Origin of the sequence: Pseudomonas sp. D3-10, from assembly GCF_051132175.1 — a bacterium.
In the GTDB taxonomy this organism is placed as follows: domain Bacteria; phylum Pseudomonadota; class Gammaproteobacteria; order Pseudomonadales; family Pseudomonadaceae; genus Aquipseudomonas.
The window spans coordinates 4172954-4401844 of the sequence record NZ_CP071668.1 but is presented as its reverse complement, the minus strand read 5'-3'; the positions used below and the strand labels follow the sequence as shown (position 1 = coordinate 4401844).

General features: G+C 60.9%; 209 protein-coding genes, 2 tRNA genes, 4 pseudogenes and 1 riboswitch (2 of these 216 only partly in view). Of the genes and pseudogenes, 120 read left to right on the top strand and 95 right to left on the bottom strand.

What is annotated here, in order from left to right; genetic code table 11:
• A protein-coding gene (gene pobA, locus J3P90_RS19765) for a 4-hydroxybenzoate 3-monooxygenase (protein ID WP_434650145.1) crosses the window boundary here: on the bottom strand, positions 1–1132 show its 5' portion. The gene continues 59 nt to the left of window position 1, outside the view; 1132 of the gene's 1191 nt are visible here — the first part of the coding sequence; it begins with the start codon at positions 1130–1132; its stop codon lies beyond the left edge, outside the window.
• Between the two features lie 172 nt (positions 1133–1304).
• On the opposite strand from pobA, the gene J3P90_RS19760 reads away from it, so the two are divergent.
• Positions 1305–2198: a helix-turn-helix domain-containing protein gene (locus tag J3P90_RS19760; RefSeq protein WP_420764339.1), complete on the top strand. Its 894-nt coding sequence runs from the start codon at positions 1305–1307 to the stop codon at positions 2196–2198.
• Between the two features lie 7 nt (positions 2199–2205).
• Here the strand turns inward: J3P90_RS19760 and J3P90_RS19755 are convergent, their stop codons facing one another.
• The 9 genes from J3P90_RS19755 to gap form a co-directional block, all read right to left on the bottom strand.
• Entirely contained in the window at positions 2206–2382 is a 177-nt protein-coding gene (locus J3P90_RS19755) for a hypothetical protein (protein ID WP_420764340.1), read from the bottom strand.
• A 168-nt stretch (positions 2383–2550) separates the two neighbouring features.
• Positions 2551–2910 (bottom strand): DUF5064 family protein, encoded by a 360-nt coding sequence (locus J3P90_RS19750; RefSeq protein ID WP_434609953.1) that lies wholly within the window; start codon positions 2908–2910, stop codon positions 2551–2553.
• A 108-nt stretch (positions 2911–3018) separates the two neighbouring features.
• A complete protein-coding gene (locus J3P90_RS19745) occupies positions 3019–4365 on the bottom strand; it encodes a CoA transferase (RefSeq protein ID WP_434675271.1) in 1347 nt (448 codons plus the stop codon).
• A 56-nt stretch (positions 4366–4421) separates the two neighbouring features.
• Positions 4422–4844: a YbaN family protein gene (locus J3P90_RS19740; RefSeq protein ID WP_434675270.1), complete on the bottom strand. Its 423-nt coding sequence runs from the start codon at positions 4842–4844 to the stop codon at positions 4422–4424.
• 135 nt (positions 4845–4979) lie between these two features.
• Entirely contained in the window at positions 4980–5570 is a 591-nt protein-coding gene (locus tag J3P90_RS19735; protein ID WP_434675269.1) for a biliverdin-producing heme oxygenase, read from the bottom strand.
• A 160-nt stretch (positions 5571–5730) separates the two neighbouring features.
• Entirely contained in the window at positions 5731–8322 is a 2592-nt protein-coding gene (locus J3P90_RS19730; protein ID WP_434675268.1) for a TonB-dependent receptor, read from the bottom strand.
• 120 nt (positions 8323–8442) lie between these two features.
• The gene (locus tag J3P90_RS19725; RefSeq protein ID WP_420764346.1) at positions 8443–9405 is read right to left on the bottom strand and encodes a FecR family protein; all 963 of its coding nucleotides are present in this window, start codon (positions 9403–9405) and stop codon (positions 8443–8445) included.
• Between the two features lie 106 nt (positions 9406–9511).
• Positions 9512–10024 (bottom strand): RNA polymerase sigma factor, encoded by a 513-nt coding sequence (locus J3P90_RS19720; protein WP_434650149.1) that lies wholly within the window; start codon positions 10022–10024, stop codon positions 9512–9514.
• A 201-nt stretch (positions 10025–10225) separates the two neighbouring features.
• Positions 10226–11227, bottom strand: a complete 1002-nt coding sequence (gene gap / locus J3P90_RS19715) for a type I glyceraldehyde-3-phosphate dehydrogenase (protein WP_039593774.1) — start codon at positions 11225–11227, stop codon at positions 10226–10228.
• Positions 11228–11457: 230 nt separating this feature from the next.
• Here gap and edd point away from each other — a divergent pair, with 230 nt between their 5' ends.
• The 11 genes from edd to J3P90_RS19660 all read left to right on the top strand — a co-directional run bounded on the left by edd (position 11458) and on the right by J3P90_RS19660 (position 25207).
• Positions 11458–13284: a phosphogluconate dehydratase gene (edd, locus tag J3P90_RS19710; protein WP_434650150.1), complete on the top strand. Its 1827-nt coding sequence runs from the start codon at positions 11458–11460 to the stop codon at positions 13282–13284.
• Positions 13281–14240, top strand: coding sequence for a glucokinase (locus J3P90_RS19705; protein ID WP_420764393.1), 960 nt, complete (start codon positions 13281–13283; stop codon positions 14238–14240). The genes edd and J3P90_RS19705 overlap by 4 nt, the downstream gene beginning before the upstream one ends.
• A gap of 182 nt (positions 14241–14422) precedes the next feature.
• Positions 14423–15154, top strand: coding sequence for a response regulator (locus tag J3P90_RS19700; RefSeq protein ID WP_420764394.1), 732 nt, complete (start codon positions 14423–14425; stop codon positions 15152–15154).
• Positions 15144–16613, top strand: a complete 1470-nt coding sequence (locus tag J3P90_RS19695) for an ATP-binding protein (RefSeq protein ID WP_420764395.1) — start codon at positions 15144–15146, stop codon at positions 16611–16613. The genes J3P90_RS19700 and J3P90_RS19695 overlap by 11 nt, the downstream gene beginning before the upstream one ends.
• A gap of 255 nt (positions 16614–16868) precedes the next feature.
• The gene (locus J3P90_RS19690; protein WP_434675267.1) at positions 16869–18128 is read left to right on the top strand and encodes an AGE family epimerase/isomerase; all 1260 of its coding nucleotides are present in this window, start codon (positions 16869–16871) and stop codon (positions 18126–18128) included.
• 116 nt (positions 18129–18244) lie between these two features.
• Positions 18245–19546: an ABC transporter substrate-binding protein gene (locus tag J3P90_RS19685; protein WP_420764397.1), complete on the top strand. Its 1302-nt coding sequence runs from the start codon at positions 18245–18247 to the stop codon at positions 19544–19546.
• 140 nt (positions 19547–19686) lie between these two features.
• The gene (locus J3P90_RS19680; protein WP_030139360.1) at positions 19687–20595 is read left to right on the top strand and encodes a carbohydrate ABC transporter permease; all 909 of its coding nucleotides are present in this window, start codon (positions 19687–19689) and stop codon (positions 20593–20595) included.
• Positions 20588–21427: a carbohydrate ABC transporter permease gene (locus J3P90_RS19675; RefSeq protein ID WP_434675266.1), complete on the top strand. Its 840-nt coding sequence runs from the start codon at positions 20588–20590 to the stop codon at positions 21425–21427. The genes J3P90_RS19680 and J3P90_RS19675 overlap by 8 nt, the downstream gene beginning before the upstream one ends.
• 2 nt (positions 21428–21429) lie before the next feature.
• Positions 21430–22590, top strand: a complete 1161-nt coding sequence (locus tag J3P90_RS19670) for an ABC transporter ATP-binding protein (protein WP_434609975.1) — start codon at positions 21430–21432, stop codon at positions 22588–22590.
• 130 nt (positions 22591–22720) lie between these two features.
• Entirely contained in the window at positions 22721–24067 is a 1347-nt protein-coding gene (locus J3P90_RS19665; RefSeq protein ID WP_420764400.1) for a carbohydrate porin, read from the top strand.
• Between the two features lie 285 nt (positions 24068–24352).
• Positions 24353–25207, top strand: coding sequence for a D-hexose-6-phosphate mutarotase (locus tag J3P90_RS19660; protein ID WP_420764401.1), 855 nt, complete (start codon positions 24353–24355; stop codon positions 25205–25207).
• A gap of 140 nt (positions 25208–25347) precedes the next feature.
• Here the strand turns inward: J3P90_RS19660 and J3P90_RS19655 are convergent, their stop codons facing one another.
• Positions 25348–26208 (bottom strand): MurR/RpiR family transcriptional regulator, encoded by an 861-nt coding sequence (locus tag J3P90_RS19655; protein ID WP_181289374.1) that lies wholly within the window; start codon positions 26206–26208, stop codon positions 25348–25350.
• Positions 26209–26404: 196 nt separating this feature from the next.
• On the opposite strand from J3P90_RS19655, the gene zwf reads away from it, so the two are divergent.
• The 3 genes from zwf to J3P90_RS19640 are packed head-to-tail and all read left to right on the top strand — an operon-like array spanning position 26405 to position 29260.
• Positions 26405–27877 (top strand): glucose-6-phosphate dehydrogenase, encoded by a 1473-nt coding sequence (gene zwf / locus J3P90_RS19650; protein ID WP_434675265.1) that lies wholly within the window; start codon positions 26405–26407, stop codon positions 27875–27877.
• A complete protein-coding gene (gene pgl, locus J3P90_RS19645) occupies positions 27864–28577 on the top strand; it encodes a 6-phosphogluconolactonase (RefSeq protein WP_420764403.1) in 714 nt (237 codons plus the stop codon). The genes zwf and pgl overlap by 14 nt, the downstream gene beginning before the upstream one ends.
• 17 nt (positions 28578–28594) lie before the next feature.
• Positions 28595–29260 (top strand): bifunctional 4-hydroxy-2-oxoglutarate aldolase/2-dehydro-3-deoxy-phosphogluconate aldolase, encoded by a 666-nt coding sequence (locus tag J3P90_RS19640; protein ID WP_434562676.1) that lies wholly within the window; start codon positions 28595–28597, stop codon positions 29258–29260.
• A gap of 126 nt (positions 29261–29386) precedes the next feature.
• Here J3P90_RS19640 and J3P90_RS19635 read toward each other — a convergent pair whose 3' ends face one another.
• Together J3P90_RS19635 and J3P90_RS19630 are read right to left on the bottom strand one after the other, a co-directional pair.
• Positions 29387–30574: an aminotransferase class V-fold PLP-dependent enzyme gene (locus tag J3P90_RS19635; protein ID WP_434675264.1), complete on the bottom strand. Its 1188-nt coding sequence runs from the start codon at positions 30572–30574 to the stop codon at positions 29387–29389.
• 29 nt (positions 30575–30603) lie between these two features.
• On the bottom strand, positions 30604–30840 hold the full coding sequence (locus J3P90_RS19630; protein WP_060738861.1) for a DUF3820 family protein: 237 nt from the start codon (positions 30838–30840) through the stop codon (positions 30604–30606).
• 207 nt (positions 30841–31047) lie between these two features.
• Between J3P90_RS19630 and J3P90_RS19625 the strand changes: the two genes are divergently transcribed.
• The 4 genes from J3P90_RS19625 to J3P90_RS19610 all read left to right on the top strand — a co-directional run bounded on the left by J3P90_RS19625 (position 31048) and on the right by J3P90_RS19610 (position 34785).
• On the top strand, positions 31048–31512 hold the full coding sequence (locus tag J3P90_RS19625; protein WP_186709209.1) for a PA2169 family four-helix-bundle protein: 465 nt from the start codon (positions 31048–31050) through the stop codon (positions 31510–31512).
• Between the two features lie 205 nt (positions 31513–31717).
• Positions 31718–33718: an FUSC family protein gene (locus tag J3P90_RS19620; RefSeq protein WP_434675263.1), complete on the top strand. Its 2001-nt coding sequence runs from the start codon at positions 31718–31720 to the stop codon at positions 33716–33718.
• Positions 33705–33911, top strand: coding sequence for a DUF1656 domain-containing protein (locus J3P90_RS19615; protein ID WP_420764406.1), 207 nt, complete (start codon positions 33705–33707; stop codon positions 33909–33911). Before J3P90_RS19620 ends, J3P90_RS19615 begins: the two co-directional genes overlap by 14 nt.
• Positions 33912–33921: 10 nt before the next feature.
• Positions 33922–34785 carry an efflux RND transporter periplasmic adaptor subunit gene (locus J3P90_RS19610; protein ID WP_420764407.1) on the top strand — a complete coding sequence of 288 codons (864 nt, stop codon included), beginning with the start codon at positions 33922–33924 and terminating at the stop codon, positions 34783–34785.
• 166 nt (positions 34786–34951) lie between these two features.
• On the opposite strand, the gene J3P90_RS19605 is transcribed toward J3P90_RS19610, so the two are convergent.
• Together J3P90_RS19605 and J3P90_RS19600 are read right to left on the bottom strand one after the other, a co-directional pair.
• Complete coding sequence (locus tag J3P90_RS19605; RefSeq protein WP_420764408.1) at positions 34952–35422, bottom strand: MaoC family dehydratase; 471 nt, start codon at positions 35420–35422, stop codon at positions 34952–34954.
• Between the two features lie 40 nt (positions 35423–35462).
• The gene (locus J3P90_RS19600; protein ID WP_434675262.1) at positions 35463–36407 is read right to left on the bottom strand and encodes a lysophospholipase; all 945 of its coding nucleotides are present in this window, start codon (positions 36405–36407) and stop codon (positions 35463–35465) included.
• A 209-nt stretch (positions 36408–36616) separates the two neighbouring features.
• On the opposite strand from J3P90_RS19600, the gene fadD2 reads away from it, so the two are divergent.
• Positions 36617–38305 carry a long-chain-fatty-acid--CoA ligase FadD2 gene (fadD2, locus tag J3P90_RS19595; protein ID WP_434675261.1) on the top strand — a complete coding sequence of 563 codons (1689 nt, stop codon included), beginning with the start codon at positions 36617–36619 and terminating at the stop codon, positions 38303–38305.
• A 363-nt stretch (positions 38306–38668) separates the two neighbouring features.
• Positions 38669–40360 carry a long-chain-fatty-acid--CoA ligase FadD1 gene (gene fadD1, locus J3P90_RS19590; protein WP_420764411.1) on the top strand — a complete coding sequence of 564 codons (1692 nt, stop codon included), beginning with the start codon at positions 38669–38671 and terminating at the stop codon, positions 40358–40360.
• 58 nt (positions 40361–40418) lie between these two features.
• On the opposite strand, the gene J3P90_RS19585 is transcribed toward fadD1, so the two are convergent.
• The gene (locus J3P90_RS19585) at positions 40419–40796 is read right to left on the bottom strand and encodes a hypothetical protein (protein WP_030139341.1); all 378 of its coding nucleotides are present in this window, start codon (positions 40794–40796) and stop codon (positions 40419–40421) included.
• A 195-nt stretch (positions 40797–40991) separates the two neighbouring features.
• On the opposite strand from J3P90_RS19585, the gene J3P90_RS19580 reads away from it, so the two are divergent.
• The 3 genes from J3P90_RS19580 (at position 40992) to def (ending at position 42844) form a co-directional block, all read left to right on the top strand.
• The gene (locus J3P90_RS19580) at positions 40992–41183 is read left to right on the top strand and encodes a CsbD family protein (RefSeq protein ID WP_420764412.1); all 192 of its coding nucleotides are present in this window, start codon (positions 40992–40994) and stop codon (positions 41181–41183) included.
• 174 nt (positions 41184–41357) lie between these two features.
• Positions 41358–42308, top strand: coding sequence for a YihY/virulence factor BrkB family protein (locus J3P90_RS19575; protein WP_420764413.1), 951 nt, complete (start codon positions 41358–41360; stop codon positions 42306–42308).
• The gene (gene def, locus J3P90_RS19570) at positions 42305–42844 is read left to right on the top strand and encodes a peptide deformylase (RefSeq protein ID WP_434562684.1); all 540 of its coding nucleotides are present in this window, start codon (positions 42305–42307) and stop codon (positions 42842–42844) included. Before J3P90_RS19575 ends, def begins: the two co-directional genes overlap by 4 nt.
• Positions 42845–42971: 127 nt before the next feature.
• Here the strand turns inward: def and J3P90_RS19565 are convergent, their stop codons facing one another.
• The 3 genes from J3P90_RS19565 to J3P90_RS19555 form a co-directional block, all read right to left on the bottom strand.
• Positions 42972–43394, bottom strand: a complete 423-nt coding sequence (locus tag J3P90_RS19565; protein ID WP_434675260.1) for a GNAT family N-acetyltransferase — start codon at positions 43392–43394, stop codon at positions 42972–42974.
• Positions 43395–43480: 86 nt separating this feature from the next.
• Positions 43481–44035, bottom strand: coding sequence for a hypothetical protein (locus J3P90_RS19560; RefSeq protein ID WP_434562688.1), 555 nt, complete (start codon positions 44033–44035; stop codon positions 43481–43483).
• Between the two features lie 158 nt (positions 44036–44193).
• The gene (locus J3P90_RS19555) at positions 44194–45225 is read right to left on the bottom strand and encodes a LacI family DNA-binding transcriptional regulator (RefSeq protein ID WP_420764417.1); all 1032 of its coding nucleotides are present in this window, start codon (positions 45223–45225) and stop codon (positions 44194–44196) included.
• Positions 45226–45441: 216 nt separating this feature from the next.
• On the opposite strand from J3P90_RS19555, the gene J3P90_RS19550 reads away from it, so the two are divergent.
• Positions 45442–45975 carry a gluconokinase gene (locus tag J3P90_RS19550; protein ID WP_420764418.1) on the top strand — a complete coding sequence of 178 codons (534 nt, stop codon included), beginning with the start codon at positions 45442–45444 and terminating at the stop codon, positions 45973–45975.
• 92 nt (positions 45976–46067) lie between these two features.
• The gene (locus J3P90_RS19545) at positions 46068–47420 is read left to right on the top strand and encodes a GntP family permease (RefSeq protein ID WP_305496305.1); all 1353 of its coding nucleotides are present in this window, start codon (positions 46068–46070) and stop codon (positions 47418–47420) included.
• Positions 47421–47582: 162 nt separating this feature from the next.
• Here the strand turns inward: J3P90_RS19545 and alaC are convergent, their stop codons facing one another.
• Positions 47583–48797: an alanine transaminase gene (alaC, locus tag J3P90_RS19540; RefSeq protein WP_305496304.1), complete on the bottom strand. Its 1215-nt coding sequence runs from the start codon at positions 48795–48797 to the stop codon at positions 47583–47585.
• 207 nt (positions 48798–49004) lie between these two features.
• On the opposite strand from alaC, the gene J3P90_RS19535 reads away from it, so the two are divergent.
• Both J3P90_RS19535 and J3P90_RS19530 read left to right on the top strand, forming a co-directional pair.
• Positions 49005–49667: a LysE family translocator gene (locus J3P90_RS19535; RefSeq protein WP_434675259.1), complete on the top strand. Its 663-nt coding sequence runs from the start codon at positions 49005–49007 to the stop codon at positions 49665–49667.
• A gap of 77 nt (positions 49668–49744) precedes the next feature.
• Entirely contained in the window at positions 49745–50233 is a 489-nt protein-coding gene (locus tag J3P90_RS19530) for a GyrI-like domain-containing protein (RefSeq protein WP_434562696.1), read from the top strand.
• Between the two features lie 135 nt (positions 50234–50368).
• Here the strand turns inward: J3P90_RS19530 and J3P90_RS19525 are convergent, their stop codons facing one another.
• The gene (locus tag J3P90_RS19525; RefSeq protein ID WP_434562698.1) at positions 50369–50854 is read right to left on the bottom strand and encodes a GNAT family N-acetyltransferase; all 486 of its coding nucleotides are present in this window, start codon (positions 50852–50854) and stop codon (positions 50369–50371) included.
• Between the two features lie 141 nt (positions 50855–50995).
• On the opposite strand from J3P90_RS19525, the gene J3P90_RS19520 reads away from it, so the two are divergent.
• The 3 genes from J3P90_RS19520 to J3P90_RS19510 all read left to right on the top strand — a co-directional run bounded on the left by J3P90_RS19520 (position 50996) and on the right by J3P90_RS19510 (position 53157).
• Positions 50996–51430 (top strand): YybH family protein, encoded by a 435-nt coding sequence (locus J3P90_RS19520; RefSeq protein ID WP_434675258.1) that lies wholly within the window; start codon positions 50996–50998, stop codon positions 51428–51430.
• A 55-nt stretch (positions 51431–51485) separates the two neighbouring features.
• Positions 51486–51830 (top strand): YciI family protein, encoded by a 345-nt coding sequence (locus tag J3P90_RS19515; RefSeq protein ID WP_434562700.1) that lies wholly within the window; start codon positions 51486–51488, stop codon positions 51828–51830.
• Positions 51831–51921: 91 nt separating this feature from the next.
• Positions 51922–53157, top strand: a complete 1236-nt coding sequence (locus tag J3P90_RS19510) for an RNA polymerase sigma factor (protein WP_434675257.1) — start codon at positions 51922–51924, stop codon at positions 53155–53157.
• A 315-nt stretch (positions 53158–53472) separates the two neighbouring features.
• Here the strand turns inward: J3P90_RS19510 and J3P90_RS19505 are convergent, their stop codons facing one another.
• From J3P90_RS19505 to J3P90_RS19490, 4 genes are all read right to left on the bottom strand, one after another.
• Positions 53473–54816: an imelysin family protein gene (locus tag J3P90_RS19505; protein ID WP_420764425.1), complete on the bottom strand. Its 1344-nt coding sequence runs from the start codon at positions 54814–54816 to the stop codon at positions 53473–53475.
• Between the two features lie 183 nt (positions 54817–54999).
• Positions 55000–57051 carry a putative bifunctional diguanylate cyclase/phosphodiesterase gene (locus tag J3P90_RS19500; RefSeq protein ID WP_434610005.1) on the bottom strand — a complete coding sequence of 684 codons (2052 nt, stop codon included), beginning with the start codon at positions 57049–57051 and terminating at the stop codon, positions 55000–55002.
• 353 nt (positions 57052–57404) lie between these two features.
• A complete protein-coding gene (locus J3P90_RS19495; RefSeq protein ID WP_420764427.1) occupies positions 57405–58001 on the bottom strand; it encodes a superoxide dismutase in 597 nt (198 codons plus the stop codon).
• 174 nt (positions 58002–58175) lie between these two features.
• Entirely contained in the window at positions 58176–58778 is a 603-nt protein-coding gene (locus J3P90_RS19490; protein WP_434562704.1) for a LysE/ArgO family amino acid transporter, read from the bottom strand.
• 98 nt (positions 58779–58876) lie between these two features.
• Here J3P90_RS19490 and J3P90_RS19485 point away from each other — a divergent pair, with 98 nt between their 5' ends.
• The 3 genes from J3P90_RS19485 (at position 58877) to J3P90_RS19475 (ending at position 61790) form a co-directional block, all read left to right on the top strand.
• Positions 58877–59770 carry a LysR family transcriptional regulator ArgP gene (locus J3P90_RS19485; RefSeq protein WP_420764429.1) on the top strand — a complete coding sequence of 298 codons (894 nt, stop codon included), beginning with the start codon at positions 58877–58879 and terminating at the stop codon, positions 59768–59770.
• Positions 59771–59811: 41 nt separating this feature from the next.
• Positions 59812–60804 (top strand): NAD-dependent epimerase/dehydratase family protein, encoded by a 993-nt coding sequence (locus tag J3P90_RS19480; RefSeq protein WP_420764430.1) that lies wholly within the window; start codon positions 59812–59814, stop codon positions 60802–60804.
• Positions 60805–60911: 107 nt separating this feature from the next.
• Positions 60912–61790 carry an ATPase gene (locus tag J3P90_RS19475; protein WP_420764431.1) on the top strand — a complete coding sequence of 293 codons (879 nt, stop codon included), beginning with the start codon at positions 60912–60914 and terminating at the stop codon, positions 61788–61790.
• Between the two features lie 58 nt (positions 61791–61848).
• Here the strand turns inward: J3P90_RS19475 and rapA are convergent, their stop codons facing one another.
• Positions 61849–64695, bottom strand: coding sequence for an RNA polymerase-associated protein RapA (rapA, locus tag J3P90_RS19470; RefSeq protein ID WP_420764432.1), 2847 nt, complete (start codon positions 64693–64695; stop codon positions 61849–61851).
• 250 nt (positions 64696–64945) lie between these two features.
• Here rapA and J3P90_RS19465 point away from each other — a divergent pair, with 250 nt between their 5' ends.
• The 3 genes from J3P90_RS19465 to ccoM all read left to right on the top strand — a co-directional run bounded on the left by J3P90_RS19465 (position 64946) and on the right by ccoM (position 65802).
• Positions 64946–65287, top strand: coding sequence for an aspartate-semialdehyde dehydrogenase (locus tag J3P90_RS19465; protein ID WP_420764433.1), 342 nt, complete (start codon positions 64946–64948; stop codon positions 65285–65287).
• A gap of 91 nt (positions 65288–65378) precedes the next feature.
• Complete coding sequence (locus J3P90_RS19460) at positions 65379–65540, top strand: hypothetical protein (protein ID WP_305496283.1); 162 nt, start codon at positions 65379–65381, stop codon at positions 65538–65540.
• 145 nt (positions 65541–65685) lie between these two features.
• Positions 65686–65802, top strand: a complete 117-nt coding sequence (ccoM, locus tag J3P90_RS19455) for a cytochrome c oxidase subunit CcoM (protein ID WP_030139315.1) — start codon at positions 65686–65688, stop codon at positions 65800–65802.
• 248 nt (positions 65803–66050) lie between these two features.
• On the opposite strand, the gene J3P90_RS19450 is transcribed toward ccoM, so the two are convergent.
• Both J3P90_RS19450 and J3P90_RS19445 read right to left on the bottom strand, forming a co-directional pair.
• Entirely contained in the window at positions 66051–67526 is a 1476-nt protein-coding gene (locus tag J3P90_RS19450) for an inorganic phosphate transporter (protein ID WP_420764435.1), read from the bottom strand.
• A 353-nt stretch (positions 67527–67879) separates the two neighbouring features.
• Positions 67880–68080 (bottom strand): hypothetical protein, encoded by a 201-nt coding sequence (locus J3P90_RS19445; RefSeq protein ID WP_420764436.1) that lies wholly within the window; start codon positions 68078–68080, stop codon positions 67880–67882.
• A gap of 563 nt (positions 68081–68643) precedes the next feature.
• Here J3P90_RS19445 and pcaR point away from each other — a divergent pair.
• From pcaR to pcaC, 11 genes and pseudogenes are all read left to right on the top strand, one after another.
• On the top strand, positions 68644–69486 hold the full coding sequence (pcaR, locus tag J3P90_RS19440) for a pca regulon transcriptional regulator PcaR (RefSeq protein ID WP_420764438.1): 843 nt from the start codon (positions 68644–68646) through the stop codon (positions 69484–69486).
• 109 nt (positions 69487–69595) lie between these two features.
• Positions 69596–70942 carry an MFS transporter gene (locus J3P90_RS19435; RefSeq protein WP_434562714.1) on the top strand — a complete coding sequence of 449 codons (1347 nt, stop codon included), beginning with the start codon at positions 69596–69598 and terminating at the stop codon, positions 70940–70942.
• 294 nt (positions 70943–71236) lie between these two features.
• Complete coding sequence (locus tag J3P90_RS19430; RefSeq protein WP_420764440.1) at positions 71237–72097, top strand: CoA transferase subunit A; 861 nt, start codon at positions 71237–71239, stop codon at positions 72095–72097.
• A complete protein-coding gene (locus J3P90_RS19425) occupies positions 72094–72873 on the top strand; it encodes a CoA-transferase subunit beta (protein ID WP_420764441.1) in 780 nt (259 codons plus the stop codon). Before J3P90_RS19430 ends, J3P90_RS19425 begins: the two co-directional genes overlap by 4 nt.
• Positions 72870–74076 (top strand): annotated as a pseudogene (gene pcaF, locus J3P90_RS19420) (3-oxoadipyl-CoA thiolase). The gene J3P90_RS19425 and the pseudogene pcaF overlap by 4 nt, the downstream one beginning before the upstream one ends.
• A gap of 36 nt (positions 74077–74112) precedes the next feature.
• Positions 74113–74817, top strand: a complete 705-nt coding sequence (gene pcaH, locus J3P90_RS19415) for a protocatechuate 3,4-dioxygenase subunit beta (protein ID WP_420764442.1) — start codon at positions 74113–74115, stop codon at positions 74815–74817.
• Between the two features lies 1 nt (position 74818).
• The gene (gene pcaG, locus J3P90_RS19410; protein WP_420764443.1) at positions 74819–75385 is read left to right on the top strand and encodes a protocatechuate 3,4-dioxygenase subunit alpha; all 567 of its coding nucleotides are present in this window, start codon (positions 74819–74821) and stop codon (positions 75383–75385) included.
• Between the two features lie 260 nt (positions 75386–75645).
• A complete protein-coding gene (locus tag J3P90_RS19405; protein ID WP_420764458.1) occupies positions 75646–76941 on the top strand; it encodes an MFS family transporter in 1296 nt (431 codons plus the stop codon).
• Positions 76942–77077: 136 nt separating this feature from the next.
• Positions 77078–78442 carry a 3-carboxy-cis,cis-muconate cycloisomerase gene (locus tag J3P90_RS19400; protein ID WP_434675256.1) on the top strand — a complete coding sequence of 455 codons (1365 nt, stop codon included), beginning with the start codon at positions 77078–77080 and terminating at the stop codon, positions 78440–78442.
• A gap of 12 nt (positions 78443–78454) precedes the next feature.
• On the top strand, positions 78455–79255 hold the full coding sequence (pcaD, locus tag J3P90_RS19395) for a 3-oxoadipate enol-lactonase (protein ID WP_434675255.1): 801 nt from the start codon (positions 78455–78457) through the stop codon (positions 79253–79255).
• Between the two features lie 10 nt (positions 79256–79265).
• The gene (gene pcaC, locus J3P90_RS19390; RefSeq protein WP_030142291.1) at positions 79266–79658 is read left to right on the top strand and encodes a 4-carboxymuconolactone decarboxylase; all 393 of its coding nucleotides are present in this window, start codon (positions 79266–79268) and stop codon (positions 79656–79658) included.
• Between the two features lie 207 nt (positions 79659–79865).
• Here pcaC and J3P90_RS19385 read toward each other — a convergent pair whose 3' ends face one another.
• The gene (locus J3P90_RS19385) at positions 79866–81119 is read right to left on the bottom strand and encodes an OprD family porin (RefSeq protein ID WP_434675254.1); all 1254 of its coding nucleotides are present in this window, start codon (positions 81117–81119) and stop codon (positions 79866–79868) included.
• Positions 81120–81741: 622 nt separating this feature from the next.
• A pseudogene (locus tag J3P90_RS19380) lies at positions 81742–81828 on the bottom strand (nucleoid-structuring protein H-NS); the annotation flags it as partial.
• A 559-nt stretch (positions 81829–82387) separates the two neighbouring features.
• Between J3P90_RS19380 and J3P90_RS19375 the strand changes: the two are divergent.
• Positions 82388–82744 (top strand): DUF6124 family protein, encoded by a 357-nt coding sequence (locus tag J3P90_RS19375; RefSeq protein WP_434562724.1) that lies wholly within the window; start codon positions 82388–82390, stop codon positions 82742–82744.
• 72 nt (positions 82745–82816) lie between these two features.
• On the opposite strand, the gene adeC is transcribed toward J3P90_RS19375, so the two are convergent.
• From adeC to J3P90_RS19360, 3 genes are read right to left on the bottom strand one after another with little or no spacing between them, the layout of a single operon-like run.
• Positions 82817–84274 (bottom strand): AdeC/AdeK/OprM family multidrug efflux complex outer membrane factor, encoded by a 1458-nt coding sequence (gene adeC, locus J3P90_RS19370; protein WP_420766763.1) that lies wholly within the window; start codon positions 84272–84274, stop codon positions 82817–82819.
• Complete coding sequence (gene emhB / locus J3P90_RS19365) at positions 84271–87435, bottom strand: efflux RND transporter permease subunit EmhB (protein WP_434562726.1); 3165 nt, start codon at positions 87433–87435, stop codon at positions 84271–84273. The genes adeC and emhB overlap by 4 nt, the downstream gene beginning before the upstream one ends.
• 3 nt (positions 87436–87438) lie before the next feature.
• The gene (locus J3P90_RS19360) at positions 87439–88596 is read right to left on the bottom strand and encodes an efflux RND transporter periplasmic adaptor subunit (protein ID WP_434675253.1); all 1158 of its coding nucleotides are present in this window, start codon (positions 88594–88596) and stop codon (positions 87439–87441) included.
• 264 nt (positions 88597–88860) lie between these two features.
• On the opposite strand from J3P90_RS19360, the gene J3P90_RS19355 reads away from it, so the two are divergent.
• Complete coding sequence (locus J3P90_RS19355) at positions 88861–89493, top strand: TetR family transcriptional regulator (protein ID WP_420766760.1); 633 nt, start codon at positions 88861–88863, stop codon at positions 89491–89493.
• Positions 89494–89690: 197 nt separating this feature from the next.
• Here the strand turns inward: J3P90_RS19355 and J3P90_RS19350 are convergent, their stop codons facing one another.
• From J3P90_RS19350 to J3P90_RS19335, 4 genes are all read right to left on the bottom strand, one after another.
• Entirely contained in the window at positions 89691–90083 is a 393-nt protein-coding gene (locus J3P90_RS19350) for a hypothetical protein (protein ID WP_434675252.1), read from the bottom strand.
• Between the two features lie 409 nt (positions 90084–90492).
• Entirely contained in the window at positions 90493–91542 is a 1050-nt protein-coding gene (locus J3P90_RS19345; protein ID WP_434562730.1) for an alkene reductase, read from the bottom strand.
• Positions 91543–91575: 33 nt separating this feature from the next.
• Positions 91576–92742 (bottom strand): MFS transporter, encoded by a 1167-nt coding sequence (locus J3P90_RS19340; protein WP_420766757.1) that lies wholly within the window; start codon positions 92740–92742, stop codon positions 91576–91578.
• Between the two features lie 17 nt (positions 92743–92759).
• Entirely contained in the window at positions 92760–93062 is a 303-nt protein-coding gene (locus tag J3P90_RS19335) for an ArsR/SmtB family transcription factor (protein ID WP_003198672.1), read from the bottom strand.
• Positions 93063–93214: 152 nt separating this feature from the next.
• Between J3P90_RS19335 and J3P90_RS19330 the strand changes: the two genes are divergently transcribed.
• Positions 93215–93799, top strand: a complete 585-nt coding sequence (locus tag J3P90_RS19330; protein WP_434610035.1) for an ACP phosphodiesterase — start codon at positions 93215–93217, stop codon at positions 93797–93799.
• A gap of 115 nt (positions 93800–93914) precedes the next feature.
• Here the strand turns inward: J3P90_RS19330 and J3P90_RS19325 are convergent, their stop codons facing one another.
• The gene (locus tag J3P90_RS19325) at positions 93915–94709 is read right to left on the bottom strand and encodes a lysophospholipid acyltransferase family protein (protein WP_434675251.1); all 795 of its coding nucleotides are present in this window, start codon (positions 94707–94709) and stop codon (positions 93915–93917) included.
• Positions 94709–95464, bottom strand: coding sequence for an L-ornithine N(alpha)-acyltransferase (gene olsB / locus J3P90_RS19320; protein ID WP_434562738.1), 756 nt, complete (start codon positions 95462–95464; stop codon positions 94709–94711). The genes J3P90_RS19325 and olsB overlap by 1 nt, the downstream gene beginning before the upstream one ends.
• A gap of 144 nt (positions 95465–95608) precedes the next feature.
• Here olsB and J3P90_RS19315 point away from each other — a divergent pair, with 144 nt between their 5' ends.
• From J3P90_RS19315 to J3P90_RS19295, 5 genes are all read left to right on the top strand, one after another.
• A complete protein-coding gene (locus J3P90_RS19315; RefSeq protein WP_434675250.1) occupies positions 95609–96493 on the top strand; it encodes an acyl-CoA dehydrogenase in 885 nt (294 codons plus the stop codon).
• Between the two features lie 162 nt (positions 96494–96655).
• Positions 96656–97750 carry a serine hydrolase domain-containing protein gene (locus J3P90_RS19310; protein ID WP_434675249.1) on the top strand — a complete coding sequence of 365 codons (1095 nt, stop codon included), beginning with the start codon at positions 96656–96658 and terminating at the stop codon, positions 97748–97750.
• Positions 97747–98058 carry an amidase gene (locus J3P90_RS19305; RefSeq protein ID WP_434675248.1) on the top strand — a complete coding sequence of 104 codons (312 nt, stop codon included), beginning with the start codon at positions 97747–97749 and terminating at the stop codon, positions 98056–98058. The genes J3P90_RS19310 and J3P90_RS19305 overlap by 4 nt, the downstream gene beginning before the upstream one ends.
• A gap of 231 nt (positions 98059–98289) precedes the next feature.
• Positions 98290–98880, top strand: coding sequence for a YceI family protein (locus J3P90_RS19300; protein ID WP_420766750.1), 591 nt, complete (start codon positions 98290–98292; stop codon positions 98878–98880).
• Position 98881: 1 nt separating this feature from the next.
• Positions 98882–100039, top strand: a complete 1158-nt coding sequence (locus J3P90_RS19295; protein ID WP_434562748.1) for a phospholipase D-like domain-containing protein — start codon at positions 98882–98884, stop codon at positions 100037–100039.
• 129 nt (positions 100040–100168) lie between these two features.
• On the opposite strand, the gene bglX is transcribed toward J3P90_RS19295, so the two are convergent.
• The gene (gene bglX / locus J3P90_RS19290) at positions 100169–102460 is read right to left on the bottom strand and encodes a beta-glucosidase BglX (protein WP_420766748.1); all 2292 of its coding nucleotides are present in this window, start codon (positions 102458–102460) and stop codon (positions 100169–100171) included.
• Positions 102461–102721: 261 nt separating this feature from the next.
• Here bglX and J3P90_RS19285 point away from each other — a divergent pair, with 261 nt between their 5' ends.
• From J3P90_RS19285 to J3P90_RS19265, 5 genes are all read left to right on the top strand, one after another.
• Positions 102722–103330: a LemA family protein gene (locus J3P90_RS19285; RefSeq protein WP_420766747.1), complete on the top strand. Its 609-nt coding sequence runs from the start codon at positions 102722–102724 to the stop codon at positions 103328–103330.
• Entirely contained in the window at positions 103330–104148 is an 819-nt protein-coding gene (locus J3P90_RS19280; RefSeq protein ID WP_434675247.1) for a TPM domain-containing protein, read from the top strand. The genes J3P90_RS19285 and J3P90_RS19280 overlap by 1 nt, the downstream gene beginning before the upstream one ends.
• A gap of 28 nt (positions 104149–104176) precedes the next feature.
• Positions 104177–104794: a TPM domain-containing protein gene (locus J3P90_RS19275; RefSeq protein ID WP_420766745.1), complete on the top strand. Its 618-nt coding sequence runs from the start codon at positions 104177–104179 to the stop codon at positions 104792–104794.
• A 281-nt stretch (positions 104795–105075) separates the two neighbouring features.
• Positions 105076–106293, top strand: coding sequence for a class I SAM-dependent methyltransferase (locus J3P90_RS19270; RefSeq protein WP_434675246.1), 1218 nt, complete (start codon positions 105076–105078; stop codon positions 106291–106293).
• Between the two features lie 202 nt (positions 106294–106495).
• The gene (locus J3P90_RS19265) at positions 106496–107077 is read left to right on the top strand and encodes a DJ-1/PfpI family protein (RefSeq protein WP_420766743.1); all 582 of its coding nucleotides are present in this window, start codon (positions 106496–106498) and stop codon (positions 107075–107077) included.
• A gap of 21 nt (positions 107078–107098) precedes the next feature.
• Here J3P90_RS19265 and J3P90_RS19260 read toward each other — a convergent pair whose 3' ends face one another.
• The 3 genes from J3P90_RS19260 to J3P90_RS19250 form a co-directional block, all read right to left on the bottom strand.
• The gene (locus J3P90_RS19260) at positions 107099–108118 is read right to left on the bottom strand and encodes a DUF4917 family protein (protein ID WP_434675245.1); all 1020 of its coding nucleotides are present in this window, start codon (positions 108116–108118) and stop codon (positions 107099–107101) included.
• Between the two features lie 104 nt (positions 108119–108222).
• Positions 108223–109389, bottom strand: a complete 1167-nt coding sequence (locus tag J3P90_RS19255) for an MFS transporter (protein ID WP_434610057.1) — start codon at positions 109387–109389, stop codon at positions 108223–108225.
• A 12-nt stretch (positions 109390–109401) separates the two neighbouring features.
• Positions 109402–110637: an aminotransferase class I/II-fold pyridoxal phosphate-dependent enzyme gene (locus J3P90_RS19250; protein WP_434675244.1), complete on the bottom strand. Its 1236-nt coding sequence runs from the start codon at positions 110635–110637 to the stop codon at positions 109402–109404.
• 365 nt (positions 110638–111002) lie between these two features.
• On the opposite strand from J3P90_RS19250, the gene J3P90_RS19245 reads away from it, so the two are divergent.
• From J3P90_RS19245 to J3P90_RS19235, 3 genes are all read left to right on the top strand, one after another.
• Positions 111003–112352 carry a diguanylate cyclase domain-containing protein gene (locus tag J3P90_RS19245; protein WP_434675243.1) on the top strand — a complete coding sequence of 450 codons (1350 nt, stop codon included), beginning with the start codon at positions 111003–111005 and terminating at the stop codon, positions 112350–112352.
• A 346-nt stretch (positions 112353–112698) separates the two neighbouring features.
• Positions 112699–113202, top strand: coding sequence for a DUF4142 domain-containing protein (locus tag J3P90_RS19240; RefSeq protein WP_420766738.1), 504 nt, complete (start codon positions 112699–112701; stop codon positions 113200–113202).
• 80 nt (positions 113203–113282) lie between these two features.
• Positions 113283–114191, top strand: coding sequence for an SDR family oxidoreductase (locus tag J3P90_RS19235; protein WP_420766737.1), 909 nt, complete (start codon positions 113283–113285; stop codon positions 114189–114191).
• A 46-nt stretch (positions 114192–114237) separates the two neighbouring features.
• On the opposite strand, the gene J3P90_RS19230 is transcribed toward J3P90_RS19235, so the two are convergent.
• The gene (locus tag J3P90_RS19230) at positions 114238–114642 is read right to left on the bottom strand and encodes a low affinity iron permease family protein (RefSeq protein ID WP_420766736.1); all 405 of its coding nucleotides are present in this window, start codon (positions 114640–114642) and stop codon (positions 114238–114240) included.
• A 174-nt stretch (positions 114643–114816) separates the two neighbouring features.
• Between J3P90_RS19230 and J3P90_RS19225 the strand changes: the two genes are divergently transcribed.
• The gene (locus J3P90_RS19225; RefSeq protein WP_434562766.1) at positions 114817–114963 is read left to right on the top strand and encodes a hypothetical protein; all 147 of its coding nucleotides are present in this window, start codon (positions 114817–114819) and stop codon (positions 114961–114963) included.
• A 124-nt stretch (positions 114964–115087) separates the two neighbouring features.
• Here the strand turns inward: J3P90_RS19225 and J3P90_RS19220 are convergent, their stop codons facing one another.
• The 3 genes from J3P90_RS19220 to J3P90_RS19210 form a co-directional block, all read right to left on the bottom strand.
• Positions 115088–115498, bottom strand: coding sequence for a type II toxin-antitoxin system HicB family antitoxin (locus tag J3P90_RS19220; protein ID WP_198797116.1), 411 nt, complete (start codon positions 115496–115498; stop codon positions 115088–115090).
• Positions 115499–115714 carry a type II toxin-antitoxin system HicA family toxin gene (locus tag J3P90_RS19215; protein ID WP_420766734.1) on the bottom strand — a complete coding sequence of 72 codons (216 nt, stop codon included), beginning with the start codon at positions 115712–115714 and terminating at the stop codon, positions 115499–115501.
• A gap of 266 nt (positions 115715–115980) precedes the next feature.
• Positions 115981–116610, bottom strand: a complete 630-nt coding sequence (locus J3P90_RS19210; RefSeq protein WP_420766733.1) for a LysE family translocator — start codon at positions 116608–116610, stop codon at positions 115981–115983.
• Between the two features lie 145 nt (positions 116611–116755).
• Here J3P90_RS19210 and J3P90_RS19205 point away from each other — a divergent pair, with 145 nt between their 5' ends.
• Positions 116756–117232 carry an Lrp/AsnC family transcriptional regulator gene (locus J3P90_RS19205; protein ID WP_434610068.1) on the top strand — a complete coding sequence of 159 codons (477 nt, stop codon included), beginning with the start codon at positions 116756–116758 and terminating at the stop codon, positions 117230–117232.
• Positions 117233–117447: 215 nt separating this feature from the next.
• Here J3P90_RS19205 and J3P90_RS19200 read toward each other — a convergent pair.
• The 12 genes and pseudogenes from J3P90_RS19200 to J3P90_RS19145 form a co-directional block, all read right to left on the bottom strand.
• Positions 117448–117521 (bottom strand) — tRNA-Gly (locus J3P90_RS19200).
• Between the two features lie 149 nt (positions 117522–117670).
• Positions 117671–118555 (bottom strand): alpha/beta fold hydrolase, encoded by an 885-nt coding sequence (locus tag J3P90_RS19195; RefSeq protein ID WP_420766731.1) that lies wholly within the window; start codon positions 118553–118555, stop codon positions 117671–117673.
• Positions 118556–118864: 309 nt separating this feature from the next.
• Complete coding sequence (locus tag J3P90_RS19190) at positions 118865–119557, bottom strand: pseudouridine synthase (RefSeq protein ID WP_434610071.1); 693 nt, start codon at positions 119555–119557, stop codon at positions 118865–118867.
• A 33-nt stretch (positions 119558–119590) separates the two neighbouring features.
• Positions 119591–119809, bottom strand: coding sequence for a cysteine-rich CWC family protein (locus J3P90_RS19185; RefSeq protein WP_434610074.1), 219 nt, complete (start codon positions 119807–119809; stop codon positions 119591–119593).
• Positions 119802–120419: pseudogene (locus J3P90_RS19180) on the bottom strand (GGDEF domain-containing protein); the annotation flags it as partial. The pseudogene J3P90_RS19180 and the gene J3P90_RS19185, both read right to left, overlap by 8 nt.
• A gap of 245 nt (positions 120420–120664) precedes the next feature.
• Complete coding sequence (gene atzF / locus J3P90_RS19175) at positions 120665–122449, bottom strand: allophanate hydrolase (RefSeq protein WP_434675242.1); 1785 nt, start codon at positions 122447–122449, stop codon at positions 120665–120667.
• A 22-nt stretch (positions 122450–122471) separates the two neighbouring features.
• Complete coding sequence (gene uca, locus J3P90_RS19170) at positions 122472–126101, bottom strand: urea carboxylase (RefSeq protein ID WP_434675241.1); 3630 nt, start codon at positions 126099–126101, stop codon at positions 122472–122474.
• Between the two features lie 302 nt (positions 126102–126403).
• Complete coding sequence (locus tag J3P90_RS19165) at positions 126404–127045, bottom strand: urea amidolyase associated protein UAAP2 (RefSeq protein WP_434610080.1); 642 nt, start codon at positions 127043–127045, stop codon at positions 126404–126406.
• Positions 127046–127056: 11 nt separating this feature from the next.
• A complete protein-coding gene (locus J3P90_RS19160; RefSeq protein WP_434675240.1) occupies positions 127057–127782 on the bottom strand; it encodes an urea amidolyase associated protein UAAP1 in 726 nt (241 codons plus the stop codon).
• 13 nt (positions 127783–127795) lie between these two features.
• Complete coding sequence (locus tag J3P90_RS19155; protein ID WP_420766724.1) at positions 127796–128584, bottom strand: ABC transporter ATP-binding protein; 789 nt, start codon at positions 128582–128584, stop codon at positions 127796–127798.
• Positions 128581–129396 (bottom strand): ABC transporter permease, encoded by an 816-nt coding sequence (locus J3P90_RS19150; protein ID WP_434675239.1) that lies wholly within the window; start codon positions 129394–129396, stop codon positions 128581–128583. The genes J3P90_RS19155 and J3P90_RS19150 overlap by 4 nt, the downstream gene beginning before the upstream one ends.
• 15 nt (positions 129397–129411) lie before the next feature.
• Positions 129412–130479: a putative urea ABC transporter substrate-binding protein gene (locus J3P90_RS19145; protein WP_434650201.1), complete on the bottom strand. Its 1068-nt coding sequence runs from the start codon at positions 130477–130479 to the stop codon at positions 129412–129414.
• Positions 130480–130539: 60 nt separating this feature from the next.
• Positions 130540–130641, bottom strand: a riboswitch (guanidine-I (ykkC/yxkD leader).
• Positions 130642–130947: 306 nt separating this feature from the next.
• Here J3P90_RS19145 and J3P90_RS19140 point away from each other — a divergent pair.
• Entirely contained in the window at positions 130948–131343 is a 396-nt protein-coding gene (locus J3P90_RS19140) for a hypothetical protein (RefSeq protein ID WP_420766721.1), read from the top strand.
• Positions 131344–131461: 118 nt separating this feature from the next.
• Here the strand turns inward: J3P90_RS19140 and J3P90_RS19135 are convergent, their stop codons facing one another.
• The gene (locus tag J3P90_RS19135; protein ID WP_420766720.1) at positions 131462–132574 is read right to left on the bottom strand and encodes an enoyl-CoA hydratase/isomerase family protein; all 1113 of its coding nucleotides are present in this window, start codon (positions 132572–132574) and stop codon (positions 131462–131464) included.
• Between the two features lie 130 nt (positions 132575–132704).
• Here J3P90_RS19135 and ung point away from each other — a divergent pair, with 130 nt between their 5' ends.
• Positions 132705–133397: a uracil-DNA glycosylase gene (ung, locus tag J3P90_RS19130; protein ID WP_434675238.1), complete on the top strand. Its 693-nt coding sequence runs from the start codon at positions 132705–132707 to the stop codon at positions 133395–133397.
• A 126-nt stretch (positions 133398–133523) separates the two neighbouring features.
• Here the strand turns inward: ung and J3P90_RS19125 are convergent, their stop codons facing one another.
• From J3P90_RS19125 to J3P90_RS19110, 4 genes are read right to left on the bottom strand one after another with little or no spacing between them, the layout of a single operon-like run.
• The gene (locus J3P90_RS19125) at positions 133524–134567 is read right to left on the bottom strand and encodes an AbrB family transcriptional regulator (protein WP_434562808.1); all 1044 of its coding nucleotides are present in this window, start codon (positions 134565–134567) and stop codon (positions 133524–133526) included.
• The gene (locus J3P90_RS19120; RefSeq protein ID WP_420766717.1) at positions 134560–136074 is read right to left on the bottom strand and encodes a tripartite tricarboxylate transporter permease; all 1515 of its coding nucleotides are present in this window, start codon (positions 136072–136074) and stop codon (positions 134560–134562) included. Before J3P90_RS19120 ends, J3P90_RS19125 begins: the two co-directional genes overlap by 8 nt.
• A gap of 1 nt (position 136075) precedes the next feature.
• Positions 136076–136537, bottom strand: coding sequence for a tripartite tricarboxylate transporter TctB family protein (locus J3P90_RS19115; RefSeq protein WP_434562810.1), 462 nt, complete (start codon positions 136535–136537; stop codon positions 136076–136078).
• A 54-nt stretch (positions 136538–136591) separates the two neighbouring features.
• The gene (locus J3P90_RS19110; RefSeq protein WP_420766715.1) at positions 136592–137584 is read right to left on the bottom strand and encodes a Bug family tripartite tricarboxylate transporter substrate binding protein; all 993 of its coding nucleotides are present in this window, start codon (positions 137582–137584) and stop codon (positions 136592–136594) included.
• 420 nt (positions 137585–138004) lie between these two features.
• On the opposite strand from J3P90_RS19110, the gene J3P90_RS19105 reads away from it, so the two are divergent.
• Both J3P90_RS19105 and J3P90_RS19100 read left to right on the top strand, forming a co-directional pair.
• Positions 138005–138676, top strand: a complete 672-nt coding sequence (locus tag J3P90_RS19105; RefSeq protein ID WP_420766714.1) for a response regulator — start codon at positions 138005–138007, stop codon at positions 138674–138676.
• The gene (locus J3P90_RS19100; protein ID WP_420766713.1) at positions 138669–140054 is read left to right on the top strand and encodes a sensor histidine kinase; all 1386 of its coding nucleotides are present in this window, start codon (positions 138669–138671) and stop codon (positions 140052–140054) included. Before J3P90_RS19105 ends, J3P90_RS19100 begins: the two co-directional genes overlap by 8 nt.
• Positions 140055–140112: 58 nt before the next feature.
• Here the strand turns inward: J3P90_RS19100 and J3P90_RS19095 are convergent, their stop codons facing one another.
• Positions 140113–140934, bottom strand: a complete 822-nt coding sequence (locus tag J3P90_RS19095) for an HDOD domain-containing protein (RefSeq protein ID WP_420766712.1) — start codon at positions 140932–140934, stop codon at positions 140113–140115.
• A 35-nt stretch (positions 140935–140969) separates the two neighbouring features.
• The gene (locus J3P90_RS19090) at positions 140970–141911 is read right to left on the bottom strand and encodes a YgfZ/GcvT domain-containing protein (protein ID WP_434675237.1); all 942 of its coding nucleotides are present in this window, start codon (positions 141909–141911) and stop codon (positions 140970–140972) included.
• 149 nt (positions 141912–142060) lie between these two features.
• Here J3P90_RS19090 and J3P90_RS19085 point away from each other — a divergent pair, with 149 nt between their 5' ends.
• Positions 142061–142315 (top strand): succinate dehydrogenase assembly factor 2, encoded by a 255-nt coding sequence (locus J3P90_RS19085; protein WP_003184348.1) that lies wholly within the window; start codon positions 142061–142063, stop codon positions 142313–142315.
• Positions 142299–142751, top strand: a complete 453-nt coding sequence (locus J3P90_RS19080) for a protein YgfX (protein ID WP_434610097.1) — start codon at positions 142299–142301, stop codon at positions 142749–142751. Before J3P90_RS19085 ends, J3P90_RS19080 begins: the two co-directional genes overlap by 17 nt.
• Here J3P90_RS19080 and nadB read toward each other — a convergent pair.
• Positions 142720–144336 carry an L-aspartate oxidase gene (gene nadB, locus J3P90_RS19075; protein WP_434675236.1) on the bottom strand — a complete coding sequence of 539 codons (1617 nt, stop codon included), beginning with the start codon at positions 144334–144336 and terminating at the stop codon, positions 142720–142722. The two genes, J3P90_RS19080 and nadB, sit on opposite strands and share 32 nt — an antisense overlap.
• Positions 144337–144893: 557 nt before the next feature.
• On the opposite strand from nadB, the gene rpoE reads away from it, so the two are divergent.
• The 4 genes from rpoE (at position 144894) to J3P90_RS19055 (ending at position 148706) form a co-directional block, all read left to right on the top strand.
• Entirely contained in the window at positions 144894–145475 is a 582-nt protein-coding gene (rpoE, locus tag J3P90_RS19070) for an RNA polymerase sigma factor RpoE (RefSeq protein ID WP_003172477.1), read from the top strand.
• 30 nt (positions 145476–145505) lie between these two features.
• Positions 145506–146093, top strand: coding sequence for a sigma-E factor negative regulatory protein (locus J3P90_RS19065; RefSeq protein WP_039593313.1), 588 nt, complete (start codon positions 145506–145508; stop codon positions 146091–146093).
• 8 nt (positions 146094–146101) lie between these two features.
• On the top strand, positions 146102–147049 hold the full coding sequence (locus J3P90_RS19060; RefSeq protein ID WP_434650208.1) for a MucB/RseB C-terminal domain-containing protein: 948 nt from the start codon (positions 146102–146104) through the stop codon (positions 147047–147049).
• 229 nt (positions 147050–147278) lie between these two features.
• The gene (locus J3P90_RS19055) at positions 147279–148706 is read left to right on the top strand and encodes a DegQ family serine endoprotease (RefSeq protein ID WP_420766707.1); all 1428 of its coding nucleotides are present in this window, start codon (positions 147279–147281) and stop codon (positions 148704–148706) included.
• A 70-nt stretch (positions 148707–148776) separates the two neighbouring features.
• Here the strand turns inward: J3P90_RS19055 and J3P90_RS19050 are convergent, their stop codons facing one another.
• On the bottom strand, positions 148777–150210 hold the full coding sequence (locus J3P90_RS19050; RefSeq protein WP_434562824.1) for a M48 family metalloprotease: 1434 nt from the start codon (positions 150208–150210) through the stop codon (positions 148777–148779).
• 98 nt (positions 150211–150308) lie between these two features.
• Between J3P90_RS19050 and J3P90_RS19045 the strand changes: the two genes are divergently transcribed.
• Together J3P90_RS19045 and J3P90_RS19040 are read left to right on the top strand one after the other, a co-directional pair.
• Entirely contained in the window at positions 150309–150548 is a 240-nt protein-coding gene (locus tag J3P90_RS19045) for a sulfurtransferase TusA family protein (protein WP_434562826.1), read from the top strand.
• A gap of 29 nt (positions 150549–150577) precedes the next feature.
• Positions 150578–151648, top strand: a complete 1071-nt coding sequence (locus J3P90_RS19040; protein ID WP_434675235.1) for an AI-2E family transporter — start codon at positions 150578–150580, stop codon at positions 151646–151648.
• A gap of 138 nt (positions 151649–151786) precedes the next feature.
• Here the strand turns inward: J3P90_RS19040 and J3P90_RS19035 are convergent, their stop codons facing one another.
• Together J3P90_RS19035 and J3P90_RS19030 are read right to left on the bottom strand one after the other, a co-directional pair.
• Positions 151787–152260: a peroxiredoxin gene (locus J3P90_RS19035; protein WP_434675234.1), complete on the bottom strand. Its 474-nt coding sequence runs from the start codon at positions 152258–152260 to the stop codon at positions 151787–151789.
• Between the two features lie 10 nt (positions 152261–152270).
• Positions 152271–152831: a glycine cleavage system protein R gene (locus J3P90_RS19030; RefSeq protein WP_003184325.1), complete on the bottom strand. Its 561-nt coding sequence runs from the start codon at positions 152829–152831 to the stop codon at positions 152271–152273.
• A 315-nt stretch (positions 152832–153146) separates the two neighbouring features.
• Here J3P90_RS19030 and dapA point away from each other — a divergent pair, with 315 nt between their 5' ends.
• From dapA to J3P90_RS19005, 5 genes are all read left to right on the top strand, one after another.
• Positions 153147–154025, top strand: a complete 879-nt coding sequence (dapA, locus tag J3P90_RS19025) for a 4-hydroxy-tetrahydrodipicolinate synthase (RefSeq protein WP_420766702.1) — start codon at positions 153147–153149, stop codon at positions 154023–154025.
• 17 nt (positions 154026–154042) lie between these two features.
• Entirely contained in the window at positions 154043–155158 is a 1116-nt protein-coding gene (bamC, locus tag J3P90_RS19020; RefSeq protein WP_420766701.1) for an outer membrane protein assembly factor BamC, read from the top strand.
• Between the two features lie 4 nt (positions 155159–155162).
• Positions 155163–155921 (top strand): MBL fold metallo-hydrolase, encoded by a 759-nt coding sequence (locus J3P90_RS19015; RefSeq protein ID WP_420766700.1) that lies wholly within the window; start codon positions 155163–155165, stop codon positions 155919–155921.
• Positions 155922–155949: 28 nt separating this feature from the next.
• The gene (purC, locus tag J3P90_RS19010) at positions 155950–156663 is read left to right on the top strand and encodes a phosphoribosylaminoimidazolesuccinocarboxamide synthase (RefSeq protein ID WP_025212375.1); all 714 of its coding nucleotides are present in this window, start codon (positions 155950–155952) and stop codon (positions 156661–156663) included.
• An 83-nt stretch (positions 156664–156746) separates the two neighbouring features.
• A tRNA-Ser gene (locus J3P90_RS19005) sits at positions 156747–156836 on the top strand.
• 57 nt (positions 156837–156893) lie between these two features.
• Here the strand turns inward: J3P90_RS19005 and J3P90_RS19000 are convergent.
• Positions 156894–157604: a hypothetical protein gene (locus tag J3P90_RS19000; protein ID WP_434675233.1), complete on the bottom strand. Its 711-nt coding sequence runs from the start codon at positions 157602–157604 to the stop codon at positions 156894–156896.
• 247 nt (positions 157605–157851) lie between these two features.
• Here J3P90_RS19000 and J3P90_RS18995 point away from each other — a divergent pair, with 247 nt between their 5' ends.
• Complete coding sequence (locus tag J3P90_RS18995; RefSeq protein ID WP_434675232.1) at positions 157852–158505, top strand: hypothetical protein; 654 nt, start codon at positions 157852–157854, stop codon at positions 158503–158505.
• A gap of 201 nt (positions 158506–158706) precedes the next feature.
• Here the strand turns inward: J3P90_RS18995 and J3P90_RS18990 are convergent, their stop codons facing one another.
• The 4 genes from J3P90_RS18990 to J3P90_RS18975 form a co-directional block, all read right to left on the bottom strand.
• Positions 158707–159195 (bottom strand): hypothetical protein, encoded by a 489-nt coding sequence (locus J3P90_RS18990; protein ID WP_434675231.1) that lies wholly within the window; start codon positions 159193–159195, stop codon positions 158707–158709.
• 567 nt (positions 159196–159762) lie between these two features.
• On the bottom strand, positions 159763–160179 hold the full coding sequence (locus tag J3P90_RS18985) for a type II toxin-antitoxin system YafO family toxin (protein WP_434675230.1): 417 nt from the start codon (positions 160177–160179) through the stop codon (positions 159763–159765).
• A 286-nt stretch (positions 160180–160465) separates the two neighbouring features.
• Positions 160466–160732, bottom strand: a complete 267-nt coding sequence (locus J3P90_RS18980; RefSeq protein ID WP_249873708.1) for a short-chain dehydrogenase — start codon at positions 160730–160732, stop codon at positions 160466–160468.
• Entirely contained in the window at positions 160729–160884 is a 156-nt protein-coding gene (locus tag J3P90_RS18975; RefSeq protein ID WP_434650218.1) for a hypothetical protein, read from the bottom strand. Before J3P90_RS18975 ends, J3P90_RS18980 begins: the two co-directional genes overlap by 4 nt.
• A gap of 331 nt (positions 160885–161215) precedes the next feature.
• On the opposite strand from J3P90_RS18975, the pseudogene J3P90_RS18970 reads away from it, so the two are divergent.
• The 3 genes and pseudogenes from J3P90_RS18970 to J3P90_RS18960 all read left to right on the top strand — a co-directional run.
• Positions 161216–161944: pseudogene (locus tag J3P90_RS18970) on the top strand (MCP four helix bundle domain-containing protein); the annotation flags it as partial.
• Between the two features lie 117 nt (positions 161945–162061).
• Positions 162062–162850 (top strand): methyl-accepting chemotaxis protein, encoded by a 789-nt coding sequence (locus J3P90_RS18965; protein ID WP_411829982.1) that lies wholly within the window; start codon positions 162062–162064, stop codon positions 162848–162850.
• Positions 162851–162863: 13 nt separating this feature from the next.
• Complete coding sequence (locus J3P90_RS18960) at positions 162864–163610, top strand: phytanoyl-CoA dioxygenase family protein (RefSeq protein ID WP_434675229.1); 747 nt, start codon at positions 162864–162866, stop codon at positions 163608–163610.
• 9 nt (positions 163611–163619) lie between these two features.
• Here J3P90_RS18960 and J3P90_RS18955 read toward each other — a convergent pair whose 3' ends face one another.
• The 3 genes from J3P90_RS18955 to J3P90_RS18945 all read right to left on the bottom strand — a co-directional run bounded on the left by J3P90_RS18955 (position 163620) and on the right by J3P90_RS18945 (position 165222).
• Positions 163620–163988 carry a cupin domain-containing protein gene (locus J3P90_RS18955; protein ID WP_434675228.1) on the bottom strand — a complete coding sequence of 123 codons (369 nt, stop codon included), beginning with the start codon at positions 163986–163988 and terminating at the stop codon, positions 163620–163622.
• Positions 163989–164088: 100 nt separating this feature from the next.
• Positions 164089–164895 (bottom strand): AraC family transcriptional regulator, encoded by an 807-nt coding sequence (locus tag J3P90_RS18950; protein ID WP_434675227.1) that lies wholly within the window; start codon positions 164893–164895, stop codon positions 164089–164091.
• Positions 164896–165030: 135 nt separating this feature from the next.
• The gene (locus J3P90_RS18945; RefSeq protein ID WP_434675226.1) at positions 165031–165222 is read right to left on the bottom strand and encodes a YegP family protein; all 192 of its coding nucleotides are present in this window, start codon (positions 165220–165222) and stop codon (positions 165031–165033) included.
• A gap of 162 nt (positions 165223–165384) precedes the next feature.
• On the opposite strand from J3P90_RS18945, the gene J3P90_RS18940 reads away from it, so the two are divergent.
• From J3P90_RS18940 to J3P90_RS18905, 8 genes are all read left to right on the top strand, one after another.
• Positions 165385–166320: a LysR substrate-binding domain-containing protein gene (locus tag J3P90_RS18940; protein WP_434562850.1), complete on the top strand. Its 936-nt coding sequence runs from the start codon at positions 165385–165387 to the stop codon at positions 166318–166320.
• Between the two features lie 71 nt (positions 166321–166391).
• A complete protein-coding gene (locus J3P90_RS18935; protein ID WP_420766696.1) occupies positions 166392–166757 on the top strand; it encodes a 5-carboxymethyl-2-hydroxymuconate Delta-isomerase in 366 nt (121 codons plus the stop codon).
• 372 nt (positions 166758–167129) lie between these two features.
• A complete protein-coding gene (locus J3P90_RS18930; RefSeq protein ID WP_434675225.1) occupies positions 167130–168503 on the top strand; it encodes a glutamine synthetase family protein in 1374 nt (457 codons plus the stop codon).
• Between the two features lie 162 nt (positions 168504–168665).
• Positions 168666–170315, top strand: a complete 1650-nt coding sequence (locus J3P90_RS18925) for a phosphoethanolamine transferase (RefSeq protein WP_434675224.1) — start codon at positions 168666–168668, stop codon at positions 170313–170315.
• Positions 170316–170379: 64 nt separating this feature from the next.
• Positions 170380–171021 carry a class I SAM-dependent methyltransferase gene (locus J3P90_RS18920; RefSeq protein ID WP_434610123.1) on the top strand — a complete coding sequence of 214 codons (642 nt, stop codon included), beginning with the start codon at positions 170380–170382 and terminating at the stop codon, positions 171019–171021.
• Positions 171022–171142: 121 nt separating this feature from the next.
• A complete protein-coding gene (gene rnd / locus J3P90_RS18915) occupies positions 171143–172276 on the top strand; it encodes a ribonuclease D (protein ID WP_420766692.1) in 1134 nt (377 codons plus the stop codon).
• Positions 172273–172566 (top strand): YcgL domain-containing protein, encoded by a 294-nt coding sequence (locus J3P90_RS18910; protein ID WP_420766691.1) that lies wholly within the window; start codon positions 172273–172275, stop codon positions 172564–172566. The genes rnd and J3P90_RS18910 overlap by 4 nt, the downstream gene beginning before the upstream one ends.
• A 122-nt stretch (positions 172567–172688) precedes the next feature.
• The gene (locus J3P90_RS18905; protein ID WP_434650226.1) at positions 172689–173621 is read left to right on the top strand and encodes a D-2-hydroxyacid dehydrogenase; all 933 of its coding nucleotides are present in this window, start codon (positions 172689–172691) and stop codon (positions 173619–173621) included.
• Positions 173622–173742: 121 nt separating this feature from the next.
• Here J3P90_RS18905 and J3P90_RS18900 read toward each other — a convergent pair whose 3' ends face one another.
• Positions 173743–174336, bottom strand: a complete 594-nt coding sequence (locus J3P90_RS18900) for a nitroreductase family protein (RefSeq protein ID WP_434610131.1) — start codon at positions 174334–174336, stop codon at positions 173743–173745.
• 159 nt (positions 174337–174495) lie between these two features.
• Here J3P90_RS18900 and J3P90_RS18895 point away from each other — a divergent pair, with 159 nt between their 5' ends.
• Positions 174496–174945: a YcgN family cysteine cluster protein gene (locus J3P90_RS18895; protein ID WP_420766688.1), complete on the top strand. Its 450-nt coding sequence runs from the start codon at positions 174496–174498 to the stop codon at positions 174943–174945.
• 35 nt (positions 174946–174980) lie between these two features.
• A complete protein-coding gene (locus J3P90_RS18890) occupies positions 174981–176210 on the top strand; it encodes a hypothetical protein (RefSeq protein WP_434675223.1) in 1230 nt (409 codons plus the stop codon).
• Positions 176211–176331: 121 nt separating this feature from the next.
• Here J3P90_RS18890 and J3P90_RS18885 read toward each other — a convergent pair whose 3' ends face one another.
• The 4 genes from J3P90_RS18885 to J3P90_RS18870 form a co-directional block, all read right to left on the bottom strand.
• Positions 176332–176709 carry a YgaP family membrane protein gene (locus J3P90_RS18885; protein ID WP_434610137.1) on the bottom strand — a complete coding sequence of 126 codons (378 nt, stop codon included), beginning with the start codon at positions 176707–176709 and terminating at the stop codon, positions 176332–176334.
• Between the two features lie 77 nt (positions 176710–176786).
• Positions 176787–177257 (bottom strand): RNA methyltransferase, encoded by a 471-nt coding sequence (locus tag J3P90_RS18880; protein ID WP_420766685.1) that lies wholly within the window; start codon positions 177255–177257, stop codon positions 176787–176789.
• A 202-nt stretch (positions 177258–177459) separates the two neighbouring features.
• Positions 177460–177834 carry a YajD family HNH nuclease gene (locus J3P90_RS18875; protein ID WP_003184246.1) on the bottom strand — a complete coding sequence of 125 codons (375 nt, stop codon included), beginning with the start codon at positions 177832–177834 and terminating at the stop codon, positions 177460–177462.
• Positions 177835–177882: 48 nt separating this feature from the next.
• Entirely contained in the window at positions 177883–178569 is a 687-nt protein-coding gene (locus J3P90_RS18870) for a spermidine synthase (protein WP_039593339.1), read from the bottom strand.
• A gap of 76 nt (positions 178570–178645) precedes the next feature.
• Here J3P90_RS18870 and J3P90_RS18865 point away from each other — a divergent pair, with 76 nt between their 5' ends.
• A complete protein-coding gene (locus tag J3P90_RS18865) occupies positions 178646–178930 on the top strand; it encodes a hypothetical protein (RefSeq protein WP_434675222.1) in 285 nt (94 codons plus the stop codon).
• A gap of 134 nt (positions 178931–179064) precedes the next feature.
• Here the strand turns inward: J3P90_RS18865 and J3P90_RS18860 are convergent, their stop codons facing one another.
• On the bottom strand, positions 179065–179538 hold the full coding sequence (locus tag J3P90_RS18860; RefSeq protein WP_420766683.1) for a cyclic nucleotide-binding domain-containing protein: 474 nt from the start codon (positions 179536–179538) through the stop codon (positions 179065–179067).
• Positions 179539–179668: 130 nt separating this feature from the next.
• Entirely contained in the window at positions 179669–181723 is a 2055-nt protein-coding gene (locus tag J3P90_RS18855) for a S9 family peptidase (protein WP_434562864.1), read from the bottom strand.
• Between the two features lie 159 nt (positions 181724–181882).
• On the opposite strand from J3P90_RS18855, the gene J3P90_RS18850 reads away from it, so the two are divergent.
• From J3P90_RS18850 to J3P90_RS18820, 7 genes are all read left to right on the top strand, one after another.
• Positions 181883–182377 (top strand): MFS transporter, encoded by a 495-nt coding sequence (locus J3P90_RS18850; protein ID WP_434610143.1) that lies wholly within the window; start codon positions 181883–181885, stop codon positions 182375–182377.
• Positions 182378–182408: 31 nt separating this feature from the next.
• Positions 182409–183185: a class II glutamine amidotransferase gene (locus J3P90_RS18845; protein ID WP_434675221.1), complete on the top strand. Its 777-nt coding sequence runs from the start codon at positions 182409–182411 to the stop codon at positions 183183–183185.
• Between the two features lie 12 nt (positions 183186–183197).
• Positions 183198–183740 carry a DUF2937 family protein gene (locus tag J3P90_RS18840; RefSeq protein WP_003184238.1) on the top strand — a complete coding sequence of 181 codons (543 nt, stop codon included), beginning with the start codon at positions 183198–183200 and terminating at the stop codon, positions 183738–183740.
• Positions 183741–184033: 293 nt separating this feature from the next.
• Positions 184034–185320 carry an MFS transporter gene (locus tag J3P90_RS18835; RefSeq protein WP_420766678.1) on the top strand — a complete coding sequence of 429 codons (1287 nt, stop codon included), beginning with the start codon at positions 184034–184036 and terminating at the stop codon, positions 185318–185320.
• 62 nt (positions 185321–185382) lie between these two features.
• Positions 185383–186135: a 5-oxoprolinase subunit PxpA gene (locus J3P90_RS18830; protein WP_434675220.1), complete on the top strand. Its 753-nt coding sequence runs from the start codon at positions 185383–185385 to the stop codon at positions 186133–186135.
• The gene (gene pxpB, locus J3P90_RS18825; protein ID WP_434610147.1) at positions 186132–186836 is read left to right on the top strand and encodes a 5-oxoprolinase subunit PxpB; all 705 of its coding nucleotides are present in this window, start codon (positions 186132–186134) and stop codon (positions 186834–186836) included. Before J3P90_RS18830 ends, pxpB begins: the two co-directional genes overlap by 4 nt.
• A complete protein-coding gene (locus tag J3P90_RS18820) occupies positions 186833–187753 on the top strand; it encodes a biotin-dependent carboxyltransferase family protein (protein WP_434610149.1) in 921 nt (306 codons plus the stop codon). Before pxpB ends, J3P90_RS18820 begins: the two co-directional genes overlap by 4 nt.
• A gap of 119 nt (positions 187754–187872) precedes the next feature.
• Here J3P90_RS18820 and J3P90_RS18815 read toward each other — a convergent pair whose 3' ends face one another.
• From J3P90_RS18815 to J3P90_RS18805, 3 genes are all read right to left on the bottom strand, one after another.
• Positions 187873–189051, bottom strand: a complete 1179-nt coding sequence (locus J3P90_RS18815) for a vWA domain-containing protein (RefSeq protein ID WP_434675219.1) — start codon at positions 189049–189051, stop codon at positions 187873–187875.
• 34 nt (positions 189052–189085) lie between these two features.
• On the bottom strand, positions 189086–189931 hold the full coding sequence (locus J3P90_RS18810) for an AAA family ATPase (RefSeq protein WP_053143593.1): 846 nt from the start codon (positions 189929–189931) through the stop codon (positions 189086–189088).
• Positions 189932–190237: 306 nt separating this feature from the next.
• Entirely contained in the window at positions 190238–191314 is a 1077-nt protein-coding gene (locus tag J3P90_RS18805; protein ID WP_434610153.1) for a DUF748 domain-containing protein, read from the bottom strand.
• Positions 191315–191440: 126 nt separating this feature from the next.
• Between J3P90_RS18805 and cysK the strand changes: the two genes are divergently transcribed.
• The 3 genes from cysK to J3P90_RS18790 all read left to right on the top strand — a co-directional run bounded on the left by cysK (position 191441) and on the right by J3P90_RS18790 (position 194901).
• On the top strand, positions 191441–192415 hold the full coding sequence (gene cysK, locus J3P90_RS18800; protein ID WP_434610156.1) for a cysteine synthase A: 975 nt from the start codon (positions 191441–191443) through the stop codon (positions 192413–192415).
• Positions 192416–192764: 349 nt separating this feature from the next.
• The gene (locus J3P90_RS18795; protein WP_434562878.1) at positions 192765–193703 is read left to right on the top strand and encodes an aspartyl/asparaginyl beta-hydroxylase domain-containing protein; all 939 of its coding nucleotides are present in this window, start codon (positions 192765–192767) and stop codon (positions 193701–193703) included.
• Positions 193704–194037: 334 nt separating this feature from the next.
• Entirely contained in the window at positions 194038–194901 is an 864-nt protein-coding gene (locus tag J3P90_RS18790; RefSeq protein ID WP_434562880.1) for a DMT family transporter, read from the top strand.
• Between the two features lie 114 nt (positions 194902–195015).
• On the opposite strand, the gene J3P90_RS18785 is transcribed toward J3P90_RS18790, so the two are convergent.
• Positions 195016–195924 carry a DMT family transporter gene (locus tag J3P90_RS18785; RefSeq protein WP_434675218.1) on the bottom strand — a complete coding sequence of 303 codons (909 nt, stop codon included), beginning with the start codon at positions 195922–195924 and terminating at the stop codon, positions 195016–195018.
• Between the two features lie 130 nt (positions 195925–196054).
• Between J3P90_RS18785 and aceK the strand changes: the two genes are divergently transcribed.
• The 5 genes from aceK (at position 196055) to J3P90_RS18760 (ending at position 206124) form a co-directional block, all read left to right on the top strand.
• On the top strand, positions 196055–197776 hold the full coding sequence (gene aceK / locus J3P90_RS18780; RefSeq protein WP_434675217.1) for a bifunctional isocitrate dehydrogenase kinase/phosphatase: 1722 nt from the start codon (positions 196055–196057) through the stop codon (positions 197774–197776).
• Between the two features lie 209 nt (positions 197777–197985).
• Positions 197986–201897 carry an ATP-dependent RNA helicase HrpA gene (gene hrpA / locus J3P90_RS18775; RefSeq protein WP_434675216.1) on the top strand — a complete coding sequence of 1304 codons (3912 nt, stop codon included), beginning with the start codon at positions 197986–197988 and terminating at the stop codon, positions 201895–201897.
• Between the two features lie 240 nt (positions 201898–202137).
• Positions 202138–203259 (top strand): beta-ketoacyl-ACP synthase III, encoded by a 1122-nt coding sequence (locus J3P90_RS18770; protein ID WP_434650244.1) that lies wholly within the window; start codon positions 202138–202140, stop codon positions 203257–203259.
• A gap of 289 nt (positions 203260–203548) precedes the next feature.
• On the top strand, positions 203549–204859 hold the full coding sequence (locus tag J3P90_RS18765) for an OprO/OprP family phosphate-selective porin (RefSeq protein ID WP_434675215.1): 1311 nt from the start codon (positions 203549–203551) through the stop codon (positions 204857–204859).
• A gap of 140 nt (positions 204860–204999) precedes the next feature.
• Entirely contained in the window at positions 205000–206124 is a 1125-nt protein-coding gene (locus J3P90_RS18760) for a GNAT family N-acetyltransferase (RefSeq protein WP_434675214.1), read from the top strand.
• 163 nt (positions 206125–206287) lie between these two features.
• Here J3P90_RS18760 and J3P90_RS18755 read toward each other — a convergent pair whose 3' ends face one another.
• The 4 genes from J3P90_RS18755 to J3P90_RS18740 all read right to left on the bottom strand — a co-directional run bounded on the left by J3P90_RS18755 (position 206288) and on the right by J3P90_RS18740 (position 210514).
• Positions 206288–208120, bottom strand: a complete 1833-nt coding sequence (locus tag J3P90_RS18755; protein WP_434610167.1) for an ABC transporter ATP-binding protein — start codon at positions 208118–208120, stop codon at positions 206288–206290.
• Between the two features lie 84 nt (positions 208121–208204).
• Positions 208205–208768, bottom strand: coding sequence for a peptidylprolyl isomerase (locus tag J3P90_RS18750; protein ID WP_434562895.1), 564 nt, complete (start codon positions 208766–208768; stop codon positions 208205–208207).
• Between the two features lie 4 nt (positions 208769–208772).
• Positions 208773–209576 (bottom strand): alpha/beta fold hydrolase, encoded by an 804-nt coding sequence (locus tag J3P90_RS18745; RefSeq protein WP_434675213.1) that lies wholly within the window; start codon positions 209574–209576, stop codon positions 208773–208775.
• Positions 209577–209590: 14 nt separating this feature from the next.
• Positions 209591–210514, bottom strand: a complete 924-nt coding sequence (locus J3P90_RS18740; protein ID WP_256233402.1) for a LysR family transcriptional regulator — start codon at positions 210512–210514, stop codon at positions 209591–209593.
• Between the two features lie 50 nt (positions 210515–210564).
• Here J3P90_RS18740 and J3P90_RS18735 point away from each other — a divergent pair, with 50 nt between their 5' ends.
• The 3 genes from J3P90_RS18735 (at position 210565) to J3P90_RS18725 (ending at position 212837) form a co-directional block, all read left to right on the top strand.
• Positions 210565–210879, top strand: coding sequence for a 3-phosphoglycerate kinase (locus J3P90_RS18735; protein WP_420766660.1), 315 nt, complete (start codon positions 210565–210567; stop codon positions 210877–210879).
• Between the two features lie 150 nt (positions 210880–211029).
• On the top strand, positions 211030–211629 hold the full coding sequence (locus J3P90_RS18730; protein WP_434675212.1) for an FMN-dependent NADH-azoreductase: 600 nt from the start codon (positions 211030–211032) through the stop codon (positions 211627–211629).
• A 341-nt stretch (positions 211630–211970) separates the two neighbouring features.
• On the top strand, positions 211971–212837 hold the full coding sequence (locus J3P90_RS18725; RefSeq protein WP_434675211.1) for a carboxylate/amino acid/amine transporter: 867 nt from the start codon (positions 211971–211973) through the stop codon (positions 212835–212837).
• A 110-nt stretch (positions 212838–212947) separates the two neighbouring features.
• Here the strand turns inward: J3P90_RS18725 and J3P90_RS18720 are convergent, their stop codons facing one another.
• Entirely contained in the window at positions 212948–214246 is a 1299-nt protein-coding gene (locus J3P90_RS18720; protein WP_434675210.1) for a mechanosensitive ion channel family protein, read from the bottom strand.
• A gap of 192 nt (positions 214247–214438) precedes the next feature.
• Here J3P90_RS18720 and J3P90_RS18715 point away from each other — a divergent pair, with 192 nt between their 5' ends.
• Entirely contained in the window at positions 214439–215785 is a 1347-nt protein-coding gene (locus tag J3P90_RS18715) for a DEAD/DEAH box helicase (RefSeq protein WP_434650253.1), read from the top strand.
• Positions 215786–216008: 223 nt separating this feature from the next.
• Here the strand turns inward: J3P90_RS18715 and J3P90_RS18710 are convergent, their stop codons facing one another.
• Complete coding sequence (locus tag J3P90_RS18710) at positions 216009–216284, bottom strand: hypothetical protein (protein WP_434562903.1); 276 nt, start codon at positions 216282–216284, stop codon at positions 216009–216011.
• A 245-nt stretch (positions 216285–216529) separates the two neighbouring features.
• Between J3P90_RS18710 and J3P90_RS18705 the strand changes: the two genes are divergently transcribed.
• The 3 genes in view from J3P90_RS18705 to J3P90_RS18695 are tightly spaced (at most 22 nt apart) and all read left to right on the top strand, a layout consistent with a single transcriptional unit that may run on beyond the window.
• Positions 216530–218236 (top strand): ShlB/FhaC/HecB family hemolysin secretion/activation protein, encoded by a 1707-nt coding sequence (locus J3P90_RS18705; protein WP_434675209.1) that lies wholly within the window; start codon positions 216530–216532, stop codon positions 218234–218236.
• A gap of 22 nt (positions 218237–218258) precedes the next feature.
• Entirely contained in the window at positions 218259–228776 is a 10518-nt protein-coding gene (locus tag J3P90_RS18700; protein ID WP_434675208.1) for a filamentous hemagglutinin N-terminal domain-containing protein, read from the top strand.
• Positions 228773–228891, top strand: the 5' end (the start) of a protein-coding gene (locus J3P90_RS18695; protein ID WP_434675207.1) for a DUF6966 domain-containing protein. The gene runs 154 nt beyond the window's last position; the window shows 119 of its 273 coding nt (coding positions 1–119); it begins with the start codon at positions 228773–228775; its stop codon lies beyond the right edge, outside the window. Before J3P90_RS18700 ends, J3P90_RS18695 begins: the two co-directional genes overlap by 4 nt.

The window sequence follows — 228891 nt, the reverse complement described above, 5'->3', positions numbered from 1 at the left end:
CCTCGGAGTCGACGAAATACTCCAGCTCCGCCTCGCTGATGCGCTGGTTGAACGCGTCGTCATCGAAGCGGTGCAGCATCGACGTCATCCACCAGGAGAAGCGCTCGGCTTTCCAGACCCGTCGCAGGCAGATGTCGGAATAGCGTTCCAGCAGATCCGCGCGACCGTCGCGATAGACCTTAAGCAAAATATTGAATAGCGTGCTGACATCGCTGGCAGCCAGGTTCAGCCCCTTGGCCCCGGTCGGCGGGACGATGTGGGCGGCGTCGCCCACCAAAAACATCCGCCCGTACTGCATCGGTTCCACGACGAAGCTGCGCAGTGGTGCGATGCTTTTTTCTATGGAGGGACCGGTCACCAGGGTTTCGGCCAGGTCGGTGGGCAGGCGTATTTTCAGTTCATCCCAGAAACGCTCGTCCGGCCAGTCGGCCACTTGTTCCTCGGCGGGCACTTGCAGGTAATAACGGGTGCGGGTCCGCGAGCGCATGCTGCACAGGGCAAAGCCGCGCTCGTGGCGAGCGTAGACGAGTTCTTCGTGGACGGGCGGGGTGTCGGCGAGGATGCCGAGCCAGCCGAACGGGTAGACGCGTTCGAAGACCTTGAGCTTTTGCGCCGGGATCGATTGCCTTGCCGCGCCATGGAAACCATCGCAGCCGGCCACGTAATCGCAGTCCAGGCGCCAGGTTTCGCCGGCGTGTTCAAAGGTCACGAAGGGGTGCTCGGTCTTCAGGTCGTGGGGCTGGGCGTTGTCGACCTGATACAGCGTCTGGGCGCCGGATGCCTGCCGGGCGGCCATCAAGTCGCGAGTGACTTCGGTCTGACCGTAAATCATGACGTTCTGGCCACCGGTCAGCCCTTTGAGATCGATGTGGACGCGCCGACCGTTGAGGACCAGCTCGAAGCCATCATGGGACAAGCCCTCGGCGTCCATGCGTTGGCCAACTCCGGCCTGGCGCAGCAGATGGACCATGCCCTGCTCGAGTACACCGGCGCGGATCCGGCCGAGGACGTAATCGGGAGTCTGGCGCTCGAGGATCACGGTGTCGATCCCTGCGTTGTGCAATAACTGGCCGAGCAGCAGCCCAGAGGGGCCGGCGCCGATAATGGCGACTTGGGTCTTGAGGGTTTTCATTGTTGTTATGGCTCGCAAGAGGCACGCGACCAGGGGCGGCGTTTATTTTTAGTAATCCTGGCGTGCATTTTTCGCTTGCGGACCTGTCAATTGAAGGGGAAAACTGAGCTGAAACCTGCACATTCTGCCAATCGGTGCGATTACCGCCCGTAACCCAAGGCCGATCCTCGTTATGAAGAAAACTGAGCTGCCTTCGATTCCCGTGTTCAAGCTCTACGGCGAGAGCCAGGATTGGCCCACGCCGGATCTGCTGCACTGCGAAACCATTTCCAGCCGCAGCAGCGAGCACCAATGGGAAATAAAACCTCATCGACATGCCGATCTGTGCCAGCTGCTTTTTGTGTTCAAGGGTCAAGCGGAACTGGAAATCGAAGGCCAGCGTACACGGCTCGACGAGCCGGCCGTGCAGATCCTGCCGCCGCTGTCGGTCCATGGTTTCCGTTTTTCGGAGGATGTGCAGGGTTACGTCGTGACCCTGGCGGCGCCGCTGGTCACGCACCTGCAAGCCCAGCTAGGCCATTCGGTCAATGTCCTGGCCCAGGCGGAAGCCTATCCGGCCGGAGAGAACGCTGATTACCTCAATAGTTTGTTCAGTGCCATGCAGGCGGAGTACGTGGGCCATCAACCGGCCCGGGAAATGCTCATGCATGCCTTGGTCAGCGTGATCATGGTCTGGGTGAGCCGCCAGGTGATGAACCGGCGTATCTCCACCCAGCGCCCGCAGCGGGCCCGGGAATACCTCAACGGGTTCATCCAATTGGTGGAAGAGACCTATCGCCAGCACGTCAAGGTCGAGGACCTGGCCCATCGCCTGGGCATCTCGGTGTCGCACCTCAATGGCACCTGTCGCGAACTCGCGGGACAGCCGGCACTGCAAATCATGCACGAGCGCCAGTTGCTGGAAGCCAAGCGGCTGCTGACCTATACAGGCATGACGATCTATGAGATCTCCGAGATGCTTGGCTTCTCCGACCCGACCAACTTCACCCGACTGTTCCGTCGGCGCGTCGGTATCTCGCCCAAAGCCTTCCGAGACCGGCTCAAGACCGATCAGCAGGACGACTGAAACCGTCTCAGCGCAGCGCGTTCAAGGTTGCGTTGTGCGGTATGCAGCGTTCGAAGTTGCAGCTGGCGTATTCACGGGGCAGCTGCCTGGCCTGCTCGACCCGATAAGCCGCGGTGCCATACAGCGCCAGCGTGGCGGTGCAGGTGACAAATATGGCGAGGCGTCTTCTTGTTTTGATGTTCATGGCGATGACCTCTGAACGAATACCCGGGGGTACTGTTTTCAGCATAGGTCAGCCATGGCGGGTTGCCAGCCAGGCGGTTTGTGTATGTAAGCAGATATTCAGCTCGCTGATGTTCCCTATGGGAGCAAGCTTGCTCCCACAGGGATTAGGGTTGTTCTTTCGAGCGTTCTATTCCAAATGCTCAGGTTTCATCGGATCCCCCGGCTTGACATCCAACTGGTGGCGCACGTCTTCGAACATTTCGTCGTAGTACTTGTGCATCGCGCCGATGTTCGTGCTCTTGGGCAGGCCGTAATATTGGGCAATGCGGGTGGCGTGGCGGGCGAAGTCGAAGGCTTGGTCCTTGGCCAGGAAAAACGTCTCGTCTACGTTCTTGTCTTCTACCGTGCCGTGCAGGCGAAATGACATGCCCTTTCCCTCGTCGGGATCCTGGGCTATTTCGTAATCGATGCACAGGTTGTAGCTGAAATCATCCTTGTTCAGCGCATGGCGCTCCATGTGCAGGTGTCCGGGTTGGAACGTGGCCATCAGCGTCTCTCCTTCGAAGGCGTGGAGAACGGCAGACACCGCGCCTGCCCCATAAGTTTTCCCGTTATCGATAAACATGTCGGGCGACGGGTGCGGTCTATTGAACCGTCACCATTGCGCGCGGTGGGCGCCCAGGTCAGCGGCCGGCAACTTCCATTGCAGCGGCGTGCCGGGCATTTTCAGCGGTACCTGCAAGCGATGCGCCGGACCCCAGGGCGTCTGTTCCACCAGCAACCCCTGGTCAGCCTCGTCTTCGGGGCGCAATGCAACCTCACTGCCGGCGCCGCCCTCGATCAACAGCTTCGCCGTGCGCGCCAGTGACAAGCGTGCCGAGCCCCCACGGCCGTTGGCCAAGCGTCGATTCAGCAACACGATTGCGCTGGCGGCCATCAGGTAACCGGTGCCGTGGTCCAGCGCCTGGACCGGCAGAGGCGTCGGTTTGTCCGTGTGTTTCCAGGCCATGCCGGCCTCGGCGATACCGCAGCTCATCTGCACCAGGCTGTCGAAGCCGCGGCGGTGTTGCCAGGGGCCGCTCCAGCCGTAGGCGTTGAGGCAGACGTCGATCAGGCCGGGCGCCAACTGCCGACGTTGTGTAGCGCCGTAGCCCAGGCGTTCGAGCGCGTCGGCGCGGTAGCCGTGCAACAGGATGTCCGCCTCCTGGAGCAGCGCCTCGAACGCTGCTCGATCGGTGGGCTGGCGCAAGTCGAGGCGGGCGCAACGTTTGCCGAGGGTGACTTCAGGCACCACGCCGGGTTCGTTCCAGGTCGGCGGGTCGATGCGCAGCACGTCGGCCCCCAGCCCGGCGAGAAAGCGACTGGCAACCGGGCCGGCCAGCACGCGGGTCAGGTCCAGCACCTTGAGGCCCGCCAAGGGCTGGGCGACGGAGCCGAGCCAGGGGCCAGGCGCGCCTTGCGCTCCGCTATCCAAATGAACGAGGGGCTCGGCATTGACAGCGATGCCCTGGGGATGAGCCTGCCATGCCAGCCATGAACGCATCTGCGCGGCGCAACCGCCGGCATCGATCACGGCCTGTTCCAGTTCGGCCTTGTTCCACCGGACCACTCTGCTGGCCATGTCGGCGCGGTCGGTGCAGGCGCCGAGCACCTTTTGCGCCGCCTGGCGATGATGCGGCGCGTTGGTGTGCAGGCGGATCCAGCCGTCGGCGGTGGCGTAGTCGCCCGCCACCGGATCCCACAGGGGCGGCACGCCCCAGCCGATGGGCCGCAGGGAGGTGGAAAACCAGAATGAGGCCAGGCGCCGGTCGACTTCCATCGACGGCAGGCGACCGGTTTGCTGGCGGATCAGTTCGGCGACCGCTTGACCGGCCGTGGCGATGCTCGCGCAGGCCAGTTCGGTGACGGCGAAGGCGGAGGGCAGGGCGCCTTCGCTGGTGAAGGGGATGGGTGTCGTGGGCAAGCCGATGGCGGTTTGCATGGGTGTGAGTAGGTCTGACATTTGGAAACCCTCCTGAATCAGAGAGCGAGCATAGATCAAACAAACGTCGGGGGCCGCTACGCCCGAGGCGTCGGACCGGCCCAGCGGGAGCCAGCTCCCTCGCCACGATTCTCCGGTCTGGACCAGATCCAGAGATTGCCCAGGCCCATGCCTGCGAGTGCCAGGTATACCGGCCAGCGGTGATCGAGCATCAGCAGCATAAACCCTGCACAGCACAGCATGCTGATCGTTGCAGCGATCTTGGCCCGGCGCGGGATAACCTTGCCGTTGCGCCAGTTGCGCAGCATCGGTCCGAACAACCGATGGCCCTCCAGCCAAGCGCTCAGGCGCGGCGAACTGCGGGTCGCGGCCCAGGCGGCAAGCAGGATGAATTCGGTGGTGGGCAAGCCCGGCACGACGATGGCCACCAGGCCGATGGCCAGGCTGATGTAGGCGAGGAGGGCGAAGAGCAGGCGAGTGAATCTGGAGGGGCGTTTCATCAGTGTTCTTCTTTCATGCACATTCCCTGTGGGAACGAGCCGGCTCGCGATGGCGGTGGGTCAGGCGACTTCTGTGGCGACTGAGCCAGTGTCATCGCGAGCAGGCTCGCTCGCGCAAGGGAAACTGTGAAGGCTTCAGGCCAACTCGGTCGCGTAGGCTTGCTCCAGTAACACGGTAAAGCGGTTGAAGGCCGCCAGCGCTCCTTTGTCCGCCTCGGCTTCCTGCTGTTCGGTGAGGGGCAGCGCGTCGAGGATCCGGGTGAAGGTTTTCCAGCCTTCGGCACGCCCGCCCGCCGGTTCTGCCAAGTGTCGGGCACCAAAGGTTTCGCTCAGCCCCAGCCCCACGGCGCGCTTGATCAGGAACGCGGCGCCAAGCTTGGAACCCTCGGACACGAACAGCCAGCCGAGGGCTTCGGCCTGGGTTGGGTTTTTCACTGCGCCGGCCACTGGCGGCGGCACTTCGGTGTGCAGGTCCACCAGGTCGGCCTTGGCCGCTTCGGCGCGGCAGCGCGCGGGCAGGTCGGCAATCAGCGCGGTCAGTTGCGCGTCGTTGTACAGCGCCACCAGTTCCGACTGGAATTGGTACTGGGCGACGACGAAGCGGGCGTAGCTGGCCTGGGTTTCGAATGGGGCGTGAGCCTTGACCAGCGCGTCGAGCTTGCCGTGGGGCTCGTGGGTGATCTGGTTCAGGCGTTGGGAGCGGGAAAGGGTGCGTTGTGTGGTCATAGCAATTCCTTCGAGTGGAATACATCGTGGCGAGGGAGCTTGCTCCCGCTCGGTTGCGCAGCGAGCGTTAGATCTGGGGGCGCTTCGCCCGAAGCGTCGGACCGTCCCAGCGGGAGCCTGCTCCCTCGCCACAGGTAACTGTTTTACGTGAAGAATCGGATCAGATATCCCAGATCAGGTTGACCGCGAAGTTGCGCCCAGGGGCGGTCAGGCGGTCGAGGTTGGCCGGGCTCAGCACTGCCGCTTCGCCGACGCTGTCGTAGCCGCGCACGTCGTCCCACAGCCAGTATTTCTTGTCGGTGAGGTTGTAGAGGCCGCCGCTGACGGTGACGTCGTCGGTGACCTTGTAGTACCCGCTCAGGTCGAGGATGCCGAAGCCCGGCGTCTTGAACTGGCTGCTGACGCCGTCAGGAGAGTTGAAGTTGCTGTCGTCGACGCGGTTTTTCTTCTTCACCAGGGTCCAGCTGAGCAAAGTGCCGAACTGCTCCTGGTCATAGCCCAGGCCGAATACGCCGGTCATCGGGTTGATGCTGTTGAGCGGTTCGCCGGTGTCGTCGTTGCGGCCTTGGAGGTAAGCCACCGAACCTTGGGTATAGAGGCCCCGTGGCGCGCCGAACACGTCCAGGTCCAGGCGCCCCTTGGCCTCGATGCCCTTGATGGTGGCGTGCTTGATGTTGTTGCTCTGGAAGGTCAACTGGTCCGCGCCAGGGGTAATGGCGTCCTCGTTGATGAAATCGCGGTACTTGTTGTAGAACACCGCCACGTCGAACGAACCGGAGTCGAAACGACCGCGCAGGCCGGTTTCGTAGCTCTTGCTTTTTTCCGGCTCCAGGTCGGGATTGGGTTCCACGCTGTAGCCCGCGTCCGGGTTATCGAAGCGCCCGTACAGAGCCTTGGCGGTCGGGGTGCGGAAACCCTCGGCGTATTGGCCAAACCAGGTGTATTGGTCGGTCAGGGCGTAAGTCAGCCCGAACTTGGGCGAGACGCGGTGCCAGGTCTTGTTCTCATCACTGACTTTACCGCCGGCGGTAGGGTCAACGGTGCTGAGGAATTCTTCGGTCAGGTGTGGCTTGAGCTGGGTGTAGTCGTAACGCAGCGCCGGTGTGAAGGTCCATTTTTCCCAGCTGATCTGGTCCTGGGCGAACAGGCTGTAGGTGTTGATGGTCGGGTCCGGGAAGTCACTGGCTTTTGCCAGTACGTCCCGCGTGCTGATGGCGCCGACGGCGGCACAGCCCACGCCGACCGCCAGGCACACGCCATTGCCGCTGCGCGAACCGGTGACTTTCTGCTGTTTGAGCGTGGTGCCGTAGGTCAGCGTGTGATCGGTGTCGGCAATGCTGAATGACTTGTCGACTTGCGCATCAAGCACCCACTGTTTTTCTTCATACAGGGTCTCTCGCGTGCGAAGGACCCTACGGGTGATCGGGAAGTAGAATTCGGCGGTGCTCTGGTCGGTCTTGGCGACCTGGTGGTTCAGGCTCCACTTGATGTTATCGGCCAGCAGGCTGTCGAGCGCGAAGCTGTGCTCCAGGCCGAAACGTTCGCGGGTGATGGTGTCGTTGCCGGTGCGCCACTGGTACATGCCGCCCGGCAGGATGGAGGCGGGAATGGCCGGTTGGCCGTTGGCGTAAGGACCGCCGTAGGCGCTTTTCAGATCGGTGTCACGGTCGTCCTTGTACTTCTCGTAGACCAGGCTCAGGCGTGCGTCATCGTTGTAGTTCCAGCCGAGCTTGGCCAGCACGTTGTTGGCGCGCACGTCCTGCGGGTTGGCCGCGGTGCGGTCCAGGCCGGTGCCATTGTTGCTGCCGTAGGATTCGGTTTCATGGCCGTCGCGCTGGCTGTAGTGCAGCAGGCCGTCGAAAGGCCCGCTGCGACCGGCGACGGTGGCGGACTTGAGCCAGCTCTCGTCGACGGAGCTGTAGCCAGTCTTCAGGCGCGCGCCGACATCCTTGCCCGGTTTGATGATGTCATCCGCATCGAGGGTGAAATAACTCACGACGCCACCAATGGCGTTGCTGCCGTACAGCACCGAGGCCGGTCCGCGCAGGATCTCCACGCGCTTGATGATCTCCGGGTCGACATAGTTGCGCTGGGTCTTGGCGTAGGGGCCGTTGAAGAAACCGCCGGGCACTTCCACGCCGTCGACCTGGGTCAGGATGCGGTTGCCGTCGATGCCGCGGATGTTGTAGCCGCTGATGCCGCCGCGCTCGCCCGCGCCGCCCACCGATACGCCGGGCTCGTAGCGCACCAAGTCCTTGATGGTGTTTACGTTGTTACGGTCCAGTTGCTGACGATCATGAACGGAAACGGTGCTCGGTACGCGGGTGATGTCCTGTTCTTGACGGGTGGCGCTGATGGTCACCTGCTGCAAGTCCAGCACGTTGCCCGCGCTGCGTTTTTCCAGAACGATGTTATTGCTGCCCAGTTTGCGGTAACGCAAGTCGGTCCCCACCAACAGGCGCTCCAGGGCTTTCTCCGGCGACAGCGAGCCGTTGACGCCCGGCGAGGCGATGCCTTTGGCCAGTTCAGCCGGCAGGCCCACCTGCCAGCCTGTGACGGCAGTGAACGCGTTGAGCGCGGAGACCAAGGGCTGCCGGGCGATGTTGAAGCTGTAGTCGCCCATGTTGTGCGCGGGCGGTTGGCCAGCGGCGGCAAGGGCGGCCGGCGCGGCACCGGCCATCAGGATGGCGGCGGTCAGCAATGAAAGTGCGCGGGAAGGGGCGAGTAACCGGCAAGTAAGGCGAGAGGACATCGATAGCGCTCCGTGTCGCATCTGTTATAGGTGCAGATCGGCATCGTGGAGATGCGAATCAATTGCATTGGCTATAACGAGACGAACCAGCGGAGGCTATCGAGTAAAAATAATTCTCATTTAGTTCAAAATCACCAGCGCCGGGAATTCCTGCAGGCGCGCGGAGGTGATCTGGGCCAGGGAGCGGACCACGTCCAGGGGCTGGTCGAGGCGGTAGTTGCCCGTCACCGCGACGTTGGCCAGCCGTTCGTTGGTGTTGATGATCCAGCCTGGGTAGTAGCGTCGCAACTCCGCCAAGACCTGGCTCAGCGGACGGTTCTCGAACACCAGTCGGCCCTGCACCCAGGCAAGGTCGGTGCCGGCATCGAGCCGTGCCGGGCGGTCGAAGCCATTGGGGCCGATGCGGATGCTTTCGCCAGCCGACAGCCGCACGTGGGTGTCGTAGCGGGTGGCCCGCAGGTCGACGTCGCCGCGCTGCACCTGGACTTGCGCGACGCCATCCACGTAGCGCACGGCGAACGAGGTGTCGCTGACGCTGGCGGTGACCGGGCCTGCGTCCAGCTCCAACGGCAAATGACGGTTGGCTGGCACCTCGAAGAAAGCTTCGCCCTTGTAGAGCCGGGCCACCTGCCGTTGGTTGTCGAATGAGCTGGAGAAGGCCGAATCGGTATTGAGCAGCACCTTGGAGCCGTCTTCCAACTGCAGGCGCTGGCGTTCACCGACCACGGTCAGGTGGTCGGCCTGGAAGCGCAGGGGCAGGTCGCTGAAATTGAACAGTCCCAGCAACAGCACGGCGGCGGTGGCCAGGGGTTTCCAATGGGCGCGCAGGCGCGACAGCGTGGTGATCTTTGGCCGGTCCCTCAGTTGCCGGGCGCTTTCGATTATCTGCGGGCCGTTCCAGATCGCCTGGGCCCTGGCGAACGCTTCGCCATGGCGTGGATCGGCCGCCAGCCAGGCCTGGAAGTGTCGGCGCTGCTCCTCGCTGGGGCTGTCGAGCAGGATCAACCAGTCCAGCGCCTGATCCATGGCGTGGGCGGTGTCCTGCGCCTCGGCGGCTTCAGGTGGGCGATGGTTGTCCGTCACGGTGGATTCTCATTATTGGCGGCAAGCACACGCTACAAGCCGCAAGCGGTAGCTGGCAAGCCCACATCCCGCTTGCGGCTCGAAGCTTGTGGCTTGCCGCTTGTATTCACGGGTTGCGTTCGGCCACGCCCACGCAGATGGCCATGATCAGTTTCAGGTCTTTTTGCACCGTGCTCAGGGACACGCCTAATCGTTGCGCGATGTCCTGGTAGCTGTGGCCATGCAGCCGGCTGAGAATGAAGATCCGCTGTTGACGGGGGCTGAGGGATTGCAGGCTGACGTTGAGGCGTTCGAGCATTTGCGCGGCGTGGGCGGCATCTTCGGCGCTGCTTTGAGGGGCGACGACGTTGTTCACGATGTCCAGCGGCACGTCGTCGACCAGGGCCCGCGACTGGATCCGCCGCGCGCGCAGATGATCCAGCGCCAGATTGCGGGCGGTCTGGAAAACAAAGGGTTCGAGATGATCGACGGTGCGTTCGCTCAAGGCGCGGGTGACACGCAGGTAGGTTTCCTGCAGCAAGTCTTCGGCGGTGCTCGGGTTGTTGACCATCCGCTCGAGGGTGCGCAGCAGCGGGGTACGCTGGGCGAGAAAAATGTGGTGAAAACGCGATTGACTCACGATAGGGCCCGATCCGGTTCGAGTAGATGATAATGCTTATCATCTGCGTCGATGGTCAAGCCTTCATTTCATGAGTGTTGAAACCCTGTGGGAGTGAGTTCGCCAGCGATAGCGGTGGTCCAATCACCCTATGATCCAGGCTGACCGGACGCTATCGCGAGCAAGCTCGCTCTCACAGAAAAGCTTCCTGCTGCTGGGCAGTTACTCCGCGTTACACAACGCCAGGCAGTTATCCAGCATGCGGTTGGAGAAGCCCCATTCGTTGTCATACCAGGCCAGCACCTTGAGCAGCTTGCCGCTGGCTTTGGTGTGGTTGGCATCGAAGATCGACGACAACGGGTTGTGGTTGAAATCGCTGGAGACCAACGGCAGGGTGTTGTAGCCGAGGATCTTGGAGTGCTGGCTGGCCTGCTTGAGCAGTGCGTTGACTTCATCGGCCGACGCTTCGCGCTTGAGTTGCACGGTGAGGTCCACCAGGGAGACGTTGATCACCGGCACGCGCACGGCCATGCCGGTCAACTTGCCCGCCAGTTCCGGCAGCACCAGGCCCACGGCTTCGGCGGCGCCGGTCTTGCTCGGGATCATGTTCTGGGTGGCCGAGCGGGCGCGGTACGGGTCGCTGTGATAGACGTCGGTCAGGTTCTGGTCGTTGGTGTAGGCATGGATGGTGGTCATCAGGCCGCTTTCGATGCCGAGCTCGCGGTGCAGCACCTGGGCCACCGGGGCCAAACAGTTGGTGGTGCACGACGCGTTGGAAATGATCTGGTGGGACTGGCGCAAGATGTCATGGTTGACGCCGTACACCACAGTGGCATCGGCGCCCTTGGCCGGGGCCGAGATAATCACTTTGCGAGCGCCGGCACTGATGTGGGCGGCAGCCTTGGCGCGGTCGGTAAACAGACCGGTGCATTCAAACACCACATCGATTTTCTCGGCGGCCCAGGGCAGCTCGGCCGGGTTGCGGATGGCACTGACCGAAATGCGGTCGCCATTGACCGTCAGGCTTTCGTGATCGTGCTGCACGTCGGCATCGAAAGTGCCATGCACGGTGTCGAACTTGAGCAGATGAGCGTTGATCGCACTGTCGCCCAGGTCGTTGATGGCGACGATCTGCAGGTCGCGACGATAGCCTTGGGTATACAGTGCGCGGAGGACGTTGCGGCCGATGCGGCCAAAACCATTGATTGCGATTCGAAGAGTCATTAACTGCGCCGCCATCGATTTGTTGTTGGAATTACAAGATTATTCGCATAAAAATAGAAAACAAGCCTTTTTAGTGGCAATATTTTGTTTTATCTACAACGAGTGACCTGAATCAACTGGTCCGATTGGTCAAAAACCGTTTGTCGCCTTGTCTTTCACCGGGTGTGCAACGGGCTTTTAACCAGCATAGACAATCAGGTCGCCACACCCGCTAGCCTGGAGTTCTACACATGCATCCCCGCGTACTTGAGGTCACCGAACGGCTTATCGCCCGCAGTCGCGCTACGCGCGAGGCTTACCTTGCACTGATCCGCGGTGCAGCCAGCGACGGGCCGATGCGCGGCAAGCTGCAGTGCGCCAACTTCGCCCATGGCGTGGCCGGTTGCGGCACTGAAGACAAGCACCACCTGCGGATGATGAACGCCGCCAACATCGCCATCGTGTCGTCCTACAACGACATGCTCTCGGCCCACCAGCCCTACGAAACATTTCCAGAACAAATCAAGAAAGCCCTGCGCGAGATCGGCTCGGTTGGCCAGTTCGCCGGCGGCACGCCCGCCATGTGCGACGGCGTGACCCAGGGTGAGGCGGGGATGGAACTGAGCTTGCCGAGCCGTGAAGTGATCGCACTGTCCACGGCGGTGGCGTTGTCCCACAACATGTTCGACGGCGCGCTGATGCTCGGCATCTGCGACAAAATCGTCCCTGGCCTGATGATGGGCGCGCTGCGCTTCGGTCATCTGCCGACGATCTTCGTGCCCGGCGGGCCGATGGTCTCGGGCATTTCCAACAAGGAAAAAGCCGACGTACGCCAGCGCTACGCCGAGGGCAAGGCCAGCCGTGAAGAGCTGCTGGAATCGGAAATGAAGTCCTACCACAGTCCGGGCACCTGCACGTTCTACGGCACCGCCAACACCAATCAGTTGCTGATGGAAGTGATGGGCTTGCATTTGCCGGGCGCTTCGTTCGTCAACCCGAACACGCCGCTGCGCGATGCGTTGACCCGTGAGGCCGCGTTCCAGGTGACGCGCCTGACCAAGCAGAGCGGCAACTTCATGCCCATCGGCGAAATCGTCGACGAACGCTCACTGGTCAACTCCATCGTTGCACTGCACGCCACCGGCGGTTCCACCAACCACACCCTGCACATGCCGGCCATCGCCATGGCGGCGGGCATCCAGCTGACCTGGCAGGACATGGCCGACCTCTCCGAAGTGGTGCCGACCCTCAGCCACGTCTACCCGAACGGCAAGGCCGACATCAACCACTTCCAGGCGGCGGGCGGCATGTCCTTTCTGATCCGCGAATTGCTGGAAGCCGGCCTGCTCCACGACAACGTCAACACCGTGCTCGGCCATGGCCTGAGTCGCTACACCCAGGAGCCGTTCCTGGAGGATGGCGAGCTGGTGTGGCGCGACGGCCCGACCGAAAGCCTCGACGAAACCATCCTGCGTCCGGTGGCCCGTGCCTTCTCCCCAGAAGGCGGGTTGCGGGTGATGGAAGGCAACCTCGGGCGTGGGGTCATGAAGGTTTCGGCCGTGGCCTTGGAAAACCAGATCGTCGAAGCGCCGGCCATGGTCTTCCAGGATCAGCAGGACCTGGCGGATGCGTTCAAGGCGGGTCTGCTGGAGAAGGATTTTGTCGCGGTGATGCGCTTCCAGGGCCCGCGCTCCAACGGCATGCCGGAGCTGCACAAGATGACGCCGTTCCTCGGCGTGCTGCAGGACCGTGGCTTCAAGGTGGCGCTGGTCACTGATGGACGCATGTCCGGGGCATCCGGGAAAATCCCGGCGGCCATTCATGTCAGCCCTGAAGCTTATGTCGGCGGCGCGTTGGCGCGGGTGCAGGAGGGCGATATCATCCGCGTCGATGGCGTCAAAGGCACCTTGGAGTTGAAGGTCGACGCCGAGGAATTCGCCGCGCGCGAACCGGCCAAGGGCCTGTTGGGCAACAACATCGGCACTGGTCGCGAGCTGTTCGGTTTCATGCGCATGGCCTTCAGCTCGGCAGAGCAGGGCGCCAGCGCCTTCACTTCTGCCCTGGAGACGCTTAATTGAAACTGGCTTTGGTCGGTGACATCGGTGGGACCAACGCGCGTTTCGCCCTGTGGAAGAACCACAACCTGGAGAATATCCAGGTGCTGGCGACAGCGGATTACGCCTGCCCGGAAGATGCCATCGAGGTTTATTTGAATGGCATGGGAATGAAACCGGGCGCCATCGGTTCGGTGTGCCTGTCGGTGGCCGGTCCCGTGAGCGGCGATGAGTTTCGTTTTACCAACAATCACTGGCGCCTGAGCAACCTGGCGTTCTGCCAGAGGTTGCAGGTGGAGAAACTGTTGCTGGTCAACGACTTCTCCGCCATGGCCCTGGGCATGACCTGCTTGCGTCCGGATGAGTACCGGGTTGTCTGCCAGGGCACGCCGGAGCCGATGCGCCCGGCGGTGGTGATCGGCCCGGGCACCGGGCTGGGCGTCGGTACGCTGCTGGACTTGGGCGAGGGCCGTTTTGCGGCGTTGCCAGGGGAGGGCGGCCATGTCGACCTGCCGATGAGCAGTCCGCGCGAGACCCAGCTCTGGCAGCACATCTACAACGAGATCGGCCACGTCAGCGCCGAAACCGCCCTGAGCGGCAGCGGCCTGCCCCGTGTCTACCGGGCGATTTGCGCGGTGGACGGTCATGACCCGGTGCTCGATACCCCCGAGTCGATCACTGCCGCCGGGCTGGCCGGCGACCCTATCGCCCTGGAAGTGCTCGAGCAGTTCTGCCGATGGCTGGGCCGCGTGGCCGGCAACAACGTACTCACGGTGGGCGGGCGTGGCGGCGTGTACATCGTTGGCGGCGTGGTCCCGCGGTTTGCCGATTTCTTCGTCGAAAGCGGTTTCGCCAAATCCTTCGCCGACAAGGGCTGCATGAGCGATTATTTCAAGGGTATTCCGGTCTGGCTGGTGACGGCGCCATACTCCGGCCTGATGGGCGCGGGCGTGGCGTTGGAGCAATCCTCCACGATTTGAAATTGGAAACCGCTCCTGTGGGAGCGAGCTTGCTCGCGATGATGGAGTGTCAGTCGCCATTGAGATTGACTGATACACCGCTATTGCGAGCAAGCTCGCTCCCACAAGGGGCTCTGTAGTGTTTGTAAAACCCGGCCATCAGGCATAATCGCCCCCAATCCACACAACAAGGACGAGGCCCCGTGAGTGCAGTGAACAAATCGATTTTGTTGGTCGACGATGACCAGGAGATTCGCGAACTGCTGGACACTTACCTCAGCCGTGCGGGTTTCCAGGTGCGCACCACGCCTGATGGCGCCGGGTTTCGCCAGGCCTTGAACGAGGCGCCAAGCGACCTGGTGATCCTCGATGTGATGCTGCCCGATGAGGACGGTTTCAGCCTGTGCCGCTGGGTTCGCGAACATCCACGCCAGGCCCATGTGCCGATCATCATGCTCACCGCCAGCTCCGACGAAGCCGACCGGGTCATTGGCCTGGAATTGGGTGCCGATGATTACCTGGGCAAGCCGTTCAGCCCGCGTGAATTGCAGGCGCGCATCAAGGCGCTGCTGCGCCGGGCGCAGTTCGGCCAGGAGCGGACGGGCGGCGACGTGCTGGCCTTCGACGAATGGCGGCTGGACATGGTCAGCCATCGGCTGTTCCACGCCGACGGTGAAGAGGTGATTCTCTCCGGTGCTGATTTTGCCCTGCTCAAGTTGTTCCTCGACCACCCTCAGGAAATCCTCGACCGTGACACCATCGGCAACGCCACGCGTGGGCGCGAACTGATGCCCTTGGACCGGATCGTCGACATGGCGGTCAGTCGCCTGCGCCAGCGCCTGCGCGACACGGAAAAGCCGCCGCGGTTGATCCGCACGGTGCGCGGCAGTGGTTATCAACTGGCGGCCAGTGTGGTTGCCAGCAATGGTCACTGAAGCGATCAGGAAAGTCGTGCGCCGGGTGCCCGTGCCACGCTCGTTGCTGGGGCGGATGCTGCTGCTGACGCTACTGGTGGTGCTGTTCGCCCAGACGCTGTCCAGTCTGATCTGGGTCTCCCAATTGCGCGCCACCCAGCTTGAAGGCCTGGTCACCAGCGCGCGCAGCCTTGCCCATTCGATGACCGCCACTGTCAGTTATCTGCGCTCGCTGCCGGTGGCGTACCGGCCCCTGGTGCTGGACCAGTTGCGCAGCATGGGCGGCACACGCTTTGTCGTCACCCTCAATGACAAGCCGCTGGGCATGGACGTGCTGCCCGTGACGCCGCGAAAGCTGGCGGTGCTCCAGGCCGTGGATGACGTGCTGCGGCGCTCCCTGGGCAGCAGCGCCGACATCTCGGTCAAATTCGTCAGCCCTGAAGACCTGCGGATTTTCAACGGCGGGCTCAAGCTCGACGAGCTGCCGCGATCATGGGCCCATTACGCCTTGACGCTTGAGCCGGTGAATCCGCCGGTCTTGGTCACGCAAATCCAGATGGCGCCGGGTGAATGGCTTTACATCGCCTCGCTGCTGCCCGAACCCTATACCAGCCTCGAAGAGCAGGATCTGCCCAAGCAGCAGGTGGGCTTCATCGTGCTCACCAGCAGCCTGTTGCTGTTGTTCATCGGCTTGTTGGTGCATTGGCAGAGCCGACCATTGAAACGCCTGGCCCGAGCGGCGCGGGACATGTCCCTCGGTGCCGAAGTGGAACCGGTGGCCGAGGGTGGCGGCAGCGAAGTGGTGGAGGTGGGCCGGGCTTTCAATGCCATGCGCGAGCGCATCAGCCGCTATTTGACCGAGCGCAGCCAGTTGTTCAGCGCCATCTCCCACGATCTGCGCACGCCGATTACCCGGCTGCGGTTGCGGGTCGAGCTGCTGGAGGATGAAAACCTGCAAGCCAAGTTCGGCCGAGACCTGGATGAGCTGGAGCTGTTGGTCAAGGGGGCGCTGCAATGTGTGAAGGACACCGACATCCACGAAAACATCGAGCCGGTGGACCTCAACCATGTGCTGGATTGCCTGGTAGAGCCTTATCTGGCGCCCAACGGCAACGGCCGAGTGACCCAGGATGGCCGGGCGCTGGCGCCGTATCCCGGCAAGCCGCTGGCCCTCAAGCGGTGCATCGGCAACCTGATCGACAACGCCTTGAAATACGGCCAGAGAGCCCATTTGCACATCGATGATGATGAGTCGGCGTTCATTCTGCACGTCGATGACGAAGGCCCGGGCGTACCGGAACAACGCCTCGAACAAGTCTTCGAGCCGCACTTTCGCCTGGCCGGGCAGCAGCAGGGGTACGGCCTGGGGCTGGGTATCGCACGCAACATTGCCCACAGCCATGGCGGTGAGGTGAGTTTGCAGAACCTGCGCGAGGGTGGGTTGCGGGTGACGTTGCAGTTGCCTCGCAGCGTGGATTGATTGGACCGCGTTATCGTTCGTCGCGAGCAGGCTCGCTACCACAGGGGATCTGCGTCAAACAGGATATGCGCGTCAATGAAGTCCAATGTGGGAGCGAGCCTGCTCCGGGCGGCGTTCCGACGGAGGCGCCCATCGCTTCAACACATATCCATGCCAATGTCACAACTCGGTGACATAACTCGCCCCTTTCGTTACCTGCCGTCAACCCTCCCTTGTTTAGACTCCCTGCGTCAAAACAACAAAAAAGGTATCTCGATGGACACCTTCCAACCGGCGTTCAGCAGTTGGCTGAATGCGCCCGCCCACCAGCAATGGCTTGCCGCAGAAGGCTTGCGTCTGCTGACGTTCGCCAAGGCCTCGAAGCTGCCGGACGGCTTTGGCAACCTGGACGAATTGGGCCGCCTGCCGGCCGATGCCCGGGCCGAAACCATGAATACCGCGCGCATGACCCACAGCTTCGCCATGGCCCACATCCAAGGCCTGCCGGGGTTCGCCGAGCTGGTTGACCATGGCGTACAGGCGCTCATGGGGCCGCTGCGCGATGCCGAGCATGGCGGTTGGTTCGCCAAGACCGATCCGGCTGAAAACGAGGCTGGAAAAGCCGCTTATCTGCATGCTTTCGTTGCCCTGGCAGCCAGCTCTGCGGTCGTGGCCCAGCGCCCTGACGCCGAGACTCTGCTCAAGGAGGCCGTGCGGGTCATCGACGAACATTTCTGGTGCGAGGAGGAGGGTGCCCTGCGTGAATCCTTCAACCGCGACTGGTCAGAAGAAGAGGCCTATCGCGGCGCCAACAGCAACATGCACGGCACCGAAGCCTTCCTCGCCCTCGCCGATGCCACGGACGATCCGCGCTGGCTGGCTCGCGCGTTGCGTATCGTCGAGCGGGTGATCCATGGTCACGCGGCCGCCAACGACTACATGGTCGTCGAGCATTTCGACCGCGACTGGCAGCCGCTGCGCGAGTACAACCACGACAACCCGGCAGATGGGTTTCGTCCCTACGGCACCACCCCTGGCCATGGTTTCGAATGGGCGCGGCTGTTGTTGCACCTCGAGGCCGCGCGCGTGCAGATCGGCATGCTGACGCCGGGCTGGCTGGCCCAGGACGCTCAGAAACTGTTCGACCAGAACTGCCGCCATGGCTGGAACGTCGACGGCGCCCCGGGCATCGTTTACACGCTGGACTGGGACAATCGCGCCGTGGTTCGCCATCGCCTGCACTGGGTGCATGCCGAAGCGGCAGCGGCGGCCAGTGCCTTGCTCAAACGTACCGACGAGGCTCGATACGAAGCGTGGTACCGACGCTTCTGGGAATTTTGTGACAAACATTTCATCGATCGCTGCAACGGCAGCTGGCATCACGAGCTCGACCCGCAGAACCGCCCCAGCGCCGACATCTGGCCGGGCAAGCCGGACCTTTATCATGCCTGGCAAGCGGTGTTGATCCCTCGTCTGCCGTTGGCCCCGAGCATGGCGTCAGCCTTGGCGCAGTTGTCCGATCCTGCACCTGTGTAACCATGTCGTGACATATCCACGTCCCTTCGTTACCTGCGAAGGGATAACCCCTGATTAGAATCCATGCAGCGCAAGCACCAGACTTGCATGCATAACAACAAGAAAGGTACTTCTAGATGAATGCGATTTCTCGCCTCGCTACTGTCATTTCTCTTGCTTCCTTGCTTCCCGTCGCAGCATTCCCTGTCAGCGCCCTGGCCGCCGAATCGAAAGGTTCCGTGGAAGTCGTCCACTGGTGGACGTCGGGCGGTGAAAAAGCCGCGGTCGATGTGCTCAAGGCTCAAGTAGAAAAAGACGGTTTTACCTGGAAGGACGGTGCCGTCGCTGGCGGTGGCGGTTCTACCGCCATGACCGTGCTCAAGAGCCGCGCCGTGGCCGGCAACCCACCGGGCGTTGCCCAGATCAAGGGCCCGGACATCCAGGAATGGGCGACCACCGGCCTGCTCGACACCGACGTCCTCAAGGACGTTTCCAAGGCAGAAAAGTGGGACAGCCTGCTCGACAAGAAAGTCTCCGATACCGTGAAGTACGAAGGTGACTACGTCGCCGTGCCGGTGAACATCCACCGCGTCAACTGGCTGTGGATCAACCCGGAAGTCTTCAAGAAAGCCGGTATCACCAAGAATCCAACCACCCTCGAAGAATTCTACGCCGCCGGCGACAAGCTCAAGGCCGCGGGCTTCATCCCCCTGGCCCATGGTGGCCAGCCTTGGCAGGACAGCACCGTGTTCGAAGCGGTGGTGCTCTCGGTCATGGGCGCTGATGGCTACAAGAAAGCCCTGGTCGACCTGGACAACAAAGCGTTGACCGGCCCGGAAATGGTCAAGGCGCTGACCGAGCTGAAGAAAGTCGCGACCTACATGGACGCCGATGGCAAGGGCCAGGACTGGAACCTGGAAGCGGCCAAGGTCATCAATGGCAAGGCCGGCATGCAGATCATGGGTGACTGGGCCAAGAGCGAGTGGACTGCCGCGAAGAAAGTCGCCGGCAAGGACTACGAGTGCGTAGCGTTCCCGGGTACCGAGAAGGCCTTCACCTACAACATCGACTCCCTGGCGGTGTTCAAGCAGAAGGATGCAGGCACTGCGGCGGGCCAGCAGGACATCGCCAAGGTCGTGCTGGGTGAGAACTTCCAGAAAGTCTTCAGCATCAACAAGGGTTCGATCCCGGTGCGCAACGACATGCTGGCCGACATGGGCAAGTACGGTTTCGATTCCTGCGCCCAGACCGCCGCCAAGGACTTCCTGGCGGACGCCAAGAACGGCGGCCTGCAACCGAGCATGGCACACAACATGGCGACCACGCTGGCCGTGCAAGGCGCGTTCTTTGACGTCGTGACCAACTACATCAACGACCCGAAAGCCGACCCGGCCGACGCCGCCAAGAAACTTGGCGCAGCGGTTCAGTCTGCGAAGTAACCGCTAACCCCTGTGGAAGCGAGCCTGCTCGCGAAAGCATAGTGTCAGGCAGCAGTGCATGACCTGATACGACGCCATCGCGAGCAGGCTCGCTCCCACAAGGAACAAACTTGTAGTTTTTCCTGGTACTGGATTTCCCCATGAGTTCTGTTGCTGTGTTCAGCAAGGCCTCGCCTTTCGATGCATTGCAGCGCTGGCTACCAAAACTGGTGCTGGCGCCGAGCATGTTCATCGTCCTGGTGGGCTTTTATGGCTACATCCTGTGGACGTTCGTCCTGTCGTTCACGACGTCGACTTTCCTGCCTACCTATAAATGGGCGGGCCTGGCTCAGTATGCGCGGCTGTGGGACAACGACCGCTGGTGGGTGGCCAGCAAGAACCTCGCGGTGTTCGGCGGGATGTTCATCGGCATCACCCTGGTCATCGGCGTGCTGCTGGCGGTGTTTCTCGACCAACGTATTCGCCGCGAAGGTTTCATCCGCACCATTTACCTGTACCCAATGGCGCTCTCGATGATCGTCACCGGTACCGCTTGGAAGTGGCTGCTCAACCCGGGCATGGGCCTGGACAAATTGTTGCGTGACTGGGGTTGGGAAGGCTTCCGCCTGGACTGGCTGATCGACCCCGATCGCGTGGTGTATTGCCTGGTGATCGCTGCCGTTTGGCAGGCCTCGGGCTTCATCATGGCGATGTTCCTGGCCGGCCTGCGAGGCGTGGACCAGTCGATCATCCGCGCCGCGCAGATCGATGGCGCGAGCATGCCGCGCATCTACTGGAAAGTCGTACTGCCGAGCCTGCGCCCAGTGTTCTTCAGCGCCGTGATGATCCTGGCGCACATTGCGATCAAGAGCTTCGATTTGGTGGCGGCCATGACGGCCGGTGGTCCGGGCTACTCCTCCGACCTGCCTGCCATGTTCATGTATTCGTTCACCTTCAGTCGCGGTCAGATGGGCATGGGCTCGGCCAGTGCAATCCTGATGCTCGGTGCGATCCTCGCGATCATCGTGCCTTACTTGTATTCCGAGCTGAGGGCCAAGCGTCATGACTAGTCTCGCTGCGAAACCTTCCATCAGCCGCATCGCGATCTATGCGGTGCTGATTGTTGCGGTACTGCTTTACCTGGTGCCGTTGGTGGTCATGCTGTTGACCAGCTTCAAGACGCCGGAAGACATCAGCACCGGCAACCTGTTGAGCTGGCCGACCGTGGTCAGCGGCATCGGCTGGGTCAAGGCCTGGGCGACGGTCAACGGTTATTTCTGGAACTCGATCAAGATCACCGTGCCGGCCGTACTAATTTCCACGGCCATCGGTGCACTGAACGGTTATGTGCTGTCGATGTGGCGCTTCCGTGGCTCGCAGTTGTTCTTCGGCCTGCTGCTGTTCGGTTGCTTCCTGCCGTTCCAGACCGTGCTGCTGCCGGCCTCGTTCACCCTCGGCAAGATGGGCCTGGCCAGCACCACCACTGGCCTGGTGTTTGTCCACGTCGTCTACGGCCTGGCGTTCACCACGCTGTTCGTCCGTAACTACTACGTGAGTATTCCCGACGCGCTGGTGAAGGCGGCGCGCCTCGATGGCGCCGGGTTCTTCACCATCTTCCGGCGGATCATCCTGCCGATGTCGACGCCGATCATCATGGTCTGCCTCATCTGGCAGTTCACGCAGATCTGGAATGACTTCCTGTTCGGCGTGGTGTTCTCCAGCGGTGACTCCCAGCCCATCACGGTGGCGCTGAACAACCTGGTCAACACCAGCACCGGGGCCAAGGAATATAACGTGGACATGGCGGCGGCGATGATCGCCGGGCTGCCGACCCTGCTGGTCTATGTGATCGCAGGCAAGTATTTCGTGCGCGGCCTCACGGCTGGCGCGGTCAAGGGGTAATCATGGCTACGCTTGAACTTCGCAATGTAAACAAGACCTACGGCGCGGGCCTGCCCGACACCTTGAAAGACATCCAGCTGTCGATCAAAGAAGGCGAATTCCTGATCCTGGTCGGTCCTTCGGGCTGCGGCAAATCGACCCTGATGAATTGCATCGCCGGCCTCGAGACCATCACCGGCGGCGCGATCATGATCGGCGACCAGGATGTCAGCGGCATGAGCCCGAAGGATCGCGACATCGCCATGGTGTTCCAGTCCTACGCGCTGTACCCGACCATGAGCGTGCGCGAGAACATCGAGTTCGGCCTGAAGATTCGCAAGATGAAACAGGCGGACATCAATGAGGAAGTGGCGCGGGTCGCCAAGCTGTTGCAGATCGAACACCTGCTCAACCGCAAGCCTGGCCAGCTCTCCGGTGGCCAGCAACAGCGCGTTGCGATGGGCCGGGCCCTGGCGCGGCGGCCGAAGATCTACCTGTTCGACGAACCGTTGTCCAACCTCGACGCCAAGCTGCGGGTCGAGATGCGCACCGAAATGAAACTGATGCACCAGCGCCTGAAGACCACCACGGTCTACGTGACCCACGACCAGATCGAAGCCATGACCCTGGGCGACAAAGTGGCGGTGATGAAGGACGGGATCATCCAACAGTTCGGCACGCCGAAGGACATCTACAACAACCCGGCGAACCTGTTCGTGGCGAGCTTCATCGGTTCGCCGCCGATGAACTTCATCCCGCTGCGCCTGCAACGCAAGGACGGCCGCCTGCTGGCCTTGCTCGACAGCGGCCAGGCCCGTTGCGAGTTGCCGCTGGGCATGCAGGACGCCGGCCTGGAAGATCGCGAAGTGATCCTTGGCTTGCGTCCGGAGCAGATCGTGCTGGCCGGCAACGAGCCGAACGGCATGCCAACCATTCGCGCCGAAGTGCAGGTCACCGAACCCACCGGGCCAGACACCCTGGTGTTCGTCAATCTCAACGACACCAAGGTCTGCTGCCGCCTGGCGCCAGACGTGGCGCCGCAGCCGGGAGAGACCCTGACGTTGCAATTCGACCCAGCGAAAGTGCTGCTGTTCGACGCCAAGTCCGGCGAACGCCTGGGCGTGGCTGCGCAGCCGCAGGCCGAAGACCGACCTGCCAACGTGGCGCAGTTCAAAGGCCGGTGATGAACAAGTGTGGGGGGAGCAAGCCCGCTCCCACAGGAAGGAGTATGCGACGGGTGGGGACATCCGTCGCAATCGTTGTAAACCGCGTTAGATAAAAACAGTTAATAACAATAAAGACGAGGATGTAGGGATGAAGAAGAAGAACAATGCCCAGCTTATCTGCCAGTTGTCAGCCGTTGCGGCGATGATGCTGGCCGGTAGCGCACACGCTGCCGACGCGTTCAGCGCCGATTCGCAGTGGATGACGGGCGACTGGGGCGGTGAACGGACCAAGCTGATCGAGCAGGGTATCGACATCAAGGCCGATTTCGTCGGTGAGATGGGTGCCAACCTCCACGGCGGCTACAACGATGACAAGACTGCGCGTTGGTCCCAGCAGTTTGGCCTGGGTGTCGCGCTCGACCTGGAAAAACTGGCGGGCTGGAACGATACCGAAGCCAAGATCCAGTTCACTCGCCGGGATGGTCGCAACATTTCCAACGACCGTATCGGTGACCCGCGTGCCGGCACGCTCAGTTCGTCCCAGGAAGTCTGGGGCCGCGGCCAAACCACGCGTCTGACGCAGTTGTGGATCAAGCAGAAGTACTTTGACAGCAAGCTGGACGTCAAGGCCGGTTACTACGGCGTGGGCGAGGATTTCAACACTTTCCCTTGCGACTTCCAGAACCTGGCCTTCTGCGGTTCCCAAGCGGGTAACTGGGCCACCGGCATCTGGTACAACTGGCCAATCATGCAGGCAGCGATTCGGTTCAAGTACAACATCACCCCTGAGCTCTACGCGCAAATCGGTGCGTACAACCAGAACCCTTCGCAACTGGAAAACAACAACCGTTACAAGCTCAGCGGCAGCGGGACCGAGGGTACGCTGATTCCGGTCGAGTTGGTCTGGTCGCCCAAGCTCAACAACCTGCCTGGCGAATACCGTGTCGGTTACTACAAGAGCACGGCCAAGGCCGATGACGTCCGTGAGGACGACAACGGCAACGACGCCGCAACCACCGGCAGCGCCTATCGCAGCCACAGCAGCAAGGACGGCTACTGGTTCGTCATGCAACAGCAGCTCACCACCCACAATGGTGACGCTTCGCGCGGCTTGAACATCGCGGCCAACGCCACCTTCCACGACAAGGACACCAACATCGTCGACAACTACCAGTCGCTGATGTTCGTGTACAAGGGCCCATTCGATGCGCGTCCAAAGGATGACGTGGGTATCGGCTTCGCCCGTATCCATGTCAACGAAGACGTGAAGAAGAACGCCGATCTGACCAACGTAGCCAATGGCGTGACCGATTACGACGATCCGCTGTTTTCGCCGTTGCGCAGCACCGAGTACAACTACGAAATCAACTACGGCTTCCACGTCACCAACTGGCTGACCGTGCGTCCGAACCTGCAATACGTCACTCACCCGGGCGGTGTTGACGAGGTGGACAACGCGCTGGTGGCCGGCCTGAAAATCCAGTCGGTGTTCTGACGCTGTTGCGATAAGCTCTCCTCTATGTGCGCATATTTGCGGACGGCCAAGGCTGTCCGCTTTTTTTTGCGGAGCGATCAATTGTTTGGTTGGGGGCCGAACCTGTGGCGAGGGGATTTATCCCCGCTGGGCTGCGGAGCAGTCCTCAGCTGGCCAACTCGGTGCGTCAGGCAGATTATCTGCAACCTGTTTTGGGGCTGCTCCGCACCCCAGCGGGGATAAATCCCCTCGCCACCAAAACTGTCGCATCAATTGAGAGTTCAGTGATTCCCAGGACTACAGCCCATGCATGAGCATCCGCTACAACGCTTTTTCAGATCCTTGCGCGAGCGTCCGGTGTTTGCGTGGGAGCGCTATCAGCAGCGCGACGTCTTGGTTATTGACCATCCGTTGTGCCAAGCGGTTTTCAGCCGCCAGGGTGCGCAGTTGTTGCACTTCCAGCCGCGAGGCCAGAAACCTTGGCTGTGGTGCGCGGCCAAGTGGCCCCAGGTCGGCGCGATACGCGGCGGGGTACCGGTGTGTTGGCCTTGGTATGGCCGCCATCCGAGTGAAAATGCCTGGCCGTCTCATGGTTGGGCGCGGCTGATCGATTGGAAGTTGCTCGACAGCGCCAGCGATGACGATGGCGTGCATCTGCATTGGCAATTGCAGCTGTGCGACTGGCAAGTGGACCTGCATGCCGACTTGGGCGACCGCATGGAATTGCGCTTGAGCACCGAGCATCAAGACAGCCTGCCTTGCCAATTGAGCCAGGCCTTGCATGCCTATTGGCGCATTGGTGACGTTGGCGAGGTAGCGCTGTCTGGACTCGAAGGCGCGCAAGGTTACGACCAATTGAACCGTGCGGTTTGCCGGCAGGAAGGCGAGTTGCGGGTCGAGGGCGGCTGTCAGCGAGTGTTCCAGCATGAAGGAGAGTTGCAGCTCAAGGATCACGCCTGGCAGCGGGAATTGTGCATCGACACCGGTGAAAGCGCCGACACGGTGGTGTGGCATCCCGGTACACGGCCGTTGCTGGGCGTGAGCTGGGATGAGGTCAACGAGTTCGTTTGCGTCGAAGCGGCCAGTGGCGGCACCGACAGCCTGAGCCTGGCGCCCGGGGAGCGGGCGCATTTGAGTTTGCAGGCGCGGGTAGGGGCTTAGCTCTGGATCTACGGTGTGGCGGCTGCCGTCATCGCGAGCAAGCTCGCTCCCACACTGGTTCTCTGGCGTTCACAAAACCCCTGTGGGAGCGAGCTTGCTCGCGATGACGACCTGTCAGGCACCAAAAGTTCCGGATCGAATCAGTTGAACTCATCCCCAACCGGATACCGGCTGGCATTGAGGCTTTCCTTGATCTTGCGCAGGTGCGGCTGGAAGTCCACCCCGCGGCGCAGGGTCATGCCGGTGGCGAGCACGTCCAGTACGGTGAGCTGGATGATTCGCGAAGTCATCGGCATGTAGATATCGGTGTCTTCGGGCAGCGGAATATTGAGGCTCAAGGTGCTGGCCTTGGCCAGTGGCGAGCCCTCGGCGGTCAGGCCGAGTACCGATGCGCCGTTTTCCCGGGCGATACGCGCTACTTCCACCAGTTCGCGGGTACGACCGGTGTAGGAAATGATCACGAACAACTCACCGGTATGGGCCACCGAGGCGATCATGCGTTGCATCAGCACGTCGGCGTGGGCGGTCACTGCCAGGTTGAACCGGAAAAACTTGTGCTGGGCATCCAGCGCCACCGGAGCCGAGGCGCCGAGGCCGAAGAAGTGGATCTGCCGGGCCTGGATCAGCAGGTCGACCGCGCGGCTGATCAAATTTGGATCAAGGGCCTGGCAGGCACTGTCCAATGAGGCAATGGCGCTGCCAAAGATTTTCTGGGTGTAGGCTTCAGGGTTGTCGTCGGCTTCCACTGCGCGGCTGACATAAGCCGCGCCGCTGGCCAGGCTTTGGGCTAGTTGCAGCTTGAGTTCCGGGTAACCGCTCACGCCGAACGAGCGGCAAAAGCGGTTGACGGTCGGTTCGCTGACCGAGGCCGCCTGGGCGAGGGCGGCAATGCTGAAGCGGGTAGCCTGCTGTGGGTTGAGCAGGATCACCTCGGCCACCTTGCGTTCGGCCTTGTTCAGGTCTTCCAGGCGACTCTGGATCTGCTCCAGTAGATTTCGCACGCGGTCCATACAGGATTCCTAGAGAGACGGGTCTTTGATACGACCCTTTGCGGTGGCCTATCCTACTGATGGCTCCGACGGACCACCACTCGGAATCGGTATTTTCGGAAAATGTTGTAGTTATTACTACATTTTTCCTTGAGTGATGCCTTGAAAAAAGGTATTTGTAGCTTAACTTGATAAAAGAACAAACATCATGCATTCGATTACGGTTGAACCGTGTACTTTTGCCTTGTTCGGCGCGTTGGGCGACCTGGCGCTACGCAAGCTGTTTCCTGCCCTTTACCAGCTCGATGGCGCCGGCTTGTTGCACGAAAACACGCGGATCCTGGCGCTGGCCCGTGAACCGGGCAGCGAACAACAGCATCTGGCGTTCATCACCACCGAACTGCGGCGTTACGTCGGTGATAAAGACCTCGACGAATCCGTGATCGAACGCTTCCTGGCGCGGCTGACGTACCTGCACGTGGATTTTCTCAAGGCGGACGATTACGTCGCGCTTGCCGAGCAGGTCGGGCTGACGCAGCAACAAGTCATTGCCTATTTCGCCACGCCGGCGGCGGTCTACGGCGCGATTTGCGAGAACCTGGCGAAAGTCGGCCTCAGCGAAAACACCCGTGTGGTGCTGGAAAAGCCCATCGGTTCGGACCTCGAATCGTCGCGCAAGGTGAACGACGCCGTGGCGCAGTTCTTTCCGGAGAACCGCACTTACCGCATCGACCATTATCTGGGCAAGGAAACGGTACAGAACCTGATCGCGCTGCGGTTCGCCAACAGCCTGTTCGAAACCCAGTGGAACCAGAATTACATTTCCCACGTGGAAATCACCGTGGCCGAGAAGGTCGGGATCGAAGGGCGCTGGGGCTATTTCGACAAGGCCGGCCAACTGCGGGACATGATCCAGAACCACCTGCTGCAGCTGTTGTGCCTGATCGCCATGGACCCCCCGGCGGACCTTTCCGCCGACAGCATCCGTGACGAGAAGGTCAAGGTGCTCAAGGCCTTGGCGCCGATCAGTCCGGAAGGCCTGACCACCCAGGTGGTGCGTGGCCAGTACATCGCCGGCCACAGCGAAGGCAAGGCGGTGCCCGGCTACCTCGAAGAGCCGAATTCCAATACCCAGAGCGACACCGAGACCTTCGTTGCCCTGCGCGCCGATATCCGCAACTGGCGCTGGGCCGGGGTGCCGTTCTACCTGCGCACCGGCAAGCGCATGCCGCAGAAGCTGTCGCAGATCGTGATTCACTTCAAGGAACCGTCCCACTACATCTTCGCCCCCGAGCAGCGCTTGCAGATCAGCAACAAACTGATCATCCGCCTGCAACCGGACGAAGGGATTTCCTTGCGGGTAATGACCAAGGAGCAGGGCCTGGACAAGGGCATGCAGTTGCGCAGCGGTCCGCTGCAACTCAACTTTTCCGACACCTACCGCAGCGCACGGATTCCCGATGCCTACGAGCGGTTGTTGCTGGAAGTCATGAACGGCAATCAGAACCTGTTTGTTCGTAAAGATGAAATCGAAGCCGCGTGGACGTGGTGTGACCAGTTGATCGCCGGCTGGAAGAAGTCTGGCGATGCGCCCAAGCCTTATGCCGCTGGGTCATGGGGGCCGATGAGCTCCATTGCACTGATCACGCGGGATGGGAGGTCATGGTATGGCGATATCTGAATTGAAACTGCCCCAGGGTGTCACTGCCCTGGAGTTCAAGAGCCCAGTGGTGCTGGCGGAAAAATTGGCGGTGAACGTGGCGGAGCAATTGCGCGCCGCGATCGATGCCAAAGGCGCGGCGACCTTGGTGGTGTCCGGCGGTCGTAGCCCGGTGGCGTTTTTCCAGCATCTGGCCAAGCAGGCGCTAGACTGGTCGAACGTGGTGGTGAGCCTGGCCGATGAGCGCTGGGTGCCGGTTGAACATGCCGACAGCAACGCCGGCCTGCTCAAGCGTTATCTGCTTCAAGGGGCTGCGGCCAAGGCCCAGTTCCTGAGCCTCTACAGCGCCAGCGCCAATCTGGAAGCCGCCGCCGAGCAGGCGGATCGCCTGCTCGCCGAGCTGCCGCCGATCGACGTGCTGATACTGGGCATGGGCGATGACGGGCATACCGCGTCGCTGTTTCCCGACAGCCCGAATCTGGCCGAGGCCCTGGATAACAATGGTGCTCGCCGCTGCTGGCCGATGCTCGCGCCGACGGTCCCACACCAACGCCTGACCATGAGCCGCGCCTTGCTGGCGTCGGCCAGGCACAAAGTGCTGTCTATTTCCGGTCAATCGAAACTGACCACCCTGAATGCCGCGGTGTCTGGTGACGATGTCGCCGAGATGCCGATCCGCGCATTTCTGCAACCTACGTTAGAGATTTACTGGTGCCCATGAACCAAGGATCAGCCGCTATGACAAACCCATCCCCGACCGTTTCCATGGCGGACAAAGTGACGCTGATCGACAGCCTCTGCGCCAAGGCGCGGATCCTGCCGGTGATTACCATCGCGCGTGAACAGGACATCCTGCCGCTGGCCGATGCCCTGGCCGCCGGTGGCCTGACGGCACTGGAAGTGACCTTGCGCTCGCAATACGGGCTCAAGGCCATTCAGGTCCTTCGCGAGCAGCGCCCAGAGCTGGTGACCGGTGCCGGCACGGTGCTCGATCGCCACATGCTGGCCGCCGCCGAGGCTGCCGGTTCGCAATTCATCGTGACGCCGGGTATCACTCGGGATCTGTTGGAAGCCAGCGTCCAGAGTCCGATTCCGTTGCTGCCGGGGATCAGCAATGCCTCGGGCATCATGGAAGGTTATGGCCTGGGCTATCGCCGCTTCAAGTTGTTCCCGGCGGAAGTCAGCGGTGGCGTTGCTGCCATCAAGGCATTGGGCGGGCCGTTCGGCGAAGTGAAATTCTGTCCGACCGGCGGCGTGAGCCCGGCCAATATCAAAAGCTACATGGCGTTGAAAAACGTGATGTGCGTAGGCGGGAGCTGGATGCTCGATCCGGAGTGGATCAAGAACGGCGACTGGGCCCGCATTGAGGAATGCACCGCCGAGGCATTGGCGCTGCTGGACTGATCGTCCTACCGAACTTCGTTGTGTGTTCTACGGCTTTACGGTGCGCTTGGTCGGCGCACCGTTTTTTTTTGCCTGTTATTTGGCTGCAGATCCCGTGGGCCAGGGACCAAGCGCCCTCGCCACGGGTTACGTACTGTTCAGGTTGATCAGTGTCGCAGTCAACCGCTCCATATCCCGCGCCAAGGTAATCAACCCCGGCGTAATGCGGATGCAGAGGCCGACGCTGGTCTTGCGCACCACGGTAAAGATCCCATATTCCTTGAGCAGTCGGTCGGCCATCACCTGTTGATCAGGCTGGTTGGTGAATCGCATGGACGTGATACCGCAATAGAGGCGCCGGTCGTCTGGGGTCATGACCTCGATGCCGGGCACATCGCGCACCGCGCTCACCCACAGGTCCCGTAGATAACAGAGCCGAGCACCCTTGGCCGGTGCTCCGCCCAGGGCACGGTGCTCTTCGAATACCAGGGGCAGCGTCAGCAGGGCCGGGATGTTGGGCGTGCTGTGGGGCGTGCGCGAGCGTATATCGGTGGTGGGGTAGTGGCCTTCGTCCATGTCCGGGTCGATGTCGGCCAGCCGGTGTGGAGCGATATAGAGAAAGCCCAGGGCCAGAGGGCCGCCAAGCCATTTCTGCAAGTTGAACCCGGCAAATTGAATGCCGAGCTTATTGAGATTGAAATCGATCTGCCCCAGGGCGTGGGCGCCGTCGAGAATGATATCGACGTCGAACTCCCGTGCCGTCTCGGCTATCGCCTGGACCGGCATCACCAGGCCGGTCAGGTGGTTAACGTAGGTCAGCGCCATCAGCTTCAGGCGCGGATAACGAATGAAGGCTTCTCGATACGTGCCCACCAGGCTGTCGAAACTGGCGGGGTGCGGATGGACCAGCTCGATGACCTCGGCGCCACGCTGGCGGGCGAGCCAGCGCATCGCGCTTTTGACCGACTCGTACTCCACGTCGCTGATCAGAACCTGGTCGCCAGGCTTGAGCTGGTTGTAATTGCGGATCAGCGTCTGCAAGGCGTCAACCGCGTTGGTGGCCAGCGCCACGGTGGACGCTGGGGCGTGGATGAGCTGCGCCACCTCTCGGCGAATCACTTCGCAATGCTCCAGGTCGAACTGTTGGCGCACGTAGACCGAATTGCCGCGGTTCACCCAGTCGATATTGCGTTGGTACTCCGCGACCACCGTACGGGACATCCGGCCAAAGTAGCCGTTTTCCAGGTTGAGCGGACCATTGACGTCGACATCGTAACGACCGACAAAGGTTTCCCAGAAGGCTTCGTCGTGGGCACGCAGCGTATTTTCGGGCATCGCAGAGCTCAGTCAGTCAATGGCAGGGGTCAATGGCGAGGTTTGGGCAAGCCATGTTTAGCCCGCAGCGGATCCAGCAGGTCAGACAGACCGTTGTGGTCGATTTCCTGCATCAATGCCAGCAACCCGCCCAATTCGCCGTGAGGGAAGCCCTCCCGCGCGAACCAATTCAGGTATTGGCCTGGCAGGTCGGCAAGAATTCTGCCCTTGTACTTGCCGAAGGGCATCTGGCGGGTGACCAGCAGCTCAAGCTTTTCTGGATTCATAGGGCGGCTGTCTTATTGAAAGTCCTAGGGAAAATACAGGCATTCTGCATGCAGGCCAAATGACAGATCATGCAAATAACGCGGATACAGATTTCTCATGTGTTCATAACTTATTGATTTAAATGGATTTTAAGTTGTGATGATGGCTGGCATGGCCGATGCAATATCCCTTGCAGGTTTTTATTCACCAAGCAAAGGAACTGAAAAATGACTGACATCAACAAAGAATCCATCTCTGTCTTGAATGACCTGATCGAGACCAGCAAGGATGGCCAGGAAGGATTCAAGACCTGCGCTGAAGACATCAAGCACCCTGAGCTCAAGGCGCTGTTCGTCAAGCGCGCCGCCGATTGCGCCACCGCTGCGGCTGAGCTGCAAGCCGCCGTGCGTTCCCTGGGTGGCGATCCGGAAACTTCTACCAGCGTTGCCGGTGACCTGCACCGCCGTTGGGTCGACGTAAAATCCATGTTCACCGGCAAGGACGAAGAGGCTGTGCTGAACGAAGCCGAGCGCGGCGAAGACCATGCGCTGAAGGCTTATAAGGAAGCCATCGAGAAGATCAACAAACACAACCTGGTGGGCATTCGTGACCTCGTGGAGCGTCAGTACCACGGCGTGCAACGCAACCATGACCAGGTCAAGGCTCTGCGCAACCAGGCGCGTGCCAGCTAACATCCGCGTGTGAAGAAAAAACGCCAGCTTGCCTGGCGTTTTTTTATGGGAGCGATCTGGGCAGTAAGACTTTTCGGCACCAATTCGCAAGAGTGTTTGTCAGAACGCTCAACAATCAACTCTGGACGTGAATAGATAGCTCCCTAATAATTGCGCCGCCCCTCTCACGATCTATCGTTACATCATCTCAAGAAGAGTTTTGCGCGTGCCCATCACCTTTCAGGCTCTGTTCGCCCCTGATCGTCTCGCTGTGCAGTTCGCCATCAAGACTGTGCTCGGTGGCGGCCTGGCGTTGTGGCTGGCGTTGCGCTGGGGATTGGAGCAGCCGTCGTGGGCGCTGATGACCGCGTTTATCGTTGCCCAGCCGTTGTCTGGGATGGTGGTGCAGAAGGGCCTGGCACGCTTGGTCGGGACTCTGGTGGGGACAATCATGTCGGTGGTGTTCATGGGCCTGTTCGCCCAGGCGCCCTGGTTGTTCCTGCTGGCGCTGGCGTTGTGGCTGGGCGTGTGCACGGCCTGTTCGACGCTCTTGCGCAGCGCGTGGTCGTATTCGTTCGTGCTGGCTGGCTACACCGTGGCGATCATTGCCTTGCCGGCCATCGCCCATCCGCTTGGAGTGTTCGACCAGGCGGTGGCGCGTTGCACCGAGATCAGCCTGGGCATCACCTGCGCCACCGTGACCAGCGCCTTGCTCTGGCCGTTGCGGGTTGAACGGCAATTGGCGGATCAGGCACGTGCTGCCTGGCAAAGTGGCATGCAGGCGGCGCGCGCCACATTGGCCGGCGATGCCCAGGCGCGCAAAGGTCTGTTGGAAATCCTCGGCAAAATCGTCGCGGTAGACGCCCAGCGCGAACACGCCTGGTTCGAAGGCCGCCTGGGCCGCCAGCGTGCCCGGGCCATCAGTGGCTTGAGCCAGAAACTGTTGATGCTGCTGCGCATTTCGCGCTCGGTACGCCGACAATGGAACCAGCTCGACCCTCAAGAAGCCCAAGCGCTGCAGCCGTGGATGAGCGAGGTGCAGCAAGCCCTCGACGCCGACAGCACGACATTGCAGGCACTGCGGCCGCGGGTATGGGATGCGTCTCACGAACCACGGTTCAGCTCGGCACAAAGTTATTGCCTGGCACGTTTCGCTTTGTTGCTCGACACCGCCCTGGCGGCCTGCGCTGCGCTGTCGGCGGTGCAAGAGGGCAGGGCGGCGGCCGACCCGCCACGCACCCTGGCGCCCCATCGGGACCTGTCCCTGGCGATGGTGTTTGGAGCCCGCAGCGCCCTGGCGTTCCTGGCAGTGGCGTGTTTCTGGCTGGCCACTGCCTGGCCTGCCGCCTCGGGCGCGCTGTTGCTGACGTGTGTGGTGTGCAGCCTGTTCGCCAGCCGCGAAAATGGCGCGCAGATCGGGATGAGTTTCTTGCGAGGCATTCTCCTGGCGGTACCGACCGCGTTTGTGATCGGTGAAATCCTGCTGCCCCAATGGAGCAGCTTTGCGATGCTCTGCATGGCCATGGGCGTACCTCTGTTCCTGGGGGCGCTGGGCATGGCCAAGCCGCCGCTCTACGCGACCGCCACCTCGTTCTGCCTGCACTTCGTGGTGTTGGTATCGCCGCTTAACGCCATGAAGTACGACGTTGCGACATTTTTCAACAATGCCCAGGCCATGATGATCGGTGTCGGCGCGGCCGTGCTGGCATTCAATCTGTTGATTCTGCGCAACCCGGCCTGGCACAGCCGTCGGTTGCTGGCGGCAACGCTCGATGACCTGGTGCGCTTGACCCATCGCAATCTGCGCGGCGCCGAGAGCTGGTTCGGCGGGCGCATGGCCGATCGTTTGCTGCAACTGGCGCGGCACTATCCGGAGCTGCCGGTGCCGGCGCGCAGTCGTTGGGACGATGGTTTGCTGGGCCTGGACATCGGGGACGAATTGCTCCATCTGCGCTTGAGCCTGGCCGTCGCCCAAGTCCCGGACAGTCCAGCCCAACGCCGATATTTCGAAACGTTGGAGCAGGTGCTGGAGCACGGCCCGGCGGGCGGGCAGGCCGACGCACTGGCCCAGGCGAGCGACGATTATCTGGCAGCGCTTTCAAAGCAACCGCCAAGCGACGCGCTGAAGCTGGCCCAGGGCGCGGTGGTGCAATTGCAGAACAGCTGGCGCGCCTGGTGCCGCCAGCACGAATCTTCAGAAGGGAAACATAGCCATGGGTTTGCATGAATGGTCGATCGGCGGGGTGCTGCTCAGCCCGTTTTTGATTTATGTCGTGCTGGCCTTGTTGGTCACCGGAGCCTTGCGACTGCTGCTCAGTCTCGTGCCGGCAGGGCGCTGGATCTGGCATGAAGCGCTGTTCGACTGCGCTCTGTATGTCTGTGTCCTGACTGTCATTACCCTGGTCCTCGGACCGTCATGAGGAGTTGAACATGCGTACTTCCGTACGTGTCGCCGTCACGTTGAGCGTGGTGGCCCTGGCGATCTTCGCCGGTTTTCATTTGTGGCAGTACTACATGCTCACGCCCTGGACCCGGGACGCGCGAATCCGTGCCGACGTGGTGGTGATCGCCCCAGACGTCTCGGGTTGGGTGCGCGAGCTCAGGGCCGTGGACAACCAGCACGTCAAGGCGGGAGATTTGTTGCTGAGTATCGATCGCGAGCGTTTCGAGGCCGCGGTGGAGAAGGCCCGCGCGGTAGTGCAGACCCGCCAGCAGCAGTTGAGCCTGCGCGAACACGAAGCCAGCCGTCGAGCGGCCCTGGGACCCCAGGCCATCAGCGCCGAATTGCGCGAGAACGCCCAGATCAATGCCGGCATCGCCCGTGGCGAGCTACGTGAGGCCCAGGCCGAGGCCAAGGTCGCGGAGCTGAACCTGGCTCGCAGCCAGGTCCTGGCCCCACGCAGCGGCCACGTCACCAACCTGCGCCTGGCCGAAGGCAACTATGTGAACGCCGGGCAACCGGTCATGGCGTTGGTCGATGATTCGACGTTCTACGTGCAAGCTTACTTCGAGGAAACCAAGTTGCCGCGCATTCGCGTCGGCGATCCGGTCAAGGTCTGGTTAATGAGCGCCGGCCATGCGCTGGACGGCCATGTGGAAAGCATCAGTCGAGGCATCACCGACCGCAACACCAACCCCGATGCGCAACTGCTGGCAGAGGTTGAGCCGACCTTCAACTGGGTGCGTCTGGCCCAGCGGATCCCGGTGCGGATCAAGCTGGACAAGGTGCCAGAAGGGGTGAGCCTGAGTGCCGGGATGACAGCGAGTGTGCAGGTGCAGGACGAACAGCGATAGCCGCTGCGCCGCGCACCCCGTGGCGAGGGAGCTTGCTCCCGCTCGGCTGCGAAGCAGTCGCAAAACGAACGTTGCGTTGTTCAGGTTGGACGCGCAAGCCTTGTCCAAGGGGCGCTTCGCACCCCAGCGGGAGCAAGCTCCCTCGCCACGGGAGTGTCGAGTCGCATCAGCCGATGCTGATTGCCGGCAACTCGGGCAAGGTCACGGTCTGCTGCTTGCGCGGCGCCAGGATCTCCGCTTCGCCGTCCACCACCAACTCATCGCGCTGGTTGAACACGCGCGTGGCGATACGCACGCGGAATTTCGGCAGCTTTTCCAGGATCTCCAGGCGCACGGTCAGGGTATCGCCAATCTTCACCGGCTTCTGGAAACTCATCTGCTGGCCGATATAGATGGTCCCCGGCCCAGGCAACTCACAGGCCACTGCCGCGCTGATCAGCGCACCGCTGAACATGCCGTGGGCGATGCGTTCCTTGAACATGCTGGCGGCGGCGAATTCGGCGTCCAGGTGTACCGGGTTGTGATCGCCGGACATGGCGGCGAACAGCTGGATGTCGCGCTCTTCGACGGTCTTGCTGTAGCTGGCGGTCTGGCCGACTTCGAGGGCTTCGTAAGGGATGTTGGTAACCTGGGTCATGTCTGGATCCTGTGACGTGTAGAGAAAAAACGCTGCAAACCTACTCGCTGCGTGGTGGTCGCTGGTGGCTTAGCGTCTGGGCAATCCAGGCCAGCACATCGGCGGTCACCTCATCGCGGTTGGTTTCGTTGAACAGTTCGTGCCGAGCCTGCGGATAGATCTTCAGTTGCAAACGTTGGTTGCCGGCGTCGCGCAGGGCATCGGCCAGATCTCTCAGACGCTTGCCTTCGCTCACCGGATCACATTCACCGCCAATCACCAGCAGCGGCAGCCCTGGATCAATCTGCGCGAGATTGGACGCTTTGCTGATCTGCTGCAACCCGCCGAGCAGGTCGATCCACAGTTGATTGGTGCAACGAAAGCCGCACAGCGGGTCGCGAATGTATTTGTCGACTTCGCCGGGGTCGCGGCTGAGCCAGTCGAAGGGCGTGCGGGTCGGTTTGAACTTTTTATTGAAGCTGCCAAATGAGAGCCATTCGATCAGGGCGCTACGCCCAGTGGCGCCCTGCCGCCTGCGTTCGAAGCGGGCGATTAGCCGCGCCGCGCGGTAAAGCGCCACGGGTTGGAAGTTCGAACCGCTGAGGATGGCCCCGTGCAGGCTGGCGCTGTGGTGCAACAAATAGCCCTGTGCGATATAGCTGCCCATGCTGTGCCCCAGCAGCAGGATTGGTGTTTCTGGATGTTGCTGGCCGATGTGATGGTTCAGGCTTGCCAGGTCGCCCACAACTTTGGCCCAGCCGTCCTGGTCGGCAAAATGACCCAGGATCGCTTCTTCGCCGGTCTTGCCGTGGCCACGTTGGTCCGGCGCGTAGACGCCGTAGCCTTCATCGCACAACGCCTGGGCCAGGCGCCCATAGCGGCCACTGTGTTCCGCCATGCCGTGAGCCAGCATGATCACCGCCAGCGGGGCGGTTTCGGGTAGCCATTGGTTGACGAGCAAGCGGCTGTGATCGGTCGCGGTCAGCCAGAACGTTTGGTGGATCATGGCGGTTCCTTGCACAAAGTCAGACGCAGCGTCGCTGCATTGTATAGCGCATCCGTTGCGCCAGGCGATTCAGCAAGATTCACACAATCTATGACGCAAGTTGCCATATTTGCCTGATTGGCCATAGCTGCTAGTGTCCCATGAGCTCCGCCTGTGCAAGCGATACGCAAGCGGTTACCGGATATGTTCAGGTAAAGAGGACAAAAACAATGCAGCCTGATTTCTGGAATGACAAACGCCCGGCCGGCGTGCCCTCGGACATCGACCTGAGTGCCTACAAGTCAGTCGTCGAGGTGTTCGAGCGTTCCTGCAAGAAATTTGCCGACCGTCCGGCGTACAGCAACATGGGGGTGACGATCACCTACGCCGAGTTGGAGCGTTACAGCGCGGCCTTCGCCGGTTACCTGCAAGCCAATACCGACCTGGCGCCCGGCGATCGTATCGCCGTGCAGATGCCCAATGTCCTGCAATACCCGATCGCGGTTTTTGGTGCCCTGCGCGCCGGGCTGGTGGTGGTCAACACCAATCCGCTGTACACCCCCCGGGAGATGCGTCACCAATTCAAGGACTCCGGCGCCCGGGCGCTGGTGTACATGAACCTGTTCGGGCAGAAAGTGCAGGAAGTGCTGCCCGACACCGACCTGCAATACCTGATCGAGGCGAAGATGGGCGACCTGATGCCCACCGCCAAGGGCTGGCTGGTCAATACAGTCGTGAGCAAGGTCAAGAAAATGGTCCCGGCCTATTCGCTGCCCCAGGCCATTTCCTTCAAGAGCGCCTTGCGTTTGGGACGGGGCCAGGCCATCAAGCCGCTCAATGTCAGCCTCGGGGACATTGCCGTGCTGCAATACACCGGCGGCACCACCGGCTTGGCCAAGGGCGCCATGCTGACCCACGGCAACCTGGTGGCCAACATGCAGCAGGCCCGCGCCTGCCTGGGGCAGATCGGCGACGACGGCAAGCCTTTGTTGCGCGAGGGCCAGGAGGTGATGATCGCACCGCTGCCGCTGTATCACATCTACGCCTTCACGGCGAACTGCATGTGCATGATGGTCACGGGCAACCACAACGTGCTGATCACCAATCCAAGGGACATCGGCGGTTTCATAAAGGAGCTGAAGAACTGGCGGTTTTCGTTGCTGCTGGGGCTCAACACGCTGTTCGTCGCGCTGATGGACCATCCGGATTTCAAGACGCTGGATTTCTCCAACCTCAAGGTCACCAACTCAGGCGGCACCGCGTTGGTCAAGGCCACCGCCGAACGTTGGAAGCAGTTGACCGGTTGCGGCATCACCGAGGGCTACGGCCTGACGGAAACCTCGCCAGTGGCCAGCGCCAACCCTTACGGTGGCAAGTCGCGCCTGGGCACGGTGGGGCTGCCGGTGCCGGGTACGCTGATGAAAGTCATCAGTGACGACGGTGTCGAGCTGCCCTTGGGCGAACGCGGCGAGCTGTGCATCAAGGGGCCGCAGATCATGAAGGGCTACTGGAACAAGCCCGAAGCGACCGCCGAAGTGCTCGACAGGGAGGGCTGGTTCAAGTCCGGAGATATCGCTGTGATCGACCCCGACGGGTTCGTGCGCATCGTTGATCGCAAGAAAGACATGATCATTGTCTCGGGCTTCAACGTGTACCCGAACGAAATCGAGGATGTGGTGATGGCCCACCCGAAAGTCGCCAGCTGCGCGGTCATCGGCGTGCCGGACGAACGTTCGGGCGAGGCGGTGAAACTGTTCGTCGTGGCCCGTGAGGCGGGCGTCAGCCTCGAAGAGCTCAAGGCGTACTGCAAGGAGAATTTCACCGGCTACAAGGTGCCCAAGCACATCGTGTTGCGGGAATCGCTGCCGATGACACCGGTGGGCAAGATCCTGCGCCGGGAGTTGCGCGATATCGCCTGAGGCCGGCGCGACAGACCCTTAGTGGGAGCGAGCTTGCTCGCGATGGCGGTGTATCGGTGCCAGAAAGATTGGCTGATACATCGTTATAGCGAGCAAGCTCGCTCCCACAGGTTTTATGGATTCGGGACAATTAAATAAGGCTTAGAATTTTTACTCTAAAAATGACCATTGAATGTTCTTGAGTCATATTTGTGACTGTAGGGGCCGCTTTTGGCTCTAGGCGACCCTTGGCAAAGCTGCTACTCTCGGCGCGCTTTTGTGACTTCTCGGCCGTTATCCAAGCCAGATTCACCAATAGACATACACCAATAATAATCGCATCAAATGCGGTGAGAATTCGCGTTGCTGAGGAGTGGGGCTTCCATGATTGAAAACTTTTGGAAGGATAAGTACCCAGCTGGGATTGCTGCCGACATCAATCCAGATGAGTATCCGAATATTCAGGCGGTGTTGAAGCATTCCTGCCAACGCTTCGCCGACAAGCCGGCATTCAGCAACCTCGGCAAGACCATCACCTACGGTGAGCTCTACGAATTGTCCGGTGCCTTTGCCGCGTACCTGCAACAGCATACCGATTTGCAGCCGGGCGATCGAATCGCCGTGCAACTGCCCAACGTCCTCCAGTACCCAGTGGCTGTGTTTGGCGCGATCCGCGCCGGCCTGATCGTGGTCAATACCAACCCGCTCTACACCGCGCGGGAAATGGAGCATCAATTCAACGATTCCGGTGCCAAGGCACTGGTCTGCCTGGCTAACATGGCGCACCTTGCCGAAAGCGTGGTGCCCAAGACTGGCGTCAAGCACGTCATCGTCACCGAAGTGGCCGACTTGCTGCCGCCGCTCAAGCGCCTGTTGATCAACAGCGTGATCAAGTACGTCAAGAAGATGGTCCCGGCCTATCATTTGCCCAAGGCCATCAAGTTCAACGACGTCCTGAGCAAGGGCCACGGCCAGCCTGTGAACGAAGCGAGCCCCACCAGTGATGATGTGGCGGTGTTGCAATACACCGGCGGCACCACGGGCGTGGCCAAGGGCGCCATGCTGACCCACCGCAACCTGGTGGCGAACATGCTGCAATGCAAGGCGCTGATGGGTTCCAACCTCAATGAGGGCTGTGAAGTACTGATCACGCCGCTGCCGCTGTACCACATCTACGCGTTTACCTTCCATTGCATGGCGATGATGCTGATCGGCAACCACAACATCCTGATCAGTAACCCGCGCGATTTGTCGGCGATGGTCAAGGAGCTGTCGAAATGGAAGTTCAGCGGCTTCGTCGGGCTCAACACGTTGTTCGTGGCGCTGTGCAACAACGAAGCCTTCCGCAAGCTGGATTTCTCGGCGCTGAAGGTCACCCTGTCTGGCGGCATGGCTTTGCAGTTGGCGGCGGCGGAGCGTTGGAAAGCGGTCACCGGTTGCCCGATTTGCGAAGGCTACGGCATGACCGAGACGAGCCCGGTTGCCACGGTCAACCCGATCCAGAACATCCAGGTCGGCACCATCGGCATTCCGGTTCCGTCGACCTTGTGCAAGGTCATCAATGACGCGGGCGAAGAGTTGCCTTTGGGGGAAATCGGCGAATTGTGCGTCAAAGGCCCGCAGGTCATGAAGGGCTACTGGCAGCGCCAGGACGCCACCGACGAGATCCTCGACAGCGAAGGCTGGCTCAAGACCGGTGACATCGCCGTGATCCAGCCGGATGGCTACATGCGCATCGTCGATCGCAAGAAAGACATGATCCTGATCTCCGGTTTCAACGTTTACCCCAACGAGCTGGAAGACGTGCTGGCGGCCTTGCCGGGCGTGCTGCAATGCGCGGCCATCGGTGTACCTGACGAGAAATCCGGCGAGGCGATCAAGATATTCATCGTCGCGCGTCCGGGTGTCACGCTCACAAAGGAACAGGTGATGGAGCACATGCGCGCCAACGTCACCGGCTACAAGGTGCCCAAGTCCGTGGAGTTCCGCGATGCACTGCCGACCACCAACGTCGGCAAGATCCTGCGGCGTGAGTTGCGTGATGAAGAGCTCAGGAAGCTGGGGCTGAAAAAGTAACAACCCCACCAATGAAAAGCCCCGCTGATGCGGGGCTTTTTGTTGATCGAGTGGAGCGTTACAACCGAAACTGCGCAAAATCCAGATTGGTGCCGCCGGGCCGCATGTCTTGCAGGTACGAATCCTTGTCTGCGCTGAGCTCCAGGCTCAGGGCTGCCTTGCGTTTGCCCTGGTTGCGTACTTCCAGGCCTTCCATTTTTTCCCGCAGGAACACAGTGGGCACTTTCAGGTGCAAGAGTTCGTCGGTGGCAGGCGTGTGCAGCAGCAGGTGAATCCATTCGTACTGCCCAATGGCCAGGCGGGCCACCGGGATGTCGAACCAGAAGATGTTGCGGTTGCGGTTCAGTTCGCTGAAATGGCAGTTGTTGACGCCCAGGACGGCACCGCCCAGTTCCTGGTTTCTGCGGGCGATGGCCTGCTTTTTATCGAGTTTCATAACGTTCCTACGGGAATTGGAGCTTCAGGCGCAGCCTGAATACGTGGAGCATTCTCGGGTGTGGGTCGGCAAACATAAAGCGCAACCTGCATCTGACGATGAAATGCGCCGCTGAAAAAATGAAACTCCCTGCAAACGGCGTCGGTCAACCCCTATGTAATGACTTTTCTTACAGTTGTTCACAGGAGAAACATCATGGGAAGCACGAACGATAAAGTGAAGGGCGTTGCCAACGAAGCTGTCGGCAACATCAAGCAAGGTGTCGGCAAGGCCACCGACAATGACCGCATGCGCGCCGAGGGCGTGGTCCAGGAGAAAAAAGGTGAGGCCCAGCAAACCGCGGGCAAGGCCAAGGATGCAGTCAAGAAAGGCGTGGACGAGGCATAACCGGCCTGTAAAAAAGCGATTGGAACGGCCATCCGCGGGTGGCCGTTATCATGTCGGCTCGAACTTGCACCGGGGAAATTGTTCCAAAGTCGCCAAACAGGTTACTTTTGTCACGGATAGCAGCCCCGTGAGTCGCCAGGCGACCTTCCTCTTTTGCGGCGAAAGGAGACGCACATGATGTTCCCGGCCTTGAAAGGCTTGCCCCTGCATCGCGTGATGATGCGCACGGTGACCGAGTTTCTCGACGACGAGATGTCGACCTACGCCTCCGCACTGGCTTACCAGATGCTGTTTTCGCTGTTTCCCTTCATTCTTTTCCTCATCGCGCTGATCGGCTTCCTGCACCTGCCGGATTTCTTTTCCTGGCTGCGCCTGCAATCGGAACTGGTGCTGCCGCCCCAGGCGCTGGAGCAGGTCAACCCGGTGATCGACCAGCTCCAGCAATCCAAGGGCGGCTTGCTCTCGGTGGGTATCGTCATTGCGCTGTGGACCGCGTCGGCTGGCGTGCGGCTGATGATGAGCGCCATGAACGCGGCGTACGACGTGGTCGAGGGGCGCCCGGCCTGGAAGCGCTTTCCGCTGTCGATTCTTTATACGGTCGGTATCGCCGGCATGCTGTTGGTCGCCGCGGCCTTGATGGTACTGGGCCCGCAAGTGATGGGTTGGATTGCCTCGCAGATCGGGCTGGAGGAGTTCATCGTCACCGTCTGGACCCTGGCGCGCTGGCCGGTCATCGTGTTTTTGCTGATGGTGGCAGTGGCGCTGATCTATTACGTGATGCCTGACGTCAAACAGGAGTTCCGCTTCATCACGCCGGGCTCGGTTTTGGCGGTGGTGGTGTGGATCATCGCGTCCCTGGGTTTTGCGTTCTATGTGAAGACCTTCGCCGACTACAACGCCATGTATGGCAGTATCGGCGCGATCATCGTGTTGTTGCTGTATTTCTATATCTCTGCGGCGGTGTTGCTACTCGGCGCCGAGATGAATGCGGTCATCGAACACATGTCCGCCGAAGGCAAGGACACCGGTGAAAAGACCCCGGGCGAGCACGAGAAACAGCATGTGTCGGGCCTGGGGCGCGACCATTCCGTTGCTCATACCCCTACAGACGAAGCCCGACCATGATCCGCGAAATCCTGAAGATGGGCGACGAACGCCTGCTGCGCATCGCCCCGCCGTTGCCGCCGGAAATGTTCGACAGCGCCGAGTTGTGGCAACTGATCGACGACATGTTCCAGACCATGGAAAGCGTCGGCGGCGTCGGCCTGGCGGCGCCGCAGATCGGCGTGGACCTGCAACTGGTGATCTTTGGCTTCGAGCACAGCGAGCGCTATCCCGATGCCGAAGCGGTGCCGCAGACGATCCTGATCAATCCTTTGATCACGCCGCTGAGTCCGTTGATGGAAGAAGGCTTCGAAGGTTGCCTGTCGGTGCCAGGCTTGCGCGGCGCGGTGGATCGTTACCAGCATATTCGTTACGAAGGTTTCGACCCCAAGGGCGAGCCGATCATGCGCACCGCCTCGGGCTTTCATGCCCGGGTGGTCCAGCATGAGTGCGATCACTTGATCGGCCGCTTGTATCCGTCGCGCATCACTGATTTCAGTAAGTTCGGGTTTACCGAAGTGATGTTTCCGGATCTGGACCCTATGGCTGACGACTAGCTAAAACCGACACAAAAAAATTGTGGGAGCGAGCTTGCTCGCGATTGCGGTATTTCAGTCAACTCACCTGTTGAATTCAGTCCGCGATCGCGAGCAGACTCACTCCCACAATGAACTGTGTTCGGCGTCAGGAGAGTATGTTGGGCTCCAACCCCATCGCAATCATCGGCTTGCTGCGCGCATACCGGCTCAGCCTTTCAGCCATCGCATAGGGCAGTTCGGGGTCGAAGCTGAAGCCCCGTCGTTCATAAAACCCGCGCAAGTCCGGGTGACAGAACAGCCACACCGGTTCATCCAGCCCCTTCACCGCTTCTGCGATCAGTCGCGCGGCGACGCCATGTACGCGGTGCGCCGGGTCGACGAACAATCCCGTCAACCAATGCCCGCCCGAAACCGGTCGAAGGCACAGCGCCGCGACGATGTCTTCGCGCCGTGCTACCCACAGCTGGGCGTCGCGCACGGCTTTCATCGAGGATTGGTGGGCGCGGTAGAACTTGTTCATCAACGGCCACAGAGGCTCGTCGAGACGTGTGTAGTGGAAGTCGGGCATGGCGAGGGCGGAGAGGGCAGGGGAGATGGGCGATTATAAGGGAACAAACAATGCGCCGGGACATCTCCGGCGCCTGTCTGCAAGGTCTACAGCGAGGCGAGGAACATGTCCGTGGCCGGATTCTTCTCATCCGTCCGGCTTTCCTGGGCTTTTTCCACCTGCGCCATCGCGGCCTTGTCCTGCATGCGCTGGGCAATTTCCTCGCCGACCGCCCGTTGCTTCTCGGGCGGCATCTGCGCGTACTCTTCTTCAGTGATGCCCATTTCCTCAAGAATGCTGTCACGCAAGCGTTCTTCAGGCGTCTTGCTCATGTATTCCTTGAACTCCGTCATGGCAGAGCTGCGTGCTTTCTTCGCCTCGTCGGCGGCTGACGAAGCGACGGTCTGCAGTTGCACGCGGGTCTTGGCGAAGGCCTCGTCGACGTTGTCGCTGATGGCGGTGGCGGCGTTGACCTGCTGCGTGGCTTGCCGGGTGATGGATTCCTGGACCTGGGTGCTGCCCTGGTTGGCCTGGGCCTGGACGTTGTCACGCAGCGATTGCAGGGCGGCGCTTTGCAAGCCGCTGGCGGCTTCGGCGGTCGGGTCTTCGCCGGGGCGTTTGAGGGGCAGGTTTATCGCTTGTTGTTTTACGCTGACCAACATGATGTGTACCCGTAGGTAATGGCTGAGCGATGGTGGGAGCAATTACCATGCCGTCGCGCAAGGCCCCGTTTTTCAAGGGCTACAGGCGAAACGCACAGCGCGGTGCGGCCAATCCTTGCCGTTCGTCGGCATGGATCGACCGCAGGGTGGCGGGGCGCTCAGGTGCTTTCGCGAATCTTGAGTTCGAAACCCAGGTCGACGACCGGCTGGGCGATGCGGTTGCCGGCCATCAACGTGAGCATCTGTTCGGCGGCGCGCCGGCCGATTTCTTCTCGCGGGGTGCTGATGCTGCTCAAGCGCGGGACCATGTGGGCCGAAGCGGGCAGGTCGTTGAAGCCCAGTATCGAAACCTGTTCGGGAATCCTGATGCCGCAGCGCAACGCTTCGAGCAGGGCGCCGTGGGCCAGGTCGTCGTTGCCGAAGAAAATCGCGTCGACGTCTGGATGGCTGGCCAGCAATTGCAGGAACAATTCGCCGCCCAGGCCCACCGACGACGGGCGAGGGGTCAGCACTTCCAGGTCAGGGTCGTAGAGCCCGGCCTTCTGGAGGGCGCGACGAAAGCCTTCGCCGCGCAGCAACGTGCGTTGGTCCAGTTGCGCGCCGATGTAGGCCAGGCGCTTGCGGCCTCGGGAGATCAAATGCTCGGCGGCGGTCTCGCCGGCCTGGAGCTGGGAGAATCCCACGCAGTTGAGGCCGGCGCCCGGATCCAGTTCCATCATGTACACGCAGGGGATATTGCTGGCCTCGATCATGCGCCGGGCGCTTTCGGTCCGGTCGAATCCGGTCAGCAACAGACCGCGCGGCTGATAGGCCATGTAATTGCGCAGCAGGTCTTCTTCTTCGTCCCGGGAATAATGGTAGTTGCCGATCACCACTTCGAATCCCTTGGGCCGCAAGACGCGATGGATGGCTTCCAGGGTGTCGATGAACAACAGGTTGGACAGTGACGGCACCAGTACCACCACTGAATGGCTCTGGGCCGAAGCCAAGGCCCGGGCCGCGGGATTGACGACGTAATTGAGTTCCAGGGCGGCCTGGCGGACCTTGTCCACCAGTTCGACGGCCACGGTGCTGACGCCGCGCAGGGCACGGGAGGCGGTGATCGGGCTGACCCCGGCCAGGCGGGCGACTTCATTGAGCGTGGGGCGACCGGTGGTGCGAGTATTCTTATCGTTTTTAGGGGCGGTCATCAGGGCGGCTTGCCAAACAAAAATCAAGGCACTAAGGTAGCGCTGTCTCGGCGCGGCTGCAAATGCGTTGACAGGGTTTGCCTGATCCCTGTCCCGTGGGTGTCGTGGACGAACATGCTGCAACCACAAAAATGACAAGAAGGCGTCGGCAACTTCTGCTTTTGCTGCGGTGTCATAACTGGCAAAGGTAGCGCTGTCTGCGCGCTGAGGTGTTACATGAATAATCCAATCACCGCCCTGGTCATCATGGGCGTTGCCGGTTGCGGCAAAACTTGCGTCAGCCAGGCCCTGTGCCAACTGAGCGGCGCCACCGCCATCGAAGGCGACACGTTCCACCCCGCGGCCAACATTCAGAAGATGAGCGCCGGTATTCCCTTGACTGACGACGACCGTGCCGGCTGGCTCGACAGCCTGTGCGACGAGTTGCGTCGTGTCGACGGCACGGGCGAGCGCCCGGTGCTGACCTGCTCGGCCCTCAAGCACAGCTATCGCGAGCGCCTACGCAGCGCCCTGCCGGGCCTGGGCTTCGTATTCCTTGAATTGACCCCCGAAGTGGCTGCCGATCGTGTCTCCCACCGTCCGGGCCATTTCATGCCGTCGACCCTGATCGACAGCCAGTTTGCCACCCTCGAATCCCCTGTTGGCGAGCCCCTGACCCTGGCTCTGGATGCGTCCAGCCACAGCATCGATGAATTGGCCCGCCAGGCCTACGTCTGGTGGCTGGCCCACGGTTTGAAACTCGCCGGCTGAGTTTCGAAAAATATGCGTCAGAAAGATAGCGCTGTCCCGACGGCCCATAAATAACTGCTTCAATAACAACAACAAATCAGGAGACACCTCCCATGTTCGGCATGTCCCACGAGACGTTTCTACTGCTTGATGCAGTGGTCACGGTGATCGGACTCATCGTCCTTATCACCAAGTTCAAATTCCACCCGTTCATTGCGCTGACCATCGCCGCCGCGTTCCTCGGCCTGACGTCGGGCATGCCGACCGGCACCATCATCAAGGCGTTCCAGGACGGCTTCGGTGGCGTGCTCGGTTTTGTCGGCATCATCCTGGCGCTGGGCACGATGCTCGGAAAAATGATGGCTGAATCGGGCGGGGCCGATCAGATCGCCCAGACGCTGATCCGTGCCTTCGGCAAGGAAAAGGTGCAGTGGGCGATGATGTTCGCCGCGTTCCTGGTGGGCATCCCGCTGTTCTTCGAAATCGGCTTCGTGTTGCTGATTCCGTTGGTGTTCATCGTGGCGCGCCGCACCGGCGTGTCGATCATCAAGATTGGTATCCCGCTGCTGGCCGGCCTCTCCGCGGTCCACGGCCTGGTGCCGCCGCACCCGGGGCCACTGCTGGCGATCGGCATCTTCGGCGCCGACATCGGCAAGACCATTCTTTATGGCCTGATCGTCGCGCTGCCGACCGCTATCATTGCCGGCCCGATCTTCGGTACCTTCATCGCCAAGCACATCCCCGGGCATCCAAATCAGGAACTGGTGGACCAACTGGCCCGTGAGACGAACGCCGCCGAGCTGCCAAGCTTCAGCATCACCCTGATCACCGTGCTCTCGCCGGTGTTCCTGATGCTGCTCAAGACGTTCGCTGATGTGGCGCTGCCGGATGGCAACCTCTTCCGCGTCTGGATGGACATGATCGGCCACCCGATCTCGGCGCTGTTGTTGGCGTTGCTGCTATCGCTTTACACCTTCGGCTACAAACAGGGGATCGGTTCCAGCCAGATGTTGAAATGGCTCGACGCGAGCCTGGCCCCGACCGCCGCGATCATCCTGATCATCGGTGCTGGTGGTGGCTTCAAGCAGATGCTGGTGACCAGCGGTGTGGGCGATGTGATCGGTCACATGGCGGTGAGTGCGCAGATTTCGCCGATCCTGCTGGCGTGGCTGGTGGCGGCGGTGATCCGTATCGCCACAGGCTCAGCGACCGTGGCAACCATTACCGGTGCCGGGATCGTGGTGCCTGTCGTGGGGATGATGCCGGGCGTGAACCGTGAGCTGCTGGTGCTGGCGACCGGCGCCGGTTCGCTGATCCTGTCCCACGTCAACGATGCGGGTTTCTGGCTGGTCAAGCAGTACTTCAACATGACCGTGGCCGAGACTTTCAAGACCTGGACCGCGATGGAAACCATTCTGTCCGTGGTGGGCTTGATCTTCATCCTGCTGCTGTCGCTGGTGATCTAAGAACACCTTGGACTAACTGTGGCAAGGGAGCTTGCTCCCGCTGGGCCGCGAAGCGGCCCCAATCCAGTCAATTCCTCTCATGGAGTGAGGCGACCGGTTTGCGACTGCTTCGCAGTCGAGCGGGAGCAAGCTCCCTCGCCACATAGAGGTTGTGGTTGGCCGTCAGGCTTGTTTGCCAGCCAACCCATCCGCCCGGAACATCCCACGGATCCCCCGCACCGCCTGGCGAATCCGGTCCTGGTTCTCGATCAGCGCAAAGCGCACGTGATCATCCCCATATTCCCCGAACCCCACCCCCGGCGAGACGCAGACCTTGGCTTCGGCCAGCAGCTTCTTGGCAAACTCCAGTGAGCCCAGGTGCGCATAGGCTTCGGGGATCTTGGCCCAGACGTACATCGACGCCTTCGGGTTTTCCACCATCCAGCCTAGCTCGTGCAGGCCCTTGACCAGCACATTGCGGCGCTGGCGGTACTGCTCGGCGATGTCGCGCACGCATTGCTGGTCGCCTTCGAGGGCGGCGATGGCGGCCACTTGCAGCGGGGTGAAGGTGCCGTAGTCGTGGTAGCTCTTGATCCGCGCCAGGGCGCTGACCAGTTCCGGGTTGCCGACCATGAAACCGATGCGCCAGCCGGCCATGTTGTAGCTCTTGGACAGGGTGAAGAACTCCACCGCGATGTCTTTGGCCCCTGGCACTTGCATGATCGACGGCGCTTTCCAGCCGTCATACACGATGTCGGCGTACGCCAGGTCGTGGATCACCAGCACGTCGTATTGCTTGGCGAGGGCGATGACCCGTTCGAAAAAATCGAGCTCCACGCATTGCGCGGTCGGGTTGGACGGGAAGCCGAGGATCATCATCTTCGGCTTGGGGATCGAACCGCGAATGGCCCGCTCCAGCTCATCGAAGAAATCCACGCCGGGCACCAGCGGCACCGAACGCACCTGGGCGCCGGCGATCACCGCGCCGTAGATGTGGATCGGATAGCTGGGGTTGGGCACCAGCACCGTGTCGCCCTGGTCCAGGGTCGCCAGCATCAGGTGCGCGAGGCCTTCCTTGGAACCGATGGTGACGATGGCTTCGCTTTCCGGGTCGATGTCCACCTCGTAGCGGTCCTTGTACCAACGCGAAATGGCGCGGCGCAGGCGCGGGATGCCTTTGGACGTGGAGTAGCCGTGAGTGTCTTCACGCTGGGCGACGGTGACCAACTTCTCCACGATATGTGGGGGCGTGGCGCCATCGGGGTTACCCATGCTCAAGTCGATGATGTCTTCGCCGCGCCGACGCGCAGCCATCTTCAGCTCGGCAGTGATATTGAATACGTACGGGGGGAGTCTATCGATGCGCGCAAAGCGGCGCGGCGAACCTTGTTCGGCCATTGTTGCCTCGAGATACGTGAGCGCCCGGAACCGTCCGAGCGACGTTGGCCACTGCGGTGGCCTGCGGCGCAAGATAATCGGGCGGATGTCGAATTGTCCAGTAGCCGCGCCGAACTATTTTCGACGACACTGTCGCCCTGGCTGCGGCGCCCCCGAAAGGCCCCGCAGGCGGCTGAACACGCCTATCCAATCCTGATGGAACGAATCATGGAATTTTCCAGCGGCTTCCTGCTGAGTCTTTCGCTGTGCCTGGACATTGGCGTGGCCAACATCGCGATGATCACGCTGGCGATGCAACGCGGCTATTTCCAAGGCTTCGCCTTGGGCCTGGGCACGTGCGTGGGCGACCTGGTCTATGCAGTCCTGGCGCTGGCCGGGATGACCGTTTTGCTGCAATACGAACCGGTGCGTTGGGCGCTGTGGATTGGCGGCTCGGTGCTGCTCTTGTATTTCGCGGCGAAAATGGTTCATTCGGCGATCTATCACAACGCGGTGCTGGCTGAGGCGGGCGAGACTCGGGCCAACTCGCCGCGCCAGGAATTTTTTCGCGGGATTTTCCTCGCCATGTCATCGCCCAGCGCCATTCTCTGGTTCGCCGCAGTGGGCGGAACGCTCATCGCCCGCTCGGGTGGCGGCACCGTGCTCAGCTCGGCCTTGTTCCTGGGCGGATTCCTCAGCGCCGGGCTGCTTTGGAGCGCTGGCCTGTGCCTGGCAGCGACCCAGGGCGGGAAAATGCTAGGCGATAAGTTGCTGCGGTACTCCTATTGGGCATCGGCGGCGATCTTCTGTTATTTCGCGGTCTACGTGATCGTTTCTGGTTATAACGAGTTTGTAGGAACGGTAAACGCCCCCAGCTTGCCGGGACTTTAACAAGCGAAACGGCCTGGCAATTACGGTTTGGCTTCTATACTGCCAAACCCGACTTCAAGTTTTCGGAGTGATGAGCAATGGAAACGCAAAAACGCGCTAACGCAACCGAGCCGCGCTTCGAGCAGGGACGCTTTCAGCTCATCGCCGGTTTCGGCGCGCGTTTTACCCAGGAAACCGCCCAGGACATCCCGCAGCTCTGGGAAAAATTCCTGCCTTGGCTCGGCAAGGTGCCCGGACAGAAAGACGAGGTGACGTACGGGGTGTGCTGCAACCCGGACGGCCAGGGCGGCTTCGAGTACATCGCTGGCGTGGAAATCAGCCGGCTCGACGACCTACCCGAACAATATCGCTGGATCGAGATCCAGCCCGGGTCCTACGCGGTCTTCGAGCACAAAGGGCCGCTCAAGGATCTGCCGGATACGTTCCAATACATCTGGAAAGAATGGCTGCCCCAATCCGGCCATCAGGCGGCGGATGAACCGGAGTTTGAGCGCTACAGTGAAGATTTCAATCCCCGGACCGGCGAAGGCCACCTGGAAATCTGGATACCGCTCAAGCCGAGTTGATCGCCTCGGGTCCCTGTGGAAGCGAGCTTGCTCGCGATAGCGGCGGATCAGCCAACGTCGACGACGACCGATATGCCCTCATCGCGAGCAAGCTCGCCGCCAGACTTTGCAGCTATTGATCGTTGGCCCTGTTTGTCAAAACACCAACCCCATCCGCCGCTCATAACCGATGCGGCCTTTGTAGGCTTCGCCACTGTCGACCCAGCCCAGTCGGGTGTAGAGGCCGATGGCCGAGTGGTTGTCAGCATCGACGGAGAGCTCCAATCCCCTGATTTCCGGCCAGGCCGCGCGGGCCGCGGCGGGTAGCGCTTGCAGGCACGCCTTGCCATAGCCTTTGCCCTGGGCGCGGTGGTCAACTTGCAACGCGTGCAGGGTCGCGCTGTGTTCGTTGGCCCAGGCCGGCAGCACGGGCGGGCGCTTGAGCAGCAGGAACGCCACGGGCACCTCGTCGTCCAACAAGGCGAAGCCCTTGACCCCTGGGCCGGGCTTTGACAGCAGTGTGTGCAGCGCGCCGTGAATGTCGCCAGAGAACTTGATTTGGTCGGGGTAAATCTCGATGGATTCGACCTGTTGCCGTTGCAGTGGGGTCAGGTCTTCATAGGGTACGAGCTGAGCAGTCACGAAAACGTCCGTTGTTTGTCGACAGAATGGACCTTGGATTCTAGCGAAATTTTTTCTTTGGATTATTTTTGTTTAGCTGTCGATTTGCCGTTTCTCCAAACGACAAAGGGTGTCTCTAACAAAAACCTGCGGAGAATCACCATGAATACCCAAGCTGCCGATACCGAGATCCAGACCCTGATCGATACTTATCGCCGAGCGGTCATGGCCAAGGATGTAGAAAAGGTCATGGCGCTTTATGACGATGGCATCGTTTCGTTCGACGCCATCCAGGCCTTGCAATTCAAGGGCAAGGTCGCCTACCGGGCGCACTGGGAGGCTTGCATGGAAATGTGCCCCGGCCCGCACAAGTTCGATTTTCACCAGGTGCAGATCAACGCAGCCGATGACATTGCGTTTGCCCACTGGCTGGCTTATTGCGGTGGCACCAACGATAAGGGCGAGGAGCAGGCCTGCTGGATGCGCGTGACGGCCTGCTACAAACGTTCGGCCGGGCAGTGGAAAATCGTCCACGAGCATTGGTCCGCGCCGTTCGATCCCATGGCCGGGACGGCGATTTTCGATTTGCAGCCCTGAGCGGCTGCGGTTCGCTTCTGCCATCCTTGTCGATCAGCCGATCACGGAGCTCTCCATGAAGTATTTATGCCTGGTGTATAGCAACGAAGAGGTCCTGCACAACTCGCCGGACAGTCCCGAGGACGCCGAATGCATGGCCTACGCCGAATCAGTCCAGGGCAGTGGCCGGATGGTCGCGGCCGAAGCCCTGGAGTCGGTGCAGACCGCCACCACGGTGCGCATGCGCGGCGGCAAGCTGTCCATCACCGATGGCCCGTTCGCCGAAACCAAGGAGCAATTGGCGGGCTTCTACCTGATCGACGCCAAGGACCTGAATGAAGCCATCCAGGTCGCCGGCCACATACCGGCGGCCCGGGTCGGCTGTGTCGAGGTTCGACCGGTACGTCAATTGAATCCTTGAAAACGATGATCAACAGGATTGCTTCCATGAACCTTGAGCTTGTTTCTTCCATGCGATCCATCAGCCCAGTGACCAGGGGGCTGTCCGGCTGATGTCGGCCGAAGTGGTCAAGGCGCGGGTCGAGCAGGTCTACCGGCAGGACTCGCGGCGGATCCTGGCGACCCTGATTCGCCTGCTGGGAGACTTCGACCTCGCTGAAGAGGCTATGCACGAGGCCTTTTTCATCGCGGTGGAGCGCTGGCAGCGCGACGGAGTGCCGGACAATCCGCGAGCCTGGCTTGTATCGGCGGGGCGGTTCAAGGCGATTGACGGCCTGCGCCGGCGGGCGCGCTTCGCGGCATCTCAACCGATGCTGATTGCGCAGCTCGAGGAACTGGAGCAGGCCGATTGGAGTGACGAGGACGTGGAAGACGATCGCCTGCGGCTGATTTTCACCTGCTGCCACCCCGCGCTGGCGGCTGACGCCCAAGTGCCGTTGACCCTGCGAGAAGTGTGCGACCTGACGACCGAGGAGATCGCCCACGCATTTCTCGCGGCGCCGGCGACCATCGCCCAGCGCATCGTGCGGGCCAAGGCGAAGATCCGTGATGCACGAATTCCTTACCAGGTGCCGTCCCGCACCGAATTGCCTGAACGCCTCGACAGCGTCCTGCGCGTGATCTACCTGGTGTTCAACGAAGGGTACTCGGCGTCGATGGGCGCCGAGTTGACCCGGGAAGACCTGACCCGCGAAGCCATACGCCTGGCACGCCTGTTGATGGAGCTGTTGCCCGAAGCCGAAGTCATGGGGTTGCTGGCATTGATGCTGTTGCACGAATCGCGGCGGCCGGCGCGGACTTCCATGACCGGTGAGCTGGTCTTGCTGGATGAACAGGACCGATCGCTGTGGGACCAGGCAATGATTGCCGAAGGCTGCGCCATGATCGAGGCGGCGCTCAATACCCGGCGGTTCGGACCGTATTGCCTGCAAGCGGCGATCGCTGCGGTGCACGCCGAAGCGCCGACAGCGCAGCAAACCGACTGGCCGCAGATCGTCGGCCTCTACGATGTGCTGCTGCGTGCCGTGCCATCGCCGGTCATCGAACTCAACCGCGCGGCCGCCTTGGCCAAGCGCGACGGGCCGCAGGCTGGGCTGAGCCTGATCGATGGAATACTGGGTAGGGGTGAATTGACCGACTATCACCTGGCCCATTCGGCGCGGGCGGAGTTTTGTCGGCAGTTGGGACGGGTGGAGGAGGCGAGGGCGGCGTACCGTCGTGCGCTGGCGTTGACGCAGCAGTTGCCGGAGCGGCGGTTTATCGAAGCCAGGCTTGCCGGCTTGCACTGATGGCACGAGCAGGCCCGTGGCGAGGGAGCTTGCTCCCGCTGGGGCGCGAAGCGGCCCCCTGCGATGTGTCGGCTATATGAAGGAGCTGCTGCGTCGGCAAATCCTGCATCACTGCGCTTGACCCACCGCCTTCGCGAGCAGGCTCGCTCCCACAAGGGAGGTTATCGCACGCATGGAATTCATGTATCCAGAAACCAACGTGGGAGCGAGCTTGCTCGCGATGGGGGTGGCCCAGCCAACATCATGGTTGGCTGGTAGACCCCATCGCGAGCAAGCTCGCTCCCACGGGTTTATCGGTGACCGAACCGGCGTTGATCAGAACTCGTGATCAGCGCTGTCCGGGTTCAGGTCGCTGATGCCCAGCTTGCCTGCGGCCTGTTCGATCGAACCGGTCTGCTTGACCAGGGCGGCAATGGCGTCGCGCACGACCTGGTTGCCCGCGGTGTTGCCAGCGGCGATCAGTTGGTCGTAGTGCTCACCCTTGTTGGCGTGATCCACCATGACCTGGATCTTCGCTTCGGTATCGGCCAGGTCGGCCTTGAGCGCGGTGTCGGCGGCCGGGTCGGCCTTCGCCACCAGGGACGACAGGCTGGCACCGGTCATCTTGGTGCCGTCTACGCGTGTGTATTCACCCAAGTAAACGTTACGCACGCCCTTGGCATCGTAGAAATGCGAGTTGTGGGTGTTGTCGCTGAAGCAATCCTGTTCGTCTTCCGGGGAGTTGGCTTCCAGGGAGACTTTCATGCGCTCGCCCGCCAGTTCACCCAGGGACAGGCTGCCCATGCCGAACAGCATCTTGCGCAGGCCGGTTTCGGCAGGCTCGGCTTCCAGGGTGGCGCGATAGTTGTCGGCTACGTTCGGCTTCCAGTTGCCGACCATTTCCTGCAGGTCGTTGACCAGCAGCTGGGTGACGGACTTCAGGTAGGCGCGACGACGATCGTTGTGGCCGCCCGTGGCGCCGGCGCCTTCCAGGTAATCCGAGGCCGGGCGATTGCCAGCGCCAGGGCCGGTGCCGTTGAGGTCCTGGCCCCACAGCAGGAATTCGATGGCGTGGTAGCCGGTGGCGACGTTGGCCTCGGAACCGCCCAGCTCGTTCAGGCTGGCGAGTTTTTCCGGGGTGATGTCCTTGACGTCGACCTTGTCTTCGCCGACCTGGACCTCGGTGTTGCCAATGATATTGGCGGTGGCGCCCGGGTTACCCAAGGCATGCTCGTAGGATTTGTCGACGTAGTCGATCAAGCCCTCGTCCAGGGGCCATGCGTTCAACTGACCTTCCCAGTCGTCGATGATGGTGTTGCCGAAGCGGAACACTTCGCTCTGCAGGTATGGCACGCGTGCGGCGACCCAGGCAGCCTTGGCGGCTTTCAGGGTGTCGGCGTTCGGCTTGGCCAGGAAGGCATCGACGGCGGTCTGCAGGTTTTTCGCGGTGGATTCGGCATCGCTGTAGACGGCGTAGACGATGTCGGCGTAGTGCGCGACAACAGCCTTGGCGGCGGCTTCATCGATCTTGCCAGCGGCAGCGGGGGCAGCCGGTGCAGCGGTGCTGGCGGCCGGCGTTGGCGCTTGCGGCGCGGCGGCCTTGTCTTTGCCTTCGCCGCAACCGGCGAGGGAAATAGCAATGGCCAACAGACTGGCGGTAGCCAGAGGCATACGAATCATGGCGAACATCCTGCTTCGGTGATGAATGGGACAGGCGCGAGGGCGCGCAAAACTGCGACATAATGCGAAAGATTTGCATTATGTGTAAAGGGTTGTGCCTGTAAATATTTCTTATTCACTCGAGCGGATCGCTGTCTTTCGACGACGTCCGTAAGAAATTTCCGATGACGGGGCCGGCGAGGATCAGACGATGGAAGCCTTGATGCGCTCCGCCTGCTTCAGGTAAAGGCCCAACTCCCGCGCGGGCAGGGGTTTGCTGTAGTAGTAACCCTGGCCTTCATGGCAGCCCTCGGAAATGATGTACGCCTCCTGCTCGATAGTCTCGACACCTTCGGCAATGACCTGCATACCCAGGCTCTTGCCCAGTTGGATGATGGCGCGAACGATTGTTGCATCGTCTTCGTCATCGAGCAGGTCCTGGACGAAGCTCTTGTCGATCTTGATCTTGTCCAGCGGCAGGCTCTTGAGATAACTCAGCGATGAGTAGCCAGTGCCGAAATCGTCAATGGCGATCAGCGCGCCGGAACGGCGCAGGCTCAGCAAATGCTGGGCAGCGGTGGTGATGTCCTCCATCAGGCCGGTCTCGGTGACTTCCAGCTCCAGGCTGCGCGGCGGCAGGCGGTACATCTGCAGGAAGTTGTTCACCACCCTGGGCAGCTCGGCGTGGTGCAGCTGCACGGTGGACAGGTTGACCGCCATGCGCAGGTCGACGAAGCCCTGGTCATGCCAGTCCCGCAGCTGCTTGCAAGCCTGGTCCAGGACCCATTCGCCGATCGCGATGATCGTGCCGTTCTGCTCGGCCAGAGGAATGAACAGGTCTGGCGGCACGAAACCGTGTTCGGGATGGTTCCAGCGAATCAGCGCTTCGGTGCCCACCACGCGCAGGTCGCGATAGCTGATCTGCGGCTGGTACACCAGGGTGAACTGCTCCCGCGACAGGGCTTCGCGCAGGTCCTTTTCCAATTCGCGACGGCGGCGCATCTCGCTGTCGACGCTGGCAATGTAGAACTGATAACGATTGCGCGAGCGGGTCTTGGCCAGGGTCATGGTCTGCTCGGCTTTTTGCAGCAGCTTTTCGGTGCTGTCGCCGTCTTCAGGAAACAAGGTGATGCCAATGGTCGCCCTCAGGCGGATCTCCTGGTCGTCCAGCGCGAACGGCGCTTCCAGGTCGTCAAGAATGCTCTGGGCCAGTTCGGCGGCTTCATAGGGTTGCTCGATATCGGCCTGGACCAGCGCAAACTGGTCGCCGCCCAGTCGCGCCAATGCGCCGAGGCGTCCGCTGTGGGCGCGCAGCCGATCGGCCAGGGCAAGCAGCAGCTGGTCACCGGTCTGGTAGCTGAACTGTTCGTTGATGCTCTTGAAATCATCCAGCCCCACGCACAGCACCGCGACGCGACGTTGCAGACGTCCGGCATCCACGAGGATCTTGTCCAGTTGCTGTTGCAGTTGCTGGCGATTGGGCAGGCCGGTCAGGAAATCGTACTGGGCCATGCGCAGCAGGCTGTTTTCAGCCTCGTGGCGCAGGTGGGTGTTGCGCTCGATGGAGGCCAGCAATTGATTGGCGGTGTTGATCCACAGGCCCAGTTCGTTGTGCTCGTGACCCCTTAGCTGCGGGATCTTGTGGGCACTGGGGCGGTCCGGGTTAATTTCGGTCAGGTGCTGGATGATTCGCGACAGCGGCTTGGTCAACAGCCAGTGGTAGACCAGATACAGCACCAGGCCCATGGCCAGAGCCCGCAGCATTCCGGAAATGAAGATGATGACCGAACTGACGATAAAGCCCTGGCCATAGGTGGCGGTGTCGAGCGTGATGCTCAGGTCGCCATAATATTCACTGTAGGGGCCGCGGCCCACCAGTTGCGTGGTGAAGGTCCGCTCCTGGCCCAGTATCAGGTCGGTCAGCCAGCGGCTTTCATACTTCTGCAGAGGCCGGGTTTTTTCGGCCAGCATGGTTTCGCGCGGATGCCCGATGGACGCCATGCGCACGGCTTCATCCTGGAACAGGCCTTCGATCACCTGCATGCCCATCTCGCGGTCCAGGCTATAGACCGCCTGGGTGGACGGATCGCGGAACATATCGAGGATGCGCTGGGCGTCGTCGGCGACGGCCCGGTTGGTTTTGTAGGCGTCGAATACGATCTGGGCGCAGCTTAAAACCATGCCAACGATCAACGCCGAGAGGAGCACGACCCGGAGCAACTTCACAGACAAGCTGTTTTTGAGTTCCAGCTTCAAAGAGGGATTCCTTGTTCCGTGCGGGTAGCGTCAAGATGCCATGAGTATTGGCAATCCTGTGATGTCAGTCAAAGGGACAATCAAACACAAGGGATTTCGCCTGAAACCTGGCCGTTATACGGTGTTTGCAGAGTGATGACTCTACGACCATTGTTTCGGTTGGAAGGGCCTGCAACTTGAGGCTAGGCGGGATTTTTATTGGTTTTTCGGACGCGAGGTCATTTACCTGGGGCGATATTGCTTGATCACCGCGAAGCTTGCCGAGGGGCAAGCTCGCTCGCGCAGAGCAATCCAAGTCTAAAAAAAACGGCGCTTTCCCGTCGGAAAAGCGCCGTTTTTCAAGACATCACAGCTTAGGCAGTAAAGGTCTTGCCTTCGAACTGCTGAGCCACGAACTCCCAGTTCACCAGGTTCCAGAACGCCTCGACGTATTTTGGACGCACGTTACGGTAGTCGATGTAGTAGGCGTGCTCCCAGACGTCGCAGGTCAGCAGCGGGGTGTCGCCGCTGGTCAGCGGGTTGCCGGCGCCGATGGTGCTGGCCAGGGCCAGGGAACCGTCAGCCTTTTTCACCAGCCAGCCCCAACCGGAACCGAAGGTGCCGATGGACGTCTTGCTGAATTCTTCCTTGAACTTGTCGAACGAACCGAAGGCAGCATTGATGGCTTCAGCCAGCGCGCCGGTAGGTTGGCCGCCGCCGTTAGGCGTCAGGCAGTTCCAGTAGAAGGTGTGGTTCCAGACCTGAGCGGCGTTGTTGAAGATACCGCCCGAGGAAGTCTTGACGATTTCTTCCAGGGTCTTGCCTTCGAACTCGGTGCCAGGCACCAGGTTGTTCAGGTTCACGACATAGGTGTTGTGGTGCTTGTCGTGGTGGTATTCCAGCGTTTCTTTGGAGATGTGTGGCGCCAGTGCGTCGTGTGGGTACGGCAGCGGCGGCAATTCGAAAGCCATGGTGATTCTCCTAATCAGGTCAGTTGCGGTGAGCGCAAGGCCGATCACGGGCGGCCAGACTAGCGCCGGGGAGTTTGTACTCTTTGCGGCGCAGGAGTCGGATCATAGCACCGGGGGTGCGGCATAACCACGCAACAACTGTGTGGAATAGAGGTTCCAGAGCGGTTTGGAATATCAGCCCGACACGATCAGTTGCGCTGCTACCGTGAACATCATCACGGCCACCAGCAGGTCCAGGACGCGCCAGGTCGCAGGGCGGGCCAGCCAGGGAGCGAGCCACGCGGCACCCAGGGCCAACGTGGAAAACCACAGCAGCGAAGCACTGGCCGCGCCCACGACGTAGGCGCCAGGCACGCTCTGCTGGGCACCGAGAGAGCCGATCAGCAACACGGTGTCGAGGTAGACGTGAGGGTTGAGCAGCGTGACCGCCAGCGCGCTCAGCAGCACGGTTCGCAGAGACCGCGCGACCTGCTTTTCATCCCGCTCCAGACTTTGCCTCGAACAGGCCCGACGCAGCGCCTGGCTGCCGTACCAAAGCAAGAACGCAGCGCCGCCCCAGCGAGCGATCGAAAGCAACAATGGGCTCTGGGCCAGCAGCGTTGCCAGGCCGAACACCCCGGCGGCGACCAACAGCGCATCACAGGCGATGCACAGCGCAGCCACCGGCAGGTGATGCTCGCGGCGCAGGCTCTGGGCCAGCACGAACGCGTTCTGCGCGCCGATCGCCATGATCAACCCAAGGGCCACCAGCAGCCCGTTTACATAGCTTTGCCACATAACGTTGTCACTCCAGGAGTTCGCAAATTGCTGGCCATTCTCCGGGGTGCGGGGGTATAAGAAAAACAAATCATGCTGATCGGCCATAAGGAAAACTGATGTTCGATTACAAACTGCTTTCCGCCCTGGCGAGCGTTGTCGAGCAAGCTGGCTTCGAGCGAGCCGCGCAGGTGCTGGGATTGTCGCAATCGGCCATCTCCCAGCGGATAAAGCTACTCGAAGCGCGGGTCGGCCAGCCCGTGCTGGTGCGCGCCACGCCTCCGACGCCCACGGAAATCGGCCGTCGCCTGCTCAACCATGTACAACAGGTGCGTTTGCTGGAGCGCGACCTGCAAAGCCTGGTACCGGCGCTGGACGAAGAGGGCCTGCCGGAGCGCCTGCGCATTGCGCTGAACGCCGACAGCCTGGCCACATGGTGGGCCAGCGCGGTGGGGACATTCTGTGCCGAGCAGCATGTGTTGCTCGATTTAGTGGTGGAGGACCAGACCGTAGGCCTCAAGCGCATGCGCGCCGGAGAGGTCGCCGCTTGTCTTTGCGCCAGTGAACGCCCGGTGGCCGGCGCCCGCAGCGTGTTGCTGGGGGCCATGCGCTACCGGGCGCTCGCCAGTCCCGCCTTCATTGCCCGGCATTTCCCCGGCGGGGTGCGCGCCGATCTGCTGGCTCGCACACCTGCCCTGGTGTTCGGGCCGGATGATTTCCTGCAACACCGGTATCTGGCTTCCCTCGGCGTCGAAGGCGGATTCGAACACCATTTATGTCCATCATCCGAAGGTTTCCTTCGCCTTATCGAGGCGGGGCTTGGCTGGGGGCTAGTGCCCGAGCTGCAAGTTCGCGATGCACTGGAAAGAGGCGAACTGGTGGAATTACTCGCAGATAAGCCGATTGACGTGCCGCTGTACTGGCATCATTGGCGCAATGGTGGGCAGCTGCTCGGTTTGTTGACCGAGCAGCTGGTCGCAGCGGCAGGCAGCACGCTGCATGGGGTGAACTGATGCAGCTGGCTTGTGGCACGAAACTGATTTAGGAGCATTTCATGAAAATTCTGGTCACCGGCGCAAGCGGCTTCATTGGCGGACGCTTTGCGCGTTTCGCCCTGGAGCAAGGCCTGGATGTTCGGGTCAATGGCCGCCGGCCTGAAAACGTCCAGCACCTGGTGACGCGCGGCGCCGAGTTCATCGAGGGCGATCTGGGCGACCCGATGTTGGCCCGGGACCTGTGTCGCGATGTCGACGCCGTGGTGCATTGCGCCGGCTCGGTGGGGTTATGGGGACGCTACCAGGACTTTCACCAAGGCAATGTCCAGCTCACCGAGAACATCGTCGAGGCTTGTCTGAAGCAAAAGGTCCGGCGACTGGTTCACCTTTCTTCGCCCTCGATCTACTTCGATGGTCGTGACCACTTGGGATTGACCGAAGAACAGGTGCCCAAACGTTTCAAGCATCCCTACGCTGCCACCAAATACCTGGCCGAACAGAAAGTCTTCGGTGCTCAGGAGTTCGGTTTGGAAGTGCTGGCCCTGCGCCCGCGATTCGTCACCGGTGCCGGCGACATGAGCATTTTCCCGCGGCTGCTTAAAATGCAGCGCAAGGGACGCCTGGCGATTGTTGGCAACGGCTTGAACAAAGTGGATTTCACCAGCGTACAGAACCTCAACGAAGCGCTGCTCAGCAGCCTGCTGGCCACCGATTCGGCCTTGGGCAAGGCTTATAACATCAGCAATGGCGCGCCTGTCCCACTGTGGGATGTGGTCAATTATGTGATGCGGCAGATGGAAGTCCCGCAGGTCAGGCGTTACCGCTCCTATGGACTGGCCTACAGCGTTGCGGCCATGAACGAAGGTCTTTGCGCAATCTGGCCCGGACGGCCTGAACCGACGCTGTCACGCCTGGGCATGCAGGTGATGAGCAGGAATTTCACCCTGGATATCGACCGGGCACGGCACTGTCTGGATTATGATCCGAAGGTCAGCCTCTGGGCCGCCCTCGATGAATTCTGCGCCTGGTGGCGCGTCCAGCATGGCCGCTGATCGCCCCGTCATGAACCGAGTGCCCGGTTCGGGGTCAATGGGTGCGGCGGGCGAGGGGGTTATACTCGCCGCATCGAGTCACCACCGATTTCCCAAAGGTTGAACCCATGCCCACGCGTAACGATGCCAACGACGACTTCGACGATGTACCGAGCCTGCGGATGCGGGCGGACATCCCCGATGACGATGACTTCCTGAGCAATCGCCCGCCCCACGTGCAGGCGCGTCCGGCGTCCGTTGCGGCGGCGAAGGTCAAGGCACCGAGCACCGGGCCGCTGTGGGCCTTGGTCGGAGCCTTGCTGTGCGCGCTGGCCTTCCTGGCGTGGTGGAGTTTCCAGCAGATTTCCCTGATGGAACAGCAATTGGTGGCCACCCAGGAAAGCTTCGCCCGCATCAGTGAGGATGCGGCCGGGCGCTTGCAGGACATTTCCGGCAAGGTGGTCGCCGGACAGTCCAATGTCATGAGCGACAGTGAAGCCTTGAAACTGCAGATCAGACAGTTGGAAAACAAGATGCAAGAGCAGGGCCGCCAATTCGACGGCAAGCTGCAGGAACAATATAAAGCGCTGCAAGGCGCCTTCGGCCCGTCCGCCGACCTGGACACGCAACTGGCCAAGATGATCACCCAGGCTTCGCAGCAGGAAAACACCAACACCCAGCTGCAAGCGGCCAACAAGGAACTCCAGGCTCAGGTCAAGGCGTTGGCGGCGGAAGTGTCGGCCTTGAAGAACCAAGGCGAGGGTGGTGCCCTGGATGCCCAGCTCAAAAGCATCGGTGCGGACATCACGGCTTTGAAACGAGCCACTTCCAACTCGGCCATCGAGCGTTTGGAGCAGGACATGGTCGTGCTCAAGAGCCAACAGGAAAACCGTTCCGGCAACACCGCCGAGTTCGATGCCTTCCGCGGCCAGGTCACCCGCAACATCAATACCTTGCAATCGCAGATCCAGTACCTGCAACAGCAACTGAGCAACCGATCTCAGTAACGAACCCTGTGGGAGCGAGCGTGCTCGCCCCCACACGGAAACGAAAGCCCAGCCGAAATTACCCCGCCACCAACACCCGAATTGCCTCCAACCGCAACGCAGCCTTCTCCAACATCGCCAACCCTTGCTCACGCTGCTGGCGCAAAGCCTCCAGCTCGCTGTCCCGCACGGTTGGGTTGACCGCTTGCAACGCGGTCAAGCGTGCCAGCTCTTCTTCGGTATCAGCCGCCAGGCGACGTTGGGCCTCGGCCACGCGCTCGGCATGGCGTGGGATGATTTTCTGTTCGCCGGCATTGATCCGCGGCGCGAGTTGGTCGCGCTGGGCCTGGATGAATTTGTTGGCGCTGGCGCGTGGCACGCTTTCGAGCTGGTCGTTCAGGGTTTCGAAAGAGACCCGGGCCGCCAGGTCGTTGCCGTTGGCGTCCAGCAGGCAGCGCAGGGCCGCTGGTGGCAGGTAGCGGCCCAGCTGCAGCGAACGCGGGGCGACCACTTCGCTGACATAGAGCAGTTCCAGCAGCACGGTGCCGGGTTTGAGTGCCTTGTTCTTGATCAGCGCCACGGCCGTGTTGCCCATGGAGCCCGACAGCACCAGGTCCATGCCGCCTTGCACCATCGGGTGCTCCCAGGTGATGAATTGCATGTCCTCGCGAGACAGCGCCTGGTTGCGGTCGTAGGTGATGGTCACGCCTTCGTCGTCGCCCAAGGGGAAACTGGCGTCGAGCATTTTCTCGCTCGGCTTGAGGATCAGCGCGTTGTCTGAATGGTCCTCGCTGTCGATACCGAAGGCGTCGAACAAGGTCTCCATGTAGATCGGCAGGGCAAACTGGTCATCCTGTTCGAGAATGGCCTCCACCAGCGCATCACCTTCACCCGCGCCGCCGGAATTGAGCTCCAGCAGGCGATCGCGGCCGGTATGCAGCTCGGCTTCCAGGCGCTCGCGCTCCACGCGGGCCTCGTCGATCAGCGCTTGCCAGTCGCCATCGTCGGCTTCTTCGAGCAATGGCAGCAGGCGCGGGCCGAATTGATGCTGCAAGGCGTTGCCGGTCGGGCAGGTGTTGAGAAACGCGTTCAGGGCTTCGTGATACCACTGGAACAGCCGGGCCTGCGGGCTGGTTTCCAGGTAGGGCACGTGCAGCTCGATGGTGTGTTTCTGGCCGATCCGGTCCAGGCGGCCGATCCGTTGTTCCAGCAGGTCCGGGTGCGATGGCAGGTCGAACAGCACCAGGTGATGGGCAAACTGGAAGTTACGACCTTCGCTGCCGATTTCCGAGCAGATCAGCACCTGGGCGCCAAACTCTTCATCAGCGAAGTAAGCGGCCGCGCGGTCGCGCTCCAGAATGTTCATGCCTTCGTGGAACACCGTGGCAGGGATGCCAGAGCGCACGCGCAGGGCGTCTTCCAGGTCCATGGCGGTTTCCGCGTGGGCGCAGATCACCAGGACCTTGGTGCGCTTGAGCATTTTCAACTGGTCGATCAGCCATTCGACGCGCGGGTCGAATTTCCACCAGCGCTCTTCTTCGCTGGCGTCCGGCTGGGCCTGGAAGCTGACTTCCGGGTACAGCTCGGCATGATCGCCCAGCGGCAGTTCCAGGTATTCGTCCGGGCATGGCAAAGGATAAGCGTGCAGCTTGCGCTCCGGGAAGCCTTGCACGGCGGCGCGGGTATTGCGGAACAGCACGCGGCCAGTGCCATGTCGGTCGAGCAATTCACGAACCAGGCGGGCGCTGGCTTCGATGTCGCCATCGTTGACAGCCGTCAGCAGCGCTTCGCCCTCGTTACCCAGGAAACCGTGGATGGTCTGGTGGGCTTCGGGCGACAGGCGCCCTTTGTCCAACAACTCCTGGACGGCTTCGGCGACCGGGCGATAGTTCTCGCTTTCGGCACGGAAGGCCTGCAGGTCATGGAAACGGTTCGGGTCCAGCAGGCGCAGACGGGCGAAGTGGCTGTCCTGTCCCAGTTGCTCAGGTGTCGCGGTCAGCAGCAGTACGCCGGGAATGGTTTCGGCAAGTTGCTCCACCAGTGCGTATTGAGGGCTGACATGGTCTTCGTGCCACACCAGGTGATGGGCTTCGTCGACAACCATCAGGTCCCATCCGGCGGCAAACAGCGCGTCCTGGGCCTTCTCGTCGTCTACCAGCCATTCCAGCGCCACCAGCGCCAGTTGGGTGTCTTCGAAGGGGTTGCTGGCATCGCTTTCAATGAAGCGTTCTTCGTCGAACAGCGCCACCTGCAGGTTGAAGCGCCGGCGCATTTCCACCAGCCATTGGTGCTGGAGGTTTTCCGGGACCAGGATCAGGATGCGGCTGGCGCGCCCGGAAAGCAGTTGGCGGTGGATGATGAGGCCGGCTTCGATGGTCTTGCCCAGGCCCACTTCGTCTGCCAGCAGTACCCGTGGCGCAATGCGGTCAGCCACTTCGCGGGCGATGTGCAGTTGGTGGGCGATCGGTTGGGCGCGGACGCCACCCAGGCCCCAAAGCGGGGACTGCAATTGGCGGCTGGTATGTTCCAGCGTGTGGTAGCGCAGGGAAAACCAGGCCAGTGGGTCGATCTGGCCGGCGAACAGGCGGTCGCTGGCCAAGCGGAACTGGATGAAGTTCGACAGCTGGGTTTCGGGCAGCGTGACGACTTCGTTCTGGCCGTCAAGGCCGTGGTAGACCAACAGTCCATCGACGTCGTCGACTTCGCGCACGGTCATTTTCCAGCCTTCGAAGTGAGTGATCACGTCGCCCGGCGAAAACCGTACGCGGGTCAAGGGCGCATTCCGTAGCGCGTACTGGCGAGTGTCGCCAGTGGCCGGATAGAGCACGGTCAACAAGCGGCCGTCCTGTGCCAGAACGGTGCCTAAACCCAGCTCGGCTTCGCTGTCACTGATCCAGCGTTGCCCCGGTTGATACTGCTGCGCCATGCTGCCTGACTCCCGCCGTGAAAAAGCCGGCTATCTTAACGGAATGAGCCGCCAGACCAAAGGATTTACGCACATCTGCCAGGCCTCGCGTGGGCGTTCCCCGTCAACCTGGCCAAGGGAACTTAAACGGGTTGCGCGATCAAACAAGCTTGTGGGCTGGCAGGGCGCAATGCCAACCAGGTCACAAGTTTCGGACCAGCGGTTCAAGCTGTCCCCGCCACAGCCGACAACCTGAAGACAGGAGACCTTTATGTTGCCACCCATGCTTCCCTTGAGCGCCGTACCCGTTACCGCGCAGCAGGATCCTATCCGGCCGCGACCGGATATTCCGCCCGTGGTCCCTGTTCAGGAAAGCTCCAGCGAAAGCACCATCGACCTGCAAAAGCGCGATCCTGAAGAAACCGCGTTGTTGCTGCGCGAGGAACAGCGCCGCCAGCAGGAGCGTGAAAGGCGTCGCCGTGAAGCCGATGAAGACCCCGACGAACATTTGGCGGTGCCGGGCACCGAGCTGAACGCCGACAACACCGTACCGGTCGTACCGCTGGTGGAAGGGGAGTCGCGCCAAGGCCTGTGGGTCGATATCCAGATCTGATCCAAGCCCGCCGAGACGGCCGGGCTGGTCAACGCAGGAAGCAGCCCGCATCATGGGCGCATCCGAACTCACCGTATGATGCCGACACACCATGAGCCAAGAAGACAAGCTGATTGACCTGGGCGCTGAGCGCGCCAAGCGCGTTCACGACCTCAACGAAAAACGCCTCAATGAAGTTCGCCAGGCTTTCGAGCAGGCCATGCCGCTGGGCAAGCCAAAGAAAAAACCGAAAAACAAACCGAAAAAGCGCTGAGCTCCCCTCGATTCATTGATCCAAATCAATTATTCCCTCTTCATTTCGCTCCGTCGCGAGCGGTATTGATTCCGGTCAATTTTCATCCGGGCCCGATTGGTTAACTTGGCTCCAACGAAACAGGGGCAAGACCAGGAGGCCAGTCATGTTTATCGATAATGTGGTGTTTGCCGGTGTGTTGACGGTCGGCCTCATGTTCGTGTTTTTCGCAGGTTTTGGATTATTCATCTGGAAAGATGCGCACAAGCGCAAGAAGCCGTAGGCCTTTTCAGCGACAGCGAGCACGCAAGGCATTTTGGGCGACTTCGGTCGCCCTTTTTTTTGGCAAATGTTCCGGTTTCCCATAAAAACTATTTTGGGAGCGTGCTTGCTCGCGATAGCGGTATGCCTGTAGATACCTGTGTTGGCTAACCCACCGCCATCGCGAGCAAGCTCGCTCCCACAGGTGGCTGGGCATGAAAAAAGGTGCGAACCGCAAGGAACGCACCTTTTTTCATAACTGCCAGAGACTCAGCCGCTGATGGCCTTGGACGCCAGCCAGAACAGCGCCGCCGACAGGGCCACCGTTGCCGGCAAGGTCAGCACCCAGGCCAGCAGGATGGTCTTCACCGTACCGCCTTGCAGGCCGCTCTTGTTGGCGACCATGGTGCCCGCCACGCCGGAAGACAGTACATGGGTGGTGGAAACCGGCAGGCTGAAGACGTTCGCCGCGCCAATCATGCAAGCGGTGGTGATCTGGGCCGACATGCCTTGGGCGTAGGTCATGCCTTGCTTGCCGATCTTCTCGCCGATGGTCAGTACCACGCGCTTCCAGCCGACCATGGTGCCCAGGCCCAGCGCCAGGGCAACCGCCAGGATCACCCAGAACGGCGCGTATTCGGTGGTCGCGGTCAGGTCCTTGCGCAGCTTGTTCAGGTCGTCTTTCTCACGAGCCGCCAAACCCGGCAGCTTGCCGACCTTTTTCGCCGTGTCGTCCAGGCAGAGCAGGTAGCGACGCACTTCGATACGGCTTTCCGAAGGCAGCGAGTGGTAGTCCGCCACGCCTTTGAGCGTATCGAGCAGCGCGTTGATGGTCGGTTCGGTCTGTTGCGGGTTGCAACGGAATTTCTCCGGCAGATCGCCTTCGACACTCTTGCCCAAGGCCAGGAATTCGCCGAGGGATTCACTGTTGCGCTTGTAGAACTGGCTCAAGTGCAGGGTCGCGTCGCGGGTACGCTCGATCTGGTAGGTCGTGCTGTTCAGGTCGAGTACGAACTGCGCGGGGACGATCCCGATCAGCACCAGCATGATCAGGCCGATGCCTTTCTGGCCGTCGTTGGAACCGTGGACGAAGCTGACGGCCATGGCCGAAATCACCAGCACCAGGCGGTTCCAGAATGGCGGGTGTTTCTTGTCGTCGATCTTGCGGCGCTGTTCCGGCGTCTTGTGCATCTTCGACAACGGACGCCACCATTTCAGGCCGATCAACACCAGGGCGGCGATCAGGAAGCCGGCCATGGGCGAGAACACCAGGGAAGCACCGATGTCGATTGCCTTCTGCCAATTCACGCCATCGCGCAGCGCAATGTCATTGATCAATGCGTTGGCCAGGCCGACGCCAAGGATCGAGCCGATCAGGGTGTGGGAGCTGGAAGCCGGGATACCGAAGTACCACGTGCCCAGGTTCCAGGTGATGGCCGCCGCGAGCAGTGAGAACACCATGGCCAACCCGTGGCCGGTGTTCACGTTGATCAACAGTTCCACGGGCAGCAAGTGCACGATGGCATACGCCACCCCCACACCGCCCAGCAACACGCCGAGGAAATTGAACACGCCGGAAAAGAACACCGCCAGATGAGGCGGCATGGCTTTGGTGTAGATAACAGTGGCAACCGCGTTAGCGGTGTCATGAAAGCCGTTGATGAACTCGAAGGCGAGGACAAAAGCCAGGGCGAGCAAGAGGCTCACGAGCACCCAAGCATCCAGTCCGCTGAATAAATCGATCATGAAGGTTTTCTGACCCGGTCATAAGGGGGCGCGATTATGCCAGAAAACCTCGCAAATCGATGCATTGCCTGCTCATCGGTAACAATCTTCTGCTAAGCGACCGGGGTGCAGGCTGTCTTTTTCGAGGGGCGCCAGGAGGCTGCAAGCCTTTGTTTACAAGGATGAAAGCTCTGTTGGCGTGTTCGCCTCGCGCCGGGATCGTCGGAAGAAAAAATCTGAAGGACGAGCAGTCGTTACGGTTACCCGACCGATGGCTGGTGAGTTGAAGCGGCCCACTTTTGGCGGGCGTCCGCTGCCGTGTCCGGCCTGGGTGGCGACCGGACACGGCCCGTAACAACATCAAGTGCGCGACGTCATCCTTCTTCGGACTTGAGCTCTTTTTCCATCTTTTGAAGTTCCTGGCTGAAAGCCTGGTCCTGGACGGTGGCGCGTTTGCGCCAAGGTTTGCGTTCCGGTTCGGGTTGCGCGGCGTAGGTGGTGATTTCCCCGCCGTAGACTTCCTTGTAACGTTGTTCCTGGCGCTCAAGTTCCGCGCGCAGTTCTTCTTTCGTCACAGTATTACCTAATGAATTGAAAATTAATCTGGTGATACGCACTGCATGCAGTCATGCAGACGGCCACGGCACCAGAGCTGACAGCTGACGTAGCATCAGGGCTTCGGGTTATTGCCGACACAGAGGAAGCGGTCATCGATGCTTCACGCACCGGTTGCCGACATGACAGTTAGAACTGTCGTGCCCGCGGACGGGGACTGGCCGATTGGCCGCGCCGTCACTGAGCGCATTATAGCGGTCCATCTGAATAACACTATCGCTAAAGTTAAAACGTTCGGTTGCCTTGTGTGAACCAATGTTTGTATGTGCAAGTTGTGTCAACAGAGTTTCAACACGTACCACAAGTTCCATATTGAGCCTCGTTCGTTGCAACCCGTCACGGCCCATCTTTGTTATTTCCATACCCGAGTGGGCGATATTTAGGAGCATGGCTAGATGAAGAGCTGATGCATGGATTGCGATTATCGGTCGCCAGTTCGATAATCGAACGGTCTTGATCGCCAGGTGCTTGTCTGTCGGCCGGGCAGCCGCTTGTAATAGTCGTCAATTTCCGAGGACCTGACATGAACGACCAATTGCGCAACGCCTTTACGTCAGTCGCGCCACCGATCGTCGCCTCGCCGGCCAAGCGGATCCAGGCCATGACGGGTGACCCGGATTTCATGACCTCGCTGGCCCGGGGCCTTGCCGTGGTCCAGGCTTTCCAGGAGCGCAAGCGGCACCTGACCATCGCGCAGATCAGCCATCGCACGGAAATCCCCCGCGCCGCCGTCCGCCGTTGCCTGTATACCTTGATCAAGCTTGGCTATGCGACCACCGATGGGCGTACCTATTCATTGCTGCCCAAAGTACTGACGCTGGGCCACGCCTATTTGTCATCGACGCCGCTGGCCGTGTCCGCCCAGCCTTATCTGGACCGCATGAGCGAACAGCTGCACGAGGCCTGCAACATGGCCACGCTCGAAGGCGACGATATCCTCTACATCGCCCGGTCGGCGACCACCCAGCGGCTGATTTCCGTGGACCTGTCCGTCGGCGGCCGCCTGCCGGCGTATTGCACGTCCATGGGCAGGATCCTGCTGGCGGCCCTGGACGACGCTTCGCTGCGAGATTACCTCGACCATGCCGACCTTCAGGCCAAGACCAGCAGGACCCTGCATACGCCCGAGGCCCTGCTTGAATGCTTGCATCAGGTCCGGCAGCAAGGGTGGTGCATCGTCGATCAGGAGCTGGAGCAGGGGTTGCGCTCGATTGCCGTGCCGGTCTATGACGCGTCGGGTCAAGTAGTCGCGGCCCTGAATGTCAGCACGCATGCCGGGCGGGTCAGCCGCAATGAGTTGGAGCAACGTTTCCTGCCAGGTCTGCTGGGGGCCAGCCGCGACTTGAGCGCACAGTTGTTTTCTTAAGCTGTTCGATAAACGCACACACTCGGCTGCGATGAATTGACGGTATTTGCCCGGCCTCATTAATGTCGCGCAGCGTCATCTGGCGTCTCTTGCGTGGAATAAAAATAAAATGAATCAGCCCCAGACTTCCGTAGGCACCTGCCTCGATGTGCAGTCCTTCATCAACGCTCAACCGATCTCACGCTATCAGTGGCGCGTGGTCATTCTCTGTTTCCTGATCGTCTTCCTTGATGGCCTCGATACCGCGGCCATGGGTTTCATCGCGCCGGCGTTGTCCCAGGATTGGGGCATCGACCGGGCCAGCCTTGGCCCGGTCATGAGTGCCGCGCTGATCGGCATGGTCTTCGGCGCCCTGGGCTCCGGCCCGTTGGCCGATCGCTTTGGACGAAAACTCGTATTGGTCGGCGCGGTCGTGTTGTTTGGCGCGTTCAGCCTGGCCTCGGCGTTCTGTACCAATGTCGATCAATTGCTGGTGCTGCGCTTCCTGACCGGCCTGGGATTGGGCGCCGGCATGCCGAACGCCACCACTCTGCTGTCGGAATACACCCCGGAGCGCAAGAAATCCCTGCTGGTGACCAGCATGTTCTGTGGCTTCAACCTCGGCATGGCCGGCGGCGGGTTCATCTCGGCCAAGTTGATCCCGGCATTTGGCTGGCACAGCCTCCTGCTGATTGGCGGCGTTCTGCCGCTGATACTCGCGGTCGTGCTGGTGTTCTGGTTGCCGGAGTCCGCGCGTTACCTGGTTGTGCGTAACCGTGGCACCGACAAAGTGCGCAAGACCCTGGCGCCGATTGACCCAACGACTATCGCCCAGGCGTCCAGCTTCAGCGTGCCGGAGCAGACAACCGTGAAGGCGCGCAACGTGCTGGCGGTGATTTTCTCGGGCACTTACAGCGCCGGCACTTTGTTGCTGTGGCTCACGTATTTCATGGGCCTGGTGATCGTTTATCTCCTGACCAGTTGGTTGCCGACCCTGATGCGTGACAGCGGCGCGAGCATGGAGCAGGCGGCGTTCATCGGCGCGCTGTTCCAGTTCGGTGGGGTATTGAGCGCCGTTGGCGTGGGCTGGGCGATGGATCGGTTCAATCCGCACAAGGTCATCGGCATTTTCTATCTGTTGGCAGGGCTGTTTGCCTATGCGGTAGGGCAGAGTCTGGGCAACATCACCCTGCTTGCCACCTTGGTGCTGGTGGCGGGCATGTGCGTCAACGGCGCCCAATCGGCGATGCCGTCCCTGGCGGCGCGCTTCTACCCGACCCAGGGCCGGGCCACCGGTGTTTCCTGGATGCTGGGCATAGGTCGCTTCGGGGCGATTCTCGGGGCCTGGATGGGCGCGACCCTGCTGGGGCTGGGCTGGAACTTCGAACAGGTCCTGACCGCGTTGGTGATCCCGGCGGCCCTGGCGACCGTGGCAGTGGTGATCAAGGGCATGGTCAGCCATGCGGACGCAACCTGAGCCATAGAGTTTGAGCCTGTAAAAGACCTGTGGGAGCGCGCTTGCTCGCGATGGCGGTGGGTCAGTCAACATTGATGCAAGTTGATACGTCGCTATCGCGAGCGAGCTCGCTCCCACAGGGAATTTGCTGTGTCCTGATAAATAGATAGCCAAGCAACAATCTGTTCGATAAACGAACGCTCTGTCGATTATCGGATTGTTTTGCCCTCATCCCGAAGCTTAATCTTCAGTCATTCCGGCGCCTAATCTCGCGCCTTATTCATGTCGGTCTACTGGAAAACGGGAGCCTGCCCCATGGCTGAAATCCTTTCGCTGCACGATGCGGTGAAGCAGTTCGTCAACGACGGCGATACCGTCGCGCTCGAAGGCTTCACCCACTTGATCCCGACAGCGGCGGGTCATGAAATCATCCGTCAGGGCAAGAAAGACCTGACGCTGGTGCGCATGACGCCCGACCTGATCTATGACCAGTTGATCGGAGCCGGTTGTGCTCGCAAGCTGATTTTCTCCTGGGGCGGCAACCCTGGCGTGGGCTCGTTGCACCGGTTGCGTGACGCAGTGGAAAAGCAATGGCCGCATCCGCTGGAAATCGAGGAGCACAGCCACGCAGACCTGGCCAATGCCTACGTTGCCGGTGCCTCCGGCCTACCGTTCGCGGTGCTGCGGGCCTACGCGGGTTCCGACCTGCCGAAGGTCAACCCGCTGATCAAGAGCGTGACCTGTCCCTTTACCGGTGAGGTGTTGGCCGCCGTGCCTTCGGTGCGCCCGGACGTCACGGTGATCCACGCTCAGAAAGCCGACCGCAAAGGAAACGTGCTGCTGTGGGGCATCCTCGGCGTGCAGAAAGAAGCCGCCCTGGCCGCCAAGCGCTGCATCGTCACCGTGGAAGAAATCGTCGATGACCTGAATGCGCCGATGAACGCCTGCGTGCTGCCGACCTGGGCGTTGAGCGCCGTGTGCCATGTGCCCGGCGGCGCCCATCCGTCCTACGCCCACGGTTATACCGAGCGAGATAATCGTTTCTACCAAGCGTGGGACCCCATCGCCCGGGATCGCGATACGTTTAGCGCTTGGATCGACGAATACATTCGCGGCACCCAGGATTTCAGTGAGTTCCAGGCCCGGCTCGCAGCCGCTTCGCAGGTGAAACCATGACCTATTCCACCAATGAGATGATGACGGTCGCGGCGGCGCGGCGGTTGAAGAACAATGCCGTGTGCTTCGTGGGCATCGGTTTGCCGTCGAAAGCGGCCAATCTGGCACGGCTGACTTCGTCACCCGATGTAGTGCTGATCTACGAGTCCGGTCCGATCGGTGCCAAGCCCAGCGTATTGCCGCTGTCCATCGGCGACGGTGAGCTGGCGGAAACCGCGGACACTGTCGTACCGACCGGTGAGATTTTCCGCTACTGGCTGCAAGGGGGGCGTATCGACGTCGGTTTCCTCGGTGCGGCCCAGGTCGACCGTTTTGGCAACATCAACACCACGGTGGTGGGTGACTACCATCAGCCGAAAGTCCGCCTGCCCGGCGCGGGTGGCGCGCCGGAAATTGCCGGTTCCGCCAAGAGTGTGCTGATCATCCTCAAGCAGTCGGCCCGTTCGTTTGTCGACAAGCTGGATTTCATCACCTCGGTCGGTCACGGCGAAGGTGGCGATTCGCGCAAGCGCCTTGGCTTGCCGGGTGCCGGGCCGGTGGGGATTATCACCGACCTGTGCATCATGGAGCCGGAAGCCGGCAGTCATGAGTTCGTGGTCACCTCGCTGCACCCTGGCGTGACTCGCGAGCAAGTGATCGCGGCCACCGGGTGGGCGATCCGCTTCGCCGACCAGGTGCAGACCACCGCCGAGCCGACCGAGGTGGAGCTGCGCGCACTGCGTGACCTCGAGGCCCGCACTGCGGCGGCCCACGGGCAGACACCGGGAGAAGCCTGATGCGCGACGTTTTTATCTGTGATGCGATTCGAACCCCCATCGGCCGGTTCGGCGGCAGCCTGGCCGCCGTGCGTGCCGATGATCTGGCCGCCGTGCCGATCAAGGCATTGATGGAGCGCAACCCATCCGTGGACTGGAATGCAGTGGACGAGGTATTCCTCGGCTGCGCCAACCAGGCCGGCGAGGACAACCGCAACGTCGCGCGCATGGCGCTGCTGTTGGCGGGCCTCCCTGAAAGTGTTCCCGGCGTGACCCTCAACCGCCTCTGCGCTTCGGGCATGGATGCTATCGGGACCGCGTTCCGCGCCATCGCCAGCGGCGAGATGGAACTGGCGATTGCTGGCGGCGTGGAGTCGATGTCCCGTGCGCCGTTCGTGATGGGCAAGGCCGACGCGGCGTTTTCCCGCAACATGAAACTGGAAGACACCACCATCGGCTGGCGCTTCATCAACCCTTTGATGAAAGCCCAGTACGGCGTGGACGCGATGCCGCAGACGGCGGATAACGTGGCCGACGACCATGTTGTCTCCCGCGCCGACCAGGACGCCTTCGCCGTGCGCAGCCAGCAGCGGGCGGCAGCGGCCCAGGCGGCCGGTTTTTTTTGCCGAGGAAATCGTGCCGGTGCGCATCGCCCACAAAAAAGGTGAAACCGTGGTCGAGCAGGACGAGCATCCACGGGCTGACACCACGCTGGAGACCCTGAGCAAGCTCAAGCCGGTCAACGGCGCGGACAAAACCGTCACCGCCGGCAACGCCTCGGGTGTGAATGACGGCGCGGCCGCGATGATCCTGGCGTCTGCAGAGGCGGTTAAAAAACATGGCCTGACGCCTCGGGGCAAAGTGCTGGGCATGGCCAGTGCCGGGGTGGCGCCCCGGGTGATGGGCATCGGCCCGGTGCCAGCGGTGCGCAAGCTCACCGAGCGCCTGGGAATGGCCGTCGCCGATTTTGACGTGATCGAGCTTAACGAAGCCTTTGCCAGCCAAGGCTTGGCGGTACTGCGGGACTTGGGGCTGGCGGACGATGCGCCGCAAGTCAACCCGAACGGTGGCGCCATCGCCCTGGGCCACCCGCTGGGCATGAGCGGGGCACGGTTGGTACTGACCGCATTGCATCATCTGGAAAAGACCGGCGGCAAGAAAGGCCTGGCGACCATGTGTGTTGGGGTCGGCCAAGGTCTGGCGCTGGCGATCGAACGCGTGTGACGGTCGTTTCACTAATAAGAAACCGAGGAATGCTTCATGACTGACAAGCCTGGTTACCGCCGCCCTCAAGTGGGCACCCAGCCGGAATACCTGCACCCGTCGTACCAGTCCACCAACCTGCGTTCGCCGTCGAAACCTTTGGTGTATCTGCCTCATTCGCTGTCGGAAATCACCGGCCCGACTGTGGGCGCAGATCGCATTCAGGAGAAGGACCACGACCTGACCGCCCAGCACACTGGCGAGCCGCTCGGCGAGCGGATCATCATTCATGGGCGCGTGCTGGATGAGCACGGCGAGCCGGTGCCGGGCGTTCTCGTGGAGATCTGGCAGGCCAACGCCGCCGGACGCTACAATCACGACCGTGACAACCATGACGCGCCGCTGGACCCGAACTTCACCGGCACCGGTCGCACCGTCACCGACGCCGACGGTTGGTATCAATTCCAGACCATCAAGCCCGGCGCCTACCCGTGGGGCAATCACCACAACGCCTGGCGCCCGGCGCATATCCACTTCTCACTGTTCGGGCCGAGCATCCTGACGCGCCTGGTGACGCAGATGTATTTCCCCGGCGACCCGTTGCTGGAATACGACCCGATCTATAACTGCGTGCCGGACACCAGTGCCAAGGAACGCTTGATCGCCCGGTTCGACCTGGAAAAAACCGTCCCTCACTACGCCCTCGGTTATCGCTGGGACATCGTCTTGCGCGGCCGCGATGCCACGCCGATGGAGAAATAAGATGACGCTCAACGCCACTACTTCCCACACCGTCGGGCCTTACTACCACATCGGCCTGACCTGGCTGAACCGCGAAGACCTGACCGACGAGCAGACCCTCGGCCAAAGGGTGGCGATCACCGGGCAGGTGGTCGATGGCAATGGTCAGTTCGTCAACGACGCGATGCTGGAAGTCTGGCAGGCCAACGCGGCCGGCAAGTACGCCCACCCGGAAGACGACCAGGACAAACCCCTCGACCCGCATTTCGACGGTTTTGGTCGGGTACCGGTGGATGCCGAGGGACGTTTTCGTTTCACCACCATCAAGCCCGGCACCGTGCCGGGGCTGGGCGGCACGACCCAAGCCCCGCACCTGGTGGTGTTGGTGTTCGCCCGTGGGCTGGTCAAGCATCTGCTGACGCGGATCTATTTTGACGATGAACCCGGTAACGAAGCCGACCCGCTGCTGGCCTGCGTGCCGCAGGAACGACGCGGCACCCTCGTGGCCAAGCCCGATGCGTCGGGGGTGTACCAGTGGAACGTGATCCTGCAGGGCACGGATGCCGAAACGGTGTTCTTCGATTACTGAGTGAAAATCTCGGTGGCGAGGGAGTTCGCTCCCGCTGGCTTGCGACGCATTTCGTCAGACCAATCGCGCTGCCTGGTTTGCGACTGCTTCGCAGCCGAGCGGGAGCAAGCTCCCTCGCCACGGGTGTGATGCAAGCCCTGTGGGAGCGAGCTTGCTCGCGATAGCGTTGGTACAGGCGCTACTGCATGAAAGACTGTTTGTGGAACGGGACTGTTACGAAGTGTGTCTAGACGTCGTCAGTCCCCAACGAGTGAAAAATCATGACCACCCCAACCAGCCACTACACCGGTGAAGAGCGCAGCAAGCGTATCTTTGCCATCGTCGGTGCCTCATCCGGCAACCTGGTCGAATGGTTCGACTTCTATGTCTATGCCTTTTGCGCCATTTACTTCGCGCCGGCATTCTTTCCGTCGGACAACCCCACCGTGCAACTGGTCAACACCGCCGGTGTATTCGCCGCCGGGTTCCTGATGCGACCTATCGGCGGTTGGATTTTCGGCCGGGTGGCGGACCGTCACGGGCGCAAGAATTCGATGATGATCTCGGTGCTGATGATGTGCTTCGGCTCGTTGCTCATCGCCTGCCTGCCAACCTACAAGGACATCGGCGTGTGGGCGCCGGTGCTGCTGTTGCTCGCCCGTCTGCTGCAAGGCCTGTCGGTGGGCGGCGAGTACGGCACCACTGCCACCTATATGAGCGAAGTCGCCCTGAAAGGCCAGCGCGGCTTCTTTGCGTCGTTCCAGTACGTGACGCTGATCGGCGGGCAGCTGCTGGCGGTGTCTCTGGTGGTGATCCTGCAGCAGTTTCTCAACGAAGATGAACTGCGCGCCTGGGGCTGGCGGATTCCGTTCGTGGTTGGCGCCGTGGCGGCAGTGATTTCCCTGTTCCTGCGCCGCTCACTGAAGGAAACCAGCAGCAAGGAAATGCGCGAAAACAAGGACGCCGGCAGCATCGCAGCACTGTTTCGCAGCCATAAGGCCGCCTTCATTACCGTACTGGGCTACACCGCCGGTGGTTCGCTGATTTTCTACACCTTCACCACGTATATGCAGAAATACCTGGTGAACACCGCCGGGCTGCACGCCAAGACCGCCAGCTACATCATGACCGGCGCGCTGTTCCTCTACATGTGCATGCAACCGCTGTTCGGCATGCTGGCGGACAAGATTGGCCGGCGTAACTCCATGCTCTGGTTCGGTGGCCTTGGGGCGCTGTGCACGGTGCCGATCCTGCTGACACTCAAAAGCATCAGCAGCCCGTTCCTGGCATTTGTCCTGATCACGTTGGCGTTGGCGATCGTCAGCTTCTACACCTCCATCAGCGGTTTGGTGAAGGCTGAAATGTTTCCACCGGAAGTGCGCGCGCTGGGAGTAGGGTTGGCGTATGCGGTGGCGAATGCGATTTTTGGCGGTTCGGCCGAATACGTCGCCTTGAGCCTGAAGGCCCAGGGCATGGAGAACGCCTTTTATTGGTATGTCACGGTGATGATGGTAGTGGCGTTCCTGTTCAGCCTGCGCCTGCCCAAGCAGCCGGCGTATTTGCATCACGATCTTTAAGGCTTGCTTGATTCATCGTGGCGAGGGGATTTATCCCCGCTGGGGCTGCGCGGCAGCCCTCTCTTGTGAGCGCTTCGCACTCAAGCGGGAGCAAGCTCCCTCGCCATAACTGCATCTATTTTCTCAAGGAATGTTTATGAGCGAACGACCGGGCAATCAGCTCTTCGATGCCTACTTCACCGCCCGCGACATGCGCGACGTGTTCTGCGATGCGGGGCGGGTGCAGGCCATGCTGGACGTCGAAGCGGCACTGGCCCGGGCCGAGGCGCGAGTGGGGCTGATCCCCCACGAGGCGGTGGCGCCGATCGAGAACGCCTGCCACGCCCACCTGTACGATTTCGGCGCGTTGAGCGAAGCGATCGCCAGTGCCGGCAATTCGGCGATCCCGCTGGTCAAGGCGTTGGGCAAGCGCATCGCCACCCAGAGCCTGGAAGCTGAGCGGTACGTGCATTTGGGTGCCACCAGCCAGGACGTGATGGACAGCGGTCTGGTGGTGCAGCTGCGCCAGGCGCTTGGGCTGATCGAAAACGAACTGGCGCAACTGGCCGACAGCCTGGCCCGACAAGCCGAACGCTACGCCGCGACGCCGTTGGCCGGGCGTACGTGGTTGCAACACGCCACGCCGGTGACCCTAGGCATGAAGGTCGCCGGTTGGCTGGGGGCGATCACCCGCAGTCGCCAACGCTTGCGCGAACTCAAGCCGCGCCTGCTGGTGCTGCAATTCGGCGGCGCTTCCGGGACGCTCGCTGCCTTGGGTGAGCACGCGCTGCCAGTCGCAGAGGCGTTGGCCGCCGAGCTGCAATTGAACCTGCCGGAGCAGCCGTGGCACACCCAGCGCGATCGCCTGGTGGAGTTCGGTTCGGTGCTGGGCCTGATCGCCGGCAGCCTGGGCAAGTTGGGGCGTGACATCAGTCTGTTGATGCAAACCGAAGCCGGCGAAGCGTTCGAACCCTCGGCGCCGGGCAAGGGCGGTTCGTCCACCATGCCCCACAAACGCAACCCGGTGGGCGCGGCCGTGCTGATCGGCGCGGCGACGCGGGTGCCGGGCTTGTTGTCGACGCTGTTCAGTGCCATGCCCCAGGAACACGAGCGCAGCCTGGGGCTGTGGCACGCCGAATGGGAAACCCTGCCGGAGATCTGCTGCCTGGTATCCGGCGCGCTGCAACAGGCGCGGCTGCTGGCCGACGGGCTGGAAGTGGATCCGTCGCGCATGGCCCGTAACCTGGAGTTGACCCAAGGGCTGGTGCTGGCGGAGGCCGTGAGCATCGTCCTGGCCCAGCGTGTGGGGCGCGACACCGCGCATCATTTGCTCGAACAATGCTGCAAGCGCGCCGTGGCCGAACAACGGCACCTGCGCGAAGTGCTGGGGGACGAACCTCAGGTCACCGCGCAGCTATCCACGACCGAGCTCGATCATCTGCTCGACCCGGCCCACTACCTTGGACAAGCCCAGACCTGGGTCGCCCGAGCCGTGGCCGAACACCTTGCCTTGAAAGCCTGAAAGGAGATTGTTGTGGGATTCGTCAAACTCGCCGAGGGCGATCTGAATTATCGATTGGACGGGCCGGAAGACGCGCCGGTTCTGGTGCTTTCCAACTCCCTGGGCACCGACCTGCACATGTGGGACGAGCAGATCCAAGCTTTCAGCGAACACTTTCGCGTGCTGCGTTTCGACACGCGTGGTCATGGTCAGTCGTTGGTGACCGAAGGCCCCTACAGCATTGAACAGCTTGGGCGCGATGTGCTGGCCATGCTTGATGCCTTGAGCATCGACAAGGTGCATTTCTGCGGATTGTCCATGGGCGGGCTGATCGGCCAATGGCTGGGAATCAACGCGGGCGGGCGATTGTTCAAACTGGTCATCTGCAACACGGCGGCCAAGATCGGCGACCCGTCGGTGTGGAACCCGCGCATCGAAACCGTGCTGCGTGACGGCCAGGCGGCGATGGTGGCCTTGCGTGACGCGTCGATTGGCCGTTGGTTTACACCGGACTTCGCCGAGGCGCACCCCGCGACGGTAAAGAAAATCACCGACATGCTGGCTGCCACCTCGCCCCAGGGTTATGCGGCAAACTGCGCGGCGGTGCGGGACGCCGATTTCCGCGAGCAGTTGGCGTCGATCCGCGTGCCGTTGTTGGTTGTGGCGGGCACCGAGGATGCGGTAACACCGCCGTCCGGTGGGCATTTTATACAAGAGCGGGTCAATGGGGCCGAATACGCCGAGTTCCGCGCCGCGCATTTGTCCAACGTCCAGGCCGGCGCTGCGTTCAGCGCGCGGGTGCTGGATTTCCTGCTTGATTCTGGCCGGGCCTGAGGAGTTTTTTGTGGACGAGAAACAACGTTACGACGAAGGCATGCAAGTGCGCCGCGCCGTGCTGGGCGATGCCCACGTGGATCGCAGCCTCAACGCCCTGACCGAATTCAACAGCGAATTCCAGGAGATGATCACCCGTCACGCCTGGGGCGACATCTGGACCCGCCCGGGACTGCCGCGCCATACCCGCAGCCTGATCACCATTGCCATGCTGATTGGCATGAACCGCAACGAAGAACTCAAGCTGCACCTGCGCGCCGCCGCCAACAATGGCGTCAGCCGTAGTGAGATCAAGGAAGTGATCATGCAAAGTGCGATTTATTGCGGCATTCCGGCGGCCAATGCCACCTTCCATTTGGCCGAATCGGTCTGGGATGAACTGGGTGTCGAGTCGCGGGGTTAGGGCATACCTCGATTCCTGTGGGAGCGAGCCTGCTCGCGAAAGCGGTGGGTCAGCTTGCATCGATGTTGGATGTGATGACGCCATCGCGAGCAAGCTCGCTCCCACAATGATCTCCAGCGGCCATTGAATCTACGTCCACCGCCAGTCCCCTGTGGGAGCGAGCCTGCTCGCGATGACGGTGGTACAGCCTCCATCCATCTTTGGTTTTTACAGCAGGCTGATCGGATAGCTGACAATCAACCGGTTCTCATCGAACTCATTGGTACTGAAGTCCCTACGCATCGTCGAATTACGCCATTTCACGTTGAGGCTCTTGAACACGCCGCTCTGCACCGTGTAGGCCAGCTCACTTTCCCTGCCCCATTCCTTGCCGTCGTCGACCGTGGCGGTGTGAACGTTGTCACCGCTGATGTAGCGGTTCATCAGGGACAGGCCCGGCACGCCGACGGCGGCGAAGTTGAAGTCATGGCGCAGTTGCCAGGATTTTTCCTTGGCGTTGTCGTAGCTGGAGTTGTAGCTGTCGTTCGCCAGGGTGCCGCCGCTGGTGCCGTTGACGCGCATCCAGGCATCGTCGCCGCCGACTTTCTGCAGGCCGACGTAGAAGGTGTTGCCGCCGTATTTGGCGGAAAGCATGGCGAAGGCGGTTTTGTTGTCGAGGTCGCCGGCCAGTGCGCTGCCGTCTTCCTTGCCGGTGAAGTAACCGAGGTTGGCGCCCAGGGTCCAGTCGCCGATCGGCTGGCTGTGGGTCAGGTTGAAATATTGCTGTTGGTAGATGTCGGACAGTTCCGCGTACCAGACGCCGACCTGGGTGCGTTTTTCGTTGAAGGCGTATTCGCCGCCACCGAAGTTGAAACGGTCGGAGGTGAATGCACCGCGGCCGTTCATCGACATGTCTTCCATGCTCGCGTCGTTACGCGGGCTGTTGGCGCGGAACTGGCCGCCGTAGAGGCTCAGGCCGTTGATCTCGGTGGAGGTCACCTGGCCGCCACGGAAGGTTTGCGGCAGGGAACGGCCATCGTCGGAACGCAGGATCGGCAACACTGGCATCCACTCGCCGACTTTCAATTCGGTCTTCGAGACCTTGGCCTTCAGGGCCACGCCCAGGCGACCGAAGTCATCGGCCGGGCGGCCGTCGTCGTGCACCGGCAGCAGCTGGGTGCCGGCCGTGCCACGACCGCCGTCGAGCTTGACCGAGTACAGGCCCAGCACGTCTACGCCGAAACCGACGGTGCCCTGGGTGAAGCCGGACTTGGCGTCGAGGATGAAGCTCTGGGTCCATTCCTCGGCTTTGCCCTGGGCATTGTCCGGGTTGGTGAAGTTGCGGTTGATGTAGAAGTTGCGCAGGTTCAGCGTGGCTTTGGCATCTTCGACGAACCCCGATTCCGCCGCCAGGACGGGGAGGGCGGTGCTGGTCAGGGCGACGGCAATGAGGCTGGGGAACAAGTGCTGTGTGGGCTTCATGGGCGTTGTCTCTTATTTTTTGTGGACGAAGCGAGTTGTTGCCGCATTTTTTGGGTGCGAACGGTACGGTGGGGGCAGGTTGTTAAAGCGACTGAGGATCAGCCGGACGGTGCAGGGCGTGGGGACATGGCATCGAACCTGTTGTTATTGGTTTTGTGCGAGCGATGGTGAAGGGCGGCCCGGGATCGGTTCAATTGCTGTTTGCGGGTTTTGGGCGATTATCGAACAGCAAAACAACCGAATGGATGGTCGCAATCCCCTGGGGGAGCGAGCTTGCTCCGGGCGGCGATCCGACGATGGCGGCCTGACAGCTGGCCTGAATTTTTGACCGGGTACATATCCGTTGCTGCGGTCACGGCGGCTTAGGGTTCCGCCCTTATCCCGGCATCCATGCCGGGATGCCCACTCCACAATGCCTGCGTTCGGCCATCGTGATTAACGGGGCGTCGAGATCAAAAGCAGATCAAAAGCAGATCAAAAGCAAGAGCAAGAGCAAGAGCAAGAGCACGGGGGCTTTCGCTGCACCTATGTGATAGAGCCATTGCTGTCGCGAGCAGGCTCGCTCGCGAAGAGGCCGCCTCGTTCTTGATCTTGATCTTGATCTTGATCTTGATCTTGATCTTGGCGCCCCGTTAACCACGATGGCCGCACGTAGGTCTTGCGCAGTGGGTACCTCGGCATGGATGCCGAGGTAGCCGCGCTGGGCCATGGATGGCCGTTCGCGGCGGCCCACGGAGCAAGGCCGGAGTGCGGGCATGCCGAGCCTAGGCGAGGCACCGAGTGGTGGGGCGAAGCCTTTTTTGCTTACTTTTTTTGGCGTCTGAAAAAAAGTAAGCCGCCGTAAGGGCGGAACCGCCAGCGGCCGTTACCGCAGAAATAGATATGTACCCAGCCAACAAAAGCAGGGCCGACCGTCAGGCCGCCACCCGCGAGCAAGCTCGTTCCCACACGATTTGTTCCGGTCTGACAGACGCAACGATTTTTCCGACGAGATTTTAAGGTTGCTGCTCGGAAGCGATATCTCTAGGTTCTTCGTGTCGCTGCCAATTCAGCGATCGGGACTGCAAGCCCGCCGAATTTGTTAGGCGCCTAGCCGCGCCCCTATAATCCATGGCGCTTTGGTGCCATCGTTTTATGGTGGCTGTGTGCGGGAGACCTTCGAGTCTGCCGAGGTTGCCTAACGACTCGGTCTTGCAGACCCGCATACAGCTGCCACCTATCATCTGCAAGTGATGCTGGCGGCTCTCATTTTCGTTAGGAGCACCATCATGATCAAAGAAACACCAAATCCCCCAACGCCTGAATCCACCTTCCCCTACAACGACCCCGATCCACAAAAACTCCAAGAAGCCGCAGACCGAGCACTCAATTACCATCTGGGCACCACTCCCGACCCCAAGCCCAAGACCTCAACCACCCAAGTGTTCACCGTCATCGATACCCTCGACACCGAGTGTCTACTGGCAAATCTCAGCGAAACCCTGGCCTCGGCCAATGCCATGCTCAACGACCTGGCGTTCGATCTGGGAGGCTCGCGACGGCATGTCGCGCTAGGCGTTGCGCAGATGATTGACTTGAGCGAGTTGCTGGCCAGTCGAGCGCTGGATATCGTCGACCCGCGTTAACCCTGTCGTTGTAAAAACAGGCCCCAACAAAAAGCCCACCTTTCGGTGGGCTTTTTGTTTTCAGTACATCAATCAGAACAACTTCGTCTCCGGCGCTTTTTCCGCCAGCGGTTCGTGCTTGCCCGTCTCGGCATTCCAGCCACCACCCAGAGCCTTGTACAAATTGACCTCGCTGGTCAGTTGCGCAAGGCGGTCGGTGATCAGCGATTGTTGTGCGCTGAACAACTGGCGTTGGGCGTCGAGGAAGGTCAGGTTGCTGTCGACGCCGATGCGGTAGCGACGCTCGGCCAGGCGGTAGTAGTCCTGGTTGGCGGCGACGAAGTCGGTCTGGGCCTGCAGCTGTTCGTTGTAGGTCTGGCGCGCGGCCAGGCCGTCGGAGACTTCCTGGAACGCTGTCTGAATCGACTTCTCATACTGCGCGACGTTGATGTCTTTCTGGATCTTGGCGTAATCCAGGCTCGCCCGCAGGCTGCCGGCGTTGAAGATCGGCAGGTTGATCTGCGGCGCGAAGGTCCAGGTGCCCGAACCGCCCTTGAACAGACCGGACAGGTCAGGGCTCAGGGTACCGGCGTTGGCCGTAAGGCTGATGCTTGGGAAGAACGCGGCCCGTGCGGCGCCGATGTTGGCATTGGCGGCGAGCAGGTTGCGTTCGGCCTGGAGAATGTCCGGACGACGTTGCAGCAGGTCCGACGGCAGCCCGGCCGGCACTTCGCTGAGCAGGTCATCGCTCAACGGTTGAGTGCGCAGGTTGGCCGGCAGGCCGGTGCCCAGCAGCAGCGTCAGGCTGTTTTCATCCTGGGCCACTTGGCGGGTGTAGCGAGCCAGTTGCACGCGGGCGTTTTCCACCGCGGTGCGCGCCTGGCTCAGGTCCAGGGCCGAGGCCACGCCGACTTCGGCGCTACGCGAGGTCAGCTTCAGGCTCTGTTCGTAGGTGCCCAGGGTGTCCTGGGTCAGCTTGAGCAGTTCCTTGTCCGCCTGCCAGGTCAGATAGGCGTTGGCGACGTTGGCCACCAGGCTGATTTGGGTGCTGCGACGGGCTTCTTCGGTGGCGAAGTAGCTTTGCAACGCTTGCTCGCTCAGGCTGCGGACGCGACCGAACAGGTCCAACTCGTAGGCGCTGATCCCCAGCGTTGCGGAGTAGGAACTGCTGATGGCCGCTTCGCCGGTCTGCGAAGCCCGTGCCGGCACGCGCTGGCGGCTGCCGGAGCCGGTTGCCGAGACCGCCGGGAGCAGGTCCGCCCGCTGGATGCGGTATTGCGCGGCGTAGGCGTCGATGTTCAACGCAGCGACCCGTAGGTCGCGGTTGTTTTCCAGGGCAACCTGGATCAGCTGTTGCAGCGCAGGGTCATGGAAAAACTGCTTCCAGCCCTGCTCGGCGGCTGCCTGGCCGGGGGCGTTGGCCGGTTCGTAGGCCGGGCCTTGCGGGTACTGCGCCGCGACCGGAGCTTCGGGCCGCTGATAGTCCGGGATCAGCGAGCAACCGCTGAGCACGACCGCGGCGATGGTCAGGGAGAGTAGCGACTTGCTCATTGGCCAGCCTCTTTAGAAGTTTCAGGAGTGTTGTCCTGGTCGGCATTTTTGCGACGACCTAACGACGACACTGTCACGAAGAACAATGGCACCCAGAAGATTGCCAGGATGGTGGCCGTGAGCATACCGCCGATCACGCCGGTACCGATGGCGTGCTGGCTGCCCGAACCGGCGCCGGTGGAAATCGCCAGCGGGACGACGCCGAGGACGAACGCCAGGGACGTCATGATGATCGGCCGCAGACGCATCCTACAGGCTTCGATGGCGGCTTCCACCAGGGTCCGGCCTTGTTCGTGTAGTTCCTTGGCAAACTCGACGATCAGGATGGCGTTTTTCGCCGCCAGGCCGATCGTTGTCAACAAGCCCACCTGGAAGTACACGTCATTGGACAGACCGCGCAGGCTGGTGGCCAGCAGGGCACCGATAATCCCCAACGGCACCACGAGCATGACGGCGATCGGGATCGACCAGCTTTCATACAGTGCCGCCAGACAGAGGAATACCATCAGCAGCGAGAGCGCGTACAGGGCTGGGGCCTGGGAACCCGACAGGCGTTCCTCGTACGACAGGCCTGTCCAGGAGATGCCGACGCCGGCCGGTAACTTCTTGGCGATGGCTTCGACCTCGGCCATGGCTTCACCGGTGGAATAGCCCGGCGCCGGAGCACCCAAGACTTCCATCGCTTCCACGCCGTTGTAGCGCGCGAGCTTCGGCGAACCGTAGGTCCACTCGCCTTTGGCAAAGGCGCTGAACGGTACCATGGTCCCGGCGCTGTTGCGCACATACCACTTCTTCAGGTCTTCCGGACTCATGCGAGCGCCCGGCTGGCCTTGCACGTAGACCTTTTTAACCCGGCCACGGTCGATGAAGTCGTTCACGTAGCTACTGCCCAGGGCGATCGACAGGGTGTTGTTGATATCGGCCAAGGTGATGCCCAGCGCGCTGGCCTTCTCGTCGTCGATCTCGAGCTGGTATTGCGGCTCGTCGTTCAGGCCGTTCGGACGGACCTGGGTCAAGACCTTGCTCTGGGACGCCATGCCCAGGAACTGGTTACGAGCTTCCATCAGCTTGTCGTGGCCGATGCCGGCGCGGTCCTGCAGGAACACGTCGAAACCGGTGGCGTTACCCAATTCCAGCACTGCTGGCGGGGCGAAGGCGAACACCATTGCGTCACGGAAGGTAAAGAAATGCTGCTGGGCGCGAGCGGCAAGCTTGAACACGCTGTTGTCGGCGTTACGCTCCTCCCACGGTTTCAGCATGATGAACGCCATGCCCGAGCTCTGGCCACGACCGGCGAAGTTGAAGCCGGTCACGGTAAACACCGAGGCCACGGCATCGCCTTCACCTCCGTCCTTGCTTGGACGCAGCAGGAACTCACGCATCTTGTCGACCACCACCTGGGTGCGCTCGGCACTGGAGCCGGCCGGTGTCTGTACCTGGGCAAACAACACGCCCTGGTCTTCTTCCGGCAGGAACGCGGTGGGGATGCGGGTGAACAGCCAAACCATGCCGACCACAATGATCACGTAAGCGAGCAGATACGGAGCCTTGCGCTGGAGCATGTTGCCCACGCCACGCTCGTAGCTCCTGACGCCACGGTCGAAAGTGCGGTTGAACCAGCCGAAGAAACCGCGTTTCGGCGTGCCGTGCTCGCCTTTCGGAATGGGCTTGAGCATGGTGGCGCACAGGGCCGGGGTGAAGATCAGGGCGACCAACACCGACAGCGCCATCGCGGAGACGATCGTGATGGAGAACTGTTTGTAGATCACGCCGGTAGAGCCGCTGAAGAACGCCATCGGCAGCAGCACCGCCGAAAGCACCAGGGCGATACCCACCAGGGCGCCCTGGATCTGGCCCATGGACTTCTTGGTGGCTTCCTTGGGCGACAGGCCTTCTTCGCTCATCACCCGTTCGACGTTTTCCACCACGACGATGGCGTCGTCCACCAGCAAGCCGATGGCCAGCACCATGCCGAACATGGTCAGGGTGTTGATGCTGAAGCCGGCCGCCGCGAGAATCCCGAAGGTACCCAGCAACACCACCGGCACCGTCATCGTGGTGATGATGGTGGCTCGGAAGTTCTGCAGGAACAGGAACATCACCAGGAACACCAGCACGACCGCCTCGACCAGGGTTTCAACCACACCCTTGATCGACTCGCTCACCACCGGCGTGGTGTCGTATGGGAACACCACTTCTACGCCCTGGGGGAAGAACGGCTTGAGGTCGTCAATGGTCTTGCGCAGGGCTTTGGCCGTGTCGAGTGCGTTGGCACCGTTGGCCAGTTTTACCGCCAGGCCCGACGCTGGTGCGCCATTGAACTGGGCGCTGATGCTGTAGTTCTCGCCGCCCAGGCCAACGTCGGCCACATCGCCAACGCGCACTTGGGAGCCGTCCGGGTTGACCTTCAGCAGGATCGCCTTGAATTGCTCGGCGGTCTGCAAGCGGGTCTTGCCGATAATGGTCGCGTTCAGTTGCTGGCCGGGCAGGGCAGGCAAGCCGCCGAGTTGGCCGGACGAGACCTGGACGTTTTGCGCGGCGATAGCGTTTTTGACGTCCACCGGGGTCAGGCTGAAATTGTTCAACTTGGCCGGGTCGAGCCAGATCCGCATCGCATACTGGGCCCCGAAGACCTGGAAGTCGCCGACACCGGCAGTGCGCGAGATCGGATCCTGCATGTTGGACACGATGTAGTTGGACAGATCGTCCTTGGTCATGCTGCCGTCGCGCGACACCACCCCGATCACCATCAGGAAGTTTTTCACCGACTTGGTCACGCGGATGCCTTGCTGCTGCACTTCTTGCGGCAACAGCGGGGTGGCCAGGTTCAGCTTGTTCTGGACCTGGACCTGGGCGGTATCGGAGCTGGTGCCCTGCTCGAAGGTCGCGGTGATGGTCATGCTGCCGTCGGAGTTACTTTCCGAGGACACATAACGCAGGTTGTCGATGCCGTTGAGCTGCTGCTCGATGACCTGCACCACAGTGTCTTGCACGGTTTGTGCGGAAGCACCTGGGTAGGTCACCTGGATCGCAATGGCCGGCGGCGCGATGCTCGGGTACTGGTTGATCGGCAACTTGAGGATCGACAAAGCGCCGACCAGCATGATCACCAGGGCGATCACCCAGGCGAAGATCGGACGGTCGATAAAGAATTTCGACATGGTTTACTCCCCTTTGCCGCCGGCGGCTTTGTCAGCTGCCTGAGCGGGGGCCGGGTTCTTAGCGCCAACGTTGGTGGCTTCGGTGGCTTTGACTTCTACCCCTGGCCGTACGTACTGCAACCCTTCGGTGATCAGGCGATCACCGGCCTTGAGGCCGTCTTCGATCAGCCATTGGTTGCCAACGGTGCGGCTGGCCTTGAGCTGACGCAGTTCGACCTTGTTATCGGCGCCCACGACCATGGCGGTCGGCGTACCCTTGAGGTCGCGGGTCACGCCTTGCTGCGGTGCCAGGATCGCCGCGCTGTTCACGCCAGCCTGCAGTTGCGCGTGGACAAACATGCCCGGCAGCAACGTGTGGTCGGGGTTGGGGAACACGGCGCGCAAGGTCACGGAGCCGGTGGTCTGGTCGACCGAGACTTCGGAGAATTCGAGCTTGCCTTCATGGGGGTACTGGCTGCCGTCTTCCAGGGTCAGCTTGACCATGGCGGCGTTGTCGCCGGCCTTCTGCAGGCGGCCGCTTTCCAGCTCGCGGCGCAGTTGCAGGAGTTCGACGGAGCTTTGCGTCACGTCGACATAGATCGGGTCGAGTTGCTGGATGGTCGCCAGGGCATCGGTCTGCCCGTTGCTGACCAGCGCGCCTTCGGTCACCGAGGAACGTCCGATGCGACCTGAAATCGGCGCATAGACCTTGGTGTACCGCACATTGATCTGCGCGGTCTGCAGGCTGGCTTCCGACTCCAGGCGATTGGCCTCGGCAGTGTCGTATTCCTGGCGGCTCACGGCTTGTTCATCAACCAATTGCTTGTAGCGATCAGCGATCGACTTGGTGGAACGCAGGTTGGCCTCGGCGCTCTTGAGGTTCGCTTCGTAAACGGCGGGGTCGATCTGGTACAGCTGCTGGCCGGCCTTGACGTCGGCGCCTTCCTTGAACAGGCGCTTGAGGATGATGCCATTGACCTGAGGACGCACTTCGGCAACGCGGAACGCACTGGTGCGGCCCGGCAGTTCAGAGGTCAGGGCAAAAGGCTGGGTCTTGAGGGTTACGACGCCGACCTGAGGAGGGGGAGGCGCGGGTGCAGCCTCTTCCTTTTTGCATCCGCTGAGCAGCGATGCCAGGGCGATGGCAGTGACCAGAGCGGTAACAGCTGGCTTGAATTGCATGGAAATCCTCGGGTCCAGGCGCGTAACAGGCGCGCTCGAAAGTGAAAGGTGAAAAAAGAGCCAGATAAGCAATTAGTAGGATGCTAAGAAATATACTTACGTACACGGTTGTTTGTAAACAGCCAAATTGCGTACCATCCGGATTTACAAAAGCCTGACAAAGGCCAATGCGGACCGGGGACGCGTGCAGGCAGACGTTGCCTATAGATTGTCCTGCTGATCCTTACGCATTGCTTACGCATCCTGATTGAGGTGTTTACTGCCATGGTCCGTCGTACCAAAGAGGAAGCCTTGGAGACTCGCAGCCAGATACTCGAAGCGGCCGAAAAAGCCTTCTTCGAGCGAGGCGTTGCGCGTACCACGCTGGCCGATATCGCGACGCTCGCCGGTGTGACACGGGGCGCCATCTATTGGCATTTCAGCAACAAGGCGGATCTGCTCCAGGCCATGCTCGATACGCTGCATGAACCGCTCGATGAATTGGCCCGCGCGAGCGAAAACGAGGAAGAGCTTGATCCCCTGGGGTGCGTGCGCAAGTTGTTGGTACGGTTGTTCCAGCAGGTGGCCCTGGACCCGAAAACCCGGCGCATCAATGAGATTCTGTTCCATAAGTGCGAGTTCACCGATGAAATGTGCGATTTGCGCCAGCAGCGACGTGAAGTCAGCCTCGACTGCAACGTGCGTATCGCCTTGTCGTTGCGCAATGCAATGAAACGCGGCCAGTTGCCGGATGACCTCAATCCCGAAAGGGCGGCGGTTGCCATCCATGCCTATATCGACGGCATTCTTTACCAGTGGTTGCTGGCTCCAGACAGTTTCGCCCTGGCGAATGAAGCCGAACGCTGGGTGGACATCGGGCTGGATATGCTGCACCTGAGCCCTAGCCTTCGCAAATGAAACAAAATGCGTAATTGAATCGGTTTGTGTCAATACGGGCGCGTGAGAAAGGCTTTATAAACTGACGTCGGCCAAGGGTATATAAAATCGGTGGCGAATTTTGTAGGAAAATTGTTTCGCGGTTGTAAGCGCAGTGGCCCGGTGCGCTTACAAAGTGGAAATATGTGCCCCATCGGGTTGGCCTGACGGGGCAGTATTCAGCTAATTACGATTTCTACGGTAAAGCCGTAGGGTTCTCCCTCCGCCGCGTGCGTGATGCGAGTTGTGCAATTGACGGGCGTTGCGCCAATAGAGGTCACGTTATGGGTCCGTACCGGTGTCAGGGTGGGGGTGAAAACGCCAAAAGAAGTCTCCACCCGTAAGCCGAAATCGAAGCGGAATCCACATTGTTTGTCGCCAAACACAATGAAGTGTTGGAACATATCCTTGCTACGGCTGCGCAATGTCCTGACGTACGAGAAGTCGAATTTCAACGCCTGGATATCCCCGCGACGGATATTGAAGAAGTCATGATCAATGGCGTTCAGGTTGAGGTTATTTTCGCGAAATTGAAAAGCCTGGTCGGTGTGGTTGAATATCTTGACCAGCAATCGGGTTTTATCCTGGCGAATCTTTTCTTGCTCCCAGGCTTGAATCTTCCGGTCGACCTCATCGTTCTTTTTATCTTTTCTATCAAGGCGTTAAGTGCCTCGGCGTACTCTGTCGTGTCGAGTGACTTGAATTGCTCGTACAAGACTGACAAGGGCAAAAAGCGGAACTGTGAAAGGAGTCTCTCGATAAGGTCGTTATTGGCCGGTGGCGTGCTGTCCGTCGCGTCATTCATTCTCAAATTCCTTTTTTCAATGTTGCCTTTCAATGGCAGAGGGGAACGCCGTATGCGCTCACTGTTCCCGATAATGAGCGGCTTTGCCTTGATTACAAAGTTCTTATGTTTGACCGAATATTGGAAATTAAAAAAGCCCTGGCTCTTTCGAGGCAGGGCTTTTATAGAGGTGGAGATTAAAGTACAGGGTAATCGATATAACCCACCGGGCCTTTCCCGTAGAAGGTTTCCGGATGCGGCTCGTTCAATGGCGCGTCGGCTTTCAAGCGTGCCGGCAGGTCCGGGTTGGCAATGAATGGCACGCCAAACGCCACGGCGTCCGCCTTGCCTGCTGCCAGCCAGGCGTTGGCGCTTTCCTTGGTGAAGCGCTCGTTGGCAATGTACGGGCCGCCGAAGGCTTGCTTGAGTTGTGGGCCGATGCTGTCGTCGCCTTCTTTCTCGCGGGAGCAGATAAAGGCGATGCCACGCTTGCCCAGCTCGCGGGCGACATAGCTGAAGGTTTCCAGACGGTTCTCGTCGCCCATGTCATGGGAGTCGGCGCGCGGCGCCAGGTGTACGCCCACGCGGCCGGCGCCCCAGACTTCGATGGCCGCATCGGTGACTTCCAGCAGCAGGCGAGCGCGGTTTTCCAGGGAGCCGCCGTAGTGATCGGTGCGCTGGTTGGTGCTGCTTTGCAGGAACTGGTCGAGCAGGTAGCCGTTGGCACCATGGATTTCCACCCCGTCGAAACCGGCGGCCTTGGCGTTTTCGGCACCGACGCGGTAGGCATCGACGATGTCGGCGATTTCAGCGGTTTCCAGTGCTCGCGGTGTCGGGTAGTCAGCCAACGGGCGAACCAAGCTTACGTGGCCCTTGGGCTGGATGGCGCTCGGTGCCACTGGAAGTTCGCCGTCCAGGTAGGAAGGGTGGGAGATCCGGCCCACATGCCAGAGCTGCAGGAAGATCTTGCCGCCGGCGCCGTGGATGGCTTTGGTCACGTTGGCCCAGCCGCGTACCTGGTCGTTGGACCAGATGCCAGGGGTGTCCGGATAACCCACGCCCATTGGCGTGACCGACGTGGCTTCGCTGAGGATCAGGCCGGCGGAAGCGCGTTGCACGTAGTATTCGGCCATCAAGGCGTTGGGTACGCGGCCTGCGTCGGCGCGGCAGCGGGTAAGCGGGGCCATGATGATGCGGTTCTTCAGCTCGATATCGCCGAGTTTGATGGGGTCGAAAATTGTTGCCATGAAATACAACCTCGCAAAGTGAAGGATCAGAAGTCAGTGAGTGGCAGGTGCCAGGTCGGCATGGCCGCCCTGACGGAAAGTGATCAGGGTCACCAGCAGCGCCAGCACGGCCAGCGCGCCGGCGGCGAGGGGCACGGTGGTCAGGCCCAGGCCATGGTCGATGACAGTGCCGCCGACCCAGGCGCCCAAGGCATTGCCAATATTGAAGGCGCCGATATTCAAGGTGGACACCAGGTTGGGCGCGTCTTTGCCGAAGGTCACCACGTTGACCTGCAGGGCCGGCACGGCGGCGAAGCAGGCGGTGGCCCACAGGAACAGCGTTATCTCGGTCGGGATCAGCGCCACGCTGGTCCAGCTCAGGACGGTGGACACGACGGCCATGGTCAGGAATACGCCCATCAGCGTGTTCGCCAGGCTCTTGTCCGCCAGCTTGCCGCCAATGATGTTGCCCAGGGTCAGGCCGAGGCCGATCAGTACCAGGGTCCAGGTCACGCCACGGGGCGACACGCCGGTCACTTCGCCGAGCAGCGGGGCGACGTAGGTGAACAGGGTGAATACCGAGGCGGAGAACAGCGCGGTCATGCTCAACGACAGCCACAAGCCGGCGCCCTTGAGCGCCACCAGCTCTGAACGCATGTCGAGTTTTTCCTCGTCGCGCTTGGCCGGCAGGAAGCGGATCAGGCCGATCAGGGCAATCACGCCGATGATCGTCACGGCCCAGAAGGTCGAGCGCCAGCCGGCTTGCTGGCCCAATGCAGTGCCCAGCGGTACGCCAAGCACATTGGCCAGGGTCAGGCCGGTGAACATCAGGGCCACGGCCGAGGCACGCTTGTTGGGCGCCACCAGGCCGGCGGCGACGACCGAGCCTATGCCAAAGAACGCACCGTGGCAGAGGGCGGTGACGACTCGGGCAAACATCAGCACGTTGTAGTCGCTGGCTACTGCGCAGAGCAGGTTGCCGACAATGAAAATCCCCATCAATGCCACCAACGCAGCCTTGCGCGGCAGTCGCGCGGTGGCCAGGGCCATGAACGGCGCACCGATGGCCACGCCCAGGGCGTAGCCGGTCACCAACCAGCCGGCGCCGGGAATCGATACGCCCAGGTCCGCCGCCACATCGGGCAACAGGCCCATGATGACGAATTCCGTCGTGCCGATGGCGAAGGCGCTAAGCGCCAGAATCAAGAGTGAAAGGGGCATTTCGAATCCTTGTCGGTTTAGAGCTCTTGGCTCATTTGCTTGAGGAACTGCTGGATCACTTCCTCGTTGCGTTTGAAGAAGTGCCATTGGCCGACCTTCTGGCTGGTGATCAACCCGGCCCGTTGCAACACCGCCAGATGCGCCGAAACCGTGGACTGCGACAGGCCGCAGCGCTGGTCGATCTGGCCCGCGCAGATGCCGAATTCGTGGTTGTGCAACTGTTCGGGAAACTGGACCTTGGGGTCCTTGAGCCAGTTGAGGATGTCTCGCCGTACTGGGTGTGCCAGGGCTTTTATTATTTCGTCGAGGTCGAGGGTCATTGGGGCAGCTCACATGAATAACGCTATATCGCGATGAGGCGAACCTTAAATCGTTGCTTCGCGATATACCAATATGTATTTGATCTGAAGATCTTAGAAATCGCTATATCGGGTTATAACGATATAGGCGTCGGGGTGCTAAGCTGCGGGCCATGAACTATCTCGCGCACCTGCACCTCGGCGGCCCTGGCCGGGAACAACTGCTCGGCAGCCTTTATGGCGACTTCGTCAAAGGGCCGCTGCAGGGCCAATTCAACCCGCGGATCGAAGCGGCGATTGCCCTGCATCGACGCATCGACATGTACACCGATCGCCATCCGCTGGTGGATATCGCCTTGTCGCGTTTCTCCACGGTGCGGCGGCGTTATGCCGGGATCGTGCTGGATGTATTCTTCGACCATTGCCTGGCCCGGGATTGGACGCTGTACAGCGAAGGACCGCTGATGGACTTCACTTCCCGGGTCTATCAGGTCCTCGCTGCTGAACCGCAACTGCCGGGGCGGCTGGCGCAGATCGCACCTTATATGGCGGCGGACGACTGGCTGGGGTCGTATACGGAATTCGAGGTGCTGGGCCAGGTGCTGCGCGGCATTTCCCGGCGGCTATCGCGGCCGGAGGAACTGGCGGGGGCGATGTCAGAACTGGTCAGGCTCTATGAGCCGTTGAGCGAAGACTTTCGGTTGTTCTATCCGCAGTTGCAGGATTTTGCGCTGGGCCAAGTCACGCCACAAAACTAACTGTGGGAGCGAGCCTGCTCGCGAAAGCGGTGTGTCAGCTAATATATTTATCGACTGATGCGCCGTCTTCGCGAGCAGGCTCGCTCCCACAGGGGGAACTGCACAATATCCTGGATCAAGCCGCAATCGCCGCGGGCCGAACCGGAATTGTCTGCTTCTCGGGCATTTTGCCGAACAATGCTTTGTGTACCGCTTGTTGGGCCTGGAAAGCCAGGGCCGCGCGTTCCTGGCCGTGGCAAGCAATCGGCTCCAAGAGATGGATTTCCACATCGCCACGATCATTGGCGAACAATCGCATCAGGTGCGACAGCAGATCGTCATCGCCAATGAACGGCGCCAGCAAATCGGGTTCGCCCTTGCGCAGGTAACGGATCGCCACCGGTTGCAAGGCCACGTCGGCATCGATGGCCGCCGACAACAGGCGGCCGTGGAAAGTGCGCAGCGTGCGGCCGTCGGTGGTGGTGCCTTCGGGGAACATGAGCAGCGGATAGGCCTGCTCCAGGTGACGGCTCATCTGCTTGCGAATCAACTGACTGTCGCCCGAACCACGACGGATGAACAGGCTGCCGGCCTTGGCTGCCAGCCATCCGGCGACCGGCCAGGTACGCACTTCGGCCTTGGACAGGAACGACAGGGGCGTGAGCATGCCCAGCAGTGGGATATCGGTCCAGGACACGTGGTTGCTGACCCACAGCATCGGCTGTTTCGGCAGTTGCCCATGGACGGTGACGCGAAAGGGCAGGGCATTGGTCAGCCGCGCCATGAAGAAACGCGACCAGCGCTGGCGGCGCACCATCGAATGAGCGAGTCCCAGACGTTCCAGCATCCCGAACACACTGGCCATGGCCAGGCCCAGGGTGACGACCAGCAATACTCGTGCGACTCGCGCGTACACCCGCAACCGGCTCATCAGACCGCCGCCTTGAAGTGACGGGCATAACGCGGGCAGAGCTCGTCGCGCTTGAGCAGGATAAACACGTCGGCCACCTGGAAGTCTTCATCCCAGCAGGGCTCGCCGCAGATTTTCGCCCCCAGGCGCATGTAGGCCTTGAGCAGCGGGGGCATTTCGGCGATGACGTTGGACGGGACGTCCAAAGCCGGCAACGGCTTTTTCGGCACCGCTTGCAGGTGTTCGGTGCACAGGTAGCGCTCGCGCAGGCGCTGCATGATTGCCTGGGCCTGGATGCCGCCGTCCTGCATCGGGATGCTTGCGCAACCCATCAAGTAGCTGTAGCCGCCTTGATTGAGGACTTCGGCCAACTCGCCCCAGAGCACCGCGATGGTACCGCCGTTGCGGTAGGCCGGGTCCACGCAGGTACGGCCTATTTCCAGAATCGGGCCTTGGAGATGAATTAGGCCGTGGAGGGCGAATTCTTCTTCGCTGTAGAACCGGCCCAGGCTGCTGGCGGCCTGGTGGTCGAGCAGGCGAGTGGTGGCCACGAGGCGCCCAGTGTTCAGGTCGCGTACGCCAATGTGAGCGCAGTGAACATCATAGTCATCCATGTCCAGACCCATCTCCGCGCCCTTGAGCTTGGCGTTGAATTCGCCGCTGAAGACGTTGAAGCGCAGGGCCTGTGCTTCTTGCAAGGCCTGGGCGCCGATCAGGCGTTCGGCTTGCAGGCGGCGTTCATTGCCGGTGTCGCTGATGCGGGCGATCTGGGTCATAGCGAATCTCCGTGCGGGCTGTTCAGTTGCAGCCTGTCGACTTTCTTTATGCAGCCATGTTGTGCAAAGTCAGGCTATGTAGCCCCGGTGTCATCGCCATGAAGCTTTGGTGATGCTTATATGACAGCCCACAAGGAGGCCCAGATGCCTTGGCAAACCCTGATCGAACGCGGCGAGCGGCTGCCCGCCTGTGCGGATCTGGCCGAAGGTTATGCCGCGTTGCTGCATCGCTTGGGGTCGGTGACGCCGTTCGAGTTGGCCGTGGTCGGCGGTCGGTCGATGGCCACGCCCGGGTTGGCGTTTCTGGTGGGTTACCAAGCGGCGTTGCGGGCGCTTTGGCCGAGCGCGCCCCAAAGCCTCGGTGCGTTGTGCGCCACCGAGCAGCGCAGCTTGCGCCCGGCGGACATGCAGACCCGACTCGCCGACTTGCGGCTGAGCGGGCGCAAGGATTTTGTCACCGCGGGCGATGCCGCCGAGTGGTTGCTGGTCGCGGCCCGAAGCGAGGCCCCCGGCGAGGCGCCGCGATTGAACCTGGCGGTGGTGCATGCGGGCGAACCGGGCGTGACGCTGGAAAAGTTGCCGACGTTGCCGTTCATGCCGGATATCAGCCATGGCCGGATGTTGCTGGACGGTGCGCTGTGCCAATTGCTCCCCGGCGACGGCTGGGACGTCTACGTCAAACCGTTTCGCACCTTGGAAGATGTCTACGTGCTCAGTGCGATGACCGCCTGGTTGTACGGCTTAGGGCAAGAATGCGGCTGGCCCCGGCCGTTGCAACTGCGTCTGTTGGCGTTGCTCGCCGGTTGCGCGCAGACGAGTCGCCACAACCCTTCGAGTGCTGTCGCGCATGTATTGCTGGGTGGGCTGTTCGCCCAATTCAAAGGGCTCGATGCTGAGTTGGACGATGCCTTGGCCGATGGGCCGGCGGCGTGGCGTGAGATGTGGAGGCGTGACAAGGCGGTGATGGACATCGCGGCGGGGGCGCGGGCCAAGCGGTTGGACAAGGCGTTGGGGTCTTCGTCGATTTGAAGGGCCTCATCGCGAGCAAGCTCGCTCTTTCGGGGCTTTGCGTCGCGCATAAGGTCGCTGTGGGAGCGAGCTTGCTCGCGATGGCGTCCTTTCGAACACCAAAACTTAAACTGTCATCAAGTCTGAATAGGCTCTGCAAGTTCACCTCTGCGAGCCCCGCGCATGCCCAAAGGCTGGTTGTTGCTTTCGCTCCTGCTGCTGACCCTGACGGCCCGCGCCGAAGTCTGGCCTGGCGAACAATGGCCGACCGGCCAGGCCTCGAGTGGGCCGGCCATCGAAGCCTTGGCGCATTACGCTTTTGCACCCAGGGACGATGCCACCCGCCAAGGCATCCGCACCGACGCGCTGGTGGTTATCCAGGACGGTCGACTGGTCTACGAACGCTACGCCGGACCGACTGACGCACAGACCCCGCACCTGACCTGGTCCATCAGTAAAAGCCTGCTGGCGACGGTGTTCGGCGTCGCCTACGGTGAAAAACGCTTTGCCCTGGATGATCCAGCCGCCCAGTACTACCCGCCGCTCAAGCGACATCCGGACATGACCCTGGCCGATCTTTTTCATTGGGCGTCTGGCCTGGACTGGCAAGAAGACTATGAATACGCGCCACTCAATTCCTCGGTCGTGGCGATGCTCTATACCCGTGGGCGCCACGCCATGGCCGCGTTCACCGCCAGGCACGAAAGCTTCAGCCCACCCGGGCAGGTGTTCCGTTATTCCAGCGGCGACAGCAATCTGCTGGCGGCAGCCCTGAAAAATATCGTCGGCCCGGCGCGTTATGCCGATTACCCCTGGACGGCCTTGTTCGAGCCGCTGGGCATCCGCCATGCGACCTGGGAAACCGACGCCAGCGGCACGTTTGTCGGTTCGTCCTATGCCTATCTCACCGCCCGGGACCTGGCGCGTGTCGGCCTGCTGATGCAGCGCGATGGCCGTTGGGGCGACCGGCAATTGATTCCCAAGGATTGGATTGCCTTCAACCGCGAGCCTTTCGCTCGGTTTCAGGCGGGCCAGGACGAAGCCGTGCCTGGCGGACACTGGTGGCTCAATCGCGGCGCCGACCCGTCGATCCGCCCGTGGCCCGACGCGCCGCCGGATACGTTCGCCGCCCTGGGCCATTGGGGCCAGGCGCTGTATGTCATCCCCAGCGCCAGGCTGGTGATCGTGCGCTACGGCGATGACCGCGACGGCACCTATCGCCACAACGAGCTGCTCAAGCGTGCCATGGCGGCCTTCGCCGGGACGGTGCAGCCATGAAGCGTAGGGTAGTGCTCATTCTTTTGTCGATGTTGCTTGTTGGCCTGTTCGGTTGGGGCTGGCAAGAGCGGGTGGCCTTGCGGGCGTTCCCCGACATCATCAGCGCCTATACCGCGAAGGAATACTGCTCGTGCCGCTATGTGATGCGGCAACCGGCCGACTATTGCCGCGGCTATGTGAAGCAGTCGGTGCCGATCAGCGATTTCCTCGAGACCGTCGAAGCAAAACGCATCACAGTCAGCGGCTTGGGGCGTAGCCACAGTGCGCGGTGGATGGGGGAGCGGGAAGGCTGTCGGTTAGAACCCTGAATGCTGTTTCAGCGATGCCTTTTGTGGCGAGGGGGCTTGCTCCCGCTCGAGTGCGCAGCGCTCGCAAATCCTTCAGTCAATCGCGACTTGGGGCTGCTTCACAGCCCAGCGGGAGCAAGCTCCCTCGCCACTGGGTTATGTTGGAAGCAGCGATGTTGTGAAACAGACAGTTTGCAAGCGCCCTCGGCCCGGTTAAGGTTCGCCACAGGTTTATCTGCCCCCCGAGTCTGTATGTTCAAGCGGTTATTTTCTCGCGCTGTCACCACCTTGCTCCTGGCCTGCGCCACGCTGCCGGCCCAGGCCGACTGGTACCTGGATGGTGAGTCATCGCGACTGTCCTTTATCAGCAGCAAAAACGGCAATGTCTCCGAAGTCCAGCGTTTTTTGGTGCTTCATGGGCAGGTCCAGCCCAAGGGCCAGGCACGGCTGGAGGTCGAACTCGAATCCATCAACAGCGGTATCCCCCTGCGGGACGAGCGCATGCGCGCCGAGTTGTTCGATATCAAGCAATTCGCCGAAGCCACCATCACCGCGCAGCTCGACCTGATGCCGATCCAGGACCTGGCCAACGGCGCGCAACTGGAACTGCGCCTGCCGGTGACCGTGGACCTGCATGGCAAGCAGCATGAGTACAACGTCCAACTGCTGGCGACTCGCCTGGATGAGCGGCGTTTCCAGGTCGTGACCCTGGAACCGGTGGTGCTCAACGCGGCGGATTTCGACCTGGCGCCGGGGTTGGAGAAGCTGCGCGACCTGGCCGGATTGTCGACCATCAGCCTGTCGGTGCCGGTGAGTGCGGTGCTGATTTTCACGGCGCGCTGACATGAGCGGCCCGGTCTTTCCCTGGCGTGAAGGCAATCGCTTCGAGCTGTTGATCGACGGCCCGCAATTTTTCCCGCGCATGCTGGTGGAAATCGCCCGCGCCCAGGAACAGGTCGAACTGGAGTTGTACCTGGTGGAAGCGGGCGCTTGCGCCGAGGCGATGGTCCAGGCCCTTGTCCAGGCGGCCGAGCGCGGGGTGCGCGTGCGCTGTCTGTTCGATGACTATGGCAGCCTGGCATTTACCTTGGGCCTGCGCAATCGCCTCATCCAGGCGGGCGTGGAGCTGCGGTTCTATAATCGCCTGAGTTGGCGGCGTTGGGTGCGCAATCTCTACCGCGATCACCGCAAGTTGCTGTTGGTCGACCAACGCTTGGCGGTGGTGGGCGGTACCGGGGTCACCGACGAATTCTGGAACCCTTCGGACGACCGAAGCGATTGGCACGAAGTGATGGTGGAAATCGTCGGCCCGCTGGTGCTGGACTGGCAGTTGCTGTTCGATCGCCAATGGCTTGCCAACCGCCATCGACGGGCCTGGAAACCGGCGTCCAATTTCGGCCTGCCCCGTCTGCCTCGCGTCCCGCCGGTGGGCGAAGGCATGGGCCGGGTCGCCTATGCCGACGCCCGCCAGCACCGCGACATCCTGCAGTCGCTATCCCGGGCATTGAACAGCGGCCAGAAACGCATCTGGATGGCCACGCCATACTTTTTGCCGACCTGGAACGTGCGCCGCTCCTTGCGCAAGGCCGCGGCGCGAGGCATCGACGTGCGGCTGCTGCTGACGGGCCCGCGCACGGATCATCCATCGGTGCGATACGCAGGCCATCGCTATTACCCACGGTTGCTCAAGGCAGGGGTGAAAATCTACGAATACCAGCCCTGCTTCCTGCACTTGAAAATGGTGCTGGTGGACGATTGGGTCAGCATTGGCTCATGCAATTTCGATCACTGGAACCTGCGCTTCAACCTCGAAGCCAACCTGGAAGCACTGGACTCTGGGCTGAGCAAGGCCGTGGCCGCCAGTTTTGAACGGGACTTCGAGCAGAGCCTGCAAGTGAGCCTCGACACCTGGCAGCGCCGGCCATTGTGGAAGCGCTTCAAGCAAAGGGTGTGGGGGTTGGTGGATCGGGTGGTGGTGAATCTGCTGGATCGGCGGGGCTAACCATCCACCGTAAAACCAATGTGGGAGCGAGCTTGCTCGCGATGGCGGCCTGACAGTCGATGATGCGGTGACTGATGGGGCCTCATCGCGAGCAAGCTCGCTCCCACAGGGTATTGCGGTGTTGCTGGGTCAGAGCAACTCAAAACTCTGCTGCTTCACGTCCTGGGAATCCAGGCCGATCTGCACGTTGAACTTGCCTGGCTCTGCCGCGTACTTGAGCTGCGCGTTGAAGAACTTCAGGTCGTCTTCGGTGATGTCGAAGTGGATGACCTTCTTCTCGCCGGCCTTGAGCATGACCTTGCGGAAGTTTTTCAGCTCCTTCACCGGACGGATGATCGAGCCGGTAACGTCCTGGATGTACAGCTGCACCACGGTTTCGCCGTCACGATCGCCGGTGTTTTCCAGAGTGATGCTGGCGTCGAGCTTGCCGGTCTTGTTCAGCGTGGTGGACGACAGGGCCATGTCCGACAGGCTGAACGTCGTGTAGCTCAGCCCATAGCCGAACGGGTAGAGCGGGCCGGTGGTGTCGTCGAAGTACTGCGAGGTGTAGTTGCCTGGCTTGCCCGGCGTGAACGGCCGACCAATGCTCAGGTGGTTGTAGTAGGTCGGAATCTGCCCGACCGAGCGTGGGAACGTGATCGGCAGCTTGCCCGACGGGTTGTAGTCGCCGAACAGCACGTCCGCGATGGCGTTGCCGCCTTCGGTACCGCTGAACCAGGTTTCCAGGATCGCATCGGCCTGCTGTTTTTCTTCCAGCAACGACAGCGGGCGGCCATTCATCAACACCAGCACCAACGGCTTGCCGGTGGCCTTCAGGGCCTTGATCAGCTCGCGCTGGCTGGCGGGGATGTTCAGTTCGGTACGGCTCGACGATTCATGGGACATGCCACGGGACTCGCCCACGGCGGCGACGACTACGTCCGCTTCTTTCGCGGCTTTCACCGCTTCATCGATCAGCACTTGGGCCGGACGCGGATCGTCCACCACTTCCGGGGCATCGAAGTTGAGGAAGTTCAGGTAATCGAGCACCTTCTTGTCGCCCGTGATGTTGGCGCCACGGGCATAGATCAGCTTCGACTCACCGCCCAACGCGCGGGCCATGCCGTCATACACCGTGACCGACAACGCCGGTCGCCCGGCGGCGGCCCAACTGCCCATCATGTCGATCGGCGCCTTGGCCAGCGGGCCGACCAGGGCGATCTTCGCGGTTTTCTTCAGGGGCAGAGTCTGGTTGCGGTTTTCCAGCAGCACCAGGCTGCGGCGCGCCACGTCACGGGCATCGGCGCGGTGCATGCGGTTGTCGGCATAGACATCGGCCGGGTCGTCCTCGGCCTTGCCGATACGCAGGTACGGATCCTTGAACAAGCCCATGTCGTACTTGGCGGCCAGCACTTCACGCACCGCGTTGTCGAGGTCGCTCTGCTCGATCTCGCCCGCCTTGAGCAGCCCTGGCAGCTCCTTGCCATAGAGCGAGTCGTTCATGCTCATGTCGATGCCGGCCTTGATCGCTAGCCTGGCCGCTTCGCGACCGTCCCGAGCGACGCCATGCTTGATCAGCTCGAAAATCGCGCCGTGGTCACTGACGGCCAGGCCCTTGAAGCCCCATTCCTTGCGCAGCAGGTCGTGCATCAACCATGTGTTCGCGGTGGCCGGTACGCCGTTGATGGAATTCAGCGCGACCATTACCCCGCCCGCGCCGGCGTCGATGGCGGCGCGATAGGGCGGCAGGTAGTCCTGGTACATTTTCACCGGGCTCATGTCCACGGTGTTGTAGTCCCGGCCGCCTTCCACGGCGCCGTACAGGGCGAAGTGCTTGACGCTGGCCATGATGCTGTCGGCGGCGTTGGCGCCGGTGCCCTGGAACGCCTTGACCATCACCCCGGCAATGCGCGACACCAGATAAGTGTCTTCGCCGAAGCCTTCGGAGGTCCGGCCCCAGCGTGGATCGCGGGAGATATCGACCATGGGCGCGAAGGTGATGTCGATGCTGTCGGCCGCTGCTTCCTTGGCCGCGATGCGGCCGGAGCGGTAGATGGCGTCCATGTCCCAGCTCGAGGCCAGGGCCAGGGGAATCGGGAAAATGGTGCGATGGCCATGAATCACGTCATAGGCGAAGAACATCGGGATCTTCAGCCGGCTGCGCATGGCCGCGTCCTGCATCGGACGGTTCTCATCGCGGGTAATGGAGTTGAATGTGCCTCCGATGTTGCCGGCGGCGATTTCCTTGCGGATCATCTCCCGGGGCATCTCCGGGCCGATGCTGATCAGGCGCAGCTGGCCGATCTTTTCCTCGAGGGTCATTTGCTTCATCAGGCTGCTGATGAAAGCGTCCTTGTTCTCTATGGGGGCTGGCAGGTTGTCGGCTAATACGGATTGACTGGCCAGACTGACAAACAGGCCCAGCAAACACAGCTTCTTCATGAATAGTTTTCTCGCAAGCCTAAAGGGCGGTGATCAGGACACGCCGGTCAGCCTAAATGTGAGGAACGGCTATTGTTGTTCGGGTGTTATCCAGTTAAATGCAGCACACTTTCGAACCTGTGCCGATGAACTTAGTTTCGCACTGCGCATCTTTTAGCCCATAGACCCGATTCGATCCAGTGCGGCGGCGATTATGCCCCAGACGCCGGTAAGATAGGTGGCGGTGTTTTCTTAATGCAATGCAAGGGAGAGCTTCACCCGATGATTCGACGACTGAACCACCGCAGCGCGCTGCAAATGCTGGCCCTGATGCTGTTCACCACGCTGCTGGCCGGTTGCGGCATCAACAACATCCCGACCCTGGACGAGCAGGCAAAGGCGGCCTGGGGCCAGGTGCAGAACCAATACCAGCGCCGCGCCGACCTGATTCCCAACCTGGTGGAGACCGTCAAGGGTTATGCCCAGCATGAGCAGGAAACCTTGACGGCGGTGATCGAAGCCCGGGCCAAGGCTACGTCCATTCAGGTCGATGCCAGCACCCTGGACAACCCGGAAAAACTCAAGCAGTTCCAGCAGGCCCAGGACCAGTTGAGCGGCGCATTGAGCCGCCTGATGGTGGTATCCGAGCGCTACCCGGACCTGAAGGCCAACCAGAACTTCCTGGCCTTGCAATCGCAACTCGAAGGCACCGAGAACCGCATCGCCGTGGCGCGTCGTGATTTCATCCTGGCCGTGCAGAAATACAACACAGAGATTCGTACCTTCCCGGGTCGCCTGTGGCACAGCGTGATGTACAGCGATCTGCCAGTTCGCGAGACTTTCGAGGCCACCAGCCCGAATGCCGAAAAAGCGCCTGAAGTGAAGTTCTGATGGAGCAGCCTCAAGTTCTGAGCGGCAAGCTGCAAGCTCAGGTAACGCGTACGGCTTTCGGCTTGAGGCTTGCTGCTCGAAGCTTGAAGCTGGTCGTGCTGTTGCTCTGGGCTTTTGCAGCCACGGCCCAGGCAGAATTGAGCTTCCCGGCGCTGACCGGGCGGGTGGTGGACACCGCCCAGTTGCTCGACCCATCGGTGCGCACGCAACTCGATGCGCAACTCAAGGCCCATGAACAGGCCACCGGCGAGCAGGTGGTTGTCGTTACGCTGGCGAACCTTCAAGGCGCCAGCATCGAAGACTTCGGTTATCAATTGGGGCGCCATTGGGGCATCGGGCAAAAGGATAAAAACAACGGCGCGCTGCTGATCGTCGCCCGCGATGACCGTAAACTGCGCATCGAAGTGGGTTACGGGCTGGAAGATCGCCTGACCGACGCCCAGAGTTCGGTGATCATCAACCAGGTGATCACCCCGGCGTTCAAGACGGGCAACTTCAACAAGGGCATCAGTGACGGTGTGGCGGCGATGCTCGTGGTGTTGGGTGGCAACCCCCTCGATGAACCGGCTGCGGCATACAGCGCGGGCAGTGCGGACGAGGGCGATTTCGTCGAGCGCAACCCAGGCTTGTTCATCTTCCTCGCGATGCTTTTCATCCTGACGATTTTCGTTTGCCAAGTGCTCGGTATCCTGCCCAGCGGAGGGGGCTCCGGCGCAAGTTATAGAGGCGGAGGAGGCGGCTTCGGCGGCGGTGGTGGCGGTGGCTTCAGCGGTGGTGGCGGCAGTTTCGGCGGCGGCGGTTCGTCCGGCGGCTGGTGAGAATAACAATGAGCGGGCATTTTCAAACATGGCATTACTGACTGAACACGAACAGCGCAAAGTGGCCGAGGCGATCGCTCGGGTCGAGCGCGACACCGACGCCGAACTGGTCACGGTGCTCGCCGCCCGCGCCGATGACTACGCCTATATCCCCTTGCTCTGGGCCAGCCTGCTGGCGCTGGTGGTGCCGGGCATCCTGCATTACGTGACGGGATGGCTGAGCGTGCATAGCCTGTTGTGGGTGCAATGGGGTGGTTTCATCGTGCTGTGCCTGATGTTTCGCATTCCTGCCGTCACCACGCACCTCATTCCTCGCTCGGTACGCCACTGGCGGGCTTCCAACCTGGCGCGCCGGCAATTCCTCGAACAGAACCTGCATCACACCGTAGGCAGCACCGGCATGCTCATTTTCGTCTGCGAGGCCGAGCGGTATGTGGAAATCCTGGTGGACGAGGGTATTTCCAAGCGACTCGACAACAGCCATTGGGATGCCATTGTCGGTACGTTCACCCAGCAGGTTCGCCAGGGCCAGACGTTGCAAGGTTTTGTGGCGTGCATCGAGGCTTGCGGCGAATTGCTCAAGGAGCACGTGCCGGTGACCCATGCGCGTAATGAGCTGCCGAATCGGTTGGTGGTGTTGGGCTGATTGGCTGCCGGCCACCATGGCGAAGGCGCCTTGTGGGGAGGGAGCTTGCTGCCGCTGGACCGCGAAGCGGTCCCCATCGATTCCAGGGTCAGGCAACGGGCTCGCACATCGACGACTGCTTCGCAGCCGAGCGGGAGCAAGCTCCCTCGCCACAAAAGCGCGCTGCCACCTAGATTGCGCTGCGCATTTCGCACCGTTGGGGAAATTCCCCGTGCCCCCGCATCCGATCCCCCCTAAAATACCCGTCATTCCCGATCCGCCCGCCCCGAGGCCGCTTTTCCATGTCCGTCACCGCAACTCCCACCCGTCCCGGGCCGGATCACCACGCTCAGTTCATCGAGCTTTTGCAAACCAGTCTCGAACAAAACGCGTTCATCAAGCTGGTGCTGGCCAAGTACGTCGGTGACGAAAGCGATCTGCAGCGGCTGATCATCAAGCAACTGACCGTCAAGGACCAGCCGTGCCTGTCCTTTGTCTATCGCTACAAGACCCGCGACATCACCAAGAATTTTTCGCTGGCCGAAGGCGTGGATGCCATCGCCACGCTGTTGCCGACTTCGTTCAAGAATGCTCACTTGTTGGCGATTACCGACGAGGCGCAGTTGGAATACAGCAAGAAAGGCAAGAGCTCGCTGTTCAAGAGCAAGCCGCAGCAACTGCGGGAAGTACCGTCCGCCGGGCACAACCGCGAGAAAAACCGCTTCCTCGACCTGAATCGGCCCTTTTTGGCCGACTTGGGGGTGACCAACCATAAGCACGAATTGATCCCGGCCATGTCGCGCAAGTGGAAGCAGATCAACAAGTTCATCGAAGTGTTCAGCCACGCGCTGACATCTTCGCCATTGGCCTTGGACAAGCCGGTGCGAGTCTCGGATTTCGGCTCGGGCAAGGGCTACCTGACCTTCGCCATCCATGATTACTTGCGCAACACCTTGCAGGCCGAAGGCGTGGTGACGGGTGTCGAGCTGCGCGAAGACATGGTCAAGCTGTGCAATGAAGCCGCGGCACGACTGGAGCATCCGGGCCTGAGTTTCCAGCACGGTGACGTGCGCACCGTGGCGCCGAGCGAGGTGGATGTGATGATCGCCTTGCACGCCTGCGACATCGCCACCGATTACGCCATCCACATGGGCATCCGCTCGGGCGCCTCGATCATCATGTGCTCACCGTGCTGCCACAAGCAGATCCGCCTGCAAATCCAGAGCCCGGCGCTGCTCAAGCCGATGTTGCAATATGGCCTGCACCTGGGCCAGCAGGCGGAAATGGTCACCGACAGTTTGCGGGCGTTGTTCCTCGAAGCCTGCGGCTATGAGACCAAGGTGTTCGAGTTCATTTCCCTGGACCACACCAACAAGAACAAGATGATCCTGGCGGTCAAACGCCCCGAACCGGTGGAGCCTACCGAACTGCTGGCCAGGATCGACGAACTCAAGGCGTTCTACCACATTACCGAGCACTGCCTCGAAACGCTGCTGCGGGCGGATGGTTACCTGGCCTGACAAACCGATCTGAACCCTGTGGGAGCGAGCCTGCTCGCGAAGAACGATAACGCGGAATATCTGACAAACCGCGCTGCCTGATTCGCGAGCCTGCTCGCTCCCACCCATCAAGTGGTGCAGTCTGTCAGTTAATGGCGGGCTGTCGTTACAGCGGTCTACCTTTAATGCGTCCACTCTCACGCATTCCAAAGGAGCCCATTCCATGGCCGCCAAGAAAATCCTCATGCTGGTCGGCGATTACGTCGAAGATTACGAAGTCATGGTGCCGTTTCAGGCCCTGCAGATGATCGGCCACACCGTCCATGCCGTGTGCCCGGATAAAACGACCGGGCAGACTGTCCGCACGGCGATTCATGACTTCGAGGGCGACCAGACCTACAGCGAAAAACCGGGACATCTGTTCGCCCTCAACCATGACTTCGCCAGCGTCGAGGCGGCCGACTACGATGCGTTGCTGGTGCCAGGCGGTCGCGCTCCGGAATACTTGCGGCTGAATGAAAAAGTCTTGCAACTGGTGCGCGATTTTGACTTGGCGGGCAAGCCGATCGCGGCGGTGTGCCACGGGGCGCAATTGCTGGCGGCGGCGGGCATCCTGGAGGGGCGCGAGTGCAGCGCCTATCCGGCCTGTGCCCCGGAAGTGCGCTTGGCCGGCGGGACGTTCATCGACATCCCGGTGACCGAAGGCCATGTCCAGGGCAACCTCGCCACGGCACCGGCCTGGCCGGCGCACCCGAGCTGGCTGGCGGGGTTTCTGACGTTGCTCGGTACGGCGATTACCCTATAGGCACCGAGCCAACGGGGCGGTCTAGACCTCCACCGGCACCGACAGCTTCGGATCGCCCAGTGGATGGCTCTTGGCATCGAAGAAACGCAGCTCTGTGTCCAAACCCTGGAACAGCTTGGCGTAATGCCGTTTCTGGTGCTGGATGAACGCCTGGCTGCGTGGGTAGATCGAGATGGCGACGGTCTTCGGCGCGGCTTGGCGCAAGGCATCGACAATGTGGCTGTCCTGCTCGCCCAGGGCATGGCCGAACAGGCACAGATTGTCGTGGTGATGCAGCAGTTGGTCGTAGCAGAACGACAGATAGTCGCTGCTGCGAATCGTGTTGAGTTTGTCCTGGCTCGGCCCTTCGCTGACCAACAACGGCACATCGTCGAGGGTCTTGATGGTGTTGTTGATGGCGAAGCTGCCCAGCAGCGTGCCTTCGGTGGAGGTGAGCTTGCGTGCCGTGCCGTCCTGGTTGCGCACCAGGTGCAGGCCACCGTGCAGGTACAAGAGACGGGGTTTGTCGAGGTGGGCCTGGCTCAGGTCAAAGCTGTGGTCGGCCCCCAGGAACAGATCGGTGAGGGTTTCGGGCGCTTGTTGGATCGCCCAATAGCTCAGCAGATCGTAGTTGGTGGTAAACACCGTACGGTAGCTACCCAGTTCCTGATTGAGGTTCTCCAGGGTCGACGGTTGTACCAACCGCCAAGGAATATGCACCGCATGTACGGTGTTGATCAGCGCTTCCTTGATCGCGTAATAACGATTGCGCGGCGCCGCGGAGCTGACGGCCAAGGCCTTGTTGACCCGACTGGTGGTTTTCAGCGCCCCCAGCACTTGTTCGAAACTGCGTGTCTGCAGCGCGTCGAACACGCTCAGTTCCGACGCGCTCAAGGGTTTTTCCTCGACGGTGCGGGCGTTCTCGAACAACGAGTCATAGCCGAAATCATCCCACACGGCGCGGCTGGCGCCATTGCCCACCAACAAGCCGCTGAAGGCGATGTCGGCGCGCAAGGTCTCCCAATCTTCGAGCCGGGCGTCGTATTCCTGGAAATCGGTCATCGCGAAAATCATCTCAAAACGTGGCTAAGGCAGGGCGTGACTTTATCACGACCCAGTCTTGAGCCAGATCGAGATGCGTTTTGAACAGTCGATTTCCTGTGTTTTTACCGACCCGGTCCATTTGGCGTGAACCTGGCGCACAGCGTCGCCGCCGTCGCCAATAACATGCATAAAACCGCGAGTGGCCACGCCTGTTGGCTTAGCAAGAGGCTGGCAATCGCGCCGATCATAGACGCCATCAGCTGGTGCAGGAAACCGCTCAACGCCATGGCGTAAGCACCGGCGATCGGCGAGCCTTCGTTTGCCAGCGACAGGCTGATCGGATAATTCAACGACTGGCCGAACACCGCGAAGCAGTATGGCAACCAGAACAAAAGCGCGACGCTGCTCAGTGAAACGCTTCCTGCCAGCATGGTCGCGCTGCCACCCAGGACCAGGGCAATGCCCCAACCCATCAGCCGGCGCTGGCCCGTGCGCAGCACAAAGGCATTGACCGCGAGCGCGCCCAGCAAGTACGCGCCGCTGATCGGCCAGCCCAACAGCCCATACTCGATGGCAGACCAGTGAAAGCCCTGTTGCAGGATCAGCGGCGCGGCGGTGTTGAAGGCGATGATCACGCCATAACCCAACCCGCCCGCCAACGCAGGCAACAGAAAACCACGATGCTGGAGTATCCGTACGTAGATCCCCCAAGCCGACTGTCCATTGCTGTTTTCGGCAAGTACCGGGAACGCCGCCGTGGACACCGCGGCGGCCATGACCAGGCTGGCCGCGCCCAATCCGAGAAAAATCGCCTCCCATCCAAACGCAGCCTGGATCAGTGAGCCGAGGTACTGGCCGATGCCGAGGGCAACCACGAAGGCGATCGATATCCAGGACAAGGCCTTGGCCAGCTGGTCGCCGCTGAAGCTGTCACGGATCAGCACCCTCGCCATCACCGAAATACCGCTGGCGCCGACGCCCTGGACCAACCTGAACGCCAGGAACGTTTCTATCGTCGTACCCAACGGCAGCGCCAGGTTTGCGAGGCCGTACAGCGTCAATGCCGCCAACAGCACCGGTTTGCGTCCAAGACGCTGGCTCAGGCTGCCCCACATCAGCATCGGCAAGGCCATGCCGACCAGGTACACCGACAACCCCCACGACACTCGGGATGCATCGGCGCTCAGAGCCTGGGCGATATCCGGCAGGGCTGGCAGATAGATGCTCATGCCCAGCTGTGCCAGGAAGACCGTGGTGCAGGTGACGATCAGTGTTGTACGGTTTTTCATCAAGGGCTCGTTTCAAGGACGGATATCACGGCCGTGGGCCACCAAAAGACTGGTCAGCTGTTCGCAGAACAAACGAATCACGTCCGGCTCCATGTCGGCGCGCAGGGTGATGCGGATCGCGGCCTTGTCTTGCGGCACCACGGGGAAAAAGACCGCTGAAGTGAAATACCCCAGGTCGGCCAACTCCACCGCCAGGCGGGTAGCCAGGGCTGCCTCACCGCAGTGCACCAGGCGGATTGCCATGGGGCTTGCATACTGTTCGGTGCGGATGAGGCTGTCGAAAAAACGGATATTAGCCTGCAAACGTTCTTGCAAGGCGTGGAATTCTCGACTGCGATGCAAGCGGATCGAGGCCATGCCGGCGCCGATAGCCGCCGAATTGAGGCTCTGCGACCAGTTGGCGGGGCCGCCGTAACGCTGCACCAGCGTCTTGTGCCGCTCGCTGCCGAACATGGCCAGCCCGCCACTGGCCCCGAAGGACTTGGCCAGCGAGGCGACGATCAGGGTTCGCTCATCCAAGGCGTGGATCCGTGAGCGTACCCGACCGATGCCGCAGTGCCCCACGGTAGACACGGCATGGGAATCGTCCAAATAAAGGAACAGACCATAGCGCTGTCTGAGGTACAACAAACTGTCCAGGTCCGCCATGCCGCCCATGCTGTAGGCGCCGTCCGTCACGTAGGCCACGTTGCCCTGGCGTTTGCAGACGTCCTCAAGAAAATCCATGTCGTTGTGTGGGCAGGTGAGGACCTGGGTTTCATCCGCACACGCGGCCTTGATATGGTTCATTGAGTAGTGGGCGTGCTTGTCGAACACCATCACCGGCGGGCGGTTTTTCGTCAGCGCGCCGCTGGCCAGCAGCGGCAGGATTCCCGCACTCGCCGCACTGCAGGACAGCGCACTGAGGCAGCTGGCGCCGAACAGCTCCGACAGCTGGGTTTCGTATTGGTCCAGGATTGCTAGCCGGCTGCGGTTTCTGGAGTTGGCGACACGCAGTGTTCCTGTTTCCCACAGCGTGGTCATGGCGCCATCCAGCAAGGCGGGGTGGTAATCCAGGCCCAGGTACGACGTGGTGCAAAAGTGATGCAAGGTGCGACCATATTGGTCGATGAGCACGTTGGGAGACTGGACCTCGACGTTCAGTCCAGCGATCTTTCCGTTTTCGGCGTTCTGCCAGTCCCGGTCCGCCAGGGAAATGATTTTGCGATAGTTACTGAAGTGCTGAGTGGGCTGCGCAATCTGGTTCATGGCGTGAATACATTCCTTGGTTAGCGTTGCTGTCCGTGGGGCTTGTGTGTCCAGACTTTACAGACCGATGGGCGGGGCTTTGAATCGGCTGATTCCGGCGTGTTTGAGTGTTACCGGAGACTTCTGCGTAGGACCCTGCCTAGGACCTTGGCCGGGAAATCCATTTGCCATGTCGGAGCTGCTTCCTCGCCTCTGAGCCCGGGGCGTTTGCTATCCTCAGGCGTCTGGGCACCCCGCGTGTCGATACCCTGCGCTATCCTCATCGGTACCGTGGGGGGCGCGTCGGCTTTGCATGCTCCGTCGGCGTCATGAACGGGGGCGACCCGGTTCGCCCATTGCTTGATTACCCGGATGGCTTGCGCGTCATGGACACCCGAAACTCCACGCCGTTGGCCAGTTACCTCGACCTGCTGCTCGATGCCGTCTGCGCCGTCGATGTCCAGGGACGCTTCGTATTCGTCAGCGCCGCCTGCGAGCGTATTTTCGGCTATACCCCCCAGGAACTGATCGGTCGGTCGATGATCGAGCTGGTTCATCCCGCCGATCGCCAACGTACCCTCGAGGCTGCGCGGGAGATCATGGGGGGCGAGCCCAAGCTCAATTTCGAAAACCGCTATCTGCGCAAGGACGGTGGCGTGGTGCACATCTTGTGGTCGGCGCGCTGGTCGGAGGCTGACCAGCTTCGGATCGCCGTGGCTCGCGACATCACCGAGCGCAAGCAGGCGGAATCCAGGCAGGCCGCGTTGTATGCAATTTCCGAGGCGGCCCATGCCGCCGCCGACTTGCTGGCATTATTCAAGCGTATCCACCTCATCATTGGCGAGTGGTTGCCGGCGCTGAATTTCTCGGTGGCGTTGTATGACGAGCAGTGCGCACAGCTCAACTTTGCCTATCACGTCGACGATCGAGAACGACAGCCCGAGCTGCCTGGCACGGCTATCGGGCGCTTGTGCGCCGAAGTGGTACGCAGCGGCCAGCCGATCCTGCTCACGCCCGGTTGCAGCTCGTCGCCCGTGGAATTCTGCGACCTCGTGGCGAAGCCTGATGCGCCTTGCTGGCTGGGTGTACCGCTGAATTCGCAAGGCAGTACGATCGGCGCATTGATCGTCAAGAGTGCTCCGGACAGTGGTCGCTATACGGAGCAGGACAAGGAATTGCTGCAATACGTCTGCGCCCAGATCACCCTCGCCATCGAGCGCCAGCAACTGCAAGCCCGCCTTCAGCACATGGCGCAGTACGACCAACTGACCCAGGTACCCAACCGTGAGTTGCTGCGGGATCGGTTCAAGGCCGCGTTGGCCACGGCCCGTGTTGTCTCTGGACGGATGGCGTTGTTGTACATCGACCTGGATCGTTTCAAGCAAGTCAACGACACCTACGGCCATGGCGTCGGCGATATGCTGCTGCAAGCGGTCGCCAGCCGATTGAAGGGGTGCATACGTGACGCCGACACCGTCGCGCGCATCGGTGGCGATGAGTTCGTCGTGTTGCTCCATAGCGTCCACAGCGTGGAAGATGCCGGCAGGGTACAGGAGAAAATTCGTCTCGCATTGGCCCAACCTCTGCGGCTGGACGGCCACTGTCTCAGCATCGAGCCGAGCATCGGTCTGGCCTGTTTTCCTGACCACGGGACCGAAGACGTAACGCTGTTCCGCCATGCCGATGAGGCGATGTACGCAGCCAAGCGCCACAATCATAGGGCTTTCGGCATTTGAATTCGCGCCACCGTTCGTCGTGGCGTGAGCGTTTTCTCCAAACCTTGAATCCCAGGTCACTTCAAATGAATACGGGGCAAGCGTGCCCATCATTCTTGTTTACGGAGGGTTGGACTATGGGCGGATCAAGCAACATTTATCCGGGAAACATTGCCCACGATCGAACGAAGGTGTCCGAAGCGGGTCGCAAAAGTGGGAGAACCACCATCGCGAGTGTCGATAAAAGTCCGCTGAAAGCCGAGATTGGCCGCAAGCCGGGCGGGACGTCTCGCTGAATGTTCAACGGTGGTTCTGATTTCTGCGGCGCAATATCCCGTCGCAATATCTTTCAGAGGAGGGCGCGACCATGAGCCGGATGGCCACCTTTTTACGCACCACCAGTGTTGTTGTACTGATGGGCCTGGGTGCCAACAGTGCGTGGGCCCAGTCACCTGTCGAATTCATCAACGATGCATCCGCCAAAGGCATGGCCGACATCGAAGCCAGCCGCGAGGCACATTCGAAGGCGGAGTCACGGGAGGTCAAGGATTACACCATCATGGTGATCAACGACCGCACCACCGCCAACCAACATCTGGCGAAGATCGCCAAGAAACTCGACTTGCCTGTCGCGCCGCGGGAAGTAGTGGCGGACAAAGCGAAGACCCTGCAGCCGCAAGTCGCCGAGGGCGAGTCGTTTGAAGCGGCGTATGCCGCCAGCCAGGTCAAGGCCACTGAGGACGCCATCGCGCAGATCCAGCAGCAGGCCCAGACTACTGACGTGCCGGAGATCAAGGCATTCGCCGACGAAACCCTGCCTAAATTGCAGACGCACCTTGAAATGGCCAGGGCCCTGCAAGCCAGCCGTTGATCTTCGCTGCACCTGTGTCACTTCCAGGGCCGGGGCGCCTACGTCCCGGCTTGTTTTGCCCGCCGAAAAGGAGAACCTCGATGTCTACACGCCGAGAACCCAACCAATACGCGATGCAGAATCCGCTGACCCAATACCCGCGTCCGGAATTTCCCGACCAGCCGCAGTCACCCCCTGGCATTGATCAGGATATGGAACCGCAACCGGATCATGGTGAAAAAAGCTATCAAGGTTTTGGTCGCCTGGAGGGGCGCAAGGCCTTGATCACGGGCGGCGATTCGGGGATTGGTCGCGCCGCTGCCATCGCCTACGCCCGGGAAGGGGCCGATGTCGCGATCAATTATCTGCCCAGCGAAGAGCGCGATGCACAACAAGTCATCGAACTGATCAAGGCTGAGGGCCGCAAGGCCATCGCCATACCAGGCGACCTTAAGGATGAGGCGTTCTGTGTCCAGATGGTGAAGATGGCACAGCAGCAACTCGATGGCCTGGATATCCTGGTGAATGTCGCCGGTAAGCAGGAGGCGCAAAAAGACATTGCCGACATCACCACCGCACAATTCGATGACACCATGAAGACCAACATCTATGCGATGTTCTGGATCTGCAAGGCCGCTGTTCCGCTGATGCCGGCTGGGGCAACCATCATCAACACCGCCTCTATCCAATCCTACGATCCGTCCGCGACGCTGCTGGACTACGCCACCACCAAAGCGGCAATCGTGGCGTTTACCAAGGCGCTGGCCGGGCAAGTCATCAGCAAGGGCATTCGTGTCAATGCAGTCGCGCCGGGTCCAATCTGGACCGTGCTGCAACCCAGCGGCGGACAACCTAGGGAGAAGATTCCTACGTTCGGCTCCCAGGTTCCGATGAAACGTCCGGGCCAACCCGCTGAATGCGCGCCGCTTTATGTACTGCTCGCTTCCCAGGAGTCGAGCTATATCACCGGGGAAGTATTTGGCGTGACGGGAGGCAACCCGTTGCCCTGATGCCCAAGGGAGTGCGCGAGTGGCATGGGCCCCTCGCGCATCAGTATCAGCATTGGTTCAGGTCTACCTTTTTTTCCTGTTCGACGCCATCAAGGCTCTTGGCGTCGACCTTGCCCATGTCCTGATACCGCTTCCTCAACGCTTCAAGTTGTTTGAGATCAAGCGACTCGAGACCGAGCATTGCGTTCTGCGCGTCCTTGGACGCCCGAAGCAATTCATCCACTTTCAGGTGCAGGATATCCGTATCGCGGTTCTGCGTATTCTGGATGAGGAACACCATCAGGAAGGTGATGATCGTGGTCGAGGTGTTGATGATCAGTTGCCAGGTATCGTTGAAACCGAACAAAGGTCCGCTGGCAGCCCAGAGCACCAACAGCACGATGGCCCCTAGGAAGGTCTTGGGGCTCCCGGCCCAGAGGGATAGTTTTTGAGCGATTTTGGCGAACGTCATTGCTGTGTTTCCTTTTGGGATGCACCTGTCTGGTGAGACAGCAACGAGGCGGTGAAAATTCTACTTACATTTCAATCGCAAGGTCCCTTACGTTCATCGTGCAGCACGATGACAGTCGCAACCATTGCCGCTGCCACGGGTCACTCATGAAAGCCCTCAGCATTGGAGTACATCATGAATATCGCCCGCACCCTTTGCCTCGCCTGCTGCCTGTTCGCTTTGCAAGGCTGCTTCGACAACTCGGGTAACGAGACCAAGGACAACACCGACGGCAGCAAGTCTTCAGTGCAGATGCAGGAGTCCAAGTCGGAGAGCAAGTAGAATCGGTGAAACGGTGGGAGCGAGCTTGCTCGTGATGGCTCTGTGTCAGGCAACCTGTTATCGCTGACCCTAAGCCATCGCGAGCAAGCTCGCTCACACCGGTTCGTGTTTCGTCAGTGATTGCTCATCGCCCTTGCTGCAGCACCTTCAGCGCTGCCGACGCGAGGAAGCCGGAGCGGCTCTTCTCTTCGGGATGGTGCAATACATATTCATCGATCCGGTTGAGCAGGTAGCCGGGTAACGTGATGTTGAGTTTCTGCGCCTTGCCCAGGTACTTGGTCACATCGATGTCCACCAGCGCCCAGGTGCAACCGGCGTATTGTGGGTTGGCTGCGTGCAGGGTAACGGTGTTGGCCGATGGAATGGGCGAACCGTCTTCGGCCAGAATCTCGAAATGACCCTCGATGGCCTCCCGCGCCATCGCCATGGCCTCGTCCAGGTCGTCACCTGCGGAAAAACAACCGGGAATATCCGGCACTTCCACACCCCAGGCGTGCTTGTCATCGCCCATGGAAATCGCAATTGGGTAAAGCATTCAATCGTCCTCTGGAAAAGCGCGGCAACCAGGCGTCTGGAGAAGGGCCTGTTGCAAGATACTGATAGCCGTCTTCTTGAGCAGGTCCTTCTTGGGATGAGGAACCGTAACCAGCCCCGGTTTGGTTGGGTGTTTGAAGTGATGGTGACTGCCTCGGATACGCACCAGATACCAACCATCCGCAACAATTTGGCTTATCAAAAACCGGCTGTTCACAACACCTCCCTGTGGTGTCATCGGTAAGTACTATACCTACTGAAGAAAAATGATCAACACCATAACCACCATTAAGGACGGTTGGGCTGGCGAGCTCTTTGCTTGAAGTCTAGGAGCAGCGTCACGCTAGGGTGGGAAAGGGCGGGTTGGCTTTATTTCGGGATGTGAGACGGGGTGGTTGATATTGACGTGGCGAGGGAGCTTGCTGCCGCTGGGCTGCGGAGCAGCCCTGGTTTTTCAGCGTATCCGCTACAAATCCATAGGACTCACGACTGCTGCACAAACGTCAGCCGGACCGCAAAACCGATCAGCAAACCACCAAACACCCACCGCTGCACGCGCTGGGCCGAAGGCGAGCGTTGGAGCCATCGCCCAAGCGCTACACCGATCAATGCATAAGCGCTGTCGAACAGCAGGCCAACGCCGACCAGTACTACACCCAATATCGCGAATTGCCCCAACACCGGCCCGTCCTGTGGATCGATGAATTGCGGGAGCAAAACCGAGCAGAACAGCAACGCCTTGGGGTTGAGCAAATTCGTCAACAGACCGCGCCGGATCGCCTGATGCCATTGCCGCTTCTCGATTTCAGCGGCGGCTCCTTCGAAGCGGGGCAACAACGTCGTCCGCAAACATTGAAACCCGATCCAGGCCAGATAAGCAGCCCCGGCCAGGCGCACCGCATCAAACGTCCACGGCGCCGTCTTGAACAATACCGAAAGGCCCATCGCTGCCAGCGCGACATGACATGCCCGGGCGACGCCCAATCCCAGCGCCGTTGCCAATGCCACGCCTTTGCCCTGTCGAGCGCCGGTTTGCAGCACCAGGATCATGTCCGGCCCAGGCAGTAGATACGCCACCGTCAATGCCATGAAAAACAACCAGAGCCCTGTCATTGCAAGCCCTCCGCATTCTGTAGATTGGAGACGCCAGTCTAGGGTCGGAGGGCAGGGCAGGTGGTTGCGTAGTCAGCTTCTAAAGCTCTTGAAATTGGCATAACCTGCCACTTAATCGGGTAATAGAAACGGATAATGCGAAATTATGAAATTGGATACGTTCGACCGCAAAATCCTGACGGCACTGCAACGGGACGGTAGGCTGAGCAACGTGCAACTGGCCGAAGAAATCGGTTTGTCTCCCTCACCCTGTCTGCGTCGCGTGCGGATGCTTGAAGAGGCGGGGGTGATTCGCGGTTATCAAGCCATCCTGGATCGCGATGAAGTGGGACTTGGGATGACGATTTTCGTTGGCATCAAGGTCGAACGGCACACCGACGAGCGAGCCGAGGCTTTCCGTCAGGCGGTGACCGCGCTGCCCGAAGTGATCTCGGCGTTCCTGGTGTCCGGTGAGTCCGACTTCCTGCTGCAAGTGGCGGTGCCTGACCTACGAGCCTATGACCGTTTTGTCACGGGCAAGCTGCTGAAGTTGCCGGGGGTCAGTGATATTCGCAGCAATTTCGCGATCAACACGGTGAAGGCGCCGGGGCCGTTGCCGTTGGGGCATTTGGGTGGGGATTGAGGCGGTTGTCTGTCGTAAGCAACTTGCTGTTTTATGTCGACGAACCAAGCGCTGATCATCCGCCGCCTTACCGCCCTTATGGAAAACAATAAATGACTGGCGTAAGCGTCAGGACAGAAACCCCACAAACCCCAGACCAAAAAAAACCGGCCACCAAGAGCCGGTTTTTTCAATCTCCCGTCAAAAACCACCACGACGCGAGACCAGAATTCGATTGGAGCGGGTGAAGGGAATCGAACCCTCGTTATCAGCTTGGGAAGCTGGAGTAATGCCATTATACGACACCCGCTCAGAGCGGCTGACTTTGTACCAGATGTCGCCTTGGATTTGAAGTTTTTCTTTCCGGCCGGTCAGGTCATCCGTCTGCGCAAGCCTTAAAGCAGAGCGGTCGTCGCGGGCAAGCCTCGTTGTGGGAGGCTCGCTCGCGATGACTTTTTTTCAGATAGCCAGTGCATGGTAGTCCTGCACATAGCTGTAGCGCGGTCGGCTTTCGTGGCGGGTCGGCTTGAGGAAGCCCAGCAACGCGTCGCGGCTGTCGCGGCAGGCGGCTTTGTGTTCCATGTCCAGGAAGTGGCCGGTCGCTTGCAACGTGGTGAAGCTGCTGTGCTGGACGTGGTCGGCGAAGAGCCTGGCGTCGGTTGCCGAGGTGTACTCGTCCCATTCGCCGTTCAGGAACAGCACCGGAACGTTGACCTTCCTGGCTGCGTTGACGTAGCACTGTTGGTCGCTGTGAAGCACGTCGTTGATGTGAAAGTGCATCTGTCCGTATTCATGCTCGGCCAGGTTGCTGACGTGGCGATAGTTGAAGCGCTTGAACAGGGGCGGCAGGTGCTTGCCGATGGTGCTGTTGACCAAATGTCCAACACGGTCGCCGTCCAGGCTGCTGAGGTAATCGACACCGCGTTCCAGGTAGTCGCGCATCGGCATGTTGAGCACCGGTGAGAACGAGCTGATGACGGCTTTTTCGATGCGCCGCGGGCGGTGGGCCAGTGCCGTTAGCGCGGCCGCGCCGCCCCACGAAAAGGACAGCACGTGTTCGGCGGCGAAGTGGTCGATCAACTCCAGGAGGATCTGCCCTTCGATTTCCTTCGTGAGCATTTTCTCGTGACGGTTATGGGCCTTGGACTTGCCCGCGTAGGGCTGGTCGTACAGCACGACGTTGAATTGCGGGTAGAGGTTCTTGGCGGTCTGGGCAAACGACGCGGTGGTGGCCATCGAGCCGTTGACCAGGATGATGGTCTTTTGCGCGGCGTCTGCGCGATAGAACTCCGTGTAAACCCGATACTGACCCTGTATATCCAGCACAGCGATTTCTGGCCTCATGTCATAAGACTCCTGGCAAGCGGGTATGCGCGCAATGAGATTGCACGGGCAATGTGACAGGTAGGCATACGCCTGGAAGATAAGGCCCATGTCGATCCATGACATTCGGTCGACGGGTATTGTTATGGCGGGCAGTTTGCCGGAGGGATGGGGCGGAACCTGGGGGCTCCAGCCGGCAAAAAGTTTCTTAGAGGTATGAGGTGACTCGTCGGTCACATTTCGGCCGACGGTTTGATTCAAGCAGGGGGTCGAGCGTTGCGCAAGTGCTCTTTGAAAATTGTCCGGCACTTCTGCCCAGCGGTCGTTGGCTCAGACCAGGCAGATCTCCTCGGGGCCAAGGGCACGGTAGCGACCGGGCTCGAGATCCGAGTCCAGCACCAGGGGGCCCATGCTCTCGCGGTGCAGGCGCAGCACCTTGTTATTGAAGTGACCGAACATGCGCTTGACCTGGTGGTAGCGACCTTCAACGATGCTCAATCGCGCGGACTTCGGCCCTAGCAGCGTCAGTTGCGCCGGTTGCGTGGTCAGGTCTTCGAATCCGAAATACAGGCCTTTGGCAAAGGTGGGGGCGTACTCGGCGGTGAGGGGCTGCTCGGTCTCGACGTAGTAGACCTTCGGCAGTTTGGTTTGCGGTTGGGTCAGGCGCCGCGACCAACTGCCGTCGTTGGTGATCAGCATCAGCCCGGTGGTGTTGAAATCCAGGCGGCCGGCGATGTGCAAGTCGTCCTTGTCCGGCTCGTCCAGTAGATCGAGCACGGTGCGGTGCTGTGGATCGCGGGTGGCACTGACGCAGCCAGGCGGCTTGTGCAGCATGAAGTACCGCGCGGGTCGGCCTGCTTGCAATACGTCACCATCGACTTCGACGCGGCTGAACTCGCGCACCGGCGCGTGTGGGTCGGTGACGGTCTGGCCATCGATACGCACCCGACGCCCCACCAGGAGCAGGCGGACCTGCTGCCGATTGAAACGCGGCAGATTACTGAGGAAACGGTCAACGCGCATGGGACGTTCAGGCCAGGAAGCGGGGGCGCAATATTACGCGATCGGTCGCGGATTGGCGCGCAGCTGGTCGTCGACCTGAGCGCACCGTGGGCACAGGCAGGATCTGTTCCGTAGATCGGCCGGCAATGCCAGGAGCACAGCCGGGTCGATGCTGACGCCATAGCACCAGCAGGCGCGGTCGGCGGTCCTCGGATCGGCGAGGGTGCAGTCGTTGGCGCCGCCGCAGGCCGGGCAATGGTCAGGTTCATTCATAGCTGGAGTGAGGCATTTCCACGCAGGTTCGGTTGCTGCCGGTTTGTCGGGCGCGTTGCAGCGCATGATCGGCTCGGGACAGCAGGCTATGCAAGGTGTCTTTGTCCTGCAAGGTGGTCAGGCCGATGCTGACGGTGACCTGCAATTGTTTCCCGCTGCAAAAGTAGCGCTGCAACTCGATGCGCTGGCGAATTTTCTCAGCGATTTTCAGACCGTTCTGTCCATCGGTGTCCTTGAGTAGCATGACGAAGGCGTCTGTGCCCCACCGACACACGATGTCCGAGTGCCGCAATGTGTCGGTCAGGTCGTGGGCGAAACCGCTCAGCAATTGGTCGCTGACGACATGGCCGTGGGTGGCATCCAGTTGTTTGAAAGCATCCACCTCCAGCAACAACGCGCTCAAGGGCTTGGGTTCTCGCTGGGCTTCGTGCAGTGCTTGCACCGCCAGCAGGTCGAAGCCCCGGCGATTGGGCAGTTCCGTCAGTCCATCCAGAATCGCTTGGGCGTCGATCCGGCGTTGGAAACTGGCGATCAGCCGATAAAGCATGACGAACACCGTCACCGTGACCAGTAGGCCGATCAGGAGGTTGACGTACAACGCCTTGAGGATGTTGTCCTTGAGTGACGTGTTGGCGGCGTAATAAGCCAACAGCGAAGTCAGCAGGAAGGCGGCACCCAGCAAAACGGCGAGCATCAGCACCGGTGAGCGCTGGGAATACAGCGGCGAACGAAGCGACATGGCGATTCCTCAGGAGTGACCCGATGGAATCAGTTTAGTGGCCTTGTGAGAAAAGGAGCCCCTGGATTTGCGATTTGTGAAACGGTGGCGAGGGAGCGGACTCCCTCGCCACCGGTTCATCGCGATTCCAGGGTTCGCAAATAAGCCCGCCATCCGCCCAAATGGGTGATGTCCTGTGCGCCGTCCAGGCCATACGGCTCGCAGATGAAACCGCTTTCCCAGCGCCCGTCGGCCAATTGCACCTTGCCCAACCCAAGCGGTGCGGGGATACCGGTCAGGAACGAGCCAAGTTCACTGGTTGGCAGTTCCCAGATTTCCACCTCGATCGCCATGCCTCCCTCGCCAACCCGAAGCATGCCGGGGCGCATTGGCGGGCCGCCGGCGAGGGCATAGAGCCGATAATCCGGCGAGCTTTGGCTGACCTCGACCAGCCGGGCCCCACGCTGCTTGAGTTGCCAATTCAACGCTAAACCCTCCAGGTGCGCGCCGCACACCACCAGCCGAGCCCGATCATGGCGCGCAGGATTGGCGGGGGTTGGCAAGTCATCCAGTTGCTGACGCTGCAAGGCGTCGGCCACGCCCAGCAGGTATTGATCGGTGAAGGCCCGGCCGAACAACGTCACGCCCCAAGGCAAACCGCTGGCCATGAAGGCGCTGGGCACGGCGACGGCGGCGTAGTCCAGCAGGTTCATGAAGTTGGTGTAATAACCCAGTTCAGCGTTGCGCTGCAGCGGTTCGGCAGCGAGTTCGGCGAGGCTCACCGGGCGCCCGATGGTGGGGGTGAGCACGCAGTCGAGGGCTTCCATCGTTCGGTCGCACTGGGCCTTGAGCGCTTGCAAACGGTACTGGGCGCGGAAAGTTTCTACACCCGTTACGGTAGGCGCTTTCGCCAGCACGGCGCGGATGACCGGCAGTACCGCGCTGGAGTCGCGCTCGATCAGGTCCCCGGCAACGCTGTAGCGCTCGGCAACCCAAGGCCCCTCATACAGCAAGCGCGCCGCTTCGAGGAAGGGCGACAGGTCCAGCTCGACGGCTTCGCCGCCCAGACGTTCGAGTCGCTCAATGGCGTCGCGGAACAACCGTGGGCCTTCGTCGCAGCCAAAAAATTCCAGGTCTTGCCAGCGAGGCACACCGAAACGAAAGCGCCGTGGCGCGCCGAACGCCGAGCCGTCGTTCCATTGCGGGTTGCGGCGGCTGTATTCGTCGCGCGGGTCGAAATGCGCGGTCAATGCCAACAGCTGGCTGGCTTCCCGCGCCGTCGCGGTGAAGGTCGTCACGCAGTCCAGCGTACGGCAGGCCGGCACCACGCCGGCGGTGGAAACCAAACCTTTGGTGGCTTTCAGCCCGACCAGATTGTTCAGCGCCGCGGGCACCCGGCCGGAGCCCGCGGTGTCGGTGCCCAAGGCAAAGCTTGCCACACCCAGGGCCACCGCCAGCGGCGAGCCGGCACTCGAGCCACCCGCCGGATAATCCGCCAGCACGCTGTTGCGGCAGGCACCGTAGGGGGTGCGGGTGCCGTTGAGCCCGGTGGCGAACTGATCGAGGTTGGTCTTGCCCAGGGGAACAGCGCCCAACGCCAGCAACTGCTCGACCACCGTGGCCGAACGTTGCGGTACGTAGGCAAACGCCGGGCAGGCGGCCGTGGTGGGAATGCCGGCCAGGTCAATGTTGTCCTTGATGGCGAACGGCACGCCATACAACGGCAAGCTGTCCAGGTCGCGACTTTCCAGGGCCGCCAGATAAGGCTCCAGCTCCTCGGGCGACAGCAGGTGAATGAACAGGTGGTAGTCCGGGTTGAGCGCAGCGGCTTTTTCCCGCAGGGCCAGCAGCAACTGGCGGGGTGTCGTTTCCCCTTTGCGATAGGCGTCGCGAAGGTTGTCCAGGCGCAGAGAAAGGTTCATCGCGTTAATCCTTTGATTGAGTTCAGTCACGTTCCAGCACCACGACACGCTGCCCTGCGCGCACCGCCGAACCGGGTTGGACGCGTACTTCACGTACCACGCCGGCCATGGGCGCAAGCACCGGGATCTCCATCTTCATGGACTCCAGAATGACCAGTACGTCACCGGCAGCAACTCGCGTACCCACCTGCACTTGGACTTGCCAGAGATTGCCGGCGATGTGGCTGTCGACGCTCAGTTGGCCCGCGCCCAGCAACGCATCTTCGCTCGGCGCGAGTGTCGGTTCCTCACTGTCGAAATGAGCCTGGCCGCTGGCGATCCAGCGCTCGCGCTCGGCGTTGAAGGCACGTTGTTGCTGCTGGCGGAATGCGCCGATGCTGTCCGCTTCCCGGGCCAGGAAATGCTGGTAGTGCGCGAGGTTGAGTTGGCTGTGCTCGATCTTGAGGTCGAAGCGGCCCAGCGGGAAATCCCGGCGGATGCGCAACAGCTCATCGGCGCTGACCGGGTAGAAGCGGATCTGGTCGAAAAACCGCAGCAACCAGGGCTTGCCATCGAACGCGGCGACGTCCCGATAACGATTCCACATCTGCAACGTGCGCCCGACGAACTGATAGCCGCCGGGACCCTCCATGCCGTACACGCACATGTAGGCGCCGCCGATGCCCACCGAGTTTTCCGCGGTCCAGGTCCGGGCCGGGTTGTATTTGGTGGTCACCAGGCGATGGCGCGGGTCCAGCGGGGTGGCGACCGGCGCGCCGAGGTAGACGTCTCCCAGCCCCATCACCAGGTAGCTGGCGTCAAACACCGTGCGCTGGACCTCGTCGAGGTTCGGCAGGTCATTGATGCGGCGGATGAACTCCAGGTTGCTTGGGCACCAAGGGGCGTCCTTGCGCACGGTGGTCATGTATTTTTCGATGGCCAATTGGCAGGCCGGATCGTCCCAGGACAGTGGCAGATGAACGATGCGCGACGGCACTTGAAGATCTCGCGCGGCGCACACGGCGCCCCACTCGCCGGCGACGATTGCCAGCAGTTCGGCCAGCGGCAGTTGTTCGGGTTGGTAATGCACTTGCAGCGAACGGATGCCAGGCGTCAGGTCGATCACGCCGTGCAGGTGTTTTTGTTCCAGCGCCTGCATCAAGGCGTGGGCGCGAAAGCGCAGCACCAGGTCCAGTTCGGGTGCGCCGATTTCCAGCAGCAGATGGGTGTCGCCGGACAGGCGTGCGACCAGGCGGGTATCGTCCTGGCCGATGTCCAATACCACAGGCGACACCATCCCCTGTGGGAGTGAGCCCGCTCGCGAAGAAGTCGACGCGGTGGTTGAACTGGCCCCTTCGCGAGCAGGCTCGCTCCCACATTGATTCCATTTCAATGCAAGGGAGCGGGCGGTCTTCAGATCCACCGGTACGAACCGCACCTTGTCCCCCGCCTTGAGCTGCCCCAACTGCCAGAGATCCGCCTCGATCACCGTCACCGGGCAGACGAAGCCACCCAGGCTAGGACCGTCGGGGCCGAGGATGACAGGCATGTCGCCGGTGAAGTCCACGGCGCCAATGGCGTAGGGATTGTCATGGATATTGGACGGGTGCAGGCCTGCTTCGCCGCCGTCGGCGCGCACCCATTGCGGCTTGGGCCCGATCAGTCGCACGCCGGTTCGGCTGGAGTTGAAATGCACTTCCCAGGAGGTATCGAAAAACGTCTGGATGTAGCGCTCGGTGAAATATTCCGGCGCGCCATGGGGGCCGTAGATCACCCGGATTTGCCGCACGGCTGGCAACAGCAGAGGCGGCTCGTCCACTGTCGGCAACACGGCGTGCTCATCCAGCGCAGCCAGGTGCAGCACATCGCCGGTACACAGCGCCCGTCCGCCATGGCCGCCAAACTGGCCGAGGGTGAAGGTGCTTTTGCTGCCGAGGTAATTCGGTACCTGCAAGCCACCTTGCAGGCACACATAGCTGCGCGCCCCGGCGCCGGTGATGGTGCCCAGGGCCAGAGTGGATCCGGGATTGATCGACAGCGGGGCGTTCATCGGCACCGCTTCGCCGTCCAGGGTCAGGGCAATTTGCGCACCGGTCACCGCCACCCGGGCGTTGCAATTGAAGCGCAGCACCGGCCCGCTCATGGTGATTTCCAGGGCCGCCGCGCCTTCGTCATTGCCCAGCAGGCGATTGCCCAAGCGCTGCGAGCGGCTGTCCATCGGACCCGACGGCGGTACGCCCACGGCCCAATAACCGAGGCGGCCCGGGTAATCTTGCACGCTGGTCTGGGTGCCAGGGCTGAGCACTTCGAAGGTGTTGGCGCGATAGGCCAGGGTTTCCAGGCAGCGCGTCCAGGGCTGGCCGCCGGCGAAGGGCGCGTCGAGAAGAATTTGCTGCAGGTAGATGCGGTTGGTTTCCACGCCGTAGAGCAGGCTTTCGTCCAGCGCTTGATGCAATCCCAAGCGCGCCTGTTCACGGGTCGGCGCCCAGCGAATCACCTTGGCGATCATCGGGTCGAAATAGGGCGGGATCTGGCAGCCGGCCTCGACCCACGTGTCGATGCGCAGTGGTTGCCCGTCGGCATGGGGGAATTTCACGGCGGTCAACAGGCCCGGGCTCGGCTGGAAATCCCGGCCCGGATCCTCGGCATACAGGCGCGCCTGGATCGCGTGGCCCTCGGCTTTCAGGCCCAGGCTCAGCTTGCTCAAGGGCGGCAGTTCGCCGGCGGCCAGTTGCACCATCCAGCGCACCAGGTCCACGCCCCATACCTGCTCGGTAACGCCGTGCTCCACCTGCAGGCGCGTGTTTACTTCCAGGAAGTAGAAGCGCCCGGCGTCGCTGTCGTAGACGAACTCCACGGTGCCCGCGCTGCGGTAGTTCACTGCCCGGGCCAGTTTGATCGCCGCTGCGCAGAGGGCGTCGGCCATGCCCTCGGGCAGGTTGGGCGCGGGCGTTTCTTCAATGACCTTCTGGTTGCGCCGCTGCACCGAACAGTCGCGCACGCCGAGGGCGATCACTTGGCCTTGGCCGTCGCCGAAGACCTGCACCTCCAGGTGCCGTGCCCGTTCGATGTATTTTTCGATGAACACGCCGGCGTCGCTGAAGTTGTTCTGTCCCAGGCGCTTGACCGCTTCGAAGGAATCGCTCAATTCGGCGGCGCTACGGCACACACGCATGCCAATCCCACCGCCGCCAGCCGTACTTTTCAGCATTACCGGGTAACCGACCTGCGTTCCGGCCAGCAGCGCGGCGTCGAGGCTGTCGAGCAGTTCGGTGCCTTCGAGCAGCGGCACGCCGTGCCGCTTGGCCAGGTCTCGGGCGGTGTGCTTGAGGCCGAACACCCGCAGTTGTTCCGGCGTGGGGCCGATGAAGGCGATACTGGCGGCCTCGCAGGCTTCGGCGAAAGCGGCGTTTTCCGAGAGGAAACCGTAGCCGGGATGAATCGCCTTCGCGCCGCTGCTTTTGGCGATTGCCAGGAGCTTATCCACCGCCAGGTAGGTGCCCGCCGCCGCGCCTTCGCCCAGGCAGTGGGCTTCGTCGGCCTGGAGGATGTGCAGGCTGGCTTCGTCCGCTTGGGAGTACACCGCGATGCCTTGGACATTCAGCTCGCGCAAGGTCCGCAGGACGCGGCAGGCAATAGCGCCACGGTTGGCGATGAGGATTTTTTCGAACATGGCATTGCCCCCTCAGGCATGGGTGCTGCCTGAACTGGGATGCGGGCCGTCCCGCAGTTTTCGATGGCCGCCGGGGTCGTCCCCGGCGGCAAATATCTCCGAACACCAATCCTCCCTTTGTGGGAGCGAGCCTGCTCGCGATAGCGGTGGTACATTCAACATCAATGTGACTGACAGACCGCTATCGCGAGCAGGCTCGCTCCCACAGGGGATTGGGGGGTCGTAAAATTGTCTTTATTTAATGCACTGCCCCGACCGGCTCTGGCACAACGCGAACAGCCAGCGGCGCAGGCGCATGAGTTTCAGTTCCATATCAAAAGCTCCGCAGGCGTGGGGTTATAGGCGTTACATGGGTTATTCAACTGCGGGCAGTTGGAGATCAGGACGATCACGTCCATCTCGGCCCGTAGGTCGACGTATTTGCCCGGTGCCGAGATCCCGTCTTCGAAGGTCAGGCCGCCCTCGGCGGTCACCGGTACGTTCATGAAGAAATTGATGTTCGGCCCGATGTCGCCTTTACCGAGGCGGCCGTCGTGGGCGCAGGCCCGCAGGTAGTTATCGCGACAGCTGTGCATGTAGCGTTTTTCCAGGGCGTAGCGCACGGTGTTGCTTTCCTGGGCGCAGGCGCCGCCGAGGGTGTCGTGACGTCCGCAGGTGTCTTCGATGATCGTCAGCATCGGTCGACCGAGGTTGGAGTACAGCACGCTGCCGGTACTTAGATAAACGCTGTTCTGCCGGCGCAGGGTGCGTTGCACGTCGTAGCGTTCCTTGGGGTTGGCCAGGCTGTAGAACAGCGTATCGACCGCCTGGTTGCCTTCCAGGTCCAGGATGCGCAGGGTCTGGCCGGCCTTGACCTCGGTCAGCCAGGGTTCCCCGGCGGGAATCGTGGCGCGGTAGACAGCGGTCTCGGCGTGCTTGTGTGCGGTGGCGATGGCGAGTGACATGGCGACGATCCTCAGGCGAACAGGCGGTCGGTATTGATGAAGCCCCGCTGGTTTTCCGGGCGCGAAAGGCGGCAGTGTTCGGCGACGCTGGGGTTGGCATTCATCCAGCTGAGCTTGAGCGGCTGCGGGGCGTATTGCGGGTTCGGGTCCATCGGGTGTTGCAATGCGGTCAGCACCACCAAGGTGTCCATTGGCGCGTACAACTCGATGTAGTCGCCCGCCTTGGAGTTGCCTTCCACGAAATGAAAGTGGCCGGCCTCGTCGACATCGACCCGGCTGAACAGGTTGAGGGTCATCAGCAGGTCGGACAGGCCCAGCCCCCATTTGCCCAGTTCCACCAACAGGTTGTCGGTGCCGTTGCGAAAGAAGCCGTTGCGCAGTTCCTGATAGCGGCCCTGGCCATATTTTTCATCGACTTCCTCGGCGCAGAGCACACCGCCCAGGCTGTCGCTCCAGCCGCAGGTGTCGACGGTGATCGCCGCCAATACCCGGCCCATGTCGGAATAAAGGCAATGGCCGGCGGTGAGCTTGGCGGTGTGTTGGCACTTGAGGCTGTCCGGCAGGTTCAGGCGTTCGGTTTTTTCATTGGCGTTGAGCAGCGTCAGGCTCACGTTGGCGCCGCCGCGAAGGTCGGTCAGGCGCAGCAGTTGGCCGCGCTTGAGCACAAAGGAACGGTGGCCGCCGCCGGGCAGAATCTCTTCAGCGAAGGGGGGAAACTCTTGGATCGAATCGGTCATGGAAAAGCTCCTTTCAAGCGATACGCAGCGTGCCGGCCAGTTCGGCGGGCAGGGCGTCGACGGCGGCACGGGCGGTGCGACGGTCGCTGTTCAATGGAATGTCGTAGGTGATGCGTGCGCCATAGGCGCCAGGGGCGTGTGGATCGACGCGGACCTTGTCGAACACCAGCAGGCGTGTGCCGAGGCTGAAACCTTCGGACAGATCATGGGTGACCATGAATACCGTCAGCCGGGTTTCGCGCCACAGTTCCAGCAGCAGGGCGTGCATGTCTTTGCGAATGCCCGGGTCGAGGGCGCCGAACGGTTCGTCCAGCAGCAGGACCCGGGGCTTCATGATCAACGCCTGGGCAATCGCCAGCCGTTGCTGCATGCCGCCGGAGAGCTGCGCCGGGTATTTGTCCAGCGCGTGGCCGAGGCCAACCTTGTCCAACAGTTGCGCAGCCTCTTCGCGAGCTTGGCGTTTGGCACTGCCGAACAAACGCCCCAGCAACGGCGAGCGCGGCAACTCCAGGCCCAGGGCGACGTTGTCCAGCACCGTCAGGTGCGGGAACACCGAATAGCGCTGGAACACTACGCCCCGGCTGGCATCCGGCTCGCCCGCCAAGGGTTCGCCGTCCAGCAGGATCTGTCCGCGACTGGCGCGCTCCTGGCCGAGCAGCAAGCGCAGGAAGGTCGACTTGCCGCAACCCGATGCGCCCACCAAGGTGCAAAATTCACCCTCGGCCACGTTCAGGTTCAAGCGTTCCAGCACGACCTGATCGGCGTATTGCTGCCAGACATTGTTCACACAGATAAAACTCATGCCTGCGCTCCCTCGTACCAAGGAAACGCTCGACGGGTCAGGCGCTTGAGACCCCAGTCCATCAGCCAGGCGAGCAGGGTGATCCACACCACGTACGGCAGGATCACGTCCATCGCCAAGTAACGACGCACCAGGAAAATCCGATAACCCAGCCCATCGGTGGACGCGATGGCTTCGGCGGCGATCAGAAACAGCCAGGCCGAACCCAGCATCAACCTCAGGGAGATCAGCAAGCGTGGCAGCAGTTGCGGCAGGACCACGCGCAAGATCAGAGTCCAGGTTGACGCGCCGAGGGTCTGGGCCTTGATCAGCAGCTCACGGGGAATCTCCCGGGCGCGCTGTTCCAAGTCCCGGGCCAGACACGGTGTGATGCCGATCACGATCAGCATCACTTTCGACAATTCCCCCAGGCCGAAGACGATGAAGAGGATCGGCAGAATCGCCAATGGCGGCACCATCGACACCACGGTGAGCAACGGTGAAAGCGGTGCGCCCAACAGCGGCAGCGTGCCAGCCGCGATGCCCAGGCACAGCCCGACCAGGGCGCTGATGCCCAGGCCGATCGCCAACCGGCGCAGGCTCGACGCGGTGTCTTGCCAGAGCAGGTAGTCGCCACTGCGCGCATCGGCGGTAAAGGCCAGGCGTTTCACCGCATCGGCCATCTGCCCGGCGCTGGGCAGCAGCTTGTCGTTGGGGGTGTCCGTCAACCGTTCGGCCGAGCCCATGAAGTAGGCGAACAGCACCAACGCGAACGGCAGGATCACCAGCAACAAGCGGCTGGGACGGTCCGGGTAGCGGTTGATCAGGCGCATGCCAGCTCCTCCGGTTTACAGCTTGGCGTCGGCGGCCAGCTGTACGTAGGTCGGATCAAAGCGCAGCTTCAGGTTGGCCTTGTCGCCGCGAGTCACGCCATTGGCGAACGCCATGCCGACCGCATCGGTGTCCTTGGCGCCTTCGCCCAGCAAGCCGTGCTGGAACGAAAACGCCGCCACCTTGCCCATGGTGGCGGGCAGTTGTTCGCTGGTGACGAAGGCCAGCGCTTCCGTGGGCGTGGCGAACAATTTGGTGGTGTCCAGTTGCGCCTGGAAACCTTTGAGGTCAGTGCCCGACGCTTTGGCCATGTGTTCCAGCGCAGCGTTGGCGGCAGCGTTCCTGGCGTTCATCAGCGCCACCACTTCAAACCAGGCGCCGGTCAAGGCCTTGCCCAGGGCTGGGTTGTCTTTCAGGGTCTGGGTGTTGACCACCATCATGTCCATGATCTCGCCGGGCACTTGGCTGGAGTTGAACACTTCGCTCACGCCCGGCTGGGCCTTGATGTCCGAAAGCATCGGGTTCCAAGTGGTGACGGCCTTGACCTGGTCGGTGTTGAAGGCGGCGGAGATATCGGCGTCGGAGGTGTTGACGACTTTCAGGTCTTTCTCGGCGAGGCCGACCGAATCCAGGGCACGGGCCAGCAGGTAATGGGACACCGACAGTTCCACCAGGTTGACGTCCATGCCTTTAAGATCGTCGACTTTCTTGCCTTCGCCCTTGAGGACGATGCCGTCGTTGCCGTTGGAGAAATCGCTGACGATCAGCGCGGTGCTGTCCACGCCACCGGCGGCGGGAATGGTCAGGGCGTCCATGTTGGTCATGGTGCAGCCGTCGAACTGGCCGGCGGTGTACTGGTTGATGGATTCAACGTAATCGTTGAGCTGCACGACATCGATGGTGATGCCGTACTTTTTTGCCCACTTGTCGACGATGCCTTGGCTGCCCGCGTACTCCCAGGGCATCCAGCCGGCGTAAATGGTCCAGCAGACGCTGAAGTGGTCTTTTTGCGCGGCGGCGGATGAGAAGCTCAGGAAGGCCGAGAGGACGGCGACGAGCAGGGCGGACAGACGAAGCTTGAACATGGTGGTTCTCCAGTTGATCAAGGGCGGACAGGAGCAACGCGGCACCGCGAACGGTGTCTTGTCTCCCGGGCTTTTGTCCCGCCGTGTAACCTCAACTGGAGGTCGCCAACTCTCGGACCAGCCACTCGCCAGAGGCGAGCCGGAACCCTAGTCAGCCATTGCAAATTGTGGTGCCGCGAACCTGTGATGACTCCTGCACGGGATTGGTAAAGCGAGAGCCGTGCCAATTCGGGCAGAGGCCCGGGCCAGAGGGGGTGGGTCTGAGGGAGGAATGATCGGGGGGCGGATTTGTGCTTGGTTGTGGTGCTGTCGCGCACCGGAAGAGGGCGACGAGGGACATGTTTCCAGTTGTTGCCAGGTCGCACCAGATTCCGATTTCGCTGTCAGATTAATCGTCAGTCACCCCAATAGATGACTGCCGCCCATCAGCGTCGCTGGTGCGGCCCATTCGCGGTCCAGGAGGCCGCCATGTATCGACGACTGCTCCTCATTGCGTTTCTTGGTCTGACTCTTTCGGCATGCGTGCCTTACTACGACGGAGGCTCGAGCTACTATCGTTCAGAGGTCTATACCTCACCAGCGCCGGCCTATTACAGCGGTGGGTATTACTCGGCCCCACGGGGCTATTACGCCCCACGGTACTACCAACCGGCGCCCCGTTATTACTCGGCCCCGCGCTACTACCAACATGGCCCGCGCTATTACTCGCCACCGCGAGCGGCGTACCGGCCTTATCCACACCGAGGCGGCTGGGATGGTCGCGATCGAGGCGGCTGGAACGATGACCGTCGTGGCCGGGGCGGGCGTGACCGCGGACATGACCATCGAGGACGTGGTCATGATGGGCGAGGCAACCATCGGTAAAGGACAGGCAGCAAAAAGCGGCGCATGAAGCGCCGCTTTTTTTGTGCCTGCGATAAATCCGGCGGGATGACCTCTGTGGGCGTGAGTTTTCTCCTGCGCGGATATGATTCTGGCTCGGTTATTCGTTGGACAAATCCGCCAACGGATGCCGACCCTCCCACACCTTGTGAAAATGCGCTTGCACCGCTGCTTCCGGTACATGATTGATGTCCGGCCAGTGCCAGTGGGGTTTGTGATCCTTGTCGATCAATCGCGCCCGCACGCCTTCGCTGAATTCCGGATGGCGACAGCAGTTCAGGCTCAAGGTGTACTCCATGCGGAACACACCGGCCAACGACAAATGCCGCGCCCGGCTGATCTGCTCCCAGACCAGGTGCGCCGTCAACGGCGAGCCCTCGGTCATGGTCTTGGCCGCGCGGGCGATCAGCGGATCAGGATGCTCCACCAGCAAGCTGAGGGCCTTCCAGGCGCAGCGGACGTCACTGACATCCAGCCATTCGTCGATTTTGTGCCGACGGGGCAACCACTGGGCTTCGGGCAACTGGGTCAGCGCTTCTTGCTGCAAGGCCTTGAGCAGACTGTTGAGTTGCATCTCGGTCTGTTCCTGCCAATTGAGTTGCAACAAGCCCTCGATCAGGTCGTCCTGCTGCTCATCGAGTAAAAAACGATCGGCCAGGCCCAGGTCGATGGCGTCGCGCGCGTTCATGTGGGCACCGGTCAGGCCGAGAAACAGGCCCAGCTTGCCCGGCAGGCGCGACAGGAACCAACTGGCGCCTACATCCGGGTACAACCCGATGCTGATTTCGGGCATCGCCAACCGACTGCTCGGCGTGACGATCCGCGTGCTCGCGCCTTGCAGCAATCCCATGCCGCCGCCGAGCACGTAGCCATGGCCCCAGCACAGCAATGGCTTGGGGTAGGTATGGAGATTGAAGTCCAAGCGATATTCGGCGGCGAAGAATTGCGCGGCCAGCGGCGGCACCTCGCCGGGGTGGGCGCGGCAGGCTTCTGCCAGGCTGCGGACCTCGCCACCGGCGCAAAACGCTTTGGCACCTTTGCCGCGCAGCAATACGCAGACTATCTGCGGGTCCCTGGCCCAGGTGTCGAGCCGATCACGCAGGGCGTTGATCATTGGCAGGGAGAGGGCGTTCAAGGATTTTTCGGCGTCCAGGGTGGCGATGCCCAGGCGCGCGCCATCGATGCCGGTGAGTTCTTCGAAGTGCAGATTCATCGTGACCTCGATCAGAAATTGAATGATCAGTATGACTGCTGTACGGGAAAGTGCCGGATCCGTGTCAGATCAATTGACAAGCCTTGTGGGCTTTCCTAGGGTGCGCCCATTGTTTTTACCGGGTACAACCATGACCGCTGACGACCGTATCAAGCTCGAACCCAGCTGGAAGCAGGCACTGCGTGCCGAGTTCGACCAAACCTACATGGCAGAGTTGCGCGAATTCCTGCGCAGTGAATACGCCGCCGGCAAGGAGATCTACCCTCCGGCCCCGTTGATTTTCAACGCCCTCAATTCCACTCCGCTGGACAAGGTCAAGGTCGTGATCCTCGGCCAGGATCCCTACCACGGGCCGGGCCAGGCACATGGCTTGTGCTTCTCGGTGCAGTCGGGCGTGCCGACACCGCCATCGCTGGTGAATATCTACAAGGAATTGAAGCGCGACCTGAACATCGACATTCCCAACCACGGTTATTTGCAAAGCTGGGCCGAACAGGGCGTATTGCTGCTCAATACCACCCTGACCGTTGAACGCGCCAATGCCAACGCCCACGCCAAGAAAGGTTGGCAGCACTTTACCGACAGGGTCATCGAGGTGGTCAGCGAACACCAGTCGAACCTGGTGTTCCTGCTGTGGGGCGCCCATGCCCAGAGCAAACAGAAGCTGATCGATGCGACCAAGCATTTGGTCTTGACCTCGGTGCATCCGTCACCGCTGTCGGCCCATCGGGGCTTTATTGGTTGCGGGCATTTCAGCCGGGCCAACAAGTTTCTGGAGCAGCACGGCGAGAAGCCGATCGAGTGGCGGTTGCCGCCGGTTTGACGCGCTAGTCGAGCGGGCCCCATCGCGAGCAGGCTCGCTTCTACAAAGGTTTTGTGGTGGGACGCCAAATGGATACTCGCCGCAGACTCCCGTGGGAGCGAGCCTGCTCGCGATGAGGCAACTCGGTTACAAGCTTGAACCTGTCTTGCGCATCCAATACCTGAACAACGGCTCCGCCAGGAACAGCACGAACAGCAGCCGCATCACCTGCAACGCCGTGACCAACGGCACCGACAATTGCAACGTCTCCGCCGTCAGGCTCATCTCCGCGATGCCACCGGGCATCATGCCCAGGGTCAGCGAACGCAAGTCCAGGTGAGTCAAGGTGCTCAGGCCCAGGGCCGCGAGCGTGGCGATCAGCATCGTCAATACCGTGCCAACCAATGTACGCCCCATGAACGACGGTGCCCGGCGGAAGAACTGCCGGTTGAAATGACAGCCCAGGCCGCTGCCGATCAGCCATTGGCCGATCTGGCTACCGCCGTCGGGCAGGCCGATGTGCAAATCCCAGCCGATGCTCACCGCCGCGCTGACCAACAGCGGACCGAACAGCCATGGGTTGGGCTGGCGAAGGCGCTCCCAGATCCAGGCGAGCAGTGCGCCGGCCGGGAACAGGATCGCCAGCCACATCCAGTCCACCGTCGTGGCGTGTTGCAGTGGGGTGCCTTCGCCCAGCAGGTACTTGAAGGCGGCGGGAACGCACAGCACCACCACCAGCACGCGTAGGCTCTGGCCCGCGGCGACATGGCTGAGCATCGCGCCGTTGCGGGCGCCGAGGTTGACCATCTCGCCGGAACCGCCTGGCATGCTGGAAAAGAAAGCGGTGGCGCGGTCCTCGCCGGTGCGGCGCATCAGCCACACGCTCACCACGCTGGACACGCTGGTGATCAGCGCGCCGAAGAAAATCAGGCCGAAGTGGCTCAGGACTTGCTCCATCACCACTGGCGTAAAGTGCAGGCCGATACCGATGCCCACCACCCATTGGCCGCATTTGCGGCCGCCGGGGATTTCCATCAATTGCCATGGCGTGAGGCAGCGCACCAGGATGATCGCCAACAGCGAGCCGACCATCCAGGGCAAGGGCCAGCCGATCAGGCTGGCCAGATAACCGCCGGCCAGACCGACCAGCGGTGTTCCCCACCATTGTCTGAAAGTTGTCGTCTCAGGCATTGGCCAGGGCACGACGCTGGGCACTGCGGCGACGCCAGATGCGCAGCAGCGGCAGGAACAACATGATTGCGGTCAGGACCCAGCAACCGAAGGTGATCGGGCTCGACCAGAGGATTTCCAGCGCGCCGTTGGAGATCGACAACGCACGACGCAGGTTCTGCTCCATCAGGCCGCCAAGGATGAAGCCCAGCAGGACTGGCGACAGCGGGAACTCAAGCTTGCGCAGGATATAGCCGAAGATACCGATGCCGATCATCAGGAACAGGTCGAAGGTGGTGGCGTGTACCGCATAGACACCGATCCCGGTGATGATTGCGATGACCGGCACCAGCGCCCAGTTCGGCACCGCCAGGATGCGCGTAAACACGCGGATCATAGGGATGTTGAGGATCACCAGCATGACGTTGGCGATGAACAACGAGGCGATCAGGCCCCAGACGATGTCCGGTTGCTGTTGGAACAGCAGTGGGCCGGGGGTGATGTTGTACAGCGACAGCGCGCCGATCATGACCGCCGTGGTGCCCGAGCCGGGAACGCCGAGGGTCAGCATAGGCACGAGGGCGCCGCAGGCTGCGCCACCGATGGCGGTTTCCGGCGCCGCGAGGCCACGCTTGTCGCCCTGGCCGAACGTACCGGTGGCACCGGCCATGCGTTTTTCAGTCATATAGGCTACGGCACTGGCCAAGGTCGCGCCGGCACCTGGCAATACGCCCATGATGAAACCGAGCACGCCACAGCGCATGTTCACCCAGAACACCGAGGCAGCTTCCTTGACGTTGAACATCATCCGCCCGGTGGCTTTCACGGCCTCCTGGCCGCGATGGGTTTTTTCCAGCAGCAATAGAATCTCGCTGATGGAGAACAGGCCCAGCACCAGCACGACGAACTGGATGCCATCGGTCAAGTGAATGTTGTCACCGGTGAAGCGGTAGACGCCGCTGTTGGCGTCGATGCCGACGCACGACAGGAACAGACCGATCAGCGCCGCGATGAACGTCTTGAGCGGTCGATCACCGGCCATGCCGCCCAGGCAGACGATGGCGAACACCATCAGTACGAAATATTCCGCAGGTCCGAAGGCAATTGCCCATTTGGCCAGCAAGGGAGCAAACAGCACCATGCCGCAGGTGGCGATGAGCGCGCCGAGGAACGAACTCCACGCAGACAATGACAAAGCGACCCCGGCCAGGCCTTGGCGAGCCATTGGGTAGCCGTCCAGCGTGGTCATTACAGTGGACGCTTCGCCCGGGATGTTGAGCAGAATCGAGCTGATACGCCCGCCGTATTCGCAGCCCAGGTAAACGGCCGCCAACAGGATCAACGCCGACTCCGGCGGCAGGCCCAGGGCGAAGGCGATCGGGATCAGCAGCGCCACGCCGTTGATCGGGCCCAGGCCCGGCAGCAGCCCTACGACGGTGCCGATCAAGGTGCCGCTCAACGCGGTGACGAGGTTGTAGGGAGTCAATGCAACGCCAAAACCCTGGCCGAGATAATTCAGGGTATCCATATCAATTCTCCAGGACGTCGAGCAGGCCCAGGGGCAGCGGCACGTCCATCAGCTTGTCGAACAACAGATAAAGACCAATGGCCATCAGGCTGATGATCACTACGCTCGGTACCCAGCGGCCGCCGTACAGGCGCGCCATCGGCACGCCGGTGACAATGCTGGCGAGGATGAAGCCCAGGGGTTCGAAAGTTCCGGCGAAGACCAACAGCAGCAAAACGCAGATGCCGATTTTCTGCAGGGTTTCACGGTCCAGTTGCGGGTCGTCTTCGCTGTGCACCACGGGGGTAGGACGAAACAGCATGTACAGCAGCGCCAGCCCCATCAGCCCGATTATCAGCAGGGGAAAGGCGCGCGGGCCGACCGGTTCATAGGAAAAGGCGGCCTGATAAGGCCAGGCCATCAGCGCCAGGCCGATACAGGCCAGCAGCAGCACCGCGGCAACAATACGTTGGATGACGAGCATGACTAACTCCTGGGCGGCGCCGGTTGTGCCGACGCCGCCGCGAGACAGGGGCGATTACTGGATCAGGCCGAACTCTTTGGCCAGCATCTTGTAGTCGGCCACTTGCTTCTTCACGTAGGTGTCCAGCTCCGGACCGGTCATGGCGAACGGGAACAGTTCGCGCTGGTCACGCAGCTTGGCGAACTCTTCGGAGGCCAGCAGTTTGTCGAAGGCGTTTTTCCACCAGGCGTATTCCTCATCGGTGACCTTCGGGCCCAGGTAGAAGCCACGTACCACCGGCCAGCGGATGTCGTAGCCTTGTTCCACGGCGGTCGGGATGTCTTTCATTTCCGGCTCGTCCAGGCGCTTATCGGAGAATACGGCCAGCAGACGCATGTCGCCGCTCAGGATGTGTGGCATGGAGTCGGAGATGTCCGTACTGCCCACCTGGATATGACCGCCGAGCAGAGCGGTAGCGATTTCGCCGCCGCCTTCAAGGGCCACGTAGCGCAGTTTGCGCGGGTCGATACCGGCAGCCTTGGCAATCAAAGCGGTCTGCATCCAATCCTGGCTACCGACGGTGCCGCCAGAGCCGATCACCACCGAGCCAGGATCTTTCTTCAGAGCCTGTACCAGATCGTCGAGATTCTTGTAGGGCGAATCGCTTTTCACGGCGATGGCGCCATAGCTGGTGCCGACGGCAGCGAGCCAGCGCACATTGGTTTCATCGAAACGGCCGAACTTGCCTTGCGCCAGGTTCAGCAACGAGCCGCTGGACCAGGCCACCAGCGTGCCGGCGTCTGCCGGGCGCTGCGCAACCACTGCGTTGTAGGCCACCGCGCCGACACCGCCGGGCATGTAGGTGACGCGCATCGGCTTGGTCAGCAGCTTTTCATTGACCAGTGCGCTTTGCGCCAATTTGCAGGTCAGGTCGAAACCACCGCCGGGTGCGGCGGGGGCGATGCACTCAGGGCGCTTCGGCTCTTTGGACGAATCAGCGGCGAGCGTTTGCCCGGCGAGCATCAGGCATCCGACGGCAAGGGCTACTTTACGCAGTGCTAGGTTCATTTTTGTCTCCACAGGAGTTGTTGTTTTGTGTTTCAAATCAGGCTTCGCAGAACATGTACGGTGCAGACCCCTGAACGCGTTTCAAAGACGCAGCAGTTCGGTCTGCGCAGAGGCACAGGCAAGGGTAGTCTGGTTGGGGCAGCAAAGGCGGGTGGGCATTGAAGCCTGGAGCTGTATGGACAGCATGGTGAATACTCCGCTTATTGTTTTTATTCGGCGAAAACGCTTCGTGGCGTTTTTCGTTCGCGAGGTGTGTCGCGACCGGCAGTCGAAACTGTCCGTGGAGCGACTCTAACGACCCAACCTTTCGCTAACCTTTCAAAAGCTTTCAGGATGATTTTTGGCTTCACAGTGGCGGATGCGGCTGTAAACTCCGCGCCAAAGAATGGCGCCGGCCATCCCTGAATCGAGGAAAAACCCATGCGTGTTCTGCTCGTCGAAGACCATCTGCAGCTGGCCGAAAGTGTCGCCCAGGCGCTCAAGAGCACGGGTTTGACAGTGGACGTGCTGCACGATGGGGTGGCCGCTGACCTGGCCCTGAGCAGCGAGGAATACGCCGTGGCGATTCTAGATGTGGGGCTGCCGCGCATGGACGGTTTCGAAGTGCTGGCGCGCTTGCGGGCGCGGGGCAAGACCTTGCCGGTGTTGATGTTGACCGCGCGCAGCGACGTCAAGGACCGCGTCCACGGCCTGAACCTCGGCGCCGATGATTACCTGGCCAAGCCATTCGAACTGACCGAGCTGGAAGCCCGGGTCAAGGCGTTGCTGCGCCGTAGCGTACTCGGGGGCGAGCGCCAGCAGCGCTGCGGTGGGTTGGTCTACGACCTGGACACCCGCCGCTTTACCCTTGATGAGGAATTGATGACCTTGACCTCCCGCGAGCAGGCGGTCCTGGAGGCGTTGATAGCTCGACCGGGGCGGGTGATGAGCAAGGAACAACTGGCCGCCCAGGTGTTTGGCCTGGACGAAGAGGCCAGCCCCGACGCCATCGAGATCTACGTTCATCGGCTGCGTAAGAAACTCGATGGCCATGCGGTGGCGATCGTGACGTTCCGGGGCCTGGGCTATTTGCTGGAAACCCGTGATGCATAAGCCCGACAGCCTGCGCTGGCGGCTCCTTCGCAACCTTGCATCGCTGCTGGTGGTGCTGATGCTCGCCAGTGGCCTGAGTGCCTATTGGAATGGTCGCGAAGCGGCCGATACTGCCTATGACCGGACGTTGCTGGCTTCGGCCCGGACCATTGCCGCCGGGCTTTCCCAGCGAGACGGCACCCTGAGTGCGGACGTGCCGTACGTGGCCTTGGACACCTTCGCCTATGACAGCGCCGGGCGTATCTACTATCAGGTCAACGATATCCACCAGAAGCTGATCTCCGGGTACGAAAATCTTCCTGGCCCGCCGCCGGGTACGCCGCGCACGGACGATTACCCCGCGCTGGCGCGCTTCTATAACGCCTCCTATCAGGGCCAGAATGTGCGCGTCGTAAGCCTGCTCAAGGCCGTGAGCGAGCCGGAGATGAACGGCATGGCGGAAATCCGCGTGGCGGAAACCGAAGAGGCGCGGGTCAGCATGGCGCGCAGCTTGATGGCCGATACCTTGCTGCGGTTGGGCATGCTGGCGGTGGGTGCGCTGCTTTTGGTGTGGTTCGCGGTCAGTGCCGCGCTGCGTCCCCTGGAACGCTTGCGCACGGCGGTGGAAGAGCGGCAGCCAGACGATCTGCGACCGCTGCCGCTGGTGGAAGTCCAACATGAGTTATGGCCGCTGGTACGGGCACTCAATCACTTCACCGAGCGCCTGCGCGGCCAATTCGAGCGTCAGGCGCAATTCATTGCCGACGCCGCCCATGAGCTGCGAACGCCATTGGCCGCCCTCAAGGCTCGCCTGGAGCTGGGCCTGCGCGCCAGCGAACCGGCCACGTGGCGCCAAACCCTGGAGACCGCCGCCCAGGGCACCGACCGCTTGACCCACCTGGCCAACCAGTTGCTGTCATTGGCCCGGGTGGAAAATGGCGCCCGGGCGATTGCCGAGGGCGGCGCGCAATTGCTCGACCTGAGCCAGCTCGCCCGTGAGCTGGGCATGGCCATGGCACCTTTGGCCCATGCCCGTGGGGTCGCGTTGGCGCTGGAGGCCGATGAGCCCGTCTGGTTGCGGGGCGAACCGACGTTGCTGAACGAACTGTTGAGCAACCTGGTGGACAACGCCCTGGCCCACACCCCCTCGGGTGGCAACGTCATCCTGCGGGTGATCGCGCCGGCGATCCTGGAAGTCGAGGACGACGGCCCCGGCATTCCTGAGACTGAGCGCGAGCGAGTATTCGAGCGCTTCTATCGACGCAACCAGCAAGTGGCCGGTTCTGGCTTGGGATTGGCGATCGTCGGGGAAATCTGTCGCGCGCATCTGGCCCAGATCACCCTGCATGACGGGCAGGAGAGTGGGCTGAAGGTGCGGGTGAGTTTTATCCCCGGCTAAGCCAGGCAATGCAAAACCCGTGGAAAGGGGGCAAAGTCCCTCGCCACAACGGGCTTTGTCAGTAAAACATCGACCGCGCTTCTTCCAGATCCGCGCAGCGGTCGTGGTTGTCCAGGTCAATGCCCAGCTTCTTGATCGCGGGGACGCCAAATACGTCGATTCTGCTCAGCGGATGGTCGGAGTCCTTGTAGCAGTACAGTGCGGCGACTTGCACCAGGTCGACGTAATCGAGTTGTTCCGAATCCCGGGTGAAATCCAGATACAACCCCGGCAACCTCATCAATCGTTCCGGAAACTCCCAGACGCTGAGCAGCTTGTCCCCCAACACGGGATGAATCGTCTCGATGACGTGGTTGAGGCTGATTGGATCCGACAGCAATTCGTTGTTGTCTTCGGCGTACGTCAGGATCGGTAGCACGCCGATCTGATGGACCAATCCGCCCAGCGCGGCCTGGTCAGGCTTGAGGTGGGTATAGCTGCGACATAGCGCATAACTGACACCGGCGATCTCCAGGCTCTTGCGCCACACCTCACGCATCTTCTGTTCCACAACATCGGAGCGGGCATGGAATATCTGCTCCATGACCAGGCCAATCGCCAGGTTACTGCTGTAGTTGACGCCCAGCCGAGTGATGGCCGTGTGCAAGTCCGTCACTTCCTGCGTGGCGCGTAGCAGCGGGCTGTTGACCACTTTTATCAGGCGCGCCGAGAGTGCTGTGTCACGACCGATCACTTTGCTCAGGTTACTGACACTGATCTCCGGATCTTCCGCGGCCCGGCGAATCTGCATGGCCACTTCCGGTAGTGTGGGCAGGACCAGGTCGTCCTTATCGATGGCCGCCACCAAATCCCGCTGGACCTTATCCGCCAAATCGCTCATTTCGGTTCTCTAGGTGTTGCGACAAAATGTTGCGATCAACGCTGGATTTCGCGGTCGCGGTCCAGTTCGTAAGGCAAGTCCAGCAATTGTAGCGCGGGTCCTTCCAAAGCACCGAGGTGCAAATTGCCATCTTCGGCGGCTTCGGCCTGCAACACTCCCAGCAGTTCAATATTCTGCTCGGCCCGGGCGGCAATGACGACCTCGCCGATCGAGCTGCCATGCGTAGGGGAAAACAGCGGGGTGCCAGGCTCCGGCAACTCGGCGGCGTCCAGTTGCAGGCGATACAGGCGTCGCTTGAGCTTGCCGAGGTACTGCATGCGCGCGACGATTTCCTGGCCGGTATAGCAGCCTTTCTTGAAGCTGACACCGCCAACGGCCTGCAGGTTGAGCATCTGAGGAATGAACAGTTCGCGTGTGGCCGCCATGACTTGGCCGATTCCCGCACGAACCTGGCCCAGCAGCCAGCGGTTCAAGTCGCCTTCGGCCAGTTGCGAGCCCAGGCGAGCGCGCAGCGTATCGGCCTGTTCGGCGCGGACCCAGAGTTCGGCGCGGCCCGGGGATACGCGGATGGCGATCAAGGATTCATGGCGTGCCATGCTATCGGTGTCGGCCGGCAGCTCCAGGCCCAGTTCGCTGAGGGCGGCGTCAGCGTTTTCCAGTCCGAAGCGAACCCAGGCCGGGCTTTCATCGGTGAGTTTGGATTTGGAAAACACCGCGTATTTTTTCAGGTCCGCCAGTTGCGGTTCGAGTAACTCGCTGGCCATCGCCATGAGTACGCCGTCGCCCTCGAGCAGGATCCGGAAGCTTGATTGCATCCGGCCTTTCTGTGTGCAGCGGGCGCCGAGGCTGGCCCGGCTGTCGCTCAGGTAATTGAGATTGCAGGTCAATTGGCCTTGCAGGAATTTACCGGCATCCACGCCGCGGACCGCGAGAATGCCTTCGTGGGACAGGGTGCAGAAAAAAGCGGAATCAGCCATGGGTCATCGCAGGGTAAAAAAGTCTGGTGGACATCATAAGGGGGCGCCCTTGAAATGGGTAGTTGCCAAAGGATCGTCGACGGCCGACAAAGCCGTGTGTTCCGCCACGGCCGGGCCTGTATACTTGCGCCCTATTTGAGGAGCGCTCCATGGTCGAAGATGTTGAACTGAATCGCCTCTACTGGCACAGCCGCCGCGGCATGCTTGAGCTTGACGTGTTGCTGGTGCCTTTCGTGAAGGAGGTCTACCCCCACCTCAATGAGGTTGACCGTGCATGCTACGTCCGCCTGCTGGAATGTGAGGACCAGGACATGTTCGGCTGGTTCATGGAACGCAGTGAGTCCGAAGATCCGGAGTTGCAGCGCATGGTCCGGATGATCCTGGACCGTGTCCAACCCAAGTAATCGCTTCGAATGCCGCTGGCGCGCCTCCGGGCAGTTGTTGGCGGCCTATCTGCTGGCGCAGCTGTTCGCCCTTGGCTCGTTGTTGCTATTGGCCGTCCCACCCGGGTTCGCAGCCGTCGGCATCATACTGTGCCTGGGCCATGGCGCCTGGGTACTGCCGCGACACCTGCTGCTGACCCATCGACAGGCGTTTCGCGGCTTGCGTCGCGATGCCGGTGGCTGGCAGCTATGGAGCTCCGACGGCGGCTGGCAATCGGTGCAGTTGCGGCCCGATAGCCTCGCATTGCCGATAATCGTCGTGTTGCGCTTTCGGCTCCAGGGCGAGCGGCGGGTCCGCTCGCTGTGTGTGCCCCGTGATGCGCTGGCGCCGGATGTGCACCGACGCCTGCGAGTGCGGCTCAGGTTCAGCCGGCGTAGGTGGGCGGCACCAGGATAGTATCCAATGGCTCGGGCAACAGGTCCGGGTAATCGAGGGTGTAATGCAGCCCTCGACTTTCCTTGCGTTCCATCGCCGAGCGAATCATCAATTCGGCCACTTGCGCGAGGTTGCGCAGTTCGATCAGGTCCCGGCTGACCTTGTAGTTACTGTAGAACTCATCGATCTCATCGAGGAGCAGTCGTACCCGATGCTGGGCCCGTTGCAAGCGTTTGTTGGTGCGCACGATCCCAACGTAGTCCCACATGAAGCGCCGCAGTTCGTCCCAGTTGTGGGCGATGATGACGTCTTCATCCGAGTCGGTGACCTGGCTGGCATCCCACGAGGGCAGGGCGGCAGGTATGTCGATGCGCGGCAATTGCTCAAGGATGTCGGCCGCTGCCGAGCGGGCGTAGACGAAACATTCCAGCAGCGAATTGCTGGCCATGCGATTGGCGCCGTGCAGCCCGGTGAAACTGGTTTCGCCAATGGCATACAGGCCGGGGACGTCGGTGCGACCGAACTGATCGACCATGACCCCGCCGCAGGTGTAATGCGCCGCCGGCACCACCGGGATAGGCTGCTTGGTGATGTCGATGGAAAATTCCAGGCAGCGTTCGTAGACCGTCGGGAAATGACTCTTGATGAACGCTTCGGGCTTGTGGCTGATATCCAGGTAAACGCAGTCGATGCCCAGGCGCTTCATCTCATGGTCGATGGCTCGGGCAACGATGTCCCGTGGGGCCAGTTCGGCGCGGGGATCGAAGCGCTGCATGAAGCGTTCCCCGTTGGGCAGCTTCAGGTGCGCGCCTTCGCCGCGCAGGGCCTCGGTCACCAAAAAACTCTTGGCGAGCGGGTGATATAAACAAGTCGGGTGGAACTGGTTGAACTCCAGGTTCGCCACCCGGCAACCGGAACGCCAGGCCATGGCAATGCCGTCACCGCAGGCGCCGTCCGGGTTGCTGGTGTAGAGGTAGACCTTGGCCGCGCCACCGGAGGCCAGGATCACGAAGCGCGCCCCGTAGGTGTCGACTTCGCCCGTGCCACGGTTGAGCACATAGGCGCCCAGGCAGCGATCACCGTTCAGACCCAGGCGTTTTTCGGTAATCAGATCGATCGCGACCCGTTGCTCCAGCAACTCGATGTTCGGCCGTTGCCTGGCCTGGGCCAGCAGCGTCTTGAAAATCGCCGCGCCGGTCGCATCGGCGGCATGGATGATCCGCCGATGGCTATGGCCGCCCTCGCGGGTCAGGTGAAATTCAAAGCCGCCATCTTCGGTGCCGGACTGCTCATCGCGGGTGAATGGCACGCCTTGGTCGATCAGCCATTGGATGGCCTCCCTGCTGTGCTCGACGGTAAAGCGCACCGCATCCTGATTGCACAGCCCGCCGCCAGCGTTGAGTGTGTCGTCGACGTGGGATTGGATCGTGTCGGCGTCATCCAGCACGGCCGCGACGCCGCCCTGGGCCCAGAACGTCGAGCCGTTGGCCAGGTCGCCCTTGCTCAGCACGGCGATGCGCAGATGCGCGGGCAAAGTCAACGCCAGGCTCAATCCGGCGGCACCGCTGCCGATTACCAGAACATCATGTTGGAACTGTTGGCTCATTCGAATGATTTCCGCTCAAAGCGACCCGTGAGGGGTTGGCGCCGGACATCCGTTTGACGGGTCGGGCAGCCTTGCAGCCCACTAGTATATAGAGGGGGGGATCGGCACAATAGCCGGGCAATCATGGCGATGTGAAACCAGCGTGACGGAAAAACAACACGCTTCGTCGGATCAGGGTTTTCTTGAAATGGCGACAACGCGACGTTTTCGCGGACAGAACGTTGTTTATCTCGTCACGGTTGCCAGATTTTCGTTTCGAAGAGCTGAAAATAGCGGGAACTTTTGCCAAGCGCCTACGTTCAATAGACGGTTGTCTGCAAAAGGGAACAGCGTCGGGTTGGTTAAGGACTTCGATTCAAGTCCTCGTCCGACAGGCCCGGCGACAGATTATTCGCGCAGCCGGGGAATCTCGTGCTGCGTTTTTCGTGCGTGCCGGATCAGAGCGCGCCGGAAACTTGCTTGGAAGGGGGAGAACTTTTGCGAAAAGCCCGAGTCTATGTTTGCAAGCCCGGTCGATTAGTAGTGCAACCCTCCTTCGAGCTTATCGAGGAGTGTTCATGCTAACCCAGGAAGAGGATCAGCAGCTGGTCGAACGCGTTCAGCGCGGCGACAAGCGAGCTTTCGATCTGCTAGTGCTGAAATACCAGCACAAAATTCTCGGGTTGATCGTGCGTTTCGTGCACGACACCCATGAAGCCCAGGATGTTGCCCAGGAAGCCTTCATCAAGGCCTACCGCGCACTTGGAAATTTCCGCGGGGATAGCGCGTTTTACACGTGGCTTTACCGCATCGCCATTAACACGGCGAAAAACTATCTGGTTTCACGCGGCCGCCGGCCGCCGGATAGTGATGTGAGTTCCGAAGATGCTGAGTTCTACGATGGCGATCATGGCCTCAAGGACCTCGAATCTCCGGAGCGTGCATTACTGCGGGATGAGATCGAAGGCACCGTCCATCGAACCATCCAGCAATTGCCTGAAGATTTGCGTACGGCTTTAACTTTACGTGAATTCGACGGTCTGAGTTACGAGGACATTGCGAGCGTCATGCAATGTCCGGTGGGTACCGTGCGCTCCCGGATCTTCCGCGCTCGGGAGGCCATCGATAAAGCCCTGCAACCGTTGTTGCAGGAAAACTGAGACAGCGGCGACAGCCAAGAGAGGAACGCCATGAGTCGTGAAGCCCTGCAGGAATCGCTGTCCGCAGTGATGGATAACGAAGCGGACGAATTGGAATTACGTCGGGTATTGAATGCCTTCGACGATGTTGAAACCCGTGAGACCTGGGCGCGCTATCAGATCGCCCGGGCTGTCATGCACAAGGACCTGCTGCTTCCGCGTCTGGATATCGCTGCGGCAGTGTCTGCTGCGCTGGCTGATGAAGCCGTACCGGCAAAAGCCTCCCGCGGTCCATGGCGTAGCCTGGGTCGCCTGGCTGTAGCTGCTTCGGTCACCGTAGCGGTACTGGCCGGTGTGCGGTTGTACAACCAGGACGAGATCGCTGGCGTTCAAATGGCGCAGCAATCTAACCAGCCAAGCCTGGCAACGCCACAGGTCAAAGGTCCTGCGGTGCTGGCCGGCTACAGCGAAGGTTCGGAAGCTGCTGGCCCGATGAACAATGGTGTCCTGCAAGGACAACCAGGCTGGCACGATCAGCGCCTGCCTAACTACCTGCGCCAGCATGCCCAACAGGCTGCATTGAAGGGCACTGAAAGCGCGCTGCCCTACGCTCGCGCGGCCAGTCTGGAAAACCGTTAAGGAGGACCATGCGCGCCATACCTCTTTTATCGCTTCTGCTCGGTGGCTGGTGGGTGATTCCAGCCCATGCCGGCGAGGCTCAAGACTGGCTAAATCGTCTGAGTCAAGCCGAGCAACAGCAAAGCTTCCAGGGCACTTTCGTTTACGAGCGTAACGGTAGTTTTTCTACCCATAACATCTGGCATCGCGTCCAGGATGGCAAAATCCGCGAGCGGTTGCTCCAGCTCGACGGTTCGGCACAGGAGGTCATGCGCATTGATGGACGTACTCAATGCGTCAGTGGCACCTTGATCGCCGGGCTGGGAAATACGCCAGATGGCACTGCACGTGCGCTCGATCCGCAAAAACTCAAGAATTGGTATGACCTTGCCGTGATCGGCAAGTCGCGTGTGGCTGGGCGACAAGCTGTCATTGTGGCCCTGACTCCGAAGGACCAGCATCGCTACGGGTTCGAGTTGCATCTGGACAAAGAAACCGGGCTGCCGCTCAAATCCCTGCTGCTCAACGACAAGGGACAGTTGCTCGAGCGCTTTCAATTCACCCGCCTGAACATCACCTCACCTTCGGACGCTGACCTGCAGGCCAGTGCCGAATGCACGGCTGTGGCGCAGGATCCGAACAAGGCGACGGCAGTGAAGACCGCATGGCGTTCGGACTGGCTTCCGCCGGGCTTTGAATTGACCAGCAGTGTTGCGCGAAATGACCCGGACACCAAAGTACAGGTCAGCAGCCTCATGTACGACGATGGCCTGGCTCGGTTCTCGGTGTTTCTGGAGCCGTTGAACGGCGCCACGGCTACCGATACCCGAACTCAGCTAGGTCCGACCGCCGCCGTATCCCGCCGTCTGACCACGCCGCAAGGTGAAATGATGGTCACGGTGGTAGGTGAGATACCTATCGGGACGGCGGAACGGATCGCGCTTTCCATGCGCTCCGACGTCGCGGCAGCCAAGTAGCCATTGCGCAAGTGGCTCGATTGCGCGGCAGGCCGTTAACGCCAAGGCTTGATCGAATTGCTGAAACTTCCTGTCAGCATTTTCATTTGCAAAAAATCGATTTTTTTTCTATTAGGTCAGAGCCGCTCGGCTCTGGCCTTGTCTGTTTGCGGAACGAAAATACCGGCGTATCGTTCTCCGGTGTTTCAGCTCCATATCGCTTAACCATGCTCGTCGTAACGGGAGCCGTATGTCGATACCACGCTTGAAAACCTATCTCTCCATATTCGCCACCGTGCTGGTCCTCGGTCAGGCCGTTCCCGCAGCGGCGGTCGAATTGCCGGACTTCACCCAACTGGTCGAACAGGCTTCACCCGCAGTCGTGAACATCAGTACGACGCAGAAGCTGCCTGAGCGCCGGGTGATGGACCCACAGATGCCGGACCTGGAAGGTCTGCCACCCATGCTGCGCGAGTTTTTCGAGCGCGGAATGCCGCAGCCTCGTTCACCGGGTGGTGGCCGCCAGCGGGAAGCGCAATCCCTGGGTTCGGGTTTCATTATTTCGCCCGATGGCTACATCCTCACCAATAACCATGTCATCGCGGATGCCGATGAGATCCTGGTCCGCCTGGCCGATCGCAGTGAGCTCAAGGCCAAACTGATCGGCACCGATCCACGGTCCGATGTGGCGCTACTCAAAATCGAAGGCAAGGATTTGCCAGTCCTCAAGCTTGGCAAATCCCAGAACCTGAAGGCCGGTCAATGGGTCGTGGCGATCGGTTCGCCGTTCGGCTTTGACCACACCGTGACCCAGGGCATTGTCAGCGCCATCGGCCGCAGCCTGCCGAACGAGAACTACGTGCCGTTCATCCAGACTGACGTGCCGATCAACCCCGGCAACTCCGGCGGCCCGTTGTTCAACCTTGACGGTGAAGTGGTGGGCATCAATTCCCAGATCTACACCCGCTCGGGCGGTTTCATGGGTGTGTCCTTCGCCATTCCAATCGACGTGGCCATGGACGTTTCCAATCAGTTGAAAAGCGAAGGAAAAGTCAGCCGTGGCTGGCTGGGCGTGGTCATCCAGGAAGTGAACAAGGACCTGGCCGAGTCGTTCGGGCTGGAAAAACCCGCCGGTGCCCTGGTGGCACAGATCCAGGAAGGTGGCCCGGCTGCCAAGGGCGGCTTGCAGGTTGGTGATGTGATTCTCAGCCTCAATGGCCAGCCGATCGTCATGTCCGCCGACTTGCCGCACCTGGTGGGTGCCCTGAAGGCCGGTGCCAAGGCCAGCCTCGAAGTGATTCGCGAAGGCAAGCGCAAGAACGTCGAGTTGACCGTTGGCGCTATCCCGGAAGAGGGCAAGGAGCTGGATTCGCTGCCCAAGTCCGGCGTAGAGCGCAGCAGTAATCGCTTGGGCGTCGCGGTGGTCGAACTGACCGACGAGCAGAAGCGCACTCTGGAACTGCAGGGCGGCGTGGTGATCAGGGAAGTACAGGACGGTCCTGCTGCACTGATCGGCCTGCAACCGGGCGACATCATTACGCACCTGAATAACCAGGCCATCGGGTCCGCCAAGGAGTTCACCGATATCGCCAAGGCCCTGCCGAAGAATCGCTCGGTGTCGATGCGAGTCCTGCGCCAGGGACGTGCGAGCTTCATCACGTTCAAACTGGCTGAATAAGCCCGTCCGCAGCTGAAAAAAAACCGCCTCGATGTATGTCGAGGCGGTTTTTTTTATGCCTGGCTGAAGCTCAGCCCATCATGTCCTTGACCATTCGCTCCTGTTCCATAAGCTCACGCTGCCGTGCGTCGATGCGGGACGACAATGGAAAGTTGCCGCCGGCGCGGCGTTTGGCGAAGTCCAATTGTTGAATCGCCTGGCGATAGTCGCCGACCAACGCGAAGTATTCGGCGCGGGCCTGGTGCAAGCCGATGATGTTGCCCGACAGGCCGCGCGTCTCGGCAACCATGTACCAGACGTCCGGATCGTCCGGGCGACTCTTGAGCAGCGTCTCCAGGGCTTTTTCTGCGTCAGCGGGGCGGTTTTGCTTTAGCAGCAGGTCAACGCGCACTTGGTTGAGGGGATAATTGCCAGGGTATTGAACCAGCATCCGGTCAACGCGGGATTGGGCGTCAGCCAGCTTGTTGTTGGTAATGTCCAGATCGACTTGGGCCAGGTTGTAGATGATTTCGTTGGGTGATTTGGCCAGCAGCGGCTTGAGGTTCTCCCGCGCTTCATTCAACTGGCCACCCTTGACCTGGGCGATGGCCAGGCCATAGCGGGCCACATCGTTTTTGGGGTTCTCGTCCAACAGTGCGCGAAAGCGCTTGGCGGCCAGGCCTGGGGTTTCCTCATAGGTCAGCTGGACGCGCGCACGAATCAGTTGATAACGCATGCTGTCCTCGATGCCCCCCGGCTTGGCCTGTTCGGCGCGGTTGCGGGTGTCGGCGATACGCGACTCGGTGACCGGGTGCGTCAACAGAAACTCCGGAGGCTTGGCGTCAAAGCGGTATTGGCGCATCAGACGCTCGAACATGGTCGGCATGGATCGAGGGTCGTACCCAGCTTTTTCCAGATTCTGGATGCCGATTCGGTCGGCTTCCTGTTCGTTCTGGCGTGAAAAGCGCCGTTGCTCCTGGATGGCGGCGGCCTGGGTCCCCGCGATGGCGGCAATCCCTGCATCGCCCCCGCCAGCGGCGGCGACCACGATGCCAGCCAGCAGCGCGGCCATCATCGGCACTTGCATGCGCTGTTGAGCTTCCACGCCACGGGCGAAGTGGCGCTGCGACAAGTGCGCCAGCTCGTGGGCCATGACCGACGCGTATTCGCCTTCGGTCTGTGCGTTGAGGAATAGCCCGCCGTTGACCCCGACGATTCCGCCCGGTGCGGCGAAGGCGTTGAGCTGCGGGCTGTTGATAAGGATGAATTCCAGGCGCCGGTCATTGACCTGGCTGGTCTCCACCAGCTTGTAGACGCTGGTTTCGACGTAGTCCTTGAGCTGGGGGTCGTTGAGCTGTGAAACCTGGCTGCGCAGCAGCGCCAGCCAGGCGCGGCCCAGTTGGTGCTCCTGTTCTGGCGAGACGATGGCAGAACTGGCGTCGCCAAGTGACGGCAGGTCGTCGGCGAAGCCCGGTGAGGCAAGCAGGCAGGCGAGCGTCAGCAGGGTGGGGCGCAGAAATGTCATGCACGAAGCCTTAGTCGACAAAGACCTTACTGTAGCCGGACAGCGGGTCCGGGACCAGATATTCTAGGCGGCTCGACGACCCGTTGCGGAGTGAAACAATGACCGATGCTGTAGCCCACGATGCCGAGCTGGACGCCAGTGGCCTGAATTGTCCGTTGCCGTTGCTCAAGGCCAAGCTGGAACTCAATCGTCTGACCAGTGGCGCCGTGCTCAAGGTAACCGCCACGGACGCTGGCTCCCAGCGCGATTTCCGCACCTTCGCCCGGTTGGCCGGTCATACGCTGCTGCGTGAAGAGGACGAAAACGGCACCTACCGTTACTGGTTGAAAAAAGCCTGAAGGCAGGCGACATCTCTTAGGGATTTTTAATGTTCAAAGTGTTACGCGACTGGATTCAGCGCTACTTTTCCGATGAAGAGGCGGTGGTCCTGGCAGTGCTCCTGTTCCTGGCTTTTACCGCCGTGCTCACGCTGGGCGGCATGTTGGCACCGGTGTTGGCGGGGATGGTGCTGGCGTACCTGATGCAAGGGCTGGTCATTACTTTGGAGCGCGTGCGACTGCCGGGTTCGGTCGCGGTAGGGTTGGTGTTCGCGCTGTTCATGGGCGTGCTGGTGGTCTTCCTGGTGGTGATCGTGCCCTTGCTGTGGCACCAGTTGGTGACGTTGTTCAACGAATTGCCGGGGATGCTCGTCAAATGGCAATCGCTGCTGTTGCTGCTACCGGAGCGTTATCCCCACCTGGTCTCGGACGAGCAGGTATTGCAGACGATCGAAGTGGTACGCGGCGAGATCGGCAAGTTCGGCCAGTGGGCGCTGACGTTTTCGCTGTCCAGCCTGCCGTTGCTCGTGAACATCATGATCTATCTGGTGCTGGTGCCGATCCTGGTGTTTTTCTTCCTCAAGGACCGGGAAATGATCGGACGCTGGGTCCGCGGTTACCTGCCGCGCGAACGGGCATTGATCACCCGGGTGGCGCAGGAGATGAATCGGCAGATCGCCAATTACATCCGCGGTAAAGTCATCGAGATTTTTATCTGTGGCGGCGTGACCTACATCGGCTTCGTCGCCCTGGGGCTCAATTACGCCGCCCTGTTGGCGCTGCTGGTGGGTATTTCAGTGGTGGTGCCCTACGTCGGCACCGTGGTGGTGACCGTGCCGGTGGCATTGATCGCACTGTTCCAGTGGGGCTGGAGCGATCAGTTCATCTATCTGATGGCCGTCTACGGAATCATCCAGACCCTGGACGGCAACGTGCTCGTACCGTTGCTGTTCTCCGAGGCGGTGAACCTGCATCCGGTGGCGATTATCTGCGCAGTGTTGTTGTTCGGCGGATTGTGGGGGTTCTGGGGAGTGTTCTTCGCGATTCCCCTGGCGACGCTGTTCAAGGCTGTGCTGGATGCGTGGCCGAGCAAGGAGCCGGTGGTGGCGCCGTTGTTATAAGAGGTGAGTTAGCCTAGCCGGTGAGGCTACCGGCCTCTTCGCGAGCAGGCTCGCTCCCACAGGGGATTTGCGGTGTTCCGTGAAATCCTGTGGGAGCGAGCTTGCTCGCGATTAGGCCGAAGCTGACAACGAAAAAACTCAGGCCTTGTTGAGCGCCTGAGCCGCCGCCAACACTGCATCCACATGCCCCGGCACCTTCACGCCACGCCATTCCTGGCGCAACACTCCCTGTTTATCGATCAGGAACGTGCTGCGATCAACGCCCAGGTATTCCTTGCCGTAAAGCTTCTTCAACTTGATCACGTCGAACAACTGGCAAACCGCTTCGTCCTTGTCGCTGATCAGCTCGAAGGGGAACTCCTGCTTGCACTTGAAGTTCTCGTGGGACTTTAGGCTGTCCCGGGAGACGCCGAACACTTCGGTGTTGGCGGCCTGGAATTGCGCGTACTGATCGCGGAAACCCTGGCCTTCGGTGGTGCAGCCGGGCGTGCTGTCCTTGGGGTAGAAATAAATGACCACTTGCTTGCCCTTCAGGGCTGCGAGGCTGATGGTCTGCCCGCTGGTGGCGGGCGCCTGGAAATCGGTAACCGGCTGGTCGATGGCAACGGCCATGAACGCTTCCTTACATTGGGTTTTGTGGGCGCCACGGTTCGATCAATGCGTCCAGGTTCATCGCGTCCGCGAAATCCAGGAACTGATCGCGCAGCCAGCTGATCTGGGTGCCGGCCGGCAGTGTCACGGTGAACGTGGCGTTGAGCATGGTGCCGCCGGTCTGCGGGGCCTGGTAGGTGTCGCAGGTCAGGTTCTCCAGTTCGACGTGGTGGTCCATGAAGAACTGGCACAGCTCGTTGATGATGTCCGGGCGGTAGGCCGAGCTCACGTAAGCCACATAAGGCAGGGCCTGGGGACGATTCTCCAAGGCGGCGCTGCGTACCACGTTGACGGTGAAGGCATGTTTCTTGGCCAGTACGGGCAGGCTGCCCTCAAGGCGGGCCAGTGCGTCCCAGCTGCCGGAAATTTCCAGCACGAGCGCGCTGCACTCGCCATGACGGGTCAGGCGTGACGTCACGACGGCGCAGCGATTTTCATGGCTGGCGCGGCACAGGACGTTAGTCAGCTCCATGGGGTTGGCGCCAAGGGCACTGATAACAAGGAATTGTTCGCGGACTGTGGGGGTGGACATGCAGCATTCCTAAAGCGATGAGCGGTCGGTACGTTTCAGCTCGATGCGGTGCCAGCCTTGGGAAATCGAACGGTTCAGGCCCTTCGCCTCGTGGATGCGTTGCGTTGCGGGGCAACACAAATACACCGGGACACACGCAGGATCGGGGCTTGTAACGACGAAAACGGAGGCTGGGGACCGGCGTATGAGCTTATCGCTACCGATCAAAGCCTGAAGGGTAGCGAAAACCATCGCCAAGGGGAATGGGAGTTCGCTTGTACAAGCATCTTGGCGCCAGTACCATTACGGCTCTCTTTTTCCGGCAGGAGCGGTTTCATGATTGCGGGCAGTATGGTGGCACTGGTCACACCCATGGATGCACAAGGGCGTCTTGACTGGGCCAGCCTCAGCAAACTCGTGGACTTCCACCTTGAAAACGGCACCCATGCCATTGTCGCCGTCGGCACCACAGGCGAGTCGGCTACCCTTGATGTCAACGAACATATCGAAGTCATCCGCGCCGTCGTCAAGCAGGTCAACGGCCGCATTCCGGTGATCGCCGGCACCGGAGCCAACTCGACCCGCGAAGCCGTCGAACTGACCCGCAACGCCAAGGAAGCCGGCGCCGATGCCTGCCTGCTGGTCGTTCCGTACTACAACAAGCCGACCCAGGAAGGCTTGTACCAGCACTTCAAGTACATTGCCGAAGCGGTCGACATCCCGCAGATCCTCTATAACGTTCCCGGCCGCACCTCCTGCGATATGCAAGCCGAGACCGTGATTCGCCTGTCCACCGTGCCGAACATCATCGGCATCAAGGAAGCCACGGGCGACCTGGTACGGGCCAAGGCCATCCTCGATGGCGTCAGCAAGGATTTCATCGTGCTGTCTGGCGATGACCCGACAGCCGTCGAGCTGATCCTGCTGGGCGGCAAGGGCAATATTTCCGTGACCGCCAACGTCGCTCCGCGAGAAATGGCCGATCTGTGCGAGGCCGCGCTCAAGGGCGATGCCGAGACCGCACGTGCAATCAACGAAAAACTGATGCCGCTGCACAAGGACCTGTTCATCGAAGCCAACCCGATCCCGGTGAAGTTTGCCTTGGTCGAAATGGGCCTGATGCACGAAGGCATTCGCCTGCCGCTCACCTGGTTGAGCAACACCTGTCACGAACCGCTGCGGCAGGCCATGCGCCAGTCCGGCGTCCTGGTTTAATTGAGGAAGTACAACGCATGAAGCGAATGGCCGGACTTTCCGCACTTGCCTTGATTATCTCCAGCACCAGTGGCTGCGGGTGGATCTGGGGACCGGATGGTTACTTCCGCGACCGTGGTAGCGACTACCTCGAAGCGCAACAGACTGCACCGATGCAACTGCCACCGGACGTCAGCGTCGCCAAGCGTTTGGATCCGCTGCTGCCGATCCCGCGCAACGTCGCCGACGACAGCGTCAAGGGCGAATACGTTGTCCCGCGACCACAGCCGCTGTCGGCCGTGGCCGATGCCAGCGACTACACCCTGCAAAAGAGCGGTGACTCCAGCTGGGTCATGGGCCAGCACCCACCGGCCGAAGTCTGGCCGGTGGCGATCCAGTTCTTCCAGGACAACGGTTTCCGCCTGGACGAGCAGCGCCCACAGACGGGTGAATTCACCACCACCTGGCAGCGTTCCGATGAACTGTCCGCCGCCATGGCCAAGCGCCTGAGCGCCGCCGGTGTCTCGGCAGACAGCGAAACCCGCGTGCGCGTACGGATCGAGCCGGGCGTACAGCGCAACACCAGTGAGATCTACGTGGTCAGCGCCGAGCGTCCCGCCGGCAGCACCGCCGACGTGGCCTTCACCAATCGCTCGGTCAATACCGGCCTCGACGCCGCGCTGGTGGACGACATGCTTGCCAGCATGAGCCGCACCGCGGAGCAGGGCGGTTCGGTTTCGATGCTCGCGACCCGCGACTACGACACGCCAAGCCGCGTCAGCCTGAGCGAAGACGGCAGCGGCAACCCGGTGCTCAACGTCGGCTCCGACCTCGACCGTGCCTGGTCGAGCGTGGGTCGTGCGCTGGAGCAGGGCGAATGGCGCGTTGAAGACATCAACCGCAGCCTGGGCCTGTACTACATCAACCTGGCTGAAAAAGCCGAGAAGAAAGACGAGAAGCCTGGCTTCTTCAGCAACCTGTTCGGCAGCGCGCCGGACAAGGAAGAAATCGAAGCCCGCGCCGAGCGTTACCAGGTTCGCCTGAGCAAGGTCGGCGACAACGTCCAGGTCACCGTCGAGAAGAACATCAACACCGTGGCGCCGGCCGATGTAGCCCGCAAGGTGTTGGGCGTGATTCAGGACAACCTGGGCTGATCCGATGCGTTTTGCCGTTCTCGGCAGCGGTAGCCAGGGGAACGGCACGCTGATAGCCAGTGCTGGGACCTACGTTCTGGTCGATTGTGGTTTCTCCCTGCGGGAAACCGAGAAGCGCCTGCTGCGCCTGGGTGTGCACCCGGCGCAACTGAGCGCGATATTGGTGACCCACGAACATGCCGACCACGTGCATGGCGTGGGTTTGCTGTCTCGGCGCTACAATCTGCCGGTGTACCTGAGCCGTGGGACGTTCGAAGGCCTGCGCAAACCCATCGAGCCAGCTGGTTTCGTGGCCGGCGGCGAGCAACTGCGTGTCGGCGGCCTGGATATCAGCGTGGTCAGTGTGGCCCACGATGCCCGGGAGCCAACCCAGTATGTGTTCAGCGACGGCGAGCGGCGCTTTGGATTGCTCACCGACCTGGGATCGTATTGCGACAGGGTCATGGACAGCTACCGGGACCTCGATGCGTTGATGATCGAGTCCAACCACTGCCGGGACATGTTGGCGCGTGGGTACTATCCGTATTTTCTCAAGCAGCGGGTAGGCGGGGAGCACGGACATTTGAACAACCACCAGGCGGCATACCTGGTGGCCGAGTTGGGCTGGCAAGGCCTGCAACACCTGGTCCTGGCCCATTTGAGCAGCAAGAACAACCTGCCGCAGCTGGCCCGGCAATGTTTCGTCGACACCCTTGGGTGCGACCCGGACTGGCTGCAACTGGCCGATCAAGATTCAGGGCTCGACTGGCGACATATCGCCTAGCCCATCTACTTAGCAAGCGGAGCCCATCATGGAAAAACGTGAAGAACTCTACCGCGGCAAAGCGAAGTCGGTTTACAAGACCGACGACGCTGACCGCTTGATCCTGCTGTTTCGCAACGACACTTCGGCGTTCGACGGCAAGCGCATCGAACAACTCGACCGCAAGGGCATGGTGAACAACAAGTTCAACGCCTTCATCATGCAGAAGCTCGAAGCCGCCGGCGTGCCGACTCAGTTCGACAAGCTGCTGGGCGACAACGAGTGCCTGGTCAAGAAGCTGGACATGATCCCGGTCGAATGCGTCGTGCGTAACTACGCCGCTGGCAGCCTGGTCAAGCGCCTGGGCGTGGAGGAGGGCATGAAGCTCAACCCTTACACGTTCGAGCTGTTCCTGAAGGACGACGCCAAGGGCGACCCGTTCATCAACGAATCCCATGTCGTGGCCTTCGGTTGGGGCACCGCCGAGCAACTGGCTCGCATGAAGGAACTGTCCCTGAAGGTCAACGAAGTGCTGACCAAGCTGTTCGACGACGCGGGCCTGCTGCTGGTGGACTTCAAGCTTGAATTCGGTGTGTTCAGCGATGGCTCCATTGTCCTGGGCGACGAGTTCAGCCCGGATGGCTGCCGCCTGTGGGACAAGGACACCAAGAAGAAAATGGACAAGGACCGCTTCCGCCAAGGCCTCGGTGACGTCATCGAAGCCTACGAAGAAGTCGCCCAGCGCCTGGGTGTACCGCTGTAGTCGACGCAAGCGACTGATAGCACGGAAAAAATTTCGCCCGGGGGTTCGCTTCCGGCGAATGTGCTGGTATGATGCGCGCCACTGGAGAGATGCCGGAGTGGCCGAACGGGACGGATTCGAAATCCGTTGTACTGGCAACAGTACCTAGGGTTCAAATCCCTATCTCTCCGCCATATTCAGAAAACCCCTGTAACTCAATGAGTTACGGGGGTTTTTCTTTTTGAGCTGTACTACTCCTTTGTACTACTAATTCCGGTAGGTTTTGTGGGATTTTTCCCAAGGTACATGCGATTGAGTAGTACACCGCATGCCCGTAGCGAATTCTGGAGCCCCACGGTTCCTTCCAGCGCCTCCCGAACCCAGCACGCCAGATAATCTTTCTCCTTGTGTCTAAAGCCCTCAACCTTGCCGCCCCTGTTGTCGTCTATGAATGAAATTGACGGATTGTGTACGATCAATCGATGGTGCTTGACCATGTTCATGAAGGCGTGTGTGTACCCAAACCATTCTGACGTGAGGGCGTCATTCAGGCGATCTTTAAGCTCTCCAGCCGGAAGGGCGACTTTGACGTTGTGGATGTAGAAATTGCCTGTGAGGGGCAGGGGCACCACAAGGCCATTCAGTAATTGCCCAAAACTGTCGTACGAATTGCGAGTGATTGCAATGCAGGCGATCAAGTTAGCTTCAATGATTAAGCCAGCTTCATGAACAACGCCGTTGTCGTCACCACCTCCAAGAATTCGATGGGCAAAACTTATTCCATGGGGGTCGTTTTCGGCGTTGAATGCGGTGAAGGCATCGCGGGCGAGACACTTGTGGTACTCGAAGATATCACGTGATCGACCAAGCGAATTGATGATCTGAACAAGCCTTTTGCTTGTGTCAGGCTGGCGAATCTTGACCTGTGCCCGCAATGCCTGCAGGTTCCATGCGTCATTCATGTTCACTTCCTTTTGCGTGGTAGTGATCCAGTTTAGCCTTAGTCGCTGCCCGGTAGGTGTCTGTAATACGCTCGCTACGTTCCTGTCTATCTTGGCCCTGCCGCCGTCCAAGGACTGGTGAGGGGCAACTGATGGCGGTTTGCAATGTTTGCGGATAGTCTGAGCGTGTTACGAGGCGAATCTGGTTATAAATCTTGATAGCGCCGTGACTTGTATACTAACCAGCTTGATTGATTTTGGGGGGAGCATGGAACAGCTTTTAATTAGCGGTGGGAAGGAATATATAACTGTCGATGTATTGCCGGATTTTTGTCCGATATGTCATTTTGGCGTTACTCCTAACTTTATAACGGGCCTGCGTTGCGATGCTCGTGAGAATGTGGATGTTTTGTATGTGTGCCCAAAAACTAATTGCAAGAGGATGTTTATAGCTTCATACCGAATGGATATCCTAAAGGGTATTTTATCCTTGAGGTCATTGCTGCCATGGACGCCTAAAACTGTTGCCGTTGTACAGGAAGTTACACATATATCACCGCAGTTTTCGGAGATTTATAAGCAGGCATCTCAAGCGGAGTCGTATGGCTTAGGGGAAATAGCCGGTGTTGGATTTAGGAAGTCTCTAGAGTATCTGATCAAAGATTACTGCACTGCTCAGAATCCGGGCAAAGAAGAAGATATAAAAAAGCGTCCGATTGCACAGGTGATTGAAGCGTTCGTTTCAAATGAGAATGTTAAGCAGTGTGCTAAGCGGGCGATTTGGCTCGGCAATGATGAAACTCATTACGTTCGAAAGTGGGAAGGTAAAGATGTTAAGGATTTGAAGTTGTTGATACAGATTACTGTTAACTGGATTCAGCAGGAAGTGATTACAAAGAAGCTGTTAGAAGATATGCAGTAGATTGTGATTGCTACGGAGCGTTGCATATGGCTGTCGAGCTAACTTATATAGCTGTCTGTCGCAACAATCAGCTATTCAAGTAAAACGGGGGCAGACCACGATTATTGGGAAAAAGGGGACAGACCACGATTATGCGGCAGGGCGATTACAAGTGAGCTCAAAATCGTGGTCTGTCCCCCGTTCCTCGCGGTATCTCGACGCTCATTTCTTCGCATGTCTGTCAGCCAGTTGCTGGGCAACGTCTAAGGCAGACTTCAGGACGTTTGCAGCCTCTGTGAAAACTTTTGGGTCATTTGACCCCTCGTAGATGATTCCGCCCTTTGTGACGTCCTGCACAACGCTATCGACGTATTGATAGAAGCTGACAACCAACTGAGCATCCTCTGGTGAGAGGTATCCCAGCTTCCCGAGGTTCGCGACATAAACTCTGCAATAGTGCTCAGGAATTCGTACCTGCAATGACGCTTCTGGACGCTGGTCTTCTGGTATTGTAATTAACTGGTTCCCAAATTCGATTAGGCCGGAAAGGTAATCTCGCTCGACGGCGATCTTCCTCAACGCCAGCACCTCTGCAACGATCGCCACACGCACGCTTGTACGTTCCTGCCAGCGTTGCCAGAGCCAGCCACCGGCAGCTACTAATGCGGTGAGAAGTAAGCCGGCGGTGCTGATGATTTCACTGGTCTGCATTGCATTTTTCCTTCGTGCTGGAAGCTGGTGGCTGTGAATGGCGGCTAGCCGTAAGGAGGGACGGGACAGACCCTGAGGGTTCCCACAAATCTACTCCAATACCCGTGCCTGATGATGCACATCGTCGCGCAGGGCCTGCTCGAGTTTTCCTAAATGCTCTCGTTCACCAAAGTCCATGCAGCAACGCCAAGACTCCAACCCCAAGCACCACAACGAAAGCACTCGCCTATTTTTAAGGCTGTTGCTTTGATAACGCTGTTCCAATTTGCTTTCACGGGCCTGTAGCCCGTCAGGAAGATTAGGCAGTTGGCCAGAGCCGCAATCAACCGCAGCGCCTCAATGCGACTAGGGGCAATGACTTCTGTGCAGGTGTAACCCCAACCCCAAATGCTCACTTTTACATCCCGGGAGCCTTCTTCCTGGCGGAGAGCCTGTCTCTCGTAACCTATTGCAGCGAATTCAAACTATTCGCAATCATGCAGACGCCACTCGTCGTCGCGAGCGCCATCATATCGAAACAGGTCTTCGAAGCGGCGAGCACGAATGTTTGCTTAGAGCTAGATGGTGTCAGTCATCTAGCTCAGGAAAAGTGATTTTTCCTACAATCCAAGGTTCCACAATGTCGCTATGAATCGTACGTAAAAACGATCCCCACTCTTTACGGTTGTGAGCGTCTGGTCCAATGATCGTCAGCAGTAGGTACGTATCTTTGAAGTCATCATAGGCATAAATAAGCCAGAAGTCGTTGTCAGGGTCTTCCGTTAAGGCTGTGCGATAGTACTGGCGGTCGATTTGGGCCCAGCGAGCTTGTGTTTCTGCAGTGCTCGCCAAATGGATGTGACACATATCACTCAGATCGAGCAGTTCATCTCTGCCAAAGATAGCCGGAAGCTCGCCGCACACTTTGTAATTGTAAAAGTGTGCGGCAATATTTTTCCAGTTCTGTATTTCTTCAAAAAGTGCGGAAATTTTAACGGCTGGCATCCAGGCCTACTTTGTAATAGGAAGCTTGCCAGTGATTACAAATTTATCGAACACTTTCTGACCATCACGTGCAGCTTGTCGAACGTCAAGAAATGTCAGCTCTTCGTGAGTGACTTTTCTACGCGCTTTCTCGACTTTTTTTGTGGTAGCCATCGGAGCCTCCGAGGTGTGTGTATTCATGCTGATCAGCTTATGTGATTAATCGAGTCCGGGCAAACCGGAGGGGTTCAGTGTCATCGAACCATGCTTGTTTCGACGAAATGGGCCCCGTGAGAGGCCCTTTGAGCTAGGCCGGCTCTGCGTCCAAGCGTCGGGCGATGACATCAAGCACGTCACAACCATCTCTCAAGGAGATGCAGCACAGCTGCGCAAAGTCCTGGAGGACCACTGAGTCACTTGGAATATCCCCTCGCATGGCGAGGTTCTCTAAAAGCTGGGTGACTGCGCGGATTCTATAGCCCGCCGTGTCAAGCAGGATGTGCAAAGGCGCAGTGGTATCGACGAATAGGGGCTGATCGTCGGCATTGCTGGTAAGAGCCATGTATCTATTCATTTTTTAAATTCCATTTGATTGAAGACCTTCTTAATCGTCGCCAAACGAATAAGGTGGTAGCTGTGCGCGGGTTGGCGAACCGGACAAATAGAAAAACCGGCAGATCCGAAGATCTCCCACGCACAGCTACCGGAAAGCAGCATATTGCGCACGGTAGCGTTCCGCAATCCGTGAGAGGTTCCTGCATATTTGTCATGGGTCGCCAAACCCAAGCCGCTCTGATGAGCGACGCGCTTGAACTATAGATCCCTTCCGTAGAAATCCTCAATCAGATGATGAGTCAGAAAGTTCTCTAAATTATGTGGGTGGGAAATGTAGGAAATATTCCCCGCTGCAATTGCCTCCCCGCTTTTTTACCCCCTCCGCATCCCGCATAACCACAGCCCTTCACACCCAAACCTTTGTGACAATCAGACTAATGGGCTATAGCTCAACATAAGGCTGCCGATAGGCAGGTATTCCCCCCGTGTAAGGAGTGACACCATGCTGCGGTTTTTCGCCGACTTGGGCTTTCGTTGGAAAATCACTCTGCCGATTGCGTTCCTGGCTGTGTTGCTGGTGCTGATGGGGGGGGCGGGTGTGCGCGGTATCGGCCAGGTGACGGAGTCCAGCACGCAGTTGACCAAGCGTTATCTGCCGGCCATCAGCCTGTTGCTCAATGCGGATCGTGACCTGTATCAGGCCTTCGTTGCCGAACGCAGTTTGCTGGGTGGCGGGGCGACGGCTCATGTCGAGGCGCTGCGGGCCAGTCACAGGGACAATTTGAAGCAAGCGTACGAACGCGTGCAAAAATACGCGGCGATGCAGCCAGGTGCCGAGGCGCAGGCGCTCGTCGGTCAGTTCAATGACCGCTTTGCCCAGTGGTCGCAGATCTCGCGTCAGGTCGTCGAGCAAGCCACGAGCAATCCGCAGGCGGCCAGTGCACTGAGTTTTGGTGAGGGCGAGAGCAAATTCGACACCATGCGCGATGCCATCGACAAACTGGGTGAGCTGGAAGACGAGGCGTCGCAACGGGAAGGTCAAGCGGCGATCGATCACGGACAAGCCGTGGGCCTGCAGCAGGGAGGCATCTTGCTGGTCGGCCTGGTCGGCTGCATCCTGCTGATCGTGACCTTGCCCATGGTCGTGTTGCGTCCGATGCGTCGCTTGCTCCACCGGGTCGAACAGATTGCCGAAGGTGGTGGCGATCTGAAGGGTCGTCTCGAAGTGCGTTCGTCCGATGAGCTGGGACAACTCGGCAGCGCCTTCAACCGTTTCCTCGACAAGCTGCAACCGCTGATTGCCGAAGTAGGGCGGGTGACCGGCGAGGTCGATTCCGCCGCGCGGGCCATGGCCGATATGGCCGCGACGAACGATCGGTTGATCAGCAGCGAGCATGCCGCGCTCGATCAGGTCAGTACCGCCGCCACTCAAATGAGCGCGGCGGTGCATGAAGTGGCGCACAACGCGGTAAGTGCTTCGGATGCAGCGCAACAGGCGAGCAGTCAATCTCGCGATGGCGCCGAGGTGGTCAGCAGCACCATCGAGTCGATCCGCCAGTTGGCCCAGGAAGTGGAGAGCGCCTCGGGTACGATCGAGGCACTGGCCCAGGAGACCTCCAGTATCGGTGCCGTGCTCGAGGTGATCCGTGGCATCGCTGAGCAGACCAACCTGTTGGCGCTGAATGCTGCCATCGAAGCCGCTCGGGCCGGTGAGCAGGGCCGTGGTTTTGCTGTGGTGGCCGACGAGGTGAGGGCGCTCGCGGCCCGCACCCAGGACTCCACCAAGGACATCCAGGTTCGCATCGAGCGCTTGCAGAGCGGCGTCGCCAAGGCGGTACAAGCCATGCACGTGGGCAGCAGCAAGGCCCGGGACAGCGTGGAGCGTGCGGCAGGTGTCGATCAGGTGCTCAGCGGTACCGGCGGTTCGATCCAGCGGATCAACGACATGGCCGCGCAGATCGCCAATGCCTGTGAGGAACAAAGCAGCGTCACCGAGGAAATAGCCCGCAATATTTCCGATATCCGCGATCTTTCCAACGAAGCGGCCGCCAATTCTGCCCAAAGCATGCATGCCAGCCAGCAGTTGTCGAATCTGTCGAGGAATCTCGCAGAGCTGACCGGCCGCTTCCGCACCTGAGGCAGGTGGTGTCGTGGCGACTGACGACCTTCTACGTGCCTTGCATCAGGACGGCTTTGTCCTGATGCCCGGTGTGTTGGACGCCGGGCAGGTCGCCGACCTGCGTCGCGCTATCGACTTGCTGAAGCCTCAGCACTGGGATTACAGCGGCGTCATCGATCATTACAAATGCGTTTTCAACAGGGATCCGTTCTGGTTGCCGTACCTGGACGTGAGCGCAGTTATCGAGCTTGCCGAGGCCGCCTTGGGAGATGATTGCCATATCATCGGGCAGACAGCCTGGCGCTGCCATCCCGGTTTTATCGGCGCGCCTCTGCATCTAGATTACCTGCCCATGGAGCTGCCGCCCGCCCTGTTGGCCGACCCCGGTTTCGAACTGCCGATGCAGGTGTTCACCGCACAGTTTTACCTTGATGACATTGATGCTGACCTGAGCCCGACACGGGTAATACCCGGCAGCCACAAGGCGGGCCGGGCGCCTGCGGCGGGCGAAACGCAGTGGCAGGGACGTTCGGCGCAGCCAGTGTTGTGCCGGGCGGGCGATGTTCTGGTACTGCGAAGTGAGTTGTGGCACGCCGGCAGCGACAACCGGACCGCCGACCGCACGCGGTACATGCTCCAAGTGCATTACGGTCGGCGGATGGTTGCGCAGAAGTTCTCGCCTTATCTTCAGTGGCAGTTCAACCCCGCAGTACTGGCCGCCGCGACGCCTCGCCAGCGACGGCTGCTAGGCGATCACCAGGAAGCGGAATACGACTGAGCTGCCCGGTCAGATCCAGACGTCATTGACTGCGGTTCGCGTATTGATTTGCTCCCCCATGTTGATGACGCCCCGCGGTTCGATCAACAACAACTTCACTTCCCGCTCGGCACTGGGTTTGTGCTCGACGCCTTTCTTGACCACATACATCTCGCCCGGGCCAATCATGACGGCGCCGTCGCGAAAGTCGATGCGCAGTTCACCTTCCAGCACGATAAAGGTTTCGTCGGTATCGGCATGGGTGTGCCAGATAAAATCGCCTTCGAGACGAGCAATCTTGAACTGGTAGTCGTTCATCTCGGCGACAACCTTGGGCGCCCACTGCTCATGGAACAGCGCGTATTTCTGCGCGAAGTTAATGGGGGAGTAATGATTCATCGCGGTACGCTCCTCAATTGAAAGTGAGTGCTACGTTAGGGTCTGGATCGTCGCGGGTATTGGATGATCGTGCAGCTTTCTGCTGGAGGGGCGCAGGGCTTCAGCGCAGCATTTTCAGCCAGCGTGCCGGTGAAAGACCAAAGGCCTGGGTATGGAGCCGCGTCATGTGGCTCTGGTCGAAAAAGCCACAGGCCAGCGCCGCTTCACTCAAGGGCATGCCCTGCAATACCAGGCGACGAGCTTCGCTCAATCGACGTTGGGTGATGTAGCGATAGGGGCTGGTGCCGTACAAGGCGCGAAAGTCCCGCGACAGGCTCCATCGGTCCCGGCCACTGGCCTGCACGAGGTCATCGAGGGTAATGGGTTGGTCAAGGGCATCATGAATGAACAGCCGCGCGCGTTCCGCAGCAGGGTAATCAAGCAGCCTGCGGCCTCGTCGGCTCCCTGACGCGACGGCGAGCGCCTGGGCCAGGTCGTAGATGGCATCCTCTTCCTCCAGTGGATCGAGACGATGCTCGAGGCTGGCCAATAACCGGCGGGTCGCTATGTTGAGTCGTGGATCGTTCGAAAGTCCGCCTTCGATGAAGGGCAACGGTCTGCCACCCAACATTTGCTGGATCAACGACGGTTCAATGTAGGACATCCGGTAACGAAAGCCATCGCTCGTCCCGGCTTCCCCATCATGCACCTCGTCCGGGTGCAGGACGATGGTTCCGCCGGGCTGGCTATGGCGCTTGCTGTGCCGGTAATTGAAGCTCTGGACGCCGGAAAGCGTGAAGCCGATGGCATAGGTGTCATGCCGATGGGTGTTATACCCATGACCGCTGAAATAGGCCTCGATGCGTTCCAGTTTCTTCGATTCAGGCGCACGCATCAGCCAGTCGCGACGGTGACTGAATTGACTCATGAGCTCCGACCTCTCGCTGTTGTCTGCACACGATACCCGCCTGCCAGCTCGCGTCGCAGCAAAAAACTCAATTCAAGTTCGGGTAAAGCTGCTCTGGTGCAGAGCAGCTTGCGCATCCGCCGCCCATGGACGGCTTCAGATTTCCTTTACGGGCGTCTCGCCGTGGGCACTTTTGATCAATCCGATAACGTGCAGGCAGTCGGCCTTGTTCACATAGGACTCGCCGCTGGCGATGGTTTCGTTATTGCCGGCCCTCAGGCGCCAGCGCCACTGGCCTCGTCCGGTACTTGGGGTTCCTCGGGTCTGTCGGTAGATTTCAAAATACATCGGTTCGCTCCCTGCGATTTATTCATTCAAGACATGTTCTGGACATGTCGTCGCAAGCCTAGCCAAGCTGCACGTTTTCGCTATGGGGAAAACGTTTCCAATGATGATGGGATATTTCAGCGAATTTCAGCGCTGCTCAAACTGATAACCAGGAGCGAAAGGATGAACCGCAACGAATTGCGCAAGGCCGACATCAACCTCATGGTCGTCTTTGAAACGTTGATGCTGGAGCGTAACGTGACACGGGCAGCCGAAAAGCTGTTCCTGGGGCAGCCGACCATCAGTTCCGCGCTCAACCGCTTGCGCAAAATGTTCAACGACCCGTTGTTCATTCGCGTCGGCCACCGCATGGAGCCGACCGTCCGCGCCAAGGAAATCGTCCAGCACTTGTCGCCGGCCCTGGACTCGCTGTCGGTGGCCCTGAGCCTGACCCACGATTTCGACCCCGCCAGCAGCACCATGACATTTCGCATCGGCTTGTCGGATGACGTAGAGTTTGGCCTGCTTCCCCCGCTGTTGCGCAGCTTGCGCCAGGAAGCGCCGCAAATCGTGTTTGTCGTCCAGCATGTCGATTATTGGCGCATCCCCGATCTGCTGGCTTCCGGCGAGATCACCGCTGGCATCAGCCAGACCCGCGGGCTGCCGGCCAACGCCAAGCGCAAACTGCTGCGGCACATCCAGCCCTGTGTGTTGCGGGCCGACGCTTCGGACAAGCCGCTGACCCTGGATGAATATTGTTCGCGGCCCCATGTGCTGGTTTCCCATACCGCCAACATCGCCGGGTTGGCTGACGAATGGCTGGCGGAGATCGGTCGCAAGCGCCAGGTGGTGTTGTCCGTGCCCCAGTACAGCGCCCTGCCGGCATTGCTGGCCGGCACTGATCTTATCGCCAGCCTGCCGGACTACACCGCCACGGCCATGGCCGCTTCCGGTCACTTGTTCAGCGAGCCATTTCCCTTCAAGACGCCGACGCTGGACCTGTCCATGGTCTGGCTGAGCCATGTCGACAACGATCCGGCGGAGCGCTGGTTGAGGTCCCGGCTGGAGGCCTTCATGAGCGAGCGCATGGGAGCGATGGGCGAAACAAAACCTGCCTGAAAGCACAAAGTCGAGGTATGGTTGCGCCAACCCATTCCAGCAATCACTTTTTTCGAATCGGAGTCGAACGCATGCCTCACTTGCACATGGAGTACACCGCCAACCTGACCGAGCTGAACGCTGATGTCGCGCTGTTGCGCTTGAACAATGCGCTGGTAGCCTCGGGGCAGTTCGCTGCCGAGTTCGACATCAAGAGCCGGGCCGTGAAGCTCGAGACGTTCCGCGTAGGAACCGGCATGGGGGAGCGGGCTTTCGTGCATGTGAAACTGGCCTTGCTGAGCGGCCGTTCACCGGAAATCAAAAAACAGCTGGCTGACAGCCTGCTGGTGGTAATTCAGGACCTGGGCCCTTGGCCCGCCGGCGTTAGCGTGCAGTTGTGCGTGGAACTGCTGGATATCGACCGTGGCCCGTACGCCAAGGCTGCCATCGGTTTTTAATGTCTGTTCGAGCGGTGCGATTGTTTAGCGCGAGTCGATCCAGACTCCGCTAAATGATGGTTTAACGGTCAATGGCGTCGTGTGACGCTTGAACCGAACATTTCCTGTGATATCCCTATGGACGGTTGGCCCGCAGGCCCTGCATACCTACCACTCAACGCCGAGGGGGCGGCTGGCGGTCGCATACCTGCCATCGCACCTTCATCCTGCGCGCTGCCCTGTGAACTGGCGTTCTGGGCGCTCTGGCATTGCCGCCATGCGCGTCCTCCAGACCTTCGTATTTCCTGTTGATCCTTGAACTGTGCTCGTCGCTGGCGAGTACAGCCTGACGGCGCCTGGTCGCCCGTCCGACATGAATATACGAGTGTGTCCATGAATCTTTCTTTTGCATCCGAGCAACAGGCCCAGGCGTTTCTGGCACAAAACCCGGATATCGAGCTGTTCGAATTGTTTATCGTCGACAACAACGGCGTGCCCCGGGGCAAGTGGCTGCATCGGGACGAATTGCTCGCGGTCTATCAAAGTGGCCGGCCACTGCCCAGCACGATTCTGGGGCTGACCGTCAATGGCGACGACGTGGAGAATTCCGGCCTGGTCTGGGATGTGGGTGACATTGATTGCCGGGCCTATCCCATCAGCGGCAGCTTGCAACGCATGCCCTGGCGGCAGATTCCCACCGCCGCGGTGCAAGTGGCCATGCATCCCCAGGAGGGCATGCCGGCGGCCATCGCCGATCCCCGCCATCTGCTCGGCCGGGTCATCGATGAATTGCAGGCGGACGGCTATTACCCAGTGATGGCGGCGGAGCTGGAGTTCTACCTGTTGGATGGGCAGCGCGACAGCGAGGGCCGGCCCCAACCGGCGCGGGACGCCGACGGCAGCAGGCCGCGCCATACCCAGGTCTATGGCTTGCGTGAACTGGAGCAGATCGAGCCCTTTCTCGCCGATCTCTATGCGGCCTGCAAACTGCAGGGCATTGCGGCCCGGACAGCCATTTCCGAATACGCTCCGGGGCAGGTGGAAATCACCCTCGAACACCGTGCCGATGCCTTGCAAGCCATGGATGAAGCGGTGCGCTACAAACGACTGGTCAAGGGCGTGGCCCATAAACATGGGATGGCGGCGTGTTTCATGGCCAAGCCATTCGAGCATCTGGCGGGATCTGGCCTGCACATGCACGTCAGCCTCGCGGACCGGGATGGCCACAATCTGTTTGCCAGCGAAGCCGCCGATGGCACGCCGTTACTGCGTCAAGCGGTGGGCGGTATGCTCGAAACGTTGCTCGACTCGCTGTTGATGTTCTGTCCGAACGCCAATTCCTACCGTCGGTTTCAAAGCAACAGCTACGCGCCGCTGGGGGCGACGTGGGGCGTGGACAATCGCACCGTCAGCTTGAGGGTGCCCGGCGGCCCGGCGTCCTCGCGGCACATCGAGCATCGTATCTGTGGCGCCGATGCCAACCCCTACCTGGCTGCGGCGGCAATATTGGCTGGCATCCATCGGGGCATCCGCGGACAGTCTGATCCTGGTGCGCCTGTCGAAGGCAACGGCTATGCCCAGGCCACCCAATTATTGCCCACCGACTGGCTCACGACCTTACGCGCCCTGGAGGCGTCCACTTGGGCGCGGGACGCTTTTGGGGAGGCGTTCCTCGGTGTCTACCTGGCGGTCAAACGTGCGGAGTATCGCCAGTTCATGGGTGAGGTCGGCGAGCAGGATTGGCGTTGGTACCTGAACCAGGCCTGAGGGCGTTCAGGAAGATCTAAATAATTATTTAACGGCAACTTTTTCACGAAAAATTGATGGTGGGCTACCTAAAGTTTGTGCTGCCGTAGGGAATGAATTTTCACATTTTCCTTGCGGCGCTTTTCTTTCTTAGAGCAACTTTTCAGGAAGTTTCCACCCATCATGCTGACTATCAAAGCCGTGCGCCCCGAGTGGGTGACGCTGGCCGCCAGTGCCTTTTTGTTAGTGGGTTTCAATCTGATCCTCTGGCAGCATCTGCTCACCATAACCGCATCCGATGGGCACGGTGCGCTGCTGTGCCTGGCGTTTGGCGCGATGGTGTTCTGCGCGTTCAACCTGGTGCTCACGCTGCTGGCGTTCCGGCCGCTGCTAAAGCCGTTGTTGATGGCGCTGTTTATGATCAGCGCTGGCGTGGCATATTTCATGGCCGAGTACGGCGTGTTGATCGATGCCGGGATGTTGCGCAACTTTGCCGAAACCAATGCCACGGAAGTTCGCGACCTGTTGTCGTTCAAGTTGTTTGCCTATTTATTCTCGTTGGGTGTCCTGCCAGCCTGGTTGTTATTCAAGACACCGATAAAATATCGTCGCTGGCCCAAGGAGTTGTTAAGTAAGTTTGTGGTCTCCGTGGTCACGATTGCCGTGCTCGGCGGGGTGGCGTTGGTCAACTACCAGGGCTTGGCGTCGTTGTTTCGCAATCATCACGAGTTGCACTTGATGGTCGTGCCGAGCAACTACATCGGTGCGTCGATCGGCTATTTGCGCGAGCAGGTCGCATCGGCCAAGCAACCGTTCATCACGTTGGGCGAGGATGCGAGTCGCAACCCGGCCTGGCAAACCCATCCACGAAAATCCCTCACTGTGCTGGTCGTGGGCGAGAGCGCCCGTGCCGAGAACTTCGGCATTCTTGGGTATAACCGTGATACCACGCCGCAACTGGACAAAGAGGCCGGCCTGATCGCCTTCACCGACGTGCATTCCTGTGGCACCGAAACCGCCGTGTCAGTGCCTTGCATGTTTTCCAACATGGGGCGCAAGAACTACGACGCGAGCAAGGCCAAGAACGAAGAGGGGTTGCTCGACGTGCTCAAGCACGCCGGGCTGGACGTGATCTGGCGCGACAATCAGTCCGGCTGCAAAGGCACCTGTGATCGGGTCACGGTGCAGGACGTGAGTAATCTCAAGGACCCGGCCCTGTGCGCCAACAGTGAATGCCGTGATGAAATCCTGCTTCAGGGCTTGCAGCACTTCATCGACAGCCTCGACAAGGACACCGTGCTGGTACTGCATCAGATGGGCAGCCATGGGCCGGAATACTTCAAGCGCTACCCCAAGGAATACGAGCATTTCACCCCGGTGTGTGAAAGCAACGCGTTGAACAACTGCAGCCGCGAAAGCATCGTCAACGGCTACGACAACACGCTGGTGTACACCGACCACGTGTTGTCGACGCTGATCGATCTGTTGCGGGCCAACCAGGACAAAGTCGACACGGCCATGCTGTACCTGTCGGACCATGGCGAATCCTTGGGCGAGTACAACCTGTTCCTCCATGGCACGCCCTACATGCTAGCGCCGGAGCAACAGAAACATGTGGCAATGCTGGCATGGTTCTCCGATAGCTATCAGAAGTCCTTTGCTGTCGACACCCATTGCTTGCAACTGAGTCGGGACAAGCCCCTGAGCCAGGACAACTTGTTTCATTCGATGATTGGGCTGTTGGAAGTCAACAGCAAGGTCTACAACCCGGACCTCGATCTGTTTGCCAATTGCCGGGGAGCGGTGATCGATGGCGTGCTTGCCCGGGAATAATTCCTACACCTTTTTTTCACCTGGCGTTGTTTAAGCTGTTGTCGAATCTTCCATGAGCGTAAGTATGTCCGGGCAACCCCCATCCACCGTCGAGCTTGAATTCGCCAGGCAGCATGACCAAGAGCATGCACAAATCTGTCGCCAGCCGGTGCCCCGCCGTTTACGCCTGACCTTCTGGCGTGACGAGCAATTAGTGCGCAACGCCATGAAAGTGGCCGGTGAGCCTGGGCTGGTGTTGGATGTCGCGTGTGGAGCCGGGCGGTTCTGGCCGGTGTTGGCCGAACATGCCAACCGGGTCATCCTGGCGGCGGACCCTTCGCCGGACACCCTCGATCACGCACGCAGCCACCACGGTGGTGCGTTGCTCAAGCGGGTCAAGACCTTCCCCAGTTCGGCGTTTACCCTTGGGCTGTCAGCCAACGCCGTGGACTGCATTTTCTGCCTGCAACTGTTTCAGCACATCAAGGCCAGCGAACATCGCCAGGCCTTGTTGCGCGAGTTTCATCGGGTCAGCCGCGATACGGTGGTCGTGTCGGTCCGGATCGAAGGGCGTCTCAAGCTCGGCCAGCCTGGGCGGCGAATCCTGGCTGGCAAGAACGACGTCGAAGGGGAGTTTGTCGAAGCCGGTTTCAGTGTGCTGTGGTATCAGGATTTCCTTCCGGGTTTCGCCTTGAGACGGGTTTATGTATTACGCAAGGCCAGTTAAGTTCTGATGTAGGACTATTCTTGCGATTGCGTAGGCGATTTCTCTCAAGCTCTTGCTCCGTAGATGCTCGCAATCGCCGACGGCGATATATACTGCGCGCCATTCTTCAAGGGAGAGCCGTGTGGCCATCGATATTCACTGGATTCGCGACAACGATAGCCTCGGTCGGTTTTGCGCCGAATGGCAACAGTTGCCGTTCGTCGCCCTCGACACCGAATTCATGCGGGTCGACACCTTCTATCCCATCGCCGGCTTGCTGCAGATTGGCGATGGTAAAAGTGCGTACCTGATCGACCCCTTGAGCATCGACAATTGGCAGCCCTTGGCCGCGCTGCTGGAAAATCCGGCTGTGCTCAAGGTGCTTCATGCCTGCAGCGAAGACCTGGAAGTCCTGCTACGCCTGACGGGCAGCCTGCCCGCGCCGCTGTTCGACACCCAACTGGCCGCCGCCTACCTGAACCTGGGTTTTTCCATGGGTTACTCGCGGTTGGTGCAGGAGGTGCTGGGCATCGAGTTGCCCAAGGGCGAGACGCGCTCCGACTGGCTGCAGCGACCCTTGTCCGAGACGCAGATCAGCTACGCCGCGGAGGACGCGGTGCATCTGGCGGAAGTCTTTGTAGAGCTGCGTCCCAAGCTTTGCGACGACAAATACGCCTGGGTGCTGGAAGACGGCGCCGAACTGGTCGCCAACCTGCGTCGCGAAGTGGACCCCTACGAGGTTTACCGCGAGGCTAAGCTGGCCTGGAAACTGTCCCGCGCGCAGTTGGCCGTGCTGCGCGAACTGTGTGCCTGGCGCGAGCGCGAGGCGAGGGCTCGTGATTTGCCGCGCAACCGGATCATTCGCGAGCACTCATTGTGGCCCCTGGCCCGCACGCAGCCGGATAACCTCGCTGCGCTGGCAAAAATCGAAGACATGCATCCGCGTACCGTGCGTCAGGACGGTGAGTTCCTGCTGGACCTGATCAAGCGCGCGGGCAGCGTGCCGCCCGAACAGTGGCCGCCCGCCGTGGCTGAACCCTTGCCCATCGAGGCCTCGGCGCTGCTCAAGCGTCTCAAGGCACTGGGACAGGCCGAAGCCGAGCGCCTGGGCATCGCCCCGGAATTGATGCTGCGCAAGAAAACCCTCGAAGCCCTGATCAAGAGTGGCTTTCCCGAGGGCCCTTACCAACTGCCCGATTCGCTGCGTGGCTGGCGCCGCGAGTTGATGGGCCAGGCATTGCTCGACAGCCTGGCCACCGCCGGAGAACAGCCTTGAAACGAATCTGCTCCATCTACCGAAGCTCGAAGAAAAACGAGATGTACCTGTACGTGCTCAAGAGCGACGCGTTGGCCCGTGTGCCGGAACCGTTGATGGCGGCATTCGGCAAGGCCATCCACGCATTCGACCTGGTATTGAGCCCGGAGCGCCAGTTGTCCCGGGAGGACATCGGCAAGGTGCTGGAGAACCTCGACACCCAGGGTTATCACCTGCAAATGCCACCGGCCGAAGATGAGTACATCGAGCATCTGCCTGAAGAGTTGCTGCGACGCAACGATCCGGTCTGACGATGCCCGGGCGCCTGTCCAGGCGCCTGTTGAAAACGAAAAATGATTATTGGCGATTGGCCGCAAGGATGGAGCGATACTCTGTCAGCGGTCGTCTGCACTGTTTTTGAAAGGTTTGATTCATGCGCGTTCTGATTGCCGAACACGACCACGCGGTCTATGCCCAGCTCCTGCGTCAGGCTGCACCCGATATCGAAGTGCTGACCAGCGGCGATTCCGCCGAGCTGTCGCGGCTTGCCACCGACTGCCCGGTCTGGCTCGGCCAGCCTGATCTATTGGCGACGCTGTTGCGTCAGGGCCATCGACCCCGTTGGTTGCAATCGACGTGGGCGGGCATCACGCCGCTGCTGGCCGAGGGCCTGACCCGCGAGTACCGCCTGACCCGCGCAGTGGGCATCTTTGGCCAAGTGATGGCTGAATATGTATTGACCTACATGCTGGGGCATGAGCGCGAGGTGCTGGCTCGGCTGGTCAGCCAGGTGGAGCGCAAGTGGGACAACCGCCAGGGGCAAAGCCTGGCGGGGCGCAAGGTGCTGATCGTCGGAACCGGCGATATCGGCCAGCGCGTGGCGCAATTCCTGGTGCCGTTTGGCGTGCAGTTGTACGGCATCGCCAGTGAAGCCCGTGAGTTGGCGCCGTTTATCGAAGTCGGTGCGCTGGCGGATTTGCCGCGGTTGGTGGGCGAGATGGATTATGTGATCAACCTGCTGCCGAACACGCCGGATACCCATGACATCTACGACGCCGCGCTGTTCAAGCAATTCAAGCCCACCGGTTTGTTTATCAATGTCGGCCGTGGCGTGGCCGTGGTTGATGCCGACCTGGTGCAAGCCTTGAAGGACGGGCACCTGGCCGGGGCGGTGATCGATGTGTGTCGCCAGGAGCCGTTGCCGCAGCGCCATCCGTTCTGGACGGCTTGGGGCTTGCTGTTGACGGGACACAGCTCGGCACCGACCTCGCCGTCCATGATGGTGCAGCTGTTCCTGGAGAACCTGCGCGCTTACCAGGCTGGCGAAGCGCTGCGTGGGGAAGTGGATTTCAGTCGGGGCTATTGAGCAAGCCCCGATCAAACTGTGGGAGCGAGCTTGCTCGCGATAGCGGTGTGTCAGTTGCCATCAAAAGTGACTGGCCTGACGCCATCGCGAGCAAGCTCGCTCCCACTGTTGCTTGTGACGCTCAGAGAGTGAAATCCCCCTCGGCCACCAGTTCGCTCAACGGCCGGCGCGGGCTTGGGACTTCGCGGGCCTGGAGGTAGTCGGCCAAGGTGGATTTATCCCCCAGCTTGCCGATCGCCACGGCGGCATGCAGGGCGTAGCCGTCCGGGATCTTCAATTCCTTGCGGGTCAGCTCCTGGTCGAAGCCGGCCATGCCATGGGTATGCCAGCCGCTTAGGCTCGCTTGCAGCGCCAGATGGCCCCACGCCGCGCCGGTGTCGAAGGTGTGGCATTGCGCCGGGGTTTCTTCGGTGGCGCCGGGCACCGCGAACGTGGTTTTCGAGGCAATGATCACCAGCGCCGAGGCGTGCTGGGCCCAGCCACGGTTGAACTCGTTGAGCAGGCCCAGGTAACGCTCCCAGTTCGGCGTGTCGCGACGGGCATAAAGGAAGCGCCACGGCTGTGAGTTGTAGGCCGAAGGCGCCCAGCGCGCGGCTTCGAAGAAACTCAGCAAGGTTTCTTCCGCAATATGTTCGCCGGTGAAAGCGCGGGGGGACCAGCGTTCGATGAATTGGGGATGGATCGCGTAGTCGGCAATGCGGGAGTTGGCGCTCATGGGTTCACCTTGGCTAGGTTAGGGAATCTGATGACGCAACCTACGTCCCGGTGTGTGGCCTGACAAGTCCCTTCTACCGACAGTCGCCAATGCTTGGCCTCACGAGGCCTCGGCACTAGACTGTCGGCCTTTTCACCACGTGATGTTGATGCTCGAGCCATGGCCGCCAAAGTCGAACCGTTCTGGATACGCAAAACCCTCGATCAGCTCGATCCGCAGGAGTGGGAATCGTTGTGCGACGGCTGTGGCCTGTGCTGCCTGCAAAAGCTCGAGGACGAAGACGACAACGCCGTCTATTACACGCGCATTGCCTGCAAACTGCTGGACCTGAAGACCTGCCAGTGCACCGACTACCCCAACCGCCGCGACTTCGTTCCCGATTGCATCCAGCTTACGCCGGGCAAGGCCGACGAGTTCAAATGGCTGCCGCCGACCTGCGGTTATCGCCTGGTCAGCGAGGGCAAGGATTTGCCGCTGTGGCACCACTTGGTCTGTGGCGACCGGGATGCCGTGCATCACGAGCGCATTTCCCAGTCGGGGCGCATGCTGGCCGAAGGCAGCGTGGCTGAAGAAGATTGGGAAGATCATCTGATTTTCCGCGCTGGTTGAATCAAAAGACATCGCATCGCATCACGGGAGCGCCCATGGCTTCAGGATTGAGACAGACACTGGCGGCGGGGCTGCTGGCGGTGTGCGGGCCGCTGTGGGCGGCGCAGAAAGTCGATCTGGATTATCACGTGCATTTGTTGCCGCAGAGCGACCAGGCTGAAGTGCGCCTGACCCTCGCGCGGGGCTCGGCGGTGCGCAGCCTGGATTTTGACCTCGGCGATGATGGCCGCTACAGCGATTTCAAGGCGGACGGCCGATGGCAGCTCACATCCGGCAAGGCGTCGCGAGGCGTCTGGCGTCCCGCTGCTGACAAGGCGAGCCTGACTTACCGGGTACGCATCAGCGAGTTGCGCAAGAACGGCTCTTTCGAAACCCGCATGACCCCTGGCTGGGCCCTGCTGCGCGGCGATGCCCTGGTGCCGCCGGCGAAGCTGGACCAGCAGGACGGCGTTGAGCTGGTGTCGCGCCTGGCGTTCGAGTTGCCGGGCGGCTGGCAAAGCATCGAGACGGCCTGGCCGCGTATCGGCAAGCAACGCTTTCGTATCGATAATCCATCTCGCCTCTTCGATCGCCCCACCGGTTGGATGCTTGCCGGCAAGCTCGGCAGTCGCCGCACGCGCCTGGGCGAGACCGACGTGACGGTGACTTCGCCCAAGGGCCAGGGCATGCGCAGGATGGACGTACTGACACTGCTGACGTTTGTCTGGCCGCAGGTCCAGGCGGTGGTGCCGCGTCATCCCGGCAAGTTGCTGATTGTCGGCGCTGGCGATCCGTTGTGGCGTGGCGCCCAGGCCGGCCGCGAATCGATTTATCTGCATAGCCGCCCACCGTTGGTCAGCGAGCGAGGCAGCAGCCCTTTGCTGCGCGAGTTGATGCAGGTGCTGGCGCGTATCAACGATCATGATCGCAGCGACTGGATCAGCGAAGGGTTCAATGAATACTACGCCATCGAATTGCTGCGCCGAGCCGGAGGCATGAGCGATGAGCGTTATCAGGCCCTGAACGATCGGCTCGCCCGGGACAGCAAGGGCGTCACCACGCTGCGCGGCGAGCAGATGAGCCCCGCGATGGTGTCCAGGGCGGTGCTGTTGTTACAGGAGCTCGACCGGGAGATTCGCCTGAAGACTCGCAACAAGCGCTCGCTCGATGATGTGCTGCAGGCGGCGATGCGCCTGGAAACGGTCGACACCGAGGAATTTGTGCAGCTCAGCGAGAGCATTCTGGGTGGTGGTTCAACTGTTCTGGATACCCGGTTACTTCAGTAATACCGCTATCGTAGAAACGCCGCCCGGAGCAGGCTCGCTCCACAGGGTTCTTGTAAACACCACAAATCCAATGTGGGAGCGAGCCTGCTCGCGATGAGGCCATCAGCGGCACTGAAAAAAATCAGAGCCCAGCCTTTGGCGAAACCAACGAATCATTCCCGGTCACGGTAGCCGTGCCAGTCGCCGCCTCGGCATTGGCCTTCATGCGGCTCAGTTCGTCGCCGGCCTGTTCGATGCGGGCGCGGGCGTCATGCAGATGCTGACGATTTCTTTCCAGCATGCTCTTGGCCGAACAATGCCCGGTGATGCCGCGCGCCAGGGCCATGCCACCGATTGCCAGTTGCGCCAGGCCGATCACCCCGCCGCGACGCAGACCCTTGCCCATCATCAGCACCCCGCCGGCCAATGAACCAATGCGCTCCCAGCCGTGAACGTTCTGTGGGCTGTGGGATTGGAAGGGGGTGGTTTCAACCGGCCCGAACGGATTGTTATCGCTCATGATCTGTCTCCAGTGTGGGAATTTGTATAAAGCTGACTGCCAGAGCGAATCCGTCGTTCCATGGAATTTCCCGCCGGTCAGCGGAATTGCGGTCCCGAGCGCGTGTTGTTGCCTTTGGCCATCCGGTCGTACAGCACGACGTTGACCGTGGCCGCCAGGTTCATGCAGCCATGAGTGGGGATGTAGATCACGTCTTCGCACCAGTCGCGGATGTCTTTGTCCAGCGAGCCGTCTTCCGGGCCGAAGATATACAAGGCGCGGTCCGGATGGGTGTATTCGGGCAACGGACGGGCGCCTTCCACCAGTTCGACGGCCACCGGCACGCAGCCCAGGGGCAGGATCTTTTTCAAGTCGTCGATGCCGATCAGCGGGATGTCGTAGTGGACTTTCTTGGTGTCGGTGACAAAGTCGGCCGCGCGTTCATAGCGTTTGCCGGTGTAGAACACCGACGCCACGCCGTAGCAGCCGGCGGCGCGCATGACCGAACCGACGTTTTCCGGTGACTTGGGGTTGAACAGACCGATGCAGCTGTAGCGTTTGTTGGCCACGGACGGGGTGCCTTTGGGAAAAGGCGCGATTATACGGGGAATGGGGGAGGGTGGTCAGGTTCGAGATGTGTGGTGTTCGTTCGATCGTCATCGCGAGCAGGCTCGCTCCCACATTGGATTTTTTGGCGATCAAAAAATTGTGGGAGCGAGCCTGCTCGCGATGGCGGCCTTGCAGCCTGTAAAGATTCTTCGGTGATGCCAATCACTCGTCTTTTTTCATCAACCCCGCCAACGCGGCGAAGGGGTTGTGGGTCGCCTTGGCGATCTTCGGCGTACTCAGGGAGCCGTCGCCGAAATACTGCTGGTCGGTGTAGCGCGAGTGCTCGTTGTCGTGGCAATACAAGCACAGCAGTTCCCAGTTGGAACCGTCCTGCGGGTTGTTGTCGTGGTTGTGGTCGCGGTGGTGAACGGTCAGTTCGCTCAGGCGCTTGCCGGAAAATTCACGGGCGCAGCGGCCGCAGACGTGGGGGTACATTTTCAGGGCTTTGTCGCGGTAGCCCATCTCCCGGTCGCGCTGGGCGTCGGCGAGGATACGGTCCAGCTTGGCAGTGTTGGACGGCGGGGTGGACGAACTCATGGGTTCACCTTTGTAGAAAAGACTGATGACGGTTGGACAGAGTTTAGCTCAGCCCTTGAGCTTCTCGGCAATCCAGATGGTGTGGCGGGTGCCTTTGTTGCCATGGGCGAACACCTGTACCTCTTCAGCCTTGAAACCGGCCTTCTTCAGCTTGTCGGAAAACTGTCGGTCGGCGCTGGCCGACCATACGGCCAGTACGCCCTTGGGCCGCAGGGCCTTGGCGCAGGCGGCCAGGCCCCCGGCCGAATACAACCAGCTGTTGGCTTTCTGGGTCAGGCCTTCGGGGCCGTTGTCGACATCCAGCATGATCGCGTCGAACCCCTGAGGTTCGGCTTGCAACACCTTGGCAACGTCCTCCAGGCGGATCACCGTGCGTGGGTCCGACAGCGGTCGCCCGGCTTTTTCGCCCAAGGGGCCACGATTCCACTCCACCACGCCTGGCACCAGTTCAGCCACCACCACTTCAGCGCTCTTGCCCAAATGCTTGAGGGCCGAGGCGAGGGTAAAGCCCATGCCAAGCCCGCCGATCAGCACGCGCGAGCCGGGGCGACCGGCGACCTTGCGGCAGGGGATCTCGGCCAAGGCGTCTTCGGAACCGTGCATGCGGGTGTTCATCAGTTGCCCGCCGTCGCCGCCCTGGATCTTGATGACGAAGTCCTCGCCATACTCGAACAGGCACAAGGCGCCGCCGTTGTCGGGGATAGGCGTGGTGTCGAGCAGAACAAAACGTTTCATGGAAATCTCATGGAGAAGAAGCAGACCGGCCCGGCAGGGGCTAGCCTGAAAGCAGACAATAGCCACGGAGCCATTGATGAAGTGCATCATTCTAACGGCCATTGCGCTGGTGACGCTCTCGATAAGTTGCGCCCAGGCCCAACAACCGACGATTCCGGTCGCGCCGCCGAGCATTCCCGGCTCTCCCGGCACCGCCACGCCCGTGCCGTATCCGCCGGTTACGCCCAGCGGCGTCCCAAAGGTGGCGCCAGGAAACGGCCCGCCCCTGTTGCCGCCCATCGAAATGCCCAGGCCGCCCAAGGACCAGCCGATACCGGGTATGGAGCCGAAGCCGGAGAAGGCCAAGTCACCGGGGGGGTAGATTGCGAATACGACGCCATCCCCCGTGGGAGCGAGCTTGCTCGCGATAGCGGTGTGTCAATCAACATTGATACCCGCTGACCCGCCGCCATCGCGAGCAAGCTCGCTCCCACAGGTCTGTGTTTCAGCTAGGGGCTAGACCTGCTGCGACAGCAGCTGTCCATCCGCCATGCGCAGACGCTTGGAGAGGGAGACGGCGAGGGCGCGGATGATCTTGGCGGCGACCTTCGGTGCGTCGTTGAGCATTTTTTCCAATGAGTCCTTGCCCAGGTTCAGCAATTGGCAGTGAGTGGCCGCGATGCAGCTGGCCGAGCGCCGTTCGCCGTCGAGCACGGCCATTTCGCCGAACGCCCTGCCGCTGCGCAGTGTGGCAATGGTCACGGGTTGGCCGTCGGGGCCGGTTTTCTGCACGGCCACCTGTCCTGTATGAAGGATGCACATGAAACTGCCGGCATCGCCCTCGCGAAAAATCGCCTCGCCCTCGGCGACGGTGCTGATGCTGAAGTAACCCGATGCGGCGGCAAAGTCTACGGGCAGCAGTTGGTCGAACAGACCGCAGTCCATCAGCCAATCGCGGATTTGGTTGTTCAGTAAGGTCGGTTCTGACATGTCGTCACGGTCTTTTTCTTGTGCTCGTTGCGGTTTTGGAGTGCTTGGGTATCAGCCAATTCCCACAGAGGATTGTGTCAAATCCGGGCCCAGCGCATGGAGCTAAGACCCGGCCTTCACACAGAGTTCCTCAGGCCACTCCCAAAACCTTCAACACAAACGCATATTCGAGCGCTACGTCACGCAATCCCTGGTAGCGACCGCTCATGCCGCCATGGCCGGCGCCCAGTTCGGTCTTGAGCAGCAGCAGGTTGTCGTCGGTCTTGGTGGCCCGCAGCTTCGCGACCCACTTGGCCGCTTCCCAGTACTGCACGCGGCTGTCGTTGTAGCCAGCGATCACCAGCATCGCCGGATATTCCTGGGCGCGGACGTTTTCGTACGGGGCGTAGGCCCTGATCCGATCATAGACCTGCGGCTCCTCGGGATTGCCCCATTCGTCGTATTCGGTCACCGTCAATGGCAACTCGGGATCGAGCATGGTGTTGAGAACATCGACAAACGGCACTTCGGCGATCGCGACCTTGAACAGCTCCGGGCGCTGGTTGAGCACCGCGCCGATCAATAGCCCACCGGCGCTGCCGCCGCTGATCGCCAACTGGCCGGCGGTGGTGAAGCCATTGGCGATCAGGTGTTCGGCGCAGGCGATGAAGTCGCTGAAGGTGTTGTGCTTGTGCTCTTGCTTGCCGGCGCGATACCAGGCTTCGCCCAGTTCACCGCCACCGCGCACATGGGCGATGGCAAACGCCACGCCGCGGTCCAGCAGGCTCAACCGTGAATGGGAAAACCACGGGTCGAGGCTTTCGCCATAGGCGCCGTAGCCATACAGATACAGCGGCACTGGCCGACCCAGGGCCTCGCGCTTGACCACCAGGCTGATGGGCACTTGCGTGCCGTCCGGTGCCGTGGCCCAAAGCCGTTGGCTGACATAGGCGTCGGCATCGAACGGACCCAATACCGGGGTTTGCTTGAGCACGACCTGGTTGCCGCTGGCCAGGTCCAACTGGCGGATCTGGGCCGGGCGATTCAGTGCCTCGTAGCGCAGGCGGATGCGCTCACTGACGAATTCCAGGCTGTTCTGTACGTGCAGGCTGTAGGCCGCGTCTGGAAGTTGCACCCGATATGTCGGCGATCCCTGTGGGTGAACTTCGATGATCGGCAGGCCGCCTTCGCGCAAGCTCAAGGTCATGGCCATGGCGTTCAGGCTTAGGCCGTCGATCATCACCGTGTCGCTGTGGGGGATCAGGTTCTGCCAGTCGGCCTCGGTCGGCGCCTCGCCCGTGTCGACGGCCTCGTACAGCGCGAAGTTGATGCCGTCACGGTTGCTGCGGATAAACCAGGTCCAACGATCATCGAGCAAGCCGTGGTCGACGTCGTACTCATGGTTTTCCACCCGTGGCGCCACGCAGGTAAACGGCTGTTGCGGCTGCGCCGCGTCGAGCACCCAGACTTCACTCGTGGTCTTGCTGCTCAAGGACAGGATTAACTGTTTTTCCGAGCTGGAGCGGTAGCAATGCAGGAAAAACCGCCCGTCCGGCTCATGGAAGACCTCTTCGGCGGCGGTGCCGTCCAAACGATAACGAAACAGCTTATGCGGGCGATGGGTGTCGTCCAGTTCGCCAAAGAACAGCGTCAGGCTGTCGTTGGCCCAGGTCATGCTGCCATCACAGTTTTCGAAGGACAGTTCGCTGACCCTGTCGTTGGACAATTCCTTCACGAACAGCGTGTAGATCTCATCACCCGTGGTATCCAGGCTGTAGGCCAAGCGTTGGTGATCGGGGCTGATGCTGAACGCGCCCAGGGCAAAGAATCCGCCCCCGGCCAGGGCGTTCGGGTCCAGCAGCAGCTGTTCATGGCTTTCATCCACGGTCAGGCTGTCGTCGGCCGGACGCGGGCAGCGATAGTGGCGCGGGTATTCGTCGCCCGCCGTGGTGCGGGTGTAATACAGGTAGGGACCCCAGGGCGAGGGCAGGGACAGGTCGGTTTCGAGGATCCGTCCCTTGATTTCCTTAAACAGCGTCTCGCGCAGTTCGGCCTGGTCGGCAAGCAGGGCCTCCTGGTAGCTGTTTTCAGCCTTTAGGTAATCGAGCACGGCGTCGGTGTCGCGGTCTTGCAGCCAGGCATACGGGTCGATACCAGGGGCCTTGCGGGCAATCGGGGCATCGGTAACGTGGGCAGATCGGGGCATGGAAAAACTCTCGAGCGTGATACGAAAAGGGACAAGTGCCTGGCGGGGTCAGTTCTGCCGCCGGACCGAAAAACTCTCCATGCCGGGCATCCGCTGGATGCCGGGGCAGCCTGACGAGCGAAAAGCCGTTACTATAAGCGCCTCTTTGCCTGCCTTGCCATGGACACCATGACCGAGAACGACTATCTGATTGCCTGGGGCCTGTACGCCTTTGCCGCCGTGGGCTGCCTCCTGGTTTGGATGCGCATGACCCGCTTCATGTGGCGCTGGTTGCGCGAGCCGCTGCGGCTGCTGATGGCGGTGTTGCTGTTCAGCCCCACCATCGTCGACCCGGTGAAGGAAAAAGTCGCGCCGGCCTTGGCCATCGTCGCCCTGGACGTATTGTTCAAGGTCGGCAACAACGTATGGCGCGCAGCGTCCGACCTGCTTATGTACGGCATGATCGCGTTCGGCCTTTATCTGATTTTCGTGCTGATCCGCTTCCCCATCGAACGCGCTGCCAACGCTCGCAGGGAACGGGCCGCCGCCGCTAAAGCCGCCGCCGCTGCCGAGCCTGACGACGAGCCGCCGTTCGGCGTGGCCGGTGACGACCGTTACGGTCGCCCACCCGTGCCGAGCAACCCCCAGCGTTCGCGTATCGAACCGCGCCTGTAACCGGGCCGCCCAATCAAACGAGGGTTCGAGCATGTGTGAGTTATTGGGCATGAGCGCGAATGTGCCGACCGACATCGTGTTCAGCTTCACTGGGCTGATGCAGCGCGGCGGCAAGACCGGGCCGCACCGCGACGGCTGGGGCATCGCCTTTTACGAGGGCCGTGGCCTGCGCCTGTTCCAGGACCCGGCCGCGAGCAGCGAGTCTGAAGTGGCGAACCTGGTGCAGCGTTATCCGATCAAGAGCGAAGTGGTGATCGGGCATATCCGCCAGGCCAACGTCGGCAAGGTCTGCCTGTCCAATACGCACCCGTTCGTGCGGGAGTTATGGGGACGCAACTGGTGTTTCGCCCACAACGGCCAGCTCGCTGATTTCCAGCCGGGCGCAAGCTTCTACCGTCCGGTGGGTGATACCGACAGCGAAGCGGCGTTCTGCGACCTGCTTAACCGCGTGCGCCAGGCGTTTCCCGAGCCAGTGGACGTGGAACACTTGCTGCCGTCGTTGATCGAGGCCTGTACCGAATACCGCAGCAAAGGCGTGTTCAACTGCTTGCTCAGCGATGGCGACTGGCTGTTCTGCTATTGCTCGACCAAACTGGCGCAGATAACCCGTCGCGCGCCGTTCGGCCCGGCGCGGCTCAAGGACGTGGACGTGATTGTCGATTTCCAGGCGGAAACCACCCCCAACGACGTGGTCACGGTGATCGCTACCGAACCCTTGACCGAAAACGAAACCTGGACCCGCTACGAGCCGGGCCAATGGAGCCTGTGGCGGCGCGGCGAATGCGTCAGCCACGGCCGGACCGAATAAGGACGTCACGTTATGTTGCTCAGTTATCTACGGCTGGTGTTGTTCGCGGTGGGCCTGTTGGTGGGGGTCCAGGTTCCGGGGTTCATCAATGACTACGCCAAGCGGGTCGAGGCTCACCTGATCGAGGCGCAGACTGGCCTGCAAGGTTTCCAGGGCACCGCCAATCAGTTCTTCAAAGGCGACATGCAGGCCCTCGTGGCCCATTACCGCGCCAGCGAAGACCCGATCTTTCGCAGCGATGCCGACAGCCTGAACACCTTGCTCGTGCGCCAGCAGGCCCTGGACAAGCAATTCCAGGCGATGCAAGGCCCGTGGTACATCCGCCTGCTGCAAGTGGCGCTGGCCGCCGATCCGGACATCCGCAAGGAAACCTGGAACGGCTACAGCTACCAGATCCTGCTGACCCCCGAGGCGATGATCTGGGGCATCAGCGGCGCGATGTTGCTGTCGTTCGGCCTGGAATGCCTGTTCCGCCTGATCGACTGGGTGGTGCTGGGCGGCAAGCGCTTGCGCCAGAGCCGGCCGATCGAAGAGCGTGACCTGCGCGGGCTCTAGTGGCGAGGGGATTTATCCCCGCTGGGCTGCAAAGCAGCCCCCATTGCAGTTAATTAGATAATCCTGTTTGGCCTTGTTGGGGGCCGCTTCGCGACCCAGCGGGGATAAATCCCCTCGCCACAACGGTGTCCTCCAAGTTTTCCGGCAATCTTGCCCACCCAATCAAATTTTTCTTATGACCCGGCCAAGGTTTTATTCGTTGGACGGGATCGGCTGCGCGCTCAAGAATCGGGGCAACGGTCTCCGCGCCAGCATCGTCGAGACTCACAACAATAAAACCGTGGAGAACCACCATGAGTGCACCCGACACGCTCGGCGTCCCCCAACCCCAGGCCCGGTCCGGCCCGTTCGATTGGTATCGCAACATCAACCAGCAGGAACGGCGCACCTTCTGGAGCTGCAAGATCGGTTACGCCCTGGACGGCATGGACACGCAAATGCTCAGTTTCGTGGTGCCGACCCTGATCGCGATGTGGGGCATCACCACCGGGCAGGCAGGCCTGATTCACACCAGCACCTTGATCGCCTCCGCCATTGGCGGCTGGGTGGCGGGCATTCTCTCTGACCGCATCGGCCGGGTCCGTACCCTGCAACTGACGGTGCTGTGGTTCGCATTCTTCACTTTTCTGTGCGGCTTTGCCCAGAACTACGAACAACTGTTGATCGCCCGCACGCTGATGGGCTTCGGTTTCGGCGGCGAGTGGACCGCCGGCGCGGTGTTGATGGGCGAAGTCATTCGCGCCAAGGACCGCGGTAAAGCGGTGGGCATGGTGCAATCGGGCTGGGCGCTGGGTTGGGGCATGACGGCGATCCTGTATGCGCTGCTGTTTTCGGTGCTGCCGCCGGAAGACGCCTGGCGCGCATTGTTCATTCTCGGCATCGTGCCCGCCGTGTTCGTGATTTTCGTCCGCCGGTTGGTCAAGGATCCGGAAGTCTACAACCAGACCAAGGCCCGCCTGACGCCGGAAAACCCAGCGAAGTTCTACGAGATTTTCGCCCCCGGCATTCTCTTCACCACGATACGCGCCTCGTTACTGACCACCGGCGCGCTGGGTGGTTACTACGCGATCACGTCCTGGCTGCCGACTTTTCTCAAGAACGAACGTGGCCTGAGCGTCCTGGGCACCGGTGGTTACCTGGCCATGGTGATCGTCGGCTCCTACGTGGGTTACGTCATCAGTGCGTACCTGTCGGACATCCTGGGACGAAAGAAGAATTTCGTCCTGTATGCCGTAGGCTCGTTCACCATTGTCTTGCTGTACACCCAGGTGCCGGTGAGCAATAACGTGATGCTCTGGCTGGGCTTTCCCCTGGGCTTTTTCGCATCGGGTATGTTCAGTGGCATGGGCTCGTTCCTCACCGAGCTGTTTCCCACGCGCATCCGGGGTTCTGGCCAGGGTTTCTGCTACAACATCGGCAGGGCGGTGGCGGCACTGTTTCCGCTGCTGATCGGTATCTTGAGCCAGAAGGTGCCGTTGAGTGTTGGCATCGGTGCGTTCGCGGCAGTGTCCTACGGCGTGGTGATCCTGGCGGCCCTGAGCCTGCCGGAAACCCAAGGCAAGCAGCTGGAAGCCGAGTAACTGATACCCTGGGGGACGAAGTCCCACAGGCTTAAAAGAAAGAACTTACAGGAGCGTTCACCGTGAACCGCCTGCTATTGAATTGCGACATAGGCGAAAGTTTCGGCAGTTGGACCATGGGTCTGGATGCCGAGGTGATGCCCTTCATCGATTGCGCCAACATCGCCTGCGGTTTCCATGCCGGCGACCCGAGCATCATGCGCAAGACCGTCGGCCTGGCCCTGAGCCACGGCGTGCGCATAGGCGCCCACCCGGCCTATCAGGACCTGGCGGGCTTCGGCCGGCGTTCCATGGCTTATGGCCCCCAGGAACTGCAGGACTTGCTGCATTATCAGATCGGCGCGCTGGACGGCATTTGCCGGGCCCAGGGCGGGCAGGTCAGCTACGTCAAGCCCCACGGCGCGATGTACAACGACATGATGGCCAGCCCGGCGCAACTGCGCGCCGTCATCCAGGCCGTTGCCGCTTATGATCGCGGGTTGCCGTTGATGCTCATGGCGACCCGGGACAACAGCGCCGCCCAGGCCCTGGGCGATGAGTATGGCCTGACGCTGTGGTTCGAAGCCTTCGCCGATCGTGCTTATGACAGTGCCGGCCGCCTGGTTTCGCGGCAAACGCCGGGCGCGGTGCATCACGACCCCGAGGTCATCACCGCGCAGGCCCTGACAATTGCTCGCGGCGATCCGTTGACGGCCAGCGATGGCAGCGCCCTGAACCTGCACGCCACTACGTTGTGCGTACATGGCGACAACGCCAGTTCGGTAGCCGCTGTGCAACGCATCCGCGAAGCCCTGGATCGGCAGAGTGCGCCATGAAACCACGCTTGGAAGTGGTGGCGGTGGACTGCCTGATGGTGCGCCTGTTCGACGAAATTGCAGAGGCCAACATGCCTTGGATGCTGGCAGCCAGCGAGCGCCTGCGAGCGGTGTTTGCCGAGCGTTTGATCGACCTGGTGCCGTCCTATACGACGTTGATGGTCCATTACGATTTGCTCGTCCTGAACCCGGTCCAGGCCCGCGAATTGATCGACGAGGCATTGCATAACCTTTCACCGGACGCCCGATCCGCCGGTCAATGCCACGTGCTGCCGGTGTGGTACGACGCTACCGTCGGGCCGGAGTTGGGCCTGCTGGCGAGTCGCAGTGGGCTGACGGTGGAGCAGGTGATCCGGCGCCACAGCGAGCGCGAATACCAGGTATTTGCCCTGGGCTTCGCACCGGGGTTCGCCTTCATGGGGCTGGTGGACGAAGCACTGGCCGCCCCGCGCCTCGACACCCCGCGCAAACGGGTCGCGGCGGGCAGTGTCGGCATTGCCGAACGGCAGACCGCAGCGTATCCGGCGGTGTCGCCCGGCGGCTGGAACCTGATCGGGCGCACCCCGGCCAGACTGTTTGATCGTGAGCGCGACGGCTACAGCCTGATGCAGCCGGGGGACACGGTGCGTTTCGCCGCCGTGGACCACGCCGAATTCATCGCCCTGGGTGGCGACGACACACCGTTGGAGGCCCAGGCATGAGTCGGTTGTTGATCGAGGCCAGCACGCCGCTGTGCCTGTTGCAGGACACCGGCCGCTTCGGCGTGAGGCACTTGGGCGTGACCCAGGGCGGCGCGGCGGATTGGCTGTCGATGGCGTGGGCCAACTGGATGCTCGGCAATGATCTCGACGCGGCGGTGGTGGAGGTTACCCTCGGCGGCTTCACGGTGGTGGCTGAAGAGGATTGTGTGCTGGCCCTGGCCGGAGCGGACCTGGGTGCGCGGATAGACGGCCAGGGCGTGGCGTCGTGGCGCTTTTTCAGCTTGCGCAAGGGCCAGGTGCTGGCGCTGACCCAGCCCGTGCTCGGTGCCCGGGCCTACCTGGCGGCGCCTGGCGGGTTCGATGCACCGCAAGTCCTGGGCAGCCGTTCGACCGTCGTGCGCGAAGAACTCGGTGGCCTGGATGGGCGAGGGCGGGCCCTGGATCGTGGGGCGCGCTTGAGCTATTCAGGCTCGGCGACGCCTCGGCCCATGCCGCACACGCGGATTCCGGATTTCCAGCAGGTGCAGCCGCTGGATCTGATCCTGGGTGCGCAGAATGGCGAGTTCAGCGGACGGAGCCTGTTCGATGCGTTCAACAGCCCGTGGACGCTGGACAGTCGCGCCGACCGCATGGGCATGCGTTTGCTGGGGACTGCGCTGGAGTATCAGGGGCCGGCGATGATCTCGGAGGGCATTCCCCTCGGTGCCGTGCAGGTACCGCCGGACGGCCAGCCGATCGTGTTGCTCAATGATCGGCAAACCATCGGGGGTTACCCACGCCTGGGTGCGTTGACGCCGCTGTCCCTGGCGCGGTTGGCGCAATGCCTGCCGGGAACTCAGGTGCGGTTGCGTCCGGTGGTGCAGGCGGTTGCGCATCGGCAGCAGGTGGAGTGTATGCGGGCGCTGTTAAACCGCTAAAAGCATCGTCGGATCGCCGCCCGGAGCAGGCTCGCTCCCACACTGGATCTTCGTCGTATACAAGACCCCTGTGGGAGCGAGCCTGCTCGCGATGAGGCCCTGAAAGGCACCAAAGAACTTTACTTGGAAAGAAACCGCATCCCTTCCTCCAGCCCCCGCAAGGTCAGCGGATACATCCGGTCTTCCACCAGCTCGCGCACGATGTTGGTCGAGGCGGTATAACCCCAGGTGTCTTTGGGGTAGGGATTGATCCAGATGAGTTTCTTGTACTTCTCCATGAAGCGCTGCATCCACACGTAACCGGCTTCTTCGTTCCAGTGCTCGACGCTGCCGCCGGCCTGAGTGATTTCATAGGGCGCCATGGCGGCGTCGCCGATGAAGATCACTTTGTAGTCGGCGCCATACTTGTGCAACAAATCCTGAGTCGACGTGCGCTCCGAGGTACGGCGCAGGTTGTTCTTCCAAACCGATTCATACACAAAGTTATGGAAGTAGAAGTATTCCAGGTGCTTGAACTCGGTCTTGCAGGCCGAGAACAACTCTTCGCAGATCTTCACGTGGGCGTCCATCGAACCGCCGATATCGAACAGCAACAGGAGCTTGACGGTGTTGCGTCGCTCCGGGCGCATCTGGATATTCAGCAGGCCGGCATCCCGGGCGGTGTGGTCGATGGTGCCATCGATGTCCAGCTCATCCGCCGCGCCCTGACGGGCAAACTTGCGCAGGCGGCGCAGGGCGATCTTGATGTTGCGGGTGCCCAGTTCGACCTGGTCGTCGAGGTTCTTGTATTCGCGCTGGTCCCAGACCTTGACGGCCTTGCCCTGGCGCTTGCCGGCGTCGCCGACGCGAATGCCTTCGGGGTTGAAGCCGCCGGAACCGAACGGGCTGGTGCCGCCAGTGCCGATCCACTTGTTGCCGCCGGCATGGCGTTCCTTTTGTTCTTCCAGGCGCTTCTTGAATTCTTCGATCAGCTTGTCCAGGCCGCCCAGGGATTGGATCTGCGCCCGTTCCTCGTCGGTCAACGAGCGCTCGAATTCCTTGCGCAGCCAGTCTTCGGGAATCAGCGCCTGGAGGTGATCGTCGAGTTTCTCCAGGCCATTGAAATACGCGGCGAACGCCCGGTCGAACTTGTCGAAATGCCGCTCGTCCTTCACCAGGATGGCCCGGGACAGGTAATAGAACTCATCCATGTCGGCAAAGATCACCCGCTGTTTCAGCGCGTTGATCAGGTCCAGCAGTTCTCGCACCGACACGGGCACCTTGGCGGCGCGCATCTCATTGAACAGGTTAAGCAGCATGGCAATCGCCCTCGCTCTTGTTGGACGAAGAGGATCAGCGAGTGCCGCGACGGCTCATGAACGCCAGGCGCTCAAGCAATTGCACGTCCTGTTCGTTCTTGACCAAGGCGCCGGCCAGCGGCGGAATGGCCTTGGTCGGATCACGCTCGCGCAGCACCGCTTCGCCGATGTTGTCGGCCATCAGCAGCTTGAGCCAATCCACCAACTCGGAGGTGGAAGGCTTTTTCTTCAGGCCCGGGACTTTGCGCACATCAAAAAACACGTCCAGCGCTTCGCTGACCAGGTCCTTCTTGATATCCGGGTAATGCACGTCGACGATTTTCTGCAGGGTGGCGCGATCGGGAAATGCGATGTAGTGGAAGAAGCAGCGGCGCAGGAAGGCGTCCGGCAGTTCCTTTTCGTTGTTGGAGGTAATGATGATGATCGGGCGCTGCTTGGCCTTGATGGTTTCGTCGGTCTCGTAGACGTAGAACTCCATCTTGTCGAGCTCTTGCAGCAGGTCGTTGGGGAACTCGATGTCGGCCTTGTCGATCTCGTCGATCAGCAGGATCACCCGTTCTTCGGACTCGAAGGCTTCCCAGAGCTTGCCCTTCTTCAAGTAATTGCGCACGTCGTGGACCTTGTCCACGCCCAACTGCGAGTCCCGCAGGCGGCTGACCGCATCGTACTCGTACAGACCCTGGTGGGCCTTGGTGGTGGACTTGATGTGCCAGGTGATCAGGCGCGCGCCGAAGGACTCCGCCAGTTGTTCGGCGAGCATGGTCTTGCCAGTGCCCGGTTCGCCCTTGACCAACAGCGGCCGCTCCAGGGTGATGGCGGCGTTGACGGCCAGTTTCAGGTCATCGGTGGCCACGTAGGCGCTGGTGCCTTCGAACTTCATCTGCAATTCCTCGAACGTGTCGCCGGCCCGGCGAGGCGGGGCGCGCGAAATAAATGTCGTGCCCGACTATACCGCGAGGCCCCGCCGACTGTGAACGCAGACGCTGTATTCAGTCTCTGAATGGAGCGTCACATGTTGACTCAGTCTTGTGCCGAGGGGATTAAGCGAAACGTCGCACCGCTCCGCTGGGCTGTGCAGCAGCCCTAAGGCAGTGAACCCGTTTTACCTTGCACACCGAGTTGCCTGGTTTGGGGCCGCTTCGCACCCTGGCGGGGATGTATCCCCTCGCCACCAATAACGCAAGATCTAATCTTTGGAAGGCGGCGGTTGCTCGTACCGGGCATTGAAGGCCTGTACGAAACCGTTGCGCAGGATTTGCAGGAAGGCTTCGAAGGCACTGATGTTCTGCTGATGCACGTTGCCACTCAGCTCCACCCGCGTAGCGAACTGGTTCTTGCTCTGATTTTTCAGGGCCGTTTCGCCCGTGCCGACCAAGGCTTCCCAGACCGAGCGGAAGATGTTCTTTTTCTCGTTCTCCACGTCCTGCTGCCAATCGAACACGTCGACGTCGCGAAGCAGCGGCTTGATGTAGCCGCTGAGCCGAGCATTGTCAGCTTCGGCTTCGACCACCAGATCGCCGTGACCGGCATTGAAGTCGAATTTCCCATAGGCCGCGGCAAAGTCGTTCAGGCGTTTCAACTCGATGTTTCTGGCCCGCAGACGGAAGTCGAAGTCCTCGAAATTGCTCAAGGGATCGAAGGTCGCTTGCACCTCCAGGGGCGCGTGTTCGGCCACCAGGGCCTTGCCCTCGAACCGGGCGTCGCGCTTGCCTTCGGTGTCGACCACGTTGGTCAGGTTATAGAAGCTGGCGTTGACCTCTGTGGCCCGCAGGTTGACCGGTGGCTTGGAGTTGAAATTGCGAAAGGTGACCTTGCCATCCCGCAGGCGCACTTCGTTGAAGGTGATAGGCAACAGTTTGCTCAACTGCTCGCGCCAGTTGGTGCCCTGGCCGGTCTGGGAGTTTTGCCGGTCGGCCCCGCCGTCGACGAAGTTGACTTCGGGACGGGCAAATTCCACTTCGGCCACCACCGCATGGTCATACCACAGCGAGTGCCAGCTCACGGACAGGTCGACCACCGGAGCATCGACGAATGGCACCGGCACCTTGCCGTCGACCTTGACGATCTTCAAGCCATTGATCCGGTAGGCTCCACGCCAGAGGGCCAGGTCGACATCGACGACCTGGCCGCGGTAATCACCCATGTCCGCCAGTTTGTCGTTGAGGTAGTTGCGCACCAGGTAAGGCAATGCGAAATGCAGGGCCACCAACAGCGCAACGATGGCGACGAAGGCCCACAGTGGCCAGCTGTATCGACGCTTCATGACAGTAGTCTCCGTTGTTAAAGCCATTGACTCTTGTAACAACGGGAACGTTCGGTGCAACTGGACGCCTTTGGGCAACAGGCTTACCTTTAAGCGCTAAATTCCCTCTGCATTAAGGACCCGGTCATGAGTCGTATATACGCTGACAACGCCCATTCCATTGGCAATACGCCACTGGTGCAGATCAATCGCATCGCCCCGCGCGGCGTGACCATCCTGGCCAAGATCGAAGGGCGCAACCCGGGTTATTCGGTCAAGTGCCGGATAGGCGCGAACATGATCTGGGACGCCGAAAGCTCCGGCAAACTCAAGCCCGGCATGACCATCGTCGAACCGACTTCGGGCAACACCGGCATTGGCCTGGCATTCGTGGCCGCCGCCCGTGGCTATAAATTGATGCTGACCATGCCGGCGTCCATGAGCATCGAGCGGCGCAAGGTGCTCAAGGCCCTGGGGGCGGAACTGGTGCTCACCGAGCCGGCCAAGGGCATGAAAGGTGCCATCGAGAAAGCCGCCGAGATCATGGCCAGCGACCCCTCGAAATACTTCATGCCGCAGCAGTTCGAGAATCCGGCCAACCCGGCGATCCACGAGAAAACCACCGGCCCGGAAATCTGGAACGACACCGATGGCGCGGTGGACGTTCTGGTCGCGGGCGTCGGGACGGGCGGAACCATTACCGGTGTCTCGCGGTATATCAAGAATACGTGCGGCAAACCGATCCTGTCGGTGGCGGTAGAGCCCGAGGCTTCCCCGGTGATCACCCAGGTGATGGCGGGGCAGGAAATCAAGCCCAGCCCCCACAAGATCCAGGGTATCGGCGCGGGCTTCGTGCCGAAGAACCTCGATCTGTCGATCGTCGATCAGGTGGAGCGGGTGACCGATGACGAGTCCAAGGCCATGGCCCTGCGCTTGATGCAGGAAGAGGGAATTCTCTGCGGCATCTCTTGCGGCGCGGCGATGGCCGTGGCGGCACGCCTGGCGGAAAAGCCGGAAATGCAGGGCAAGACCATCGTGGTAATCCTGCCGGATTCGGGCGAACGATACCTGTCGAGCATGTTGTTCAGTGACTTGTTTACCGAGCAGGAGACCCAGCAGTAGACCTCTGTGCAATGGCGAAATAGCTTTCTGTGGAAGCTTGATCCATGTGGCGATGGAGCTTGCTCCCGCTGGAATGCGAAGCGCGCCCCGGCGATCCTTGCGGTTGGAGGCGACTGCTGCGCAGTCGAGCGGGAGCAAGCTCCCTAGCCACGAAAAGGAGTCACGTTTGAGAGTGCGTCAGCCAAGGTTCAGGCGACGCATGGTAACAAGGGCTTTGTTGCATTTTTCTCAACGGTGAATGTCGCCTCCGGCGATGTTTAACCTGGACAGGGATATTTAACATGGCCGGCCGCCGCGTCGGGCAGATGGCGTAGCGCAAGTTGCATTTAAACAAGGAGTTGAAAAAGAAATGACCGTTTCGTTTGTCGCGAAGGCTTCGGTATTGCTGCTGTTTTTGGGCAGCACGCTTTACGTGCATTTACGTGGCAAGGCGCGTTTGCCTGTCCTGCGCCAGTTCGTCAACCACTCGGCATTCTTCGCGCCCTATAACGCCCTGATGTACTTGTTCTCCAGCGTGCCGTCCAAGCCTTATCTGGATCGCAGCCAGTTCCCAGAGCTGGATGTGCTCAAGGAGAACTGGCAAGTGATCCGCGACGAAGCCATGCGCCTGTTCGACGAGGGTTATATTCGCGCCGCCGAGAAGAACAACGATGCCGGCTTCGGCTCTTTCTTCAAGAAGGGCTGGAAGCGCTTCTATCTCAAGTGGTATGACAAGCCGCTGCCCTCGGCGAAGCAGCTCTGCCCAAGGACCGTTGAGCTGGTCAATCGAATTCCCAACGTTCGGGGCGCGATGTTTGCCCTGCTGCCGGGCGACAGTCACCTGAACCCCCATCGCGATCCGTTCGCTGGGTCCCTGCGCTATCACCTCGGGTTGTCCACGCCCAACTCCGATGATTGCCGGATCTTCGTAGACGGACAAATCTACGCCTGGCGCGACGGTGAAGACGTCATGTTCGACGAAACCTACGTGCACTGGGTCAAGAACGAAACGCCGCAGACCCGCGTTATCCTGTTCTGCGATGTCGAGCGTCCACTTAAAAACCCGCTGATGACTCGTCTCAATCGCGCTATCAGTGCATTCCTTGGCCGCGCTACCGCGCCGCAGAACCTCGACGACGAACGCGTCGGCGGTATCAACCGGGCCTACGCCTGGAGCAAGTCGTTCAGTGACGGCATCAGCGGTAGGGTCAAGCAATTCAAGCGCAAGCACCCCAAGGCGTATCGGGTGATGCGGCCGGTGCTGGCCGTGGCTGTGCTGACGGCGCTCGGCTACTGGTTGTTTGTTTAAACATTGCGTTACATGTCGAGCGCTGGTTATAGTCAGCGCTCGGTTTTCGAACCCACCCTCCAAGAGATCGGCTCATGCCTTCATTCCCAGTCACCGCGGTCGTGGTCCCAGCGTTCAACGCTGGTGTCGTGCCGTGCGGGAAAAGGTCGCCTGAGCAGATCGGTCAATACCCTCCACCTGTCAGTCGCTCACCGGTATACGCCTGCGTATCACCGCCGGGTGTTGGCGTTCAGGGCTGATCGGCAACGGTTGCCGTTCCCTGCGCCCGCCTGAAAAAACGACTGGATTTCAGCTTCGGCTGAGTTGGCTTTTTGCCTGACTACAGGTGGTTTTCATGTTTTCCTTTTCCAAAAACGCCTTATTGGCGACGGCTTCGACGAGCCTGTTCGTTCTGTTGTGGAGCAGCGGGGCGATCTTCTCCAAATTGGGCCTGGCCCACGCGTCACCTTTCGCCTTCCTGCTGATCCGCTTCGCCATCGCGTTGTGCGCATTGGTGCTGTTGATCCCCATGTTGAAGTTCAAGCTGCCCGGCACCGGCAAGCCGATGCTGTACGCGGCGGCGACGGGACTGGTGCTGTTGGGTGCCTATCAGATTTTCTATCTGCTGGCGCTGCAACTGAACGTCACCCCTGGAGTAATGGCGACGCTCATGGGCGTGCAGCCGATCCTTACCGTGGTGCTCATGGAGCGTCAGCGTTCCTGGCAGCGCATGTTCGGCCTGGCGCTGGGGCTGGTGGGGTTGGTGATGGTGGTTTACCAAGGCATTGGCCTGGCCGGTATGTCCCTGGCGGGCATGCTGTGCGGGTTGCTGGCGCTGGTGAGCATGACGGCGGGCTCCATCATGCAGAAGCGCATCACCGACAACCCACTGGGCACGCTGCCGGTGCAGTACCTGGCCGGGCTGGTGTTGTGCTCGGTGTTCGTGCCGTTCCAACCCTTCCACTTCGAGCGCAGCGCGGGTTTCATCGTGCCGGTGTTGTGGATGGGGCTGGTGGTGTCGGTGTTGGCGACGTTGCTGCTGTACCGGCTGATTGCCCGGGGCAACCTGGTCAACGTCACCAGCCTGTTCTACCTGGTGCCGGCGGTGACGGCGATCATGGACTACCTGGTGTTCGGCAACCGGTTGGCGTTGTTGAGCTTGCTGGGGATGGGGTTGATCATCGTGGGGTTGGTGTTTGTGTTTCGTAAAAGTCGCTAGCTGATCGCTGGCAGTTCCACCGCTATCGCGAGCAAGCTCGCTCCCACAAAAGGCTGCGCATAACCCTGTGGGAGCGGGCTTGCTCGCGATGGCCTACTCCGCTACACCGATGAATTACCGGGCAGACGCTCCAACCGGCTTGACCACCCCAGGCTTCAACACCAACCACAACGCCGCCGCAATCAACACCCCGCCATACACATGGGCCATGCCCAGTGGCTCATCCAGCAGCAATGCGCCCCACAGCACGCCGAACGGCGGGATCAGAAAGGTCGTTGTCATGGATTTGACTGGGCCAATGGAGCTGAGCAAGCGGAAATAAAGAATGTACGCCAGCGCCGTACACACCAGGCCCAGGCCCAGCAGCGACAGCCATACGCTCCAGCCGCCCCAGCTGGCCGGTGGTTGGGTGATCGCGCTGTAGCCAAACAGCGGCGACAGGAAGATCGTGGCGCCGAACATGCTGCCAAGGGCGGACAAGCGGCTGTCCAGCCCGCCTTGATGATCGAGCCAGCGCCGGGTCAGAAAACCGGCAAAGCCATAGCAGGTCGTGGCGAGCAGGCAGGCGAGGGCGCCCATCAACAGTTGCTGGTCGAACGCCACCGGACCTGCGCGGGTGAGGATCGCGACGCCCATCAGGCCGAGAAAAACCCCGCTGACCTTGGCCGTCGTGAGTGGCTCACGGAAAAACAATCCACCGATCAGCACCCCCATCAGCGGCGTCGTCGCGTTGAAGATCGCCGAGTAACCGGCCGGCAACACTTGGGCCGCCAGGGAGTAAAACGTTGCGGGAATGCCGGAATTGATCAAGCCCAAAACCATCACGGCTTTTAGCTTGCCGCGAAAATTCCAGTCGACACGCATCAGCGCAAGAATGACCAGCAGGCCGACGAAGGCAATGGAGACGCGAAAGAAAGCCGTGGGAATCGTGCCGATGACCGGAGCGATAATGCGCATGAACAAGAAGCTCGCGCCCCAGATGGCGGCCAGTGACAGCAAGCGCAGGATATCGACGAGGTTCACGGGTGCATCCTTCCTTGATCGGGTCGCAAGTGTCACCCCGCTAAACACCGATGGCAATGGTTGCGTTGCCCAGGGATTGGCCTCTAAGCTCAGTCGCCAATAACAAGCATGACCCGCCGAGGTTTACCCTATGCCGCAGCCATGGCCCGCGACCGATATCGCCCGTTCGATCCTCGACGGTTTCGACGATTATCGTGAGCATTTCCGGCAGATCACCGACGGCGCTCGCGCCCGGTTCGAGCAGGCGCAATGGTTGGAGGCGCAGGCGGCCTCGGCGGCGCGCATCAATCTGTATGAAGAAAAAGTCTTCGAAACCGTCGCCCGGTTGCGCCAGGCCTTTAGCGCCGAGGCCTTGATGGACGTCGGTCGCTGGCCATTGGTGAAGAGCGCCTATATCAGCCTGATCGACCTGCGCTTCGACGATGAATTGTCGGAGACCTGGTACAACTCGATCTTCTGCGGCCTGTTCAGCCATGATCTGATCAGCGACGGCACCATGTTCATCCACACGACCCGGCCGAGCCTGCGTCGTGCTCGCGCGGCACAGACCCGCACCTATAAACCCGAAGGGCAACTGGACAAAATGCTCGCGGCGATCTTTGCCGATTATCGCTTCAGTGAAGAGTACGCCGACCTGCCCGGCGACCTGCGACGTCTCGAAAGCCAGCTACGCGAAAACCTGCCGGATTGGGTCTGCAAGGACCCGGAACTGACGGTCGAACTGTTTTCCTCGGTGCTCTATCGCAACAAGGGCGCCTACCTGGTGGGCCGCATCTACACCCGTGACGATCAGTGGCCCCTGGTGATCCCGTTGCTGCACCGCGAAGGCCGGGGTATCCAGATCGACGCGCTGATCACCGACGAGGCGCAGGTGTCGATCATCTTCTCGTTCACCCGTTCGTACTTCATGGTGGACGTGCCGGTGCCGGCGGAATTCATTGGCTTTCTCAAGCGCATCCTGCCGGGCAAGCACATTGCCGAGCTGTACACTTCGATTGGTTTCTACAAGCACGGCAAGTCGGAGTTCTACCGGGCGCTGATCAACCACCTGGCGAACACCGATGACCAGTTCATCATGGCGCCGGGCGTGCGCGGCATGGTCATGAGCGTGTTCACCCTGCCGGGCTTCAACACCGTGTTCAAGATCATCAAGGACCGTTTCTCGCCGTCGAAGAACGTCGACCGGGCCACGGTCATCGAGAAATACCGATTGGTGAAAAGCGTTGACCGGGTCGGGCGCATGGCCGACACCCAGGAGTTCGCCGACTTCCGCTTCCCCCTGAGCAAATTCGAGCCGGCCTGCCTGGAAGAACTGCTGGAAGTGGCGCCGTCCACGGTGTCGGTGGAGGGCGACACGGTGTTGATCCGCCACTGCTGGACCGAGCGGCGCATGACCCCGTTGAACCTGTACCTGGAAAACGCCAACGAAGCCCAGGTGCGCGAGGCGCTGGAAGATTATGGCCTGGCGATCAAGCAACTGGCGGCCGCCAATATCTTCCCCGGCGACATGCTGCTCAAGAACTTCGGCGTAACCCGCCATGGCCGCGTGGTGTTCTACGACTACGATGAGATCTGCTTTCTCACCGAGGCCAACTTCCGCCATATCCCCCAGCCGCGCACGCCGGAAGATGAGATGGCGTCCGAGCCCTGGTATTCCATCGGCCCGCTGGACGTTTTCCCTGAAGAGTTCCCGCCGTTCCTGTTCGCCGACGCAGGGCAGCGCAAGCTGTTCGACCAGTTGCACGGCGAGCTATATAACGCTGACTACTGGAAAGGCTTGCAAGAGGCGATCCGGGCGGGAAAGGTCATCGATGTGTTCCCGTATCGGCGTAAAGACCTGGACAGCGAATAACCAGCAGGCAAGCAAAAGCCACCTGTGGGAGCGAGCTTGCTCGCGATGACGGTGTGCCAGTTAACATCAACGATTGCTGATCCACCGCTATCGCGAGCAAGCTCGTTCCACAAGGGGACGGTGGTGAGGCCACTTCTGGTGTTCGGCGCAATAGCCGCAAATCTGCGACAATCGCCCCCTCGCTCAAACCGACGAACCCTGCGTACCTGATGACTGACCAAACCCCCGCTATCGACAAACTGCTGAAAAACCTCGATCACGCCATGCTCGCCGACCGGCACCGGTTGCGGCGGCAGTTGCTCGAGCTGCGCAAGAAGCCCGACGAGGCCAAGCTGGCCCAGTGGGTAGCGCGGATGCAAGCGTCGTGCGACCTGGTGCTGGCGCGCAAGGCGAGCGTGCCGTCGATTCGCTACGACGACAACTTGCCGATCGCCGCCAAGCGCGACGAGATCAAGGAGGCGCTGCTCAAGCATCAGGTGCTGATCATCGCCGGCGAAACCGGCTCGGGCAAAACCACCCAGTTGCCGAAGATCTGCCTGGAGATCGGCCGTGGCCAGCAGGGTTTGATCGGCCACACCCAGCCACGCCGCATCGCCGCCCGCAGCGTGGCGAGCCGTGTCGCCGAAGAGCTGGCGACCCCCCTGGGGGCGCTGGTGGGTTATCAGGTGCGTTTCGAGGACCAGAGCGACGCCAACACGCTCATCAAGTTGATGACCGATGGCATCCTGCTGGCGGAAACCCAGAACGACCGCTACCTCGAACGTTACGACACGATCATCGTCGACGAAGCCCACGAGCGCAGCCTGAATATCGACTTCCTGCTGGGCTACCTCAAGACCCTGTTGCCGCGTCGCCCCGATCTGAAAGTCATCATTACGTCGGCGACCATCGACCTAGAGCGTTTCTCCAAGCACTTCGATGACGCCCCCATCGTTGAAGTCTCGGGCCGCACCTTCCCGGTGGAAACCTGGTATCGCCCGCTGACCCTTGAGCAAGACGAGGAGGGTAACCGGGTCGAGGATGACTTGACCGTCGACCAGGCGATTCTCGCCACCCTCGACGAAATCGCTGCCTACGAGCGCAGCGAACGGCGCAGCCCCGGCGACGTGCTGGTGTTCCTGCCGGGCGAGCGGGAGATTCGCGACGCCGCGGAGATGCTGCGCAAGGCCCAACTCAAGCACACCGAGATCCTGCCGCTGTACGCGCGCTTGTCGCCGGCCGAACAACAACGGATCTTCCAGTCCCACCCGGGCCGTCGCGTGGTGCTGGCCACCAACGTCGCCGAAACCTCATTGACCGTGCCGGGTATCCGCTACGTAATCGACAGCGGCACCGCGCGCATCAGCCGCTACAGCTATCGCGCGAAGGTCCAGCGCCTGCCCATCGAAGCCATATCCCAGGCCAGCGCCAACCAGCGCAAAGGCCGTTGCGGGCGGGTCGAGCCGGGGATCTGCGTGCGGTTGTACAGCGAAGAGGATTTCATCAGTCGCCCTGAATTCACCGATCCGGAAATCCTGCGCACCAACCTGGCGGCGGTGATCCTGCAGATGCTGCACCTGCGTCTCGGCGAGATCACCGATTTCCCGTTCATCGAGCCGCCGGACGGCAAGGCCATCAGCGACGGATTCAACCTGCTGCAAGAATTGTCGGCGGTGGACCGTAACAGCCAATTGACGCCGTTGGGTCGGCAATTGGCGCGTTTGCCGGTGGACCCGCGCATGGGCCGCATGTTGTTGGAAGCAGCGAAGCTGGGCAGCCTGCAGGAAGTGCTGATTGTCGCCAGCGCCATGTCCATCCAGGATCCGCGCGAGCGTCCGCCCGAGCGCCAACAGGCCGCCGACCAGGCTCACGCCCAATGGAAGGACGCGGATTCGGACTTCGCCGGCTTGGTCAATCTGTGGCGAGGTTTCGAAGAACAGCGCCAAGCCCTGACCGCCAACCCGCTGCGCAACTGGTGCCGCAAGAACTTCCTCAACTACCTGCGCCTGCGCGAATGGCGTGATTCCCACCGCCAGTTGAGCCTGATCTGCCGCGACATGCAGTTGAGCCTCAACAAAGAGCCGGCCGATTACCCGAAACTGCACAAGGCGGTGCTCTCGGGCCTGTTGAGCCAGATCGGCCAGAAAACCGAAGACGGCGATTACCTAGGCGCTCGCCAGCGGCGCTTCTGGATCCATCCATCGTCAGGCCTGGGCAAGAAGCGTCCGCAGTGGCTGATGACCGCCGAACTGGTGGAAACCACCAAGTTGTACGCGCGCATGGTGGCGAAGATCGAGCCGGACTGGATCGAACCACTGGCGGGGCACCTGATCAAGAAAAACCACTTCGAGCCCCATTGGGAGAAGAAGCGCGGGCAAGTGGTGGCTTATGAGCAGATCACCTTGTTCGGGCTGATCGTCGTTGGTCGTCGGCCCGTTCACTACGGGCCGGTGGACCCGGTGGTGTCCCGTGAATTGTTCATCCGCGAGGCGCTGGTGCGTGGCGAGATCCAGTCCAAGGCCAAGTGCCTGAGCGCCAATACGCGGTTGCTTGAACAACTCGACGAGCTCGAAGCCAAGGCCCGTCGCCGCGACATCCTCGCGGACGAGGAAACGCTGTTCGCCTTCTACGACGCGCGCCTGCCTGCCGAAATTCATCAGACCGCGACGTTTGACAGCTGGTATCGGATCAACAGCCAGAAAGATCCGCAGCTGTTGGTCATGCGCGAAGAAGACGTGCTGGCCCGGGAGGCCAGCGAGGTGACGGCCAACCAGTACCCCGACACCTTGCGCGTCGGCGACTTGACGTTGCCGTTAAGCTATCACTTCGAGCCCAACCATCCCCGCGACGGCGTCACGTTGCGTGTACCGGCGCCGCTGCTGCCGATGCTGCCACCTGAGCGCCTGGAATGGCTGGTGCCGGGGATGATCGAAGCCAAGTGCATCGCGCTGGTGCGCAACCTGCCCAAGGCCTTGCGCAAGAACTTCGTGCCGGTGCCGGACTTCGTCAAGGCCGCGTTGCAACGCATCACGTTTGCCGAAGGTTCGTTGCCGCAATCCCTGGGGCGCGAATTGCTGCGCATGACCGGTGCGCGGGTCAGCGATGACGCCTGGGCGGAAGCGGCGCAGCAGGTAGAAAGCCATTTGCGCATGAACCTGGAAATCGTCGATGGCCAGGGCAAGTTCCTCGGTGAAGGCCGCGACCTGGCCGAGCTGACGGCGCGTTTTGCCGAGGCCAGCCAGGCCGCCTTGGCCGTGCCGCAAACAGCCAAGAGCCAGGAACCGGTGGAGGCGAAAGTCTTCGCACCGGTGGCCGAGAAAACCCAGCAGAAGATCGCCGGGTTGTCGATGACGGTGTACCCGGCGTTGGTGGAAGAGGGCGCCGTGGTCAAGGAAGGGCGCTTCCCGACCCCGGCCGAAGCCGAGTTCCAGCACCGTCGTGCCTTGCAGCGTTTGCTCATGCAGCAATTGGCCGAAACGGCGAAATTCCTCCGTGGCAAGCTGCCGGGATTGACGGAGTTGGGCCTGCTCTATCGTGAATTGGGGCGCGTCGACGCTCTGGTGGAAGACATCCTGCTGGCGAGCCTCGACAGCTGCATCCTCGAAGGCGAGCCGAGCCTGCCCCGTGACGGTGCCGCGCTGGCGGCCCTGGCCGAACGCAAGCGCGGCGCCTGGACCGAGCACGCCGAACGCCTGGCGAAGCTGACCCTGGACATCCTCAAGCTCTGGCACGGCCTGCAAAAACGCTTCAAGGGCAAGATCGACCTGGCCCAGGCCGTGGCGCTGAACGACATCAAGCAACAGCTCGGCCACTTGGTGTACCCAGGCTTCGTGCGGGAAACCCCCCATCAATGGCTCAAGGAGCTGCCACGCTATCTCAAGGCAATCGAGCAACGTTTCGAGAAGCTGGGCAGCCAGGTCCAGAAGGACCGGGTCTGGAGCGGCGAGCTCTCCAATCTCTGGGCTCAATACCAGGCCCGCGCCAGCAAACACGCCCAGGAAGGCAAGCGCGACCCGCAACTGGAGCTCTACCGTTGGTGGCTGGAGGAATACCGCGTGTCGCTGTTCGCCCAGCAGTTGGGGACCAAGGTGCCGATTTCCGACAAGCGCCTGGGTAAGCAGTGGGGGTTGGTGGAGGGTTGATCAGACCACCACCTATTCCCTGTGGATTCTTGTCTGGTAAAAGGGAACATGGGCCAAAAGCCAGCGTTTATGGCAAACTTCGCGCCTATAAATACCGGTCCCGTGGTTTTGCTCTTCAAGGTCACGGGCGGATCGGAATAAAGCGATGCCAGGGCTGCTTCCCCGGGATGGGAAAAGTCCCTTTGCGTGTTGGTACGTCGGTGCCAATACTTTCTGCCTGAACAGAATAGAGACACGACCATGCATAACGTCGTCATCAGCGGCACCGGCCTGTACACCCCGGCCAACAGCATCTCCAACGAAGAGCTGGTGCAATCCTTCAATACTTACGTCGCGCAGTTCAACGCCGATAACGCCGAGGCCATCGAGCGCGGCGAAGTGCAAGCATTGACCGAATCCAACGCCGCGTTCATCGAGAAGGCGTCGGGCATCAAGAGCCGCTTTGTCATGGACAAGGACGGCATCCTCGACCCACAACGCATGACGCCGCGCCTGCCCGAGCGCTCCAATGACGAGTGGTCGGTGCTCTGCGAAATGGCCGTCGGCGCCGCGAAGCAGGCCCTGGAACGCGCCGGTCGCACCGCCGCCGACATCGACGGCGTGATCGTGGCCTGTTCGAACTTGCAGCGTCCTTACCCGGCCATCGCCATCGAAGTTCAGGAAGCCCTGGGCATCGAAGGTTTCGGTTTCGACATGAACGTGGCCTGTTCTTCGGCGACGTTCGGCATCCAGGCCGCCGCCAACAGCGTTCAACTGGGCCAGGCCCGGGCGATCCTCATGGTCAACCCGGAAGTCTGCACAGGCCACCTTAATTTCCGTGACCGCGACAGCCACTTCATCTTCGGCGACGCGGCCACCGCCGTGATCATCGAGCGGGCGGACCAGGCCACGTCGCCGTATCAGTTCGATGTGGTCAGCACCAAGCTGCTTACCAAGTTCTCCAACAACATCCGCAACAACTTCGGTTTCCTCAACCGTGCGGCGGAAGAGGGCGTTGGCAGCCGGGACAAACTGTTCGTCCAGGAAGGTCGCAAGGTGTTCCGTGACGTCTGCCCGATGGTCGCTGAACTGATCGGCGCCCACCTGGAGGAAAACCAGCTGAACGTCGGCGAAGTGAAGCGATTCTGGCTGCATCAGGCCAACCTGAGCATGAACCAGCTGATCGTGCGCAAGTTGCTGGGACGCGAGGCCAGCGAAGAGGAAGCCCCGGTGATCCTCGACCGCTACGCCAACACCAGCTCGGCCGGCTCGGTGATTTCGTTCCACCTGTATCAGGACGACCTGCCCAGCGGCTCCGTCGCGGTGCTCAGCTCGTTTGGCGCCGGCTATTCGATCGGCAGCGTGATCCTGCGCAAGCGTTGATCTCTCGTTCAATGTAAAAAAACTCCTGTGGGAGCGAGCCTGCTCGCGAAGGCGGAAGATCTGTCAACTTGAATCTGACTGATCCACCGCCTTCGCGAGCACGCTCGCTCCCACATTTTTGTGGCATTTCTGTTATTCCCTTTCGAAGTAAAAAGTTCCGCTGTCATAAAATCTTTATGTGATAGCAACTTGCCTGACACACCCCGTCGCCAAGATCCCCTCCCAACACCAGCGGGCCCAGTTCCGCGTGTTTTCTAACGCATAGACTACCAACTAGGGGAATTCTTCGATGATCCGTAAGCACTTCGCAGGTTTTGCCGCCAGCGCTCTGGCAATGGCAGTAACCGCCCAGGCTTTCGCCGGCACCGTGACCACAGACGGCGCCGATATCGTGGTCAAGACCAAGGGCGGCCTGGAGGTCGCTACCACTGACAAAGAGTTCAGCTTCAAGCTCGGCGGTCGTTTGCAGGCTGACTACAGCCAGTTCGATGGCATCTACACCGACAACGGTGACAAAGCCGATGCCGCTTACATCCGCCGTGGCTTCCTGGAGTTGTCCGGTGTGCTGTACACGGACTGGGCCTACACCATCAACTACGATTTCTCCCACAACAGCGGCGATTCCGATAACGGCTACTTCGACGAAGCTTCCTTGGCCTACAACGGCTTCAAGCCGGTTTCGATCAAGGTCGGCCGTTTCGACCCGGATTTCGGCCTTGAAAAAGCCACCAGCTCCAAATGGGTCACCGCACCTGAGCGTAATGCCGCCTACGACCTGATCGACTGGGCCAACGGCCACCAGAACGGCCTGGGCCTGCAAGCATCCGGCGTCTTCGCTGATTCGTTCTACGTCTCGGCCGGTGTGTTCAGCAAAGACACCGACGACACCGACGGCAACAGCATCAAGCAAGCCAATGGTCGTTTCGTGTTCGCCCCGATGCACGAAGCTGGCAACGTGCTGCACTTCGGTTTGAACGTGGCCTCGCGTGACGTTTCGGACACCGCATTCGACGCTCGTTATCGCTCCCGTCTGGGCATGCGTGGCGTTGAAACCCTGGGCGGCAATGACGCCGGCCCTAACGGCAACCGTCCGGTCCTGGGCGGCGCCAACAACTCGCCGGCCGGTTCCTACGACACCGACACTGCCTTCGGTCTGGAAGCCGCTTTCGCCATGGGCCCAGCGTCTATCCAGGGTGAATACATCAGCCGCAAGACCAAGGCTGACAGCGACGCCTTCGAAGACCTAAAAGGTCACGGCTTCTACGTCCAGGGTGCCTACACCCTCACCGGTGAATCCCGTGGCTATAAAGTCGGCAAATTCGACGCCATCAAGCCTCAGAACAAATCCATCGGCGCTTGGGAAGTGTTCTACCGCTTCGACAGCATGACCGTCGAAGACGACAACATCACCACCGCCTCGGCGACCCGCGAAGTGGGCGATGCCGAAGCCAAGGTGCACAACCTGGGTGTGAACTGGTACGCCAACGAAGCGGTGAAAATCACCGGTGCCTACGTCAAGGCCAAGACCGATAAAGTCACCAACGCCAATGGCGATGATGATGGCGACGGTTTCGTAGTCCGTGCCCAGTACGTGTTCTAAGCCATTTTGACCTGATACACCGCTGCACTTTCATCCGTTACAGCTCCTTTGAACCCCGCCTCTGGCGGGGTTTTTTTATCCCCTTGCGATTCGGATCGGCGATACTCGCCCAATCCGTCGTCTGGATATCGGGGAACCGCATGCCGCTTCACGTCTTGGACAGCCTGTCCGCCATCGCGCCACATGAGTGGGACGCGCTGGTGCCCGTCAATCAACCCTTCTTGCGCCACGCTTTTCTCACCGCCCTGGAAGACAGCGCCAGCCTGGGTTCGCATTCCGGGTGGCAGCCCGAGCATCTGCTGCACCTTGAAGAGGGGCGGCTGCTGGCGGCTTTGCCCAGCTATCGCAAGTGGCATTCCTACGGTGAGTACGTGTTCGATCATGGCTGGGCCGACGCTTGTGCCCGGGCCGGCATCGACTATTACCCCAAGCTACTGACGGCGGTGCCATTCAGTCCGGTGAGCGGCGCGCGACTGCTGACGGCGCGTGTTGAGGATGGCTTGGAACTGCTGGGCAGCCTGCCGGGCTATCTGGAGATCGAAGGGCTATCCAGCGCCCACATCAACTTCACCGACGCCTTCACCGACGAGGCATTGGCCAGGCAGGAGGGCTGGTTGCAGCGAATCGGTTGCCAGTACCACTGGCAGAATCGCGGCTATCGGGATTTCCAGGATTTCCTCGACGCGCTCAGTTCCCGCAAGCGCAAGCAGATGCGCAAGGAGCGCGAGCAGGTGGCGGGGCAGGGCATTGATTTCGAATGGCTGGAAGGCCATCAATTGGACGAGGCGCAGTGGGATTTTGTCTACGCCTGTTACGCCAATACCTACGCGGTGCGTCGGCAGGCGCCTTATCTGACCCGTGCTTTTTTCAGCCTGCTGGCCGAGCGCATGCCCGAGGCCATTCGCGTGGTACTGGCCAAGCAAGGTTCACGGCCGGTGGCGATGGCGTTCAGCCTGTTGGCGGGCGACAGTTTTTATGGGCGTTATTGGGGCTGCCTGGCAGAGTTCGATCGGCTGCATTTCGAGACGTGTTTCTACCAAGGCATGGACTACGCGATTGCCAACGGCGTGCAGCGTTTTGACGCCGGGGCCCAGGGTGAGCACAAGTTGATTCGCGGCTTCGAACCGGTGATCACCCGTTCATGGCACTACCTTCGCCATCCGGGCTTGAAAGCGGCGGTGGCGGATTTTCTTGCGCGCGAGCAGGAGGGCGTGATGGCGTATGCCGAAGAAGCGAAAACGGCACTGCCTTATCGGCAGTGCTGAAGTTCTCTGAGCCCCCGTGGCGAGGGAGCTTGCTCCCGCTGGACTGCGCAGCAGGCCCCTGCGGTGTATCTGACACATCGCAGTGCCAGATACAGTTTGGGGCTGCTACGCAACCCAGCGGGAGCAAGCTCCCTCGCCACGGGGTTTTGTGCATAACCAGGGTTCAGTCGATCCCGACGAACCCACCCGTCTGATGCTGCCACAGCCGCGCGTACAACCCACCCTGGGCCAGCAACTCGGCATGGCTGCCGGTCTCGGCGATGCGACCCTTCTCCAGCACCACCAGCCGGTCCATCCGGGCGATGGTGGAGAGGCGGTGGGCGATGGCGATCACGGTTTTGCCTTGCATCAGCGTCTCGAGGCTTTCCTGGATGGCCGCCTCGACTTCCGAGTCCAGCGCGGAGGTCGCTTCGTCCATGATCAGGATTGGCGCGTCCTTGAGCAGCACCCGGGCAATAGCGATGCGCTGACGCTGGCCGCCAGAGAGCTTCACGCCGCGCTCGCCCACGTGGGCATCGAAACCGGTGCGGCCCTCAGCGTCTGAGAGCAACGGGATGAATTCATCGGCCCGGGCCTTGTGTACCGCTTCCCAGAGTTGCGCGTCGGTGGCGTCGGGCTTGCCGTAAAGCAGGTTGTCGCGAATCGAACGGTGCAGCAGCGACGTGTCCTGGGTGATCATGCCGATGCGTGCGCGCAGGCTTTCCTGGCCGACGTGGGCGATGTCCTGGCCGTCGATGAGGATGCGCCCGCCCTGCACGTCATAAAGGCGCAGCAGCAGATTGACCAAGGTCGATTTGCCGGCGCCGGACGGGCCGATCAGGCCGATTTTCTCGCCCGGCTTGATCACCAGGTTGAGGTCGCTGATCACGCCGCTTTTCTTGCCGTAGTGAAAATCCACCTGCTCGAAACGCACTTCGCCCTGGGCCACCGCCAACGGCTTGGCCTGATCTCGGTCGATGACGCTGACGGGCTGGGAGATGGTCTGCAAGCCGTCCTGGACCATGCCGATATTCTCAAAAATGCCGGTGACCACCCACATGATCCAGCCGGACATGTTGACGATGCGGATCACCAGTCCGGTGGCCAGTGCAATCGCGCCGACGCTGATCAGCGACTGGGTCCACAGCCACAGCGCCAGGGCTGTGGTGCCGACGATCAGCAGCCCGTTCATGCTGGTGATGACCACATCCATGCTGGTCACGACGCGACCGGCGAGCTGGGCTTTTTGAGTCTGCTCTTCGATGGCTTCGCGAGCGTATTGCTGTTCGAAGTTGGTGTGGGCGAACAGCTTTAGGGTGGTGATGTTGGTATAGCCATCGACGATCCGCCCCATGAGCTTTGAACGGGCATCGGAGGACACCACCGAGCGTTCCTTGACCCGGGGGACGAAGTAATAGAGCGCGCCGATGTAGGCGGCGATCCACATCAACAGCGGGATCATCAGGCGCCAATCGGCTTCGGCGAACAGCACCAGCGAGCTGACGGCGTAGATCAGCACGTGCCACAACGCATCCACGGCCTGCACCGCCGAGTCCCGCAGCGAGTTGCCGGTCTGCATGATGCGTTGGGCGATACGCCCGGCAAAATCGTTCTGGAAGAAGTTGAGGCTCTGCTTGAGCACATAGCTGTGGTTTTGCCAGCGGATCAGGCTGGTCATGCTGGGGCTCAGGGTCTGGTGAACCAGCAAGTCATGCAGGGCGACAAAAATCGGCCGAAGAACCAGTGCGACCACCGCCATCCAGGCCAGTTCGAGGCCGTGGAGCTTGAAGAACTCTGCGTTGGGCGTGGCCTGGGTCAGGTCGATGATGCGGCTCAGGTAGCTGAACAGCGCCACTTCGATCAGCGCGCCGATCAGGCCGACCACCAGCAGCACGGCGAAGCTGGGCCAGACCTGTTTCAGGTAATACGTGTAAAAGGGCAGGACGCGGTTCGGCGGGGCCGAAGTCGGGGCGTCGCGGAAGATGTCGATCAGTTTTTCGAAACGGCGATAAACCATGGGGTACCTAGCCCGGGCAGGGCTCTCCTTTTTTGCTGTGGGCGGCGCGGGATCGCCGACGCCGCCCAGGCTTGCCCTGTGGGTTTAGTCGATGCGCTTGGCCGACTTGATGATCACAGGGTCGACCGGCACGTTTTGCATGCCTTGCTTGGTGGTGGTCTGGGAGTTGACGATGATGTCCACCACGTCCATCCCCTTGACCACCTTGGCGAACACCGCGTAACCAGCGTCGCGACCCGGATCCAGGAAGGCGTTGTCGGCCACGTTGATGAAGAACTGGCTGGTGGCCGAATCCGGGTTGGATGTGCGGGCCATCGACAAGGTGCCGCGTACGTTGTGCAGGCCATTGCTGGCTTCGTTCTTGATCGGCGCCTTGGTGTCTTTCTGTTGCATCTGTTGGGTGAAACCGCCGCCCTGGGCCATGAAGCCCGGGATCACACGGTGGAAAATCGTGTTGTTGTAGAAGCCGCTGTCAACGTACTCAAGAAAATTCTTGGTACTGATAGGGGCCTTGACCGGGTCCAGTTCGATTTCAATCTGACCGTTGGTGGTGTCCAGCAATACGTGAGGGGCCTTGGCCGGTTGCGCGGCCATCAGGTTGGCAGCAAAGAGGACGGAGCCGGCGGCGAGGGCGATTTTTTTCAGCATGGGTTCAGTGATCCTGAGTAGTGGAATCGATTGCGATCAAGAATTCGAGCAGGGTTTGGTTGAAGCGTTCGGGTTGATCCAGCGGCGTAGCGTGCCGTGAATCGGTGATGACTGCCAGTCGTGCGTCAGGCAAACGCTTTGAATAGGCTTCTTTCAGCGCCACCGGGGTGTAGTCGTGGTCGGCGCAAATGATGAGGGTTGGACAGGCAACTTGCGACAGGCGTTCCTGTACGCCCCAGCCGACAATGGCGTCGAAGCTGGCCAGATAAGCACGTTTGTCATTCATTGCCCAGCGCCGGGCCATTTCCAGGCGCAATTCGGTCTGTTCGGGCTTGGGGAACAGCTTGGCACCGAGGGCCTTGCCGATGGTTTCCAGGCTGAGCAGCCGCATCAGGCTCCAGCGCTTGAACCACTGCCAGCAATCGTCGGGCGTGCGGACCTTGACCTCCGGGGCGCTGTTGACGATGCACAGGCTCTTGACCCGCGTGGGTTCGTCCACGGCCAGTTGGAAGCAGATCATGCCGCCCATGGACCAGCCCACCAGATGCACCGCGCCCAGGTCGAGGTAATCGATCAGGGCGCTCAGGTCGTCGCTGAAGCCTTCGATGCTGTAGCGCTCACGCGGCTTGTCGGACCGACCGTGTCCGCGCACATCCAACACGATCAGGCGATAGCGGGCGGACAGCACCGGGATCTGCTTTTCCCAATCCCGTGTGCTGGAGCCCAACCCGTGGACCAGCACCAGGGGCGCGCCGTGGCCATATTCCTCATAGTGCAGGTTGCAACCTTCGTGCGCAAAATAGGCCATCGGCGAATTCCTTGTCAGGCTTGTTCAGGTGCGGCGAACGGCGCATCCAGCGGCGCGGTATCAAAGGTGCGCAGCAGCTCGATGAGGATTTGCGTGGCCGGGCCCAGAGGTTTTTCCTTGTTGGAGAACAGATAGAAAGTCGAGTTGCGGCTGCCTCCTTGCTCCAAGGGTAGACGCTTGAGCAAGCCTTCCTTGAGCTCTCGTTCGATCATGTGCCGCGGCAGCCAGGCGAACCCCAGGCCGCTGCCGACAAACGTCGCGGCGGTGGCCAGGCTGCCTACGGTCCAGCGTTGTTCGGCACCGAGCCAGCCGACGTCCCTGGGCTGCTGGCGACCGGAGTCACGGATGACCACTTGCAGCTGGCTTTCCAGGTCCTGGAAACTCAGTTCGCGGTTGAGGCGATGCAGGGCATGTTCGGGGTGGGCCACCGCGACGAATTCGACGTCGCTCAACTCCGCGCCCAGGTAACCAGGGATGCTGAAGCCGCTGATGGCCAGGTCGGCCACGCCTTCGAGCAGCACTTCTTCGACGCCCGACAACACTTCTTCGCGCAGGCGCACCCGGCAGCCCCGGCTTTGTGGCATGAATGCCGTGAGGGCGCGGACGAGGCGGGCGTTGGGGTAGGCCGCATCCACCACCAGACGCACTTCCGCTTCCCAGCCTTGCTCCATGTGGTGGGCCAGGTCTTCCAGTTGGCTGGCCTGCTTCACCAGTTGCCGCGAGCGGCGCAGCAGCACGCCGCCGGCCTCGGTCAGCACCGCCTTGCGCCCATCGATGCGCAGCAGCGGCACGCCGAGCTGGTCTTGCATGCGAGCCACGGTGTAGCTCACCGACGATTGCGAACGGTGCAGCACTTCGGCGGCCTGGGCGAAACCACCGTGGTCCACCACCGCCTGCAACGTTCGCCATTGATCAAGGGTCACGCGGGGCGCTTTCATATTGAGCTCCTCTTGTCCTAAGCTGGCGGTCCCTTGGTGGAGACTGCCGAATGAAAAAAATCTGTTGTGCGGTGCTGGCCCTGCTGCCGCTGACTGCATTTGCCTACCCGATCGATGTGGAAAAACACCTCAACGGCCTGAGCATCGACTACAACGCCTATGACACCGACGCCGACATCGGCTCGATCCAGGTCAACAACTACGGCAGCACCGATGCAACCTGCAAAGTAGTGTTCCGCAACGGCCCGGAGGCGCCGCGCACCCGCAACATCGAAGTCGCCGCCGGCAAGTTCAAGAACGCCACCGCCAAGTTCAACCGCAACATCATCAAGCTGCGCATCGAGCTGACCTGCAAGCCGAAATAGCCAGCGGCGGGGCGACATCACAAAGCTTGCTCCGCTTATAAACGAAAATATCGATGGTTCGCAGCAATTATTTGCGCTTTTTCATCGATATGATCACGCTTAACCTTCACTCCATCGACTGACAACATTCTCAGATGGAGCCTACAAGCCATGTCCCACGTCCTGATCATCGAAAGCAGCGCCCGCCAGCAAGATTCGGTTTCCCGTCAACTGACCCAAACGTTTATCAGCCAGTGGAAAGCCGCGCACCCGGCCGATGAGATCAGCGTCCGCGACCTGGCAATCAATCCGGTGCCGCACCTGGATGCCAACCTGCTGGGCGGCTGGATGAAGCCTGCCGAGCAACGCAACGACATCGAGAACGCTTCGCTGGAACGCTCCAACGAACTGACTGACGAGCTGCTGGCCGCCGACGTCCTGGTGATGGCGGCGCCGATGTACAACTTCGCCATTCCCAGCACTTTGAAGGCCTGGCTCGACCATGTGCTGCGTGCTGGTGTGACCTTCAAATACACCCCCACCGGTCCTCAAGGTCTGCTGACCGAAAAGCGCGCCTTCGTGCTCACCGCTCGGGGCGGCATCCACGCCGGCGGCGCCACCGATCACCAGGAACCGTACCTGCGCCAGGTCATGGGCTTCATCGGTATCCACGACGTGACCTTCATTCACGCCGAGGGCATGAACCTGGGCGGCGACTTCCAGGAGAAGGGTTTGAACCAGGCCAACGCCAAGCTTTCCCAGGTCGCCTAAGCCGTTAATCTTCGGATAATCGCCGGGTGTTCTAGTGACTCGGCGCTTCCCTTCAAACCGTTTTGCGCATCGAACCTCCCTTCGCACTTTCACAGCTCCTGAGTGCACCCGCCCGATTGAACGCTTAAGCGAGATCGGGCTTTTTTTTGTCTGGGATATTCCATTCGCTGAATGCCCATGTGGGAGCGAGCTTGCTCGCGATAGCGGTGGATCAGCCATGTAGATGTTGGCCGGCCTGCCGCTATCGCGAGCAAGCTCGCTCCCACAGGGTTCAGTGTTCGGAGATTCGCGACAACCACCAAAACCCGCTATCTTCGCCGCCATTCAAAACGAGGGGCGGTATGGGCTATCTACTTTTTGTAACGCTGATCCAGGCGTTTTCCTTCAGCCTGATCGGCGAATACCTGGCGGGGCATGTCGACAGTTATTTCGCGGTGCTGGTGCGGGTCGTGCTGGCGGGGCTGGTGTTCATCCCCCTGACGCGCTGGCGCCAGGTCGAGCCGTCGTTCATGCGCGGCATGCTCTTGATCGGTGCCTTGCAGTTTGGTGTGACCTACGTCTGCCTCTACCTGAGTTTCCGGGTGTTGACGGTGCCGGAAGTGCTGCTGTTCACCATCCTTACACCCCTGCACGTGACCTTGATCGAAGACGCCCTCAATCGGCGCTTCAATCCCTGGGCATTGATTGCGGCGCTGGTGGCCGTGGCCGGTGCGGCGGTGATTCGTTATGACAGGATCAACCCGGACTTCTTCATGGGTTTCCTGCTGCTGCAACTGGCCAACTTCACCTACGCGGCCGGGCAGGTGCTTTACAAGCACTTGGTGGCGCGTCACCCAAGCGATCTGCCGCATTACCGGCGTTTCGGTTATTTCTACCTCGGTGCATTGATGGTGGCGTTGCCGGCGTTCCTGCTGTTCGGCAAAGCCGACTTCTGGCCGCAAGCGCCGTTGCAGTGGGGCGTGCTGGTCTTTCTCGGCCTGGTTTCCACCGCGTTGGGCCTCTACTGGTGGAACAAAGGCGCGTGCCTGGTCAACGGCGGCACGCTGGCGGTGATGAATAACCTGCACGTGCCGGTGGGGTTGCTGGTGAACCTGCTGATCTGGAACCAGCACGAGGCGCTGGGGCGGTTGGTGTTGGGTGGTTCGGTGATACTGGCAGCGGTGTGGATCAGTCGGTTGGGGGTTCGCCAACCGCTCGTTACACGCTGACCTCTGTGGGAGCGAGCCTGCTCGCGATGGCGTTGTACCAGTCAGCATCTATGTTTCTGACACACTGCTATCGCGAGCAAGCTCGCTCCCACAGGCGAATGGGGTTGGCTTTAGACCGCCTGCTTCTCCGGCTCCGACAAGTGACTCGTCCCCAGCGCCGCCGGCAGCAATCCCGCCCGCAAATCCGTGCCGCTCGGCTGCTGGTACAAGCCCAGCCCGAACTCCGGCATCACCGCCAGCAGGTAATCGAAAATATCCCCCTGGATGCGCTCGTAGTCGGCCCACACGGTAGTACCCGTGAAGCAGTATATCTCCAGCGGGATCCCTTGGGCGGTGGTCTGTAGCTGCCGGACCATGCAGGTCATGTTCGGCTGGATCTCGGGGTGGCTTTTCAGATAGGCCAGGGCATAGGCGCGAAAGGTGCCCAGGTTGGTCATGCGCCGACGGTTGGCCGACATCGCCGCGACGTTGCCCTGGGCTTCGTTCCAGGCCTTGAGCTCGGCCTGTTTGCGGCCGATGTAATCAGTCAGCAGGCGAACCTGGGACAGGCGCTGCTCTTCGTCGTCATGCAGGAAGCGCACGCCGCTGGCGTCGATGAACAGGCTGCGCTTGATCCGTCGTCCGCCGGATTGCTGCATGCCGCGCCAGTTCTTGAACGACTCGGACATCAACCGCCAGGTGGGGATCGAGACGATGGTCTTGTCGAAATTCTGCACCTTCACCGTGTGCAGCGTGATGTCCACTACATCACCGTCGGCGCCCACTTGTGGCATTTCGATCCAATCGCCAACCCGCAGCATGTCGTTGCTGGTCAGCTGCACGCTGGCGACGAACGACAGCAGGGTGTCCTTGTAGACCAACAGGATCACCGCCGACATCGCACCCAGGCCCGACAGCAGCAACAGCGGCGAACGATCGATCAGCGTGGCGACAATGATGATCGCGCCAAACACGTACAACACCATTTTCGTGAGCTGCACGTAGCCTTTGATCGAGCGGGTGCGCGCGTGTTCGGTGCGGGCGTAGACGTCCAGCAGGGCGCTGAGCAAGGCGCTGATGGCCAGCAACATGAACAGGATGGTGAAGGACAGCGCGACATTGCCCAGGAAAATCATGCTGGTCTTGCTCAGCCCTGGCACCAGGTGCAAGCCGAACTGAATGATCAGCGACGGCGTCGTCTGCGCCAGGCGATGAAAAACTTTGTTCTGGCGCAGGTCGTTGACCCAGTGCAGCGCCGGCTGGCGGCCGATCAGCTTGGCGCCGTGCAGGATCAAATAGCGCGCCACCCGTCCAAGCACCAGCGCGATCGCCAGCAGCAACACCAGCGCAAGGCTCGAATGCAGGATCGGATGTTGATCAAGGGCGCCCCAGAAATCCTGGAGGTTGAGCCAGAGTTGTTTGATATCCATGGGCGAGACGGTTCTTTTATGAGCGCGAGGGGCGAATTAGAGCATTTTAAGCGGCGGGAAGTGACCGTTGATCGTGAATCCAATCATGACAACACACTGATTTGCGGCCGTTTGCATAAAGAAACTCGGCCTTCGCGCTCGAAACCGTTACCCTATGCAGCTGTTTTTTTGCATTTCTTCGAGGTAGCACCCGTGTTTTCCCAATTCGCCCTGCACGAACGCCTGCTCAAAGCCGTGGCCGAGCTTAAATTTGTCGAGCCAACGCCGGTGCAGGCAGCGGCTATTCCGCTCGCGCTCCAAGGGCGTGACCTGCGGGTGACGGCGCAGACCGGGAGCGGCAAAACGGCCGCGTTCGTGCTGCCGATCCTCAATCGCCTGATCGGCCCGGCCAAGGTCCGTGTCAGCATCAAGACGCTGATCCTGCTGCCAACCCGTGAACTGGCCCAGCAGACCTTGAAGGAAGTGGAGCGCTTCTCGCAGTTCACCTTCATCAAGTCCGGCCTGATCACCGGCGGCGAAGATTTCAAGGTCCAGGCCGCCATGCTGCGCAAGGTTCCGGACATCCTGATTGGCACCCCTGGGCGGATGATCGAGCAGCTGAACGCCGGCAACCTCGACCTCAAGGAAGTCGAAGTGCTTGTGCTCGACGAAGCCGACCGCATGCTCGACATGGGTTTTGCCGAAGACGTGCAACGCCTGGTAGACGAGTGCGTGAACCGCCAGCAGACCATGCTATTCTCCGCCACCACCGGCGGTTCGGGCCTGCGCGAGATGATCGCCAAGGTGCTGAACAACCCCGAGCACCTGCAGCTCAACGCGGTCAGCCAGCTGAACTCCACCACCCGCCAGCAGATCATCACCGCTGACCATAACCAGCACAAAGAACAGATCGTGAACTGGCTGCTGGCCAACGAGACTTACGAAAAGGCCATCATCTTCACCAACACCCGGGCCATGGCCGACCGCATCTACGGCCGCCTCGTTGCCCAGGAATACAAGGCGTTCGTGCTGCACGGCGAGAAGGATCAAAAGGACCGCAAGCTGGCCATCGACCGTCTGAAGCAGGGCGGCGTGAAAATCCTCGTCGCCACCGACGTCGCCGCCCGTGGCCTGGACGTGGAAGGCCTGGACATGGTCATCAACTTCGACATGCCCCGCAGTGGTGATGAATACGTTCACCGCATCGGCCGTACCGGTCGTGCTGGCAACGATGGCTTGGCGATCTCGCTGATTTGCCACGGCGACTGGAACCTGATGTCGAGCATCGAGCGCTACCTGAAGCAGAGCTTCGAGCGCCGCACCATCAAGGAAGTCAAAGGCACGTACAGCGGACCGAAAAAGGTCAAGGCATCGGGCAAGGCCGTTGGCGTGAAGAAGAAAAAGGTCGACGGCAAGGGCGACAAGAAAAAGACCGGCGCCAAGGCCCCGACCAAACGCAAGACCGCCAACCGCCCGAAGACCGACGCGCCGTCGCTGGTCAGCAAGGACGGCATGGCCCCGCTCAAGCGCCGCAAGCCAGAGGCGCCGGCGGCTGAGTGAAATCGCGTTAACGCTGCATAAAAACCGGACCTTGGGTCCGGTTTTTTATTGAGAGAATTCCACAAACCCTGTGGCGAGGGAGCTTGCTCCCGCTGGGCTGCGAAGCAGCCCTAAAACCACCGACTCGGTGTGCCAGGAGCAAACGGGGGGCTTTTATTGGGGCTGCTGCGCAGCCCAGCGGGAGCAAGCTCCCTCGCCACAAAAGCGGGTCGTGCCCGACTCATCACTCCGCCTTCTTCTGCGCCTCTTCCAACTCCTGCAGACGCTTGTCGATCAACTGGCACTTGTCCGGCACGTCCTTGCTGGATGTCTCCATGTTCATGGCCTGCAGTTCTTCATTCATCTCTTTTGCCTTGGATGGGTCCTGCTCGGTGAGCTTGGCGACTTTGTCCGCCAGCTGCTCACGCTTGATGGTGGCTTCTTCAGGCGTGCACGTAGCCCAGGCGGGCAGGGCGCAGGCGAGGGTGGCGGCGAGGGTGAGTTTGAGGAAGGTTTTCATGGCTCGGGCCTCGTGTTCCTTTGATGGGCGGATATTCGGTTGAGGCTGGGCTGCGTTGGAAAGTTCATTTGATCGCCATGGCGGCGTTCTAGGGCGTGGCGGAACTCGCTTTTTCGGCACCAGCTTGATTACAGATGAACGAACGCCTCGATCAACTCAAAGCACGCACGGTTGGTTGACGTCAAAATGATGGCTCATTAATATCGCGCCACTATTTTGATATTGCTTTTGTCGAGGGATCGAACATGTTCTCACCCGCCTTTTGGGCGAGGTTGTGCGTGGCTTTGCTGTGCCTTTCTCCGCTTTCCCTGGCTCACGCCGCTCCAACTCCCGGTGACACCGACCTGATCCGTGAACGCCAGAATCGCTTGCTCGAAGATCAGCGTCGGCGCCTCGAAGAGCTCAAGGATCTGCCGGGCAAGGAGACCAAGCCTGCCCAGCCGACCGCACCTGCCAACACCCGTTGTTTCCACATCAAAACCATTGAACTCAAGGGCGCCGACAGCCTTTCCTCCAGCGAGCGCGAGCGCCTGCTCAAGCCCTATATCGACCAATGCCTGGGCGTGCCGCAGCTCAACGAACTGCTCAAAGTCATCACCGACTACTACATCGAGAAAGGCCTGGTCACCAGCCGTGCCTATCTGCCTCAGCAGGATTTGTCCGGCGGGCACCTGAGCGTGTTGGTAGTGGAGGGGCGACTGGAAGGCCTGAAGGGCGCCGAGAACAGTGGGTTGTCCAAGCGGGAATTGGCGATGGCGTTTCCCGGCGAGACCGGCGAACGGGTCAACCTGCGGGAAATTGAACAATTGGTGGACCAGCTCAATCGCCTACCGTCGAACCAGGCCAAAATGGAGCTGACCCCCGGCCAGAACGTTGGCGGTAGCGAAGTTCTGGTCACCAACGATCCGCAAAAGCCCTGGCGCGCCGGCCTGTCCCGCAGTAACGACGGCCAGCGCAGCACCGGCGAGCAGCAGTGGGGCACCCGTTTTGAATGGGACAGCCCGCTGGGGCTGGCCGATCAGTTGATGTTGCGCGGCGGTCACGATGCGATGACCGACCACCAGCACACCTCCAACAACGCCATGCTCTATTACAACTTGCCTTGGGGCTGGTGGAACGTCAGCTACACCTACAGCCAAAGCGAATACCGCTCGCAGATCGCGGCCAACGGTTTCAACTTCAAGCAGACCGGCGACAGCCAGAACCATCAGTTGCGTGTCGAACGGGTGATCCACCGCGATGCGGTGAGCAAAACCGCTCTCAACACTGGCCTGGCCTACCTGCGTACCAACAGCTACATCGAAGACAGCAAACTCGATGTCAGCAGCAATCGCCTCAGCGAAGGCCAGTTCGGCATCAACCACGGTCGCCGGGTCGGCAACGCTTTCGTCAACCTGGACCTGGGTGTGCAGCAAGGCATCGGTGCTTTCGATGCCCAAGGCGACAACGACCCAGGCCCCGGCCAAGCCGACGCCCGCTACCGTAAATACACCGCCACCGTCAGCTATCTGCAACCGTTCCAGATAGGGGGAGAGTCCTTCAGCTTCAGCAGCCTGATGACCGGCCAGCGCAGCGAGGACGTGCTGTTCAGCCCCCAGCGCATGAGCCTGGGCGGGGAATCATCGATTCGTGGCTACAAGGATCAATCCTTGGCGGGGGACAGTGGTGGCTACTGGCGCAACGACCTGCGCTGGAGCCGTCCGGTGACCCTGGAATGGCTGCGCCCGGTGTTCGCCGAGTACGGCACCAGCCTTGGTTATGACCAGGGCGTGATCCGGGGCGATCGCTACAACGGTGATCAACACGGGCGCATGTCGAGCAATTCCCTGGAGTTGTTTGCCCGCGGTCAACACCTGAGTGCCAGCGTCACCTTCGCCCATTCCCTGGAACGCCCGGATGCCCTGACCGAGCGCGAAGCGCCGATCTACTTCCGCCTCGACCTATCCATCTAATCCGCTGCAACGAGACCCGATCATGGACGACCGCCATTACGCCTTCCTGACCCGCCAACCTTCTGCTGTGGTGGAGAGCCGTGAGCGGTTTCTCGGCATGCCCAAGCGCGGCTTGGCGTTCCTGCTGGCCAACGTCATGTTCTGGCAACCGCTGTGGGCCCAGGCCGACGGCATCGTGGTCAGCGCGCCCGGCACCGGCTTGGACCGGGCGGGCAACGGCGTGCCCATCGTCAACATCGCCAAGCCCAATGGCAGCGGCCTGTCACACAATAAATTCAAGGATTACAACGTTGGCGGCAACGGCGTGATCCTCAACAACGCCACGTCCCGCACCCAATCCACGCAGCTGGGCGGAATCATCCTCGGCAACCCGAATCTCAACGGCACGGCCGCCACGACCATCCTCAACGAAGTCAACGGCGGCAATCCCAGCCAACTGCGCGGCTACACCGAAGTGGCGGGGCAATCGGCCCACGTCATCGTTGCCAACCCCTACGGCATCACCTGCAACGGCTGCGGCTTCATCAACAGCCCAAAAGTGACCTTAAGCACCGGCAAACCGGTGGTGGAAAACGGTCGGTTGGATCGCTACCAGGTGGACCAGGGCAGCGTCGCCATCGAAGGCGCAGGGCTCAACGCGAACAACGTCGACCATTTCGAAATCATCACTCGCAGCGCCAAGATCAATGCCGAAATCCAGGCCAAGAACCTGACGATCGTGGCCGGTCGCAACGACGTCAACGCCGATACCTTGAATGCCACGGCCCGTGCCGACGATGGCAGCGCCAAGCCGGAACTGGCGATCGACTCCTCGGCCCTCGGCGGGATGTATGCCGGGGCCATCAAGCTGGTCGGCACCGAGGCCGGGGTTGGGGTGAAGCTGGACGGCAAGTTGATTGCCAGTGGCGGGGATATCCAGCTCGATGCCAATGGGCATTTGAGCATGGTCGATACCTCGGCCAGCGGGGCGGTTAACGTCAAGGCTACGAGTCTTGATGCGAAGGGACCGGTTTACGCCGGTACGACGTTGAATGCGCAGGCTCAAGGGGATTTGGTCAACCGGCAAACGTTGGCGGCGCGCGATGGGATTGTTTTGAATGCCGGTGGGCAGTTGAGCAACAACGGCATTATTGAAGCCGGGGTGAATGGGGATAACACGCGGAATGCTTCGGGGGATGTGAGTGTTACGGCTAATACACTCGATAACCACGGCAAGAGCATTGTTGCCAGCCGTAACCTGACGGCGAATGTTGCGCAAACGCTGAACAACCAGGGCGGCACCCTCAGCGCCGGACAAACCACCACGGTAAAAGCCGGGACGCTGGACAACCAGAACAAGGGGCGGGTGCTGAGCAACGGCGCGCTGAGCGTTACCGCTGACAAAGTGCTCAATACCCAAGGCGTGGTGAGCAGCAACGATAGCCTGACGGTTAATGTCGGCCAGTTGAATAACCACGACGGTGAAGTGTCCAGTGCCGCCACCCTTGAAGTTACCGGCACCGCCCTCGACAACAGCAACGGCCTGCTCAGCGCCAAAGGCGCCACCCGTGTGACCACGGGTACATTCGACAATACCGCCGGCGGTTATCTGGTCAGCGGCGACACCCTTGATCTCACCGCCAACCAAGTCAACAACGGCGCCGCCAGTCGCATCGCCAGCGACAAGGCGCTGACCGCCAGCATCACCGGCCTGGATCAGCAGGGCGGAGAACTGTTCAGCAAAACAGCCTTGACCCTGGACCTCAACAACGGCCATTTGAACAACCTCAAGGGCGTGATCAACGCGCCGCTCCTGGTGTTAAAAAACCTCAAGGACGTGGACAACCGTGGCGGCGAGATTTCCAGTGCCCAGGCGTTCACGCTGGCGGCCCGCAATTTCGATAACCGCGACGGCAAGTTGATCAGCAACCAGGCGCTGACCCTGCGTATCGACCAGGCGCTCAATAACATCAAGGGGCTGGTTTCCGCCCAATCCATCGACGCCCACAGCGCCAGCCTGGACAACACCGATGGCCTGATCAGCAGCCGTGGCGTCCTGGTCATGACCGTGGACGGTCAACTGATCAATCGGGACGCCGCGATCATTGCCGACGGTGACCTGCACATCGAGGCCACCCACCTCAACAACGGCGCCGGCCAGATCGCCGGCAAAACCAACGTCACGGCCACTATCGACAGTGTGAACAATCAGGGCGGCCAGATGATCGCCCTCGGCGGATTGACGCTGACCGGCGCCTCGCTGGACAACCGCACGGCAGGGATGGTCGGGGCGACCGACACGCTGACGCTGAACGTCGGTTCGATCGACAACCGTGGCGGCGAACTGTCTGGCCACGGCGATGTTGCTTTGACCGGCGACGCGCTGGACAACAGCGACGGCGGTCAAGTCATCGCCAACGGCGCATTGGCCCTGACGGTGCAGGACGTGCTCAACCGCACCAAGGGCCTGCTCTCCGGCAAGACCGGCCTGACCTTGACCGGCGAAACGCTGGATAACAGCGGCGGCTCGCTGCTGACCCAAAAGAACCTCACCGCGCACCTCGACGGCGACCTGAACAACGCCAAGGGCGCCTTGAGCGCCGAAGGGGCGCTCGACGTTACCGCCGCCAGCCTCATCAACACCCTGGGCAGCGTTTCTAGTGCTGGGGCACTGGCGCTCACGCTTGATAACGCCGTGCTGAACCAGGGCGGCGGCATCGTCACCGATGCCGGTCTCATCCTCAAAAGCGCAAGCCTGGACAACCGCAACCAAGGCAGCATCAGCGCCAAGCAAGCGGTCACTATTGAAACCGGCGCGTTCGACAACAGCCAGGCCGGACGCCTGAGCAGCGGCGCCAACCTCGAACTCACCACGAAACAGTTGACCAACCAGGACGGCGGACGCATCGCCAGCAGCGGCGCGCTGACCGCCAGCGTCACCGGCCTCGATCAGCAGGGCGGCCAACTCTTCAGCGACACGTCGCTGAGTCTTGATCTGAACCAAGGGCAACTGAACAACCAGAACGGCTTGATCAACGCCCCCTTGCTGATGCTGAAAAACCTCAAGGGCGTCAACAACGCTGGGGGTGAAATCTCCAGCGTCCAGGCGTTCACCCTGGCCGCGCAAAACCTGATCAACGACAACGCCAAGTTGCTGAGCAACCAGGCGATGACCCTGCGCATTGACAACGCCCTGACCAACCTCAAGGGCCTGATCGCCGCCGCCGTGCTGGATGTCGAGGCCGCCAGCCTGGACAACAGCGGCGGCACCCTGACCAGCCGCGCCAACCTCGACCTGAAACTCACCGGTCCGTTGGTCAACCAGAACCAGGGCCTGATCAACGCCACTGACGCCTTGACCATCAGCACCCGCGACTTGAACAACCAGCAAGGTTCGTTGCTGGGCAGCGCCATCGCCATCGACTTCGGTGCCGCCACTGGCGATCTGAACAACGGCGCCGGCCTTATCACCACCGCCGGTGTACTCAGCCTCAAGAACCTGCGGGACCTGGACAACCAGGGCGGCGAAATCTCCAGTAGCCAGAACCTCGACCTGACGGCTCGCGATCTCAATAGCAGCGCCGGCAAACTCATCAGCAACGGTTTGCTGACCGTGAAGGCCCGCGACGTAACCAACCAGGGCGGCCTGATGTCGGGCTTCAAAGGCCTCGACCTGAGCGCCGCGAGCCTGGACAACCGCAACGCCGGCACGCTGTCGAGCCGCGACGAAGACGTCAGCGTGACCTTGAGCGGTGCGCTGCTCAACAGTGCAGACGGCGCATTGGCCGGCAAGAAAAAACTCACCGTCACCGCGGCCAGCATCGACAACCGCGGCGGGATTCTGTCCAGCGGCGCCGACCAGACCTTGACCGTCACCGGTGGTTTGCTGAACAACGCCCAAGGTGGCTTGATCGACAGCGCCACGACCCTGGTCATGAACGCCATGACCCTGGGCAACGCGGACGGCACCGTCAACGCGCAACAAGCGTTGACCTTCACCGGCACCACCCTGGACAACACCGGCGGCACGCTGATCGGCAATGCCGCCGTGACCCTGGACCTGCTCGGCGTTCTGACCAACACCAACGGCAAGCTTGCCAGCACCGGGCCGTTGCGGGTCGAGCGCGCCACGCAGCTCGACAACCAGGGCGGCCAGATTGCCAGCCAAAGCCTGCTTACCTTGCTCATCGGCGGCCTGGACAACCGCAATCGCGGCACCGTCGCGGCCAATGACGCACTCGTCCTGGCCACCGCCGGCGCGGTTCAGAACAGCGCCGACGGCCTCATCTACAGCCAGAACGGTGCCGTGCAAATCGACGCCGACAGCCTCGCCAACGGCAAGGGCACCGTACAAAGCCAGGGCAACCTGACCCTGGTCGTCGATCAAGACATCGACAACCAGAGCGGCCGCATCCAGGCCAAGACCGGTGAGCTGAGCGTTGAAGCGAGCAACCTCGACAACCGCGGCGGCGTGCTCGCCAGCCTGCAAGGCCTGCTGAAAACCGACCTGACCGGCGTGCTGAGAAACGGCTACGACCTGAACAACAACCGCCAGGGCGGTATCACCCAGGCCCAGCGCCTGAACCTTATCGCATTGGGTGGCCTGGACAACTACGGCGGACGCATCTCGGCCCAAACCGGCGACGTCGTCATCACCACCGGTAACTTCGACAACCGCAACGGTGGCCTCTACGCCAAAGGCAAAGTCAACGTTACGGCCAACGATTTTGACAACAGCGGCGACAACGACGGCCAGATCGCCGGCAGCCAGATCGACTTGAACCTGACCGGCGCCTTGAACAACCGACTGGGCATCATCGAGAGCGATAGCACCTTGTCGGTCAAGGCTAGGAGCCTGGACAACCAGACCGGAAAGATCCGTGCGTTGGGTACCGGCGGCAAAACCAACTTCCAGATCGGTGGTTTGTTCGATAACCGCAGTGGTGTGCTGGAAAGCGCCAATACCGATTTGAGCTTGGGTGTGGGCGACTTGCTTAATGCCGATGGCAGCGTCCTGCACATCGGCATCGGCACCTTTGGTGTCGCCACCGACAATGTCGTCAATGCCGGCGGTAGCTTCGTTACGCACGGAGCCATGACACTCAACGCTGACAGCTGGACCAACACCAGCGTACTCCAAGCCGGCACCTTGAACGTCAATGTCAACAATTTCACCCAGACCGCGACGGGACAATCGTTGGCGACAACGGCCTTTGTGGGCAGCGGAGGTAACTGGCGCAACGACGGACTGCTGGCCAGTGACGGCACATTGGTGCTGACGCTTGGCGGGACATACTCCGGTAGCGGTCGAATGACCAGTCTCGGCAACCTGACCGCTGACGCCGGGCAGTTGGAGTTGGCTGACGCCGCAAGCATCGCGGGCGGCGCGACAACCGTTATCAAAGTTGGCGGGCAATTGACCAATTACGGGCAGTTGTCAGCAGCCAATGATCTAAGCGTGACGGCAGCCAACGTCAGCAACTATGGGGCGATAGCGGCCTCCAGAGATCTGACGGTTACAACCCAGGCCCTGCTTAACGCCCAAGCACCGGATGGCGGTCGTGGGTTCTTGTTCAGCGGGCGGAACATGGAGTTGCGGACGGCGTCCTTTACCAACCGTTACGCCGACGTCTACAGTCTGGGCAATCTGCTGGTCAGCGGAGCCACAGCAGGCACTTCGGCTCAAAACGTGCTCAATAGCTCCGCCAGCATTGAAGCTGGAGGGGATATCACCCTGGCCGCTGACAACATCGTCAACCAGCGCGACAAGTTCAGCATGGCGCAGCAGGTCACCGGCGGCTATATGACCATCCGGTGTGTCCAACATTGCGACGGTCCGGATACCCCGCGAGTGCGTGGCCCGGTGTTTATCTACAACACCGTAGAAAGCGTTGTCAGCGAGGACTCGCCAACCGCGACGCTGCTGGCCGGACGCAACCTGACCGTCAACAGCACAGATTTCCTGAACCAATACAGTGTGGTGTCGGCGGCCAACGACCTGTCCATCACCAGTACCAACATCACCAACAAGGCTGCGCTTTCGGCTTCCGGAACATCCGGCCATGAAGTAGGCGCGGGCACTTGGATCACCGGTGAGTATTTCTATCGACTCATTGATGAGGTCAAGGACTACAACAGGAAACACCCGCGCTCCGGACCGTTCGATCCCGTGGCATTCAACGAACTGGTCGGCAAGTTCGATCCCTCTCTGTTTTACGGCATCAACAGGCCGGTTGCTGTCCAGGCCGATGGGGCATCGGTCGCAGCGGCCATCATTCAAGCCGGTGGCACTGCGAAGCTCACCGCATCCAACGACATCAGCAGCCTGGTCGTCCTGAACACTTCTTCCAGCGTGACGGGCCGCTCCGCCAACACAAGTGTCTACAGCGCGACCCACCCCTCGGTTGTGTTGCTTAACCGTCAGTTACCGGCCGACCTGTCTCAACAGCAAGTCAACCCGGTGAGCCTGCCTGGGTTCAGCTTGCCGACTGGGCAAAATGGCCTGTTTCGCCTGAGCGGGCAGGGTGGCGGTACCTCGGCTGCCAGCGCACCGCAGAACTGGTCTTTGGGTAGCGCAAGCCTGAGCCCGGCCCAGCGCCAGCAAGCGCTGCCTGTAGGTCAAGTGCGGGATCTTGCGCTGGGCAACGTTACGCCACCGTCTGCTAGCAACATGGACCCCATCGATGCCGACACGGCGGGCGGACGAACGACCGACCTCACCGTTAACCGTGTCCAAGGCTTGCCCACGCGCACCGTGACGGCCAACCCGCACAAATACCTGATCGAAACCAATCCGCTGCTCACTGACCTCAAGCAGTTCATGAGTTCGGATTACCTGCTGGAGAACCTCGGCTACGACCCGGACGAAAGCGCCAAACGCCTGGGTGATGGTTTTTATGAACAGAAGCTGATCCAGGAAGCCGTGATCGCTCGCACCGGCCAGCGCTTCATCGACGGACAAACCTCCAACGAGGACATGTTCAAGTACCTGATGAACAACGCCATCGCCAGCAAAACAGAGCTTGATCTGGCTGTGGGTGTCAGCCTCACCTCCGAACAAGTCGCGGCCCTGACCCACGACATCGTCTGGATGGAAAGTGCCGAGGTGAATGGCGAGCAAGTCCTGGTGCCGGTGTTGTACCTGGCCAACGCCAACAACCGCCTCTCGCCGAATGGGGCGTTGATTGAGGGCAACAACCTCAACCTGGTCGCCGGCAAGAACCTGGCTAACGTAGGTACGCTGAAGGCGACCAGTAACCTGTCAGCTTCGGCGGGGGAGAATCTGGTCAACAGCGGCTTGGTGCAAGCAGGTGAGCGTCTCGACCTTTTGGCCGGCAACCATCTCGTCAACAGGGCGGGTGGCATCATCACCGGTCGGGATGTCTCTGCCACGGCGCTGATGGGGGATGTGGTCAACGAGCGCACGGTGACGTCATCGCAAATTGCCTACGGCCAGGTCCAGGATCGCAACGATTTCGCCGACAGCGCGGCGCGCATCGAAGCCGCCAATGACCTGAGCCTCTCGGCGGGCGGCAGCCTCAACAACATCGGCGGTGCCCTGCAAAGTGGGCGCGACATCCGCTTGAATGCCGGAAACGACGTCAACCTCGTCGCTGCGCAGACCGTCGACAACCTGATCCGCGACGTCAACCGCAACAGCAGCACCATCACCCAGTACGGCGCCAGCGTCAGCGCCGGGCGAGATGTATCGGCTACGGCCGGCCGGGACCTCAATGTCGTTGCCAGCCAGATCGACGCCAAGCGCGACGTCGACATGGCCGCGACCGAGAACGTCAACATCAGCTCGGCGGCGGATGAACAGCACTTTCTGTACAAGAGCAAGAAGCTGACGATCCAGGAAGACCATGTCCGGCAGGTCAAGGCCCAAATCACCGCCGGCGGCGATGTTGCCTTGGCGGCGGGCAAGAACCTGATGATGGTCGCCAGCCGGATCACGGCGGGTGACGAGGCCTACCTGGTGGCGGGGGGGAAACTGGGGTTGATCGCGGCGCAGAACAGCGATTACTCACTGTATGACGAGAAGAAAAAGGGGAGTTGGGGGAGCAAGAAGACTCAGCGTGATGAAGTGACTGATGTGAAGAACATTGGGAGTGAGATCACGACGGGGGGCGATCTGGTCATCAAGAGCGGGGATGACCAGCGATATCAGGTGGCGAAGCTTGAAAGTGGCAAGGACATCACGCTGGACAGTGGCGGTTCGATTACCTTCGAAGCCGTGAAGGATTTGCATAAAGAGGACCACGCAAAAAGCAAAAGCAGCATGGCCTGGAGCTCGATGTCGGGCAAAGGCAATACCGACGAAACACTGCGCCAGACGCAGATGGTTGCTGCCGGTGCCATTGCGATCAAAGCTGTCGATGGGTTGAACATCGACATCAAGCAGGTCAATCAAGAAAGCGTCCATCAATCGATCAAAGCCATGGTCGATGCGGACCCGCAACTGGCGTGGTTGGCCGAAGCCGAGAAGCGCGGCGATGTGGATTGGCGCAAGGTCAGGGAAGTCCACGACTCTTATAAATACAGCCACTCCGGCATGGGGCCGGCTGTGCAGATGATCATCGCGATCCTTGTCGTCTATTTCACCGCGGGTGCTGCCAGTGGCTTGATTGGCACTATGGCCGGAAGCACCGCTGCTGCTGGTTCAGGTACAGCCTTTGCAGCAGCCGGAACAGCCACCACATCAGCGGTGGCCGGTGGCGCGGCAGCTGGGTCAACCGTGGCCGCAGGTTGGGCGAACGTGGCGCTCACAGCTGTCGCAACGGGGGCTGCGAGCAACGCCACGGTCAGCTTTATCAATAACGGTGGAAATCTGGGGGCCGTATTCAAGGATGTAACTTCTTCGGATGCCTTGCGCGGTTATGTCGTGTCGGGGGTGACGGCGGGGTTGACGGCCGGCATCTTCGACAAGATGACCAGTACCACCACCTCGCTGGAGGGGGCGTTGCCGAATGCAGGCAAGGTAATTGCCGAAGGCGGCTTAGGAAGTTTGGAAGGCATCGGTCGCTTCGGCGCGAACCAGCTGTTGCAGAACGGTACGTCAACACTATTGGACCGGGCGCTGGGTGGTGACAGTCAGTTCGATAATGCCCTGCGTTCCAGTTTGGCGAATACCTTTGCTGCCGCGGGATTCAATCTCGTTGGGGATCTTGGCAAGAAATTCGATTTGAAAGAAGGGGGGCTGGCCAAGGTTGGCTTGCACGCGGTCATGGGCGGACTGGCCGCTGAGGCGGCCGGCGGTGATTTCAAAACCGGCGCATTGGCTGCGGGTGTCAATGAGTTGCTGATTGATAGCTTGGCCGAGCAGTACACCGAGATGACCTTGGAACAGAAGAATCGGCTTCTGGTGATGAACTCCCAAATAGTAGGCGTGCTTGCAGCCGCCGCGCAGGGAGGGGATGCGAAGAGCCTTCAGACCGGGTCATGGGTAGCGGGCAGTGCGACTTCCTATAACCGGCTGTTGCATTCGTCGGAGAAAAAAGCGCTTGCTGATGAGGCGAAGGCTCTAGAAGAGAAATTGGGCAAGCCCAAGTCAGATATGTCTTGGGAAGAGGTACTGCTCCTCGCGGCCAATGCTCAAGTGGATGCTACCGAAAATGCGCGATTGCAGGCACTGGTAAACAGCTTTCCCCCGGGCAACCCTGAAGGTCAGCATCTTGCGCAAGACTTGTTAAAGGCGACCAGTAGCATTCAAAGCCTAGCTGCTCGGAACACTGCCCTTACATGGAGTGATGGCCGCACAATTGTCGCCAACGGCGCCGAGGTACATGCGTTTCAGGCGACGACGGCTCAGTTTGTTGATCCGGCCTTGTTCAATACCGCCTCCCAATGGTCCAGCAACAACAATTGGGCCAATGAGCCTGAGATCGTTCCCACGGCTTGGAGGGAGCAATTCGGTCGGGACGCCGTCACTTATCTTAGGGAAATCGCTGGAGTTTCCAGTAGCCGGCAAGAGTTCGACGACCTGGTGCAAAGGGTTTCAACTATAGTCGGCGGTGGGATCGAAAGGGTTACCTGGGATTTGGATGCTGCGCTTGCAGTTACGGGGGCGCCTGCGGTATTAAGGGCCTTGCTGGCTAGGCGGCTTGCTGCGGCTGGTGTTGCTGATGCTTTAGTGTTGGGGGCAAAAAACTTTGGGCTAGTAGAGGGTACGTACTCCGCAATCAAGCCTGGACCATTGGCCGATAATATTGCAGAAACTTTTTCTGGCGGACGTTACTCCGTTGTAACGCTCGAAAAGGATACCGTTCTTTACCGAGCTGGTACTGTGGATAAGCCACTTGGGCAATTTTTTAGCACCGAGCCGCCATCTGGTGTTTCACAGACCAGGATCGACAAGGCCGTTCTGCCGGAGTGGTCAGGAGGTGCGAAATCACCGCTCGACACCACTTTTGAGATAAAGATACCGGCAGGCACCAAGGTATATGTTGGTGAGGTTGGATCGCAAGGTGGGTTCTACGTTGGTGGAACGCAGCAAATCGTAGTTCAAAAACCCTGGTTAATCGATGGGGTCCAAGTAATCAGTTCGAGTCCACTGAAATGAAGCTACAAAAAATTGATTTGACTCTAAGACGAATGATTGAGCTTCTCCGCGTCGGAGCGGGCGATGAAGGATGGGCGGCTAATCTTGAGGGAATTCGAGAGAATTTTGACAGCGA

Coding starts and splice junctions, on each gene's coding strand:
- J3P90_RS19120 (WP_420766717.1), bottom strand. CDS start 136,074: ATGGATACCCTGAATTATCTCGGCCAGGGTTTTGGCGTTGCATTGACT.
- uca (WP_434675241.1), bottom strand. CDS start 126,101: ATGTTCGAAAAAATCCTCATCGCCAACCGTGGCGCTATTGCCTGCCGC.
- J3P90_RS19640 (WP_434562676.1), top strand. CDS start 28,595: ATGACAAACCCATCCCCGACCGTTTCCATGGCGGACAAAGTGACGCTG.
- J3P90_RS19510 (WP_434675257.1), top strand. CDS start 51,922: ATGTCGGCCGAAGTGGTCAAGGCGCGGGTCGAGCAGGTCTACCGGCAG.
- J3P90_RS19260 (WP_434675245.1), bottom strand. CDS start 108,118: ATGACCGATTTCCAGGAATACGACGCCCGGCTCGAAGATTGGGAGACC.
- J3P90_RS19360 (WP_434675253.1), bottom strand. CDS start 88,596: ATGCAATTCAAGCCAGCTGTTACCGCTCTGGTCACTGCCATCGCCCTG.
- bamC (WP_420766701.1), top strand. CDS start 154,043: ATGAAGCGAATGGCCGGACTTTCCGCACTTGCCTTGATTATCTCCAGC.
- J3P90_RS19250 (WP_434675244.1), bottom strand. CDS start 110,637: ATGAACCAGATTGCGCAGCCCACTCAGCACTTCAGTAACTATCGCAAA.
- J3P90_RS18835 (WP_420766678.1), top strand. CDS start 184,034: ATGAGTGCACCCGACACGCTCGGCGTCCCCCAACCCCAGGCCCGGTCC.
- J3P90_RS19185 (WP_434610074.1), bottom strand. CDS start 119,809: ATGAATGAACCTGACCATTGCCCGGCCTGCGGCGGCGCCAACGACTGC.
- J3P90_RS19565 (WP_434675260.1), bottom strand. CDS start 43,394: ATGCCCGACTTCCACTACACACGTCTCGACGAGCCTCTGTGGCCGTTG.
- J3P90_RS19235 (WP_420766737.1), top strand. CDS start 113,283: ATGTCTACACGCCGAGAACCCAACCAATACGCGATGCAGAATCCGCTG.
- rapA (WP_420764432.1), bottom strand. CDS start 64,695: ATGGCGCAGCAGTATCAACCGGGGCAACGCTGGATCAGTGACAGCGAA.
- J3P90_RS19165 (WP_434610080.1), bottom strand. CDS start 127,045: ATGTCACTCGCCATCGCCACCGCACACAAGCACGCCGAGACCGCTGTC.
- J3P90_RS18740 (WP_256233402.1), bottom strand. CDS start 210,514: ATGAAAGCGCCCCGCGTGACCCTTGATCAATGGCGAACGTTGCAGGCG.
- J3P90_RS18795 (WP_434562878.1), top strand. CDS start 192,765: ATGACCGTTTCGTTTGTCGCGAAGGCTTCGGTATTGCTGCTGTTTTTG.
- J3P90_RS19245 (WP_434675243.1), top strand. CDS start 111,003: ATGGACACCCGAAACTCCACGCCGTTGGCCAGTTACCTCGACCTGCTG.
- J3P90_RS18930 (WP_434675225.1), top strand. CDS start 167,130: ATGAATCTTTCTTTTGCATCCGAGCAACAGGCCCAGGCGTTTCTGGCA.
- J3P90_RS18940 (WP_434562850.1), top strand. CDS start 165,385: ATGAACCGCAACGAATTGCGCAAGGCCGACATCAACCTCATGGTCGTC.
- J3P90_RS18840 (WP_003184238.1), top strand. CDS start 183,198: ATGTTGCTCAGTTATCTACGGCTGGTGTTGTTCGCGGTGGGCCTGTTG.
- J3P90_RS18875 (WP_003184246.1), bottom strand. CDS start 177,834: ATGAGTTCGTCCACCCCGCCGTCCAACACTGCCAAGCTGGACCGTATC.
- J3P90_RS19660 (WP_420764401.1), top strand. CDS start 24,353: ATGCATGAGCATCCGCTACAACGCTTTTTCAGATCCTTGCGCGAGCGT.
- J3P90_RS19160 (WP_434675240.1), bottom strand. CDS start 127,782: ATGACCGATTCGATCCAAGAGTTTCCCCCCTTCGCTGAAGAGATTCTG.
- pcaH (WP_420764442.1), top strand. CDS start 74,113: ATGACTGACAAGCCTGGTTACCGCCGCCCTCAAGTGGGCACCCAGCCG.
- J3P90_RS19550 (WP_420764418.1), top strand. CDS start 45,442: ATGAATAATCCAATCACCGCCCTGGTCATCATGGGCGTTGCCGGTTGC.
- J3P90_RS19115 (WP_434562810.1), bottom strand. CDS start 136,537: ATGCTCGTCATCCAACGTATTGTTGCCGCGGTGCTGCTGCTGGCCTGT.
- atzF (WP_434675242.1), bottom strand. CDS start 122,449: ATGAACCTTTCTCTGCGCCTGGACAACCTTCGCGACGCCTATCGCAAA.
- J3P90_RS19610 (WP_420764407.1), top strand. CDS start 33,922: ATGCGTACTTCCGTACGTGTCGCCGTCACGTTGAGCGTGGTGGCCCTG.
- J3P90_RS19605 (WP_420764408.1), bottom strand. CDS start 35,422: ATGACCCAGGTTACCAACATCCCTTACGAAGCCCTCGAAGTCGGCCAG.
- J3P90_RS19040 (WP_434675235.1), top strand. CDS start 150,578: ATGTTCAAAGTGTTACGCGACTGGATTCAGCGCTACTTTTCCGATGAA.
- J3P90_RS18705 (WP_434675209.1), top strand. CDS start 216,530: ATGTTCTCACCCGCCTTTTGGGCGAGGTTGTGCGTGGCTTTGCTGTGC.
- J3P90_RS19310 (WP_434675249.1), top strand. CDS start 96,656: ATGCCCAAAGGCTGGTTGTTGCTTTCGCTCCTGCTGCTGACCCTGACG.
- J3P90_RS18745 (WP_434675213.1), bottom strand. CDS start 209,576: ATGGCCTATTTTGCGCACGAAGGTTGCAACCTGCACTATGAGGAATAT.
- J3P90_RS18820 (WP_434610149.1), top strand. CDS start 186,833: ATGAGTCGGTTGTTGATCGAGGCCAGCACGCCGCTGTGCCTGTTGCAG.
- J3P90_RS19100 (WP_420766713.1), top strand. CDS start 138,669: ATGCATAAGCCCGACAGCCTGCGCTGGCGGCTCCTTCGCAACCTTGCA.
- J3P90_RS19465 (WP_420764433.1), top strand. CDS start 64,946: ATGTTGCCACCCATGCTTCCCTTGAGCGCCGTACCCGTTACCGCGCAG.
- J3P90_RS19520 (WP_434675258.1), top strand. CDS start 50,996: ATGAATACCCAAGCTGCCGATACCGAGATCCAGACCCTGATCGATACT.
- J3P90_RS18890 (WP_434675223.1), top strand. CDS start 174,981: ATGGCTTCAGGATTGAGACAGACACTGGCGGCGGGGCTGCTGGCGGTG.
- J3P90_RS19135 (WP_420766720.1), bottom strand. CDS start 132,574: ATGAATCTGCACTTCGAAGAACTCACCGGCATCGATGGCGCGCGCCTG.
- J3P90_RS19280 (WP_434675247.1), top strand. CDS start 103,330: ATGGAGCAGCCTCAAGTTCTGAGCGGCAAGCTGCAAGCTCAGGTAACG.
- fadD1 (WP_420764411.1), top strand. CDS start 38,669: ATGATTGAAAACTTTTGGAAGGATAAGTACCCAGCTGGGATTGCTGCC.
- J3P90_RS19210 (WP_420766733.1), bottom strand. CDS start 116,610: ATGACAGGGCTCTGGTTGTTTTTCATGGCATTGACGGTGGCGTATCTA.
- dapA (WP_420766702.1), top strand. CDS start 153,147: ATGATTGCGGGCAGTATGGTGGCACTGGTCACACCCATGGATGCACAA.
- J3P90_RS19400 (WP_434675256.1), top strand. CDS start 77,078: ATGAGCGAACGACCGGGCAATCAGCTCTTCGATGCCTACTTCACCGCC.
- J3P90_RS18770 (WP_434650244.1), top strand. CDS start 202,138: ATGCATAACGTCGTCATCAGCGGCACCGGCCTGTACACCCCGGCCAAC.
- J3P90_RS19435 (WP_434562714.1), top strand. CDS start 69,596: ATGAATCAGCCCCAGACTTCCGTAGGCACCTGCCTCGATGTGCAGTCC.
- J3P90_RS19150 (WP_434675239.1), bottom strand. CDS start 129,396: ATGCGCCTGATCAACCGCTACCCGGACCGTCCCAGCCGCTTGTTGCTG.
- J3P90_RS18710 (WP_434562903.1), bottom strand. CDS start 216,284: ATGAAAACCTTCCTCAAACTCACCCTCGCCGCCACCCTCGCCTGCGCC.
- J3P90_RS19580 (WP_420764412.1), top strand. CDS start 40,992: ATGGGAAGCACGAACGATAAAGTGAAGGGCGTTGCCAACGAAGCTGTC.
- J3P90_RS19560 (WP_434562688.1), bottom strand. CDS start 44,035: ATGTTGGTCAGCGTAAAACAACAAGCGATAAACCTGCCCCTCAAACGC.
- J3P90_RS18765 (WP_434675215.1), top strand. CDS start 203,549: ATGATCCGTAAGCACTTCGCAGGTTTTGCCGCCAGCGCTCTGGCAATG.
- J3P90_RS19140 (WP_420766721.1), top strand. CDS start 130,948: ATGTATCGACGACTGCTCCTCATTGCGTTTCTTGGTCTGACTCTTTCG.
- J3P90_RS19665 (WP_420764400.1), top strand. CDS start 22,721: ATGAAGAAGAAGAACAATGCCCAGCTTATCTGCCAGTTGTCAGCCGTT.
- J3P90_RS18725 (WP_434675211.1), top strand. CDS start 211,971: ATGGGCTATCTACTTTTTGTAACGCTGATCCAGGCGTTTTCCTTCAGC.
- J3P90_RS18790 (WP_434562880.1), top strand. CDS start 194,038: ATGTTTTCCTTTTCCAAAAACGCCTTATTGGCGACGGCTTCGACGAGC.
- J3P90_RS19030 (WP_003184325.1), bottom strand. CDS start 152,831: ATGTCCACCCCCACAGTCCGCGAACAATTCCTTGTTATCAGTGCCCTT.
- J3P90_RS19095 (WP_420766712.1), bottom strand. CDS start 140,934: ATGAGCGATTTGGCGGATAAGGTCCAGCGGGATTTGGTGGCGGCCATC.
- J3P90_RS18755 (WP_434610167.1), bottom strand. CDS start 208,120: ATGGTTTATCGCCGTTTCGAAAAACTGATCGACATCTTCCGCGACGCC.
- J3P90_RS19480 (WP_420764430.1), top strand. CDS start 59,812: ATGAAAATTCTGGTCACCGGCGCAAGCGGCTTCATTGGCGGACGCTTT.
- J3P90_RS19055 (WP_420766707.1), top strand. CDS start 147,279: ATGTCGATACCACGCTTGAAAACCTATCTCTCCATATTCGCCACCGTG.
- J3P90_RS19430 (WP_420764440.1), top strand. CDS start 71,237: ATGGCTGAAATCCTTTCGCTGCACGATGCGGTGAAGCAGTTCGTCAAC.
- J3P90_RS18905 (WP_434650226.1), top strand. CDS start 172,689: ATGCGCGTTCTGATTGCCGAACACGACCACGCGGTCTATGCCCAGCTC.
- J3P90_RS19535 (WP_434675259.1), top strand. CDS start 49,005: ATGGAATTTTCCAGCGGCTTCCTGCTGAGTCTTTCGCTGTGCCTGGAC.
- J3P90_RS19695 (WP_420764395.1), top strand. CDS start 15,144: ATGGTCACTGAAGCGATCAGGAAAGTCGTGCGCCGGGTGCCCGTGCCA.
- J3P90_RS19110 (WP_420766715.1), bottom strand. CDS start 137,584: ATGAACCTAGCACTGCGTAAAGTAGCCCTTGCCGTCGGATGCCTGATG.
- J3P90_RS18920 (WP_434610123.1), top strand. CDS start 170,380: ATGTCCGGGCAACCCCCATCCACCGTCGAGCTTGAATTCGCCAGGCAG.
- J3P90_RS19375 (WP_434562724.1), top strand. CDS start 82,388: ATGATCAAAGAAACACCAAATCCCCCAACGCCTGAATCCACCTTCCCC.
- J3P90_RS19475 (WP_420764431.1), top strand. CDS start 60,912: ATGCCCACGCGTAACGATGCCAACGACGACTTCGACGATGTACCGAGC.
- J3P90_RS19090 (WP_434675237.1), bottom strand. CDS start 141,911: ATGGCTGATTCCGCTTTTTTCTGCACCCTGTCCCACGAAGGCATTCTC.
- J3P90_RS19155 (WP_420766724.1), bottom strand. CDS start 128,584: ATGAGTTTTATCTGTGTGAACAATGTCTGGCAGCAATACGCCGATCAG.
- rpoE (WP_003172477.1), top strand. CDS start 144,894: ATGCTAACCCAGGAAGAGGATCAGCAGCTGGTCGAACGCGTTCAGCGC.
- J3P90_RS19230 (WP_420766736.1), bottom strand. CDS start 114,642: ATGACGTTCGCCAAAATCGCTCAAAAACTATCCCTCTGGGCCGGGAGC.
- gap (WP_039593774.1), bottom strand. CDS start 11,227: ATGACTCTTCGAATCGCAATCAATGGTTTTGGCCGCATCGGCCGCAAC.
- J3P90_RS19495 (WP_420764427.1), bottom strand. CDS start 58,001: ATGGCTTTCGAATTGCCGCCGCTGCCGTACCCACACGACGCACTGGCG.
- J3P90_RS18945 (WP_434675226.1), bottom strand. CDS start 165,222: ATGTATTTTGAAATCTACCGACAGACCCGAGGAACCCCAAGTACCGGA.
- J3P90_RS19225 (WP_434562766.1), top strand. CDS start 114,817: ATGAATATCGCCCGCACCCTTTGCCTCGCCTGCTGCCTGTTCGCTTTG.
- J3P90_RS19035 (WP_434675234.1), bottom strand. CDS start 152,260: ATGGCCGTTGCCATCGACCAGCCGGTTACCGATTTCCAGGCGCCCGCC.
- J3P90_RS19145 (WP_434650201.1), bottom strand. CDS start 130,479: ATGTTCAAGCTTCGTCTGTCCGCCCTGCTCGTCGCCGTCCTCTCGGCC.
- J3P90_RS19065 (WP_039593313.1), top strand. CDS start 145,506: ATGAGTCGTGAAGCCCTGCAGGAATCGCTGTCCGCAGTGATGGATAAC.
- J3P90_RS18870 (WP_039593339.1), bottom strand. CDS start 178,569: ATGAAACGTTTTGTTCTGCTCGACACCACGCCTATCCCCGACAACGGC.
- J3P90_RS19060 (WP_434650208.1), top strand. CDS start 146,102: ATGCGCGCCATACCTCTTTTATCGCTTCTGCTCGGTGGCTGGTGGGTG.
- J3P90_RS19340 (WP_420766757.1), bottom strand. CDS start 92,742: ATGCCCCTTTCACTCTTGATTCTGGCGCTTAGCGCCTTCGCCATCGGC.
- J3P90_RS18955 (WP_434675228.1), bottom strand. CDS start 163,988: ATGAATCATTACTCCCCCATTAACTTCGCGCAGAAATACGCGCTGTTC.
- J3P90_RS18815 (WP_434675219.1), bottom strand. CDS start 189,051: ATGCTGCTTAACCTGTTCAATGAGATGCGCGCCGCCAAGGTGCCCGTG.
- J3P90_RS19295 (WP_434562748.1), top strand. CDS start 98,882: ATGAGCGGCCCGGTCTTTCCCTGGCGTGAAGGCAATCGCTTCGAGCTG.
- nadB (WP_434675236.1), bottom strand. CDS start 144,336: ATGAGCCAACAGTTCCAACATGATGTTCTGGTAATCGGCAGCGGTGCC.
- J3P90_RS19045 (WP_434562826.1), top strand. CDS start 150,309: ATGACCGATGCTGTAGCCCACGATGCCGAGCTGGACGCCAGTGGCCTG.
- J3P90_RS19255 (WP_434610057.1), bottom strand. CDS start 109,389: ATGAAAAACCGTACAACACTGATCGTCACCTGCACCACGGTCTTCCTG.
- J3P90_RS19000 (WP_434675233.1), bottom strand. CDS start 157,604: ATGAATGACGCATGGAACCTGCAGGCATTGCGGGCACAGGTCAAGATT.
- ccoM (WP_030139315.1), top strand. CDS start 65,686: ATGTTTATCGATAATGTGGTGTTTGCCGGTGTGTTGACGGTCGGCCTC.
- J3P90_RS19545 (WP_305496305.1), top strand. CDS start 46,068: ATGTTCGGCATGTCCCACGAGACGTTTCTACTGCTTGATGCAGTGGTC.
- edd (WP_434650150.1), top strand. CDS start 11,458: ATGCATCCCCGCGTACTTGAGGTCACCGAACGGCTTATCGCCCGCAGT.
- J3P90_RS18850 (WP_434610143.1), top strand. CDS start 181,883: ATGGACACCATGACCGAGAACGACTATCTGATTGCCTGGGGCCTGTAC.
- J3P90_RS19285 (WP_420766747.1), top strand. CDS start 102,722: ATGATTCGACGACTGAACCACCGCAGCGCGCTGCAAATGCTGGCCCTG.
- emhB (WP_434562726.1), bottom strand. CDS start 87,435: ATGTCGAAATTCTTTATCGACCGTCCGATCTTCGCCTGGGTGATCGCC.
- J3P90_RS18980 (WP_249873708.1), bottom strand. CDS start 160,732: ATGAATAGATACATGGCTCTTACCAGCAATGCCGACGATCAGCCCCTA.
- purC (WP_025212375.1), top strand. CDS start 155,950: ATGGAAAAACGTGAAGAACTCTACCGCGGCAAAGCGAAGTCGGTTTAC.
- def (WP_434562684.1), top strand. CDS start 42,305: ATGATCCGCGAAATCCTGAAGATGGGCGACGAACGCCTGCTGCGCATC.
- J3P90_RS18985 (WP_434675230.1), bottom strand. CDS start 160,179: ATGCCAGCCGTTAAAATTTCCGCACTTTTTGAAGAAATACAGAACTGG.
- J3P90_RS19750 (WP_434609953.1), bottom strand. CDS start 2,910: ATGGCCACGTTCCAACCCGGACACCTGCACATGGAGCGCCATGCGCTG.
- J3P90_RS19265 (WP_420766743.1), top strand. CDS start 106,496: ATGGCCGCCAAGAAAATCCTCATGCTGGTCGGCGATTACGTCGAAGAT.
- J3P90_RS19450 (WP_420764435.1), bottom strand. CDS start 67,526: ATGATCGATTTATTCAGCGGACTGGATGCTTGGGTGCTCGTGAGCCTC.
- J3P90_RS19275 (WP_420766745.1), top strand. CDS start 104,177: ATGGCATTACTGACTGAACACGAACAGCGCAAAGTGGCCGAGGCGATC.
- J3P90_RS18810 (WP_053143593.1), bottom strand. CDS start 189,931: ATGAAGTTCGAAGGCACCAGCGCCTACGTGGCCACCGATGACCTGAAA.
- J3P90_RS19585 (WP_030139341.1), bottom strand. CDS start 40,796: ATGAAACTCGATAAAAAGCAGGCCATCGCCCGCAGAAACCAGGAACTG.
- J3P90_RS19630 (WP_060738861.1), bottom strand. CDS start 30,840: ATGAATCCAGAAAAGCTTGAGCTGCTGGTCACCCGCCAGATGCCCTTC.
- J3P90_RS19125 (WP_434562808.1), bottom strand. CDS start 134,567: ATGCCTGAGACGACAACTTTCAGACAATGGTGGGGAACACCGCTGGTC.
- J3P90_RS18750 (WP_434562895.1), bottom strand. CDS start 208,768: ATGCTGAAAAAAATCGCCCTCGCCGCCGGCTCCGTCCTCTTTGCTGCC.
- J3P90_RS18760 (WP_434675214.1), top strand. CDS start 205,000: ATGCCGCTTCACGTCTTGGACAGCCTGTCCGCCATCGCGCCACATGAG.
- J3P90_RS19600 (WP_434675262.1), bottom strand. CDS start 36,407: ATGATCCACCAAACGTTCTGGCTGACCGCGACCGATCACAGCCGCTTG.
- J3P90_RS19490 (WP_434562704.1), bottom strand. CDS start 58,778: ATGTGGCAAAGCTATGTAAACGGGCTGCTGGTGGCCCTTGGGTTGATC.
- pgl (WP_420764403.1), top strand. CDS start 27,864: ATGGCGATATCTGAATTGAAACTGCCCCAGGGTGTCACTGCCCTGGAG.
- J3P90_RS18990 (WP_434675231.1), bottom strand. CDS start 159,195: ATGCAGACCAGTGAAATCATCAGCACCGCCGGCTTACTTCTCACCGCA.
- pcaR (WP_420764438.1), top strand. CDS start 68,644: ATGAACGACCAATTGCGCAACGCCTTTACGTCAGTCGCGCCACCGATC.
- J3P90_RS18925 (WP_434675224.1), top strand. CDS start 168,666: ATGCTGACTATCAAAGCCGTGCGCCCCGAGTGGGTGACGCTGGCCGCC.
- J3P90_RS18885 (WP_434610137.1), bottom strand. CDS start 176,709: ATGAGCGATAACAATCCGTTCGGGCCGGTTGAAACCACCCCCTTCCAA.
- olsB (WP_434562738.1), bottom strand. CDS start 95,464: ATGACCCAGATCGCCCGCATCAGCGACACCGGCAATGAACGCCGCCTG.
- J3P90_RS18965 (WP_411829982.1), top strand. CDS start 162,062: ATGGCCGATATGGCCGCGACGAACGATCGGTTGATCAGCAGCGAGCAT.
- J3P90_RS19330 (WP_434610035.1), top strand. CDS start 93,215: ATGAACTATCTCGCGCACCTGCACCTCGGCGGCCCTGGCCGGGAACAA.
- J3P90_RS19300 (WP_420766750.1), top strand. CDS start 98,290: ATGTTCAAGCGGTTATTTTCTCGCGCTGTCACCACCTTGCTCCTGGCC.
- J3P90_RS19355 (WP_420766760.1), top strand. CDS start 88,861: ATGGTCCGTCGTACCAAAGAGGAAGCCTTGGAGACTCGCAGCCAGATA.
- J3P90_RS19685 (WP_420764397.1), top strand. CDS start 18,245: ATGAATGCGATTTCTCGCCTCGCTACTGTCATTTCTCTTGCTTCCTTG.
- zwf (WP_434675265.1), top strand. CDS start 26,405: ATGCATTCGATTACGGTTGAACCGTGTACTTTTGCCTTGTTCGGCGCG.
- J3P90_RS18900 (WP_434610131.1), bottom strand. CDS start 174,336: ATGAGCGCCAACTCCCGCATTGCCGACTACGCGATCCATCCCCAATTC.
- J3P90_RS19485 (WP_420764429.1), top strand. CDS start 58,877: ATGTTCGATTACAAACTGCTTTCCGCCCTGGCGAGCGTTGTCGAGCAA.
- J3P90_RS19345 (WP_434562730.1), bottom strand. CDS start 91,542: ATGGCAACAATTTTCGACCCCATCAAACTCGGCGATATCGAGCTGAAG.
- J3P90_RS19575 (WP_420764413.1), top strand. CDS start 41,358: ATGATGTTCCCGGCCTTGAAAGGCTTGCCCCTGCATCGCGTGATGATG.
- J3P90_RS19755 (WP_420764340.1), bottom strand. CDS start 2,382: ATGAACATCAAAACAAGAAGACGCCTCGCCATATTTGTCACCTGCACC.
- J3P90_RS18995 (WP_434675232.1), top strand. CDS start 157,852: ATGGAACAGCTTTTAATTAGCGGTGGGAAGGAATATATAACTGTCGAT.
- J3P90_RS19015 (WP_420766700.1), top strand. CDS start 155,163: ATGCGTTTTGCCGTTCTCGGCAGCGGTAGCCAGGGGAACGGCACGCTG.
- J3P90_RS19625 (WP_186709209.1), top strand. CDS start 31,048: ATGACTGACATCAACAAAGAATCCATCTCTGTCTTGAATGACCTGATC.
- J3P90_RS18730 (WP_434675212.1), top strand. CDS start 211,030: ATGTCCCACGTCCTGATCATCGAAAGCAGCGCCCGCCAGCAAGATTCG.
- fadD2 (WP_434675261.1), top strand. CDS start 36,617: ATGCAGCCTGATTTCTGGAATGACAAACGCCCGGCCGGCGTGCCCTCG.
- J3P90_RS19085 (WP_003184348.1), top strand. CDS start 142,061: ATGGTCGAAGATGTTGAACTGAATCGCCTCTACTGGCACAGCCGCCGC.
- J3P90_RS19195 (WP_420766731.1), bottom strand. CDS start 118,555: ATGAGGCCAGAAATCGCTGTGCTGGATATACAGGGTCAGTATCGGGTT.
- J3P90_RS18860 (WP_420766683.1), bottom strand. CDS start 179,538: ATGTCAGAACCGACCTTACTGAACAACCAAATCCGCGATTGGCTGATG.
- J3P90_RS19425 (WP_420764441.1), top strand. CDS start 72,094: ATGACCTATTCCACCAATGAGATGATGACGGTCGCGGCGGCGCGGCGG.
- J3P90_RS18855 (WP_434562864.1), bottom strand. CDS start 181,723: ATGCCCCGATCTGCCCACGTTACCGATGCCCCGATTGCCCGCAAGGCC.
- adeC (WP_420766763.1), bottom strand. CDS start 84,274: ATGAGCAAGTCGCTACTCTCCCTGACCATCGCCGCGGTCGTGCTCAGC.
- J3P90_RS18895 (WP_420766688.1), top strand. CDS start 174,496: ATGGCCGCCAAAGTCGAACCGTTCTGGATACGCAAAACCCTCGATCAG.
- J3P90_RS19675 (WP_434675266.1), top strand. CDS start 20,588: ATGACTAGTCTCGCTGCGAAACCTTCCATCAGCCGCATCGCGATCTAT.
- J3P90_RS19405 (WP_420764458.1), top strand. CDS start 75,646: ATGACCACCCCAACCAGCCACTACACCGGTGAAGAGCGCAGCAAGCGT.
- J3P90_RS19240 (WP_420766738.1), top strand. CDS start 112,699: ATGAGCCGGATGGCCACCTTTTTACGCACCACCAGTGTTGTTGTACTG.
- hrpA (WP_434675216.1), top strand. CDS start 197,986: ATGACTGACCAAACCCCCGCTATCGACAAACTGCTGAAAAACCTCGAT.
- J3P90_RS18935 (WP_420766696.1), top strand. CDS start 166,392: ATGCCTCACTTGCACATGGAGTACACCGCCAACCTGACCGAGCTGAAC.
- J3P90_RS19680 (WP_030139360.1), top strand. CDS start 19,687: ATGAGTTCTGTTGCTGTGTTCAGCAAGGCCTCGCCTTTCGATGCATTG.
- J3P90_RS18845 (WP_434675221.1), top strand. CDS start 182,409: ATGTGTGAGTTATTGGGCATGAGCGCGAATGTGCCGACCGACATCGTG.
- J3P90_RS19220 (WP_198797116.1), bottom strand. CDS start 115,498: ATGCTTTACCCAATTGCGATTTCCATGGGCGATGACAAGCACGCCTGG.
- J3P90_RS19690 (WP_434675267.1), top strand. CDS start 16,869: ATGGACACCTTCCAACCGGCGTTCAGCAGTTGGCTGAATGCGCCCGCC.
- J3P90_RS19635 (WP_434675264.1), bottom strand. CDS start 30,574: ATGCCCGAAAATACGCTGCGTGCCCACGACGAAGCCTTCTGGGAAACC.
- J3P90_RS18720 (WP_434675210.1), bottom strand. CDS start 214,246: ATGGATATCAAACAACTCTGGCTCAACCTCCAGGATTTCTGGGGCGCC.
- J3P90_RS18805 (WP_434610153.1), bottom strand. CDS start 191,314: ATGAAGCGTCGATACAGCTGGCCACTGTGGGCCTTCGTCGCCATCGTT.
- ung (WP_434675238.1), top strand. CDS start 132,705: ATGACCGCTGACGACCGTATCAAGCTCGAACCCAGCTGGAAGCAGGCA.
- J3P90_RS18735 (WP_420766660.1), top strand. CDS start 210,565: ATGAAAAAAATCTGTTGTGCGGTGCTGGCCCTGCTGCCGCTGACTGCA.
- J3P90_RS19670 (WP_434609975.1), top strand. CDS start 21,430: ATGGCTACGCTTGAACTTCGCAATGTAAACAAGACCTACGGCGCGGGC.
- J3P90_RS18865 (WP_434675222.1), top strand. CDS start 178,646: ATGAAGTGCATCATTCTAACGGCCATTGCGCTGGTGACGCTCTCGATA.
- J3P90_RS19745 (WP_434675271.1), bottom strand. CDS start 4,365: ATGTCAGACCTACTCACACCCATGCAAACCGCCATCGGCTTGCCCACG.
- pxpB (WP_434610147.1), top strand. CDS start 186,132: ATGAAACCACGCTTGGAAGTGGTGGCGGTGGACTGCCTGATGGTGCGC.
- aceK (WP_434675217.1), top strand. CDS start 196,055: ATGCCGCAGCCATGGCCCGCGACCGATATCGCCCGTTCGATCCTCGAC.
- J3P90_RS19050 (WP_434562824.1), bottom strand. CDS start 150,210: ATGACATTTCTGCGCCCCACCCTGCTGACGCTCGCCTGCCTGCTTGCC.
- alaC (WP_305496304.1), bottom strand. CDS start 48,797: ATGGCCGAACAAGGTTCGCCGCGCCGCTTTGCGCGCATCGATAGACTC.
- J3P90_RS19730 (WP_434675268.1), bottom strand. CDS start 8,322: ATGTCCTCTCGCCTTACTTGCCGGTTACTCGCCCCTTCCCGCGCACTT.
- J3P90_RS19315 (WP_434675250.1), top strand. CDS start 95,609: ATGCCTTGGCAAACCCTGATCGAACGCGGCGAGCGGCTGCCCGCCTGT.
- pcaG (WP_420764443.1), top strand. CDS start 74,819: ATGACGCTCAACGCCACTACTTCCCACACCGTCGGGCCTTACTACCAC.
- J3P90_RS19105 (WP_420766714.1), top strand. CDS start 138,005: ATGCGTGTTCTGCTCGTCGAAGACCATCTGCAGCTGGCCGAAAGTGTC.
- J3P90_RS19385 (WP_434675254.1), bottom strand. CDS start 81,119: ATGAAGCCCACACAGCACTTGTTCCCCAGCCTCATTGCCGTCGCCCTG.
- J3P90_RS19305 (WP_434675248.1), top strand. CDS start 97,747: ATGAAGCGTAGGGTAGTGCTCATTCTTTTGTCGATGTTGCTTGTTGGC.
- J3P90_RS19515 (WP_434562700.1), top strand. CDS start 51,486: ATGAAGTATTTATGCCTGGTGTATAGCAACGAAGAGGTCCTGCACAAC.
- J3P90_RS19325 (WP_434675251.1), bottom strand. CDS start 94,709: ATGAGCCGGTTGCGGGTGTACGCGCGAGTCGCACGAGTATTGCTGGTC.
- cysK (WP_434610156.1), top strand. CDS start 191,441: ATGAGTCGTATATACGCTGACAACGCCCATTCCATTGGCAATACGCCA.
- J3P90_RS19735 (WP_434675269.1), bottom strand. CDS start 5,570: ATGACCACACAACGCACCCTTTCCCGCTCCCAACGCCTGAACCAGATC.
- J3P90_RS19505 (WP_420764425.1), bottom strand. CDS start 54,816: ATGATTCGTATGCCTCTGGCTACCGCCAGTCTGTTGGCCATTGCTATT.
- J3P90_RS19270 (WP_434675246.1), top strand. CDS start 105,076: ATGTCCGTCACCGCAACTCCCACCCGTCCCGGGCCGGATCACCACGCT.
- J3P90_RS19460 (WP_305496283.1), top strand. CDS start 65,379: ATGAGCCAAGAAGACAAGCTGATTGACCTGGGCGCTGAGCGCGCCAAG.
- J3P90_RS19740 (WP_434675270.1), bottom strand. CDS start 4,844: ATGAAACGCCCCTCCAGATTCACTCGCCTGCTCTTCGCCCTCCTCGCC.
- J3P90_RS19205 (WP_434610068.1), top strand. CDS start 116,756: ATGAAATTGGATACGTTCGACCGCAAAATCCTGACGGCACTGCAACGG.
- J3P90_RS19615 (WP_420764406.1), top strand. CDS start 33,705: ATGGGTTTGCATGAATGGTCGATCGGCGGGGTGCTGCTCAGCCCGTTT.
- J3P90_RS19555 (WP_420764417.1), bottom strand. CDS start 45,225: ATGACCGCCCCTAAAAACGATAAGAATACTCGCACCACCGGTCGCCCC.
- J3P90_RS18700 (WP_434675208.1), top strand. CDS start 218,259: ATGGACGACCGCCATTACGCCTTCCTGACCCGCCAACCTTCTGCTGTG.
- J3P90_RS19190 (WP_434610071.1), bottom strand. CDS start 119,557: ATGCGCGTTGACCGTTTCCTCAGTAATCTGCCGCGTTTCAATCGGCAG.
- J3P90_RS19760 (WP_420764339.1), top strand. CDS start 1,305: ATGAAGAAAACTGAGCTGCCTTCGATTCCCGTGTTCAAGCTCTACGGC.
- bglX (WP_420766748.1), bottom strand. CDS start 102,460: ATGAAGAAGCTGTGTTTGCTGGGCCTGTTTGTCAGTCTGGCCAGTCAA.
- J3P90_RS18950 (WP_434675227.1), bottom strand. CDS start 164,895: ATGAGTCAATTCAGTCACCGTCGCGACTGGCTGATGCGTGCGCCTGAA.
- J3P90_RS19335 (WP_003198672.1), bottom strand. CDS start 93,062: ATGACCCTCGACCTCGACGAAATAATAAAAGCCCTGGCACACCCAGTA.
- J3P90_RS19530 (WP_434562696.1), top strand. CDS start 49,745: ATGGAAACGCAAAAACGCGCTAACGCAACCGAGCCGCGCTTCGAGCAG.